This is a genomic window from Bacillus cereus group sp. N6, assembly GCF_016483705.1.
Classification (GTDB): Bacteria; Bacillota; Bacilli; order Bacillales; family Bacillaceae_G; genus Bacillus_A; species Bacillus_A wiedmannii.
Window position 1 is genome coordinate 1 of sequence record NZ_JAEHBI010000004.1, and the last position, 230,686, is coordinate 230,686.

The window sequence follows — 230,686 nt, forward strand, 5'->3', positions numbered from 1 at the left end:
TAGCTTTATCGGCTCTTGCTGGTGGTGGCATAGTTCCACGGTTTTGTGTCATAACACCAATGCGCTTAGTTTTATTCTGTTTATTCTTCATAACAAATTCCTTCTTTCTTAATAACAATAGTGAATAGAAAAAGACAGCCTGCGAACGGCTGCCTTAATCCTTAGGGAGGAAAATAATGATTTGGTAAAGTAGATAGGTTTTAAACAAGTTCGAATTTCACCGGGAGGTGTGAAAGCGTAAAAACTTGCGAGGTAACTTACTCTCTTAATAAAACCTTTTCACTGTGCATATGCAACTTTGTATTACATCAAAATTTCCGGATGATACATTTGAATATGTTTAGCATCATCAAACGTATACGACGACATAAATTCTAACGTATTTTCATAATCAGTATGTTCCTTCACGTACAAACCTAGTGCAATGAAATTAACGGTTAGTGTTTGGTTGTAACCGATACATAAATCAATTCTCATGATAAAACCTCCAGTAAAAATATATGTAATTAACCCAAATAGGGGACTAAAGTTACTTTCGCACTCTTTCAACATAATACCAATTTAGTTGAAAGACCTCGCCTGAAAATAAAACCAGGGGAAAGACCCCCTGATTCTAATGAACAATATGAATTCTACCGTCTTCAAAAATTTCGATACTTTGGTAACTACCTAAGTACTCAATTGAAGTTACAAGCATGCCATTCTTTAGCAAAAGCTCTCGACCTTTAGTAAATTCTTTTTCATCTAAGATCAAGTAATAAAAATAACATTCTTGGTCATCGATAGGTTCAGAGTTTACTAATTGAAAAGTATTACCGTATTTATTTATAAACCAAGAACGAGCTTCGTCATGACTAGAGAATGAAGGGATTTTGGCTTCATCTTCACGAGAAATATGTCCAGGAGCGTACATGGGATCGCCAACTTTCTTTGTTTAAATTTATTCTTTATCCCAGTATTCAGGGTCTTTAGGTCTGTTCTTAGCCTTATAGTAAATACTATCTTCATCATCACCGTCAGTATTAACACCCTTAGCATTTCGAAAACCTACTGCTAATTTATAAAAATTCTTATTGTCTCGATCATATCTATATAAGAATCTACAATCTGGATTTAGTTTTCTTGGCGGTTTTTTCATAGAAAAGAAGACTGAACGACTCCAGCCTATTAAATCATGAAAAAGCTGTGTTTTTGGACGATAAGGATCAGCCATAGAATCCTCCATGACTTTCGGTAAGGTAACAAAAATAAATTCGTTTATTTCCTCATGAGTCATATTCTCGGCCATCTCAGCAAGGTCAACTGGAACGAAATCACGATGTACATAAACTTCTGCTATTGGATGATTGTGCTTATTTTTCATTTTTGAATTTCCACCCTTTTTCTTTTTTATCTTTCATAAGTAAATCGTAAAGCTGTTGTGGGCCTTCGTATTTAATGAATTCAGACTGTGGGGCTTTAGCACGTTCTCCATATTTTTCTTCGAGTTCTTTATGTTCTTCATCGCTAATCTCTTCTTGAATATCTTCTTTAATAGGAAGGATTATCTCTACGGTTTGTGCAGTAGGAATCTTGCGGCTGGCATCACGAAACACAGCTACAACTTCAGCCATTTCTTTTATTTCTGCCTTGTTCAACCCTTTAACGACATCCATCAGTTCATCTTTGTCAGCATTTAGAATAGCCTCAAATATATAATCTAATTTGCTTTTAGTCTTCATTATAGGTCACCTCACCACAAGTATTTTAATGTTAATTATTACTATTGTATATTATTGTCTTTTTATTCACAATAGCAACAAAAACAGTGTAAACCATAATATAATTATGTTAACTCTTTCTACTAAAAACGCTTATTGTTGAAAGACGTCGAACCATCAAAACCTCCCTTATGCAGCAACAAATAGCTTCTCTTCTATAATTGCATTTGCTTTTTCTGCTGTAATCTTCTGAATTTTACCATTATCGATTAGGTAGAAATACTTATTCCCCACAATGTATGACTTGTATAAATCGAAATACATAGGATTAAACTTATCCTCTAAAGGAATATAATGAGTTCCACTACTTCTTAATAACCAAAGAGCCTTCTTGTCCCCTGTCAGATACGCATGGAGATCGTGTAGGTAAAAGTCATTTGAGTAATGGTTTACATGACTTGTTACTACCTCCTCCATTGCTAACAATTCAGGATAATCTTCTGGATTAATGCCTGCTGGAAATGCCCAGTGTTTTACTTCGTACTTCTCATTTAAAGCTTTAGTAGTATCATAAAGCTCAGATAATGCAGGATTCTTTAACCCACTACGTCTACGAGCCCATTTGTTTTTTACACGCGCATAAAATCTAATATCTTCCATTAATAATCTCTCCCTTTATATAAAATAAAAAGCCCCTATCTACTAGGGACTTTTCGTAATTCGCTATTATTCATATACTAAGAATTGTTCTCTTTCTTCTTCTGTTAAATCGTTTGGTTGAATGTTTCGTTCGTTACAATATTGAAATAATGCTTTTACTTTTACTCTTGGTTCTTTTTTACTACTTGGTTTTACATATACTCCATCGGGAAAGCCTTTTTCAAACTCATCCATTTCTTTAAGCACAGCATCACGCACCTTTTTAATATTATGCCCAGATATTGGATTCGTAGTAACAACTTTATAGCGCGAAATATCGCGAGCTACTTTAGCCATTGTATTTCACCTCCCGGAAAATATCTATCAGCTAATCTTCGACCTGCAAATTCATTAAAAACTACCCTATGACCAAATGAGATTCCTCCAAGATCTTCGTAAAACGATACTGTTTCTGTCTTGGAAATTAAGTACATGAATCCTTCACATTCATTCTCAAGGCTATACTGACATGCAAATGCGACTAAATTAGCACCTACACCTGTATATATTCTATCCTTATTAATACCATTCCTTTTTTGTCCTCTAATAAATGTCTTATTATCAGCAGATGACTCTGTAGACTTAAGGTGAACTGAAACCTCAGCTTTGTTTATCCCAATAGCTACTACTCCTTGGGCAACACCAGGGTACTCCAATGTTTCTAAAACAAATACTTTATACCCATCATTAAATTCTTCTTTGAAATCAAAAAGCCAACGTGGAGGCACATATTCCCCAGCCTCAACAATATCTACTTCACGATAATAACACTCAACCGATTCCTCTGTTTTTAAGTTGTATATCATATCATCAATTCTCTTTCTATTATTGTCTTTATATTATAACATACATTAGTTATTTTTTGGGCGATTTACCAGTTGTACGTGGGTAAATCATCAATTATTTCGACATCTCTATCAAGCATAATCCAAGAACAACCTTTGCCCATTGCATAACCAATTATGAACACTAATGACTCGGGTAGTACTTTGTCCGCAAACATTTCTGGAAACAGTGGAATAAACGCCCCATACTCATCTTTTTCATAAACAATGAGTTCCATCTTGTTCTCTTTTGTTTCCTCAACTTGTCTATCCAACCATTTAGCTGTTTCGTAAGTAATGTGTGCAGTAGATACTTCTAACATTTTTTGAATCATAATTATGATACCTCCATCGTCAAATACAAAAAAGATCCCGAATTAACGGGACCTTTCTTTATAGGGTATTTTGACTCATTTTTTATTTTAACAATATACACAAAAACTGTATACTTTGCTCTTATTCCTCGTCTTCGAAATCACGTAGGCTATCAAGCAACTCTGTAAATGTAGAGCAAACAGGATATATTGCTTCCTCTATATCTTCTTCTTCATGATCCCAAAATACGATTGTTGGTGAATCAGGATTGTTTCGATAATCAAAACATAAGAAATTTCCAAATGAATCACTTGCAAATGGATATACTCGATCCACTAACCATTCTTTTATATTCTCGTATCTTTGGACAATTGAATATTTATCATCCATATGTAGAGTTAATAGATCATTAAATGTACTTTCATCTTGTCCTGCTATATCAAAAACTTTAGGCCGAGGATATCCTCCGTCATTTTCTTTAACACACTCAATAAAATCATTAGGCAGTTTAATGTTAAAATACTCTTCTACTTTTTTTATCTCATTATCCGTAATTTCTTTTTTACTTACACCAATCCATGTAATGTTGCTCACGGGTTAACCTCCTTATTTCTCACCTTTTTTGCCCCAAATATTATATCCACCAGTATGGCCAGTTTTCTCATGCAGGAACGCGTCTACGAGCTGCATTCTACCTGTATCCTGATGGTGATGCCATGTATACGTCTTAGGTTTTTCACCATTCTTAAATAGTTCAATTTCCTCTGCTGTAAATTTAGCAGCCAATTTTGGATCTTTTACTATTTGTTCGTATAACAGCTTATTACATATTCTATCATGTGTAGGTCTTGTTTTTTTAAAGTCAGCTTCTTTTAGTTTAACTTCAGCAAAAGCATCGAAAATAGGAAAGCCATCTAGATCATACGGCACACCTGAAACTGGATGCCTATCTCCCGCCAACTCCCCTTTTCTTAATTTGATTGTCTTTGGACCATTTTTACCTTCATAAGTATAGGTGACAGCTTTCTGTAAATACTGCTGAGTACTTCCGACTCCCGCATATGAAAGATGCTTCCCACCTTTAAACTCATAGTTATTTAATATATGCAATGCATTTCTGTATGCCGGGGAATTAATTACAAGTGATTTTCCTTTAGTAAAACCTGTAACAGCAGCTACCTTCCCAACTTGTCCTGCTTTACTAAGACCCTTATCACCCAGAAGTCCGAGTCCTAACGTTGTTATACCATAAGCTACATAATGCTCTCTACTTTCCAAATCTCCATTCCAAAACTTATTCATAAATGTATCTGAGAAAGCGTTCCATGCAGCAGGAATAGTTTCCTCATAGTTTACAATCGCATCTCGCATATTCAGCCAGGTTTCTTTATCAGCTAAGGATATTAGTCCTTCCCATGCATCTATTGCACCATCTACAAAACCAGTAGAAATACCAGTCCACGCAGCACTTAAATCCTTTTTATTAAAAAATGACTCTTCTGATTTTGGAGGGAGCTTTCCACACATGGCTCCTTCTTGAATATCAGAATCAACTAGATTCCCGCCATACAGCTCATCGGCTTCTCGGAATTTAACAGCTGCACGTTCTAATTCGGCTGCAATCTTTTCTAATTCTTGTAAAACATTAAACATCATTGGTTTCGTGTCATTAAACATATGATAAAACCGATTACTCGTTGCTCCGCTCCATTGAGAAGCGATGTATTCTGTTTGGTTATATAAATCTTTATGTATGTACTCTAGTGTTGATTTCGCATCTCTTACGGTTCTTGCCGCTTGCTCTAATTGCTCTGGCGTTACCTTAATCTGCGTACTCATTCCATCCCTTCTTTTCTTGTATATTAAGAAAATTATAACATATTGTACATTTATGTTACTTGGGTTTTGAGCATCAACATGTAAAAACTTTTGCTATAAAAAACAAAAAGGACCGCTCATTAAAGAGCAAGTCCTTGTTTGTTGATATCCATTAACATTTTATTGATCTTGTCGTAATCAGCTTTTGCAGGAAGCTCTGACTTCTCATAAGCTGCAGCTAATTCATTGTCATACATTTCAACCATTTCTAATGCTTCTTCGAAAGTGTATTTTCCATTACGACAATCTAATAGAAGTTCACGATTAGGACGATATGTACTGTAATCACCTGTCTCCAAGATTTCTGTTGCACTTGTTAGTAATCGGATACTGTGCATAAAGAACTTTGTATCGTAGCCATGAGCATCGATTAAGTCACGTCTGCCTGTTCCGTTTGAGTTCTTGTTCTTTAGCTTTTGGATTTGTGAATTTGCATATCCACCGAATCGGTACTTGATGTTTTTTGATAAGAACAAGTGACGGTTATCGATTAAGATTTGTCCTAGTGGGGTAACCTTGATGTAATCCTCCGGACGAACAAATAGGATCTCGATGTTGTTAGGTACGCTTTGCATAGCATCTCTAACAAACTTGTTTACATGGATGATGTTCACATCCACATCGTCTTTCGTGTTTCTGAAGTTTTTACCACCTGATGTATTGTACTCATTAAATGAATCCAAGCCTAAGTAATACTCAACTGGTGGGATACATACACCCTTATAGTCCTTATCTGATGTATCTGTATTTGTTCCATAGGCATAACTACCTGTAGGAGATAAGATGATTGTTCTATCTTCTAACCACGTTAAATTGGATTGCTCTAATTTTAAATCTGTCATTTTGAAGCCCCCTTCATTCTTTTAAGTAAATCTATTCTACCAGTAAGGATATTTAATCCATGATGGCTCAGATGTGGAATTACATCATGAAGAGTCATTAGCATGATCTCCTCATATTTTGGGTGATTCACAATTGTATCATCCATGTATGCTTTCTGTAACTCTTTTATAGCTTCCTCTTTTCTCTTTAATGAAAGAGAACCACAGCACTGTCTGAACCCTGGGTTTCTATCACTTCCGCAAACGCACATATTAAGCTACCTCCTTCAAGGATTGTTGCTCCTTAATTTGTTCTGCAATGGCTGAAGCAACGGCTGCAACATGAATACATTCCATATATAAATCATCTGCATCTGTATCTTTCACACTAGCTAACCCTAATTCGCTTTGAGCAGCCTGACATACCTCTCCAAATTCTTCACCTAAGATAGATAGCCATGTACCGATAGGGTGTCGCTGGATGCCCCATTTTTCATTTTGACGTAGACGTTCTTGATAGACTTCTTCATTTACGCTATCCATTAATTTCTCAATCCTGTTCATTGACTTCACCTTCCTCATGAAGAACATCCAATAACTTACGGATTTTCTCCTCTAGCTCTTCACCTTCTTCGTCAAACCACATATACCTTTTCCATTCTAATTCATCTATAACTTCTTTCTTTGTTTGGAAAACAAACTCACCAATTACTATTGGCTCAGCATTTTTAAATACTGCAGTTACATCAAAACTAGAACCAATGTACCAATTTAATAGGCTTACAACATCGTCGTTATATTCCTTTGTTCGAAAGATACTTACTGAATCATAACTTTTAAGAACAACTATGTAAGAATCCATTCCCCTTCTCCCCTCCTATTATTCTTTTGGGCAATTTCCGCATTTACAGTTTCTTTTAGCACTCAGGTAATTATGCCATCGTTGTTCCGCCATTCCTGGTGGTGGTTGACCGAATAGGTATTTCTTCGCTTCGACTACTAAACATTGCTTTTCAATTGGTCTTTTTTCCATATCCATACTCCTTCTTCATTTCATCTATCGTAAGCACTTCATAAGAAACGTCAATAGGCAAAATAAAAAGAGCCCCAAAAACAGGGCTCTCGTCCTACCAGAATATAGCTACTGCAGCAGCATCTACAAATCCCCAAAATAAGAAGAACATGATACCGATGATTCCAATAAACATTCGAATCCAGTTTCTATTTTCTAAATGGTAAACTGTAAAAGCTAAACTACCTACGAACCCAAAAGCTGAAACAACTAATAGGCACATAGCACTAATTAACATCATTGTGCACCTTGGTACAGGTCGATAATTTCTCCTAGCTGGCCAGGATTAAAACCAGTTGTACGCATAACTTCTTTGTCACCGTTTTTAAGAATGACAACAGGAACAGACATTAGAACATCATGCTCTACCGCTTTCCCAGGGTCTGCTTCTACATCTACAGAAGTAAAAGCTACGTCTTCGTCACGTAAGAAATTTTCAACCATATTGCAAGGGTTACATCCCTTTTTACCAAACTTAATAATTTCCATTTCAAATACCGTCCTTTATCTTGGTGTATTGTTTAAGCTGCGTATGATGGAAGGCCTGCAAACACAAAATCTTCGTCTCGTACTTCTTCAACGTTAATGGCTTTTACATATCCATTTCCTTTAACAGAGAAGAAATCATGTTGTTTCGTTTTTGTTTGTAGTCCATTTTGAACGATTGGATTTACATACTCATCATCAAAGTATTGGTCATATCCTAAATTCATCATTGCTTTATTTGCGTTATAACGCAGGAATTTGTTTACTTCTTCGATCATGTCTTGTCCAAGTGGAGCATACACATCATTCGTGTAATCTAATTCATTCGCGTATAACACTTCTAATAATTGAATTGCTTCTTTATCTACCTCTTGCTGTTCAGCTTCAGTAAGTTGGTTTTCATAAATCTCTTGAGCGAAGATACCACCTGTTACCCCGTGAATTGCCTCATCCCTTAAAATTAATGCAATGATTTCACCGGAAGCAGTTAACTGTCCTTGTCCCGCTAAGAATAACGGATAGAAGAACCCACTATAGAATAAAAAGCTTTCTAAGAATACTGATGCTACTATAGCCATATATAATTCTTTTGGCTTCACATCAGGTTTTAATAACTTACGATAATGACCTGTTATGATATCAGCTTTCTTTTGAAGGAATGGATTCTCTTCAACCCAATCAAACACCGCATCTACTTCTTCATTTTCACAAAGAGTCATGAAAATATGAGAATACGATTTCGCATGGATATCCTCCATCATTGCCATGAAGTTGATAATTGCTTTCTTTTGAGGGTCTTCCATATGTAATGAGACAAGTGGCATACCCTCTCCACCTTGCTTTGTATCTAATAGCGTTAAACCGCCAAGAACTTTCTTATATACTTCCTTCTGTTCTTTCGGAAGCATGTCCCAAACGTTCTTATCTTTTGATACAGGTATCTCATTCTCTAGCCAAAATTGTTGGCGCATTTGATTGTAAATGGACTCGATATACTCTGTATTGTATTTGGTCCAGTTCACAGCTTTATGTTTCTTTAAATCTACTGATCTAGTACTAATCACCACTACTACTCCTCTCTCTTATACTGCACAAGCAATACATTCTTCTATAGTTGAATTTGATGTACGTGTATAGTAAAGGCTCTTAAGCCCTTTCTTTTCTGCATAGATGTAATAACGAGCAAGATCTCTTGTCGAAGTACCATTTGTAACGTGCAGAATACATGAAATACCTTGGTCTACGTGAGGTTGGATTTCAGCAATTAAATCAATAACTTTCATTTGATCCATCTCATACGCAGACTTATAAGAGAAGAATGTTTGTTTTGATAAGTAAGGCATTGGATAGTAAGTAGTCGCTTTATCAGTTGAACGAGTTTCTACTTTATCAACGATTGGCATTACGCTTGGTGTAGCGTTCTGTACATATCCTGAGCTTTGATTCGGAGCAATTGCAAGTCTGTAAGAGTGGTATAAACCATCACGTTGAACTTGCTTCATTAGGCGTTCCCAATCCGCAGTTGTTGGAATCTGAATACCTTCAAACAATTTCTTAACCTTTTCAGATTGAGGTAAGAATTCAGTTGTTAAATACTTCTCAAAGTAAGTACCTTTTGCATACTCTGATTTCTCGAATCCTTCAAAAGATATTCCTCTTTCTTTAGCAATCTCTGAAGATTTTTCGATAGAGTGATAGTTCAGCATTGCAAAGAATACACGAGCAAAGTCTTTTGCATCTTCTGATTCGTATGGAATGAAGTTCTTAGCAAGGAATCCATGAAGGTTCATTGTTCCAAGACCTACTGAGTGTAATGTAGCATTTGCTTTCTTAACACCAGGAGCGTTTTCGATATTAGACTTATCTGTAACATCTGTTAACATTTCCATACCAGTATGCACAGCTTCTTTTACATCTTTGTTCTCCATTACATTTACAATGTTTAGTGAACCTAATACACAAGAAATATCATTCTTGATCCAGTCCGCGATATTGTAATCGTTAATTACACTTGTCTCCATATACTGAAAAATCTCAGTACAAAGATTAGACATTTTAACGTCGCCTAAATCTTTTAATGGATGTTGTTCATTCGCGTTTGTTTTATTCATAAAATAAGGATAGCCAGATTCTAATTGAATCGTTGCGATCTTAACTAACATATCACGAGCTGTAAGGTCTAACTTACGTTTACGAACCATAGGGTTTGCTACTAACTCTTCGTATTTCTCATCTAAATCCATATCATCTAGGTGGACTCCATAAGCTTTATAAACAGTAGCAGGTGCAAATACATACATCTCTTTGTTTTGTTCAGCTAATTGGAAGAACTTTCTCGGTGTAACTAATCCAATAGATAAAGATTGAATACGTGTCTTCTCATCGGCATTTACTTTTTTTGAATCAAGGAATTCAATTAAGTCCCAATGGAAGATGTTTAAGTAAGCAGCACCAGCACCTGGTCGTTGTCCAAGTTGGTTAATGTAAGAGAATGAATCCTCCATTAACTTCATTACCGGTAATACACCACTAGCAGCGTTCTCAATACCTTTAATAGCTTCAGTACGACCACGTAATTTACTTAAGTTAATCGCAATTCCTCCACCAATTTTAGATAACTGTTTTGCTACTGATAAGTTGTAGTTAATACTGTTTAATGAGTCATCCATTTCTAATAGGAAGCAACTAACTAATTCCCCAGCACGAGCTTTACCAGAATTTAAATATGTAGGTGTAGCAGGTTGGTAATTTTGCTTCATGATTTGGTTCACATAACGTAGAGCTTTCTTTGCATTACCTGACGCTAAGTATAAAGCTACAATTGCAGCGCGATCTTCATAATCTTCTAAGTAGATTTTCTTATCGTCTGAACGTAATGAATAGTCCTTATAGAACTTTGTAGCAGCCATATAGGATTGGAATTCAAACTTATGAGCATAAGCAGCTTCATAAATACGTTCTACTTCTTCCTCCGTATATTCTCCAAACACATTGTAGTAATAATTGTGTTCGATAAGGTACTTGATTTTGTCTAATATAGAAGCAAACTTTAATTGCTTTGTTTTTACTTCGGCAAGGAATACCGCTAAGGCTTCTTTGTCTTTTGCAAGTTGATAGAATCCATCCTTTAAGATCCCAACTTCATTGTTTAATGCAACGTGAGACATAGTTCTTCTATCCTTTCTTTAGTTATTTGTATATCTTTTCTTGTCCCGCTTAACTCAAATTGATGAATGAGCGGTACGTGATATTGCTCCGAAATAACTCTTCCTGCAGCTGCGAAGTGTTCACCCCAGTTACGGTTACCACTACTAGCAACTCCTTGTAAGAATGAATTATTGGCTTGTAGAAATGACTGTGTAGTTTCTGGAACTTGACCAAATCCTGATGTGTAAGTAATCAATATGAAAGGCTGTTCCATAACTAAGTCGGGTGTAATTTGTACAGCTGGCATACCGAGTTTCTTAATGAACCTCTTTACGTTTCCAGTCTTGCTGTCAAATACAATCATGTGCATCACACCTTTTTTGAAACTTTTTAAAATACAACCATTTGATTTCTAAAAGTCAATTCGAGATATGGCCTATTTTTTAGATTTTCATATGGGCATAGCCCTACATATAGATTTCTAAAAATCGAACATTCATTCTTGATTCAGGAAAAAATGAGATATAAAATAGAAGTGAGGTGAAAATAATGAGACTTGAACGCCAAAAGGATAGTGAGAAGCTAGAAAAACTACGTCCTTCGTTTCCTTACTATATTTCTGAATACATACAAGTGAGCTTAGATCAACTCACGCCTACAACAGTTCTCTCATATACAATAGATATCCAAGACTTTTTAGAATGGTTTTGGCATACTTTCGTACCGGAAAAACCGGGAATAAAAGAAATCTCCCTAGAAGACCTAGAGAGATTAATTGAGATTGATATATCTCATTACCGTTCGCACTTAAAGTATCGTGAGGATTCTCATAACAAAGGTAATAGATATTACAAAACAAAAAATAAGGACACCACAATCAGCAGAAAGATTAGTGCCCTTAGGAGTTTATTTGATTATTTAACTAAGAATACAAACCGTGAGACAGGAAGACCCTATCTTAGTAAGAATGTACTTGAGAACACAAAAGTATTCTCCACTAAAGTTTCAGTTAGAGCTAAGGCTCAAAAACTAAAGAATAGTATTATAAGACTTGAAGAATTGAATGAGTTCCAAGACTTTATCCTAGAGGGATATGGTAAAGAACAATTAAGTAACATGGAAAAAGCCTACTGGAAAATTAATCGACATAGAGATGCTGCAATCATCTCCCTTCTATTAACCAGTGGTATCCGTGTTGGTGAGTTATCTAGTCTAAGACTGAAAGATGTTATCTTTGATTCCCGCAAGTTAGTCGTAGAAAGAAAACGTAGTAAGGAAGATGTTGTTTTCTTTTCTAAGCAGACGTTAGAATATATAGTACAATACCTTGAAGTTAGAGAAAGTCATTATAAAGCAGACGATAAACCGACTTCTCCTTTATTTGTTACGAAATATGCAGGTAAGATAAATCCTATCAGTAAGAATACTGTTCAAAAAATGATAATGAAATATGCTAAAATCTATGGAAAGCCCGAACTAACAGCACACATATTGCGTCATAGTTTCGGGACGAATGTATTTAAAAAGACCAAGAACATTCGAGGAGTACAAGAAGCTCTTGGTCATTCATCAATTAATACGACTCAGATCTACACTCACATGTTCGAAGACGACGAACGTGAATTAATAGATGAAGTATTTGAGTAAAACAAAAAGGCCGGGGAATTCAACCTCAGCCTTTTTAATTTAAACCTAACACTCTTATTTGTTCAAAACACAAGCTATATAAACCTGGGCGCAATACTTCCCCTTCAATTTTAAAGGTTCTATAATCAAATCCCCAGTCAATTGTTCCGTGACATTCTACTGTATATACCTGACCAACCTTGAAATGCTTATAGTTTCCAATACACATAGAGCGTACTAAATAAGGTTTCTCCATCACAACCCCTAACTAACTGGACCATAATGATCTTTAAGTGCTTTATCAAGCAATCCCTTACAACGTTCCAGTTCTTTTTTCATTTGCTGTTTATATCTGTCGTATTCTTTCTTACCGTCATCAGTCAATTGATAAAGAATGATTTCTTGAAAGTCTACTCCCTCTTCCCCTTTTATCTTCTTCTCCCGTTTTACATATCCATCCCGTGTTAATTCATGTAATGTTTTATATAGTTCTGTATGAGTTGGATTATAGCCTAAAAACTTAAACTCTTCTCTCAAGTCATTAAGATACTGTGAACCATATCCTTTATTACGATCAATTATTTTATAGATATATAACTTTAAGTATGAACGCTGTTTTAATAAGAACCCTCTATTTTGATATTCCTCCACCTGTAACACCCCTTCTAAATGAAAAAACCATATTCTTATCTTTCAGTAGTTAAATTAATTATACAATTCATAGCAGATTTTGTAAGCTTATTTGCTACTGACTATGTATTTTAAATAACTATTGAACATTTGGAACATGGTTGGTGGTGAACATCTTATTCATTACCTTCTACTTTCCCTCATTTTGTGACTGCAGATTTCACATCTATAATCACTAACATGACAAGGACATTTAGGTTTTTTACTTTCCATTACTTCCACAATTACGATTGGTGCAATGGCAAGAAAAATAATAATAACAAGGGTCGTCATACTATCACCTCGCTTATTAAACAGCGATTAATTTTTGCTCTCTTAATCGTTTCAAGCGTTTCTCTACGCCGTTTTTAGTTCTGTGCATGATTTCACCTATTTCTTTTTGTGGCTTCCCCTCTACGTAAAACAGGTGCCACAATTGAGCATCTTGCTCTGGTGTCCAAGGTCTGGGTCTTTTCAACCATTTCTGGTAATCTTCTTTTCTACGTTCCTCTAACCATTCCGGTTCAGGTGTTAAAGCGTATTTAGGTAACTGATACCAATTGATTAGATCTTTGTTTCCTTCCGCCCACTTCCAAAAGTTATCTATATCGATGTAAGTAAGAAGGCGTTTTGTTCCGTGCTTTTTCTTTATGCGGAAATCTCTTTGTGTAGTAGGTAGTCCATTATTTTCAGTGAATTTTTTTACTACCTTGCTGCATACACCCAAGCATTGTGCAAGCTCATGTACCGTTATGAACCCACTTGCTAACTTTGTATTTGAAATACCTAATTTCTCTGCTTTAGATTCAACAGCCAAAGGAGTTTTGCCTAGCTTTTTGGCAATCCTATCAAAGGAATATACTCCAATACTGTTTTCTAAGAACTCAATATCTTTTTCCGTCCATCCGCTTGTATACTGATTAGCCATAAAGTAGACTCACCTTTCTCGTAGATTATTTCTCATGATGTATAGTAATTCTGAGATAACATAAGCTATTCAGAAAAAAATTCAAGAAGTAAATTTTAACAATAAAAAAGAGAGCCGAAGCCCTCCCTTTTTCTTAACTAGTTTTCATTAATTCATGAATACTTACTAGTCCATTACCGAACATGTCATCGGCACCTTTTTGTCCAAGATCTACCGAATGCTCACGAATTAATTGCATGATTTGATCAGGAGTTAACTTTTTACCAATGTCACGATAGCGAGCTAGAATAAGAGCAATTACACCTGCAACCATTGGAGTAGCCATAGACGTACCAGATAGTCTCGCATAGCGACCTACAGGGTATGTACTATAAATGTCTACACCTGGAGCAACTATATCTGTTTCACTACCGAAGTTAGAGAAGTTAGCTCTATCAATATTTTGATTGATGGCTCCAACCGCAATTACTTCATCGTATGATGCTGGCCATCCAACATGAGTATTCTCATTACCAGTAGCAGCAACAATGATAATACCTGCTTCATGGGCACGTTTAATTGCATTGTGCAGAACAGGACCAGGATCAACTGAAGAACCTAGACTCATAGAAATGACATCTACTTGTTCAGAGATAGCCCAATCAATTCCTTTTACGATCGCTTCAATCGAACCAGAACCATCATCCCCTAATACTTTAGCGATGTATAATTCAGCTCTAGGAGCAACCCCAACAATACCAATTGAGTTATCACAACCTGCAATGATACCTGCACAGTGCGTGCCGTGTCCCTGTCTATCCATTATGTCAGTAAAGTTAGACGTAGTAAAGTTCATTCCTTTTTTGTAGTTAGCAGCAAGATCCGGATGAGTAGCATCAATTCCTGTATCTAATACAGCAACCTTAATGCCCTCTCCTTTTGTTACTGACCACATTTCAGGAGCCTGAACAACATTAACACCCCAGTCAACTGTTTGAATAGGTGGCACTGATTGAATCTCAATTACATTAGATTGGATTTTAAATTCCATTGGAAGACCTCCTATAATCATAATCAGTACTAAAAGTAACCATTTGATTTAGAAGGCTCAATGAATAAGTGTATCGTCTCCCAACCACTTCACTACAAAATAAAAAGACGAGAACTAAGTCTCGTCTTGCATTGTTTATTTGAAGATAGCAAAAATGATTTCGAAGAACCCTTCAAAGATAGCCCCTAGAAATTCAAAAAATACGGACCATCTTTTTGTTCTACGTCTAGACATTACACGAATAATCCTACAACCGTTGCAGTTAAGATAGAAGCCATAGTAGCTACGATTAACATCTTAAGTCCAAACTTAGCAACAGTACCTGCTTTTTCTCCATTGATAGCTTGCATAGAGCCACCGATAATACCAATTGAAGAGAAGTTAGCGAATGATACTAAGAAAGTAGAAACAATCGCTACAGTCTTTTCAGATAGGTCAGCAATCATAGGTTTGAATTGAAGCATTGCTACGAATTCATTTGTTGCTAACTTAGTTCCCATGATAGAACCTGCAGTTACAATTTCACTTGCTGGAACACCCATAACATATGCGATAGGTGCAAATACATAACCAAGGATTGTAGTAAGATCTACTCCGAAGATACCAGCGAATGCAGCGTTGATTAATGCGATTAAGGCAATGTATGCAACTAACATAGCAGCAACGATTAAAGCAACCTTACCACCATCAAGAGCACCTACTGAGATAGCTTCAAAGATTGATTTTGTTTGAGATACATCTTTGATATTAATCTCTTCATCTTCTTCTTTCTTAATCGGTGCAACAATTGTAGCAATGATTAGAGAAGATAAAGCATTTAAGATCATAGCAACTAATACATATTTTGCTGGAATCATAGTCATGTATGCGCCCATGATAGCAGCTGATACAGAAGCCATTGCTGATGTACAAACGATGAATAATTTGTTGTCATTCATTTTATCTAGGTGTGTTTTAACTGCTAATAATGATTCTGATTGACCGAAGAAGATCGAATTCACAGAGTTAAATGTGACAACTTTTGATAATCCAGTAACCTTAGCAAGCGCTCCACCAATACATTTAATTGCTAAAGGAAGCACTTTGATATGAGTTAAGATTGATAATAAAGTTGAAGTAAAGATAATGATCATAAGAACGTTGATGAAGAATACTGTTACGCCCTCTGGAACTAGTCCACCTACGACGAAGTTAACACCTTCAACTCCATATGATAATACTTTATTCACGCCATTAGAAACAGCTTCTACTACTTTTAAACCTGCAGTAGTTTTGAACATAACTAGCGTTACAATTACTTGCAATACAAGTAAAACTAGAATTGCTCTGTAATTGATGTTCTTCTTGTCGTTTGACATTAGGAAGGCAACACCAAATGTAAGAATAATACCTAAAAGACCTATTAAAATACCTGTCATTGTAAAACTCCTTCTTGTTTGTTTTTTATTCGAAACAAAACATAAGCAGTTGACCTATTAAAAGTCAACTGCTTGAATGGACGTTTCATCTAGCCTTCATATAGCTATACCGTTTCACTTTTTTCAACGGCATTAATTGTTCACAATTAAGGTATTCATGAGGGAAAATATCTCCACCTTGATTTGGGAATAGGTCAATCCCTGCTTCTTTTAAGATCTCATCTACTAGTTCTGTACAAACAAATTTGTTTTTTCTATCAAACTTGTCTATCAGTTTACTATTCGGAAATTTTGATTTCAGATATAGAGAAATTAAACGAAGCCAATCATAGCGAAAACCTTTTCTCTGATATGTAACTGCTGCAGAAATAATAGCATCTCGTTGTTCTTTCGTTAATTCATCCTTATTTCTTAGCACTACACAATCTAAATCACTAGTAGAATACTTCTCTCTTACGATAGTGGATTTTGTGTTCCAGTCTATCTCTATGATATACCCTCCACCCACATATAAAGCTACATGAGTCCATTTAGAACCTGATACCTTTTGAATCACCTTTGAGATAAAGGACTTTCCACTTACAACAATAATATCTCCAACAATCATATTGCTAACCACCTTTCCAGTTTAAATAAAAAAGAGGGGCCTCTAATTAGAGACCCCCAAGAAGAGAGAGAAGTAAGAAGGAGAAAATAACATAACAAACACATAAGAGGATACATATTGTATGATGAACGCTACATTATATATATAAGCTGTTGCTATATATCTCTCAACCTTCTAAGCTACTATCTCTCGACTGGATAACGATGGTTTTATTTCAATCTATTGTCTATCTCTACTAAAGTTTCAGTAATGTTATCGTAAATGCGAACCGAAGCCATATGGTCATACGGGGTATCACTTTTAGTGATAATCATTACAGGAGCCTTACCAGGATAAACACTTTCCACAAGTGAATTAAACGGAAACACTTGTAGTGATGTTCCAAGTACAATCACTAAATCAGTCTTTTGCATTTGTTCATTTGCTTCATGCCATGCGAGCGGAGGAAGTGTTTCGCCAAACAATACAACTTCCGGACGAACAATTCCTGTACATTCCCACTCTAAACCACAATTATCCTTACCTTCTTCTGTATACATCGAGTTGTCGTATTCCTTTGAACAAGTATCACAAATAAGATTCCGAAGATGGCCATGCATTTCAATTACATTTTTACTACCTGCATCTTTATGGTAGCTGTCAATGTTTTGAGTAATAACAGCCTTAACCTTCCCCTGCTCTTCCCACTTCGCTAATATTTCATGAGCTTTGTTAGGTTTGCAATTAGAAATGTCATTGATACGATCTGCAAAGAATTTTACAAACTCAGGTTTACCAACAGCTGAGAAATGAGATATTTCTTCTGGTTTCTTTCCGTCCCACAACCCACCATTAGACCTATAATCAGGAAGGCCGCTATCCGTTGAGATACCAGCCCCTGTTAATACGACAATATGATTTGATTTCTTAATAAGTTCTGCTGCTTTATCTAACATGATAACGACCTACCTTTTATTAATTAGCTACTTTAAGTAACTGTTCTTTCCAAGAGTTTGTAGTAACACCTGCTGAAGAAACACCAATAGCTTCTTCAATTTTCATTAAGCTGATTTCTGAACCAAATTCAAAACCAGCTGCTTTTGGATGACCGCCACCACCAGGAGCGATTGCTTCAGCTATATCTCCAAGATGGATATTGTCATGAATTGTACGCAAGCTAGCCTTACCTATATTCAAATCAAGAATAGCAATAAATGAAAGATGCGGATTTTCTTGGCTTAAAACATTCCCTAGCGTTGAATGGTATTGGTCACCGAACACTACGCCTACTTCCATGTTTTCACCATTTACGTTCCATGTACGAACACTCATTGTCTTAGAACGAGATTCGATATATTTTGCTTCTCTTTTGTTTTCAACATCAACAAAGAGTTTTTCAGTTTCGTTAAATGTATATTTAACTGCCTCTGGATCATTCATGTGTTCAACAATTTTTGCAAATTGCATATGCATGAATTTACTTGGACCAAATGTATAAAGAAGTGAGTTTAGCTCTTTTGCTTCTACATTGCCATTAGTATTCCAATCCCATGTGTCATAAGCACGAACTTGTTCAATAAAGCTTGCGAAATATGGAGATTCCGCAACATCAGTACTGAATAGTTCATTCTCTTTTAAATAGATATAAAGTAATTCAGTCCCACAAGTTAGTCGTCCATTAAGTTCACTCTCGATAAAAGCCCACTCAGGATACTTTTTGCTAATCCAGTTAGCTTTCTCATGATGATCAAGAAGAACAATAGTAAGACCGCGTTTAAATAAATCGTTTAAGCGGTCTACTAATTCTTCAGATTTAGGAGTGATATCTGTAATCAAGATTGCATGCCCATCTAGAGCTTTTGCTTCCTCAAAGAAAGCAACTAGGTCTTCTAGTTTTTTCTCGAAGTTAGAATACCCGCAATGGATAAACTCGGCTGTGTTTAGCTTAGAGACCTTTGATACGACTTGTGGAGCGTATCCATCCATATCATTATGTGACAAATGATGAACTATTTTATCTGTTAATGATGGTAAGTTAGCAAACATCTTCATACCTCCCGTGTAATTACGCTTCTGCGCGTTTATTCTTTTTGATAGCATGTACAACAAATGTCATACCGAAAGTAATGATTAATACTCCGAAGAACATCCAATGTGGAATTTCAATTGCTTCCATTGTGTACGTATTGCTAGTGAATGACATTACGAAGTTAACCATGTAATGAACTGTTCCTAATAGCATGTTCACACCAATGATTGCGATAAGAACAAATGCTGTGTGTTCCATTTCTGGTACACGGTTAATTAACTTGATAAATACTCCTGCAACAGAACGCATCATAACGATCCCAAGAATACCACCTAAAGCTAATACCCAAAACTTGTCGCTTAATGCTAATGAAGCTGTAATGCTGTCGATTGAGAATGCTAAATCCATGAATTCAATTGAAACAACGATTGCCCAAAACTGACTTAAACGAATACCGAACTTACCTAAGATTGTATGGAAGATTGTGTTTTCATATTTATCTACGTTAGCTTCTTCTTCGCCTTGTGCTTTAAAGTGGCTAATAGCTAAATGTAATAAGTAAGCTGCACCTAATACTTTAATAATCCAGAACTTAAGAATAATTGTCCCTAGTAAAATAAAGATAGCACGGAATGTAATCGCTCCAACCATGCCATAGTACAATGCCTTCTTCTGTTTTACAGGGTCTTTGATCTTACTTGCCATCATCGACAATACAAGTGCGTTATCTGCACTTAATAGACCTTCCATCAAAATCAAGATTAAAACGATATATAAATTTTCCAATTTTTTTTCCTCTTCCCATGTTGTTTTTTATGTAATAGATTAACGACGATTCATAATTGCACGTTTGATATCGTCACCTGCGTAATCCCAAATAAAACATCCTGCAACTGCACCTAATAAGAAAATGAATAAACTCATTTTTTGTTTCCTCCTAAGAATAGAATTGTGATAATGAATCCAAAAATGCCAAATAAAATATGCTGCCCAAAGGACAACATCATTGCACCGACCTTAGTATAAGGGTGGAATAATAACTCCACCCATACTAGGACTTTGCAAACAAAGAACATGACAACTTCTACTACTAATAGCAGAATCATAAATTTAAAGTTATCTGCGACCTTCTTTGCTTTCTCTCTCATTCAATTAACCTACTTGTAATCCGTACTCAACGATGAAGGCTTCGACACCTTTGTTGTATCCTTTACCTTCAGCACCGAATCTCCAGTCGCCCTCTTTTAGGTAAAGTTTGAACAGAAGAATTGCTGTTTCAGTTGAGTAGTTTTCTTCTAAATCGTACTCGTACATTGGCTCATTTGTTTCGTCATTAACAAGAACTACTTTCGCGTTACGAACGTCACCGAAGCGCACACCGTCATTTGTACTAGCAATAAAGTGCATCTCAGTGATATGAGCTGGAAGACGAGTGAAGTCAACAGAGATAACTTCATCTGCTCCATCTTTGCTTCCTGACATTTCATCACCACTATGAACGATTGCTCCACTTGGATGAATAGCTAAGTTGTTTCCATTGTCGTCATAACCGAATGCCACGATGAAGTCACGATCTTCACGACACTTACCATTAGATTGAAGAGCTACTGCAAATATATCTAAATCGTGTTTACCGCCTGTATCGAATCGGTTTTCATCCCAAGAGATCTCAGCACGAAGTTTCTTCAGTCCTGGTTGTTCCTTACGTAAATTGATTCGTTGTCCGCCTACTACTTTTTGTAAATTAACTGCCATGATTAATTTCCTCCTGTTGTATGTTAGTTTTTTGTTTGAGTTTGTTTTTGATTAACCAATAATTGCTCTTTCAATTACATCAATAGAACCAGATTGAACACCTTGTCCTAAAGCTTTGAACTTCCAATCACCGCTATGTTTGTAAAGCTTACCAAGAACTACTCCACGCATTCCCTTGAATTCATCTAATTCGTAGCGTACTAACTCATCGTTGGTTTCAGAATTCAAAAGACGTACATATGAACCTCTTAATCGTCGGTCATTAAAATCGTTAGCTCCTGAGAAGATGTTCGCAATAACATAAATCTCTTTAACAGCCGGATTAAGTTTTTGAAGATCTACATAGATTTCTTCATTATCCACTTCACCGAACTGATTGTTACCGCTGCGGTCATCACCTGCATGATAAACACCTTGAGCGCTACGCATTGCATAGTAAACACGGTTTACCTTACGACCCTTTTCATCTAGTAAAATAACTGCAGAGTCAACATCGATTGCTCCACCTGACATAAATGATTCACTAGAACTAGAACGACGACCACCACCGAAGATTGCAGATAAAAGACTTACTTTTTCCTTTTTCTCTTCCTTCTTCTCAATTAGTGCTCCCCATCGTAAACCTAATGTCACTTTACGTAGACTTGAATTTTCTTTTGCTAATACAACTGTTTGACCAGCTTTAATAAGATTGATAGCCATATATAAATCCTCCCCGATTTGTTTATAAGTTACATAGAATAAGTGCTCCTAATACTAGGAGTGGTAAGGCAACAGCAAATGCAATAACCTCTAATTCTATTTCGAACTTGAGGTCTTGCTTTAGTTCTTTTAAAATTTTTTTCATTATCCCTATTTCCCTATTTCTTCAGACGTTTCTTTTTGAATTCAATAATCGTAGTAGGGACGATGAAAATTGCTAGAGCCATAAAAACAATATCTATCCATAATGCTGTATCAGATCCCACAATAGCGCGATGAGCAGAATCGATAAAGATAAAGAACCACCCTACAATAACAAACACATCAACACCCATTTGAAACTTCGTAGATTTTATAAATTTCATGCAGACCTTCCTTTCTTTAATTCTCTGTATCTCTTTCGATAATCATCCAGTTCTTTTCGAGTAGAACTTAACTGTCTTCTCAATGAAGATACGATAGCAGGACTTGCACTTTGGAAAAGCTTGTCCGACTCTCTTGATAATGATCGAATCAATGAATCTTTTAATACTTTCTCTTCCACTAATAGCTTTTGCTTTTTGGCTTTCTTAACGCACATTCCGTTAACATAAACACCTACATGAGATGGGATTTCATCTTTAACCTTCTCAAATAATTCTTTAGGCATTACAAAGTAATTGAAATGTCCGCAAAACGTTTTCTTCGCTTTGCTTCTAAAGTCAGCAAGTGAAACTTTAATTTCATAGCATCGCCAAACGCCCTTAGTGTCATAAGTCATATAATCGACTCGTTCATTGCCATTAAATCCGATAGTGACTTCAAAACAACCAAAGACACCCATCTTTTTTGTAGCAAAGTATATCTGTCTTTCTAATTGAGTTGTTAATGCTGTTTTAGCTATTCAAATCAACTCCTAATGTATTCACACGAACAATAAACAATCTGCTATTTCAAGTAGGATAATTCATGTCTAAGCAGCTTTGCAGTTGTTTAAATTGTTAGCATAGATTTTGCTGTGATTCATTTCTCTTGCTCTTTCCTCTTGAATCTTCCTAAGTCTTTCCTTGTCCTCTTCTAATGCAGCTTCAGCTCTTTCTGTCATTTCGTCGCTTAATGCTCTGTATTTAAGAAAGCCCGCTTGCATATGTAAATCAAGGTGTTTAAACATTTCACCAAATTCTGTTTCCCAAGATACGCGTTTACTTACAGTATCTTCGAGTGTAATTTTACCGCCCTGTTTATATACGAAGACTTCACACATAGGAGACTTATTGTCATTTGCGAAAGCTTTACCAAGAAACACTACGTCACTATGGTAAGATAGTACTGTTTTAATTTCAGAATAAGAAAATTCTCTTACCTTACTCTTTCGTTTTCTTGTTGTACGTTGTGTATTTAAATTCATTAAATCTATTTTCAAACTATCACGCTGAGATTTTACGCTTAATAAACTTTGATTTAGTTTAGCAATCTCTGCATCTTTTTCTTTTAATTGATTTTTGTATTTGTCAGCCACTTGTTTTAATGCGTCTATTTCGCCTTTTGGATCATATTCCATTTGCTCAAGACTTTCCCAACAAAAATTACTCTCATCAATTTCAATCGACATGATAGATGAATACTTCTTGCTTGAGTTGTATACTGGCTTCCATTTGTTAATGAAGTACAGTTCTAATACACTCATATCTGACTCACTATCTAATTCAATACACTCTACTACGGATACTTGTTCATAACATTCCTCCGGCAAATGACCGTTCTTTCCGAAATGTTGTCGCATCCTATTCTTTATGTTGTTGGTTTTGCCGACGTATATGATTTGGTTCTCAACGTCAAGAAACCTATAAACGTAAAAATCCATCAGTGAAACCTCTTTCTATATTGCTAATAAATAAAGACCGAACCCCAGTCAGGAATTCAGTCTTTAAAATAGAACCATTTGTTTTCAATTTGTCAATAGGTCAAAAATTATGCTGCTTGAAGTCGCGCACGAATTTCACTTAATGATTCATCACGCATAAGCTTTCCATCAACAAATACATCTTGTAATAAATCTACATCTTTAAGCGCATTTGCTTGTTCTTTATTTAAACCATCAATGCCAATGATACCAAAGTCATCATCTTCTGTTACTACTACACGACCACGTTGAGATTTCTTAGTTCCATCATCTGTTTTTGGATCCTTGAACAATAAGCGCTCTTGTCCATTTACTACAGCATATGTAGCTTTCATAGCAAAACCTAAAGAATCGCGAGTCTGATATTGGAAAGTATAAGATCCCACGCCGAATACAACGTTTGTTGAAGCGAAGCCTTTTTCTTCTAACTTCTCAACAATAGCTTTTGCACGCTCAAGAGTAATAGAGTCACCATAGATTGCACCAATATGAGTATCTAACAGTTTGTAACCCTTCTCAGTAATTGTTCCACCAAAGATATCCCATAAAGCTTCAATTAAGCCTTTGCGTTCAAGTTCTGTTTCACCTTCTGGGTTACCAGTAAGAATAAGAACAGGATCTCCACTATCAGGACGAATAACCATACGGCCATCACGTTCCATGATTTCCTTCTTAAGACGAGGAAGGATTTCTCCTACTACAGCCCAGAAATCATACGTGTCAGAAACTACACTGAAGATTCCTTTAGGGTATACCTCAGTTAGAAGACGCTTGTACATTGCGAATTCATCACGGCTATCTGCATTTGTGTTTGCTGACATGACCGAATGTTCAGTCGCAGGTATTGATGTTCCTACTAATTCTTTTTCAATGTTCGCATTGTAGTAATGCTCAAGGTAAGCAATAGCTGGAACTGTATCTGTTCCTACGAATGATAATAAGTGTCCTGCTCCACTCGCCATAGCAGACTCTAGGCTGCTCATTCCACGCATAGAGAAGTCGTGAGCTTGAAACGGTACATCATTTGCATGACCTACTGTTTTCATAGCCATATCAATTAATAACTTGCGGTACTGATAAGAAACAGTCGCACTTGTCATTGGTAACCAGATTTCATTCGACATAATTGTTTCAAGATAGTTAGTAATCCAGAAAGTAGATACAAGGTCTGGTCGTGTGTTCTCAACAGATAAAACTGGTACCTTGATTGGTGCTAAAGTTCCTTCTGGTAATGCTTTTACTTGTAACGGCATATACCCTAACTTATGAAGTTCAATGATGTGTGCTGCATTTGGCTCTTCAATAAATAAAGTGTGTTTCATGTAACGAACATATTCTTCTACTACATCTTCAAGTGGTCGGCTAAAGAAATTCTCATTGAAGTAATCGATTAGATATTTCTTAACAAAAGATTGAATACCGAATACTACTACTTTATCTGCATATGGCATGTAGCGATTGCTACGTGGAGTAAACGTAGAGTAAATTACTTCCGTACCTTCTGGATATTGATCGATATGAGACGTTTTATAATAGTCACAAAGTAACATTGGTGGGCAAACCGGTTTCGCTTTAAATGTCATTAAATGTTTATCGTAAGTCATAATAAATTCCTCCTGGTGTAAGTTAATTAAGCAGCTTCTACTGCTCCCTCTTGTTGTTCTTCTTCATCTGAATCTAACCACTTACAAGCTTCTTCCACACTTTCAAATTCTTTTATGCAGTTGTTTTTGATGTCATCAGAAGCTTCTTTTTCTCCTTCATCATCTTCTTCCCCACTCCACATTGGGTAGATAATTTCTACCTTCTCGTGAGTAGATTCATTAATGATTGAATCGGAAGTGTAAACCTTTGTAATTAATTCTGATTCAGGAATCTTTCCTTTGAAGATACTGTCTTCACAATGAGTAACAGCAAGGAAGATGTCTCCTGCCCCTAGTTCTTTTAATGATGCAGCGCTCATCATAAATGTGCCGCCAAATGAACTTAAGTCATCAAGGATAATTACTTTTCGACCTGGTTCGATATCACCGATAACTTGTAAGCTCTCAATCTTACCTGTCTCAACATTACGTTTCTTGAAACCTACTAATTCATTAGGAAGTCCTAGTTTGCTATAACGTTTTTGAGCGCCTGCATCTGGGAAGAATACATAATCCTTTTCTGCATCAAACTCAATTTTTTCTGAAACAAGTTCGAATAAATGAGCACCATCTTCAAGTGCAATACAGTTATTTAATAAAGCAACAGCGACGTCTGAATGAGATTCGTGGACGTAGATTTGACTAAATTTAAGTGAATTAATAAAGTCGCATACATATTTCAAGGTGAAAACATCGCTGCCCATACGTCGATCCATACGGCTATATGGCATATAGGTAATATCTAAAATCGTACCTTTGCTTGAAGACTCATCTAAGAATCGTTTAAGCATCATTAATTTAAAGAAATCATCATCTGATTCATATTTGAACATGATGTAATTTTCAGTAAAAAAAGATAAGGCCTTTGTGATTTGTTCCCCATCTATTTTCGTTTCTCCATTTGGAAACTTATTAAATTCAATTACTTTACCATTGAGTTTAATCATAGCTATCTCCTTTTGTATAAAGCCCAGCTAAATAGCCGGGCCTCCCATTTTGTATTTATGCAAAGTGCTTCTTAATTACTTCTTGTGCAAATGAACCATCGACCTTACCTTTGTTGTCCTTCATAAGGATGCCAGTTACTTTACCAATGTGGTCACCTTTTTGAACACCTTTAGATGTTAGGAAAGAAACGATTTCTTCTTCCGTCATCATCTTTGGTAAGTAAGTTTCGATAATAGCAATCTTTGCTTTTTCTGATTCAACAATATCCTCACGGTTTGCTTTCACCGCTTCAGTAAGAGCTTGTTTTGTTTGTTTAAGCTCACGTTGAACTACTGCTACTTCTTCTACTTCAGTAAGTGGAGCACGCTTTTCTTTCTCTGCAGCAGCTAAACCTGCGCGAATTAAAGTGATGATGTTTTTCTTCATCACATATTTGTTTCTCATTGCATCTTTTAATTCAGCCATTAAACGCTCATTTAAAGTTGTCATTGTATTTCCTCCTAGTTTATTAATAACCTTGAGTTACATAATCCAAGTTAACCTCGGCTGTAAAGTCATCAAGTGTTTTGATACGCACTTCTGGTCCATTGAACCCATAGGAATCCTCCCAATAATGTGCATATGTATCTCCTCGATGCACTAACACCACTCGGCCCTTAGCGAACGTTCCATTTTTCTTTCTAGGGATTTTGTCAAACAAATCTTTCCAATCCCAAGGCATGTATCTTAAGATGGCACGGAAACGATCTTCATCTTCTTGTCGTTCCTCTGCAGTCCATCTCTGATCACCCCAAGCATCTTTGTTAACATGGTTAATACCATATTCCTCATCATCAGGGTCTACATTGAATAATGGAGTCAACCTTTGAGTTAGGCGGTCAATATCACCAGACAAGGTGAACTCGCGCCCTTTTTCATCCTGTTCTCTATATAAAATGTTTTCCATAGTTACTCACTACTCCCTATCTCGTTCTTCTCTCCAAAAGCTAACGGAAGAAGAAACATAATAATTGCAGCAATAATACGAATAAATACATCGTAGGTATCTATCTCTTCTAATTTGTAGGAATAGGCAGTAGCTATAACTCCGCCTATCGCCCATCCATAAAAGAAATACCTCAATGTCCATAAAGGTTTCTTACAACACTCAAGAGTTTCTTTTATTTCTCTTTTAAACGCCTTAATAAAATTCTTCATGTCATGATTCTTCCTCTCTATCCATTCACCATCTGTGCATAACGTTGAGCCCCTGCTTCAGGAACTTCCCTTGCATAAGCCATTTCAGGTATGAATTCGAAGAACAGTCTCCCTTTGAAACTACTAAACTTATTTTTACCAATCTGAACTTCATAGATTGGTTGTTTGTTAGGATTATCAGGTCTCATCCAATGGACCGTTGATTGTTGACCGCGAAGGGAAACCTCGTTGTAGCAAAGCATTACAGCTTTTGCTTCATATAGAATCTTAACTGAATCACGTAAGTCATCAGGCGTTGGTCTTCTGTTGCCATTTAGCTTTCTAAACTCTGCTGTACATACAATAGGGCAGTCATATTTAGTAGCGATTTTAGTTAGTAAATCGGCAATATGGTCATACTTTTCTCCACCGGATTTACTACGAAGTTTTTCATCACCAATCGTAATATCATGGAAGTTATCTATGAATACAACTAATTGATAAGATGGATCTACTTTCTGTAGTTCGACATGATACGCTTCCATTGTTTCCTGGATGTATTCAATATCAGAACCATTGTTTACGTCTTGCATGTTGATGTAATCTGCAGACTGTTTTAAGGCAAGTACACCTTGAGCACGTTTCGTCATGTAGGTAGCATTGTCTTGATACTTTTTAGGGAATCGAACAACGTTAATTGGAATACGTTGATCAATCGCAACTAAACGAGGTAATAACTCATTGTTGTTATCATCTAAAGAGAAATATAAGACGAATGCTTTTCTTGGTCTTTCTTTCGTGACTACTTGGTTTGATTGTGAAATCTGCCATGCTAATTGAAGCATGAATGATGATTTACCGATGTTGGATTGACCACCTATTAAATGAACTCCAGTATTCAATCCTTCAAAGGCTTTGTTTAAACTATCAAATCCCCAGTCTAATCCACCCATCTCACCACGATTCCACGAGTATTCTTCTACTGCGTCAATCGTATTAAGCATCTTAGTTCGGAAGAACGGGACTACATCGCCCGCTACTTCCCGAACAAGATCTGGTGTGATTTCGTTTGGATTCATTTCAAAACCTGGTGGGTTTGCTACTACATTAAAAGGAACAACATTTTCTTTTGGCTTGTCCGCTTCAGCTAGGTCTTCTGCTGTTGGCCAAAATAGTTCTTGTCCAGTATTAGAGAACGGACTTGAAACAGTTTCTTGGGTTTCTGTTATTGGTTGTGCAAACATTGATTACAACTCCTTAGTCATGATGTTTAATTACTCTTGTAGAATTTACAGTCTTCTCTGCACGTAGCAGGACAAGACGCATAGGTTTTAATCGTGTTACAACCATAAACATAGTGACCTTTGAAATTGGATCTAAAGAGTGTTTGCAGTTCTCTTTCTGGCAGACTACCATTGTTCCATTCGACTAACATATCCCACGCTTCTTGTTCTGAGTATCCTCTCTGTCTCCAAAAAGCAACTATCATACTAGCGATATGATTTCTAGCACCTTTAACGGGTCCGTTATCAATCATCTCTGCATAACACGGTGGATCAAAATCAATCGTTTGTGCTTCACCTGTTTTGCTAAATGTTTTCTTAAATCGTTGAACAAACTTGTGCTCAACTTCTTTAAAGTAACGAGCTGCTTCCGGAATTACTCTTGGTTTGTCATACTTAATCCAAGAGCCATAGTTTGGATCTTTACTTAATTGCTGAATGTCTGCTTCTGAACGAGCCAACAAATTCTTTAATTCCATTGGTACCTTATAAGAACCAGTAGAAGGATGTTGGCTTCCTTTTAATCTGAACAAGCGACGACGTTCATACACTTTCATATCAAGTGTTTGGTTTGGTGCAAATGGCATTAATTCTTCTGCCATAATTCGATACATGCGGTCTAAATGAGGATGCCAGTCAACACCGAAACAATGATATGGAACGGTAACATGAATCCCCTTTTTGCCGCTAAAGAAAACCTTAATCATATTTGCAGGTATTCTATAATTCGGACTAATCGTAAGATGCTGAATGATACGAAGTGCATCTTCTTGAGCCTTCTTAATATCATCTTCATCATCGAAATCTAAATAAAAATCTCCACGAAGATCTGCTGTATAAGGGTCGCTTGTGCTATACTGAAAAGCTGTTGCATATAAACCCCATCCAGGATTCTTCTGTATATAATCAAAACAATGCTGATGATAGTTCATCCAGTTCACTTCACGATACTCGTTACGGATAAACATATTGCCTTCCTTTGTTGGCTTATTACGACCAAATTCCACATAGAATGGTTTTGGTTGTACCATTGATTCAGGCATAGTCGGTGTCTCAACCTCTGCTGCTGCAGGGTGGTTAGCTAATTGCCCTTGGTAGAACACGGTCTAAACCCTCCTCAAAACAAGTATTTTTTCTAGCTTCATGCACTAATAACGCTTCTGCTTCAAAGTGTTGAATATCAAGCGGTGATTTAGGCATTGGCTTTCCGTTATCTAAAGAACATGTAAATGCTTCATCTATTAAATAGAAGATAAAATCTACATCCCAAAAACGGAGCATATGATCAAAGGCACCTATATCCCTCGACAATGTAGCTTCTGGAGTTGGTGAATTCGTTTTAGAATAAAAATAATCAACAAGATCTTTTTTCGTAATCTTATCGACTATCTCTAAATAAAACGGTTCATCATCATATGAAGCTTCAATTGTTCCATCATCCGAAATCTTTAACATCGGAGGCGGTGGTGTTAATTGAAGTCTTGGGTGGAAATAAAATTGCCCAGGTACTAATAAGTTGTCAGGGTCCCTATACGGTTTCCTTACATATTGGATATTGTGAGCATCTAAGATACTACTTGGTTTATAGAAAAGACCTTTCTGAGAATTGTCCTTTTCCTTATCAAACAGTTCGTGGAATTGTTTAGCTGTAACAGATCCCCCTGCTAAGATTTCTCCAATATCATTAATAACTTCTTTTTTATAATTAGAGTCACAGTTAATTTTTCCATGAGCATCTTTTTCAAAATCTTTAATCTCATCCATAAACCTTGAGGCAAGGACAATCATTTGATTATTCAAGTTGGTCTCCCCTTTCGTTTCTCTCACAGGAGCGTTTGTAACATAACCCCTTTTAGAAGAAAGTCAAGATAATAAAAAAACAAGCGGACAATTACCCGCTTGCTGTTTCGTAAATATAGAATTATTCAGACTCAACTTCTTCTTGAATCTTTTCTTCTACTACTATCTCCTCTACCTTTTCTTCTACCGGTTCTTTAACAACTGGTACTAAGGCAGCGTTCGTTAAGATAGCTTTATACATTTCTAATTCTTCTTCATCAATATTACGAAGTAAGTAATCAAAAACATATCCTTCTAGCTTTTTACCTTCCAACTTATCAGCAGCCTTAACAAAGCTAACATAGTTGCTTAAACGTTTTTGACTATCGTTCTTAGCAGTTGATGCAGATAAAGTTAACTTAGGAAGATACAATGTTTTATTCTTTAAAAGAACTAACAGTTTATCCGCAATCTCGTTGTCTTGGTTTGCTCCAAGAACAGTAGCTTTTGCTTTTTTTGTAGTCGCACTAGTTAAGTTTTTGAATAGCTCAATCGCTTCATCAATCTTCTTCATGTAATCCATTTTTAGCACCACCTTTCCGCAATAACTCATTACAACCTTTCCATAATTAAAAAATCAATCCTAATCATGAACAACAGTTAGGAATTGCCCAAACAAGAGTTTGACAATACCTACCACTAAAGGTTGTTGTATATCTGTAAGAGAGGTGACAAAAAAGTGACGAACCGAAGAAGAAAATACGAATTCGCGGAAAAGTGGGTAGAATGCCTTAACTGTTCCCAAGAATACGTGATTGAGTATGTAATTGACGAGCGAGATACAAAAGGTTGCCCGGTCTGCGGATCTCATGCTTATGAAGATCCCGCAAATGAATATAGCGATTGGGGCGATTAAACAATGATCGACTACATTGAAAACGACAACTCAGATAAGCCACCAGTTAATGTATATATCGGAGAAGAAGAATGGGCTAACTATTCTTTTCAAAACAAAGTTCGATTACTGTATCGACTAAGAAACTCCGACAATGTACTAGCTAAAGAATTGGTAAAATCTATTTCATTACTAGTAGAAGAAGAACAAAAGATGAGAGAGATTGATTACGAAGCAACACTAAAACAATGTGAGGATGTGAGTGAATGGCCGGAATAAAAAACATGTACCAGCTTTACGGTGCAACCCCATTCGACACGATTAAAGGCGATACAATTATGGACCGCCACATGCAATCACAACTTCGTCAATATACTCCATACTGTAAGTTCTGCGGACGAGAAATTATTAACTCTAAACAGGACGAACATGGACACAACGTAGACCCTGAGTGGGAAATACATTATCAAATGCATTACCGCTGCTATAGGGAAAACGTGAGATAAAGAAGGAGTTAGATAACATGACAAAAATCGAATTAAGTATGGATGATATTTATACGTTTATGCAGTGTCCATTGAAGTACAAGCTGACTAAGATTCATGAGATACCTTCTGAAGACGACTATAAAAGTGCAGTACTTTACTCAAAGGGCATTCATCAAACCATTTCCTACTTTTATTATGAAGTGATGCAAGGTAGACTCCCTACTCTCCGACAAATGAGAGATAAGTGGGCTAACTATTATTACTCCATTTTTGAAGAGGACAAACGTACAAAGGATAACTTCCTACTTGCACGAACAGGAACAGATCAACAACGAACGCAACAGATTTTAAACCGGGGCATGGAAGCTATCTACGCTTTCTATGCAGAGAACAAAGATAATCCCGGCACACCTATTGCCGTCAATTACCCTTTCCGTATTGCTGTTCAAGACGACCTAATCCTTACAGGCGAATTTGAACTGATTCGAGAGTACACCGATTCAAACAATAAGCGCATGATTGAGATTGTTGATTTCAAAACCAGCAATAACAAGACAGACGCTTCCTCTGGATTTTTCCTCAGACATGACCTACGAGCAACCGCTATGTTTTATGCCTTCCAGGAACTATTCCAATCTACACCAGACCGTTTTGTATTTGATTACATCGGTACAGATAAACAGTTGTCTTTATACAGAGATGAGAATGAAATTAAGCGCCTTAAAAGCGTACTAAAAGGAGTTCGTAACGGAATAAAGCAGGAGGATTTTTATCCGCGACAAAGCTTCATGTGCAAATCTTGCCCAATGATGAACTACTGCGACAGATTACAATTTTAACTCCAGATAAGGAGGTAGTCGCTGTATGACACCAGATGAAATCGGTATCGTTGAAAAAATATTTACTAGCATCACTGAAGGTGATAAACCATTCATGGTTCTTTTTGCAATCATCATGTTGTTTGTTATCTTTATGTCCGTTAAGGTTATGGGATATGTTCGTAGTGTTAGTGATAGTCACAAAGAACAAATCACTGCTATGAACGACAACATGAAAGAGCAACGTGAAGACCACTATAAAATGATTGCTGAAGATCGTCTTCGTTCTGATAATCGCGAAAGAGAACTGTTCGTGAACTTAGAGAAGAATACTCAGCAACTTGAGGGCATTGCAACAACACTTAAAGAAGTGCAATTCAATTTCACTAGTCTAGAAAACAAAGTTACACAAAACTTTGATTATCTTGAGAAAGAAATTGAAAGTGTAAAAATTAAGGTTAGTAAAAAAGAAGACCACGAGTAATCTCGTGGTTTTTTCTTATGTCTAAATTACCCTATATGTACTTTAATAATTGAAGACACTTCTTCTTTCCATCTAACCCATTCTTTATTATTCTCTGCGAATTTATCACCCAATGGTTTATACCCTTTTTCAAATGCGTATTTCAGCAACTTTAAATCTTCAATCGAGAACGTATTAGGATCTTCAAACCATAATATATTGCATCCTCTTAAGTTCAATTTCTAACACCTCAATTTAGACTTCCTTTTTGAAAAAGAAATCTTCTATTAATCGATAAGCAATAACAGTAGCAACAACAATCAAAATAGTTTTCACGAGCTAAACCTCCCTATATTTCAAATGTTTTAATACCAAAGGATTTATGTTCGTCTATATTCCCTTCTGGTACTACATTCTTTTTAGGGTAGTTAGAGTAATGATCTGGGTATCCAATTGCGTTCATATGGAATTGAACTCCAGCCTTTTCAAACTCACCTTGAATATGGTCATGCCCACAAATCCAATGATCTGCATTAATAAAAGGAACATCCGTCATATAACAAGTATTCGGTTCATACGGTGTAAACGGGTTATGTACTGGTGGAACATGAGAAACAAATACATTAACATGTGTCTCTTCTAACGTGTCGTACCAATCCATAGACTCCTTATGTAACTTTCTTGGTACATCGCTTCCTGCATACCCATTGATTGATATATATCTAGGGTCATTGGATACATTACGAAGAAACTCCCAATCAGCTTGTGTTTTAGGAAGATACCATAATACATCTCCGGCAAATACTTTCCCTTTAAATGTATCTACATTTTTAACAAGAGGTACTACATTAGGAATCTCAGAAGCTTTCTCTATTAAGTCATTAATTCGACCTATAGAATCTTTATACTTCTTCTTTTGACTTCCTGAGATAAGGTACATGTCATGGTTTCCAACTGTAAAATATACTCTTTCGTAATGCTTTGCTGCTTCATCTAAGATCCATAAGGATTGTTGATTCCACTCACTAAAGTCACCAGGTAATATCAGAACTTCTCCATTACCATTTTCTATTAGCTTTCTTGTTAATTCTCTTGTTCTGCTTTCCCACTTCATTTGGTTATTCGTCCAAAGCATCCAGTGGTTGGCGTGTAAATCTGAAGCGTAATCAATTTTCATATGTGTCACTCCTATTGTCGCCTTAATAAGTTTGGAGTAGTTTTTCTGCTCTCTTTATTAGGTCATCTGTATCTTTCATAGTTTTTTCAAATCTTTCAGCTGAAGGTAAATGTCTCTCTAGTAAAAGAAAAGCAACAGCAACAAAATCATGTGGTAAATAACCTTCTTTGAATTTAAGCTTTTCTATTTTTTTAACCTCTTGCAAATACCCTTCTCTTTGATATTCGTCCATATTACACCTCCAAATTCAAAAAAGGAGGAGGCGTTAGCCTCCCCAAATTTTTATTTCACTGGTTTTAAATATGGCTTGATTGGTAGAGTAGCAAAATCATAGCGAGCTACTTCATTCATATCTTCAAAGTATGCATGTAAGCTGTCAGTAATCATAAGATTGATGATTTCTCCCTTTGGATTAAATAACAGTACAGGTTTTCCTAGAATATAAGCTGCGCCTAATTCCCAAGCAGTACCAGTGTCGTCATAGTTTTCACCAATGATGCCGAATACCATGTCTGCCCATTTGATATGTTCTAAATCGTTTTTAAATACGAATGTACGCCATTCAAAAGAACCGAATTCTACTTCAGGTAATTGGTTCTCTCTCGGTGAAAATACAGTGTGTCCTAATGCACGCAATACCTGTTCTGCCTTTTCTACGTGTTTTAATTCTTCTTCATTAAAGAAAGGTGATGCTAAATAAATGTTTGCCATAATATTTCCTCCTGATGTATAGGGGCTAACGCCCCACCCTAGTTTGTCTTATTTCTTAGGAAGATTACCATGTTAACCAACCATAAGTGTGATACTCATGTTTTGTTGGGTGACACGCATCTTCTGATTTGATGTTACGGTATTTAGCACGAATGTGACGCTTCCATTCTTTTGCGGCGCTCCAATCTTCATTGTATCCACCGTACTTCATTGTGAAGTATTTACGTGCTTTAAATAAACGTTCTTTCTTTGGATCGAACAAGCGAGTATTCTTAGTTGTACAATAGCGATTGATTTCTTTTTCTGCTTGTTCTTGCTCCCATAATTCGATTTCTTTTTGATTGAACATAATATCCCTGAGAACCAACAGTAGTATTTACGCTCGTCATATCGGCGCAGGCTGTCAGTTTCCCAAGTGCATTAGCTCCGATGGTTCCATATATCCAAAATACATAGAGCTACCTCCTAAATAAACTTATGAATTTCTTCCCTTGTTAACCTCACTTCACAACTATTAATCTCCAATATCGAAATCAAAATCAAAGTCGGGGCCGCTTCCACCTGCTCCAAAACGAAGTATGAAGTATAGCGTAGTTAGGACAAGTGCTAATAACCATCCCCAGTGATAGTCAACAAACATCATCACAAGGGAAACTACCCATAAAATAAAACAAATAAACGAAAACATTGTTCTTACTCCTTATTCATTAGCTTTAATAATTCCGCAACTGATAAGTCACGAACCATCACATTAGACAAAGGCATTTCTCTTTTGCTTGAAATACGAGAATACCTATCTCCTATTTCAAAATCAGAATCTTTTTCAGATAATGATGTTTCTAATGTTGATTCATCCTCTGTTAATACAACTGCAGAGGTTGACCTACCAGCCGTCTGGTAAAACACTCGAAATGCTTTCATTCTGACATGCCTCTCCTTCTTCTATACAATCAGCGAACATTACTGTATTAAATTTCTTAAGCGGATGTTCTACAAATTCAACTTTTGAATTACTTCTACCTACGTATATCTCTTTGACAGTTAAGACTTGTCCTTCCTCAAAGAAAGTTGCTGCATATTCTCGTTCACTGTCGTATCCATTTTTATTAAGAAAGTAAACTTTTCTTCCTGCTGGAAGTGGCCCATCGTAACGATCTCCGAAGCTATACTCATCTATTCCACCTGCAAGGCTCATTGGATCTACCCACATATTTCTTCCTCCTTTATTCCCACCAGAATCGTTTGGTAAGTCGTTCCCAACCATGTTTTTGGGAATCCTTAATGTAGTCTTCCTCAAATAATTTAACAACTTCCATCTGAGCAGACCTGTAAGTTGTACACCATTCTTCTTTAAAGACTTCAGCAACCGCTGTTTTGTTATGTTCTAAAATAGCTGCCTCAATCTCTTCTTCTGTTCCGGTGTATCCGTAATGCATTTCTAACCATTGTTCAAAAGTTAAACCCTTTGGTAATGTAGTAACACTCATTTCTACCACTCCTCTTATTAAAATGGTAACCCTTCAATTCTCTTAAGGTCTTTTAAAACAATATAAACAGTTAGATACTTCCCATCACCTTGGCCGTAATGATGATGTACCATGTATACTGCGCCCTGGTAAGTTACATCATTAGGGTCCTGTAAAAAAATCTTTGCACCTATTTGAGGTACAACCAATTGTTGAGATCTTGAAACCATGAATCTCACATTGGTGTCTTTATTTACAAAAATTAATTCGTTCATTATTTATCTCTCCTTATGATTTATTTTTACCTGTTCGGTAATCTAATAACTCTTTGCAGATATCTTTTAAGATGGCTTTATTGATAATAACTGCACCGGCACCATTCCAATCTAAACATTGTCGTGGTAATTTCTTAAGTTCTTCATCTGTTAATTTCATTTATCTCACCTTTTCAATAATTTCATTCAGCATAAAAGTCTTACATGTAAAGAAAGAAGAAGCGCCACAAACATAGGCACTTCTCCCTCTCTTGTCAAATGGAATTTCCTGCAACAATGATAGGTTTTAATTCTTTAAGTCGTAAACGGTTTGTACCACTTGCTGTGATATATACCTCTGTCTCTACACGAATTGCGTTCTTATTAGAATCGACATAGATTCGTACTGGTTTCTCTTCAAAGTATCCTTTAGAAAATGCAGTAGAGTACGGCTTATAGTCTTTCTTTAAAACCTTCTTTTCATGCAATAGCTGAAGTAATGACTGAACAGGATTCGTTCTCATTTCTTCGGCTAATCCATCCCCATAGACAGCTACTAGGTCTTCTAAGAAACCTTTTAGTGTTGTTCGATTCTGTCTATAGATGCAGCGAACATAACGATTAGAGTCATGGCCAGCTTCCACTAACACAACATCTTTCTCTAGTCGCACCTTTAACAAGTTCTCTACTTTTTTAATTAGTAACTCCCGTTCTTGTCCTTTTAGTTCAATCTCTTCGGAGTTCTTAGTAAGACGTTCTGCTTTTTCTTCTTTCTCTTCTTTATGTTTTTGCATTACATTTGACTGCTTTTTTAGTAGTCGCTTCTGTTCTTTAAGGAAATTCGCTGCCATTAAAATATTTGTTCTTACATCATTTGTTGATTCCATTAATAGATTTTTCATTAAATCCGCTCCTTTTATTAAATAGAAAAAGCAGAGGATCTCTCCCCTGCTGGTTAGTTATTAAAGATTAAAATGAGAGTCTAAAGAGTCACAAAGATAATCGAATCCTCGCTTCGTGATAAAGACTTGTCCTTTTAATAGCTTTAAGATATTTCGATTTACAAGTTGGCGGTGCGGCATATTACGATTACGTCCTTCAGACCCAATCATACGATTGTCACGCATGTATTGGAACAGCTGGTTACGACCTAAGCTGTAACGTGGAAACATAATACGTGCAAAATCATCAATAGTCATCAGAGCATCTTCAGATAAGAACTCTTTATATTTCTTGGCATATGGTTGAAGTGCTTTAATTTGATTATCAACCACGCGGATTTCTTCTTCTAGTAGTTCAGTTTGCTCGCCTAATGTCTCAATTTGAGAATTAAGTTGAGCAAGTTCTGCTTCTTGTTGAATAAGTACTTCGTCTAATTTACTTAATAAGACAACTGTTTGTTGTTGAAGTGTTAGATTCTGTCTCAGAGTTACGCCAGAAACACGTAACTCTTTCATATGCGCCTTAACAACTTTCTTGCACTCTTTTGCTACAGGTTTACGAGACTGTAATAATACTTCATACATACCTTGTTCTGTAAGCATCCAAGATTCTTGAGCGCCGCTTTGCGTCGGAACAATTTTCCGAACCTTTTCATCTTCATCTACATTTCTTAACATCTTATTAATTGATGAAACATCATACTCAATCCATTGAGCTACATCTTTAGCTAAGAACAATGGCTCCTCAAATGTTCCATAGATAGAAAAGGAACGTCCTTCAAAAACCATCTCAGAGATAGGCACTAAAACCTCAACACTTACTACTTCGTTTGTCATGTATTTTCCTCCAAATAAAAAAGCGCCGCAAATAAATGCGACACTCTTATTATGTATTGTTTATTTAGAGTGGAGTACATATCAAGGAGAATGGATCTAAGACTCCTTACAATAAAACTCAGTAATAGAATGTTGGGACTTTTAAAGAGAATTACTTGATTATCAAGACTTCTCTCCTTAATACGTACCCCTACTCTCCAAAAAATTTTCTGATGGCGCGAATCTCGCTTCCAACAGTATGTCATTAATAACAAATCCCACATTGAATTTGTCTTCTTCTAAATCTAAATAGATGGGTTTAGCTTCTAACTCTTTTTTAATATATAGTTCATCCATATCTTCAACATTATCCTCTAAGAGTAAGTGCTTCCTATCTTTTTTAGGTTCTAAAATAGCTATACCTATAGACGGAAAATATAAAAGGATATCGATGGACCCCACTTTAACGTTCTCTTCGAACACCAAATGATAAAAAGAATTCTTAATAATTTCTATTGCCTCTTGCTTATTCATTTTTAACTCCCTTCACAAGCAATCCTACCTACCTTTATACCATATTTACGAAAAAGCTAAAAGACACCTTTTTCTTACAGTTATTAAGTTGAGCTAACCCATCTTTAAATATTCGAGATAATTCTTTACAACTACGGTTCTAATGGTTCAAATACTTAAAGACAAGTTAGTTCAAGGAGGAATTAATGTGCTTAAATTTATTAACAATCAAGGTAAAAAAGTCATGGAGATGACAGATAACGGCGATGTAACTATCTTAAATGAAGAACTTAAAAAGTCTTTCTCTGAAAACTCTCTACAAGAAACTAAGAAAGAGGAGAAAGAAAATGAATAAACCAACTGAACAAAAAGAAGTGTTAGGTATTTTCATTACTAAAAATGAAGTGGCTAACTTAAATATGGAACACATTCATGTAAGTGACTTTGCTATTCAAACAATCTTAAAAACGATTCGCCTTACTCCTGAAGTTCAGGCAGAAGTTATTGATAAGATGGTTGAACGTACTCCAGGTTACTTCCAACTAACTCCGGAAGAACAAGTAAATAAAATCAAAACAACTCTAACTATCGAAACAGTTGTTGAGTACCTTCGTCTACATGAGTATATCCGTGAAGGTATTGACATGATTGAAGTTGGTATCGACCAAGAAGGTTCTATTATTGTTTCTGCTTTCTACGTAGAGCAAAATGAAACTCTTGATAAGGTCTTCCGAAAAGAATTAACTCCAGAAGAAATTGACCAGTTAGAAAAAGAAGTAAACATCTTAGATGGTCAGGTAAACATCTATGAAGAAGCTAAGAAGCGCCTAGATCAAATGAAAAAGGACAATGTTGTTCCTTTTCAAAATCGTGAAGCTCGACGTTTAGCTAAACAACAATCAAAAGCGAGGTTATCACACAAATGAGTGAACAAATAAAAGAAGAAAAAAATATAAAAACATATGCCACTTTTAGCGGTAACGATGTAATCGCAGTATTAAATGGTCATGTAATTGGTGAAACATATGAAATTAAATATACAGAGAGATTCGGTCTTGTATCAGACGGTTTAGATCCTGTAATTGGTTCTATTAAAACAATGATATTCGATAAGTCACCTATTGAACCATATATGTTAACAAGATCAGGTTCAAAATCAGCTTCTAATGAATTCATTCTTTTTATCATGAATGAATATGGACAAAAATTAAGTATCCGATTTGAGGATTTTCGCTTCACTAAAAGAGAAGGCTGTTTTGATGTAGATGAACTTGTTCTAGGTGAAGAATTCCACTTTACTTGCAACAAGCTTGTGTTTGATAATCAAACTCCATTCGGCCCATTAGATGAAGAACACGACTTTAAGTTCGGTTACACAAAAAAGGCGGGTGAGTCTGCATGAGTGAAGAACAAGTAAAAGACAATCCAGTATACGTAGTTGAAGAAGAAGAGGAAGAAACTATTACAGTTGACCTCGAAAATCAAACTATCTATCAAAAAGAAGAAGGACTAATTGTGAGTCAGGACGGTATCATCGACCCGAACATGTACAAGATGTCAAAAACATTTGGTGACTTTGATGGAGACATGAGAGCTATTGAGATAACTCCCCCAAAACCAACCTTCCAAAATGAACTTCAAGATTTACTACTAAATACAGTAACTTCAAAAGCAGTTGCTTCCCTACTGTCAAAACATTCAGCTCTCGATACAGAGCTTGATATTTTAATGGAAAACAAACGAATGGGACAACTTGGTTCTATTCTAGATAAAGAAATTGACGACATGATGACTAAGCGCCGTATGGAATTACGTTCTTGCTTCATAGGAGAACAAGTTCGCTATGAAAAGGTTCCAGACTGGGCAAAGAGCTATGTAAGAGAATACATCAAAAACATGATTCATGGTTTATCAATTTTAGTAGAAGACGGGGAATAATTTTCTAGGTTATTCCCCTAGATTCTGTTACAATATAGGAGAGGATACATATGTACTACTTAGGATTAGACCCCTCAACTAAATGCACAGGATACTGTGTAATGGACGAAAAGCATGATATTATCGAAGCTGGCAAAATCGATATCCCTTCTAAAGGTGATGAAGGAGATAAAATCATTTATCAAATCGAACGTATTGAAGCCCTTTTCGAAAAATATGATATTACTAAAATCCTTTGTGAAGACCAATTTAGCAAATTAAACATCGATACATTAAAGAAATTAACACGAGTATCGGGCACAATTCTTTATCTTGCAAAGAAACACAAGCTAGAGATTGAACTTATCTACCCTACTAGCTGGCGTAAAATCTTCCACGGTTCAGGTAAAGCCAAGAAAGAAGATACCTTCCATAAGGTTGTTGCTATCTATGAATTTGATAATCTAGAATTCAAGAAGGACAACGATTTAACAGATGCTATCGGCATTGCCTGGGCATGTGTAGACTTACATAAAGAAGGTGTAGCTGCTTGAAAATCTACCGTGGCAATATAGGTGTAGACTTGTCTCTTGAAGAGTTTTCTCAAATCATAGAAGATGAAGATAAAATTGATGACCTACTCAACATCATTTACGAATTGGAGATGGATGAAGTCATGAATTACAATAAAGAAGACATCTTAGCTTTTGAAGCAAACCTTTTTCAAGAGGTTGCAGAATACCAACGTAAACAAAATGCAAATGACGACACTGTAAAAATGGAACGTATCCTAGCCCACTTAGAAAAGTATGGACGATAAAACTCAACAATATGAACACATTGAGTCTTTAGTGTTCGAATATCAAGCAGGTTCCGAGAAGGCTGGGTTAGAAATAATCCAGTCTTTTGGTTATGATCCGGAAACAAAAGAACTATCTAAGTACCTCAATAAGTACTTTGCCCTCTTACGCTTTGGCGTGATTAAATTTAATGACAGAGATACACGGCAATTCCTCAGACAGTTTACCTCAGACGAAACCCTGCATAAGGCTCTTATCCCCAACTATCAATATGCTCATACGAAAAAAGCTACACGGAAGCTTGTACAAATGATTAATTATCGAATGAGACATATTACAGATGAAGACTTAATAAATGATCTTTGCTTGCTCTTATTAACTCAGGCTAGGAAGTATAAGAAACAAGGAAAGAAAAAGAACTTTTGTGGATACCTATTCAATAGTTATCGATACAAAGTTTATGCTCATTACAAATATCTCTTCAAGGACTTACTCTATTCACATCGTATAGACATGCTAGAAGATTATAGGGATGAAAACAGTGAGATTATTATAGAAGAAACTCTCCGTTCTGACCTTTACTTTCAAAATGAAAAAGAGCAAATAGGACTCAATTGGATACTAGGAAAAACAGCTGACTTTCCCTTTAACCAATTAAATAATTTTGAAAGAACTCTAATATCCCTTTACGATTATAAAGGAATGACCTATGAAGAAGTTGGTGCCCAAATGGGATATCACCGCGATACTATTTGGAATAAGCGTAAACAAATTAAGAAGAAACTAGAAGAACTAATGAAGAATCCTCCCTGCGATTAACAAGGAGGATCTTTTTATTGTAATACAGGAACTTTATTAAGTTGAGCTTCCAACTCTGCAATTCGAAGATTTAAAGCATTCACTTCTTCGTAATGCTCTAGTATCTCCATAAGATGCGGTTTAATAGCTGTCTTAGCAGATAGGAAATATGCAGAGTGTCTTGGATAACGTTTCATAGCTTCCTTAAAGAATGGGAAGAAGAACTTCTCAGTCTCGATTGCTTGTCTGATTTTCTTTTCAGGAATAGCATCACGCAACGTGCTAAAGTTGTGTTTTCTATCAGCTGTCTTTAGAAGAGATGCATCAGGATCTCTTAGTATTGGTTCAAGATACAATACCTTAAGAAGCTCACCTTCTTTATAGTTAACAGACTTTTCTTTTGTAACAAGATCAACCAGCTTAGCCACTCTTGGATTGAATTTGTCTTCAATCATTCTCAACGTGATTCCATCGACATCTTCTACTATATCGTGAAGCAGACCTGCAGATAAGAGATTTTCATCTCTATAGCCATGATTAAATAAATCCTGAGCTACATCTACACAATGGTTGTAATAGTCTGTTCCGTCATGACGCGCAAATCCTTTTGTAGCGCACATCTCTTCCTTGACCATATCTAATGCACGAAGAGTCATAACCTGCCCCGCATCTGCCATACGTTGTTCAAATAACCTTACTCTGCTTTCACTCATATATATTCCTCCCTATTTTTACGCTGCAATAGAAACTACATTAAATCCCAAGTCCTTTGCTTTTTGTTCATCGAATTTTTCATCTAAATGCATACAGAAGACTTTGTGCCTTACATCTTGTTTGATTAGCTCATCTAGTTTTCTTAGTGACAGATGAACATTCTTCTCGTAGTCTGCTATGCATGTGTCTTGATAAAAGTAATCAATCTGGTCATACTCTAACATAAATAAAACACCTAACGGGATATCATTGGTATCTCCGCTATAGTAAATTGTATGATTATGACCATCGATACAGATTTTGATAATGTATCCGAAGCAAGATAATTCCTCTACATGATTAGCCCAAACAGTATTAATGTTTAATGTGAAATCATCATAATGAAGTCCTACATTTCCACCGAATTGTACTAGCTCATATGTTTCTCTTTCTACACCAACCGTTTTTAAGTGATTAATGATACCTAAATCATATGGAGCACAAACTGTTACACTTGGTTTCATTAGCTGCCCCATTGAGTAATACCCATAGAAAATTAAATCCCCTAATGACCCTACATGGTCAGGATGTAAATGAGTGAGTAATACAGTAACTTGTTTCACTTCATCTAACAATTTGGATTCAATCAAGCGGCCGAATGTTGAACTACCGCAATCAATTAAAAACAAATGATCATCCTTTTTAATATAAGCGGAGTTGTTTCCTTCTTTGGTATTAAATGCACTACCTCTTCCAATAAAATTAAGCATTTTTTCTCCTTTTTATAAAAAGCCCCCGTGTTAGGAGGCTTCGTTTTCATCTTTGAAATATAGTTCCAACCATTCTTCTTCAGAGATTGGTACATGACATAAGTTACGGAAATCACAATAGCGACACATAATGTCTAGTGCATTCCCTTCTTTCTCAGGCAGCTCTCGACGATCTACATAATCAAGAATTTCTTTAATGTCTGCTTTAACTTGTTCAACCAATTCCTCATTGTAAGAAACATGGAAAGACTTAGATTCTTGAGTATCTTTGTTTTCGTAATACACCATACCTCTTCTAATACCAGTTAAATAGAAATACAATTGCAACTGCATTTCATGTTTCTTATCTGGCTTAGATTTTGGCAACTTAGCATAGTTCTTATTCTTAATTGACTTGAATTCGACAATAAGGATATGATTAGCTGGACCACGATAGACTTCTTTGTCTACCATCTTTGTCTTTTCTACGCCTTTCTGATCTTTGTATTTCTCCGGAACCTTGGCTGTTAAGACGATATCCTCAGCATCCTCTTCGTCATCTGGCTTTAGATAGTTCCAGATGATAGCATCTGAACGCCCACTAATGCGTAATTCCTCATCTTTTAATGAAAGTTCGGGAGCAATTAGAATTCCCATCTTTTCAAAGATATCTTCCATGCGATTATGAAAGCTCGTTCCATTCTCCATAATTAAAAGGTTTTGTCCTGGTATTGGTTTAGTTGGATAACCCAACATCTGATAAACCACAGCACGTTTACACCTTCCAATTGAAGACGGATAAAACTTACCTAGTCGTCCTTGATCGATACGCTTTTGTTGGTTAGCAGCGTTCTCAGTAGTGAGAAACTGATGAACCATATCTATGATGTCTAATTCCCCATATCGCGCTTTAATTTGTTTTATTTTTGACTCTTCAACTTCTAGTTGAGCTGTTGACACTTTATCACCTCTTTTGAAAGGAGTTTTACAATGGAAAAAAAGTATGAATTTATGGACACTGACAATCTTTACGGACAACGTAAAGACGATGAAAAGAACTGGGAGGAGTTTGGAGAACTCGCCCAAGAGACCTTTAAGAACTGGATCAAATACAATGATGGAACTTCCGGTGTAAAAGCTAAGACATGGCAAGATTCTGGTCGCGGTTGTGTAAGATGCGGTGGTTCACTAATGGTCTTTGAAGAAGCTGAAAATGGAAATGTCCTTTTAGAATGTAAAAGCTGTGGTTATCATCAATGGAATGCTGACATTGCACCATACAGTCAAAAAGAACTGAAACAGATGGATAAAGAAGCTAAACAAGCTGGAGCCACTGGTGCCCGTCATCTTCCTGATGAACTATACAGAACTATACCGGACTCTCTTATTCTGCAGTATGTAGAAATGAGACAGAAAAGAGCGCAGGGGTATTAAGCCCCTGCTTTTTCTTTGTTTGTATAGCCAATTTTCTCTAACGCTTCGCCAACTAATGCAAGTACAGACTCTTTATCTTCTTCGTTGTTTGCAAAATCCAAATTATCTACATTGATTACGATTTTTGGAGAATGATCATAGTCTTGATACCATACGTCATACTTGTCATTTAGTCGTTCCCAATAAGCCATTTCTACTTCGCTTTCAATTCCACGGCCCCGATTATCAATTCGCTGCTTTGCAACTTCAGCACTACATTGTAGGTAGATTAATAGTTCAGGTGGTTGAGAATGCTCTAGGATTTGGTCTAGTAACTTCTTATATGTACGATACTCTTCCCATGTCATACCTTCTCCACCATCTTCAAGATCTTCAGCTAACATACTTGCAAAGATGTTATCACCGAAAATTGAACGGTCTAAAATACCATGACCTTCTTCATGAACTTTCTTAATCATTTCCCATCGTTCGTTTGCAAAGAAGATTTGTGTTGTAAATGCCCAACGAGTTTTCTTCGCATAGAATCGATTCAGTAATCGTTCTGCATCAGGGTTTCCTAGTTCTTCAAAAATAGGAATGTTAAATCTTTCACTTATTAAATGCGCTAGAGTTGTTTTGCCAGCTCCAACGACTCCATCTACTAGTAGAATGGTCATCGCCCCATCTCTCTTCTTATATTTTTTCTTTTTCTATAAATAGAAAATATATAGTACGGCCAAAGTACAAAGCCTAGAAGAAATGTTTGGAGCTGATACCAGTCCTCATTAGCCTTAAACACTTTGTATTCAGCCAATAACTCACCTTTTTCCACATATAATTCTTGCAGCTGTGCATAATACTCAGCCCCTTGTGGAGTAAACTCATACATGGAAACCATTTCTCTTAAAAATGCTTCCTTGTCGCCTACTTGTCTAATAGTGGTATAAATATTACTTAAATGCAGAATCCCATATATGACTCCAACAAGTAAATACGCAGATACAATTGATATAATCCACATGCTTATCTATATCCCCTTTCTTGGCAATATTCGATAAGTAAAGATTCATCACCCATAGTAAACATCTCAACACTATCTTCTGTAGACGTATGGGTTTCAACTTTGTAAACAAATACAACTTGAAAAGGATTCTCTTCATTCATCCATGCTCCAACTGATACACCAATAAAAGTTCCTGGGATATCATAAGCACCAACGAACTCATCTACCATAGTGTTATTGATTTCATGTCCAAATAGATCCGCTAACAACTCAGAAGCCATTGGAATACCATGATTTAATTTTTCGTTCCAACTATCAAGAACATTGAGCAATGCTCCATAATTCTTATTCATGTAGTTGAACATTTTCTTTCGTAAATAAAACTCGGAAATCAATAAACCACCTCCATTACTCGGTCAGACTGTTCTTTCTCGTAATGCATAATCTCTTCATCAGAGATGCATTCGATTTCAACTTTAGTAGTTCGGTAACCGTACCCTGGCACATCTTTTATAACGGCGTACACTTCATACACCCCGTTACCCAATCCTGGGATAAACGAAACCATTTCATGTAACCTTTCTTGAGAGCCAAATAAAAACATACGTCCCATTTCTACTTTTACAGCACCTAAACATATTCGCCCAGGTGTTAAGTCTTCTTCTTTAATATCGAAAGAGTAATTCAATGTGGTTACTCCCCTTTCATTCTCAGAATGTATCCATTTGATTTTTACTTTGCAACATAAAAATAAAAAAGACTCAGGATTATTTTCCTAAGTCTTTACTTTCATTTTCTATTCTCACAGCTTTTGGGAAGCTTAACGTGAAAGATGTTTCGTTATCTACTGTAGTTTCAGCAGTTATCCTCCCTTTGTATATACCCATTACTTCTTTTGCAATTGTTAATCCCAAGCCCGAACCTTGTTTTGTATGCTCTAAATTCTTACCACGATAATACCTGTCAAATAAGAAAGGAATCTCTCTTGGATCAAGAACAACTCCTTTATTTATAACAGAAATAGAAACCGTATCATCATTAGTTTCGGAAATAACGTTTACCTTAACAAGATTCGAATCAATAGAGTACTTCACTGCATTGTCGAGTATAGGATTCATCATTAGAAAGAAATGATTTCGATCTACAAATACCTCTGCATCATTAGAATCATAGCCAATATCAAAAATGAAATCTGGATATGATGCATCTTTAAACCTTAACAAGTAATTGATTAGGTCTTTTACATTGTAGTAATTAGCGTTATCAATACTTGATATTTGTTTTAAGCGAGCGAGTTCTAAGATTGTTGACATAATTGATGTAACCCTAGAAATGTTGTCTTCTATAGCAAGTAACTTCTCATCAACTAATTCTTTGTTCTCTTTTCCATAAAACTTAATCATATCAACAGACTGCTTTATTGCAGTTAGGTATGTTTTTACTTCATGAGATACATCTTGCATCGAATTAAGGTTGTTCTGTACAAGTTCATTCATCCTATCTAAAACAGCATTAAAGCGGTTAATGATTCTAGATATTTCTTCTCCATACAAAGGATCTACAATTTTTGTTTGATAATTATTATCTAACACATTGTTAAAACTCGTATCAATCGCCTTCTGTAGTGGTCGAAATATAATTTTCAAACCTGCCAATACTGATATGACCGAAAAGAAAAGGAACCAAAGAAACATGTACAGAGCACTTTCTAAGCTTGTCATCAATTGCATTTTCAAATTAGTTGTTATATCTCTTTTTATTGATATGGTATCGATATGATCCTCATGATTAAAAGAATAAGAAACTGTGCCATATGCTTTATTTTTCTCATCAATATAAAAACTATAATTAGCCTTATCCGCAGCAAGGTCCCGCTTATTCATATGTGCCCTAATAGAATCAAAAAACGTTGGTACGAATAAAGTCAAGATCTGGGACCCAAATACATCAAATGAATCATCTTGGTCAGAAGGACTTGTATAACTATAGTCTCCTATCCCCTTTTGACCAATTTTGATTTTTAATGCCTCTCCTGGATAACTCATATATTTAAAAAACTGAGTATCAATTTGCTGTCTTCCGCCACCGTTTTCTATTGATTCAAGTTTTTCTTTTAGCTTTTCTGCTCTAGCAAACATTGCTTCGTATTCTCTTTGGGTTGTAAGCTTAAGTTCGTTGTACATAGAAAATAAATTAACTGGTATTGCCGATAAAAGAATTAGTGCGACGGTTAATAAAACTACTTGAACACGTAACTTATCACGCTTTACAAAATTTCCGAGGAATTTCCTAATCTTGTTTTTCATTAGGCATCCCCCTCTTCTCCTGATACAACAGGTATACATAATGTAAAGACAGTTTCTCCACCTACACTGCTTCTCACACTAATTTCACCATTGTATATATCCATCACTTTCTTTGATATGGTTAAACCTAGTCCAGACCCTTTTATTGAGTTATCAAGATTCTTTCCTCTGTAATACCTATTGAATAAAAATGGAATTTCTTCTTCTTTAATTTGACCTCCCCAATTGATAACATCCACGTACAAACAATTGGGACATCCGACATCCTTAATATGAACCATTACTTCATTGCTATTCACAGAATACCTAACTGCATTTTCAATAATTGGATTCAAAGCCAATAAGAAATGTTGTTTGTTAATGGTTATGACAGGTTCTTCTACATCACACCTACTAACAAATTCGAATTCCGGAAAGACCTTTTTCGTATATTCTAGATATTCGTCAATTATTTCTTTTGCATTTGCAGCTTCTGCAGAACAAAATTGAGCACCTCGATCTAACTTTGCTAAATCAAGGATTGTAGACATAACTTTTGTGATTTGTTCAACATTGTCGTCTATTGCTTTTAGTTTCTTATCTACCATTGGTTTGTCATCTGTTCCGAAATATCTTAGTACATCAACAGATTGCTTAATTGATGTTAACTTATTATTTACCTCATGCGATACATCTTGAACTGACTCTATATTAACTTCGATAATCTTTTGCATTCGTTCTAGAATGTCATTTACTTTATGCTTAACACCACTAATTTCTTTCCCGTATATCCCTGTTACTTTTATTTTAGTTTTGTAATCCGTTTCTTCTAAATCAGAAAACATCTTATCAAGAACTCTTCCTAATATACGAAATACGAGTCCAAGACCAAAATAAGAAAATATACTTGAGAAAAATGCAATGTATAATAAACTTAAGAAAAATAATTTTTGATATTTTTCTATAGGCTTTACAACAATTGGTGTTACACTTCTTTTTACCAGTACTGTGTCAATATGATTTATATGTTTAAAAGAATATTCATAAGTCATATAATGAAGGCCGCTTGTATCATCTTTATGAACAGTTATATTACCTACTTTTTCTATTTCTTTTTTATATCTTGCAGATAAAAATTCTATCAAGAAAGATGCTATTTTAGCATTTGTATCATTTACCAAGTTCTCTGCTTCATCCTCTTTACCAAAGAAGACATGCTTCCTACGATCATCTGTAGAAGAAATTGTTATTTCTTCACCTTTAGCTACAATACCTTCGAAAAATTCTGGGGACACTTTACTGACCCCTCCAGCTTCCCATACTTCACTTTCAATTTGAACAGCCCTATACTTCATTCGGTGGTAAAACTCTTCCCCATCTTCCAAAATATCAAAAAGGAGAAATGTTATTAAAATAGGAATAGTAACCAAAGTTACGGCAATAACTGCCATTGCCGTAAACTTCCTACGCAACCTATTTTCTTTTGCTCTTCTAAGAATTAAAGATTTCAAGGACATAACCTTTACCTCGAACTGTCTTAATTATATCGATGCCAATTGAGTTTCTCAGTCGTCGAATATTTACTTCTAAGGTATTTGTCTCTTGTAATTCTGAAGGATCATATCCCCAAATATTTTTATACAATTCTTCCTTAGAAATAATCTTACCTTTGTGAGCAACAAAATAATGCAGTAATTCAAATAACTGATTTGTTAAATGAACTTGTTTGCCATCGACAGTTACTTTGTGCGTTAACAAATTGATTTCGATATTTCCGCACTGTGTAACACCTCCATTTGAAGGTTCCTCGGTACTTGTTCTTCGTAAGACTGTTCGAATTCTAGCTAACAGAACTGTTAAATCATATGGTTTGGTAATGTAATCTTCCGCCCCCATGTCTAACCCTTGCATAATATCTAAAGGTTCATTTCTTGACGTTAAAAGAAGGTATGGAACTTTTTTGTTTTGATTTACTAACCTTGCAACCTCAAGCCCGTTTGAAATACGAGAATTCAATCCAGCTGTAGTTGTCTTTAACATAACATCCAATATCATTAAGTCATATTTATTAGCTATTGCTGCATTAACAGCTTCAACACCAGTAGTAAACCAATCTACTTGGTAATTTTCGCTTTTTAAAATCATTTCAAGTGTGCTACCGATTTCATGTTCATCTTCAAGTAATAATATTTTGTACAATTTATTACCTCCTACAGGATTTTTGCGTGCAAAGTATTGTAGCGCAACATGAAAAATCCTGCAAGAAGAATAAACTAAATGGTAGTTGAGTCTAATTTCCCATAAGTTTTCTTTTTATATGTAATGCAATCAATATCTGTAAAGGATACTTCGTTATCATATCTTCCAACCTTGTATGTGCTATCCCAAAGTCTAACGTTGTTTTCAACTTTTATAGTTGCCCCATCTTTTTTAGTAACATTTACAGTAACCGCATTAGATAAATCTTCTTTTAGAATACGGAATAGTTCTATGTTTCGCTTCATATCTTCGCTTTTGTCGTACTCGTCAAATTTCTGTTCAACAAACTCAAGAACCTCTGCGTATTTGTCTATATTTATATTCTGCAAACCATCTTTTATAATATCTTCTCCACGGATATATTTAATAATGTATTTCAATTCACCATTGTTTTTAAAAGTTTTAGTTAGTTCTGTATTCCTACTAATGAAATCAATAGGTTTCTTCCCATTCACATACCAATCAAAAACTGAACTTTCATACTCATACTCCTTGTCAGGTTGAATACCCAACATTCTTTTCATAGCAACCGCTTCTTTTAACGCTTTCTGAAGATGCTCCTCCATCTCCTTGACTAATTCTTCTGCAGTATATATCTTCATATCTTCAACCAACGGCCTAAGTTCTTTTGAACGATAATCAGAAGAAAATATAATTACATCTTTATCTATCAGGTAAACACCATCAACTTCTAAATAGTTATTAAATCTGCCAAAGCTATTAGCTGTGTAAATATCCTTATTGTATCTGATGATAACAAACGGAATTGCTTTTGCATCTTTTACAGCTAACTTTAAAATTGCCACTTCATCAAACCTATCAGATGAGTATGTTGATGCAACCTGACATTCCCATACAGACTCTTTATCTTTTGTAACGAAGTCTCTGAAATTTTGTTCAGTAAATATAGGATACAATGATTTCTCTTTTAATGCCTTACTCACTTTTTTCCACCTCATCCATAATTTTTATAATGCAAAAAAAGAGAGGGTGTTAACCCTCTCCTTTACTTAGCGATAAATCGCTGAACTTTAATTATGTTTTTCATTTCAATACGTGGCGTTACGCCTTGAATATAATCTGGATTAAATCCGACCCAATCTTGATCTGCGTTTTTTAACCAATCAAAATCAAAGATATTAGACCATGTAGCTATCATTTGTTCTTCAGAATAACCTTCTTCTTCTAATCGGTTATCCTCTTCTTCTGTTTGAGTTAAGATCCATTTATTTAAAACATAATGCCAAGAATCGAAACATGACCAAAGAATATGTTCCTCTGGTATATCCAGTGTAAGAATAACACCCTTTTGACCAGTAGGTAATAAAGCAGGTCTATTTCTGTCAGGCATCTTATTCCATAACCACACAGGATAAGTAGAACCATCATACTCAGGAATTCTTTCCTTCATCTGCTCCATCATCCATGCATATGCAGATTTGAATTCTGGCCATACATGTTCTTCACTTCCAGAATAAAAACCATCTTTTCTCATTTGTTGATAAATGTGCAGCGGTTGCACTGTATATACTATCAAATAAACACTTCCAATCATGAAAAATTATCTTCCTATTATAATATAGGAAAAAAACAAAAGCCCATCTTTTTGGATGAGCCATTTTTATGCAGCTTTTGAAACAGGTTTCTTTTTAATAGAAGCAATCAATCCGTTCATCATACTTCGTTCAGATTGATTTCGTTCAATAACTGCTACACCAAGCTTACGTTTTTCTTCTAATGTATCTTGGATTTTTTCATCGATTGTGCCTAGTGTAACTAAGCTAATAATATCAACTACGTTATGTGTAGAACCGATACGGTGTACACGCCCCGCTCTTTGTTCAAAGGTAGCTGGATTCCAAGGAGAATCATAGTTGACAAGTGTGTTAGCGAATTGGATATTTAAACCGTAGTTCCCCGCATCTGTTAACACAAAGAATTTGTATTCAGGATTTGTCCTAAATGTTTCTAACTGCTCTTGTCGTTGAGCAGAAGACATTGATCCATTTAATAACGCTACCTTACCTAAGTTACTCAGCTCTTGTTCTATAAGGGTTTGCATTTTAGCAAATTGAGTAAAGATGACAATTTTATTTATACCTGCTTCCATACGTTCTTTACATATATCCACAAGCTCAGCTAGTTTTGGAGACTTAACGTTTTCCGGAATATATTCCAGATAGTGCTTAGACATACCACTCTGCCCCATCAGTAATAAAGCAGGATGGTCTGATGAAGCAACCATCATGTATAAGTATCCTAGTACTTGATCTTCCTTCTTGCGTTTCTCTTCAACCCAATTGCCTTCTTGATCATATTGACCATTCACTTGTTGAGAAGACAACTCTTCTAATAGAGTTAGGAAATCTTCTTGAATCTTGTTGTATAGATTAGCTTGAGTGTTATTCATTTCAACATCTCGACGATGGAAAATCATTGGTGGTAAATCTTTTGCAACGTCTTTCTTTAATCGACGCAACATGTAAGGAGAAATAATACGACGAAGTTCACCCAATCGCTTGTTTCCAATCGGAACAAAACGACGACCAAACTTAGAAGCATAAACAATGTATTTCTTTCTGAATTCGGTAACCTTACCTAGTAACCCTGGCTGCACCCATTCAACTAAAGCATATAGTTCTTCTACATTATTTTGAAGTGGCGTACCAGTACTTGCAAATCGGTATGTAGAAGGTAATGAGTTAACAGCTTTATAGGTAATTGAACCTCTGTTTTTTAATCGATGGGCTTCATCAGCAATAATTACATCATAATGAAATTCCTTCATCATATCGCTCATGCTACGAACTAATTCATAATTGACGATACCGAATAAGTAGTCACCATTAATGAATTTAAGAAAGGCTTTGTTCTTTTCTTTTGTATTTTTCCCATCAATAACAATGTTGGTATGTCCAAGGAATTTTTCAATTTCTGAAGACCACTGATATTTTAATGAAGATGGACAAATAACAAGAACCTTTTTCACTTTTCCTTGCTTCCATAACATGTGAGCAGCACCCATTGTTTGCACTGTTTTCCCTAATCCCATGTCATCTCCGATAATACCGCTTTTAACATGAGTTAAGAAGGAAATGCCCTGTTGCTGAAACTCATATGGTTGTAATTTAAAATCTGAGAAATCATCTAACATAGGGAACTCAGGAAGTAAAACTTCTTGAATCCCCTTAATACTTTCAATAGTTGTGTGCCAAGCGGTGATATCCTCGTAGCGTTCAACAAAGGCGTCTACATGACGTTTTGGAACCATCCACTTATATTCCTGCTCAATATAATATGCACCCGGTAGTGACCTCATGAAGTCCGTATATTCGCGGAACATTTGAGTAGATAGTTTCGTTTCAATACGAATGTCTAATTGGTCACCCTGTAAACGGAGTGAAAACAATAGCGGGACCCTCCTATTCGATTGTTAGTTAAGAAACTCTATCTTTATATCTCTTCTTCCGAAGTCATACATTCTGTCAGTATCTGTCATGTAAATGTCCACTATGTTACCTTTGATAGCTCCACCACGGTCTTCTACTGTATAGATACCGTTGATAGATGGATAAGATTCACATGTGATTCTTACTTTCGTACCAAATGGAACTGAACGGTCCATAGCGATCATACCCGGTTGTACTTTCTTACCTGAAGCAGTTAAACCTGTTACTCCTGGTTCATTTATCATATAAGCAGTACCAACACCCATAATTGTTTTAGTAACACCAGCATTTTCACTAGTATCCTTAACAGGAGCAGGAGCTGGGTTTGGGGTTGGAGCAGCACTAGGAGCTGGATTAGAAACAGGTTTTACATTGTCTGATTTTGGCTTGTCAGACTTTACTGGCCTGGCAGACTCCTTCGCTTCGCGTACTTGCTTAGCTAATTCTGCATTCTCTGCTTGAAGTTTTTGATTATCTTCTAGAGACTTCTGCTTTTCTTGCTCAATAGCTTCCTTGCTATGTTTTAGTTCTTCCAGTTCAACTGAAAGCTGTTCTGTAGCAGATTGAATTTGCTTCTTCTGCTCTTCTAGCGTTTTGTTGTTTTCTTTAGCGGTTTTCAATTCTTGGACAGTTTGTTTGTGATTTTTTTCTAAGGCTGTTACTTCTTTGTTTAGTTCTTGAATCTCGTGAAATTGAAATCCTACGCCGCTAGCCACTACGATCGCTGCTGTTGCTTTCAAACAGTTTTGTATTACTTTGCCCTTTGTGATTTTTTGTTTCATGTTGAATCAAATCCTCTCATCGTTGTATTTCTGCTGTAACATGAGTGAGAAGATTACTAGTTTATTGGTATGGAGAAATAAAAAAAGAGCCCTCTAAAAAAGATTGGACTCTTTATATATTGGCTTTCTTATTCTTTTACTTCAGGAAATTCTTTTTTTTCGAACCATTGGTGACGACAAGCACGCTTTAAGCATGTGTACTTAATTCTTGTCTTCCACTCATCTTTATAAGCACGAGGGTTAGAGCACTCAGGGCATGTATTCTCGACGTAACGATCTTTGTATGTATTACCCTTGGTCTTGTGTCCTCTTGATTGTGCATTGTATGATACGATTTGTTTGTTCTCCATATAAACTACCTCACCTCTACGCAATGTTTACAACAGTTGTTTCTACCTTAAAAACCATTTAAATTACAATATAAAATGTCCAAGTAGAAACATAAGCACTTACACATTGATTTGGCAAGTGCTTATTGTTATCTATTTTTATTTTTTCTTGTTGTAATGTTCTAAAAGGTCGTAGAGAAGTGACAAGCGCTTTTCTTCGAAGATTTGCGTGAGTTTGAAGTCGTTCTTTACTGCTTCTACATGGTCGATGTCTCCAGCAACTAAGTGCTCGATATCTTCCATAATTGTAACTAATTCTTTATGAGCAGTCCCAAACTTCTCTTCAAAGTCTTTTGCAAAAAGAATAGGGAATGAAGCGTAGATACGATTAAATTCATTTATCATATGACGATGAATATATAACATATACTCCTTCATTTTTCGAATCTCTTGTAAACCGATAGATACGGCTCTTGATTCTTGTTCTCTATTAATAGGAGGTAAAGGCACTCTTCCTACAAATTGTTCCCACTGTTCATCCCCAATAGAAGGAGGAATATAATTCTCTGCTGCTTTCTCCGCTTCTTCATGAGAAAGTGTATTGTTCTCTTCTTCCCCGAATAGAACATCTTCTAATTTATTTTCCGGTTGATGGACTACAGCATCTGGCTCTTTCTTGTTGCTATCTAGTAGACCACCAAAAGTTTCTTGAAATACATCTTCTTTTTTCTCTGATTTTTCGTTGTTTGACATTGTATTTACTCCCTTGTTATATATATAAGTTTGTTGCAATTTGAACATGTATAACGGATCTCGTTTTTTTCAGGGAGCTCATTAAAACCTACTACTTTTTCAGCCGAATCTTTTTCATAGTTTGCAAGAACGCAAATCTCTTTTCTTAGATATGCACTACCGCATTCGCACCTTGTAAAATCTTCATGAAATCTCATCTTAAAAACCCTCTCTTGGATATCATTGCTGACTAAAGTTAATTCTGACATATTCAGCAATAATATACCAATTAAAATAGAATGAACGTTCGATGACATTTTTTTTATTTACATACAAGTCTGATTATTTTATCTGTATATAAACAAAAAAAGAAAGCCGCAATCATAAAGATGCAAGCTTTCTTAATTCATTACTCCCACCACCAAGAGATGCCACTTGTAATAGCTTCTGCTTGTTGAGTTTGAGTAGTAGTGTCAGATTTCACAACTGATTTATCAGAATCAGCTGCAAATGTAAGGATCGTTGCTAAAGCTATAGCTGTTGAAAGACACACGACTATTTTCTTAAACATTGGTTTTCACCTCCGTAATCGGTTTTGTATATTGTATTCTTGGCTTATCTTTCCTTATCGCAAATACTAGAAGGATTACGAACAATAGAGAAGAGCTAATAGCTAGGAATGTGAGATTTAAATCACTACTTCTTACTTGCGACATAAAGAATGACGCTGGCAAATAAATTGCTCCAAAGAGGGAAATTCCTATCACTAAATGCTTTTCTTTCTTGAATCGTATTTTCTCAAAATCAAAATTAAAATTCCAATCTTGAGAATAAAGAACAAATGCCAACGTACCATAGACGAAACCAGAGGTAATATCCATTGCGTAATTTCTCCAAATATGCGCTTTTAGTTCAGATGGACTAAAGAATCCAAATGAACAATATATGATAGCAATTTGAATAAGTAATGGGACAATTACTCCCCCTGCTACTGTCACTATAAGCGACCAAATCACAGGAACTTTTTCTACAGCTGCTAGATATAGGAAAGATATGACCATCCCTATGATCGGTACTAAATAACCGAGTCCATCATGCTGCTTATTAAAGTATATAGAGTAATTAACCATACTAGTTAAAAAGGAAATAACCGAAATTATAGTAATGTGTCGGTGGAATCTTAAACGGAATAAGGAACACATAATAGCATAGTTACCAATTCCTAACATAGTTTGGGACAAAACAAACCATCCCAGGTTTGCAGAATTCAAATCCTTCACTCCTAAAGTATTTAAATATAAGTTCTATTACTATATATATTTTGCCATACTCCGCATTAAGATTCCAATTAACTTTAGATAAACGTTCCATGACAACTTTGTCATCTTTCTGAGTATTCTACGCAATCTGTGCTTTTAATTTTTCGTTTTCTTCTCTTAGTCTTCTCATTTCTTGATACATCTCAATCTCTTGATCAAATGACTTTACTAAATAAATAGAGTCGTCATTCTTGTATCTGAATGGAATCACCCAATAAGGACGATTCTCTTGAAAAGCTTCGAGTTCTTGTTTTAAAAGCCAGTCTTTCGGAATACTTATTGTTTTTTCTCCTCGTGCGTTGATAGTACCTCGTTCTTTACATTCCATTAAGTAGTCTTGGGTTTTAATGTCTCCTTTTGCATACCACAAAGCTCCGCTGTTCGCTTGACGTCTTGCGTCTACGATTGGTTTATTCTTCATTGTTGGTGTGGCACCCACTGACGATAATATAATAGAAGGAACTGGTTTTTCTATCGGCTTAGGAGGTTCTTCCTTTACCGGTTCATCAACTTGTATACGAGGCTTTTGAATCTTTGTTTTTTTAGTACCCTGCTTAAACAAATCAGTTTGTTTATTTGTTTTATTAAAAGCAGCGTTCCACTTTTTCGTTACATCTTTTTCAAAAGCCATGCCCTCTTTCTTCTCACTCTTATAAGTTCGGAAAGCAGCATTACGCTCAGCTTGTTTATTCGCTTCTCTCGCTTCTAGTTTTCGTGCTCTCTCCTCTTTACTATTCTTGTAAAGACGTACTCCATCACACAAATGACAGAGAGCTGAGTTTTCACACTTGTTATGCGTTTCTTCATTACACTTATGCAACAAGACTCAACTCCTCATCGCAACTAGATGTTTGCTTGAAATTAGAAGCATCTTCATTTAAGCCTGTGATAGTAACTACTCTGTGTTTATAACAAACAGCTTGATATCTAGATGTGACTAGAATGTAATGATCTTTAACTTTAGATTTCTTTTTGTATTTCACATCACGAGCAAGATCTCGATTAATTTGCATAACAACACGTTTTTTAGAAGCTGTTCTTTTCCCTACACGTTGTTTATACCTCCTGACAGCGTGTTCCGTAATCGTCATCGTAAGTTTCTCCTTTCCTTAGTTTTATGATGCTCTGCCTAAAGAAGAGAAAGATTCTTGTGAAACCATTAAATCCTTATCTAATTTAAGTAAACCATTGATTGTTATTAGACGATTTTGCTTGTTAATAAGAACATCTAAAATTCCTTTAATAAACATGTATCGTTCTGTTGATTCGCGCTGCATATCATACAAAGTTAATCCTTCTTGCGTGGTAACTTTTCTTACTTCCATAACAGCGTTACGCTTTCTTTCGTCTTCATTCTTTCCAGTCAAACCAACACGTTCAATTTCTTTTACCATTAAATCGATTCTCTCTTTAGATGATTCTAAATCCGAGAATTGAATGCGAAGGGTTGAGTAGATATTATCTATTCTTGAAAGGATGCTAATAGCCATCGCTGGGTTTACATCCGTTGGGATATGAATAGATTGTGTGTTTTGATTTAACTCTCTACGATAAGCTGCCCATTGCTCTGCTGTCATGTCAACAATCGGATTCATGCACTATTCCCCCTTACTTTCTGTTAATAGAGATAATGTGCGCTCCAAGATTTGTTGATGCAATTCTTCGACGGATAATGTACCATCTAAGATCATTGCATTCCCATCTTCCTCTTCTAACTTCATATAACGAAGATACAGATCGCGAGCTCTTGTTAATAATTCTTTATCACTTTCATACTTATCGTTTTCACCGTGCTTACCTTTACGCTTCATTGATTCTTCCGGTTCGATATCTAAAAAGATTTGGAAGTTAGGCTCCGGCATACGGTCCAGTAAACTTGCTGTAAAATCAATATCTACACCATTTGCTGTACTGTAAACAAGTTGACTCACTAAGTATCGATCTAAGATAAGAACATCTAATTTCTCTGCTAATTCTTCGAACCAATTAAGCTGAGCATACTTATCCGCTGCCATAATACATTCAATCGCAAGTTGCCCGGGGTTGTATTTTCCATCAAGAAACTGACGAATTAACCCACCAGTTGGTGTATCATAACGATGAAATTCAGATTGTTCTACATTGTAGCCACGTTCGTATAAAGCTTCGTGTAGTTTATCTGCTTGAGATTTCTTACCCGACTTATCTAAACCTTCAAGTGCTATAATAATCATGCTGCCTTCACTCCTCCCGTGCTACCAAAACCGCCAGTACGAAGGTCTGAAGCATAATCATCATCAGCTGTAAGATAAGGAAGGAAAATACCTTGAGCGATACGATCCCCATGATTCACAACAAACGGTTCTGTTCCTTCATTGCGAAGTAGAATTCGAATATGATTACCATAGAAATCTGAATCAATAACGCCAGTTGCATTTTGTAAGGTTAAATCCTTCCCATATGCTAAGCCGCTTCTTACAAACAAAGCTAACCACTCATCCTCTTTCATATAAGCAGTTAAACCTGTATTAATAATCGCTTTTGAGTTCGGTGGAATAACATAATCACCGACTGCAGCAATGTCATAGCCTGCTGCGTTAAGTGTCTTACGAGTTGGTTTTAAAACCGAAAAGTTTTCGAAGTGCTCTTTAAAATCGTCTAACACTTCAAAACCTCTAACTTTTTTGTTTTTAAATAGCTTTAAAATATTCATGTTGGATGTTACCTCCTGGAGAATAACGACTTAAGCCGTTTGTATCATGACCGTTTTATAATCGTCTGGAATCTCTCCCAAGAACGGACTAGGTTTTTGCCTAATCGGTTTCTGGGAACCGTACTCATATTTAAAGGCTGAATGAGTGAGGTACAGTCGTTTTCCAGCTCTGGTCATAGCTACATACATTAAGCGTCGCTCTTCTTCCAAGTCTGAGAGTTTTTGCTTAGAACGATAATGTGGGAACACATCATCTTCCAATCCAATCACGAATGTTTCAGGCCATTCTAAACCTTTAGCAGAGTGAACAGATGTTAAAGTAACGAAGTCGTCCTCATCTTCATCTGAGTCGCCATCTAAAGTAATTTCGGAAACAAATTGAGCTAAGGAATTAATTTCTTTTTCCTGTGCATCCCAATGACGAGCATAGTCACGTAAATGAGTTACGTTTTCGATTCTAGCTTCATCTTCTTCTTTTTCCTTATCAAACTGCCCCATAAAATCAGTCTTCTTAATAAGTGTTTGCATAAATTTAGTAGCAGAGAATTCACCGACTAATGCTAATTGACTAAGCTCTTGCATTAACGTCGCAAACTCTTTAATCTTTGCAACTGTCGATTTATTAATCTTTGATTGTGCTGCTACTTCATCAATGTTTTGTAAAGCAACAAAGAATGGGATTCTTCTCTCATGAGCAAATGCATAGATTTTCTCAATCGTTGTTTTGCCAATCTTACGACTAGGTACATTGATGACTCTTTCAAGTGCATAATCATCTGTTAAGTTATGACTTGCACGAATATACGAAACAAGATCCTTGATTTCTTTTCTGTCATAGAAAGAAGTCGTTCCTACAATCTTGTATGGAATGTTCTCATCACGTAAAGCGAGTTCTAAATGCTTCGATTGGAAGTTCATTCGATAAAGAACAGCAAAGTCTTTCCAATCACATTGAGTCGCTTTTCTCATATTCACAATCATCCGAGCAACAAAATCTGCTTCCCTCGATGCATCATTGAATCGGAACACATGAATGTCATCCCCTACTCCACTTACAGAGAATGCTTCTCTTTCTAATCTCATCTTGTTGTTACCAACTAATGAGTTTGAAGCATTAACTATTTTTTGAGTAGAACGATAATTTTCTTGTAATAATATCAGCTGAGTTTCCGGATGGATCTTCTGATAGTTTAAGATGTTTTCAATTTTCGCTGCACGGAATGAATAAATAGATTGATCCGCATCACCAACTAAGAAAATGTTTCCGTGTTTTTGAGATAACATTTCAATCAAATCAAATTGAATTTTGTTGGTGTCCTGAAATTCATCTATAAGTATGTAGCGAAATGTGTTTTGATATCTTCCTAATAACTCTGGATTATTTTGAAATAAATGAACCGTTTTAAGCAGTAAGTCATCAAAATCAAAATAATTATGAATCGCTTTTAAGTCTTCATATCGTTGATAAATATGAGAAACAGCAAGCTTCTCTTTATCTCCAGTATTTTCGGCTTGTGCTTGGCCAGGACTTATTCCGGCATTCTTCCATGTGGAAACTTGAGACATCAGATTGTAAACAATTGTCTTGTCCGCTTCTAGTCCTAATTGAACAGCTGCAGTCTTCATAATTGCCTTTTGGTCTGTATCATCCATTAGTGTAAACATATCTATTCCTAGATGATGAATGTTAGTAGATAGGATACGGTTACAAATACTATGGAATGTACCAATCCAGCTTTTAGAAGCCCGACTATCCATACCAGCTACTCGTTCCTTCATTTCTTTAGCAGATTTATTCGTAAATGTAATGGCAAGAATACGCCAAGGATCTACACCCTGCTCCAGTAAATAAGCAATACGAGTAGTTAAAACTTTTGTTTTTCCAGAACCAGCTCCAGCCAACACAAGGACTCGTCCCTCTGTTGTTAAAACTGCTCTTTGTTGGCTACTATTTAATGTACCCATCAAAGGATTCTCGACTGTAGCTAACAAATTACCTCCCCCTTTCGATTAACTAAAGGTGTTGAATTATTTCGTTCCCTAAACTTCTTATGGAAACGTAAGCAGTTAAATCGGATTCGTCAATAAGTCAGCAAAAAAAATAAGACGAGTATTTAAACTCGTCTTACAAGGTGGCACTATTGCTTGGAATCTTTCGTCTTAGGCGCTACTTTATTATCTTTCACCAATGTCATTACTGACGCGACAAAAGTAAGAACAGCAGCAATCTCCGTTTCACCTACAACAGGTAACGGTTGTTGACCTTTGGCTACCAAGTATTGGTTCAACCAAGCTAACGCAAAGACAATAATACGAATTAATGCCCCTTTGTTATCCATAATAAATTCTTTGGACATATGCAACACCTCGAAAAAGAAAATATGGTACTTAGCTACCATAACGATTTACGGAAGTAAGAACCATATCATACTTTTTCTATTCCTAACTTAGACCACATGGAACAAGTATTATTGAGCCTGTGGCATGTTGAATAAGGCATTTGCTTGTGTCTGCTGTGCTACTTGAGCTTGTTGCATCATACGATTATCGTGAATCGCTTTAACAGCTGCTCCAATTTCATTGATTTTTACATTTGCAATTTCTTGTGTAAGATTAGCAGTAATCTTGAATTGCTCATAAATTTCTTTCATTTTAGCTACTACAGCATCTTGTGAAGCTCCTGTACCTAATGATAATGTTGCCATTTGCGTTGCTAAATCACGTATCGCAATCTTCTGTTGATCTGTAGCTGCATAAGGGTTTTGTTGCTGTGGTGGATTCTGATATTGCTGTTGTTGTTGCTGATAATTCTGGTGTTGATAGTTTTGAGGAGCCTGATTAGGCCCCTTATCATCAGAATCAACTGGTAAGTCTTCACCAGCGTATACATATAGTCCAAGTCCATGACCTGCAATAGCTTTCACCTTTGCACGTTGGATACTGTTATTGATGTCAAATGTTGTAGGTTTAGCGATTGGTTTATTACGGAAGTCTAATACTGGGAAAGGTTCAGAGACAGAAACACCATTTACGATAACTTCTACTTCTACAAAGTATCCAAGAGCGGTTCTTATATATGGTACTAAAAGACCACCTGTTTCAGGCTCAGGGAAACGTTTTACGTTAATCTTTGCATCAGGATGTTTTCGTTTAAGTTGTTCAACTGCATGAGCCCAACTCATATAAGAGAATCCATTTTTCTTTTCTAAGTATTTTGTTACATCCATACCTGCCATTTCCGCAAAATAGTTCTTTTCTAATTTAACGGGTTCTTCTACAACGTCTTGCTCCACTGGTGGAGCTTCTGTAGTTACTGCTGTCATTTGTTTTCCTCCTTGATTACTCTGGAACATATAAGTCCCTCCTCACATTCATTGTTGAGGGTATTCACTTTTTAAGAAAGGAAGCCCCTTTTTCAAGGAGCCTTTGCTCTAGTTGGGTAAGTCTTAACAATCATTCATGATGTTCGAAAACTGCTCCGGAGTTGTATGCTTAGAAATAGAACGAATAAGACAAGCCACATTAGGCTGCTTTTTTGAAGAAGTTTCTACTTGTTTAAGTACTTCCACATGTCCTTTTCCTTTACACATACTACAAAAGCCACTCTTCACAATACCGGTGCCATCACACCATGAACATGAACGATCCATTAACATATTTAACCCTTCCTTTCAAAAGTATATATACTGAACGGATGATCATTGTCCTCACTTTCTGCATGTCTTGCGTCTAGTTTAGCCGACCATTCCGAACTGTCTAACATAGGAAAGTATGAATCTGCTTCAGGGAACGAATGATGAATACGAGTAAAATAAACACGCGAAGCCATCGGTAGGAACAATTCATAAGTTTGTTGACCACCAATAACAACGATCTCTTTATCTTTCGATTGTTCAATCATGAATTGAATGTACTCTAGACTTTCAAAAACAAGATTCTCATCTACTAAATGCAGATGGTCCATTGTTAAAGCCATTGGGCTTCTAGTAAGTACAATATTGAATCGATCCTTTAATGGTTTATGACCAAGTGAAGCAAAGGTTTTGTAGCCCATAATAATTGGTTTGCCTTTTGTCTTTTTTATGAAATGCTTCATATCGTCCTTCAATCGGCAAAGTAGTTTATTCTCAAATCCAATTGCATTGTTTTCATCTGCAGCTACAATAAGGCTAATCATACTGCAACCTCAATTTTCATTTGTGGGTGTTTCTCATAGTTTTCTAAGCGGAAATCATCTGCTGTAAAACTATAAAAATCTGTTTTTTCGGGATTGATCCATAAAGTAGGAGCGGCATAAGGCTCTCTTTTAACAAGCTCTTCTGCCAATTCAAGGTGTTTGTTGTATATATGGCAATCTCCAATAACATGTAACAATTCTCCTGCTTCTTGCCCAATATGACGAGCAACCATATGTAGGAGTATTGCGTATTCACACACATTAAAAGCATTTGCTGTAACGAAGTCCTGAGATCTTTGTTTTAAAATCAGATTTGTTTTCTTTCCATCTGACCAAAATTGCAAGTGATGAGCACATGGAGGTAAATTCATTCTTCCTGTATCATCTACGTTCCACATTTCAATTATTGCTCTACGAGTAAATGGATCTCGTTTCAATTCTCCCAAGACATAATCCATTTGGTTGTCGTAACCGAATATAGGTTTAGATACCTGATATCCGTATGCCTCACCAATTGACCCCTTTTTCTCTAATCGAACAAAAGGAAATGTTTTTGAGAATCTAAGTCTTGTTTTTTTGAATGCCCATTGGTTCCAAATCTTTGCTCTCATATCATTTACGTTGTTAGAACGTTTACGATAAATCCAATCTACTTCATCAAAGATAGTTTTTAATGGTAGTGGACGAGTTGTTGGTGCTGGGAATTCTTTTGATAAGTCATAGCGATTAACAACACCGAAAATTCGTTTTGTTGCAATTGGTGATCCATCTTCCCATACCGCACGATTATCTGGAGTCCATTCTTGAGCTAATATACGTTTTAAAGTATCCTTCTGATAATCATCTATTAAAGCCAATTTCCATCCTCCCTTTTCTTTTCTTGCTATAACGTAAGGATTTAGAAATAGGAAAGTCAACCCGCGAATTAGAGTAATTTCACTCGCTGAACATTCTCTTTTTCTACGTAGGAATCCAATAGAGACAGTAAATAATCTTGAGAAGCTTTATTGATTTTTACTTCGTCATAGAATTTAACTTCTCCACCAACAAAGCTTTTTGATTGAGGAGCACGTAGGTAAAGTTCGCCTGAATTTTCTTTAGAGTTAAACACCACAATACGTGTTTCTCCAATCCCTGCATCAACTAACATTGTTGTAACAATACCGATTCCTTGTTGTTTAGCAGATGGTTTGAATAGCTTCACTTTACGAATACCTAGTTCTGCATTTAAATACCCTGACTTGTTTTCTATGGTGAAACGTACTTCTGAATCTTTTGTGATAGTAGCAGTTGTTGACAATGTAATTCCCTCCAAATAAAAAAGGCCCTCCACTAGGGAGAGCCATGTTTTGTTTTATTTATAAATTAGCTAGCAAATTTGTAATTAACACCAGTTTCAGCTGTATGTGTAATGATGACAGACTCCACTTTGATTCCTTTTAATGGCTCGTCATCTTCATCTTGGAATTTTGCTGTTACAAATTCTCCATCAACAATCATTTTATGTGTTTCTTCCACAATATTTGCTGGATTGAAACTCATAGAGAAGTAATCCCCACCTTGCATATAACCACTAAGTTGAATCGTTTCACTGAACAGATTGATGTTCTTGCTTCTTAATTCGATAGTCTTACCGTTATCAAGAATCACTTTTACATCATAACGTTGTGAATCTGTTGTTAAGATATTTAAATCACCAATAGCAGAACGGAACGTATAACCCTCATTTAATTCAAAAGCAATCGCACGTAAGCTGTCGTAATTTAACTTCACACGATTTGCAAATGCTACAACGTGCTTGATTTCACCATGATACTGTTCTTCTAATTTATCTTTTAGATAGATTTCGATTTCAGTAGCAGTTGGGTAATCAAATCGAATATGGTAATGGAATCGACCAGGACGGCTTAACATGAATTCATTTACCTTATTAAGATCATTTACTGTAATTGCATAGATACGTTTCTTCTGAGAAGTACCATCAAATAATCCAAGTAAATTCTCTTGTTTTTCTGCTTCTTCATTACGAGGATTAAACATCTTCTCAAATTCATCCAAGATAATTAATGCTTCTTGGTCAATTTGTTCGATGAAATCAGCAATTCCTGGGAATGCCTTTGTAACCATAATAACTGGGATATTCTTTTTAACAACTGCTTCTGCAATAAGCTGAACAAACATGGATTTACCCATACCTTTGTTACCACTCAAGATGATACCTAAGCTACGTTCAAATTTATCATATGATTTTAATACTTTGCTAATCTTTTCTGGGTGGCTACCATAAATCTTTGCTTCCATTGATTCGAAGTTGTCAATTTTCTCTAAAGAGAAACCTGCTCTTGGATGAAACTCCACTTTGTATGTAGCAGCTGGTAATTTGTCATAAGTTTTTAAATCATCACCGTAAATTTTAAAAGTACTTCCAAAGTTAACTATTTTCATTGTATGTTACTCCTTTTTCTCTCGTTGTTTTTTGTTTTTTGTCGTTGTTGAAAAAAGAGTCTCAGGCAACCGAAATTACCCGAGACTTATTTGAAGATGTTGAGATTATCAGTCCCAACGATCAAGCTTGTAAACTGCTGTTCCTGTTTTTGTTGTTACACGAACCATTGCGTTCCAAGTTGCACCATATTGTAATCGAACACCACAAGCAGAAGCTTCTTCGTATTCTTCAATCTTTGCACCCTTAGAATAAGCTTCAAGAGTTGAGCGAATTTCACGTAACTCTGATTTAAGGATTTCTGGGAACAATGCATTACCAGCGCTATTGAATCGATTATCTTTTGCTCCATCTAAAATAAGGAATACTGCTTTTCCTTGATGAGCATTTTCGTCATACCACATAGACGGCTGGAATGTAATTGCCGTTACTTTTTGGTAGCCTGTAGATACATTCCACTTGCTAGCATTTGAACCACCACTGTAAACGTACCAAGAGAAAGGATTACGTTGCTCTTCTTTATCCCATTGTAAAATAGGCGGTGCATCTTCATGTGAAGCTGTAAGAATAGCTGAGAAGTTATCAACACTCTTAACTTGGTATTCAATTTCTTCTGCTAATGGAAGAACTGTTTCCATGAACTTTCTCCATGTCATAGTGACAGGTGGTACATTCATTTTAGGTAATTCTTTCTTATCTTTTGATTGAAGATGTGAGAAGACGCCTCCACTATTTTTCGTAGTTTCTGTTTTGCCTTTAGGAGTCCATTCTGTTTTTAGTTCTTCTACTCGTGCAAATCGACGACTTAAAGATTTTTGAATTCCTAATTTCTCAACAATCTTTTCCGCTTGAGCAATGTTACCTGCTGATGGTGCAGCTTGCGGACGTTGATATTGTAATGGATGCATCTTTTCAGCAAATCGACGACTAACTGTATCGAATGACATACCAGAAGCGATATCATCAAGAAGCGTTCCAATCATTGAACTTCTAACATGACAGAAACCTGTCGGTGCTGTAGCAACAGCTAACCAAACAATGTTTTCTTTATGACGAGAGTTTTTAACACTATCGCGTTTTGCATGTACTTCTCTAAACCATTCTGCAGTACCTAAGCACTTCTCTGAACGATATAGAGATTCTGTTTTTAACAGTCCTACTGCTTGATCCACTACATCAACTGAATACTCCATTAATGCTCTGATAAGCATTTTAAAGTCTTCTAATTTTTCAGCCGTAACTTGATATGCAGTACGAATTACAGAACGATTTACTAATGTTTGAGGTAATGCGACAGATAAATGAGTCCATTCGCCAGTACGAGGAATACCTAATACTCGTGCATCTGGAATAAATACGCCATTTACTCTTGCATTTAATACAGCTTTTTTCATTGCAGAAACTGCTGGTGCGAAGAAACTTGGTGTAATATCTTCGTTCCACATTGCAGAATTCATAGTTCCATCTTCATCGATAGTAACAAGACCACCGAAACGATTAATGAAAATACGGCAAGCGTTACAAGTGTAATGCTGACGAGCTTCTGCAGGTAGATTATTTAAATAGATTTCATACAATTCACCAACATTTGTAGTGAACAGTTTCTTACCTGATTCAATCGCCATATCAAAGAAGTTCTTTACGCTTTGTTCAAATTGAGGATACTGATCGTTATTGCTATCCTCTTTGTTATAACCATACCCATTTAAGCTCATTTCTTTATTCATCTTTAACACTCTCCTGTTTTTGTTAGTTTTTTGTTTTATATATAATAGTGAGTAATTCTATATCACCCAACTGAATTTCCTTCAATAACTTTATGTACTTCACTTGTAACATCATGTCTTGAGTCACATAGGAAGGAACCATTTTGATAAGTGGTGACTACACAAACCAGTCTCCCATCTACCATGAAATGATTTACTTCTGTAGTAATATTGCTCATAACTTTTCCTCCCATATTAAAAAAGGTAAGGGCGTTAGCCCTCACCTATTAAGCTGCTTGTTGATCAATTAATTCTTTTACATCCATTAATACGCCAAATAATCCATCTGCAGATGTTGATTTACATGGCACGAAAAATTCATTGCAAACTTTAGCAACGTACTTACTTGCATCATGACTATTTTCTTGTGTACTAATAATTACATAGTCAGACTTAAGAATTTGAGAACGGATTCTTTGCTTATGTTCATCCCCTGTAAGATGAGTAAGTTGAATTTCTTCTACTCCATTTAATGAGTCTTTGAAGTCATTCATGCGTCCTTCTAACCCTACTAACAGGATTTTTTTATTCAGAAAAGGTGTTTTATCAAGTCGATCTATCATGGAGAAGCCCGATTCTGATTCAGTTGCATTGTTTTGACGATATGTTAATCGTTTTGACTCAACAGAAGTTGTTTGTTCGATTTCATCTGTGTCATATTTGTATGTTGCACGGAAACTATTTGTAATGTTATTTGTGTAGAAACGACCATCAATAATGTCATCTTTACTAATTTTGAAACGTTGTGCATCTTTTTCATTGATATATAAACATGCAGGTGATTCATTTACAAAAATTGCTCCATTGTTTGTGCTTGTAACTACTAATCGTCCACTAATTTCTTCAACGATACCCATTTTAATTTCTGCTAAGCTAGGGTTCGGAACATTTTTCCGATCCACGATACGGAATTCATAAATTGGTGAACCATCTTGGAATTGACCTTTAATACCTGTTACTTCAATTTTATTTTCATTTTCCATAGAAAGCTTACGAACTAGTTCTTCTGGAATTGGATATTTTAATTCTTCAATTACACCGCCAAATGCTTTCTTAAGGAAAGTAAATACGTGTCCAACTGGATATGTGTCTACCACTTCTACTGGTTCAACAACAATTGCTTCTGGTGCTAATACTTCTGTTGGTTCTAAAACAACATCTACTCCGACACCGCCGCCCTCGTAACTCATTTTGCTTAATTCTACAAGCTGTTCAATAATTCTATGATGAGGTTTAGCCCATTCTTCATACCTGTTAAAGTTAGATAGTGTAACCTGTTGTAATTCATAAACCATTTTTGCTTTTAATTCTTCAAACATTTTATCTATATACATTTTAATTATTCCTCCAATTTGTCTAGCAACTTATGATGCTATTATACTTTCAATTAAAATCGATTTGTCTTGAATGACATAGATGTCATCTAAGATTCATTTAGGTCATTTTTCATGTAATTCTTTTGTATTTTCAGACAAAAAGAAGAACCGCCCACTTTCTAGTGAACGGCCTTACCTTTTTGACTATAGAGCAACGGGCTCTGTTTGTTCATACATATTGTATGTTGTTACTTTGCTGGACATAGCTTCGCAATATTCATTGAATGCTTTCTTACCCTCTTTATCGCTACTAAATTTATCAGTAGAGAATGAAACTCCACGATTAATTTTTACACCGCGACGGATAATGAAATCATCTCGCATATCAGCATCTTGAACGATACCAGATCCTGCGAAGTGTCCACCAAAGCTTGAACGTAACATATTCATATTTGATACCTCTCAAGATATTACAGAATGTAGCCTAATCGAGTAGGAAAATATCATGTAGGGACTAATTCTGTTTTATTTTTATGCTGCAGCTTGTAATTCAGGTTTTGGTGCTTCTTCCGTATCACCATAACCATCTTCATCTACACGTTCACCATCTGGAAGCTCAACTTCTACTCCACGGATTTTCGCTTCAAGTTCAGCAGCTAAATCTTTGTTTTCATGTAAGAAAGCAACAAGTCTTGCTTGTCCATTGAACTTAAGTTCTACACCATTATGTTGTCGAATTTCTCCAGTTTCTTCATCAATAATACGGTACCATCCACCATTTTTATGAATGATTTCCGCAAGAATAGCTACCTGAGCTACTTCGTCAATACGGTCTACACCATGTCCATAGATAAGTGGGAACGAAGCTTCCTTGAATGGAACTGCAATTTTATTTTTTACAACTTTAATTTTTACAATGTGACCAATAATCTCATTGCCGTTCTTAATGTATTCGCCCATCGTAACTCGAATACGTTGAGAAGCATAGAATGGTAATGCACGACCACCAGAAGTTGTTGTAGGTGTACCAGCTGGGCTGAATTTACCAATAGCTTCACGGATTTGGTTAATGAATCCTACTGTACAATTGTGCTCATAAGCAATACCTGTTAACTTCTGCATTGTTGTACTCATGAAACGAGCTAGTAGACCCATAGTTTGTTGTTCAGCAGAAGATTCTACAATTTTAGTTGGAACCATTGCAGATACAGAGTCAATTGCAATCAAACGAACTTCACCTGAACGAATAAGACTGTCAGCAATATCTACAGCATTTTCTGCAGTTTTTGGGTTTACATAGATTAATTTATCTAAGTCTACTCCGTATTGTTGAGCCAGTTCTTTATTCATAGCATGCTCCATATCAATGAAAGCAACATAGCCTTCATTTTTACGTTGAACTTCAGCTATGTGAAGAAACATCAGTGTTGTTTTTCCAGCCATTGAGTTACCAAAGTACTCAATAATACGACCATTTGCTACGCCGCCACCTAAAGCTAAATCCATTGTTAATGAACCGCTTGAGAACAGTTTAATAGTTGGACCTGTATTAACCGAATAACCGATTGTATCTTCCCCAAGTTGTTTGTTGATTGTAGACATTAATTTTTCAATGCTCATTTATTGTCCTCCGTCGTGTTGTATTTTGTGAGAATCTCCTGTGCACGCACTAGGACTTCCACATCTTCATACAACCCGAACTGCTTTGCAGAGTCCCTTTCACTCCTAGCACGCTTTTCTACCTTATTAATAAGGCTTCCAAGATCAAGAGATTCTTCTTGTTTCATAGCTTGTTTAGTAAAGTATTCAAACTCCTCAGTTAAACAAATAGAGATTTGTTCTACTGCTTCTTCATGCGGTAACGTTTGTAAATAAGAGTTATAAAGGCCCATCAGGAATTGATGAAGCCCTTGTTTTAACTCTGATCGTAATCGTCGTTGAGTACTCATATAATCACCTCAAGAAACGAATACCCTACCCTAGAATGGTAGAGCATCGTCACTAATGTTCACGCCACCAGCGAACATCTCAGGGTTGTATTGCCCTTGTTGTCCTTGTGGTTGGTATGGAGGTTGTCCCTGGAATTGTTGCTGCCCTTGTTGAGCGTAAGGGTTTTGACCTTGGAACTGTTGTTGCTGCCCTTGTGGTTGGTATGGGTTTTGCCCCTGGAATTGTTGTTGCTGTTGGAACTGCTGTTGACCTTGTTGTTGGAATTGCTGCTGGCCACCGTTACCTTGTCCACCATCATTATTAGAAGAAAGGAATTTAACATTGTCTGCACGAAGTTCCCAATATGTTGTTTTATCCTTTTTAGAAGACTTCATCTTACCTTCTACTAATACCAAAGAACCTTTCTTAGTGTACTGTTGTACGTTTTCACCTAATTTACCCCAAGCAGATACGTTGAAGAAATCAGTAGTTTTCTTATCCCCGAATCCGTCATCTACTGCAATAGCAAAACGACAAACTTTGTTTTCACCATATGTTTCGCTCTCAGGATCACGAGTTAAACGACCTACTGCTAATTGTTTTTGATACATAATAAATTACCTCCGGATTTTTAATTTGATATATATGTTTCATTCGCTACATAGTCATGAAGCGGTTTTAACAACGAAAATACAGCGTCTTTGTTAGACATCTTCTTCTCTTTAAAATCTTGGACAAACTCTACTTCGATTAAAGAGACTCCTTCATTACGTGCAGTCGCTGCGCTTAACTCATTTTCGAGTTTTTCTTGAGCGAACTTAATTTGTTCTACTGAAGGATAAGGCATTGCTGAAGAACATCTGCTATAGATGTAGTTCCTGCACCCAACAGCACAAACATAGTCTCGATCGTAATGATTTTCTTCATATTTAATACCTAACTTTTCAAGCGTAGGAATTAATGATTTTGGTACATTCGCTCCAGTCGTTCTTTCACGCCGGTTATGAATGTATAAAGCTTTGAATTCAATAATGTACTTATCACGACCATAACGATGATTCGAATAGTCATAACGTGGTTCATGATAAGTAAACAAGATGCTTCCAACGCTCAATTTCTTATGCATTGCCATCGCTATATCACCCCTATTGTTTCTGAGTAGATTTAGATTCTCTTCTTATTTTGTTGTAGCAGCGGCGACAAACACTTGAGTATGACTCATTGCCACCTACCTGCACGACTTCTCCCTCAAAGACAGGAATGTTGTTTACTAGGCGCACATTTCGATTTGCTTTATTCTCACAATGAATGCATTGGTTCTTGATTTCACGAATACTATCTGCTGATTCAACTAATCGTTTACTTCCTTCGAATAGCTGACCTTGGAAATCCGTCATTAATCCATAAGCAATAACGTTAATCCCAAAATCATCTGCTAAATGTGAAAGTGTATCGATCATATCTGTGTCCATGAATTGGACTTCATCTACAAATAACCAGTCAGGTTTTTTCAGCATTGCTATTTGAAGCAACTCCGTGAAATGAGTAATTGGTGTGCAATCCATCTCAATACTTAGGGCGCGTGATTTAACCTTTCTATCCCTTGTATCCTGAGAACTCTTGACGATCTCGAAGTTCTTTCCTTGTTGTTCGAAATTAAATGCGGTCATAATCAACTGTGCTGACTTTGAGCTGTTCATGCTTCCATAATAAAAAACTACCTTGGCCATTTAGACCCTCTCCCTCTTACTAAAATCAATGTTGTTTTGTTGATCCAATCTTATTTAGGCGTTGCTCTTCAGCAATCAGAATGTGTGTCCAATTCTTTTCATACGTTTTTAAGAAGTCAAAATACGCTTTCTGTTCATCGGAGGTTGGAGTAAGTTCAAAGATATGAACTAAACCATTAATCACATCAAGAGACTCTTCTTTATTGTCATCATTGAAGACAAATAAAAAGTGCGTTTCTCCCTGCTCTATCTTCATCTGCAATGCTGTTAATAGCAGATTAGCGACAGTTGTTTCACTAGCATTCGGGAAGAGACGCCTACATGTTTCGATTGAAATATGATTATCGTTAGTAAAGTCATCGTCTTTGAAAATAGAAGTATCTTTTAAGTCTGTTACCGCTAAAATAAAATGATTTCGATGAAATGCAGTTAAGTTGCTTTCATGAATTGTTGATAAATTAATCAATTGAATAACTCCTCTCAGAACGTAAGCACTTAAAAATTAAAAATCAAGACAAAAAGAGCCTTCTCCAGTAGTTTTTTCTACAAGAAAAGGCTCCTAATATAAAACAAAAAAACCGCTACATTTAGCGGTTCTCCGTATCCCTTTTTAAGTGTAGAGATAAACACATTTCGTAACAAATTTAAATATGATTTGAGGGAGAGAATTATTATTATATGGCAGAGAGGACGAGATTCGAACTCGCGCACGTTTTACCGCCTACTCCCTTAGCAGGGGAGCCCCTTGAGCCACTTGGGTACCTCTCTGTATTTGGGAAGGTGGTAGGGGGATGCCCCTACAATACTACTGTGACCAATTCACAGTCACCCTCATGGTATAAGGAAGGTGGTGGGGAATTGACCCCACGGTCTCTGCTCTTTACCAGTCAGTCTCCAATTTCCAGTTCACCTTCATATTTAATTGGCAGAAGCAGTAGGACTCGAACCCACAACGGAGGTTTTGGAGACCTCTGTTTTACCTTTAAACTATACTCCTATATGGTGGGCCGAGATGGATTCGAACCATCGAACTCTGAGAGGGCGGATTTACAGTCCGCTGCGTTTAACCACTTCGCTATCGACCCAAAAAGGTTGAGGGCGTTAGCCCTCGTTGGTGTCATACATGTGTGTGTGAAAAATAATGTGAGTAGAGCATCGGAATACTTCTACTCTGTTCGCTAAGGAACGTAAAAACAATGTGTGTCCTGTTAACTGTACGCCTCCGAAGGGACACTTCTTTTAAGGGGAGACGCACAGCAGATGCCGACAGAGGGACTCGAACCCCCAACCTACTGATTACAAGTCAGTTGCGCTACCAATTGTGCTATGCCGGCATATGGCTCAAAATGGCCTGAGATATAAATGGCGAGGGTGACGGGACTCGAACCCGCGACCTCTTGCGTGACAGGCAAGCGAACACTCCAACTGTTCTACACCCCCATTTTCTTAAAGGTTTATTTGGTTTTTTAAGCGAACACCTTTCTAAGATAAAACTTTCTTAATGGAATATTTGGATGAGGGCATTACCCTTGCCTTCCATGCAGAAAGAAACTCATTAAGTTCTAACGCCCCTACCAGGATTCGAACCTGGACTCTAAACTTAGAAGGTTCATGTGCTATCCTGTTACACCATAGGGGCAAAGTGAAATACCTAAACATAAACAAAAGTCCGGATAGCAGGATTTGAACCTACGACCCCCTGGTCCCAAACCAGGTGCTCTACCAAACTGAGCCACATCCGGATGATGGTGGAACTGACAGGACTTGAACCTGCGACATCCTGCGTGCAAGGCAGGCGCTCTCCCAGCTGAGCTACAATCCCAAGACGGGTTTTACTAGGATTCGAACCTAGGAATTCTGTGGCCATTCAGTGCACCAACCTCTTCTTGCTTTAAAACCCATAATATAATTGGCTGGGAATGATAGATTCGAACTACCGCATCAGAGAGTCAAAGTCCCTTGCCTTACCGCTTGGCTAATTCCCAATATAATGAATGGCTCTTGATTGACTCGAACAATCGACTTCTACCTTATGAGGGTAGCGCTCTAACCAACTGAGCTAAAGAGCCATGAAACCGAAGACGGGATTTAAACCCGCACGCCACGGAGACCAATTAAGGTTTAGTCCTTGAGTCTGACATTTGAACTTACTTCGGTATGGTATGGTGCTAGAAAGAAAAATCAGAAGAACAACTTCCTCTGAACCAAGAGACGGCTTGGACCCTCCCAAGTCTAGCATGATATAAGATGACGTATGCCGGATTCGAACCGGCGATATCGGATAGAAAGTCCGATGACTTAGGCCTCTTGTCGAATACGCCATGAAAGATATAATCACAATCCGACACCCATTAACGAAAGAAAATACCGAATGGGGATTCAGTAACACAAAATATAAAATAAAGGAGTGATTGAATGAGACATGGATGCCGGATTCTAATTACGGTTGCTACGCTCTGGAATCGAACCAGATTTTCAAGGGTTATGAGCCCAAGTGAGATTGCCAACCTCCCGCCAGCTATGATACAAGGATTAGGTGGGGTGACATTCCCACATCTCCAACTAGGGTGATGGCTGCCTGTTCCATCTTCAGAAATCCTTGTGTATATAAGCACCTTACGGGAATCGAACCCGTACCGTCTGATTGGAAGTCAGAAATCATAGCCATTAGACCAAAAGTGCATGTTAAGCAAGAGACAGGATTCGAACCTGCGAAAAATTGGGTTGCAACCAATCGTGTTAAGCCACTTCGCTACCCCTGCATAATAATATGGCGTGTATGGTCGGAATCGAACCGCCCTTCTGGACTATGACCTCCTGCTCTGATACAGTGGCTTACCATAGTCAATCTCCTCACCAATCTAACCGTAATGACTTATCGTTCATCTATGTTTCAGAATACATAGGACCCCAATAAACCTTCGAGAAAGATTCGTTTCTACCTGAGCTACACATAATATGGCGGAGGGTGAGGGACTCGAACCCCCATCGGTTTTACCCTACGTCAGTTTTCAAGACTGATCTCTTACCAATTAGAGTAACCCTCCACATTAGATACGGACGGAGAGACTCGAACTCTCACGCCGAAGCACTAGATCCTAAGTCTAGCGTGTCTGCCAATTCCACCACGTCCGCATAATTTGGCTCTGACGGTAGGATTCGAACCTACGACCTTTCGGTTAACAGCCGAGCGCACTACCACTGTGCTACGCCAGAATAATAATATTTAACAACATAAGTACTTATACTGTGATTTTGTTTTCATAACATAAGCACTTCTTTTTTATTTGTCAACATTTACTTTAATTAATTGCTACCTACACAGCCTAGCAGTGATTGAAGGTGTGCATAAAGACCATTTTACTGTCATCTAGGGTTTTTATAATCGTTTATCTTTGTGTTTTAAACTTTATAAAATAAGAACTTTGAACCCTAATCCTTACACTTTGAACCTTGAACTTTGAGCTTTTCTTACCTGTTTTTGATTATTTCTTAATCAAATTTTAATTCGTCCTATACGAATATTCTCTTTGTAAGTACGCCCATGTATTGGTCATAAATGTTGGAGCTGGGAATTTAACGTCCCCCGGCAAGACGTATACACGTTTTAACGTTCCGTGTAAGTAGCAATATTAGTTATAGATTAAGCAGAAATCTCAATGAAAGTAGTGGCATTCGCCTCTGACTTAACTGAGTCTACTTCAATCAAGAATGTGTTAATTTCTGTTTCAAGCTTCTCAATCTCTTTACGGATTTCGATTGGATCAACCACTTTTGGATTGTAACGTTTTAAGAAGTTTTCAGTGATTTCTTCAACTTCTGCAGCATGATTCTTACGATCTTTAGAACCAAGGTCTGCTTCTAAACGCTTATCTAAGCGATTCTCCATTTGTTGCTTTTCAATCTCCATTTTTTGATTGACTACAGCTAATTGACGTTTTAATTCATTAAGAAGTGATTGCTTGTATTCGATGAATTCTTGTTGATCAATCGCTTCTGCAATTGTCATTTCAACACCAGCAATATTCACTTTCGTCGTTGCGTTCGCCAAGATTAGCTTTGATTTGATTTCGTTGCGGCGCTTAATTAAGTCCGTTACAGACTGATAACCAGCTGCAGCAAGCTCCTCAAATTCTTTTGTTGATTGATACCCTTTTGGTTTTTCTTCACCAATTTGGTATGTTACGTATTGTTTGTCATTAATAGAAGAAAGAATACGTTTATTTAACATTTTTAACTCTGCTAATGCACGATGTAATGATAATTTCATATATATTGCCTCCCTTTATTCTCATAGGTAAATTAAGGGCTCCTACCACTCCCTTAATACTAGTGAATCATCACTAGGGTCTTCCTCCTCACAGCGAAAACCATCCTAATATCTATTGAAAAAACGTTGAATGCAATTGCTAGATTACTAATTCAACCCTATGAGTAAAGAAAGTCAATACCTTTTTTAAAAATTTTTAAAAGTTTTTTTGCAAATAAAAAAGCAGACACAAAAATGTGCCTACCTTTTCGGGAATTAGTATCTTGTTAGATTCGCATAAGTTAGAGAAACCCAACCATCATGCACTCTCGCCCATCCGCCACTAATCTCGTAGATGTTCCATGTGTCTCCACTAGAGATAGTACGAATAATATCTCCGTCTGTAGAAGGTTTAGTACGGACGTTTAAGTTTGCAGTAGTTGTGATTTTTCCGATTGGATTACGTTTTCCTGCTAAGTCTTCAGGTGTTCCATTAGAAGAACTTCCTGCAGGTGTAAACTTAACATAAGCAGGACCTGCTGATACCCATTGGTTTCCTCCGACATTGTACATGCCATTAGATAGTCCCCAAGTTTGGTATGTTTCACCTTTCTTCACAGTCTTAACAACTCGTGAGTCAAAGCTAGCAGATTCACGTACGTTTAGTTCTGCAACAAGAATCTCAACAACACCAATACCATCTGTTGAAGGTGGTGTAGTTACTGGCGGCGTTACAGTAGAACCGTTAAGTTCAGCTTGTACTGCTGCTAAGAAACTATTCCAACGTCCTTCATCTAGGATACGGTGCGGACAATTCTTAACTGCTCTAGAACTACCGTTTTTAACACCAATTTCTGTCCAACTCTTATGAGTACGAACACGATCAATTCCCCATCCGCGCTCTCTTAGTAATTGAGCAACGAATTTAATAGCTAATGCTTCAGCTTTCGTATATCTTGAACCACCAGATAATGAGTAACAGATTTCAACACCGATAGATTTTCGGTTACCGTTACCACCACCATCACCACAATGCCAAGCATTACGATCAACCGGAATACCTTGAATAACTTCGATATCATCTACTGCGAAGTGGAATGAAACCTCGTTATTGTTTCCGATCATGTAATTTACCTCGTTCTTAGCAGGCGCATCATTATAAGTGTTATGCACTGTAATGTACTCTGCTTTCATAGAATAAGGACACTTGATTGGGTATTTGCTTGTAGCCACAAGATTTTGTTTAACTGAAATGGCCATAGTCGTACACCTCCGTATAGATTGGAATGCACGACTAAATTAACCACTTCCTAAATTTGGCTCAAGGTTAAACTTAAGCTACTTTATTGAACTCTCCTAAACGAAGAGAGATAACATATCCATGTTGCTCTTGTGTTGCTCCTTCAATGCCTAATAGAGTTGCTGAGTGTTGGTTGCCGTCCAACAATAGAGCTTCAGTCATAGGTACTTGCCCTTGTGCTACAACCGCTCCGTTTTTACCTACCATTGTTACTAGTTTATTTGTTACAGGGCCGTTTCCTAATTGCAACTCACTCTTTAGGTCAATTCGTTTGCCGACGGATTGTGCCCAAGATTGCGGTGAGTAGCCCGTCGCAAATCGAATAATTGTTTCAGTCTGAGTTAAATTGCCTGCACCGTCTTGTAAATTACCCATTACTTGAACGGTTTGTTTTTGCTCAGTTTGTGTATGGATACCTGTTTCTTTTAGTGTTTGATTAATAACACCTGTAACTAATCCATTTGCCGCTTCTGTCAACTCTTGACGAGAAGTTGGTAATACTTGCGTTTGATTACGAATTTCTTGAACAGCTCCACCCATATCTTTCGCTTGAGATTGAACTAGTTCTTGATATCCTTGTGTATAGTTAGTGCCTGCAGTAGGATTGATTAATTGTTTCGCTTCTACAGGATTGTATTCTTTATTCATTAACGCTTCCGCAGATACCGTTTCTTTTGGAGCGTTTACTACTGGTGCATTTTCAACTACTGGAGTTGTTTGAGTTTCTACAGGAGTAGCTTCTGTCTTAACAGCTGCAGCTGCATGTGCATTAGCTAACTCTTGTTGTCTTTCAGCATATACTTCTTCATTGATTGGTAAGAAACTTGTTACTTCACGAGCTTCCCCTTCTTTTTCATATGGGAATAATGTTACTTCTTCTAATCGATCAAAGACTAAGAATAGTGATTTACGTTGAGTTCCTTGGTCCACTAATAAGTTAACGTCTGTAATACGAGCTAACCATTTAGAATTACGCATTGTTTCTTTTGTTAATGTGTTAGATGCTGTTGCCATTTCAAATACATCGTACATTAATGAAACACGTTTCAGTTGTTCTTCTGGACGAGTGAATAATCCTAAGTGAACAACTTGTCCAATCATTGCTTTAGCAGCTTCTAAACTAAACATAGATTCTGCCATTGGATGTAATGGTAATGCAATTTCATTAGTTAAAGGGAAATCAGATGGGACTTCTCCTTTAGCTACTACTTCTACTGATGTTTGTTCAGGTTGTGTTTCTACTGCAGGTGTTTGAGTAACTGGCGCCGGCTGCACAGTTGGTTCAATAACACTAGCATCTAATTTAAATTGAGCATATGTTTTTCCATCTTGCTCTTTCATTGTGTAATCAAGGATAGTAGCCATGTAGTTGTTTGGTTTAAGAGCTGTTTTCTCATCAACACCAACTACAACTGTACCGTTAGCATTCTGCGTAAATAATCGAGCGATTCCATCTGCAGAACTAATTCCATATTTTTGAGCCATTACAGCTTCTTTTTGATTTGCGAATGTACCAACAAAGCTTGGGTGAAGCATGAAACTAGATACGATAAATGGTTTCTCTTCCACTTCTTCTTGTGTTGTTGGTTCTACTACTTGAACAGGTTTCTCTTCAGCTACAACCTCTTTAGATTCAGCTTCTTTAACGTGTTCTGGAACTTCACCTTTTTCTAAAAGATTTGTAACGTTCTTTACAACCCAATGATCCTTCTCTAATAATTGAAGGTTTTTGTATGTAACATTTGTGTAACGAGCACGAGAACGCTTAGTTACTTCTCCAAATGAAACTACATCACAAGTAATGAATCCATCGTTCTTAAGATGTTTCTGTACATGCTCTGGGAATTGCTCTAACTTAATTGTCTTAGCAATAGCAACTACTTCATCATCTAAGCAAAGCATTAACATAAATGAACGCTTCTCACGGAAGATAACACCACCACGTTCAATGATTTGATTCATGTGTTCTTCTTCTTTAGCTGTAGAAATAAGACCAAACTCTTCTACATACTCAGTTTCATCTACTGGTGCTTCTACTGTTTCTACTGTTTCTTCCGTTACCGGTTCTACTTTTACTGTTGGTTCTTCAATTGGTGTGTCGATTGGTAATTCTACTTGCTCAGCTTCTTCTAATTCTGCTTTAGCTTCGCCTTCCATATCTTCAACAGTTTGAACCTCTTCAGTATTCATGTCAGCTGCTTCGTATTTTACAGCCGCTTCATCTTCTTTAGTTTTAAGAAGTTCTTCTGCTAATTTAGATTCTTCCTCTTTAGCTTCTTGTTCCATTTGTTGATTGTATAGAGCAGCTGCGTCGTTTTGGTCTAGTTCTGCTCCTAATACTGTTTCTTCTGTTACAGGAAGAACAACATCCTCTGTAACTGTTTCAACTGGCGCTACTGTTTTTTCTACATCTGGTACTACTACAGTGTTAGATGATAATGCACTTAGGTATTGTTCAATAACTGTTAACATGCGTTGCTTAACAGCATTGTCCTCTTCGATGTTTACTCGTTTTAATAAGTGATCAAATTCTTGTACGTTCATTAATATTCTCTCCTTTTCATATGAATCGATTTGTTTTTGAATTGAATTTACTGGTTTCATAATCTACTTACTCCTCTCACGATCTGATTGACTTAGATGAACGTAAGCAGTTGTTTCTAAAAATGCAATAACAGGGCAATAGTTTTTTCGGCAATAAATTAGGCAAAAGAAAAAGCCCTTCGGCAAAAGGACTCTTTCGTTTAACTAATTCAAAAAGGGAAAGGGCGTTAGCCCTCCCTCTTAAGAATGGTTTCTTACTTTTCTTTTACAGGTAATACATACATCAGAATAATAATCTACTTTGTGCTTTTTTCTAAGCTTACAAATAACTGACGTTACCTTTTTACACATTTTTGGCACCTCCTTCCGTTACTGGTCTAACTGGTAATAATGTAGCTCTTGATGAATGAGTAAGAGCGTTAAAATTTGTATAGTGATGATATAATCTTCTTTCTGCAAAGATCTGATTTAGGTATCCCATCGTAATCAATGCAGCCATTTCATTTGATTGCATTCTTTGTGGTTGAGAAACAATATTCTGTCCACAACTTTGTGAAGGTAAGAGACTTTCATTGTCTTCTAATATGTCTGGATAAACTCCGGCAACCGGTGCCAGCATCGTACTGTTGTGATGTAATCCAACTACACAATGACCTGCGTATCCTGAACGAATTTTTTCTTCATCTGTTCCTTCAAGTAATACACCATCAACTCCACAATCTATGTAGATAATGTTAGGGTCTTTCAAAAAGTATTCGTGCATAATTTTTCTCGAAGCATGATTATCAACTGCGCCAATTAATACACGGAATAAAACACGAGAAGAATCAAGAACGTATGTCTCCTGATTAGAGCGGAAACAATTTGTTAATTCCTCAACTGACTCTACATATTCTTCACGATGATAGATAGGGAACTGATAAGACATTCCATATCTCTCTGCTAACACTTTTGCCTTGTTCTTATCTAAGTCTCTAGGTAAGAATGGTTGTCTTTGTAAGTTTTTTTCTTCGACTCTATCTAAATCAACTAACGTATAATCAAATGTTGTGTGACTTGAATTTTTAGTTAAAGAGGATATTAACTTAGCTAATCGCTGCGTTATATATCCCCCATTCCCTCCACAACCAACTTGTACAATATCAAAATGCATTGTTCTACTTGGATAAAATTCTAGCGCTCTCATTTAATCACCCATTCTTTGCGCCTTTTACGATAGGCACAATCAGTTTTTTGTCTGCATCAACATCCATGTGGCAACGTTCTTTAGAAAGTTCAGGGTAATCTAATTCCAACCATTCACGAACTTGTTCTAAAGTCATATCGTTTTCTGGTGGATTATATTGCTGTGCAGCATAGGCGATATTCCAAGTTGTATCTACTTTTATATTCTTTTTATCTACTGGCTTAGTAGCCTTCTTATCTTTCCCTTTTGCCTTACCTGCTGCTGGTTTCTTTTCTTCCTTATTAACTTGAACTACAGGTGGCTTCTCTTCTTCTTTCACTTGAACAACTACAGGTGGTTCAGTCTGTGCTACATTATCAAAAGGATTGTTACTACTAGGGTTATCAAATAAATTTGTACCTGCTGTTGTTTGAAATAGCCCATCAAATTTTTTTGATTCTGTTGGATCTAAGAAGTCATTCTGTGATAAATCAATCTTGAATAAGTCGTTTTTCTCTGTCATATAAATACCCTCTTCCTATTGAATTAATATTGGCGATCTATTTTACCGGGAAATACACATTAACGAATCTTTGAACTAAGTCCACTGATGTATAATCCTCTTCGATTAATTTGTCATAATTAAAATGAGGTTGTCCCTGCGTTTCACTAAAGATTTGTCGCAAAGGCCAACCCCATTTATTTTTATTCTCTAAATTGTAGTAGTGATCTGTGAATGCTGCAGAAAGCCAGTTATGAATAAACGATGACATCTGAGCTAAATCCTGCATCTCTGTTAAAAAGAAGAAACACATTTCTCCGTCCTTTTGTACATGTGAAAAAGGAAAACGATATAACTTAGTTGTGTCACGAAATACTTTATCTCGGAACGCATAACATCTCTTATTCTCAAGAATATATTTATCTCCATTTGGTCTAAATACAAAAACAAACAATAAGTTTGGAAATGGAATTTGCTTATACTTTGTTGAATGATATGTTAAGTTATGTTTGAATTCTTTCTTCTCCATGAATAAAACAATTTTCCCATCTGGTAGAGCCATGTATTTAACAGTGCCAGGTGGTAATGCAGGTGTTTCAAAAACAGGTATATCTAACTTCTTTGTATTTGTTTTTGTTTCATAGCAGTTCTTCTGTACAAATTCAAATAGTGTATTGTGATCTATATGGAATGAGCGTTGTGCTCCGTTCTTCTCGTATTCGACAAGTGGTAATTTTTCGTCTCCAATTGTAATTTTAATCATTTTGTAATTCTCTCCCTTCAACTAATGAGTTAATAGCATCGTTGACATCCCTAAGTTCTATTAGAAATTCAATCGTATCATTTATATCAAGACCTCCATTGTCTTGCATGCCTATCATGAAAGTACCAGGTTGGTTTGCGAAAGTAGAATGAACAGGGTCATCGCTACATGCAATTTTAGAATCTGGTAAGTAAACAAACTCAACTAAATTTCCGCAACTTGTATTTGTAAGTACTTCAATACTCCTTGTGAATTCAATAAAAGTTGGTTGATTCGCATAAGGTAATAATGAAGGAACACGTATAGCCCCAGCTATATAGTAATTCCATCCGTCTGCAAGCTCTTCAGACACTTCATGAGGTACATCAATCCAATCAAAATCAAAATCGAATAGGTAAGGTAATGCCTCTTGCAATTCGTGTATGTATAAATCGCATTCCTCTGAAGTGCATTGTTTTAAGAACTCAATCAATCCATCATCTGTAATGTCATACGATTTAATTAGAGTTTGAACGAACAGGTTTCGTTTAGCTTCTAATACGGGAAACTTTAACATGCGTCCACCTGCTTTCTCCTTTGTATTTCATCTACTAATTCTTTATAGAATTCATAATATTCTTCAGCAAATTTTGAATAAGCGCCCATAAATCTAGGTCCGAATTCTTCAGTGGTATGGAATTCAAAATCGCACCAAAGTATATACGTATACTCCATATGTTTTTCAAATTGTGTATACCTAGATGAGTATCCTCCGAAAAACTGACTTGCAAAATACGTTTCGTAAAATTCTTTAAAACTCATACATACGTCACCTAAATTATGAAACATATCATCTATTCGAACCTTTAGTTCAGTTTCCTCAGCTTCTGTAAATAAATGAAGATTATCTAACAATAAACCGAAATGAAAAATACCAGCTACCTCAATCGGACAATGATCTTGAACATTTCCTTGAATGTTTCCAATACAACGGCCGAAAGCTTCATTAGGATAATCTAAACACGTTGAACTCGTTAGATTCTCTAATACTTCGGGTATATAATTACAAAAAGACATCTGTTCACCCAAACTAATATAAGTGGGCTCTACAATGTCTCTTGGGTATTCAACAAATTTATTTATATGTGTTTGAGTTTTAACATAGGAATAATAACGAAGTGTATCTCTGTAATATCCTGCTTCAAGATTATTAATCATATAAAATCACAATCCTCAGCTAAATGCTCTTTTAATTTCGAAGCTTGTTCTTCCACTCCTAAACTTCTACCAAATTCATAATAGTAATCACGACCATTGCTAGTTGTTGGTTCTTCAATGAGTTCTTCAAGATCATGAGAAATGTGTTCACAAGCCATCTCTAATACTTCATGAGATGTTTTGTCTATCATTTCTTGTGGAAGTTCACCTTCTGTAAATAGAATCTTATATATAGAAGAAATTTCATCGTATTGCTGTAGCCATTCTGTAGGAGTAGCTTTATCCTGATTACTTTCAAACGTTTCGATAAGAGCATTTACATTAATCTTATCTGACGGAATTCTAGTTACAATAACATTGCTTAACTGATTTATACCATGTAAAGTCGGTTTCATAATATCACTCCTTTTATTCGTAAAACAAAAAAGAAGAAGGTTATCCCCTCTTCTCTTTGCCTACATTATTATATGAATTGAATTCCAACCGGCTTCTTCTTTATTGAGCATCTTTGAAGAAGTGTAATACTTCATCTAAGAAAAAGATAGGCGTTCTGCCATTGTTTACAAACTGCAGAGGCTTTGGAAAATTCGGCTCTCTTCGATGCAGATTCCAAATTTCATGTCTTTCTTTTTCTGTAATACTTACAATATCGGGAATACTTACTAGTCTAGGGAATTCTGTTTTATCCATTATAGTTTGTAGTACACTCCTTTAACTTCTTGTTTCTTACATGCATTCTTTGTATCAAAAATAACACGAGAATGAGAAGCAACCAGTTGGAAATCGAAAGCTGAATGATCTGTTAAGATAAACACAAGATCGAAATCTTGTAATTTCTCGTATTCAAGATTGTTAATCTCATACGTTTTTGACTTCGTTTCAATTTTAGGAACATTCGGATCGAATAATGTTACGTCTGCTCCATATTGCTCAAGAACAGGTAGTAGTTTATATATAGAAGATTCTCGCATATCATCGACATTCTTCTTATATGTTACTCCAAGAATAGCAATCTTAGCATCTTTGATTGATTTACCAGATTGATTCAAGATCTTAATCATCTTGTTAACTGTGTGTTCCTTCATCTTACTATCTAGTTCACCAGCTATGTCTATGAGCTTAGTTGTATAATCGAATTGCTTCGCTTTATATGAAAGATAGTATGGATCAACTGGTATACAGTGACCACCTACACCTGCTGAAGGATAAAATGGCATAAAACCAAATGGTTTTGTACTTGATGCATCGATAACTTCCCAAGCATCAATGCTCATCTTATCAGAAATCAAAGCAAGTTCATTAGCTAAAGCAATATTCACGTAGCGGAATGTATTCTCATAAACTTTAGCCATCTCTGCTACTTTAGTTGAAGAAACAACTGTTGTATTATGACCTAGAAATTGTTTTGCAATATCAGTGCAAGAATCAGTATGTCCGCCAACGATTCGCGGTGTATTATCAACATTAAATACGCCATTTGAAGGGTCAATTCTTTCTGGAGAATACGCTACGAAAACATCTTTACCTACCTCAAACCCCTTCTCGATTAAAGGCTGAACAATGTATTCTTCCGTAGTACCAGGATATGTTGTACTTTCTAACATAACTAGTGTACCTGGTTTAATATTATCCAAAATAAAATTCATAGAAGACTCCACATACTTTAAGTCTGGTTGTTTGAATTCATTAATCGGAGTAGGAACACAAATAGTAATAACATCTGCATGAGAAAATGCAATTTCACTATTTGTAGTTGCAATGATAGAACCATTTAAAACGTAAGGTGCTAACTCATCAGTTGGTACATCTCCAATGTAACTAATACCTCTGTTGATTTGGTCTACTTTGTTTTGGTCTACATCAAAACCAATTACTTTAAAGCCTGATTTTGCTTTTGACAAAACGTTTGGTAAACCTACATAACCAAGTCCTACTACAGTTGCAATCGCCTGTTTAGTGGATACTCTTTCTAATAATTTAGTATATTCTGAATTTAAAATAGTTACTGACGTATCCAATGCTGGAATAGACATACTATTGTTCCTCCTTTATTTATCTAGTTCCCCAGCCACTCTTCTTAAGTGTTAATAATGCGTAAATTCGTACAGGGAAAAGAATTAACATATGAATTAATGATAAAAATGGTGTAATCAAAAAGACTAATGGATTTCTAAATATGTAATAGGCACCGCTCATCATAGCAGCGAGAATTAAATATGTCGCCGAATACAGTAGCATTAACCAAATCGGTAAAGTTGTCCCATTAAATATTTCGTATATTTTAGTTACTGCGAATATGATCCACATAAAGCCTTCTCCAAGTGTCCAAAACAGCATAGCTGGTCTTTTCCAAGCGAACTTCAATGTATAAATCGTGTAAACATAGAATGACTTGTTCCATCTCACTTGTTGTTTAAAGAAGTTTTTTGCTCTTTCTGGAACATCTGTTATACAAAGCGCTGTACTTTGATACTTCGTTTTGTATCCATCTTGTAATGCGAACATTGTTAAGCAGCGATCATCCCCTGCTTCATTTTCAACGCCTAGTAATTTAGCACTCGTAAAGAAATCTAAGTTTTTCATAATAATATTCTTACGATGAACACTTAAAGCACCTGAGCAAACAAGAACTGTGCCCGTAACAGATTGTGCTGCACGTCCAATACGGAATGCACTAGTGTATAACACATCCTGTAGTCTAGTCATGATAGTGTTCTTGCTATTCCTTGGTAAGATGTGACCTACTACAGAAGAAACTTTAGGATCACGTAAAGGTTTTAACAATTCTCTTAATGCATCAGAATAAATATATCCATCTGAATCTACAATAAAGATAATGTCGCCTGTTGATTTTTTGAATCCCCAAGTTTGTGCTGCACGTTTACCTTGGTTCTTTTCAAATTTGTGTGCAATTATTTTAGGTAAGTGTCTAGTATATGATGCTTCTGCACCATTCTCTAATGTTGCTGCTACTTCAGAATAAGAATTAAACTCTTCACTAATTCTAAGTACTTCTTGATATCCTGAATCATCTTCACTTCCATCATCAATAAAAATAATTTCGTGTATTGGATAATCTTGATTTATTAGACAATCAATACTCTTTTTTACTGATTCAACACCTTCATTAAAATTAGGTATAATTACAGAAACTTTATAACCTTCTAGAGGTTCTTCTCTTACTGGTCTGTAGAAGAAAGATATAACAACTCGGAATAATATATACAACAAAGATACTGACGATAATACGCTAACGTAATAGCTAACTCCTTTAAAAAGTGTTTGATCTACTACCATAGTCATTCCAAAAACAGCTATTGCGAAAATAGAAATAACTATGATCCTTCCCATAAAACTTTCTCTGAGTTTTGCTTGTTTTGCACCCAATAAGACTTCATTTTCTTTCCTGAACTGTTGATTCTCTGCGTGGTGTTTTTCTAGCCCTAGAGACATTTGTTCCTCCTTTTTTGACACGCTTGTGTCATTTTTGTTGAAGAGATGATATAATTTCATAGATACAAAACACTTGTACAGACAAGACACGCATTATCCACGTATACGTCACGTACCAGTCACGTACATTTCTAGTTTATGATACGTCCGTGTCACGTACAAGTCAAGTACAAAAATGTAAGATTATGTAGAATTTCACCGGGAGGTTCCCATATGAACGATAGTGGAAGCACAAGAAAAGACGTTAGAGTTCCCAATGAATTAATAGCAGAAGTCGAAGAATATCAAAAGAAAAACAATATTAGATATTGGACTGTCGCTATGCTGTTATTAGTTCGAAAAGGGTTAGATGCGGAGAAAAAAGGAGAGTGAATAATCGCTCTCTTTTTTCTATTTAATCCATCTAATGTCTTTCTACATAAATCAGTTTTCTAGCAAAGTGCAATAACTCAATCTCAATGTTTTGAGGTCGAACACCCTGCTCTAATAATTGATTTATGTGTGTCTCCATTTGTGCTTTCAATGATGCCATAACATCTTCTGCGCTCATGATTATTCCTCCTAATTAGAGTCCACATAATACTTAAGTATTTGAAATGAAGTCATTCATTTTGTACTTACAAAAAAAGATTCAACTTATTGAAAACCGTTTTTCTAAGTACAAATAAATCAACAATAGTTAGGGGCGTTAGCCCCTACCACTGTTTTGAGAAGAACTCACAAATTCTTCTCTACTCTACTCACTCTTTATTGCTTAATTAAATGTTTGTTAAATTACTTAGCCTCTACTAGAGGTGTTCCACCTTGTACAGTTACCCAGCCATGCTTAATACGTGCCTCGGCTTCTAATTTCTTAAGTAGTGGATCAGTTACAGAATTAGAAACGATTTGGTTTGCTTCTGCTTCAGCTTTCGCTTCAACCAATTTCTTCTGAGCTTCACCTTCAGCGATTACTCGCTTTTTATCAGCTTCAATCTTTTCGTTTTCAAGCTCGATTTTCTTTCTCTCTGTTTCTTGAGAAGCTTTAATACGAGCATCAATTGCAGATTGAGTGTTTGCATCTGGCTTAGGGGCACTTAAAGTTACATCAGAAACCATAAATCCAAGATCTTTCACATCTTCTTCAAATATCTTTTGAATATCACCCTGCGCTTTTGTAGAATCCGCACCGTAGATACCTAATAAATCATATTTAGAAACAGCTGCACGACCTGCTGCTAACATACGTTTTTCTAAATGACCATTTTCAATATTTTTGACTGGGACGTTACCCCATTCCTTAAAGATAGTAACTGCTTTTGTTGGATCAACTTTATAAGAATAAGACAAGTCAACGTTGATATTTTTTCCGTCTCGTGTAGAAAGGACCATATCCTTATAAGTAACTGTTTGTTTACGTGTTGGATATTCAATTACTTTATTGAAAAGACCAATAGGATGCCAACCTTCTGACAATGTTTCATTTTGAACTCCACCTGAAGGACTATAGACTAAACCGACATTACCAGTGGGGATCTTTTCAATAAACATTGGTACAATGATTCCTGCTGCTAAAATAATAGTTCCTACAATAGCCCCACCAATAACAAATGGTTTCTTTTTGTAGAACTTTGCTTCCTGTTTATACTCTCTCTCGTCAAACATCATCTCTAAATTCCTCCGCTGCCTTATGTTTTATTTGCTTTGTTCTTTTAATGGCTACATTACCAATCTTGCTAAAGAAAACGCTTAGTAATAACCACACGGAAAGCAATAGCAGGATGAGAACGATAATAGAACCTATAAATACCATAGAATACCTAACTCCCTTTCTCTTACCCAACAACAAGTTTCCTGGCTATGTTGAATTACAAAGTAAGCACTTATTTATATAAATTCAAGGTCAATTTCTGGAAATTAATAAATATTTTTTCTAAAAGTTAACACAAACAAAAAGCGACCCATTAAAGGATCGCTTGATAATTTACTTACTTGTAGATTTATATATATATGTTAAAGAAATTTCCCTTGAAGTGTTTTAAAGTAGATTCCCCTAGATTTTAGTGAAATCTAATCTATACCCACCCAACCTCCAAAACGTTACTAAAATAATGATTCAAAATCCCCCTGCTACCCCTAAATAGAGAGGGGATAACTTGTCCATTATTTTTAGATAGCTTTTCTTAACTCATGCTTGTATGAACCCTCATACTTGTCCCCTGAAAGATCTACAATAGTTAATGTATGAATGTGAGGACAGTCTTCTTTTAACAGTTCATAAATTTCTTCAATACACGAATAAAAAGGCTGATCCTTTCTTGAACGATAACTGTTCAAATGGACTTCGCCTTTTCCGTCACCTATATTTATAAATTCAAAGAAGATACGCTTAATATTTTTTTCAGGATCTTTGTACTTGAAACGATAATCTCCGTCTACAACATATGTTTCGATTCCCTCTTTATCTAATCGACGAATATTCTCTTCCATACTAAGACCCATCCAACTAGCTATCATTCTTCCGTATATGTAAAAATCAGCTTCACAATTTATAGATATTTTTACCGCTTCTAATAAATCATCCGTCGGTAAATCAGTAGGTTTTGAAGCATATTCCCGCCATATTCTATACATGTAAAAACCCCCACTTAATTATTGTTCTATATTTAATATATCTATTTCTTTTTACGTGGTAATCCATATTTCGTACTTTGGCTTAGGCAACCTTTTGCAATTTTCTTTGCTTCAGCTGAAGATATTTTAACTTTTACGCCCATCGTTACCGCCTCCTTAATTCCTCAGTATGCCCATTTGCAGAAAAATTATACATGCTGTACTACTTCCCCATCCCCCAACATATGATTTTTATATCTAGTACAAAAAGAATGTGTCCCAAACTTAAAATACGATTTTAGGAGTGAAATAGGATGAGTAAAGTAAAAGAGAGGAAGATAAGAAGTGACAAACGCAAGGACGTGAAGCCAACTGTTGAACTCAGTTTGTATGATTGCGTTTCTCGAATCTCGTACATTACTAATACACCAATGAAAGATGTCGGTGAAATATTCTGTACGCATGGTTTGTATTCTAAAAAAGTTATTGATTACTTGTCCAAAAAGTTCAGAAGAGGCTACAAATTTAAGGATACTATATATATGGGTAATAGAGAATTAATGTCTGAACGAGTTAGAAAACATTCAAAATCAACAACAAGAATTACAATGCGTTTTAGACAAGAAACATACGATCATCTAGCTGATTTAGCATATGCATTAGATACAACTGTTTCAACAGCTACAGCTATTTTGCTCGATGCTGCTGTTAGGAATACGGATATCGTAAACGAATACGTAACTAGGTTTGTTGAAGAAACCTTAGATGACAACAGAAAAGATCAGCTTAAGAAAGTTCTTACTTACATAAGAAAAGAAAATCCTTATGAAACGAACGAAATTACATTAGCCCAGCTAATTAGCTACATCCTAGATGGTTTTAAAGGACATTCAAAACACATCAAGCAAACAATCGAAAGTTGGTTAGACAATGTAACTGAGAGGGACTAAGCTCCCTCTTTTTCTTCGTTTCTTCCCCAATAAGCATCGGGGCCCTGTAGCAATCTTTCCACTAATTGTTTAAACTCGCCCCGATTAATAAAGCCTCTGAAGGTAATAGATTCGAAATCTTCGATGCTACCGTCCTCATGTTTATAGCATGTCCACCATTCGTCTCCTCCATTCACTTGATTTACAAATAATAAGCGATCATATGCAAAAGCTGAACGGATAGACCAGTTCCCTTGTTTCATCTTCTGCTCTAATTCTAGAAGACTTAGACAAGTATAAAGACCGTAATCATAGTCGAGTTCCATCATTGGGTCGTCTTCAAAATCACAACCACCAATCTTCAACCAAGTATTCTTCTGACACTTCGCCTTTACTTCTTCTACTGTAAACATAGCTTCGCTCATATTATTTACCTCCAATTATTCTTCTAAGAGACATATCTATTTTAAATTGTAAGCGTCTTTGTTCTTCTTCTTTTTTATACTGTGTCATAATCTCATGAGCTTTCTTCCATGAATACACATACGCGGGATCTCCACCATATGCACGACTAATCACACCTGTACTGTCTTTATAGAGGTGAGACTTATTAAACCAGGGTAAAAATTCTTGAATGGTTGTCCCTCTTCTACAAACTCGTAATCGCTTAGGTGAAATAGCCCAATATGTTTTATAAATATAAGGACGAAAATATCTTTTTAATAAGTGAAAAACATAACGAGGTTTTGTTAAGTTTTCAAAAATAATAATTGTCTTCTGAACTTTATCTTTTTCTTTGCCAAGTGTTTTTAAATCTACTCGGAATTTTTCTTCTTTGGTTAACAACAATCGCCGCCATCCTAAGTTTTGTAATTCGTTCATTTTATGATTCTCTCCCTTCTACAAATAAAATAAGAGCAGGCATAGCCTACTCATTAACTAAGTACATAATCATTGTTCACTACAAGAAAGGTGCGGTATGGAGGTAGATCGTCGTAGTTAACCGCACCCTTCTCATGAGACAAACATTAACAGTTTGAAGGACGCCAACCCTTCTTGTAGTGAACAATGTGGAGAAAGCAGGCTTATTTAGCCTACTCTCCGATTAAATGCATACGTAATTGAGTAATAACTTCACCCAACCAGTTTGTTCCTTGCCATGTGCTTTTATCTTGAGCACGAGGATCTGTATCTAATAATCCAATTCCCCAAATCTTATCGTATGGGCTTGCTTCAACAAGTTCAGTCCCTTTTGTTGATTTCAATACTTCAAGAAGCTCAGTGTTTTGTGTGAACTTCAAGTAGTTACCACGGTAAACAATCTCTTTGCAGTTATCATTCCATAACTCTGCATCAAATGGTGTTACTTTGCGCCCTAATGCTTTATGTTCTCTTGGGTTAAAACCAGCATCCATAATTAACTGTGCAGTTTTAATATCACCCATCAACATAGCTTTGTGATACATCATATATTGTTCGGCACATGTAAAGACTTGTCCGTTTTCCATAAATAAAGATTGATGCCATTGAGAAAATGGTCCATTCCAAAAGAACGTAAATTTTTCAGTCATTATAACTCTCTCCCTTTAATTAAGTAAGAGCAGGCTTTCACCTGCCCGATTACTATTTATCTTCTTTTTTCTTTGTAAAGATGTAATAGCCATTGATGCTATTATTCGTGTTTTCATCAGTATTCACAGAAACACTAATGACTTCTAAACTAGGATTATCTGTTAGAAGTTTTTCATATCTCGGAGGAAGATCAGCCTTCCCATTCTCATGAGGAATGTAATAAAGCTTATCTTTTACTAGCATCTTATAATCAATGCTAATAACTTGGTCATCCTGCTTCTGCATATACGGATCATTATTACACCCAGCTAAAATACCTGTTGCTAATCCTACAGTTAATACGGTTGCGATTAATTTCTTCATGCTGCAGCACCTCTATTTAAGTAAACAAATTGTTCTACATATTCACGGTCTTTAGAAATCATAGGAGTCTCATGATCTACTGACCATTTACTTCTTAAAGCACCATTCTTTTCGTAGAATTCTTTAATAATGCACACACCACGTTTTTGCCATACAGGTAAGTCATTCCAGTTGATGTTTTTCTCAGTCATTAACTTATCCTGCATATCCTTACCATTAAGGCCTTGCAGCTCTTTATGTGGGAAGTTAGCTTGAGCAACCATTGAGATGCTATTCTTTGAAGCATCTTGCATTCTCCAAATGAAGTAGTTTGCTACCTCATCCTGTGGTAATACCTGTGCGCGACCATCAAATGTAGCAAGTGGCTTGTCCGGATATTTCTCTCTCATAACTTCATTGAACTTTGCAGTTGCCATAGAAGCTGAAACAGAAGCTATTTTTTGAAGGTTATTCTCAAACCAAGATTGAGTTGAAAGCTTGTCGTAGTTCGTAATAAGAATACTAATCTCATCCGACTGATGATAAACCAGTTTTGCACCCATAATATTTTGAGCTAAGTACTTGCATGTTTCCCAAAATGCTTCTGCTAAATCTTGGTCAAAAGGCTTAGCACAACCTTTTGTATATGTATGAAAGTGTGCTCCATCAATCCTTACAATTACGGGCATTCTTTCAGGTAGCTTAATACGATATGCATTCTCGTATTTCTTCATGCGATCCCCAAATTTGTCCATTGATTACCCTCTCCATTCAATTCTTTTAAAACGATTAACTTTTTCATAAGCTTCCTTCATGAAGTCATAATATTCTTCACCATCTGCTTCTTCGAATTCTTGCATGTCCCACGCTAATAAAGCTTGAGATATAATTAATTGCATATATTTAATTGTTATAGATGGGTTGTCATTATTTTTGCAGACCTCAATTGCATTTTGTGTTTCATTCAAAATTACATTTAGTAACATTTCAAGGTCGCCTTTATTAATACAATCAACTACCTGTGTTTGTTCTGATTCCATTATGAGACTCCTCCTTGTATCGTTGCATTCGAATACCATTTTCTATACCGCTTAAACAAACAAAGATGTCAAAGATTTCACCGCTATAAACATGCTCTTCCATGACATGATCAGCATCTAAATCCCTCTCCCATTTAAGAGCCCAATATGGTTCGTCGTTCTCTAGCTCTTCATTGAGAACTAGAGATTGACCGGAACCAGACACATACTTGTTTATTTCACGGATTTTAAATTCTACTAAATCCTTGTTACTTCTTGCTCTAGTCATTGATACTACCCCGCAAACTCATAAGTATGAATAGAGACATTAAACTGTTTAGTAGCTTCTTCTAAGATGCCTGTTACCACATTCCAGTCTCCACCTGCTCTTGCACAACCCATAAACTTAGGTACACCAATCTTTAGCTGAGACAAGGAACGTTCTCTTAGCAAGCGGTCAGTCAAATAGCTGAACAAAGCTTTTTTCAAAGCTTCATAGTTTGTATATAGTTGTCGATCTGCTCCATAGTAAAGTTGCCCATACAAGTTAACTATTTCTATATCTTTTCCGTTATTGTGAACATTTGCATGAGTATATGTTCCTAACTTTTCTGCAGGAGAAAATGGAGAAGCACAATCTACTTCATACACAATCGGGAATTCTGCTCGAATTTGTTTAGCAATACCGCTTCCCATCGTAGACTGACAATTTGCTTGATGCATGATTACGTCACAATCTGAACGCAAGATATCACCTTTATGTTGAATGATTAATTCTTTCGGATTAATTTGTACCATTTTCTTCTCCTTCTTTATGGCATAGTCTACACAATTGCCTGTACCACCTGTTGTACCATCCCATACAGCGATTAGCTCATCGCATCGATTAACCATATATTCATTACGCTTTTGCATCAGGTAAGGCTTATATAGTTGTTTAGAAACGTATGTAACAACATCAGCTTGCTCCACAATACTCTTCCATTGATCTTGAGATGGTTTTGGCCATTGACTAGAATGTGCAGTACATGGAATAGCTGATTCTAAGGTAATGTTATATCCTTGTCTTTTTAATTTAAGGACGACTAACGCATAAATTGTGTCTCCTCCTAATGCCATACCGCTTATTGCATGTACCTGTTTCCCTTGATTTAAATGGGAAAGAAGATGCTCTCGTAGTTTAGTAGCGATAGCAAGATTACCTGGTGAAAAATAATCGTACCCATATAATTTATTTGGACGATGTGCAGTTACTGCGATTGTAATTTTTTCTGTCATAGCTAAATCTCTCCTTTAATTAAATTCAAAAAAGGAGGGGGCGTTAGCACCCCTGGGAATCAATTTTGTTTGATTGCTATGTTAATAGCTTTTTTGAAGTTGAATCTGTATTTGCTATTCATAAAACCTATTAAGTAGTCATGATAGTCCGGTTCGATGTTCTTAAGATATGCTAATTCTCCGTTAAGTTCTAAAGCATATCCCCTATCTCGTTGTCCTCGATAGAATTGGAATAACATCGTTTTAATTCTTCGCTTACGCTTATGACCAACTGTAAGGTTATGATCTTTGTTATACATAATGCCAAGATTCCAATTCTTTCCCGATCTTGAACCATATCTCGTTTTTGTATCCTTGATAGTGAATGGAGTTCCTTCTTGTTCTAGTACTCCTTTAACCAGTTCAACTATTTCTTCATGCCTAAATGGTTGTTTACTACTAACAAGCAAGTCATCAGCATATCTAGTGTAAATAAAAGATTCCTCGCTTCTTTCTGCCAATGCGTTGTTAATTTGAGTATCTATACTAATCATCAACCAGTTAGTAAGTATCGGAGAAAGCGGAGTCCCTTGTGGTAATTCATTTTCATGACAGGCTAAACCACATAAACTACTAATAAAACTCGTATAATCTGTTTCGGTCATTAAGCTGAATGGATACAACTTTTTTAATTGGATAGCAATAACTTGTTCAGAACAATTGTTAAAGAATTTCTCTAAATCCATTTTGAGAAACCAATTTGATTTATTCCGTTGGTGACATTGGATTGCTTTTAAACAGTCACGGTTTGGGATGTATGCATAAGCTGAATCATGTGGTACTATACCAATGCTTTCTAAATCAAATTTAATTTCTCTCATAAAAGATTTAAGTTTTTCTTCCGGTGCTTTAATTGTTCTAAACCCACCAGTCATTTTAGGTAGATTAAAAATCGAATACTTAATAGCTGACTGATTATTAGTTAACCAGTCTTTTATTTTCTTTGTTAGTCCGAGTATTTGTTTATTTATTGCTTCGAACTCACGATACTGCTCAATTGTTATTTCTTCGGATTTTAATTTAGTAGTACTAAAACGCTGATACTTTGAATCGTTTTGATTCTTTGTGTTGTGTGTATAGTACATGTTAATATCCTTTCCTTTTTATCTTCTTGTTTAATAGTTCTTCGAAAGTGTGTTCGAATATTTGACGAAGAAAGGTGCCGTTTACTAGATCTAACTCCAGCTGCAGTGGTCCCGACGCGGCGCAGCCTCATCCGGGGGAGCTTCAGGTGCCCCAGAGATGGGTGCAGCCCGTGCTGTTCCTGGCCATCTGGGTCCAGATTGCACTTTCTCTCTCTAAAAGTGTGTTTCTCTTGCTCATTTGCTAAGAGATTTTAATTTGTCAGATTAAAATTTACAACTATTAAACTTAATCCCAAAACGCTTTAGCTAATACAATCTTTTAAAAGTGTTTTGTCAATTAGTATTTTATGGACAACAAAAAAAGTAGGGGCGTTAGCCCCTACTAAATTAACCTTCGTTAACCATTTCATATAACTGTTCTTCAGTGATAACAGTTACGCCTAAACTTTGTGCTTTTGCTAATTTACTTCCTGCAGCTTCACCTGCAACAAGATAATTCGTATTCTTAGAAATTGAACCCGATGCTTTACCACCATGTTCTTTAATAAACGCTTCAATTTCTTTACGAGGACGCGATACCTTGCCTGTAATAACAAATGTATTACCTTCTAATTGATTACCGGAAGACACTGCAGCTACATGTGTAAGTGTTAAACCAAGGGCCTTTAACTCCTCAATCATTTGAAGATTACCTTCGTTATGGAAGTAATCATAAATACTTTGAGCAACAGATGAACCTATATCTTCAATTCTCATCAAGTCTTCTACAGATGCATTCGCAATGTCATCAATATTGTTGTAATAACGTAGAAGTCGTTCTGCAGTACCTTTTCCTGAATGTCTCATACCTAATGCATAGATAAATGCTTCAAGTGTTCTTGATTTGGATTCTTCAATAGCAGCCAATAGTCGGTCTGCTTTTCTTTCTCCAAATCTATCTAATTTCAATAACTCGTTTCTGTCTAATCGGTATAGATCAACGAAACTATTGCGAATTAAACCTGCTTCAAATAATTGTTCTGCAGTTTTCTCACTGAAAGAGTCGATATTCATCGCTTCACGAGAAGCAAAGTGAGTGAATTTACCAACTGATTGAGCACTACAGCTATCAATATTCATACAACGTAGATGAGCACCATCTTGAACTAATACAGTTTCACATTCTGGACAGTGAGTAGGTGGTACAATTTCAGTACCTTCACTACCTTCAACGATTCCCATGATTTCAGGAATAACATCATTACTACGACGAACAAATACTTCTGCTCCAACCTTAACGCCTTTACGTAAGATATCATCATAGTTATTTAAAGTAGCCTTTGTTACAGTAGTTCCACCAATATCAACAGGCTCAAGATGAGCAAGTGGTGTAAGTTTACCAGTACGACCTACTTCCCATGTAACAGAGTTTAAAGTAGTTGTTTCTTCAACCGCTTCAAACTTGTATGCAATAGCCCATTTAGGGAATTTTGACGTATAACCTAGTTCCTCACGAATATGTAACTCGTTAACCTTAATAACCATTCCATCGATATCCCAGTTTAGCGTAGGGCGAACTTCTTTCATTTCTTCTAGCTTCTCAATAATTACATCAATAGAGTCTGTTACATAGAAGTACGGATTGATCTTAAATCCTTGTTCTTGAAGGAATGTCATCATTTCTGCTTGAGTTTCAAACGTGATTCCTTCGCTATAAGCAATGTCATACCAAAATGCATCTAATGGTCTTGAAGCTGCAATTCGTGGATCTAAGTTTCTTAAAGCACCAGCAGCTCCATTCCTTGGATTCTTTAATGGAGTTTCGCCTTCTGGTAAGGAAGCATTGTAAGCTTCGAATCCTGAAATAGGCATAAATACTTCTCCGCGTGGTTCAATTACTCCCTGGAATCGAATATTCAATGGAATAGAACGGATTGTTTTAATTTGTTCAGAAACAATTTCTCCTATTTTACCAGTACCTCTTGTTCTACCTTCACCAAAAGAACCGCCGCTATAACGTAGAACGTTAGCTAATCCATCCATCTTTTGTTCTATTGTGAATGTAGCGTTTGGAAACTCACGCTTAACATCTTCAACAAACTTTCGAACCCCATCATAAGTTTGAGATTTCTCTAATGAGTAAAGTGGCATTGTGTGTTCTTTCTTCTCAAACTTATCAAGAACTTCTCCACCCACTCTATTAGAAGGAGAATGTGCTACTGTCCATTCTGGATGTAGTTCTTCTATCTTTACTAATTCATCATAAAGCCTGTCGTACTCTGCATCAGATGCAATTGGTTTATCCATTGTGTAATAGTGGTGGTTAAGCATTGTAAGCTCGCCTACTAAGTGAAGATATCTTGCTCTTAAATCAAACATGTAAAAACCCTCCTAGTATATAAGTACTTTATGTTAACATCATATTTCTCTTTTGTGTGAATTACTTTTTCGGGCAATAAGGTTTACCCTCTGGTGTTAAGATAGGTGTAACAGAAGCAGCGTACCCTTGGTTTGTATTCATAAATTGGCAGCCTGTCGCTGTATCTTCAAAAATAGTGATATCACTTGCTATTTTATCTTCTCCTATTACTTTCAACCTGCCTAATGAAGCACCTGCTGAACTCTCACATGCTCCTAAAAGCATAACTCCAAGTAATACAATACCAATTGATTTTTTCATAGATATTCTCCTTATAAAAATAAAAGCGGTTTTTACGCCGCTTTATTCTTTAGATATTTACAGAAAGTGCTTTTACTACGTCACTAACAAATGCCGGATCAAAACCTGGTTTTACTTCAATAGAAGCTTCACCAATTTTAATTCGTAAGAAATCATCTTTATCTGTGTTGATATTATCTTGTTTGTTTGTTGACTTCTTAACAGGTTCTCCCGCTGCATTTAATAACGGTAAAACTAACTGAGTAGTTTTCACTTCTTGTGTAGTTGCTACAGCTTTACCACCAATTAGTTCAGCCACTGTTTCTTCCACTGTTTTATCTATAGTTCTAGCACCGTGTACCTCTCTTAAAAGTGCGATGTCTTGAATAAAGTAGATACGGTGTTTGTACTTATTTCTACCAAAATTGTGCCCATACTTTTCTAAAAGAACAGAGTATCGACATAAAGTTTTATTCGAAATGTTAAGCAACTGAGTAACATCTTTCGCGAAATACTGCTTATCTGTTACTTCTTTCTTTTTAGCTTGTGCTGCTCGGTAACGTTTAGCACCAGTATCTTCAATCCCAAGTTTGTTCATCCAATAAACAAGATTAGATTCGTGGAAGTCTTTACCGTTACAAAAATGATACTTACTTTCCCCGCTTGCTAAATATTCCGCAATTCTTTTCTTCCATAACCTTGTTTTGTTTCTAACTACTTTCGCCATTATATATCTCCTCGTGTATTAGTAAGCAGAAGCGGATTTTACTCCGCTCCTAATTGAACATTTTCAATAGCTTTAAGATAATTGAATGCATTTTGCTTCTTATCATTCTCAAAGCTTTTTTGAAGTACCTGTAAGTGACCCCATTGAAGACGGAAATCATCTATATCAGTTCCTTCTAGTTTTGACCATTCCTTGAATACTTCCCAGTCACTCATTTTATTAGCTCCTAATTACTTTGAATTTCTAATAAGTTTAACAACGATATCAAGTAATACCGCTAAAAAGAAAACAACGCTCAAGGAAAGAGCCAGTTGAGTTATTTGAGTTGGTTTCTCTGTATAACATATTGCTTCTATAACGAGTACTAGAGCCCAAACTAGAAGCAATTTCTTTTCTTTTTGGAGCATATTTACGCCACTCCTAATTGAACATTATCTTTCTCAATTTGCTTCCAAATATCTTTGTTAATTTTCTTCGGAATCGTAATCGAATTAATAATGAAATCTTTTTGGTTTCGTTGCCAGTTCATCTGACCTTTTATACCAACCTTCATTATCATTCCTGCAACTAACCCCTCTTTTACCTGTTCATAATGGGACGGGAACAATGTTAAGCTACGTTCACCCTCTAATGTATCAACTCGTAAGAATGCCATGTTGTCGCCCTTCTTCGTGCGTATAACGCGTGCTTCTGTAAGAGCTACCATTGTAGTATGAGTGGCATCATCTAATCCTTCCCAATCTGTAGGTTCAGCTAATCGATCAAGAACATGACCACTAATATACAATCCAAGTACTTCGCGTTCTTTTTCAAACTTGATACGGTCTGTATACTTTGTAATCTGTTCAATTAGTTCTGTATCTGGTGCTTCACCACGAATATCATACATATGGGCTAAATATTCAAAGCGGTTATTACATAACCCTTCAGCTAAGGTGTCAAAAGCACCTGAGTAACATAATGATGCTATTGCTTTCTTATTGAAGTTCTTCTTAGGAATACGATTAATTACATCTTTTGCTGATGTAAATGGACCACCAACTGCAACAGAACCTACTACAATATCAAGATCAGGAGTAGCTTCAATTTCATCTGCTTCTTCTTGTGAGATTATAGTTTCTAATCCATCTGCATCACGAACAGCAGGAGCCATTCTTGGTTTTCGTTCTTCAAGAATCGCTTCTAGCGTTGCTTCTCCAAGGCCTTTAATAGCACCTAGTCCAAATCGAATTGCATTCTCACCATCAATCGTAAATCCAATTTCTGAACGATTAATATCTGGAGGTAATACTTCAATTCCCATATCTCGAATTACTTTTACTAATTTAACAACCTTATTTTCCTCTGTGTAGAATACTTGAAGTAATGCAGTCATGTACTCTAGAGGGTAATTAGCTTTAAGGTAAGCAGTTTGATAAGCGATATATGCGTAACATGCAGCATGAGAACGGTTAAATGCATAACCCGCGAACGGACGTATATCATCACAAATCTTTGTAGCTACCTGAGCTGGTACGTTATTCAGTGTTAATCGATTATGGAGTTCTTCTAATGCTGGCTCTAAGATTTCTATCTTTTTTTTGCCGACCGCCTTCCTAAGGACATCTGCCTCTCCTTTTGAATATCCTGCCATCTCAGTAGAAACCTGCATTACTTGTTCTTGGTAAATCATAATAGAGAACGTATTCCGCGTGATTTCATCAAAAGCAGGATGCACTTCAGGTACTTCTTCATGACCATTCGCCAATGCAGTATATTTAGGAATATAATCCATCGGACCCGGGCGATATAATGATACGCCTGCAATTAATGTTTCAAAATCTACCTTATTTAGACCCATAAACATTTTCTTCATTCCATCAGATTCAATCTGGAATATTCCATCCGTTTCTCCTCTTTGAATCATATCGAATGTTTTTTGGTCTTCTGGTATCAGATTATCTACATCAATTAAATAACCATATCGATCTTCAACCATTCTTCGGCAAAGTTCAACTACTGATAAGTTTTTAAGTCCTAAGAAGTCAAACTTAATATATCCCTTAGCTTCTAAAGTAGGGCCATCATATCCCGCAACACTTTCTCCGCCTTTTCCTCTTACAAGTGCTACTTCATTTGTAATTGGTTCAGCAGTAATAAGCATTCCGCAAGCATGAATTCCTTGAGTACGTGGCATACTTTCTACTTCTAAAGCTAATTCAAATAATCTTGGATACTTTTTAGCATAAGCCTTCACTTCTTTAATCTCTTCTAAAGCTTCAGAGATAGGCATTACTTTACCTTGATGAGAAGGAATATATTTGTTTACTTCATTGATTTCATTGTGGTCAATACCAAGTGCTCGACCAATATCTTTTAATGCTGACTTAGTAGACAAAGTACCAAACGTTGCAATCTGTGCTACTTTATCTGCACCATATTTCTTAGTTACGTATTCAATTACTTCATGTCGTCTTAAGTAATCGAAATCGGTATCTATATCTGGGAAACCAGGGCGTTCCGGATTAATGAAACGTTCAAATAATAGATTGTAACGAATCGGATCTAAGTTAGTAATACCTGTGACGTATGCTACAAGTGAACCTGCAGCTGAACCCCGACCAGGACCTACTAAAATATCATTACGTTTTGCAAAGTTAATATAATCCCAAACTATTAACATATAAGCACTGATGTTTTTGTTTTTAATTACTTCTAGCTCATAATCAAGTCTTCGTTTATATTTTCTATACATTTTGTAGAAGTTTTTCCCTACAAAGTTACCCTCTGCAATTTTCTCCATTAAGCCCTTATTTGAAATATGAGCTAAATAACTATCGAAATCGAAGTCATCTGGTACTTCAAACTCTGGATACTTAATGCTTGATTCATCTAAATCAACATGACAAGAATGAGCTATGTTATAAGCATTGATCAATGCTTCTTCAGGCATTCCCATCGCTAACATTTCTTCAGCAGAATAGAATACACAATGCTCATAAACGTCGATATCTGATTCATCTTCACCTTTACCTTTATTGATAGAGGTAATTGCTTTATGAACCGGACGATCTTCAGGACGTAACATATGTGCATCTGAAGTTGCTACTAAAGGAACGTCTAATTCTTTTGACCACTCTATCAAAACATTATTTACAAGAATTTGTTCCTGCATTGTGCTAGGCTGAATTTCAAGATAGAATTCATCAAAACATTTTTTGTAGAACTTAATGTGGTTCTTTGCAACACGGAATTTACCTCTACGAATTAATTGTGGAATTGTTCCACCAAGACAAGATGAAGTTGCAATAATTCCTTTACCATACTTCTTAATGTCACCATAATCGAATCGAGGTTTTCCGTAGAATCCTTCTACAGAACCAATCGTTGTTAATTTAATTAGGTTTTGATAACCTTCATTGTTTTTAGCAATCATAAGCAAGTGAGCTATTCTAGGAGACCATTCAAATAAACGCTTTTGTTTGTCATCTTGCTTTCCTGATAAATACCAACGAGTAGATTTTTTCAGTGCGTCAAACGCTACTGGATCCTTTTCATATAACTTCGCCAAGAACTCAATATGTTCAGGCTTCGTAGTTTTACCTTTAGTGAAAGAATCTCTTTGCTTCTTTTCAAAAGCTATATATTCTTCACTTTCTAATTTAGCCAGTTCTTCTTTTGTACGATACGCAACATCAGTGTAGTTGATTCTATCAAAATCTGCTTTTTTCCACTGTTTTCTAGGGGCGATGTATCCTTCCATTCCAAGAACCGGATGAATACCTGCTGCCTTGCATTTTTTGTAGAACTGAATATGTGCGAAACACGTACCATGATCACTTACACCAATTGAATCCATACCGAATTCTTGAGCTAATTTTATCATTGGATCAATACGACAGAATCCATCTAACAAACTACCTTCTGGTGTATGTAAATGTAAATGTGCGAAAGGTATCATTCTGTTATTCGTGAGTGTCATCGTCATTCTTCTTCGTCCTCGTCTTCATCTTCATCATCTTCTTCGTATTCATCAATACCATTAATATTTGCTACTATGCTATTGATATATGACACAACATTTGTTTCACTTTTGAACTTATAGAGACCACCTGGGTTTTCATTCATCTTGGTACAAATCCCATAATAGTTATACTCATTTTCTCGTGTCATATTTTCAAAGAGATAAATCGCGACTAATGCGCTTAATTCAACAAGACCGTCGTATTCGTAAACATACTCATCAGATGAATCAAGATACGCTGATGAAAACATATATGCTTGCTCTACTATGAAGAAGTCATGAAACTGTAAAGGCAGTGTAGAATTCCCATTGTGACGATACTTAAACATTTCTTCACGCTTAACTCTACCTTCAGCGGTTAATTCTTTCTTTTTCCTTAGATAAACAGTTAACACTTCGCACAATAAAGGAAAGTTATTAATCATTCTGTGATTGCTTATGTCATAACAAGATGAAGCTTCCCTTTTAAACAACTTAGGTACAACTATTTCCTTGCCAACATCTAAAACCTTCATAGAAGAGATGAGAACATCTTTACCTGCGTCTATTTGTGTTAATTGCTTAGTTGCTAATTGATTAATCCCATACAAAAGGGCTTGGATAAGAAACTTATCATCCATATACTTCTCTCCTTCCAGAAAAACTAGGGTAGAATTAACTACCCTATATTTTTCATTAGCATGGTATTAAACTAATCCAGCTACTACTTTACCTTCTACTACATTGAATGAAAGTTCGAAACCTTCTTCTTCAACTAAGTAAGAAGCAAGTGAAGTTAAGATGTAAGCCGTGTATTCATGAGCATATTCTACAGGCTCTGTAAAACCTAATTCATTCGCTTTTGCATAGAAAGCACTTGCGAATAAAACTTCATATACTTCAATTACTTGAGGATCTAAGCTGATTACTTCGCCAGCAGCATCGTCATTAATGATATCCTCAACGATTGTATTAAGAATGCCTTTGATTTTATCTTCAGTTGTTTTAGCAACTTGTTGCTCTTCTACTTGTCCTTTAATATGAGCAGAAAGGTCAAACGCTGGCTTAGATTCAGCTTGAGCTTTAATACCTTCTACAAGTTTTTTGTAATTAAGTTGCTCTTTAATAGAAGCAGTAACATCAACTTGTGGTTCTGCTTTAATGTAAGGAATAATTACTGGGTCAATCTCTGCTTTTGGAGCTTGTTGACGAATGAAGTTAGCAAGTTCTTGAGTAGAGAATTGAGAAACTGATTTTACAGCAGGTGTAGGTTCTGGTTTCGCTTCTTCATGAACAACTTCTTCTACTGAAGAGAATAATGTTTCAAGTAATGCCTCAACAATAAGACGAGGGCCTACTTCGTTAAGTGCTGCAACAATTTCTTCGCCTTGTGGGTGAACTTCCATTAATGCTTTGAAGTCTAATACTTCTTGTGGAGTTGCATGGATTAAAGACTTTGCTACTGATTCGATATATTCTTTAGTTAATGTTAATGTTTTCATAATTAAATTCCTCCTGAGTTATCTCTTAGTGTGTTTGAGTATTTGTTACGGGTTTTACATAGCGTTCGATACCTACAATGTCAAACACATGAAGCTCTACTCTAGTTGAGAAATGCTTAATAACGTTTAGGACGTCTTCTTGTGTTTTTAAAGTACTAGGATCTAAGATGTACTTGCTTCCTCCAATAAGGAAATCAGATACATCAGGAACAACTACATCTGGTACTACATCCGGAAGAATACCTTCTACCGGTTCTAATTCTTCAGTTGTCAACCTGTTCATCTCCCTCATGATTTGGTTTACTGTTTCTTGGTTTTTGTAGTCTTTTAGATTACCGACTGTATTTCTATTTTTGATGACTGTCTTTTATGAAGTAGTCGATAACCTAAATGGATGACAAAAACTTTATAGATGACATCTACCCAGATACTTATACTTTTGGTTAGCTGCCGAGTTGTAGTAGATCATAATATACCTACCCTACTGCCAAAGATAAGACTTCAACATGTAGGATAGGATAAATGTAATGACACTTTTACTTTTGTATAAGTACCTGAGAGATTATGAGTCACCGCCGTTTTTACATAAGGTTTCCCTTCATACGAACACAATGTTAATCCTGCCCAACATTGTATTGTCCGTAAGCTACGTTCTCGTAAGAACCAGGACTCCACCCGACCTTTCTCTGCAAGAGGTTGTCGTCACCCCTCTAAGACTCCTCTCCCGGACGTAAACAGCGGAAATTCCTTGACTAATGGAGAGTACGCTGATTTTATGCAGTGGCTCAGCTCACCTTACCTCTTATTTCAAGTCGATTGAAGGGCGTTCGACTGTTATTCTCTTTTCACTTGTACAAACAAAACCATTTAAAAATGAAAAGTCAATAGGTCAGGAGAAAATAGTATTCTTAAATTTTTTGGTAAATAAAAAAGACGCTATTCAGCGCCTTCTTCTGGTAGTATCTTAATCTCTCTAACTAGTACACGAAAAGGTTCATATCCGTGGGATACAATAATATCTGTGTCTGCTTTTGATTTGAATTTGCATTCTCTTTTTAAAGCAAATAGTTTTCCACTTGCAATTACAACGTCACCTTTCTTGGCTCCAAGTTTCCTCCATAAAACACCAGGTACTAGAATGAGTAATTCACCAAGACCATCTTCAATTGTTACATAGGAAAGATCGCCTTCTGTTTGGTCATTGTATTTATACATGTCAAAAACAAGTTTAATTTTCCCACCACAAACCACTTCTTGCCCGTCTTCTCCATCTTTCTGAAGAATGTAGGAGAATCCACTAATATGTGGTTGTATCTGTTTCATTAACTTAGCTGCTTCTTCATTTGTTAATTGCATGTATATTCGCCCCTTTCATATTTATCTAAGAGTTGGTTAACAAGCCCGTCTGTGATCTTATTATGCTCTCTTGGTATGTGCTTTAACTCTACATTAGGGATAGTATCTAGTTTACTAATTAAATCTAAAACATATTCTTTAAATACTCTTTGTTGTGGTAGCTTTTGTTGAATGTGTTGCACCATTGATGCACAATCAGTAAGAAATATTATTCTTTTAGCTGAAGCCCTATACTTCTCTACAAATAGTAATGCTTGAAGTAATCCATGATACTCAGCAAATGTAGAATTAATATCAATCTTTTCACCAGAAGGTAACTGAATGGAATCACCAATAAAAGAAGATTCATGTGTTAACATCTTCTGATCACCATAAATAGCAAATGCACTTGCAGCGATAGACTCTTGACTAACATCATGATTATTTCTTACACCACCATCAGTAAAAACAATAATAGTTTCATAATTCTTTCTGAATGCTTTTCTTGTTTTTAACTCTTCTAACAGAGCGCCTACATCATAGCCATTTTCTTTAAGTTCTTTCAATAGCGTATCTTGCTTTTTAGAAATTTCTTTTGCTTTGTCTTGCTCCCCGCGTTCCATGTGTTCTTCAAAAGAAAAAAACAGATGGCTAAAATCCTGAGCCATCTGCTGATTTGAATTAAGCAATAAATTCATCGATTACACTCTTCTTATTTAGGAACGTGCGAGTAGTACCTTGCTGTGTATCAAAAGTAACTGCAAAGTATTTTAAGCCGGGAAGCTCTTTGTTCTCTGTATTAGCTGTTAATAAGATATTGGCAAACTTAAATAGTTCAGTAGCAGCATTGATGTTTGTCATGATATTTTGTGGATGTGATACAGCTGCTTCATCACAACTTAATTCAGTTGGAAGCTTATCTCCACCTTCAAGAATCTCTGGAAACATTTCTGTAACTGTTGGTGTGCGGAACCAGTTGTTGTCTCCATATCCACCTTGGTTATAGATTTTCCCAGGAACGAAACCACAAACAACCTGACCGTTTAAGAATTCATTACCACTACTTAAAGAATAAATACCACGCATTTTCTTTTTCAAGCTTTGAACTGCTTCATGAATGAAGACACGAGTTTTGTTGTTATCCACGCAATCAACAAGAACTGGAATCTGAGTGTTAATGTCATTACAGCTAGCAATTACGATATCTTCTAACATCTTAGTAGAAGTAATGTATTGGTCTAGGAATTGAATATTTGTCTGGAAAGCAACTCCGTATCTAGTAGCTAATACTTCTGCTTTATTACTATCAAGATCTTTCTCAACAAAGTTTTGACGATTAAGATTAGAAAGTGATACTTCGTCAGCATCCACAACAATTAATTTGTGTTCTGGTAATCGCTCAATGCGACGTAGTTTATTGGTAATAGAAATTTGTCGTGCTAAGTTTGGAATAAAGTAACCACCTGTACCACCAGCGCCAACAACAACAAAAACTTTTGCCATTTGATAGCTAGTATTTAACGTAAAAGTTGGTTCTAAATTTAATTGGAATGCCATTATTTTTCTCCCTTCCTGTATAGCATAAAGTGTCGGGGCGTTAGCCCCGCACACATTTATTAAATTGCATTTTGTTTCATGCCATGAATGGTAGATTCAATTACTTGTGAATAACCATGTCGTTCATATTCCGAGCACAAATCGTAAATATTGTCTCGAATATCTAATTTATTTTTTTCATCAGCTAAGTTCATGAACTGAATCACTTCAGCACCTTCAAAACCTGAACCTGTAATTGTATGACCTGACATTAATCCCGAAGAAAGATCTTCTTCAAAAGCTGGGTTAAATGCATTCGGATCGTGTTCAAAATCCCATCCGATTTGGTCAAGTCCTCCATCGAAACGGGAGACATATCTATTGCTGCGGGGAAAAGTTCCTCGTCCGCCTATTGTAGGTAACGCTGGTACAATTCTTTTTGCAGTATGTTGACCCATCCATTCAGCAGGGTAGTCAAGTTTCTTGAATGGTCCTTTAAACATATGATGTTCTTGATTGATAGAAGTTACTGGTTCTAAAGTTTCATCTTCAAAAGTAATAACTTCTGTCGTAGTCGTCGTTGCCATTGGCCATTCAAATAATACATCCGGATTAATTTCAATTTTTGCATCACCACTTACATAACGGAACGCAAATTTTGGTTGTTGATTTGTGATGTAGCCCCATACTCCATAAAACTGTGTAGCATTTTCATTCGCATTATCAGTGCTACTAAAATAAGCGTTCATCGTATGGTGACTGTGTGTTTCGCAAAGAATGCAAAGATTAGTTCTTAACCAATCTACTACTGGATCTTTATGAAACTCAGAAAGACCACCTTGGTTTTCTTGACGTGGCACATAAACAACAAGTTGTCCTTCAGACATTAATCCCTTAACCGGTGAGTTATCAGAATACACATCAGGTAAACGTTTATTGTCTTTGTTCCAGAAGAACAATAATGATGCTTCTGTTTTATCTTTTTCATAAACATCTAAATAGAAGCTTAGTGCCATTTGTAAAAATTTAAATGGAATCTTTGGAACAAGAAGTTCTGGACCTTCTTCCATTGTCTTTAAACCTGGAATTGGTTTCTTGTATTCTTGAACCTTTACCTTAAAAATAGCAATTGGTGTTTTTTCAACACGGAATAATCCGTTTGCTGCAGTAACGTAATTAATCTTTTTCAAAGTGTCTGTGTTGTAATGGTCATTGTAAGCAAGATACCCTGTTACTTGACTCGCTAGTAGATTTGTAAGATTAAGTGTCATTATCTTTTCTCCCGTTCTTTTCTTTTTCTATCAAAGATAGTTTTATACACTAGTATAAATCAGAAAACAACAGATTCCCCTACTAACAATGGTAATACACTATAATCTAGGGGAATCTATTAATTTCTAATAAATTAACGTACATTCCATTAAAAACTAACGGAATATCCCCGGTAAATATGTTTTGATTGCAGTGTCTACGTCCATTGTCCCAGCTGGTTTTAACGAGTCAAACGGATAAGAGTATGCCTCCCCTGCTTCTTTAGCAGCTTTTAGCTTATTGGCTTCGTTTATCATGTGATAAATAGCCGATTCTGTATTTTCAGTGTTCCCATTAGGATGTGTCCATTCAAATGGTTTTACACGATTACCTGATAAATCATAGTTAAACGGCTGTGAAAAGAATCGAGCCGGAATACTTTGAATTGATTTAGGAACAGGTACCTCAGGTAGAGTTCTACCCCAACAAATACCATGACTCGTACCAATATTACAAAATGGTGCATGTAATACCTTGTCTTTTAATGACAGAAGTTCATGCTTTAGAACGTAAGTTATCGAGTGAGTTAATTTCTTTTTACCGTTCGGATCTGTCATTACCTCGAAAACCCACAACATAGGTGGAATTGGTAGAGTAACTTCAGTAGGTAACCCACTACTACGCCCAATATCAAATTTAACAACACGCTCTGTTGGTGGTGTCGTTAGCACATATCCTTCATAGTGATTTTTACGATAATACTTAACAACTCCCCATTGAGAAGGAAGCAACGGCGTTTCCATTGCTTGTTCTTTCATGAAGATTTGCTGAATTGTTTCGATGTTTGTATTTTTAATTGCTTTGATACCATCTTTGTTAACCGTCTCTACAGTTACTTTTTCTGGCTCTAAGACAATCGTAGTTTTTGGTGTAACCATATTTTCTCCTCCAAGTTATCCTGTGTAATGTTGCATTGTAAGAATAGCTCTTTGCCTTGACATCTCTCTGTGTCTGAAAGAATAAATCGTGTAGAGTCCAGCGTTCAATTGAAGGGCTTTAAAGATCTTATCAATATCAGTATTGATATAAATTTCACTTATTCCCTCTTCATTCATTCGAATGCCCGCATGATTGCCTGTGTTATCTTTAAGAATAAGATAACCATTTGGATGTCTACCCGTTTTCTTTAGAAGTTCTCTATTGAATGACAGATTGCTTTTCTCAAATTGATACTCAGCAGCATGAATAAACACTGGTCCTGTCTCCTTGTCTTCTTCATTCTCGAAATATGTAGAAGAAGCCATGAAATCGTCGATGATTTTCTTGTAATCCAATGTTTGATCTTCCTTGATAGTGTCAATAATAGACTTAAGAGTTTCATTTTCTTCTAATTGAATATCTTCCACTGGGTTATCTAAAGAATCCACTAGATTCTTACAGATTCCCATATCTTCCACTAATTCCTCAGGGATAAGTGCGAGGAAGTCTTCATAAGAAGCCTTAACAAAGATGTTGTTGTTGATAATGAATGGGTTTGCCCCTTCTAAACTACGCGGTGATTCATCGTCATAACCCGTGTATTGACCAACACCTAGATACTTTAACTCTTCCGTATCAGTTGGAAGTGTTTCAGAAATCATAATTGGCTTAGCTACATAACTAGAATCATCGCTTATATCATGCGACGAATAGATATGTACGGACGAACCAATATACATTAAGTCATCTAGTGTAGGTGTTTTAACAAATACCTGACGGTTATGTTTTTTACATAGTTCACGTAATTCATCATCCTCAATCAACGCAACCGGGATAACAATTTTGGAAAGAATCTCTTTAAGATGAATAATTCCAAAACGAATATGTTCTTCACGAAGAGATGCTTGAAGTCGCTCATCAAAAGCTTTAACTGCTTTGTTTAATGTTTCATAATCCTCACGAAGATCATCGATATATTTCTTTTCTGAATTCACCCTACTTATTAAATTACTAAAATACTGAAATTCAGTCGTAACTCCAACAGGCTTACCATTTCTGTCTTTTGGTAAGAATAGCGGCCCTATAGCTGGAATCTCATTCGTTCTAAAAACAAGACTTTTATCTTCCCCTGCTGTACATACATCACTAATTCGTGGATTGTAGTAATTAGCACGGAATCTCCTCCAGAAATCATAATTGTATGACTGAAGAAACGAGTCTCTAAAACGAGCCATGTTTTTATATTTATTGTAGGTCTCTATCATTTCTGATGTATTTTCATCCATTTTTAAAGTGAAGACATCACCATGAACTACATCACCATTAACTTGCTCATGAGCAATGTTGTAGTAATCCGAAAGACCTTGCATTATTTTATTTGTTACCTCAAAGAAAAACTGCTTCGATTGCTCCAAATCATTAGCAGGAAGTTGTTCCAGTTTTCCCTGAAGTTCTTCAATAATCTCATTAAACTCATTACCTCTCAGGTGTGATTTTAAAGTGAATAATATATTGAATATTCCTCGGCGAAATTGGACATCATTATTAATAATCATCCAAACTCTCCTTTCCCATTAAATATAATCAACATCGAAGGAGAAGACATTTGGCGTTTTATCAAGTTCGGATAAGTATCCACGATAATTCTTGTTATGTGCCTGTATGGTCTGATCCATGCTATTGATGGAGTTTGATGTTGTGTTATTTAAGATTGCTCCGAACTCTTCGAATGTTGATGGTGCCATTAAATTACTAACTACTGATGTGACTTCAGATGGCCAGAAGTTAGACTCTTGAACTACTTCAAAACTTTGCATAACCCTCATTGGTAAAGGCAGTAGGGGAGATACTTTATCTTCTGAAGTGGTTTCAGTTTCAACAACAGATTCAGCTTGAACAGTTAAAACAACTGGTTCTTCCATTCTGCAAACCTCTCAATCTATTAAATTCAAACAAAATATGAGGGAAACCAGTGTATTAAACTAGTTTCCCCTAGAAAATGATTTATTTCATTTGTTTTTAGTGGATAGAAGGAAAAAATGTTAGTTTCCCCTTAAATCTACTAAGCTACTTTAGCTAAACCAATAGCAAACTTACGGACAAACGGAACAACATTGCCTTTAGTTCCAGCTTTTGCAGTGAAAGTAACAACGTTTCCTTCGCGAGTAATAGTCGGATTCTTTAACTCTGGGAAGTTTTCAATCATAGCTGCTTCCAGTGCTTTCATATCAGTATCTGCTGGCACATCTAGCTTAGTGTCCGCATAGACAACCTCTAACATATCAGAACCTTTAGTTCCGGCCTTTGCAGTGAAAGTAATTGTGTTCCCTTCACGAGTTACCGTAGGGTTCTTTAATTCAGGGAAGTTCTCGATCATTGCAGCTTCTAAAGCCATCATGTCAGTATCCGCTGGAACTTCTAACTTCGTATCTGCATAGATAACATCAAGCATGTCGGAGCCTTTAGTTCCGGCTTTTGCAGTAAATGTTACTGTGTTCCCCTCACGAGTAATAGTTGGGTTTTTTAGTTCTGGAAAGTTCTCGATCATCGCTGCTTCTAATGCTTTCATGTCTGTGTTGGCTGGAACCTCCAATTTAGTATCTGCGTAAACTACATCTAACATTTCCATAGTATCTGCTCCTTTTGTACCTGCTTTAGCTGTAAAAGTAATCGTATTGCCTTCTCGCGTGATTGTCGGATTCTTCAATTCAGGAAAATTCTCAATCATAGCTGCTTCTAACGCCTTCATATCAGTGTTAGCTGGTACCTCTAATTTTGTATCTGCATAAATTACGTCTAACATGTTTGTCATTTAATTACTCCTTCATCGAAACCATTAGTTTTGGTTTTTTCAATAGTTTTTTTTGATTTTGATATTTTTTTGGGATTTTAGTAATGAACTAGACTCTAACTTTTTATCCCGAAATCCACTAGAATCTACTAAAACAGGTCAAAAAAAAGAGACCGCTGATGCGGTGAGCTTATTCCCACCCAATCAAAACAGGTCCTTTGAAATCTACCACTCCACTTAATAACTCTAAGTGTGGTGTTGTACATTGCGGACAAACACTAAAAATACCTTCATAGTCCGTATGCGATTGTGGCATACCCGCTACATTGGTGAACTCATCGATTAAAGCAAGTTCGTAATCGCACATAATACAACTAGAAATAGCTTTTGACCCTTCACCTTTTAGATGTTTTTTATAGTCCATTGGTATTAACATCAGTTCGTAACTCATTCAACTTATCCTCCCAATGATAAAGACCTGCTACAGAATCCTTATTTGTTACTGGCTTTAGTTCTGCATAGATAGTTATCAATTCTTCCCCTTCTAGACATACGAGAAAGTTTTTCTTTTCAACGTAGTAACCTCTAACGGAGATATATTCTTCTTTAAGTTTGGATGCAAATCCATTTTTATGACAATACAATGCAAAATAATGCTGTAAACGATTTTTAAACTTTGGTGCATTCGCCAAGAACACTTTATATTGTTCATAGTTGATGAATGATCCTTTACGTATCTTTATTGCATGTAATGTCGGATAACTAACAAGGTTGTTGATTATATCCTCAACCATACTAGTCTTAGAAATGGTTTGAAAGATTTCAGTTGAGTCGAGTTTATTAGTAAGTTGTTGCACAGGATCAACTCCCCTTTATGTTCAACTAGCTTCTTCATACTCGACTTGTGCTTCTGGTTTAGCGTACATCTTTAGTTGCTCTTGTTTTCTTACGTGTCGAGGAAGGAACATCTTCGCGCCGTTTAGACCATACGCAATCCTGTTCCAATCTGTCAAGATGGTTGTTTTGAGCAACTTTGGATTTTGAAGAATGACATTGTATGCTTCACGTAATGTTAAATCATCAAGCTCAATCCCTTGTTCTGTAAGGAAATCAATAGTGCTTCCACGTTGAGTTAATAAATCATCTAACCCATCGTCTGTTAACGCTAACAAAGCTTTGAACTCAGTAAAAGTAAAACGATCGCGTACAATGTGTTTAATTGTTGCTATCAAATCATACTTTGCTAATTTTTCTGCAACCTTTTCTCCTTCTGCGCTGTTTATTGTGTAAATAGTGATATTAAGGTTTTCCAAAAATACTTCCTCCTGATGTTTGCTTAATGTAGGTAACATAAGCACTTGATTTGAAAAATGCTAGTAATTTTATCAAAAGCACCACCACCTTTCATAAATATTTGCAAACATCAGGAAATGCAAAAAAAGTAGGGGCGTTAGCCCCCACCTGATTACGAAGAATCGTATCTCATTAAAAATTCCCACCTTTCAGATAAATGACATTATCGACATATTTCATTCATGTGGCATATGAAAATATATCCTAATTTGTCGAATAAATAATACATCAACAATGTTAATATGCTTTTTTTGGCTAAAATGACATTTTTGTCATCAAAAAACCGAGGAAAATAATCTCAAAAAAGGTTATTGCAATCGCTTTTTATCCCTTGTATGATGAAATTAAGGAAAATCAACAGTATTAAATCAAATTTGTCAATACCCATTCGACAAATTTTACATAGATTAACCTTAAAAACACAAAAAAAATAGGCCACGATGTTCGCGCATCGCAGCCTAGGACAAAAAACTAAAAAAACCAAGAACACATACAATTTCGTTTCGAGTCAAAATTGTAATGTAAAAAATAAAATTTCGATTTGTACTTATTGTATCATGAAAAACTATCATCTTCAATAGTACAAAATACGGTTCTTAACCTTTTTTAGTCTTTTGTCCTTAGTAAACTATCAAACTACTAATGGATCAGGAGGCTTTTTTCATGTCTAAAAAAAGAATCAACATAAAAGACGTAACAAACGAAGAGTTTTACAAATTACCTAAGGTACTTATCTGGAAGAAACAATACCGCGAGAACTTAAGTAGCGGTGCTAAATTACTATACATGTTAGTAAGAGATCGATTCAATCTATCTATATACACAACGCAAATGTCAGTAGCTAATGGAAGTGAAGCTCCTGCTTTTGTAGATGACAAAGGAGACATCTACTGTATTTTAGATAATCAAGAAATTGAATTCTCATTAAACATATCAAACAAAACTGTTACTAAGTTCATGGACGAGCTTATAGCTGAAGAACTAGTATCGACAGAAGCAGTAGATGGTGGCGCTAATAGAATCTACTTGAATGAACCAGATTCTAGTGGAGCGTCGTTAGCACATTTCCTAGGTGAAAAAGAATACTATAAACACGTTAAAATGCGTAAGAAAAAGAAGAAAGAACCATTAAAAACTCTAGAAGAGTGTATAGCTGCTGCTATGGATAAGTATGGTGTGAAAAAAGAGGGTAGTAAAAATTCCACCCCTGGGGACGGAGAAATTCCGGTACCTGGGGTAGGAGAAAATACACCCCCTAGTGAAGGAGAAATTCCACCCCCAGGGGATGCAGATATTCCAGCCCTAGGGGAGGAAAATGTACACACTAATGATCTTTATTCTAGTTATCCTTACCCTAGTGAGATTTATCCCAACGAGAAGGAACCCAACTTAAATAAGTCTTCTAAAGAAAATAGTGGAGATCCATTAGAAGACGAACAAGAAAACACTATCGTTTCTCGACGAACTAATTATGCCTTATTAGATTCTATTCTTGAACAAGTAGGAATATGTCCAGATTTAAAAGCACTTAACGTTGTAAAGAAGACACTTGCAGAAGCTGAAATTGTATCATTCCACAAGGTAGATGTATTAAATGCCATAGGTAGACATGCTATGAACATTAAAAAGTATGAATCTCAAGGCGAAGTAATTGAATACGAACCTGCATTTTTCGCTAATAATCTAGTAGACCGTATTAGAGAAAATGCTGCTAAACGTCAAAAGAAAGTGATTAGCTAGCTGTATAAGGCTAGCTTAAAACAAAACAGAAACTAGATTCCCCTAGAATAAATTAGAATGTAATAAAAAATCATAAAATGTCGTGGAATTCTACTATATTTTGTTGGTAATGTGTGCTAAAATGAATCTCGAACACATATAATAATAGTTTTTCGAGAGGAGTTTCGATTTATGACACAAAATTTAATTCTTGGAGTAGATGCAGGTCTAAACGCAGTTAAAATCGTTGGACCTAAAGGAGAAGGATCATTCCCTTCAATTACTATCCTTGAGCCACCAAAAATGATGAAATTCGGAAATGCATTAGGAATTCAAAACAGATTCGAGTTAACGATTAATGATGAAAGATATATTTTAGGAGACCATGCTAAGTTTATTGAAACATTCAATCCACTAGGCGTTGATAGCCATAGTAGCACTGGTTCTAAAAATGATGAAACTGCATTTATTCGCGCATTAGGTGGAATTTGCTTATACTTAGACAAATATGAGAAATTCGATGATGAAGATATTAATGTTTATCTAGCTTATGGAACACCACTAGTAAGCGCTTCTGAATCTGAAGAACTTGAAGAGATTGAAAAGAGATTTAAAAATAATGGTAACCCAATTGAAGTTGTATTCAATGACGTTCCTTTAAATATTCGTATTAAAGATATTATTGTATTACCAGAAGGTGCGGCTGCATTCTTCTCAAATGAATTCACATCTCAAAATGTTTATGTTGTTGATGCTGGTTCACAAACTATCAATCTTGCAGCATTCGTTAACGGTATTCTTGTACCGACAGCAGCAGATACTATCCATAATGGAGTAGAATTCTACAAAAATATGTATGGTAATAGAACAGCTGAAATGATTGCGAAGAAAGTTAAAGGTTCAATCGAAGCTTTAAAATGGCCAAAAGGTTCAACACTTCATGTTTGTGGTGGGTATTCAGAACAGTTAGCAGATGCATTCAATGAACTAAAAGACAACAACTACCAAATGGAAATCATGAAACCTGAGCTTGCATTATCAAGAAAGAGTAAGAGTCTAAAACCAATATACGCAAATGCGGCAGGACTATACTTTATTGCTAAAGAAGCCTTCGCTCCTGCGGTAAAAGGGTGATTTAATTGGCTAGAAACGAAGGTACTAATAAGCCTAAAAAGAAAAAACCGGCTAACCAACAACACAAAACGGTTTATTTCAATACTCTTAATGTGAATGATGCTAAGCTATATGATTATGCTCAGAGTGTTGGTGTTCGAAATTTTAGTGGATGGATTAAAAGTCTAATGTATCAAGAGATGGTTAGACGTAATGGTTTGCCACCTAATCCATATGAATATATTTCTGCGACAGTTGAACCCGAAGTACAACAAGTACAAACTATTCCTGTTCCAGTTAAACCTGCGAAAGTAGAAAAAGTTCAGAGTAGTTCTGAAGAAGTGAAGGTCTACGTAGGTGGAGAACCGGTAGAAGTACAAGAAGTAAAAAGAAACGTTGAAGAACCTGAAGAAGTAGAAGTAGAAGAGATCATTGAAGAAAAAAATGATGAGGTTCTAGAAGATACTGAAGAACAAGAGGAACAAGAAGAAGCTCCTCAAAATAGTGCTCGTTCAGCAGCAGCATCTGCTATGCTAGGCATGTACAAAAGACAATAAATAAAAGAAGTCTGGGAGAAATCCCAGGCTCTTTTTTTGTTACAAAATACTAGATTTCACTAGAAAACAGTGTATTCTAGGTTAATAAAGTGTAGCTTTCTAAAAGTAAAAAGGGGAGGGGTGTAAAAATTAACACCCCCTATATTAACGCTCAAATTTAAGAGCTACATCCATAACAGAACGATCTTCGGGTGTCATTTTCTCTAGTGCTTGTCTTGCTAGTGCGGGGTTTGCACTGTATAACTCATAAACCAACTTTTGTATTTTGTTTAAGTTGTTGAGTGTGTTCAGCTTCATCTTACATTGGACAACCATAACATACTTAGACTCTTTATTTGTGACAACTTTATTGCCTATTGTGAATTCAGTATTCAAGCCATTTTCGAAAGAAGCTAACTGTTCGAATCCTAATAATCCATTTTCAGCCAATGCATACATATCAACTTTGAAATTCCGTCCTGTGCCAACTACTTCTTTTTCAATAAATCTAGAAATATTTTTAGTCATCGCTGTAATTTCTAATCCGTCTTTTAAAGAATCCATGTAAATTGCCACTTCGTTTGTTCCAGCCTGCATGTTGTTAAAATTTTTCATATTTATTTCCTCCTGTTGGGTGTATCTCATCATGGTGGGTATATATCTGTATGTTATGAGTACGAAATTATAATATATTTAACTAATAATTAGTGGAAAAACGTCCAATATCATATAATCCACTAAAAAGAATGCAAAAGTCCTAACTTTCCCTAGTTTAACTTGGATGACCTATATAATGGTCCCGACTGGCTTGTTACCAGTTCTCTATATGTGTTACTTTATATTCCCTATTTAATTGTTAACGTACTAGTTTAATTGTTTTATATAACGATAAATCTATTATTAGTATTATTTATAGTATTAGCCGATAAGTGCGAACAGTTCGTTGCTTAAAGAAGTTAGCTTATTGTATTCACCAATTACAGCATCTTCAATTATTCTTCTTGCTTCCGCATTGACAGGATTAGCTAAATCTTTGAATCTACCATCGCCCATTTTCTTAGAAGGCATAGCAACCATTAGTTTTCCGCTTCTGTTTTCTACAATCCTAATATCATTAAGAGCCAACATACCATTTACTACAATATTACAAATCGCTTTCATACCATTACCATCTTTAATTTTCATCTTTACATCAGTAACAACTAATCCATATTCCATTATTAACATCTCCTTTTAAATTCTCTCTCTGTATCTTAAAAGTCCAAGTTTGTGTATTGCATCCACATTTTGTCCCGTTTTTATATTTATGCCCTAATTTGTATGTATAAGTAATAACAAAAAAAGACCACCTTTCCCTTAGGTGATCTTCTCCTTTATTGCATCAACTCCGTCATTGATTATAATTGCTTTTTTATTGAATCAGATAACACTTGCACTTTGATATCTTGTGCTAATTCTGATGCTTTTGTAGCATTAGCATCCGGAGTTTGTGTAGTAGCTTGTTCTACTAATTGCTCTGTTTTTTCTGCTGAAGTTGCTTCAACACCAGCATTTACGCCACTACGTAGTTCTTCAATAATTTGACCTAATGGTCGAGGCGTTGCTTCAGTTGGTTTAGGAATATCAACTATACCTTCAGACGCAGCAGGTACAACCACAGCAATGTTATTTTTATCAGCAATTTGTTTTGCAATTTGTTCAGTAAGATTTACTGGTGTTTCTGTTGCAACTGTTTTTATTCCATCAATTTGATTCTTTATATCTTCAGCTAAAGATGGAGCAGGGGAGCTGATTACCACTACCGGTGCTTCTTCATCACTGTTTTCTTGATTAGCTCGTTGAATTTGAGAAGCAATGCTTGCGGATAAGACTGTAGCTTCTGCTGCTTGTTCAGAAGTAAGTTCATCACGAACATCACGCTCTTCATATTCTTCTTGTTCTTCTTCATCATGATCTTCGAATTCATCATCATGTTCTTCATCACATATTTCTTCAATACGTCCATTAATTAATGCGAAGATTTCATTGAACTGTTCTTCAATATGAATAACGAGATCAGATTTGATATCACCGATCTTTTCCTTTAATTCTTCTAATTGTTCTTTCTCATTTAGTTCTACCATTAATAATCCCTCCGGAAGTGTAATTTTAGCTTTTCAAACATAACGGTTTGAGTACAAAAGTCAATACAAGTTAACTAATAAGTACTCTATGAAAAAAATAATAGTGTTTTACAAGAAACTTAGATTCGACATATGACCGAACAAATGTCTTCTCCCCAAAACAATAAGTCTAGGACACATTCCTAAGATAATTTAAGAAGTGTCGTAACATGGTGACAGGTTTAGTTTTCTGCAAACGCAATTGCTATTTAAATAAAACAATAACAATAGAAATTGAGTTCATAGAAAACAAAAAGGGTAGGGGCGATAGCCCCTACATGAGTTAATTATTGTTGATTTTGATTGCCTTTGTTTCCTTGGTTTCCATGATTCCCGTTGTTACCATGATTTCCGTGATTCCCTTTGTTAGAACCTTCTTCAACATTAGGGATAGTAGTATCTACTTTAGAAACATCAGCAGGTTTTTGTTTGTCTAAATGCTTAGCTGTTTCTACTGCTGCAGGTACAATTTTGTCATACTCAGCATTTGCTTTATCTAGTTCAGATTGTAATTTAGCTTTTTCACCTTTTAATACTTCTTTATCTTCATTTGCAGTCTTAAGAAGGGAAGTAGTAGTATCTAATTCAGCAATTTTGTTATTTAATGCGTCGATCTTTTCAGCAAGTGCTTGTTTAGTTGTTTGAAGTTCACCTTTTGTATTAGCAAGTTCAGCTTCATTAGAGTTTAATTCAGCATTAACTGCTTCTAGATCCTTAGTTAGTTTTGCAACTTGTCCTTCAATTGTAGCTTTTTGTTCTTCTAAGTTTTTAATGTCTGCATTTCTTTCAGCGATTACATCATTTGCATGATTGATTTTGTCTGATGCAGCAAACTTAAGACCTTCAATTTTATCAAGTAAGTAATTTTCGTTACTTTCATACGTATCAACTTTTTCAACAAGTGATGATAGGGCAGGTAGTACATATTTAGATACACCAGTTCCTTTGTAATAGCCAAGTGAACTTGCAGCTGCTCCGATTGCTCCTACAGATAATGCTCCAACCATTGTGAATGCTACGATTTTCTTTTTCATAATAAATTCCTCCAATAATATAAGTTTAGTTTTTGTAATGCAAAAAACCACGAACCTATTTGGCCGTGGTTTAATATATTCATTAGAATATTAGTTTTCAATAGATAAAGATTAGCAATAAGCTCCAGATCGTACTTTCTTTTTCTTAGAAGGTAGTCCATCCGTTTTTCTAGGCTTATTTTTATTTGTTGGTTCACCTACACGCTTTTTCTTTTTCATATGTATCCCCCTAGTTTTCTTTACTAAGAGTATATGAGAATGTGTCCCAGGATATGCTTCTAATGTAAAGCAACTAACCGTATATTGCTAGAATGCTTACGAATGAATTCATCTAGCTCACCAAGACTTTTGAAAACCTCATTGTATTCAAAGCCATTGTCGATATTCTCAAGTTTGATATGAAGAAAGTCATTCGTTACTTTGTAAACCAACTTTCCAAGGATACCAGTGTCAACTACAACTAAGTCTCCAAGTGCAACATGTTCACTATGGGTCACCACAGCTCACCTCGATTCTATGTATTGTTTGATTAATAGATTTGTTAGCCAATATAAACACCCCCAAACATTTGATAATTCTTTGATAAATTAAACAACCCTAACCAAAATGGAAGGGGAGGAGGTATGAGAATCTAATAGTATTCGTTAGATTCCCCTAGAATATAATCTTTCTAGGTTAATATGTTACTTTGTAGTTCATTCCCCTAGAATGTAAGTTTTTATTGTTCGATCTTTTCAATGGACATTCCAGGAATAGATATGTTCCCGCCCATTGTAGATTTGTAAGTTAATATACCAGTAGATGTTCCCATAACTGTAATTACATCATTCTCTAAAACTCTTGATTGAACAATTGAAGTATCGAACTCACCAAATAAGATAGTGTCATAGTTACTTCCAACAGCTAATCTAATTTGAGTTTTGCCTGTACCTTCCATAACTTGAACTACTTTACCTTTAAGTTTAACTTTCTCTCCTTTGAATTGGTCAGGAGTTCTTGCTAATTGGTCGTAAGTAATTCCAGTATCATAACCTTTCTTAGCTTTTTCCTCAGCTACTCTTTTAGCTTCAGCATCTGCTCGTGCTTTTTCCTCAGCTTTAGCTTTTTCTTCAGCTTCTTTTTGAGCCTTAGCTTCAGCTTCTTTTCGTTTTCCTTCTTCAATCTTAGCTTGACGTTCTTGTTCAGCTAATGCGAAGTAGGGCTTTGCTTCATCAACTTTAGCTTGTAGTTCTTTATTTTCTTTAGAAAGCTTATCCGATTGAGCTAATAGTTCTTTATTTTTATCTAATACTGAATTGTATTCTGTAGTGGATGTACCACCAGTTGTGCTACCAATGTATAATGCTATAATTGCGACTAATATATATTTCCAATATCTTTTACTAAGATCAGTTACTTTTTTCATGTTTAAATCCCTCCAATTTTGAAATCAATATAAAAACCATGTATCGTCTCCCCGCATGGGTAGGTGTAGTCAACCGTATATATGGCTGAGAAAGAGTTACGACACATGGTTAATAACCTATTAAAATGGTAAATTGTCCTCATCTATAGGGGTAGGAGCCCCTACATTATAAAACTCAACTGGTTCTGGTTTAGCTAATTTTAAGAAAGAAGGAATGTCTTCTTCATTAAAATAGTCTGGAAGCGAAGTTCGGTGTAATTGATAACCAGCTTTAAGTTTTCTAATAAACTTCTTATTAAGATAACGATACTTGTCTTGATCACTAGTAAGCGTAAATAGATTGCGTAGTTCTAATTCAAACTTTCGCTTATCACGTAATTCTTGTTCTTTGGACTTAGTTTCTTCGTATTCTACATACGTCATGATTAATTCGTAAGGAGAGTACACACATTTCTTTAACACTTCAAGATATTCTAAGCCATGTTCATCTAAGAAAGCAGGGAAGTTATTACCCATATTCAGATGCTTGTAAAACTTGCCGAAGAAACCATGTGGAAATGCGGTTGCAAACATCACATCATAAAGAGAATTGTTAGTAATGAATGTGTAAATAGGTCGGAATAAGTCAGAGTAAGGGAAACTCATTTTGAATTCTCCGAAGTATGATACATTATCATTAACAAACAGATTGTGACGATACATCTTCTCATTAGCTAAAACGCTGTGTAGTTCATGAGATACAAATTCTTTTCGAGATACATTTCCATCTGCAGCTTCTGTATATGCCTCAAGATAAACAAGAACCATGTTGTACAGATAGCTTCTAAGAGCGAAGTCATATTTAAATTTCTCAACAGTAGTTACATATTCTATTAGTTCTTCAGGAGTATTTCCTTTTTGTTTGAATACCCATGTTAATATATTGAAGGAAGTATACTGGATTGAAAAACCATAACGTTTCTTGAAATAGAATAGACGAACCAATGTGCTCTTAGGTGTGATTGGACACACTACAGACAATCGTTTTTTCTTAATGTCCTCAATAGCAAACTTCGCCGCATAAACCTCTGTACCTCCAAAATTAAAGAAGTGTCTAATTGAGATATCAAAATCCATAATCCGTTCAATATCACGACATAGTATTAATTCGATTCTAGTCATCTTATCGATACCTACTTCAAAGATATACGGAACGGAAATGAATTCATATGTATAGTTTCTTTCAAACTTCTTAATGTTGAAAGTAGGGCAAGAGAATGGGCTACCACTAGCTATTTTTAATTCTTCCCGTATTTCTTCAATAAATGCTTCAACATCTAATCCTCTGAAAGCTGATACAGGAACTTCCATGAACACATCAATATCTTTAGACTTATATTTATTCTCAGTCACGAGATAAGATTCTTCATTATTTAATTCTGGTATATTCTTCATATATGAATCTGAAAGAAAACCACCAGCAATCGAATGTTTCATTTCATGTGCCATTTCAATACGTTCGTTACGTACTAGAAATTGATTCAAACGTTTTTTAAAATAAGCCACAAATTCATTTGTTTTAGCTAAGGTAGATTTTTCTGTCCAGTTAATTTCAACCTGTTCTAAATCATATTTCTCAACTAATGGATCAACAATTGTTTCAACGGTGTTTTCAATTGTGTTTGGTGTTATTAATCCAAATGGTAATGCTTCAATTACTGTGCTCATATTTATCTCTCCTTAGTAAATAGAATAAAAATCAAAAAAGGGGAGGGCGTTAGCCCTCCTTGAGTTATAAATCATAATTACATTCATATCCAACCGTGTACCGATCAACTAATACCATCACTAAACGGGTCTTTTGTTTAATACTTAGTGTTTTGGTTCTAGCTACTGTAATCAATATATCTCGTGCTAAGCACTCATGTTTATCTGATTCATCAACTGGATTATCCTTAAAAGATTGGATAACATCATCAATAACCTTTTGGTCTGGAACATTTACAGTATATTTAGTAACTGCTTCTTGTATGGAGAACATTTCTCGCATAGCTGCTTCATAGCAATCATCTGCTAAATCACCCATAGGTTATTAACCTCCTAAGTTAACCATCGCACGATCTACTACATCAGTGCGGATTAATTTCTCTTCTATAAGTAGTTTCATATTGTTTTCAATAAGTGCTCTCACATAAATTCCCCTTTATAAATTCAAGATAGCCGTTCGTCCATTCCTACCCATGTCTAGTTTTTCATCACATGGAGTACATAAGCTGTAAGTCATGTTCCAAGGCATAAGCGATAAATCCTTACCACAACATTCACAAGATAGACCTTGCTCAAATTTAGCCCACCGCTTTTCTTTCTTAATAGCTTCCTTGTTACCAATAGGCACTAAACTATTTCTCGGAGTGGAACCTAACATCGAAAAGATGTCGTTCTGATCCCAGGGAATAGGTTTACTTAAGCGACTAGATAATATAGAAAGTGTCTTTTCATGTAAGAACCAAGGCTTTCTTTGAGCAGGTTTATTAAAATCTTGATTAGCTGTTAAATCTATATTTGCTTTCAATGCTTTTTAGAGAAGAACGTAGATATCTTCTTGAAGAAACCGGGTTTTTGTTTATTGCCCATCATAAAGCGGTTTTCATGTTCTTCTAGCAGGGAAAGCTGTTCTTTTAATTCTTTAATATCTATAGGGGTTTTAATTGTCATAGAAATATTTTTCCCCTTAGAAGCTTGTACTTTATTAACCATCTTATCCAGCGTAAGGTCACAATACTCATCTTCCCAATCGCCAATAAAATAGAAGCGGTCAATAACCGTTCTACTTTTCTCATCTTGGAATGTTCCGAAGAGGATAGGGTCCTTGTCGCGTCGTTCCTTCGTTACTTGTTTTTCAACCTTACCTGTATAATCCGTGAACACAACATAGAACTGGTCGAACTTATCTTTAACAGTTTCTAAAACAGCAACAACATCATCAGGTATTTCTCGTTCATAACTTTCAAGATCCTGAATCTTAACCGTATCTTTAGAAATGTTCTCAATAAATTCTTCAATGTCATCACGGTAAACAAATGTATTGATACCAGCCTGCACAATGCTACGTTCTTTTTCAATTGTTTCTAAATGAAAGATTAATTTCTTAATAGCTTTAGTTTGGCCAGTGATTTTGTATTTGTTCAAAAGAGTAAGACAGTTATCATAGATGTTTACGAGTTCTTGATCATCTATTGTATTCTTTTTACCTTTTATAATTTCAAAGTATTCGCTTGGCGTTAGTTCTTGATTCATACCATTTTCCCCATATATTTAGTCATTTGTTCACGAGCATTCTTCATAATGACAGTGCGCTGTGCACGTTTATCCTTATGAATCATTAAGCCTAACTTTTCACCTTTGTATGTCTTCTTTAATTCTTCAATATCAAGAAGACAGGCGATACCATTTGAATTTTCTACATACATATCCATGATACGCTTATGCTTGATAGCGATAATTAAATCAACAGTTAGTTTCTTAGCTGATTCATAACTACCGGTAATGAACAGTAACTTTCTAATCAGTTCATCAAAGTTAAGCGTACCTTCAGTGTTAAATACACGTAACATGTAAGATACAACTTTTAGAACAGCAGGTAGTAGCTCCGGGTTGCGGATTCGACCAACTGTATCAGCAATACATACGGTAATGTAATCTTGAGCCCAACCGACACTCGGAAGAAGACCTGGCTTTCTTATATAATCACTACCACTGTATTCAAATTTACCTTCCATAAAATCAACAGCTTTACCATTCTTCATTGCAGTGAATGCGTCGTGGAAAACCATGTGGTTAGCTACATTGAATAAGATAGCCTTCTTGTAAGATTTTAAATTAAAGCGGTCAAGAAATTGTTCTGCAATTGGAACACCTTCTGCTTCATGTGCAATATAAGTAGGAGTACCTTTAACAGGGTGAATACCTTTTGTTACATATTTACCGACATCATGAAGTAAGGCAGAGAACATAACTACTAGTTCACTATTAACAGGTAATTCATCTGCAAGATAACGAGCAGAATCAATCACTTGCATAGTATGTTCAAATACATTTCCTTCTGGATGGTACATTAAGTTCTGTTCAAGTTCTGACAAGCAATCAATTTCAGGGAAATGAACATCTAATACATTTGCAGATTTTAATGCATGGAAGAAGCGGGAAGGGGTACGAGCCATGAATGCTTTCTTCGTTTCTTCTAATACACGTTCAATAGGTAGTGATAACAACTCTGTTTTAAGTTGATTCATCATCGTCGATGTTTTGTATTCAATAAAGAAACCATATTCTGCAGCAAATCTTGCAGCACGATACACACGAAGCGGATCTTCACAAAAAGCTTTAGTAGTTGCACGAATCGTTTCAGTTCGTAAGTCAAGTTCACCATAGAACGGATCAATTAATTTATTTGTTTCTAAATCAATAGCCATTGAATTAATAGTAATATCGCGACGGGCTAAATCGTCCTCGATAGTGATATCTGGTGATGCATAGATAACAAAACCATTGTGACCTTCAGATACTTTACGTTCTTTCCTAGCTAATGCTACTTCACAAAGTTCTCCATCAATATCCATACGATAAACAGGGAAGTCTTTACCTTGTAACATAGCAGTAGGGAAGAGACTCTCGAATCCTTCTTGTGATATACCAGTGACACAATAGTCTTTATCTTTTGGTGCGATGTCTAATAGTAAGTCACGAACAGCTCCACCTACTAAATAAACCTTTGCATTGCATGTTTTTAATGTTTCTACGATTTTAGTTAATTCCACAAAGTTCACCTTCTAGCATTTTCTTGTTGTTACTAATCCAAACCAATGTTTCGTCTCTGAACTCTGTATCGTTCGGTCCCCAGTGTTCAGCTAATAATAAGATAGAAGCAGGGAGGAGGCGGATAACTCGCTTCATTAAATCCTGCTCCGGTGTGCGTCCAGTTACACTAATAAGACAATCGTGAATAGTGTTGTTTATACCTGACATGTTATCTCTCCTTATGATACTTTTCTATTTGGTCTTGCTTTGAATTTATCACATACATCTTTATCATCAGTTGTTGTATCTTTTAACTTACAATATCCAACAGTATACCAACCTTGTTTTGTATGAGTGAAGTGAGAACAGCCATAGCATTCTTTTACTACATCTTCTTCAAGTAATCCTTGAAGCTGTTCAATTAAATACTGAGTTTCTTCTTTAGTTAATGAGCATCCGTTTAAAATAGACTTACGTTGGCCATTCGCATCGTAGCCGTCATTTCGAATATCTAAACTAATTTTGTCATTGCGTTTACGTAGAAAGATATTGTGCCTTTTAGCAGTAAACTTATCAGGAGTACCAGGGCTGTAAGTAACATTTGTATCTTTCCTAAGAATAACAACATCATCTTTAACTTCGCACATAATAACACTTCCTTTTAATGCTTTAAGTATTCCCCATGTGTATCATAACCACATCTTGTACAATACCCAGCTTGTTCTATGTCATAACTCCAATAACCAGTAGCAACTGTGTAAGTATCCCAATCATGACCTCTATGTTTACATATAAGACGTTTAATAAACTTAATCATATTTGGGCAATCTTCAGTGCCTTTTGTAATCCACCATTTTGACACCATAGAGTTAAGTTTTCTTCTAGTACTTCACTGACTTTATCGCAAAGAAGAAGGATCTCTTCCGGATCATAAGCATCTTGTTTAACATCGTTACGAATAGACTTAACTAATTCCTCAATCTCCCCAAATGACATAGGGCGTCGTTCTACAACTTCTACAGAATCAATCTTAGATATCCGTAATTTATTTAATCGGGACTTAAACTCCTGACCATTTAAAGCAGTGAACTTAAGTACCTTTTCAGAGTAGCCAAACACCATATCCTCATCTACACAATTCTTAATTTGTTCGAATGGAACTTTAAAGACCATTCTTTTGCTGTTGTATGTCCATAAGCTAATAGTAAGGATAACTTGTTTGGTTTTATTTAATTCCGTTAACAGTTGCTTGTAGTTTCTAAACTTCATTCTTATCTCTCCTTATTAAATGCAAAATGAATAGCTTCATCTTTATCGTCAAAGACAGTTAGTTTTTCATATGATTGAGTGTAGCCACAGTTACCTTCTGAAACAAAACGCTTCGCTTCAGCTTCAGTTTTAACTGCAACTCCGAATGGTGTATCCGTCGAGCGCATAGTTCCATCACCATCAGATAGCAATACATATACTTCTTTTTCTTTATCTACACTTAGTAGGTCAGATATTAAGATAGGTTCAGACTTCCAAGTAACAAACTTGTACTCTCCTAATTCAACAGCTCTACATCTACGTTGTTCTTCTATTGATATAGGAGTCTTAGTTTCAATCCACATATCATATCCACCTCTAGTTTTACCATGAGGGATATAGTTCGTTTCTTTGTCTCGATGTGGTTTATTAACAAATACATTTACTGATCCGATTTCATTACGAACTAAATATGTAAAACCTTTTAGGAATAGATAACGTAGTTCAATTTCTTCTGCATATGTTAGTACCATGACTGTTCCTCCTATGATATGAATTGGACATAGTTTAATTGTTTGTTAACAACTTTATAGTCAACATATTTAATAGATTCTGATCCGTCATAATCGTTTATCATCCACGGTCTAGAAGTATCAACTTCTTTAACTTTAAGATAAGACCAAGAATCTTTACCTTGTAAAATACCATTGTCGTCAGAGTTCTCTTCAACAAACTTTACGTATGCTGAATTAACGCGGCCGGCAATATTCCACAAAGGTATACCTACTTTATCTATAAGCCTTTGAAAATCTCTCTTAGGCTTAAACGAACCAAAGCTAGGTTGAATGATTACCTTAACGATAGTCACTACACAACAACTCCTTTACACATTTCCCTTAAGTAACTCTAATATGTCATCTACATCTTTCTTCTCAACATAAGTAGCTTTTGCTCTATCACATATAAAGCGAATCTGTTGTAACGTCTCAACACATTTAGCTAATTGTTTAATACCTGCAGTTTCATTACTTTGTAACTTATCAAGAACGGTATGATAGTCACCATGTTTCTCTATATAGTAATTACAAGGACCAACAGTTAAAGCACCAACAGGATCTTTCTTCTTCCATTGTTCACTAGCTACTTGCATAACATAACCGAACTGGTGTTGATTCTTAGATATAAACGCTTGAACATCATCCATATTATTTCCTCCTAAACATCATGACTTTTCTTCCGCATGAATCAGTGAATGTATGATGTAAGACACGACCTTCTAACTCTTTAACATCTACATGTTCACCTGTATAAACATTAATAAAGACTTGTACCATAGCAGCAACTTTCTCATGCTGTGCAGAACCTATATAAACTTCCAACATAGTAATCTCTCCTTATACTCTGACTTTACCTTCAATTGCTACCTTCATTGTTATATGTGACATTAAACGTCTCTCGTTTTCAGTGAGTCTAGCATCAGTTAATTTCTTATAGATAACTTTTAGTTCAGTAGGGGTAAAACTTATAGTACGATTTAGATTCATATTCTTATACACTCCTAAACTTTTTTGTGAAATCGACCGAAAAATACCGAAATGATATATATTATATAGTGGGCGGGAAAATTCCCCGGAAACAAATTCACTGCTTCTTCTCTCTCTATATAACCCACTATATAGACTCATATATACATACCTATATAGACATAACACTATGACATAACGACTATATAGAACTACACATCTACTACTATATAGACCTATGATGACAACTCTATATAGGACAGTAGACCAATAGCTATAAAGACTGTTAACACTGCCATAGACAGCATTACTATATAGACATACCAATACCATTCTCTCGATTGATAACCTCCAAACCCTTGATATGACTGCGTTTGTACTTCTCTATATATGACAAACACTTAGACTATTACCCTATGATTATGTGCATCTACTATATAGACATTCTCTTTATCTACTGCTATATAGACAGAGACACACACCACTATATAGACGTCTACTATATAGGGAGAATCACATACTTTATGTTTACGTACAGGTAGGAGAGGGGATAGACCACCACTAAAACCTATGACATTCAGAAGGCTTAGAAGGGGCGGAGACCCGCTTCACCCCCATCGAGAGGAGGTGTTTCAGCCTAATTTGAAAAAGCCCCTGTCAGGCAACAGCGACAGGTTTTTTGTCTACTATATAGGTAACGAATGCATGAGCAGCATTAGCTGACAGTTGCCATTCTTCGACCATCTTTTGTGCGCGACGATATGCGACTTCTTTCGGATTCTTGACCCAGTTGATGACACGTCGTTCTTTGCGGGTAACGGTGCCGTCGGTATCTATATAGATGACTTCATACTTAGTGAAGGCCCAAGTGCGTTCGTAAATGTTGACGATAAATGTTGGCATAATAGTAATCTCTCCTTAGTGAATAAAATTAGATACATGCAGGGATCAGTTTGTCTGCATAGAAAACGGGTGTCGGTAGTTCTTCCTTCGACATCCAAGCTAGTGAGTTTCCTGTTTCGATTAATTCTTCCGGTACGAATAGTTCCAGATACGGGCTGTTTAAGTTAACGACTGCATCCATTTCGATGTCACCTTCGATTACGAAAGCTAAGTATTTCTTTGTATAGTGATTCAGTCCGACTACAACTACGTCGTTCATGTTTGATGTCATTGCATAAGCTGCTGAGTGAGCAGGGGTAAACCCTGGATTAAGTGGTGGATTCTTCATGTGTATTTCCTCCTATATAGTAAGTATCAGAGTCTGGGGCTAACGCCCCAACGCTACTTATATAGCTCATGACTATATAGAGCGGGATCCATGTAACCAAGGCGATCGAGTTTTTCATAGGATGCCGCAGCTTCAGCATGTGAAGAGTAGCGATGAGATATATGTTTGAATGTCATCCAAGTATCAGAGTGATAGAACTGCAGTCCTATATAGTAGGAACTGTCATCTACTTTGATAACGGATAGTCTCGTTGAAAAGTGTTTCACGTAATCCTCTTTCCGCGTTTGTTATTGTTCCGGTTTAAATAGACGACTAAACCTAACCATCTCGTTAGGCAATGTCTAGACTTGTAATACAGTCGTGGATGTGATATAGGACATGGGCGTCGGTAGTTCTACATTTGACTAAGGGGAGATAGTCAAAATCAAAATGGACGTCGGTAGTCCTATATTTAAAAAAGGGGAGGGGAGTGATCCCCTCTTAAGATTGTTGTTGAGCAGACATAAGCTGGTTCATCATCTGCATCATTTGTTCCATGTTCTTCTCAAGCGTTTCTATACGAGAGTTGTCCTCTAAAGGAATCTCTGCAGTAGTTGGTTGAGGTGGAACTAAAAAGGACGACGCCTGTTGAGGAGTCATCCCTTGTTGTGGTTGCATAGGATTCTGTACCATTGGTTGCATACCAGGCATAGGAGCCATAGGCATGAACATGTTCGGTGCAGGTTCCGGAACAAACATATCTTTAATCTTAGAAACAATAGAACCACTGTTTCCTTGATAATGACGTTTCACTAAGTTCGCCATTTGACGTTGTTGTTCAGCTTGTAGGATACCATTTACATGTGCCATTTGAGCTTGTTGCATTAACTGGTTATAGTCGATGCCTTTCTCTGCACATAGTAGTTGAGTCATCATATTGTTAGCCGCACCTTGTACGTCTGATTGAAATTGTCCATATAAGTTATTCATGATTAAATCTCCCCGTTCTAGTTATTGTTAATACACAAAAAGGGATGAGGCGTTAGCCCCACCCGATATAAAGGAGGCGTTAGCCTACCCAAACAAAATCCTCAGAATCATTGCTGATTTGAGAAACCTTACCTTCATTGATATAGTCATTCAGGTTATCTACTTCAATTAGAATGTGTTCAATCTCATCCACTGTACGGAAAGACAACGCACCTTGATTGGCATTGTTCTTTAATACTTGGATAGCATATTCTGCTTTCTCACGATAAGAAGTCCCGACTGGGGCAAAAGCATATATAGATTGACCATTGAAAATAATATCAGTCGGCTGTACAGGTTTACCTACGTGGTTGTACAACTTAACTGTAACGTTATCAACTGCAAGCTCACCGATGTTAAACGTCTTAATCTTTAAGTCATCAGCATATAGGATACCTTCTACTTGATTAACTCGCTCAAACTTAGAATCAACTTTCTTCTTTTCTTTCTTAACAGTAGTACCAGAATCAGTATTAAAAACTGTGATACAAATACGAATAAATAAAGCAAACGTTAATAACATCCCAATAAATAAAAGCCAACCGTTACCTTCCATGACGATCTCTCCTTAAATTGCAATAGTGTATGTGCCATAAGGATTGGTAGGTTGATCAGAATCTATAACAGAAACAATACTGATTATGATGTCACCTCCAACTCCTCTTAATGAACCAATGACAGAGATGCATAACTCTTTGTCAATTACGATAAATCTTTCATCGTTGTGTAAATCTAGTATTTCATCAAACGCATTCTGAATCATCATTATGACAGCAGCTTCGAATACGACGCGGTGCTTACTACGTTTGATAGAATGGTAGGAATACTCAATCACTGTAGGTATTCCATCAATGGTAATGCAAATATCTTTGTTGCTATCAATTTTACTTTCGAACTTTGTATAACCTTCGAATAAGGTACTCATTACTTTTGACCTCATCTTCCTATTTAATTGTCATAAAAAAAGAAGCAGGGGATTAAACCTGCTTCGTTAACGATTCAACATACTTTAATACTTGTGCTTTCAACTCATAGCTGAGCTGAACATTCTCGTAGTACTGTGGATTACCTTGTACTTCAACTTGTGTTTGTCCAGGTGTGATTAGGTATATAGTTCCTGGATTATTCTTTGATTCAGCAATTGTTACGCGAATCGTTCCACAAACTAAATATAAGATACAGTTGCAAACCATACCGTATGACTTCTGTAATGCATTGGCAGGATACACCTTAATATCCTTTAAACCGTACTCCTTGTTGTGTGTTCTTACTGGTACGTTTACTGTGCGGTACCAAACTGATGATTGAATTTCTAACATGTTAATATCTCTCCTTAGAATATATTTAGATACAAAAAAGGAAGAGGACGTTAGCCTCTTCGACGTTTACGTTGTTCCATTAAGTTGTCCGCTACAGTTAACCGAATGCAAAGAAGTCTATCCTCTTTTGACATTGCTAACCATTCTCTAGTGTTAATCTTCATTATGATAACTTCCTTTCATCTACAGGCAAGAACCCTATAATAGTAGAGTTCTGCCTCCCGAATTTTGCTATATATTCAAATGTGTGTTCCCGATTATTAATGGTGCATGTTCCCACTAGGGTGTATTCATTAGGAAAATCAAATTCCTCTACGTCTTGGAACACGACTTTTTCACTGCCACCATCTACACGTAATACATGTAAGGGCATATTCTTTATATTTTTTTCTTTCTTTATTCGAAGACCATTCCATACATTGGACATCATTAAGCCTTCAAAACCTTTTTGCATTAAGCAACACCTCTGACCGCTTTATCTACCTCTGCATAGTCAGCTTCCATAAGACCAGCAATCATACGTGATGCTAGAAGACTTGCAGATTTAAGTACCTTCGTTACGCCATTACAGAAATAAGTGATTTCGATAATACCTTCCTCAATCTTTCTGGCTACTACAGCAACTAAACCTTTTGTTTCTTCTTTTGCAAGGTAAATAGAATTTTCGTTCGTTGTGATTTCTAACATGATGGATTCTCACCTTTCGGATTTTAGTTTTTTGTATAAATAAAAAAGAGAAAAGGGGATACCTTCTCTCTTAGATTGGTAAATCATCTTCTTTAATTTGTGGTTCAACTTTATCTCCTGTTTCAACTGGTTGCTCTTCTTGAGCAGGCTGTACAGGTTGTTGTTGTTCCATATTTTGAGGTGCAGGTGGCGTATAAGCAGGAGCTTGTTGACCAAACTGCGGGAACTGCATTGGTTGCTGTTGCATAGGCATTTGCTGTTGCGGTTGCATACCAAACTGTTGTTGCATTGGCATACCATACATACCTTGATTCATAGGCTGTTGCATTGGCATACCAAATTGTTGTTGAGGTTGTTGCATTCCGAATTGTTGCTGTGGCATTTGTTGTTGCATAGGAACTTGTCCAGTCAACATTGCTTCAGCAAAACGAAGAATTTGAGCTTTAACTTGTGGAGTTAAGTTAATGTGCTCCCAATAGTTCTTTTGTCCTGATTGTGCGTCTACTCCATTTTCAGTTGAGATAGTCTGTACGAATGGTGCTTGTGTACGAGGACTCATACGAACTTGGAATGAAATACTACCAATAACAGAACGCAATAAACCATTGAACATAATGCCATGTGGCACTTGGTTAGCAGATGCAGGTTTCAATGAGATATTCTCAATACCTAACTGCATATTGCTTGGTGCATTTGTTACACCATACAGATAACTACTATTTTGACGATACCAGAATGGGTCAGACTGCTTCTGTTGCTGTTGACCAAATTGTGGTTGTTGTCCAAACTGTTGTCCGTATTGTGGTTGTGTAAATTGTTGAGTTGTCATAATAAAATCTCTCCATTTCATAATTAAAATTTTTAAATCAAAAAAGGTAGGGGAGTTAGCCCCTTGAGTAGTACACTTAAACTTTTACGTACTCTATATTTAATTAGAGGAATTATTACCTCAAGAAAGGTAAAGGAGTTATCCTTCTGGGTACAGAACCAAACGTCCAGTTCTATATCCAAACCATTCTTTACATCACTATCGGATAGGGCGTTAGCCCCTATCCATTACGAGGGCACGTCCAGTTAAAGATTCCCGCTCTACATTTTATAGGCGGAAGTATAGGCGTTAGCCTGAACGTTAGTGAGGGTGCGTTAGCACCTATACGGTTGACCAATGCGTTAGCAGTGGGCAACAGCCCCGGCCGAAGGCCCGGGTAAATCCCGTCCTTATATCTACGTTCTTTATATAAACGCACATATAAAAACAGGAGCAGGGAAGAACCCCACTCCTATAAATCATCTTACAATTACTAAGTTTTCTACTGCTCGTGTAACTACAGTGTATAACCATCTGTTAGCATTCTTATATCCATCTGCTCCACGGTTAAATACTCCACTTTCATTTATTACATATACAGTCTTCCATTGTGAGCCTTGAGATGCATGTCCAGTAATAACATATCCAAACTGAACTTCTACACCTAATGGGATTTCACGTTGCCCTTGAACTTTAAGCTCTTTGTTCTTTTTACGAATCTCAGAAGCTGTCTTTCTCTCAAACAATATATCCTCGTTTACTTCAATGTAGCGATGTCCATCAAATGCTTCAGGAACAAACTTAAACTTAATATTTCCATTGCCTAGTTTCTTAACTTCAGATACTGTACCGCGCATACCGTTAGTGACTTGAATCTCACCATTGGTACCACCATCAATATTCTCTTTGATTACAACAGTTTCGCCATCCATAAGAACTGGTTGATTAAAGCCAAGATGTGAACGAATAGCTTGGTTTAAGCTTTGACGAGTTTTATTCATACCTGCAATAACAACACCGCCATTAGCAACTACCTTTGCATATTGAGCAATAGATACTCTACTGCGATTAACAACAAATACTTTTCCACCAATGTTCTGATCTTTGTTAGGGAAGATGTATGGTGCTCCATTTTCTGTAGCCTGACGAATAGCCATTGATAAAGCAACAATTGGATTATCTGCAGCTTGGCGTAATACTTCAGTAAGGATTGCATCTGGATTAACAAAGAAGTACTCTTCATCTTTTACAGGAGGCAACTGACCTGGATCTCCAACGATTAATACTTTGCATCCAGCTTTCTTAGCCATAGGAAGAATTTCCTCAGCCATACGTCTACCTGTCATAGAGAACTCATCACCAATGATTAGTCTTACACCATATAAGTTTTCTGCAGAAGGAACAAAGCGAGTACGTCCATCTTTCATTAACTCAGGCACATAGAATAGTCGATGTAGTGTAGAGCAAGAGTAACCAGGTGTCTTTTCTTTTAATACAAGTGAAGCAGTACCAGTTGGTGCACACATACGAACTTGGTCCGCTCTAATTCCAAGCTCCTCTAAGATAAAGTCAACAACAGTAGATTTACCTACACCAGCGAACCCTGCTAACTCAAACTTTCCATAACCATGAGTAGTAGAGTACCATCTCTTAATCTTGCTAACTACTGATTGTTGACTAGGTGTTAATACAATATCTCTTTTCTTCTTGCGTTTATTTGGTTGAACCGGTTCAGTAGTTTGATCTACATTGAATACAGGCTTAGGGCTATCTATAATATCTTCTGCTACAGTTACAGTATCTACAGGTTTAGGAACTTGCTTAATACTCTCACCGTTAATCTGTGCTTGTAGGTGCATTCTTAAATCTTCTCTTGTCATAATTTTAGTCATATCGAAATCTCTCCTTATAATTGGCTTTTTAGTTTTAAGTCTTTAATTTTTATCTGTCTATATAAAAGAAAAAGAGCAGGGGATAATCCCCGCTCTGTTAAATCGGTAGAACGATGTCACCTAAGTCTAGAGTTGCTTCTTCTGGTTGTGTAGGTGGTTCTGGATATTGAACTTCTGGAATAAGAATTGATTCATCAAACATAGATGGTGCTACAATAGGTTGAACTGGTTGAGCTTGTTTTACTTCTTCAACTACTTCTAAGATCTCTGCATATAATCCAGTGAAAGTAGAGTTTGCTACATTCTTCTTTAAGTGAGTCATTACGCGAACAGTGTGACCCATATACTTTTCTAATTCAGCACGAATTGTTTTGTTCTCTCTATTGTCAGCAAGAGAACCAATGAATTGACCATCTTTATAAACAAGGTAAGATGTTGTCATTGTTTGTTCGTTTACCTCAATTTTCACTTCCATAATACCTGCATCAACAGCTGCTTCTTTCATATTCATAACTCCACACTCTTGTGCAATGTGAGAAGCCTTTAAAGCACATGAAGATGCGAATGGACATCCTTCACATGGTTTATCGATACGAACATATAAATCGTACTGTTTGTTACCAAGTACATATTCTTGTGGTGCAGGATCTTCTACGATATCTTCCACTATTGGTTGTGGAGGAATGAATGGTGCTGGCACTTCATTTGTATGTTGTACAGCCTCCGCCGCTTGCTTCATTAAAGCTGGCATCATAGCATCTATTTGTTGTTGCACTAATGTATTAACATCTACAGACTGTTCTTGTTGAACAGGTGCAGTATTTGATTGTTGCATCCAAGTTAAGCCTTGTTGTAAAGCTTGTGTTTGTTGATTAAGAGCCTGTGCTTGTTGATTTAATGTGTTCATATACATTGCGAAGATTTCATTGTTATTCATATTTATTTCTCTCCCTTTATTTGATAAAATAAAAGGGTAGAGCTCCAACTCTACCCAAGTAATACAACGTTTTGAAATATTAGAAGCGAACGATAGCAGTCGTTCCTTCTTCGCCAAATGCGATTTCTGTAACAGGGATTTCATAGATACCAGCCATGCTGAAGTTTGCAGGAGCAAATCCCATGTATGCTGCATCTTCACGAGTTACTGTCATAGCGTCAGCAACTTGTGCATCCTTGTTTAAGAAGTACATTACAAGGCGAACAGAATCTTTTTGTTGTTCTGGTTTAATCGCAACTCGCACGTTACGGTTAACAGCAACAGTTTTGTTTGCTACTTTTGCAACTGGGTTCATAACACGAACTTTAACCTCGTTAGAAGGAGCAGCTCCAACTGCTACTTTCTCAACTAGGCTAGATTGTAAAAGAGTAAACGTAATATCTTGTGGTACGAAATAAGTCTCAGAAACTTTTCCAGAGATCAGAGAGTTCATTTCTTCCGCAAACACTTCGAATGGTAAAGCAATGAATCCGTTAGATGCTACGAAACGATATTCGCGGCCATCTTTACGGTAAGCAGCTTTACCATTTGTTTTTGCTTCGTTAACTAATAGGTATAGAGCACCAACTAATTGACGAACATCTAAACCTAATTCTTTTGCAGTTGCATACATTTCTTTACGAAGTTCTGCTTTGTATAGATCACGAGCCATTTTGTATTGAGATAATGTAGCATCGTAGTTAGCACGGATCTTAGCAGTCTTCTTCGCTTTAGTTAGAGATTGCATGTTTTTCTTGCGGAATACACCAGCTTCTTTAAGCTCAGCTTCAGCTTGCATCATGAAGTCTTTCTCAGCAGCCGCGCGAACGTTCTCTTTTTGAGTGTAAGCATTGTATAAGTTAGCAACATAGTACTTCACTGCATCAATTGACTGTGGAGCAACTTCCATGTGTGTAGCAATACGAGTACGGATTTCATTCTTAGCAGTATTGCTGTGACCTGTTTGGAACTTCTCACATAATGCTACGATAGCTTCTTCTGCATAGTTGAATACAAACTCATAAGCGCTATCATTGTTAACAACACCAAACTCATCTTTCTGAGAAGCTAACCATTGTGGCTTCTTAACTTCGAAACCAATGATTACAGCTTGGCCAGACATTTTATCTTGGTGTACAACTGGGCTGAAGATGTGAGCGTAAATACCTTTTTCTTCAGCAAGTAATGCGAACTTAGCCTCATTTGTTAATTCTAATTCAGCTTCCTCAAAGAAACGACCTTCGAAGTTAGCGAATAATTTGTTGATAAGAGGCATAGATAGGTAAGCACCACCGTGTTTAGGACGGTCAATTTCCCAACGACCAGCAGTACATAAAGCAAGTAAGTCAGCTTCAACTTCCGCACGTTGAGCAGCATTTAATACTGAACGAGAAAGAAGGTCAGTTAAGATCATTGCACGGTTAGCAATTACACCGATTAAGCTTGCTTCAATTGTATCAACAGTGATTTGTTGAGATAGTTCAGCAACTACTTCTAAGAAATCATGACGGCGAGAACCTGTCATTTCAGCAGGATTAAAGAATACTTTATTTCCTACTACATCAAATCCATTCATATCTTTTAACTCAGGTTTTGTTTCTTTTGCTTTAGCAGCTGCAGTTACATAAGTAGGGCAACCTGTACCGAATTCAACAGCAACACCATTCTCGTATTTAACATAAGCATCAACGAATGGAAGTACTGCTTGATTACCGTATAACTCAACTTCTTTACGAATACGAGCATTAACCATTAACTCATCAAAGATAATGATTGAAGTATCACCATCATGGTCAGCACCAGCTTGTTGTGCAACAACCCAAGAGAAAGCATCGAAGAACGTAATACCTTGCCATAAACCTTGCTCAACGAACTCAGCATACTCTGGAGATTGAACAGCAGTTACAACTGGAATCTCATGAGTAACAGTAACAGGGAAACGAACAGATAATGCTTTACCAGTTTCTAAGAAGAACTTGTCATCTTTCTTAGATGGAGCAACTACTTCATAAGCACCTAATACAGCATCTTCTTTAGTTGCAGTGTAACGACCATCTTTTGCAGCATTGTAGATAGCGAATACATCTGTGAACATGTAACGAGTACGAGCTTGAGTAGTGAATAGTTTAGAATCTAATAATTTGTTAAGCTTCTTAACTCCTAAACCAACAATCTCATCTTTAATGTATTGCTCATCAAGAATGTCACCAAACTCTTGAGCAAGACGTACATAGTCAACCGCCGCGAATTCTGTTTCTGCTTCTTCTTCAGCAGCATTAAGCATTGTTAAGATATCAGAAGTCATTTTCTCTTCGATAGAATTCTTCACGAAATCAACGCTGTTTGTAACACCTTGTTTTAATTCTTCAACAGTTAATCCCATTTGTTGTGTAGCTTGAGATGCAACCCAGATACCGTCGTTGCCATCTTTACGTTGTCCAACTACGAATAATTGGAATCCGTTTTCTTGGATATCAGCTAAGATATCTTCTGATTTCACCATACCGTCAGTTAAGATGATATCAGCATTGAATAATTCACAGATTGGGTTGAACTCGAATGAAGCACCTTTAACTGCGTTAGAGATACGTAATTGGAATGCATCAAAGCTATTGATTACTCCTGCAGAACGTAAACCTTCAGTAACGCGTTTGTTGTGCCATCCTTGTCCGTCTGTAAGGTTACGGAATAGAAGATCTTTAACAGCATCTTTGTTATCCCAGTTATTGAATTTCTCAACACCTACGAATGCATTATCTTTATTTAATACATTTAACATGAAGTCTTGATCCATTGCGATTTGAGCAGTGAAATCATCAACTAAAGCGATTGTGATTTTCTCACCATCGTTATTTGTTACTACGATGTAAGCTGGTTTAATTTCACCAATTACATTACGAGTTCCAGCAGGGAAGAACTCAACTGTGTGTTTGTGGCTGAATGTGCTTAATAAACCTTTATCAGCTTTAAGACCGTTAGAACCTGCTAACATGAAACGTTTGTAAGACTTAGCAACATCCATAACATTGTATCCAGTTTCTTCTTTGTTGATTTTGTGCTTTTTACCATAAGCGCGCTCATCTTGACCAGTTCCTAAGAAGTAAGTAATTACATCTTCTAGTGTTTTGAAACCAACAGCACCATTAGAACGAGCTTGAGACATTGATTTAGCATATGTTTTGTAAGAGAATGTTTCTTCTTCAGATACAACAGAACCGATTTCTAATTGACCATCTTCACGGTGTAATACAGATACTTCAGAGAATACCGCTTTTAATACAGCGCCGTTTACTTCTTCACCAAATGGTAGAGAAGCAGATCCGTCAAATGTACACATTTCATCAAGAACAACTGCTTTTTGTGGTTCTTCAATACGTAGAGTCATACCATCTTTGCTGTACTCTTTAACAACATTGATTGTTTGAGTCTTTTTACCTTTAGCCATTGCGAAACGGTAAGCCGCTAAGCTACCAGACATCTTTTGGAATAGAGAGTTATTGCTAGTAAGGTTGCTTACACGAGTATCCTTAGCAATGTAGAAGCGAACACCATCACGTAGAACTACTTTCTTGTTGTCGTCTTTTCCTACTTGAACCATTACATTCTCCATTAATTCTTCTAAATCGAAGTCTACTAATTTACCTAGTACTTCACCACTAGATACTACATAGATATCACCCATGTTTAGTGCTGCCATTAATACAGTCTCACGAGTCTTCTTACCGTGTACTTTAGCCTTAGCAGTAAGACGGCCTTTTAAGTTTAACTTCTCTAATGCTTTGAACTCTGCTGATTCCATGAACTTAGGGAATAGACCAGGCATAACTACCATTAAGTAGTCGATTACTTGCTTACCAGTAGCAGAAGAGAACTGAATAGATTCTTCAGTACCATCTTCTTTAGTTACTACGAATTTGTTACGACGAGCATCTACAGTTAGTGCAGTTGCATCAGTACCAATGAATTGTGAGAATAATGGAGCCTTTACACCCATGCCGAATAATGCTTTAGCGATTTGTCCTGAAGCGTTTTGTACTACCTGTAAGTTACCTGCTGTGAATACTACTGTTTTGTTTGTCATTTTAATCTCTCCTTTAGTTGTGTTGTTTACAGTTGTGTTAGTGTTGTTAGTCATAGTTGTGTTCTCTCCCTTAGTTGTGTTAGTTACCTCTGTGTTAGTAGTTGTTGTCATAGCAATCTCTCCCTTAGTGTTTTCGTTAAGATCTGTTTCTTCTACATATAAATCGATATTGATGTCTGCAGCAGAAGTCTCATCTACTGCAGGTGATACACTAGTTGATACAGTTACATTCTCACTGTGTCTTTCCATACATAAGTCATAAGCAAATGCATACTCATCAAAGTACTCAGTTTCCCAATCAACATTCTTGTTAGCATATTCCTTAGCTGCTTGTAGGCAAATAGTGCAAGGTCCGTTCTCTAAGCTTTTAGTAGTTGCGATAGTGTTAGTCATGATAATTCCTTTCATATGCTCTCATTTAATTGGTCAGGAGCTAGACCTAAATTGTTGAGTCGGCAGTAGGGGGTGGGCATCGAAAGTCCACCAAGTACAACTCATATATACCACCTTGCGCCTCAAAAATTTTAAAAAAATCCAGCCTATATAGGGCAACAAGTCAGGAAGAAAGAAGGCGGTTGTCCGTAGGGCACAGCCCAACAGCGGACGACTACCTTCTTTTTATTTGTGCCTACAGTCAGGAATGAGCGAGCCGGTGATGAAGCCAATAGTATTTGATTGAGAAAATGTGACAAATTGGTTAGGTTATGGCTGAAGTCAGGAAAGGAGGGCGAGGACATGGAAGGACTTATGTATGAACGATTTGAACAAGACCTACTTGATCATTGGGTGAAGAGTCAGGAGTCAGCAAGGGTGGGACTAAAGACCACTGTTGTATGTCTTCAAATGAACAATGGGTTTGAAGTAGTTGGACAATCAGCATGTGTGAATCCAGATGAGTACGACTATGAACTAGGTGTCTATTACGCTACTAAAGACGCGCTTAAAAGAATCGCTGACATTGTAGCTTACCTTGAACATGAAGGTACATTTTAGGCATTAAGTCAGAAGAGAAGAGCGTGGGAAGTAATCAGTGCTCTTAAATGTTTTAATCTTTTCAAAATGAACCGCACTTAAAAACCTCGATATAACATCCACTCAAATAAAACACATACAGGAGGAATCACAATGGATTTTGGACAAGCATTGATCTCATTAAAAGAAGGAAAGAAAGTAGCACGTAATGGTTGGAATGGTAAAGGAATGTGGATTGTACTAATGCCTTCATTATTCCTAGAAGCAGGAGTAGTAAATGGACGTACATCTAAACATTTAGGACAAGGTGTAGATTTAGATTCACAACCTTATATCGCAATGTTCACTGCTGAAAAGAAATGGCAACCAGGTTGGTTAGCAAGTCAAGCAGACCTACTAGCAGAAGACTGGGAAGAAGTAGCTTAACAATAAAGAGAACCAGTCAGGAGAAAAGGAGGGCGGTAAAATGTCTGTAGAAAAACGTATGGAAGAGTTACGTCAAATGGAAGTAGAGACACCTGAACAGTTAAAGGTAAGAGCAACAAATGAATTAGTATTACCTTCTACATGGAAAGTGTCTAATGAGACAAGAGGAATGATCAATCAGTCTATGGAGATATACAACACAAAACATGGACTATATGCTTCTGTTCCTATGCTGTGCCAAGGTGAGAGTTGTCCTTATGCAAGTGTTTGTCCGTTACTTGATGGAGGAATGGATCCAAGTGGTTCTCGTTGTCCTCTTGAGATTGGACTTATTATGAAACGTGTAGATGAATACCAAAAGGAATTCCATGTTGCTGATAATGACGTAGTTGATATGAGTTTGATTAAAGACTTAGTAGATTACGATGTTCAGTTATTCAGAGCAGAGAACCGAATTGCTATGCAAGGTGATTTTATTGAAGACGTAGTTGTTAGTGTAACGGATAACGGTCAGGAGATAACAGCCCCTCAAATATCTAAGGCAGCTGAGTATAAAGAGAAGATTATGACGAAGAAACATAAGGTTCTTCAATTGATGCACTCTACTCGTTCTGATAAAGCAGGAGATAGATTGACTCTTACATTGGACCCAAGTTCTTATGCATCTCAGTTAATGTCTCAAATCGCATCCACTATGGAGCCTGGACAGATATTTGATGCAGAGTTCGACGAGGTTGGGGAATAGTTTTCAGCCTTGGCAAAAAAGCTTTTAGAATTGTATTAATCGTGCTGGGGGCGATTTTTCCCCAGTGCGAGGAATCAATTGTCGAAGACGTTTGATAACGCTCTGGATAGCGGCGCTTAGTCGAATCATTTTTATCATACACGGAAAGTAGGTGGTATCTATGACTGCTAAAGAGCATGTAATTGACACTTTTGCTACCTCTAAGTTTCTACAAAAGAATAGGTCAAAGATTGCAATGGGTGCTGTCGGTTTTGGAATAGCTAAATCTATTGTCGATGGAGAAGAAGATGATTTAATTACTTCTGCAGGTAAAGGAATCAAGACAGGAGCGGTAGTTGGTGGTCTAGCTTATGGTGCTGAACACTTAATGAAAACTCAAACTGTGCAAGACCTAGTAAAAGGTGAGATTTCTGATGTAGGAAAAGAAGCTATTAAGAAAGTGAGCAAAGGAAGTAAGATGCTACTTTCAGGTAATAAGCTGGGTACTGCTATGAAAATGGGTATGTACGCTGTCGGTGCTGCTACTGTTTTAGATGCAGGACAACGCATGGGTGAAAACCGTGAAGCAGAAAAGATTAAGAGAGAGCAAGAATATCGTCTTAAACAAAAAATGAAGAAACAGAAGGATAAGAACAAGAAGTATTCATATGGAAACATAAATCAAGGAGAAGTCGTATTTGACCTATTTGAAGCAAGAACAGGTCATCATAAGATGGGCAACGCTAAATTTAATTAAGGCGGTGTAGTTTATGGCAAGATGGCAAAAAAGCGCAGACAAAGTAATGAAAGCAGTAAGTAGGAAGATCAATAATAGTCCTGAACTGCTAGAGCGTATGACATCACCAGTTAAAGGTGTTACTAGAACAGTAGAAGGTCCTATTGCACGAACTCCTAATTTTGTTCCTTCTAGCTCAACAAACTTGATGGACGACATGATATCTAAGGCTACTGCGCCGAGAGATAAGATTCGTGCAACAAGGGCACAAGCAAGAGCAGGACAAGGTTCTAAGAATAAAGGAAGTCTTAGAGATGCAAGTCCGGAACAAATTCGAGCTAGGAAAGAAGCGGCAAGAAAAAGTAAGTCAGCAAGAGAGACAAGAAAAAGAGTAGCAAGTTCACAAGAAGCTCTTAAAGGTGCTACTCCAAATGATAAGTTTCTTGGCCGTATAGGTGCTACTGCAAAAACCTTATTCGGTTCAGGTATGGAGAATCTCAGAGCAGAAGGTAATTTAAGAAAAGCAGGTATAGGCGCTTTCCAATCATCAGTTGCTTCAGCAGCTGTAAGTGGTGGTATTGGCTATTTACAAGGAGATGATCCTTGGGAAGCAGCTAAAACTGGCGCAATACGAGGTGCTTTTGCAGGTGCAGGATACCAAGGTTTAAAGGCTGCTACACACGCCAATAAAGGCTCTATAAAGGGAAATCTTAAGCACATAGGTTCTACTACTAAACAAGTTTACCAAGCCCATACGCCAGCAGGACACGCCTCTCTTAAGCAGAATGGTATGTCCAATCAATTAAGACGCGTATTGGAAGCAAAACAAATGGACCAAACAACAAGCAGAATATATGGTTTCTAATAAATAGGAGGGTGAGTAATGGCTATTTTAAATTCAGTCAAAAACCTTGCTAAGATAGGCGTTCAGAATACTAAGATTGGCACAAAGATGGCTGCTCATAGTGTTAAGAACAGCCCGAAAACAATTGCCAATGGAGTTAAGAACGCCCCGAAGAATATTGTTAAGAGTACCTTTGTTGATACAAAGGATAAAGAAAAGAAGTTAAGCAATTTCTACACTGGTAAAAAATTAAATCCAAAACATGTTATGGCTGTTGGTGGAGGTTATCTTGCTATTAATCAAGCTAAGTTAGGCTTTGAACATAAGACAGTAGAACCTCTTAGACTAGCAACTATGAATAACTATCAGGAGATTGGTGCGCCGGACATCATGATGTATGACGGTGTAGGACAAGAACGTGCTCCTAAGAATCTAAACGCTGATGGTAGCATTGTGTTTGGTCTTCATAATAACAGAAGGGGGTAGTTTAGATGGCATTAAAAGCCGTTTCTAGTGTATTAAAAGCAGTAGGATCTAGAGGTGGTAAGAAACTTGCTACAGCTGGTGGTCTTACGTTTGGAGCCGATACTGCAATGAATTTATATGGTGGAGATGACTTAGGTACATCTGTATTAAAAGCTGGTGTTACGGGTGCTTTAGCTGCTTCAAACCCTCTATTATTCGGGGGAATAACTGTTGCAAGCATGGCCCAAGAGGGCTATTGGGGCCTACAGCAATTCAATCACCAAAAGAAACAATGGTGGAACGCACAATATGCAACAAATAACGTAGTTGGTGGAAATTATGTGGATACACAAAGAGCCCAAACTATGAGACAAGCAGCTGTACAAGCCATTCAAGGAAGTAAGATGAACGCAAGGAGTGCACTTGGCGGAGAAGCTAAGATATTAAACCCTTACGCATCTAGAAGATATTAAAAGGAGAATAGAAGTATGAGCAAATTTACTAAGTATGACCAGGAAATGCTCGAAATTATTCGTGACCCTGTTAAGTGGACAGAGCATCACTTAGGGGAAAAACCACGTTGGTATCAAGAGCAGATCCTTCGACATCCGCATCATCGTAAAGTTTTACGTTGTGGTCGTCGTATCGGTAAATGTATAGAAGAAAATCAACGAATCATCAACCCAAATACGGGAGAATATCAATCGGTAGGAGAGCTTTACAATGCTCAAGTTAATGGTAGCGCTACACCACTATTAACATTAAATGAATCCTACCAGCTAGAAAATAGCGAAGCATTCTTTATTGAAGATAATGGTGTAAAAGATACATTCGCTGTTGTAACAAAGCATGGAGCACGAGTTGTTCTTACAGGAAACCATCCAGTATTAACAGTAGACGGATGGAAAGAAGTAGATGCTCTTCGCATCGGTGAAAGTATTGCTACACCTAAATTCTTACCTGTATACGGAACAAAACAAGTCGATAAAAACAAGCTCCGTATCCTTGCGTACATGCTCGCTGCGGGCCGTTTTAACAAGGATAGTATTAGCTTCCAGGCACGTTATGAAGGCGTCAGAGAGACGTTACAGGAGTCTTGTGAGGCACTTGGTATTAGAACATATCGTGAGCGTCATAAGAAGGCGACGATCTACTTAATGAACTTTAGTAACTTCGAGTTTTATAGAGAAATAGAAGCGAAAAAGATTCCTTCATTTATCTACGAGTTAGATAGAGAACACTTAGCATTCTTCTTAGGAAGTCTGTATTCTGCAGGTGGTTGGTTCTTTGCTGGCCGTATCTGTGAAATTGGATATGCTACGAAACATCGTCAATTCGCATTAGACTTAAAACACTTACTTCTACGTTTTGGTATCCAAGCGAATTTACTTCAAAAGGAAATGAACGATTCTGTTTATTACCACCTTATGATTTATCACCGTTCCTCAATCTTATTATTCCTCGAACATTTAGCTACACCAGAGCGTAACTATGAAGAAATTCAACAACGCGCACTTGAAATGAACTCTTCTGAACCAACACTCCCTAAAGAAGTATGGAAATACATTGAAGAAGAACGAATTGCTAAAGGAATCAAGAAAGCTGAAGTAGTTGGAAAGGGTAACCGCCGCTACCGTACAGAGAAAGGTATCTCTTTAAGTAATGCTCGTGTATATGCAGAGAACTTACAATCTGCAATGTTGCATGACTTAATTAACTCTCATGTATTATGGGAGGAAGTAGTAGAGATCATTCCACTTGGTAAGAGACAAACTTATGATGTTTTCGTTCCGGAGACTCATAACTTAGTAGTCGAAGATATCCTTGTGCATAACACATGGACAATGTGTGCTCATATGTTGTGGGTAGCATTTACATGTAACGGTGGAACAAGAATGACAAAAGGCGCTGCCTGTGTTGTTGCGACCCCGTATGACAACCAAGCACGATTAATCTTTGACCAATTAAAAACCTTCATCGATAATAACCCCGTATTACAAGAATCAATTTCTTCTATTACTAAAAACCCATATGTAATTCAATTCAAAAACAAATCCGTTATTCGTCTATTTACAGCTGGTACTCGTTCTGGTTCAGAGGGTGGATCTCTTCGTGGACAACGTGCTGATTGGTTGTACATGGATGAGGTTGACTACATGGGCGATAAAGATTTCGAATCTATTTTCGCCATCGTCAACGAAGCACCTGACCGTATTGGATGTATGATTGCATCAACTCCAACAGGTCGAAGAGGGATGTTCTATAAAACATGTACTCAAATGAAATTGAATCAAGATGTGGAAATGGATGAGAACAACCGCTTTAATATGAAAACATATAATCGTAAAGCATCTGAAGGTTGGGCGGAATTCTACTTCCCGACAATGGTTAACCCTGAGTGGGGACCTAAGATGGAACGTGAGTTACGCAAACTATTCTCAGAAGCTGCTTATGAGCATGAGGTACTTGCAGAGTTTGGTACAGAGATGGTTGGGGTGTTCAACAAGGATTACGTTGACGAAGCTTCAAGCATTGGTTACAACTACACTACATCACCAACTCATGATGGCCCTATTGCAATAGGTATTGACTGGGATAAAGCAGGAGCAGCTACTCAAATTGTTGTTACTCAATACAATCCTTTTGAGGTTCGTCGTCCAAGACCAGAACTTGGAGAAACAGAGCCGTCATTTGGACGATTCCAAGTTATTAACCGTATTGAAATCCCTAAAGGGGAATTTACATACGATATTGCAGTTAAGAAGATTATTGAGTTAGATGGTGTTTATAATCCATTTGGTATCTATGCTGATGCCGGAGCTGGGGAATACCAAATCGAATTACTACGTAAAACACTAGGCGATAAAGTTAAACGTGTTCACTTAGGTAGTTCTCAAATGGTAAGAGACCCACACAGTAGAGAATTTGAGAAGAAACCATTAAAAGCATTTATCGTTGACCAAACGAAATTAATGCTAGAACGTGGACAGCTTCGAATTCCTCACCGTGAAAAAGATGAAACATTAGCAAGACAAATGACAAACTACCAAGTAACTCGTTACAGTCCGAAAACAGGCGAACCTACTTTCACAGATGTAGATGAGCATGCTTTAGATGGATTAATGTTCGGTTTACTAGGATTCATTAATGAAAAACCGGAATTAGCTGCAACTGTTATTAATAAACCGAATGCTAAGACAATAGCGAAGGTGAAGAAAACATTTACTGATCCGTTTAAACAACAGGAACGTGCAACTAGTTCTAGTGATTCAGAGTTAAGACAGAAATCCAAAACAACAAAAGTAAGACAAAGAGCTACCCAAGGTTTTGGCTGGGGTAGACGTGGTACTAACATGAATATGCCTTCCCGCGGAGGGTGGTAATAAAGGGCGACAGGTATCCGCAATGGGCCTGTCGTCTTTTTTAATAAAAGGAGGATAACAACATGGATGAAGTTTTAGGAAAGAAAGTTGAAATAGATACCGAATTAGAACGTTCCGTTATAGAGTACAGACCACGAGTAAAGTACGAACCGAATAAACCGTTCACTGTACATTTGCAAACAGAAGAAGTTATAGGAGAAGATCCGGAAGAACGTGAAGAAGATGGTTCTTTTGTTCCCGAAGAAAAACCTGCTAAACAATACGATAAGTTTGTCGATACATTAGAGCAGATTAAAGAACTTATTGATTCTGTTGAGAAAAAGATAAAAGACATGCAGATTCCTATTTCGCAAGAGGACTTAGAAAAAATCTATCAATCACAACCATCATTCGACCCAAGCATAGCTAACAATGGTTTTATTGATTTTGATACATATAAGAAGACATTTGAAGATCCAGAAGCTCCTGCAAACTCACTTATTCAAGACATTGTTCATTCATATGCAGAAGATGTAGAAGGTAATTTAGATCTTGAATTTTATGAAGACCTAAAGGAATTACAATCGACGGTAGAAGAAGGGTACTTCCTATTTAAAGAAACTGTTTTAAAGAATTACCTTGATGGTGACATTCCTGCTCTGCCGGAAAAGAATAAGGACTTCACTGAACAAATCGAAGAAGCGGTTAAGAAGCAAAAAGAATGGTTTAGACAGGTAACGAAACTGTACAAAAACAATGAAGGTACATACTATGAATCTCTTAGAACAGAATATGGTTCTCCTGAATTCTTCAAAGCAAGTGATGAGTATATAAAAGCAAAACGTCCTTATGATATCGCAATCCGTGAGGAGAAAACCGTTAAGGAAATGATTTCTCTTGTAGATGGTCTTCTTATAGGTTCGGAAGATTGTTCCGACTCTATTAAATCCGGATTAGTTTTAGGTAGCGAGATTGACCGTGAAGAGGTTATGAATTTATTAGAAAATCAAGCTTCTACTAAAGAACAACTTACCGATTTACTCAAATTAACGCAGTTATCCTTGAAGCTACAACTTAACCAACAAATTGAAGATAAAAAACAATATCGAGATGTGTTAAAAAATATCAACAATCTTTCTCGTAAAAAGCGCTCACATGACGAATTACTTATGGCGTTCGAACTTCGAAATAAGATGTATCTAAACATGTATGACTCATTGCAACATTTAGAGTCTCCAAGTAAGGCACCTGGGGTGGAATCATTCCTGAATCAGATGGCTGGAGGATTAAGCCTTGTACAAGGACAGTATGATTCATTCCTGCAAGATGTGTATGCAATGTATATGTCCGAATACGAAGTAAGAAGAGAGAAAATCGATAAAACGTTAAACAAGGAAAATGCAAGAGCCGGTTATTCTTTGGTATTAGAGTATCTATAAGAGAGGTGTACTAAATTGAATATGATAGAACGAATTCGTAAAGGGGTTCGATTAAGAACTATTAATGAAGCACCTTCCGCAACTAAACGTGACCCGAAGAAAATTGCAGTTAAACGTTTAGGACAAGCCATCAAAACTGCGGGTGGGGGAGGAGACTTCGAGAATTCACCAGTTGATTTAGCGGAAATTGGCCGTGCATATTATACGGACAGTTATATTCGCAGAGCTGTAGACAAACATGCAGCCCTAATGTTTAAGAATGGCTGGGAGATTTCGGGTAAAAACGATCAAGCAGTTGAGTATGTATGGACCCGATTAAAACTAATGTCAGAAGCGACAGGTCAAAGTATAGATTCATTCTTACAAGAGATTTCTGACAACCTAATTCTTTATGGTAATGCCTACGTAGTAAAAGCTCGTGCAAAGACGGGTGGATTACCAACTGGTGTTACAGCTATAGGATATACAGGTAAACAACCTATTGCAGGTTACTTCCCATTAGCTGCTCCAAATATCACAGTAAGTCGTGATGAGAATGGTAAGATTCTAGCTTATGAAGAAACTGCAGGTAGTGGTGGTGGAGAAGGTGTTCAGTACAAACCAGAAGACATGATTCACTTCACTTATCGAAAACCAAGTGGTCGTGCATACGGTGTACCATTCATCTTCAATGCTTTAGATGATGTTAAGTTACTTCGCCAAATTGAAGAGAACGTAGCAAGATTAATTTACCGCAATCTATTCCCTCTATATTTATACAAAGTCGGTATTGATAAACCGGGCTTTGAAGCCACAGATGAAGAAATCGAAACACTTCGAGAAGAAATCCGTAACATCCCTGTAGATGGAGCTTTAGTTGTTCCAGAGCGTCACAATATTGAGGTAGTTGGTTCGCAAGGACAAGCTATTGATGCAAATGGATACTTAAAGTATTTCCGTCAACGTGTATTCTCCGGATTAGGAGTAAGTGACACAATCATGGGTATTTCGGATACCGCTAATAAATCCACATCTGATAATCAATCTTCAGATTTAAATGACTCCGTTAAAGACTTCCAAAAAACATTCGCTGATATTGCTAAGTTTGCAATCATTAATGAACTTCTTTTTGAAGGTGGATTTGATCCTATTTTAAATCCAGATGATGAAGTTGACTTCATATTTAATGAGATTGAATTCGATGCAAAAATCAAACGCGAAAATCATGTTGTTCAGTTGTTTATGCAAAACACAATTACGTTTGAAGAAATGCGTCAGTTACTTGGTAAGGACGTAGTAGTAGATGAAGCTCGTCTTTATGGAAACATGTTTAGCGCAGCAACTAATACTGCTTCAGATAGTGAAGGTGCTGCTAATCAGGGTAACAACAAAGACCAACCAGAGAACCAACATGGTAAGCAGACAAGCCCAGGTAAGCCTAAGACATCTGAGACAAGGAATAAGAGTGTTTCAGTTTCAGAAAACACAAAATTGACCGAGGCTACTCAACTGGTTAACTTGTCTGAGTCATTACAAGTTGGTTCATTCACTGAAAAGATGGAGAAATACTGGTCTGATGCAATGGAAGATGTCCAAGGTAGAGTTTCTAATCAGCAGGACACTGAAACCATAACTGCATTCACTACTGGTCTTGTTACTCAACTATTCCATGAAAAGGCTCGTCCATTTGTAGAGCGCTCATTCCTATATGGATTCCAAGAAGGATTAAACCAAATGGGGAATCAGTTCACGAAATTACAACCGGGCGATGTAGAGATCGCGGTAGAGAAACACAGCCAATCATACAAGAAGTTAACACAGGACATTACAAGTTCTGTATCAGCTTGTTATGAGAAAGACACTCCAGTCGCTCATGTCAGCCATGCGTTCACGGCTAACCGTTACCGAATAGGGTTTATCGCGAAACGAATTGCTTATGAAGCTTACAACTATGGGGTTGCACTAGCAGCGGAGAGAGCCAAGAAAGATAGGGTTTATGTTAAGCATAAACCTAATTGTTGTAAGACATGCTTATCCGCTTCTTCTGAAATCCCCTTAACTGATGGTTGGAGAACACAAATACCACCTCATCATACCAACTGCGAATGCACAATCGTAATTACCAACAAGGAGGTCATCTAAGATGAACATTTTAAAATGGAAGGGCCTTGATATAGACCCTAAGGAAATTCATGAATCTGTAACTACGAAAGCTCAAATCTCTCAAATTGATACAGCATTCAATGAATCTACTAGCGAAAGTGGAATTACTGTTCTTTATCCAAAGATTGAAGCAATCCACGAAGGACGAACTCGTAACTTCAACCGCTATACTGCAGAAAAACTAAAAGGAAACCACGAATTAAAAAGTGGTGTTTATAGTTGGACGCAGCCTTTCCCCAAACCCGTTATCCACAATCACGACGTTAATACAGAAGCTACTGGTCGTGTTTACTCCGCTTCATTCACTGAATACACTTCAGCTGGTCGCCCCGGTATCATCGTAACTCCTAAAATTACTCAAGAAAAAGCAATCAAAGATATCCTAGAAGGTCGTTTACTAACTGTATCTATCGGTGCAACTACAAATGCTGCAGTATGTACAGTTTGTGGAACAGACATCATCAACGAAGGTTGGTGTGGTCATATGCGTGGAGAACAGTATGACGGCAATGTATGTGAATGGGTTGCTGGTGATTTATTCTTCGACGAATTAAGTTGGGTAAACGTACCTGCTGATTCTGATGCAATGATTACAACGAATGGATTAACTAACAACACAATGTCTACTGGTGAAGGTGTTACTGATACAGGTGGAGGAATCATCGTAACAGGCACAGTTGAGGGCGTTAAGATCGATACTTCGACTTCAACGTTGACTCCTGATTCTGGAGTGGTTAAAAGTGTAAGTGAATCAAATGAAAAGGAGGAAAACATAGTGACGCAAGAGGACAAAAATGTTGTAACAGAGCCAGTGGTAGAAGAAGCTGCTCCGGTTACAGAAGAGAAAGATGAAGCTACTCAAGAAGCAACTACAGAAGAAACTGTTGTAGAAGAGACAGTAGAAGAAGCAACTCAAGAAGTTACAGAAGAAGAAACTCCAGCTACGACTGTTGAAGAAACGCCAGTAGTTGAAGAGCCAGTTGTAACAGAACAAGAAGAAACTCAATCTGCTGAACTTACTCAAGTTCAAGAAGAGTTAGCTGAAGCTAAAAATACGATTGAAGAACTGACAAGTGCAAATGAGAAACTTGCAAAAGATCTTCATGAATCTACTGTTGGTTTCCTAGTTGATCTACGCGTGGCAGTAGGTAAAGAATCTAGCCGCGAAGAAGCAACTGCAAAATATGCTGCTCGTTCTATCGAGTCCTTACGTGATTCTATCTCTGACATTCTAGCAGAAAAACCATCTATTCAGACGAGTCGTACTGTTGAACGTGTAGAGAAACCAGTTGGAAAAGTTGTTACTGAAAGTAAAACGTTGGCAACTGAATCACTAAAGGTTACAAGTAATGAAGAAGCAATTATTCGTCTATTAACTGGACGCAGATAAAACCCCCAAATAACAAGGAGGCACATTCAAAATGGCACAATTCCCAAATGTGAATGGTTCTTACAAATTCAAAGGTAAGACACATACTAACTTAGTAATCTCTGAAGGTATGGCTCCGGCGGAAGATTTAATTATCTCTCGTACTAACGGTGCAGAAACTTTCATCTATGAGTACGGCCCAGAGGGTAACCAAACGGTAGTACTTGCAAAAGGTAAAATCGTTGAACTAGTTGGCGCTGAGTATGATCCTGAAACAGGTCATCAAAAAACAGCTGTTAAACAAGCAACAGATGCAGCTGAAAAAATTGCTGGTGTAAATTTACACAATGTTTATTCTCGTCGTCGTGATGGTATGGTTTCTACTTTAACAAAACCAACTGTTATCACTCGTAACTATGTTGAGGTTCCTTTATTCGAAACTGATGGTACTGCTGATTTAGCTGCTGCTCAAGTACTTGCAAAAGCAATGAAATTCGGTGCTGCTGTTTCTGAAAAGAAACAAGACACTACAAAATTAATGCCTGGTGACCGCGTTGTTTCTGACAAAGACGGTAACTTCCGTAAATACGTTAAAGGCACAGATGCTCCTGAAGCTATCGTTGGACAAGTTTGGGCGAAAGAAACTGAACTTCCACCAGCTGGATTCCTTCAATACTACTCAGAATTAGTTAACCCTGAAATGGAAGCATTCTTAAAACAAATGTCTCACGCTCCATCTCCAGGTGCTCCAGGTACAGGCGTAGGCGCATTCCCTTATGGATCTTCTTACACTGAAAAAGGTTGGAAGCCTGAATTCGAAAAAATGTTAGGCGCTAAAGGTTTAACTGGAATTCCATTCTTAACTGACGGATTCTTCCGCGCTCAAGAAACTCGTAACTTTGCTGTTGCTACTGGTACTGCTGGTTCAATGACAATGAACGACAACGTTGAAGCTGTTCGTGGTGCAGAAGGTACTACATTCGATGCGAAAGACAACAAAGTAGTAGTTGGTGCAGGAGTTAAAAACGCTGCTGTATTCATCAAATTAAAACAAAAAATCGATACTACTAAACTAGCTGACGTAGCTGCTCAAATCGATGGTAAAGCAGTTAATGCTAACGACATGCATGTTGATGTTACTCACAACACTGTTGTTATCTACCTACCAATCAATGAAACTGATGCAGCTGTAGAACACACTGGTTTAACTTTAACAGTACCAATGGTAGTTGATCCAATCGCTGGAATTCCTACTGCTTGGGACCACAAAGGTTCTGTTGGTGCAGTACGTATTTTACTTCAAAAATAATCAACCTCGAAATACCCCTCACTTATTCTTCTAAACATGTAATCTCCTAAGCAAATAACCTAATAGTTTAAACTTTACGGTCCTGAGATCAACAGCTTAAAAGATAAGTAGACACAATTCCCATTTAAGGTGGGGGCTGGAAAGTCTATAATCCCCCACTTTAAATCTTACCTACAAACACTCAGGAGGATACATATATCATGGAAAACACTCAAAATATTGAACTTCATGAGAAGTACACAAAAATGATGGCATATGCAGGAAAAGTACCTGCTAAGCAACGCGTACAAGTAAGTGAAGCATTAACATCGGCTGATGCAAACATTTTAATCCCGAAAGTAATCTCTACAGTAGTATTAGAAGCTGCTGAACCTTTAACATTAGTTTCTAACCTATTCCAAAAGGTTACATTAAATGAAGGACGTTCAATGGAGTTCATCCACTTCGGAGCAATTCGTGCATTCGAAATTGGAGAAGGACAAGAATATCCAAACCAAGCACTAGACATCGCACAAGGCGGAATTGGTTCTGTAGATGTTAAAGTTAAGAAATACGGTTTAAAAATCGCTATTACTGACGAAATGATCTCAGACTCACAATGGGATGTAATCGGATTACACCTTCGCGCTGCTGGTCGTGCAATGGCTGCTAAAAAAGAAGAAAATTGCTTCAACGAATTTAAGAAAACTGGTCACGTAGTATATGATGCTGATTTATTCCCAGCTGGTACTGACGGACACCCTACAGGTCGTGGATTCGATGGCGAACTTAACGGTACATTAGCTGCTGAAGATATCATCGACATGGCTGTATCAATCATGAGCGCAGGCTACACTCCTACAACAATCATCATGCACCCTCTTTGCTGGTCTCTATTTGCTAAGAACGCTGCTCTAGAAGGCACAAGCGTTGCTGCATTTGGACAAGGCACTTCAAACTTTGACCCTCGTACATTCAACACTTCAAACGCATTAGGCTTAGAAGTAATCTTCTCTCCATTTGTTCCTTTCGATCAAGCAGGCAAGAAATTCGACTTCTTCCTAGTAGACAAAAACAACGTTGGTGTAATGTTAGTTAAAGACGAAATCTCTACAGAGCAATTCGATGATCCAACTCGTGACATCCAATCTCTAAAATTACGTGAGCGTTATGGCGTAGGCGTACTAAACGGCGGAAAAGCAATCGCTGTTGCTAAAAACATTCGCTTCGCTAAGACTTACCCAGCTCCAACTCGTAGCTTTGCTGATATGCCTTTACCAAAGGATATGCAAGGTGCAGAAGCTAAGAAGCACGACGTTATCTAATTAAATAACAATTATGTTCCTACGGAGCTCCTACAGTTGATGTAGGGGCTTCTTTTATAGGATAAGCCAAACAAAACACAGAACTGAAAGGATGAATTATTCATGACAGAATTAAAAGTATTTGTATCTCCGCATTTTTCAGAAGAGGAATTTGAAGACACAGTTAGTGGTCTTACATTTAAAAAAGGTCGCTCAATCAATGTTCACTCAATTGATATTGCAGAAAACAAACTATCTGGTATCCAATCTGCTTTACGTAAAAACATCTTACTTCCTTATGATAAACAAACTCTTGAATTCGTTAATGGTAAAAACATTGCTAAGGACGAAGAAGTGGTTAAACCAGAAGTAGTTGAACCGGCAGAGAAAGAAGAAGTTGTTGTTGAAGCAGCTGAAGTTAAGCCAGCTAAGAAGACTCGTAAAAGTACTAAAAAAGAAACTGAATAAGCGAGGTGAGGTAGATGCCTTCTAATGCATATCTAGTATTGGGTGTTAATCCGGTATCAAATGAATCAAATGTAGAGCTATCTACTACAATATCAATCACGTTCGCTAAACATATCAATCTTGATACGTTAAACAATAATACGATTCGCCTAAGAAAAGTAAATGGCGATTTCGTAGAGTACACTGGGCGATATAACAACGTGAACAAAGTGTACGAAATTACTCCTAACGCTCCACTTGAACCTAATACACAGTATCAAACAATGGTAATTGGTGGGGCGAGTGGTGTTGTTTCAATCGATAACAATTACCTTCCTAGTACAAAGACATATGAGTTTGTAACTGTTCAGAAAAAGGGAATTACCGCTTTAGAGAACTTAGTATTAGCACAAGATTACTACTTTGTTTCTGCTAAGTGGGACTTACCTAATGGATTAGTGGATGGGGAAGAGATTTACTTTAATGTTCGACTATCTACATCTAACAATCCCGAAGCCTATGATTTGTGGCCAAAGAACCCACTAGAGGGTAAAACAACAAGCCTTAGCTTCACTATTCCTTATCGTTTAGAAGCAGAGAAGAATTATTATGTACATGTTCAAGGTGTTACAGGTGATAAGGAAACAGCTTGGTTAACAAGTCAGATTTACATCGAGAAAAAAGGAGAACAACCCGTAACTCCACCAGTTGTAGAACCACCAACTACAGGTGAAGGTGGAGGAAGCGGTGGGGGAGGAGCAATAGTTGGTCAGTTATCTATTGTCGATCATTTCCCTCAAACAGGAGAGTTACAAAAACCTTCGGAAGTAGTTGTTGTGTTTACAGATACTATTGCTAGTAGCTTATTCGGTGAAGACCAACCCGAAACAAACCCTTTATTCTACGTTGTAGAAGCTCCATACAAACAACAGCTTTCTTTAATTGATATGAGAGGTGCATATAGCCCTAATAAGGCTATAAAAGGTCGTATAAGCCTAGATGAAGAGAATGCTAACGTATTAGTCTTTACACCTGCAGAAGGCCCTACAGTCTTTAGACAGGGCAAGGAATATACAGTAGTAGTTTCTAAGAATCTAAAGGGCGAAAACACTTTGCCTACTGGAATGACTTATACATTTAGTTTTGTAGGTACACCAGAACATTTACATGGTGACATCACTCAAATCAGAGAAGTATTGAAACAATTTGGGCTAAATCCATCAACTCGATTCCTTCAGTCATTAATGAGAAAGTACAGTCAATTTGCATGTGATATATGGTTTGAGTCACCAGCATTTGATGAGGAACTTCATAAAGATGGAGATGCCCCTTACTACATCAATGAATATGTAAACACACAAGTAACCATCGACTCGTTACTAAGCGGTGGAAGTGCCGTTTCTTCAAGTGGTGATGAGAGCATTAAATTGGGTGACCTATCTGTAACAAAGAAAGCAGGAAGCTCAAGCTCAAACAATGTGTCTTCTATGATTAGGAAACTGCAAGGAGCATTAAAGCCTTGGGAAGATCTTATTCATGGTCATCACAATAGAGGATATGCAAAACCAGGTAATGCAGTAAAAGGTGAATCAGTATCACCATATCCTGATTTCGTAACAAGAACTACACTGAAAGACTTCGATAAGTAGGTGAATAGATAATGAGAGTAAGTTTCGACCTATCTAATGAATTCAAAAAGATCTTGGAAGAGTACGGTCATGATGTACTAGTTCTTAGACAAGATAAGAAGCTTTTATGTTCTTGTTATAACGAAGTAACCCAAGAGGCGGATCGGGATTGTCCGATTTGTCTCGGGCTGGGTTATTCTTTCATTGCTGAAAGACATACAACAAGAGCTGACAACATTTCTTTAGAACCACAGTTAGCAGGCCTTTTAAAAGAGGTTCCTATCGGTGATGTACTAACAGGAGGTAGAAAGTATTACTTTCAGCCAAACATGACAGCAAATGAAAAAGATTTGATTGTTGAAGTTGATTGGGATAATTTCGGACGACCTTCTTATAAAGATGAAGGTATATTTAAAATCACAAACGTAGACCACAGTAAAGATCTTGGAGAAGCACAGACTATCTACAAGGCTTACTACGCTGTTGTACAACCTGTAAGAAGCAAGATACGCGGTATCCGCATCTCAGAAATAAACGGCGTTAAACAATACAATATTTTATTGGAGGGGTAAGAATGTATAAATACAATCAACTTATCTTCCCTTCTCACATGGAAAAGAATACTCGCTTTCTAGTGTTAGCGGGTTTTTCTTTTAATGGGCCAGTAGGGACACCTTTTATCATCCGAGAGAACACAGACCCGTCTTATATTCTTGGTGATTGTCGTCTAACGGAAAACGTAAGAATGGCAAGAAAATACGGGATTACGCCACTAATCCTACGATTAAATGGAACACATGGGGAATGTGTAGTTAATCATGATGAATTAAACACTCCGGCACTTCGATTTAAAACATTAGAAGCAACGGATGAATCAAACAATATCAGTATTCACTTATTCCCAACTCATATGGTGGTTAAAGGTGTAAATAATAGTTACTCTTATTTGTTTGCTGATTATAAAGGCTTAGATGAATTAGCTTTTGCAATCAAACAGGATCTTTATTTTAAAGCAGGGGAAGTCGATGTAGAAGTCGTTAATCAGGTTCCTGTAGCAGGATTATGTTTAGCAGAAAGACACGTTCGATTTACAGGCGCGGACGATGGATTCCATTATGTAAGTAATCACGATGATTCAGACTCAGACGATAAGCTCCAAATGCAATTACAGCTATTAAGGGATAGTTTAATCGATGAAGATGGAAGCGAATTGTACTTTACAGGCGAACTAAGTAGCTTTCAAATAGATACACTTCTATTTACAGACATTCCTTACGAAAAAGCATCTACTGAACTAACCTATATATTTGGAGAATTTGCTAAGACGAAAACAAGTGAACAATCTATTTTCTGTTCAGCTGTTTTATGCTCTGATTTGTTCTCAGAGAGTCGTTATGGGGTGACAGGTGAAGATACATATGAACCTCAGATACAAACACTTCTAGAAAAGGCTTCTATTAATAAGGAAGAAAGTCGTCATCTGGAACATGTAGAAGTTGTAGTTGGTGTACAGGATTCGGAAAATCCTAAGTACTTATCTATGCCAGCCGCAGCAACTTACGCTTGTATGCGATACAAACTACCTAATTTCCACAATTCAGCCACTAATAAGCAACTACTTTATATAAATACGTTACAAAGTAGGGAACTCAAAAAGGTTGAAGTTGCTAAATTAACAAGTAGTGGTTATATATGTATCGTACCATCAATTAAAAAAGGATTTGTTCCTTTTTCCTCAAAAAATCTTTACCCTCAAAACACACTCTATTCAAAACCTCATTACCTTCGAAGTATAAGTTACGATGTTAACCGAATCGCTGGATTCTTCAATCAATACATTGGAGAGCCATTCAGCTTCGTATTACTTCAATCCATCATCACACAAGTTGATGCCTTCATCGATAATCTTTCAGAAGATCATCCAATCTACAGAAATATAAAAATGGAAGTCTTAGATTATGACCAAGTAAATCTTACTCTAGCAATCTCGTTTGAGTTGTATGGAGAAATTGAATCGGTTAAAACTTCCTTTACTTATGTTCCATCAAGTGAGGTGAATGTTTCATGGTAGTAGAAATCAATAAGCCGACTCAAGCAAATGGTTCTATGGACTATGAAGACATGACAAAGACAATCAAGTATTTATTAGATGCTGCATGGGGCCCTAAATGGGGAAGTTTTATCCCCGACGGACCAAATGTAACAGATGACAAGCATGTAGAATATCCAATCATCGTTCATTATCTTAGCGTAATGCAACCGGGGTTAATCGGTAAAAACACCAGAGAAATCAAACCTCGTCAACGTTACCTTGCTTTTAATGAAGATTCTAATGGAACTCTACCACCTGCAACTAAGATTTATGGTCAGGTATTTGATGCAGAGATTGTTTTTGAGATTTGGGAAGAAACCAATGCGCGAGTGGACAAGCTCACAAAAGAGTTTCGTCAAACACTTGCAACATACACGGGATTCCTTAAAGAGAAGGGGCTTAAAGAACTTCAATTCGTAAGGATGGAAACAGACTTATCAAAAGCAAATATACGTGATGCGAGTAAGACTCGTAGACTTGTTTACTTTGCTAAGTTTGAAGAATTAACAGAAGTCCCTGTAGATATCTTCCGTGTGATAGATGTCGTAGAGAAGAGACTCCAAGAAACAACAAACACTCAACTGGGTGAATAGCGCTCGTCGCTTTTCAAATACAACAAAATAAAGAGGGGGCAAACCTATGCTTTACGAAAATCTTCCTGGTATTAATGTCACGCTTAAAGATGGTGGCTTAATTATCCCAGAACGAGGCGGATCAGAGTCGATCCTAATCATCGCTCCATCTCTTGCGAAAGATGCTCCTGAAGAACCAGTATTAATCCGTAGTTCATCTGAACTTGTGCAAGCTGGATTCGGTGATTTCTATGTAGCAGGAGAGGTTAACCCGATTGCTGCAGAGTGGAAAGCTGCTACTGATGGCGGAGCTAGAATGGTATACCTAGTAGCTCTTAAAGAAATCAGTACAGAGCGTGCTACTGAACTTGAGAAACTTGCAATCGATGCTTATGTAGCTCAAGGAAACACTTCACAAGAAGCTGAAGCTAAGTTCAAAAACGTTTTAGTTGGTACTACAGAAGCAGTTCGTATCCGTCGTAAGTTTATCTATTTCTATGACTTACTAATGAGCGACTTACTTGATTTCACTGTAGATCACGTAGTTCTAAAAGGAGTTACGCTTGAGGATGAAGCAACTAACCTAGTTGGTGAATTCTTCCCTGAAGTTCCAAACTCTGAAGACTTCCCTTACATCAGCGGAATGGTTACTTCTTCTTATGTAATGGAATCTAATTCTATTGTTTATCCAGTAGAAATTACAACTGGAACTAACGATAAGCTAGTAGTAAAAGTTGATGGCAAAGATGTAACGTTTACGCTTCCTGCAAAAACTTACAACGGCAGCACACTAACTATTAGTGACTTAGTAAAAGACTTAAAAGCTGTTATCGATGCAGATCCAACTGGTATCAAAGCTAACGTAAGAGAAGACAGTGGTAAAATCGTTCTTTACTTCGATGCTCCTGCTTCTGTACAAGCTGGTACAACAGCTACTGGTCTTCAATTAAGTAATCAAGTAGCAAAATGGCAAAAAACTAGCTTTGGTGTAATCCACCGCGGTTCATTCGCTCAAACAGTTGCTGATTATTGTTCTATGAAGACTTTAATGAAGTCAGCTGCTATCGGATACATCGGGGTTAAATCTCCAGTAGATACGAAAGTTTCTACAATCCGCAAATATGTGGACGAGCTAGCTAAGCTTGACACAGAAATCTCTCCTTACCTGCAAGTAGTAGGGTCTGAAGTTGGAGTAATCATGCCAACAACAAACTCAATGCACTATGTAAATGGTGCGACTCACTACGCTGCATTACTTTCAACTCTTCGAAAAGAAAGTGCTCCTACAAACAAACCAATCAAAGGTGTTAAAGCTATCCGCTTTGACTACTCTCTTCGCCAACTTTCTAAACTTACTAGCAAGAAAATCGTTACATTCCGCTTGAAAGATTCAACTCAACTAGTTGTTACAGATGGAATCACAACTGCTCCATCTATCTTTATGGCTGGAAAAGTACGTGAAAGTGACTTCGCTCGTTTATCTACTCTTCGTATCACTCAACTAGCAATCCAAGTTGTTCGTGAAGCAGTAGAACCATTCATTGGTGAAGCGAACGAAATGCCACAGTACAACGCAATGAACACTGCTATCAAGTCAGCATTAGAAAAAATCCGCGAAGCAGGCGCAATCCAAGGATATAAATTCTCAATCGGTAACCTTGGAGTTTACTTAGATGAAGCAACAGTTACTTTAGAAATCATCCCGGCATTTGAATTACGTCGTGTTGAAGTTCAAGTTAACTTAGCTCCTCCTGAGTACATGCTACAAAGCCTTGGTCAATAAGAACCATTGATGAGAAGAGGGGAATCAACGCCCCTCTCTTACATAAAAGAATAACAGGAGGTTACTAACCTATGAGTACAACAGCTTCTCGCTATAGCAAAACATTTACTACTTACGGTGGATCAGACATCGTATGTACATTTAATGGACAGGTAGTTGGTCAATTACAAGCTATTACTTACTCAGTTACTCGTGAAAAAGGTCCTGTGTATGTAATGGGTGACCCAAACCCAAAATCTTTCTCTCGTGGTAAACGTGGTATCGCAGGAAGTTTAGTATTTACTATCTTCGACCGTGATGCACTGTTCAACCTTAAACAACAAGCTACTGTTCACCGTCATGGTTTAAACCAAACGGATGCCCTATCAAGTAGCACTACTCAAGTTTTAGATGTAGAACAAAACGCTGCAGCTTTAACTCAACGTAATGACCTTGTACAAGGATGGCAGACAAAACGTAAAGCCAACTTCATCGACGAAATCCCTCCATTTGATATCACTATCAACTTCCTTAACGAATATGGACAAGCTAGTAAAATGGAAATCTACGGTGTAGAGATTCTGAATGAAGGAATGGGCTTAAGTGTTGATGACAACACTACAGAAAAAGCTTGTACTTTCATCGCTCGTAACATCGTTGAGATGCGTCCACAAGATGATTGGGAAGTAGAATAATAACAACTAAAGAGGTGCTTCGGCATCTCTTTTTTGTATTTGGTAGCAAAATTATTTTCGAGTGGTTATGTTCCGTTTATAGAAAATAGAAAGGCAGGTGTCTTCATGACAAGTAAATACCAGAAGACGTATACGAGTTTTGCAGGTACGGATATTGTTGCTGTTGTAACTCCCGAAGGTGGTAAATCTGTAGTGTTGGGTCAATTACAGACGATCTCTTATTCTGTATTTAGACCAACAGCTCCAGTATATGCCTTAGGACAGATTGCAGCTAAAGGTGTTGTACGTGGAGCAAGAACGGTAGCAGGAAGTCTAATCTTTACTGTATTTGACCGTCACGTTTTATATGAAATTATGAGAGACCATAATAGCAATTCGGGCAATTGTCCTATTAATAAGAGTGATGAGCTTCCACCATTCGATATAACAATCAACTTTATGAATGAGTATGGCCAGTCTTCAAGATTAGTAATCTATGGAGTGTATCTTATTTCAGAAGGACAAACAATGTCAGTAGAAGACATGATTACAGAAAACACAATGGAGTTCATTGCTTTAGATATCGACACAATGAAACCAGATGTTTTTGATGAAGGGTGGTAAGAAGTATGAGTGATGGAGCTTACACACCAACAGGTCAATCTAAAAAGGGTTATGCGAATTATTACTCAGGAACAGATATTAGAATCTATTTCGGAGACAACTGGATAGATGAAATTGTAGAGATTGAATGGACAATGCAAGAGCAATTAGCACCAATCTACGGATTTGCTTCATATACGTGGGATAAGGTAGCTAGAGGGAATCGTTTTGTTCAAGGTTCTTTTTCTATTAACTTCAAAGAAGCTGGTTATTTACAAACCGTACTTAATAGTTTAAGTTCTGAAATGACAGACGAACAAGAGTGGTTTAACCTAGCAGAATTTAACGGCGATGGTGGACAGAGTGCCCATAAAAACACCAAGGTTGAAGATCTAATAGATAACTTTCAGGCCTTAGCAGATGACTATGAAAATGCACTGTGGGGAACAAACTCTAACTCTTCTAAGCTAATAGATAGTCGTAAAACCGATACATTCTTTTATAGCACAAATGAAAATGCAAAGAACAAAGCTTTAAAGGAGCATGGTTTCAACATCTTATTAACTTATGGGAATAATCCTTGTGCTGTTAGAGGAGCAGGGAGCTATAAGACCGCTCAAACAATCGTCGGGGTACAACTAACAGGTGTTTCACAAAGAGTTGATCCATCTGGAAACCCTATTTCTGAAGTATATACTTTCATTGCAAAAGATATCTCAGGAAATGTACAAAAAGCGTACTAGGTTAATTACAAGGTTTACATAACAAGATTATAGTAACCTTTAAATCTTTTATATTTATGAGAGAAAGAGGAGGAAACACAATGGCAAAACGTGTTGAAAAAGAAGAAGTTTTTACAGAAGATACGCAAGAAGAAACTCCGGTTGTTAAAGTAGGAGACAAATTTGATGAAGATGATGTTTCAAAAGCGGAGCAAGAAATCTTCCCAGGTGGTCCAACTTATAACGAACTAGAAAAATGGAAGTCTATGTATGCAGGAGAAGTATACTTGACTGAATTCGATGATGAAAACATTTTTGTATGGCGACCAATTAAGCGTAAAGAGTATAAAGATGTTGCTAAAATTCCAAATGCAGATAACTTCTATAAAGAAGAACGTATCTGTGAGAAAGCAGTTCTTTTCCCTGCTAACTATGGTTTCATGCAAATGACAAATGGTAAAGCTGGTATTCCGACACTATTACACGAATTAGTATTAGAGAAGTCAGGATTCGCAGCTAAAACAGGCGCAATGCGCTTAAGCTAACAGCTAAGGAGGCGTAATATCGCCTCCTATTTTTATTGTAGGGAGGAAATAACATGTTAATCGATCCTAATTTATTGAATGACAAGGTAGAAGAACTACCTATTGAATTTGAAACATATGAAGAAGAAGTATACTTCAAAGAACAATTGCGTGTTTGGCATGAGGAACACGGACATATCTACATGCAAGAAATAAGCGATGTACTATTTTTCTTCCGTGCATTAAGCAAAGAAGAACTAAAGATTGCACAGGAAGTATACAACGATGACTATGAGCGAACGGAATATATCTGTAAAACTTGTGTTATTGAACCGATTATTGAAGATTATTCGCTAGATATTTTTGCAGGTGTACCAGAAGTTCTTTGTCGTTCTATTTTAGAAGAATCAGGATATACAAAGGCACAAAAAGTTAAGATCATGATAGCTAGATGGGAAAAACATATGGAGGATTCAGAAAATCAACTTCCATTAGTCATAAAAGAAGCATTTCAAGATATCCCATTAAGCGAAATAGAATCATGGCCAATGGCTAAAACAGCAGAGTATTATGTTAAAGCTAAATGGTTACTAGAAAATCTACGTGGATTACAATTAGTGAATGAAGCAGATATGCAACAACAGCAACAGTAAGGTGGTGAGTAAGTATGGCTGATAAACGCTATACGGGTGAAGAGAAAGAGAAGAGTCATCTGCTAAGTAATATAGCAAAAACAGGTTCCCTTATCGGTGGAGGAGTAATGGCTTACCGTAACCGAGCAATGATAGGTAAAGCTATGTCTGAGTTATCTAGTAATGCAGCGGTCACTGGAAGTAGGGTATTAAGTAAGGATGGACATGCATACAGTGCTTTATCCGATGCTAAGGTATTTATGAAAGGAATATCAGACGCTCTTGGTGACAACCCATCTGTTATTAGGACATTACGCGGTGGGTTCGATAGTAATATACAAGAGAAAATGCATAAAAACTTCGAAGCTTCTGTCCGTAACAGTATCAAGAAGAGACAGATGCTTACGAATCGCCCAGGTCAAAACAATACAGAATTCGTTAGTCGTTACTATAAAGAATTCCACAAAAGAAACATGGGTGGTCTGAATAAGTTTGAATATGCTGCTACTCAATCATTCCGTCAAAATAAAATCCTTGAAAACCTACGAAAACAATCCTCTATTAAAAACAATGGTGGGGACAAGATTCTTAACGCTCTTACCCATTACCACAATCAAAATAAAGGTATTTTCAATAGTCCTGCTGATCACGTTGATGACTTCATAAAGCAACTTGAAGATGGAAAGTATGCTCATAAGGTTAAATTCCAAGATGAATCACAACGAAATGCATTTCAGAAACAAATGCTTCAGACTCTTGAGCAGTATAAGGATACTAAAAAAGTATTTGAAGGAAATAAAGGCTCAATCCTATCTCAAGCGAAAGCGATGGAAACCGCTTCTGCTTATGGTTTCATTCAGGATGCACTCAAGCAAACTGATGTATTAAGTACTCAATTTAAGAAAAAAGGTTTTAATCATACTACGTTAAAAGATGCTGAGAAGTTTGACGTAGCTACTAAACGTAAATATGGATTAATTGTTGATGATATTGATGAAAAAGGAAATGAAAAGTCTATTGATGTTACTAAGGAATTAAGAAAATTCTTAGACAACAACAAGCATAATGACGATTTAAATGCACTGCTAGGTAAAAAGGGAATATCTTTTAACTTTGAAGATATGATTCTTGATAAGAATTTATACACTCATGCAAAAACAGGTGAGATGATAGATAATCGACATCTAAAGTCTGGTGCTGTTAGTGCAATAGATTCCTTCCAAGAAAGTGTTAAAGTTCCGTTCCTTAATATTAACCCAGTTGACTTAACACCTTGGCAGGCATTCCGTTCTGGTCAAGCAAAAGAGGGACTTCAAGTATTAGGTGCTGGACAGGTTCACGGTTTTGTAAGGAACTTAGGTGAACAAGCTTTTGATGGGGTAGCTAAAACAACTCAAGAAGGAGCTATTCGCAATCCTCTAAAGAATAGTGACCATTTCTATACTGGTGGAAACGTTTTTCGTTATACAGAAACAGGTGGACTGGATTTAGTTGATGAAGGTCTATACTTAGCTCCATCACAATTCGGTGCATTCTCACGTATGCATAAAAACATGACTAACTACAGTGAGAAAGACGTTGTAGATGAACGTGGATGGGTTAAGAAACTGTTCGATGTTGGATATCAGGAAAATGAAAGCCGAGCAGAAACATACAGAAAAGCATGGGATAAACTTGCAGATCCAATGTATGGGCCAAATGCATTAAGAGGTTTAGTGTACGATTTACATACCTCTAAAGAAAACCAATCAGATATGATTCGTGATGTTTACAATGTAATGCGCGTTGGTATGGATAAGAGCGCAACAAGCCTTACTCGTGAAGCTACAGAAGTTCTTTCTCCTCACGTAAATAAGTTATTTGACCATATCAAAGTAAATGGAGAAGCTTTCGACTTTGCTAGATTAGCTGATGATGACTACGTAAAAGATGCAGCCCTTGTATTTAACAAAGAGCTTAAAAACCAATCGTCTAATATTGGAATGTACAAGTCTCATACTCGTTCTGTATACAATGAAGATTTATCAGGTAGAGATGCTTTAAAACATTATGAGGATCCATCTGTTAAAGAATTAGGTAGATGGACGCAGAAATACATTAATGACCCTGAAGGATTTAACTCCTCAAGGGAAGCTGCAGTGGATAAAAACCTACCATCTTTAATGGAATTTATGGTTCCTACATTTGGTGATGATGCAGCACTTATTCCTGCAACGGAAAAACTTCGACGCTCATTCCATCAATATGCTTTAAGAGCATTAGATAATGAAGCAGGAGACTTTGCTCCGGATGTCGTTAAGAATGGAGCAAGAAAAAGAAGTTCTCTTGCCTATTTAATCGATGCAAGAAATAAAGGTGTTCTATCTGAATCTGATGTAAAGAATGCGAAAGACTTAGAAACATTAACTGACATTCTAGGTTATGACAATATCCATAACATTGATGCAAGACCTCGTGAAGCGAAGACATTCCTTGAGGATGTAATGAACATTCACAAAGGTGATGTTGGTTATGATGATAATAAGCTAGTATTTGAAAGCGGTGGAGTTAGTCTAAATGGCTTTGGGCAAGATCTTCAAGAAGGTATTCTTCGCGCTCAACCTATTACAGGTAGGGCTCCAGAAGCAGGAAAGCCTTCTCCTAATGGTGCAGACTTCATCATTATGCGTAAAAGTGGGTTAGGTAAAGCTGGTAAGGAAATCGTATCAGAGTTAAACATAAACAACCTAAAAAACTATGGTCCAATTGATGATGGTTGGGATCTTGCGATTAATACAGAAATGTATGCAAGAAACGCTTCTTCAACATTAGTTCAACAAGGTTTAGCAGTTTCAAAAGAGATGTTAGCAGGAAGACACATCAATGGAGATTCTTTAGAAAATGTAACAACTTCAACTGCTATTATGTATGGATTAGCAGAACGTCTAGATAATCAGCTTGGTAACTTCGGATTAAGTTTATCTCAGAAGAATCTAGGTTCTTTCCAAAGTATTATTGGTAACCAATACCTACGTCGTATTGTTCTTCCATACGCAGCATACCAACAAGCTGTATACTTTGATGGATTAACAGGGGATACGGTTAGTGATACAGCTGCAGATGCATACGTAAATACTCATACAACTCTTCAAAGTATTAAAGAAGGACTTGGTATTAATAAGGCATTACGTCCTTGGGCAAATGTATTTAAAAATGCAGGTGCTGACCAAGTAGGAGAATGGTTGGGAGTTAAGCAATTAGACTTCTTAACATTCGGTATGTTTAGTGATTTCCGTAGCGGTGAAGACACTAGAGAGTACTATGAATCTGGTGAAGATGCAATTCGTAAAAATAGATACTGGGGAGTTGGTTCTCCTTCTCCTTGGGCTGGTGGAGGAATCGACCACTTTGAAGCCAACTGGTATCGTAAATTAAAGTCTGATTATAAATTCACAGACACTATGTATGGTAGTGAAAGTGAATATTGGGCGAATAACTGGATGCCTACATTAACTCATCCATTTGCTCCTATTAAGCACTTCTTAACAGACCCTTATCATTATGAAAATAAACATGAATTAGACAGACCGTATGCAATCACTGGTGGTTTTAGTGAACTACAAAACATTCCTATCGTCGGTAATCTTGTTGATGGTACAGTTGGTCGAATCCTAAAACCTCGTAAAGAACACAAGGGGTTAGAAAAAGCGCATGAAGAATACATTTCTTCTATCAACCAGTATATCCAAGATAAGTACAGTCCAGTTAAGGATGGTTCTTATGTAGGTATTTCTGGGACAGGTGCAGTCACTCAATACAATATGTATGCGGATCAAGGAACAGGCGATTACTTTGGTGGTTCAGCAGCTAACTATGGCGCTGATGCTGGTATTGTTAACTACGGTAATGGAATTACACCTGCTTATAAAACAAACGTTGCTGGTGGCGGCGTAGGAGGCCCTGTAGGTGATATAGGCGGCTCAGGTGGAACAGCAGTTGGTGGAAGTATTATTGGTAGAGGTATGAGTGGTGCTACAAGAGCCCAAAACATTTTAGCTGAACAAAACTATGCACTTGCTCAAATGGGTGATGGTGTAGAAGCTGGAACAGTTAATAGCTTAATGAAACTTAGAAATATGGGAATCCCTCAAGATCTTGATAGTATTGGTCAACTTGATAACTTAACAGGTTTACTGAAAGACGGATTCTATAGTGCATCTGAGTTAGGTGGTATCTACGGTTTCTTAACGAAAACAGGAATTGGATATGAAGAGTCATGGCGTGGAACAACACTTGCTCCATCAACATTAATGACTTCTCCAAGTCGTGCTTTTTGGGATATGAACCTTGGTGGTGCCGGTGGTGCGCTATCGGAGATTGGTCGTCGTTATGTTCCTCGTGACCCTAACAAAGATTACTATTCTCCAATTCGAAATACAATGCCTGAATGGTTGCCGGGTATAGGCTCATCGACGGATTTCTTACACGGTGATCCATATACGAAAATACAGAAGGGTGAAATAAGGCTTCCTGGTAAAGCATATGAAACTCTTTACAAGCTTCATCCGGACGGAACAGGTTCTGGTGAATTTGCAGACTACGGTGTATTTGACCGCTTCCGTATCTTAGCAGATGTTGATCCTGATAGTGAACAGTATAAGGTAGCTAAACATCAAGTCTCATTATTACGTCAATCTGGTGGTCTTACAGAAGATATGGATAAAGAGTTTGATGAGATTACTAAGCAAGTCCATGACAAACAGGACACTTATCACTGGTACGATAAGAAGTTTTCAAATGCTGATATCCAAGAGAAGAATGTAACAATCTCTAAAGTTATCGATGCAAATACGTTCATGGTTCGAGAGTTCGATGCTCCAATTAAATTAGCTGGTATCAAATTAACACAAAAAGATAACCAAGATGTAATTGATTGGATGGGACAGTATTTAAAAGTTGGTGCAAAAGTTAAGATTGGTATTGCTGACGATCCTGTTGCGCGAATGAATAATGATACTTATGGCTCAATGGATGCTGTTGTATACACGAACCAAAATGAAGAAGGTCGTTTCTGGTTTGAGACGAACAAAGGCCAGTCATTAAATGCTCTTATCGCAAACCGAACTTGGAAGAATCCAGTTCAGATTAAAGATGATGGCAGCCCAACTTCTACAAGAGCTCTCTATTCAAATGACATGGTAACTGTCGGTAAGTATACTGAGATGTTAACGCATGATATTCTCCCTAAAATACCTTTCGTCGGAATCCTAGCTGATAAGTTCTTACAGGTACGTACACCGATTGAAAGTTATAAGAGAGATCAAGTATACGGTTCAGACTGGAGACCTTGGACACAGCCATATGAAGGCTGGATTAAACCAATGGTAAATACAGTTGCTTCTCAAAACCCACTTATTGCGGGTGCAGAAATGGCAGCTATTGGTCACCTTTGGGGCAAGACAACAAAAGCTAAAGGATTAGGACGTGTCGCTGGATTTGCTATCGGTGCCGGACTTTCTACTCTTCGTGTACTAGATGAAGGAGCAGGAAGAGTTCTTCCGGGCTTAGACAATGTTTGGATTCCTCAAGAACGTGAAGATGAACGAGAAATTAATCAGTATTTTGACCGTTTAAAATACGTTAAGTATCGTGGTCTTTACGAGAAAGCTAGCCAACTTGCTAAAAGTGAAGAGGGCGTAGATGTAGAAGAATTCTTTGATGCTGCAGCAGAAAAAGGACGAAAAAACAAAGGCTTAAAACGTTACCTAACAGACAAGAAGAAAACATTGTCGTGGGCTAAAAAAATGGGTTATGGTGACACCGAAGCCGTTAAATCACAAATTCATGAACTCTCTGGCGAAATAGAAGATATTTCATCTGCAAAAGAAGCCTATCAAGCAGGGAAGTACACATCTTTAGCTATTAAGTATCGACAAGAGTATGAAGGTACTCTGTATAGCATGGGTGAAACTGGAGCCTCTGATAGAACATCGTTAATGAGAGCCTTAACACCAAAAGAGCGAGAATACATTCCTCGATTCCTTGAGACGACTAGCAGTAAAGAGCGTCAAGAGATTCTAAAATATGTTCCTGAGGACATTAAAAGAATTTTACAAGGTAGTTGGGGGCTTAAGGTAGATAAACAAGAAGATATTGAAGATTACTTCGATAGTCATTATCTACCGAGTGAAAATTGGTCCGGATGGAACGCAGGTACTAATCTTGATGATATAAAAATCAAGGTTATGAAAAAGCAAGGTGTAAATCCAACTACTTCTGGTTATTGGAGCAAAGACCAAGCTAGAGCGGAAAAATCAGGAGAAAAAGCAATACCAATACACTCTTTAAGTAGTTTGATCGATACAGGTCGCTTGCGTGAGGTGTTATCAGGAATGGGATTGTCAGATGTAGATGTCCAATTAACAACTTCTTATGGAGAGGGACCAGGTGGAATTAATACTTCCATCGACATCATGAAAGATATGCAAAATGAAATTTTAGATAATCTTAATGCAGGGATACATTCCTCATTATTCTAAAATACATTAAGCGGCGTTCAGTCTTTTTAGACGGGCGCCGTTATTTATTAGGAGGGTATTATGGAAGGAATCGAAAGAGTACCTATAAAAAACAGAGCACTAACACCTGCTTATGAATCTGCTGATGGTTCAAGCAAGATTAAAATGGAGAACGCAGCAGAACGTACAGCTGCTGAATATAGACAAAGCGCAATAGCTCAAACATATAACGAATTAACAAAAGACAATCGTATTAGTTCATTAGGTATTTGGGAGTCGGCTCGTACTCCAAATAGTTTTAATGTTAATGCCCAACAAGCATTAAATCCTTTTATGAATTTAAAAGGTAACGACAACGTATTGTTCTTTGATATAGAAGCAATCGGTACACCTGAACACATGAGAAGCAATAAAGGTCTAGATCTATTTGCTATGACTGAGTTATCTTTTGGTGGAACTAAGTTCAACGGGAAAGACTTTGTTAAGAATAAAGGCTCTATCGTATCGATGGCAGTTGCTCCAGGAAAAGATGAATATGCTCGCTTAAAGCAACAAATCAATAGATTAAAACAAAATCCGATGATGGCAGTTTCACAGGATATGCACCGTACATTATTAGACTTAGCCAAGTATTCTGATGCAAATAAATTCAAGAGTGCTACAAGTAACGGTAAAGCTTACATGTCATTATTGGGACATTCTCGTGTTCCTTCTGCAGGTACAGCTTTTACAAGAAATACAATAGAGGAAATCGAGAGAGGTCTTAACAACTTGTACCATAAAGGAACAAAGGTTGAAGATGCACTATCTATTTTCCAGAATCATATCAAATCTACGAATTCAAAGTTAGGTGGATACAACATTCACCACTATGACTTACCAGCTATTATTGGTGCTGCAGGAAATAAAAGTACAAAAGAGTTCTTTAGAAGTGTAGCAAAGGATTCATTAGATTTTTATCACGGATATTCTGCTACTGCTAAAGATCCTTATTCATTAACAGGTTCAAGTTTACGACAAGAACATATCCACCAATCTTTATTAAGTAAGAAAAAGATTAAAGCAAATCAATCTTCATATTTATATCACTTAGCAAAAGACGATATTCAAGCGAATATTGAAATTGCAGGATTCACCCACAATAAAATCAAATCATTCATTCAAGAAGCAAAGAAATCTCCAGCTTACGCCCTTAATCCTTCTACATTAAAAACAGAAATCCTAAAAGCAGGACAAGACGTATTCTCTTATCAAAGTGGTTATTTTGACAAAGAGAAACACAAGTACAATCTTGTAGGGACAGTTGATGGAGATGGAAAGATGAGTCCTCGATGGGCGAACTTAAATACATCTCTTCCTTCAAATGAGAATTTTACAATTAAAGAATTCTTACAAGATGTAGCACTACCAGGAACAAAGAAGAAAGGATTCGGTGCAAGACTTGATTCTAAAGATATAAAGGGTAAAAGCATCTTATTAATGTCTGAAACTCAAGAAGGACTAGCACAACAAATTCATGGTTCTTTCATGCCAATGGATGATGCAATTTCTAAAAGCCTGCGTGACTTAAAAGTAAAACATGACGCTTCCTTCCGTGAATATGAAAGAATGTTCGACAATAACGGATGGAAGAAGATGAATGAATACTACAACTATCTAGATAAAGCAGGTAGTGTAGGAGAAGGTTTTGACTGGAAATCACACGTTGTTAAAAATGGAGGAACAGAAGAACTAGCTATGAAGTTCCCTCATATGGTCGCACGACTAGAAGGGGAAAGAGATGTATGGGGAACAGCTATGAGTACTCTAAAAGCTTCAGGATTAAGCGACGAACAGAAGTCAATTGCTCTGCGACACATTAAAAACAAGTTAGATGAACAAGGTGATAACAAAGCCCATGTAACTGCTAAAGGAAATAGATTTTTCGATTTTGCTTTTGGAGAAGAAGATAAAACAATTTTCAATGCAAAAGATACGAACTCAATCAAAGGTTCTTTCCGTTCTTACATTAACGGAAGAAGAAGAGGAGATCGCATTGGAAATCCTGAGAAGTCATACAAGATGGCTCGTATTGATGAATTACAGGATATTATCATTAACAACTTCAAACTTTCACCAGAAGGTAAAGCTTCTAACGATGTGAAATATCTTATCGGTCAGATGAAGCAGGAAGTTATGTCGGGTAATAAAATCGAAACAGCTCTTACTGAAATGTCTAATCTTGTTCGTGACAAGGTAGAAAATATGGGGACAGACAATTTCGTTCGTGAAGTAACTAATCAAATGACGGATAACCGAACAACTGCAATCAAAGGGTTAATGAAGAACCTACCAGATGTTATGCATGAAAGCATTGAGAATGCTCGTTCATACAAAAATGCTAAGGACATATTAAATGGTAATAGCCCACTAAAAGGATTCTTAAGAGAGCAGGATAGCCGCATTAAGAGATTATTTGAGAAGAACTTCGGCACACATGGAATGAACGATGCAGACACAATTAGTAAAGCAAGTGGTATGGCTGCTAAGTATGAGGATCTTGTTGGTAAGATTTTATCGTCTTATAGCAATGACTTTAATACTCAAATTCGATTCATGGACGGCGGAAATCCATTGCTTATCTTAGCTGATAAAAAGAGCGGTATGGATTTAAGTGAAGTAAAGACATATGAAGAACTAGTTCGTAACCCTAGATTAGCGACTATTGAACTTCCATCCTTCGATAAAGACATGAAGGTGAAATATGGTGGAAACCGAAAAGCTTCTGTTATTCGCTCTGGTATTGGTACAAAAGGAGCTTATCATAGTACATCAGTTACAGATGCTCTTAATATGATTCTTGATTATTCTAAGAAAGCAAAAGAACTAGCTGAAATTGCTGAGGGTACTGGAAATAAGAATGCATTTGTTCAAATCAGACAAGGACTTCGTTATCGTGTTGGAAGACAAGTAGATCCTGTTCCTACTGATGCAAGTCGAAAGTTACATTTCGACGACAAAGAAATGTTTGATATTAAATCAGCTATTAGTGGTGAAGTTCGTTCAAGTAAATGGGATATCACAGGGTATGCAGAAGCTTGGTATAAAGCAAATCAAAAAAGATTAGGGTTGAACACTTCTGCTGATGTTATTGCCCAAAATGCAAAAGAAAAAGGAATCACATTCTTTGAAGCAATGGGACAAAGAGCAAAAGGTTACGCTACTGCAGGGGGACTTCTTGATTTCGCAAATGGTACTTCTGGATTAAAAGGAAGTATGTTTGGTATCAATAACCGTTCTGCTTCAAAAGGTTTTGTTGGTACTGCAAATACAGATGCTCGTACTTATATGGCACTAGGTAATTACTATGCTGATTCAGTAGAGAATCCACATAAGACAATCAACTACCGAAAAGTAGACCAAGAAGTTGCTTCAAGAGTATTACGCGGATCTGGTAAAGACCAATCCTTCCGTACAAAAAATAGCTTTATTTCATCTGCTGCATTTAAAGCACTGGATGATGCAAATGAAGTCCGCGGTATTACAATGCAAACAGGTTATATGACGGATGAAGAAATTGCATTAAAGCTAAAAGATGCTAACAAAATCAGTGAATACAAAAGCATGATTGATAAAGCGCAAGCTAAAAATCAAATCTCTCCTGTTGAAGCAAGACAAATGAAGAAGTCTTTAGATATGGGTATGCTTTCTACAAGTGAAGGTTTAGCATTCATGGATCATAGACTAATGAAAGCTTTTGATGGAATGGATGAAGTTCGTATTAACATGAACGCTGAGAAAGTAATGTTCAACAACTCCATTGAAACAGCCATTGAAAAAGAAGCAGAGAAACAAGGGCTTGGTAATGGTTTGTGGAAAGAGAAAGGAATCACTTTTGATAAACCACTAGAAGTTGATATTAATTCAATGTTTAATGAGAAAAATCATCTTACTCTTGGAAAATATGAAATTAACAACATCAAAAACGAGATTGTTGATGAAAAACGTTTTAAGAAAGGTGATAAGGTATCTATCCTTGGATTCAACGCAGATGACATTGATAAGAGATCACTTGTATTAGGTAGACAACGTAAAACAGGTCATGGTTTTAAAGCCGTAACTGAAGGTGGTTTCCGTGCTACGATGACTCCTATGCTTGGAGAAATTATGAGTGATTTATATGGCGTAGACGGAGTAGAACAAGTAATTTCTCATCTAGGAGAAAAGAAAGGTGCTACTGACCTACCTGCATTAATTCGTGGTTACGATACTCAGATTCGTCAACAATTCGGCGGTACAGTTGAAAAGAAAATCACCGGTTATGGTTCAGAAGATAAAGCATTGTCTTCATTCTACAAAGACGTTGAGCAAATGCTTGGTATTAAAACGACTAACCAAAATGGTCAATACGTTGTAGATTCCAACTTTGGTTTAGACGGAAAACAGTTGGATCAAAAAGGCCGTGAAAAACTTTCAGCTAAGTGGATGAGTGAATTAGGACTAAATCGTGAAGTATTCGCCGATATTACAATGGCCCATGATGTTTGGAATCGTCAGGGTGGAATTGACCGCGGTAAGATAACTGTTAAAGAGATAGACATGTTAGATCGTTCTTACACTCGAACAGGTATATATAAACCAGGAGAATCTTCTGCACATGCTAACTTCATGCGTGATATGGTTTATGGTTCTCAAACTTCACCAGAAATTAAAGCACAACAAAAAGTGTTTAATGAAATGGTTAAAGTTGCTGGTAACTATGATAACGGTTGGACTCCTAAAGCAGGAGATGTAGTTATTGATTACACTTCTGATGGTATGGGGTTAATGACTGATGTAAATGCACAGATGAAAGATGGAGTACTTCATGTAAGTAAGGATTCGTTTGAAGCAATTCCCCAAAAGTCTGGTCATAGTCAAACATTCACTGTTGGTGATTACAATAAAACTATCATTAATGCCGGAGCAACGGAGTTTAATTTAGAGTCTGGTGGCAAAGGTAAGAAGATTCAAGAACACTTACTTAGCACAAAAGGAACAGCGTACTTAAAACTTCCGGAGTTCGCAGCGAACCAACACATTCCTCTTCTGGATATCAATTCAATGAAGCTACCTAGTGATGTTAACTATGTTGAGAAAACAGAGTTCCTTGATACACTAAAAGGTCACTACGCTTCTATTGCGAGAAAAACAGAAGAGTATAACGGCTTATTTACAACAGATAAGTTTTCTGTAGAGGATGTAGCTAAACGACGTGGAGTTCTGGAAACAGAAATAAACAGAGAGATAGCTAACTTGACTACAACTCTTGGTGATTCAACTTCAAAAGAAGGTATGGCTAAGATCATGGCAAGAAGACTTCCGATGTCTTCTCAATACCAATTTGGAGGCGTTAACCCAGCTCTTGCTTATCAGAAAGAGGGCGAAAAGTGGGTAAACAACGGTATCGCTAAAGAAGGCGAAGTCTACATGAACGAGAAAGATGTTCGTAATTTAATTGGAGACAAAGCTGAAAACATTGCGAAATCTTGGGGTGCAGATACGACGAAAATCAAACCAGAGGACATGACAGAGTATGTTATGAGAAACTGGAACAAAAACGATGTGTTCTCAACTACTATTCGTTATCCATCGATTGACGTTGGTACGACTCAAGCTCTTAAGTTGAAAATCAGTGATGCTGTTGGTGAAGGGCAAGTAGTCGGATTACGTGGTATGGCTGAACGTATTTCAGGTGACTTCGATGGAGATAACTTAGCGGTATTCTTAACTCATTATGGAATAGATGATGAGAAACAAAGAAGTGCAGTATTGAATGACATCACTAAGCTACATAATTCTGATAAAGCGAAGAACCAATTAGCTGCTGATGTAATCATGAACAGTATGGAAAAAGACTTCCGTACAAGCGTCTCAAGTGCTACTGGTTTAGATGCAACTCATAAAGATGTAGTTGCTGCTTCTGAAGCGTTCTTCTCAGGTAATAGTACTAAAAATCTTACTCTCGGCAACTTACATGGTGCTGAAGCACATGAAAAAATTCGTAAATCACTTCAAAGTACAGGTGTGTACGATGACTGGGGAACAGTTAAGAATGGTGAATTCGGACTAGGTAAAGCTGAACACGAGAAATCAATCTTAGCTCGTGCAACTTCTTCTACAATTGGTAGCGTAGATAATACACGTATGAGAATGTCTGCAGCGTTTATGACGATGGCGGAAACAAAATACAAGCTATTTAATGAAGCAGAAGGGGTAATGAAATACTCTAGGGACGATTACGTGCGAGAAACTGCAATGGTGGATGAGTTCCTTCGTGAATACTCTCAGAAGTCTATCTCGGCTAAGAAAGTAGAAGGTTCAAACCAAACTGCAGAAGAAGTAATGGGCGACCTTTACAGCATGATTGATAAAATTAATAATCCTAGTAACGGATTGGATTATGATTTAGCTGCAGCTGACCTAGTTGATCGTGGTCTATTTAAGAACAAGCCATTCTTAGAAATAGGAAAAGGTGAAGTCTACAAAGGATCAAATCAAGAGTTCGTTAAGAAATCTCTTCAAATCTTAGGTGGGGCAGAAGAGGTTTACAGTGAAATGGGTGTTCAAGGATACCGACAATCAAGTTTACTTGTAGCTGCTTCTCAAGGTATTGGATTCCATAACTTCTCCAACATGGTTAAAACAGGTGAACACATCCCTGGTATGGATGCTGTAACTGAAATCTCGAACATTGCAAAAGAGTACGGCAATGCGAGAATGGCTAAACATCAGGAATTCTTCGAGAAATCTGTTCAACGAATTCATGAACGTAGATACGCAAACATTGAAGATCGTTTGGATGATGCAGTTAGTTCTGTTGAAATCATGGGAGAAAGAAAAGCTGTTGAGCCAAAAATCATGTCAAATGAAGCAATGCCGCTTCATCGTACAATGAGAGATGAAATGAATGAGTCGCTTTCAGATATTGCAACTGCTGGTAAGAAAGCATTTAGTGGAAGTGCAGCAAGTTTTGCAGGAGTTGGACTACTTGGATTCGGTGCATTATGGGCAACAAATGCTCTTATGAAAGGCGCACCTACACCAGAAGGCCTGCAAGAAATGGCACCAGTTGCTCCAGAAACTTTAGGAGCTCCTACAGCGCGTGTAACACCTAACCAGAACGGTGAATATATCAATATCTCTGTTAAGGCTTCGGCTGCTAAGAGAATGAATCATAATGACCTAGCAGCTATGCTAAACAATGAAATCATGGCTATGTCGAATGTCAAAATGAGCACGAATGTGAACGTAAATGATAATTCGAGAAACATAGATAACAAGTGGTTAGAGGGCGCAGTTGCAAATGCAATGAATAAGGGTTATGCATATTAATAGACAAATGAGAGTTAACGTTTTGTTAGCTCTTTTTGTTTTACTACAACAAAAGAGGTGACCGGAATGAAAGAGAAAATATTAATTACCTCTCTAACTAGAGTTAGAAAAGATGCGCCTTGGCGTGTTGGTATATACATAAATCCGAACTACACATTCATTAATGTAGGGAACAAAGGAAACGTGGCTACTAGCCCAAGATTCAATATGTTCCTTGCAGAAGTGGAAAAGAAAGTATCTCGTTATCCTGTAGACATTAGTTTTTATTCGATAGCGGATAATAGAGAGATGGAAGTCACTAAGATGCGTAACCAAATTATCTATTTAGATTGTGGCTACAATTCTCACAGACTCTTATCAAGTGCTAAATTCTACTACGAAAAAGAAGTACTTGGTAACCCATTAGAAATAGCGCAACAAAAACCAGAAGAAGAAAACAGTGAATTCTTTAGTGTGATGGAAGAGCACAAAGAACAAGTTGAGACTTCGGATTACATTGCAATCGGAAGAGTAGAGAAAGTTACAGATGGTGATACAATTGATGTTAAATTGGTAAAGCTATCCGACTTCTTATCTTCTAAGTTAAATAAAGAACAAACAATTACAATTAGATATAACGGTGTAGACACACCAGAAACACTTCAGCCTGGAGAAGAATCATACAAAGACCCTAAAAATACTAAGTTTGGGAAAACGTATGGTGTTACAATGCAGGACATGTATGAGGTAGGAGAAGAAGCGCATACGTTCAACAAAGAAACTTTAGGTTGGAAAGACAACCAAAAGCCACTTGTGATTGTGCATTTTGATCGTAATAAACATGGAGAGGCACCTAAGCAAGACAATGGTTATGGTCGTTACATAGCAGATGTTTATGCAACGAATGAAAAAAGTGCTGATATTGTTTTCGATAAGATCATTAACAAAAATGATAATAAATTTGTACACGTAAACAAATCTCTTTTAGTAACAAAATCTAAGAAGTTTCCTCAAGTTCCTCTTGGTCTTTTCCCATTTGAGCATGCAAATACTTTAACGGTTCTTAATCCTTTAAACTGGATTGTTGAATTAGGATTAAAAGCATATGACACAGGTGTTGGTTCTCCTTCAACAGGTGCAAATGATGAAGAGAGTACTCCGGATATTGGTAGTGACGAACCCTACGATGAAGATATCAATCCTGAAACGACAAACATAAAAGGAACAACAACTCCTGCACACAACGCTTTAGACTTTTTTAGCCCTTATGACGATAGGGTGTCGATTTTTGCAGAAGGTATAAATTCAGTCGAAGATTTAAAAAGACATTCCAAAGTTAGGATTGGGGATGTAATTCTTACAATTCCACCTACTGCTATTGATGTAAACAAAACTTCGAACATCTCCAAAATAAAAACACTTCGTACAAAATCCTCTGTATTAGTTAACCGCGGTCAAACACTTACTACGTTAAGCATGGATCTTTATTTCCACGATTTAGAATCAATTAACGGTAAGAAATACCCTTGGAAGAAAGAATACGGAAAAGGAGAAGAAGCTAAGTATTTTTATGTGGATGGACTTAGACCACTACTTGCACAATTCGCTAAAGCACCGTTTCTTCCTATTGATAACTACTACATTAATGATGTGTTAGGTATTCGTGATGTAGCTTTAATGAATATCGAAGTAACAACAGTCCCTAATTTTCCAGAGTCCTTAACTGCCAAATTAACGCTTATTGAATTTAATTCAGAAGCATACTTGATGGATAAAAGTACACTCGGCGATTCTGTAAACTATCCAATGCTAAGATGGTATTACAACCAATCCCTAGCACCTCGCGGAGATAAGTACCGTTACTTCAAAGGATTAGAAGGTCAGCTTAAAAGTGATATCAAATTTACTCTTGCTGATGAGTCATTCCTTACAGCTCGAAGAGACGCTATCAATTACATGAAGAATGCAGATTCTCCAGAATTAAGAAAAATCGAATTAGAGACAAAGGATGAGGGGTACAAAAATAAAAAAGAAGATGCTTCTGTTGTTAAAGAAATCTTAGATCAATACGACCGTTATAAGGATTCTAAACCTAATGAAAAAACAATTATTGATGATCTTCGAATGGGGTTTGGTGATACTAACTATTGGTACATGGTTAACGAACTCAAAAAGAAATACAAAATGAAAACGGAAGAAGCAGAAAATATTTTACGTGAAGGAGCAGAAATATTTTCTACGATTTATGATGGCAAATACAAAGGTTCGTTTGTTTCTCTTGTTAATCATGAAATCTTTATTCCATACCATTCTCGCATGTACTTTAAGATTCGATTTGAATGGTCAGGTTTATCTGCGGGGCTTAATTATTATGATGAAGATCCTCCGGTAGATTATTCAAAAGAGCCATACAAGGGGAAAGAAACACAAGGTCTTATCATCTTGAAGAAGCTTAAAGATGCAGAAAGCCAAAAAATTCTTGAAAACAAATTCAAGAAGTATTATGAAAAAGATAAATTCCGTATCCCTGCTAGTGACGATGCAATAAAAACACTTAGAGAAATTGCAGGCGGCGCAAAGAAAATGGAAGATGAATTAGCTAAATACAAAGACGAATTTGATGAGTATATGAGAGTTATTGAAGCGAGTGAGCGAATGATTCCAATGAGAGAATACCCGATTTCTGGTAAGGTTATCCCAATCTCTATTAATGCTCGTTTCTCAAATGAGTTTAGCATATCTCATGTTCAGTCTAGTGAAGCTGCAACTCTACAATACATGGGTGGTGGAGATCCATACATTGATTTACTCTTGGAAGTAGATGAAGATGGTGCGAGGGATTTCAACAACCTTATTGCTACTTCTGATCAATACGCTAAGAAATTTAATCAAGGTATTACAAATGGATATATCGGTATTGAAAATGATCTTTCTCAATTGTTTGGTATTCGATATGTAATGTTTGAAAGTATTTCTGTTAATACAGTTCCTAACTTCCCAGGAAGATACCAAATCATGTTACAAGGTATTGGGTTCGATAAAACACAGCGTCAACGTGAAGAATTAACTGCATTACCTGGTAACAGTAAACAAATGGATCTTGAGAAGCTAAAGATTAACAAGACAGCATTTATGAATGACCGTATGATTGAAGCTAGACTTCACAAGCTAGAAGTTTATCCTGACATGGAACTTCCTACTTACGCTCAAATTAATGCAGTATTACCAGAGATTGATGCAGGTGTAAAAGAATATCCGAACATAACAAATGGAACATATCTTGACCCAGACTTCTATTTCTCTACAGGTAATACGTTAAGACAGTTAATTGAAGAGTCATACCTTGGAAACCATCAACTGAACATGTTTGATGCTACAGGTGTAGCTGCTTTCACAAGTAACAAAGCAGAAAAACTGTTTGATACAACTGAGGCAGATTGGGACAAACTTAAAAAGTTAGAAAAAACTGAAGGTGTAGGTCCTCTTGGCTGGAATTTTAGTTGGGGTAAACAGGAAGAAGCTAAGAAATCGGACGCTCCAAATACATCAGCAGGACCTGTTATGGCTGACCAAGGCGGTGCTGCAGCAGTAAAGAATGCAGACGTTCAAAAGTTTTTAACAGATAAAAAAGATGATAAATTTGCTTATGAAACTTTCCCGACTATGGAAGAATGGAAAACACTCTTCCCTGATGGAGGAAATGATTACGGTACATTATCTCAAAAACCTGGTGGGGATGAAGCACTTATCTATCAAGAGCTTAATAGTCTAGTTGATAAGTACTTTAAGAAATATTATTCAGCTCCTGATTTCATTGAAGAATGTCGCGGGGATTTAAAAGAGGCGGACAAAACTAAAAAGGTAGTATCTTATCAACCTGCAGAAGATATTTATTATGCAAGTTTCAAAGTAAGAAGAAGTAAAATGAGAGGCCCAGATACTACTGCGATTGGTGATTTAATCAAGAAAGAAGTCATTAAAGAGCCTAAGCAACCAAATGGTATGGATCATATGGACTTCGCTAAAACAGAATCAAAAATCACAAAAGAACGATTCATGACACTTCTGAAAGCATTCCTTGATAAGACAAGTCAGTGGCAGCATTTCAAAGGGACAAAACCTAATGTTAGTAAAGCAGGACGTGTAGGATTAGCGCAAGTAGATGTTTCTTCAGCTGATATGAAGGTTGATGAAGTAAAACGCTTAATGTACAACTGGAGATACAATTTACAGACAGCAGTTAAACAACTTGCGGAACACTACGAGAAGCTGGATAAGTTAGATAAGGATCGTGAAAACTATGAATCTTATTGTCGCCCTTGGGATGGAATGTTCGCCCTATATGAAAAACCGGATGCTAAAATTAAATTTTCTAAGGATATCGAAGACAATAGTTTTGCAAGCGGCGTTATGAGCCGTTTCAACCATTATGCGACTAAGCCATTTAATACGTTTAGCGGTTACAATAAGGATGTCTATAAAGGATATGCCGGATTAACTCTAGATGAGGGCATTACGATGGGTGATGGAAACAAAGATGACTATGTTGATCAACTCTTAGAGCTTGAATACTACGACTTATCAGTATTAAAAGCGAATGATTTAAAAGTTGATTCTGATAAGAAAAATATCAAGAAGGTCATGAAAAAGCATCTAGAAACCCTGGACAAACAATCACTGTACTCGATTTATGAGAAGCATTTAAAAATGCTATATGAATTAAATAAGACAGATGGATGGGTTGAAAAAAGTATAGACTTTCTTGGGAAATATAATCCAGGGAACCTTGGTACGTTTGGTGCACTTGGAAAAGCAACCGATAAATTAACTGACAAATTCGCAGGTGACAAGAAAGATAAGAATGGATACGAGTATTCACAAAAAATCTATGAAAAAGGCGCTAAGCTTTACGAAACAATTCATGATGTTGATAAGACAGCTGAATCCTCAACAGCATCTACAGACCTTCGTTTGTATAATGATGTTGATCCACGCGTATTGTATGAAGAAATGTTCTACGACTTAAGATACCATGACCAACGTGGAAGAATGCTTCGTGCATTCCCAGGGTTCCAGATGTTTATTATCCATGAAGGTGATTACTTTGGTAAGTACAAGTTTTGGGACAATATGTACGGATTCAACGCTATTCAAAGTATAGACGTTCACCGTTCTCGTAAAATTGCTGCAGATACCGCAGTAATCTCTATGACTAACGTTTACTCAAACTTAACAACTCGTCGTACCGATGTTGACTACGTAGACCGTCAGTTAAAATGGTGGGATAACTATATCTGGAATGAAATCCCTCAGGACTTAATTGATAAGAAGGAAAACGAAATTCACAAGAACCTTTTCCTAGAAACAGGAGCACGTATTCATTTAAGAATGGGTTATGGTGCAACAGCTAGTGCGTTGCCAATTGTGTTTAATGGTACGATTTCAGAACTTGAGATTGGTGATGTAATTGAAATCGTTGCTCAAGGTGACGGAGTTGAATTAGGAAACGTAGTATCTGGTGACCCTGATGATAACAACGATGGAATCTTCAGTGTAACTGAACCACGAGACCTGATTTGTAGTCTTATGAGTTCGAAAGGAAGTTGGTTTAAAGACTTCATGAACGGTGTAGTAGATGAACGATTATTCAAAGATAATCCTTTAGGAATCATGCATTTTGGTCAACCATTTGATTCAAAAGGCACATCTGATTCAAAACCTTTGGGTAACTTGATATGGTTCAATGATGAGTATGGTGAAGTTGCTCAGAACATTTACTCTTCGAACGGAACTCCTACTTTTTCAGAGTGGCTTCATCCTAACGGAGAGCGAAATAATATTTTCGAAGATTTTAGCTGGAAACGTCTATGGGAAAATAAGTTTAAAATACTTAACCCAGGAGATGCAGACAATGTAGTCGTTAAGTTCTATAACAATACGGTTTGGGATATTATACAAACGATTACGTATTCGACTCCGGATTACATATCTGCTGTTCATCCGTTCGAATTACGCTCGACATTATTCTTTGGTAAACCATACTGGCGTTGTGCTTTCGAGTACGATTCTCGATATGAGTTTGACCCTACACAGAAAACATGGTCAAGATATCTTACAGGACAACCAAGACGTCCATACATGCAAAACAAATTCTACATGTCGGCTTATGATATTATAGAAAACAATATTAAAGCTAGTGAGGATAATGTTTTCACAAACGTTATCGTAAACTATGACGGAAAACAAACACCGGTATTATATGCTGATGCGGATATTCGTTTCGACAAACAGAAAACAAGAGTAGTGGAAGCTGACATTGTAGCAAAGTTTGCTGACTTCTACACTTCAGAAGTAATGGCTACATACTTCGGACAGTCTACTCTTAGAGATAGCATGAAAGATATGTACAAAGGAAATCTGTTGGTATTAGGAGATCCTACTGCTAAACCTCATGACATGATGTACATTAATGATGAGATTAACGACCTTCAAGGTAATGCGTTAATTAAATCAGTAACACATCACTTCAGTATGGATACAGGATTCATCACTTCTATTGAACCAGACTTACTAGTTGTAAACGATGACCAAGTAATTCTTGAAATGAGTAAGTGGTACATGAGTTTTGGACAGTCATTGGCTGCTACAGCTGCAATACGTGCAGCAGCTAATAAAGCTGGAAGAAACTTAACTAAATGGATTACGAACTCAAAAGGAATCCCTGCTAGTGTAGGTAAATGGGTTTCTACTAAAGGATTAAGGCATACAATAAGTATGGCAAATAGTGGTGGAGATATGGATAAAATCCTAAAAACTCTTGATGAGATTGTCTCAAAAGGAGATGGAGATGTTAAGGCTCTACAACAAAGGTTAGTAACCGAGTTCGAAGACGCAGCTAAAAACATGACCAAAGCTACTGGAAAATCAGGTTTCCTTAAGAACACAAGTAAAAAGGCTATTCTGCAATCAGGAACTGCCTTTGCAAAAGCTCTATCAAGCTCTGATGATATAGCGAAGATTGGTAAAGGAGCATTAAACATGGTTAGAGGAGCAGCTTCCTTCACACCAGTTGGATTCATTGTTAATGCAGGAATATGGATTGGTACAGAAATGCTGTTTGAACACTATCGCCGATTCAAAGAAAACCTTCAATGCGTTGTGGCGATTCCGTTAACGTATAGAGGGAAGGAATTAACGGCAGGTATTAATAACCATGCAGGTATGATTTATGGTGATGCACCAGGTCGATACGATAAAATGTTCAGTGCAACGTTATTCCATGACGATGGGGATGCAGAGTTCTTTGGTAATGCATTCATAGAAATAGCTAACTTCTTTACCGGTTCCGGAGGAGAAGATGGTGTGTATGCAAAAACTGAAAAAGCCCGTCAACTAAATGAATTGTCTAAGAAGCAACAATAGTAATTGAAGAAGAGGTGAATAGCCTCTTCTTTTTTTTGTGTTAACTATAGCGAAAATCAAAATAAATGGTTAGCTTATCAAAATAAGGAGGTATAACTTTATGGCACAAAAAGACAAACAAACCTATAACACGGAAATGTATATAAAGAAAATAAAAGCAGCAAAAGAAGTGTATGAAGAACGTAAGAAATTCCTGCAGAGTTTCTCACTTAAAAAGACAAAAGAGAAACCGAAAGAAGGCGGTGGAGAAGTTGCGGCATCAGGTGGTGGCGGTTCAGTAAACTTCAATGGAGAATTGCCTACGGTTGCTCAGTACACTGGACCAGATGTTTACACTGACAAACTTCTAAACGGAGGAGTATACCAAAATGGACTTAAAGGTAAGATAGCTGGTACTGATCAATGGAATCAGCATATTAAGGAACAAGCAGCAAAAGCTGGTGTAAATCCTCTATTGGTTAAAGTAATTATGGCAACGGAATCCGGTGGAGTACACGATTCGACCCCAAACTCTTCTAACTGTGTTGGGTTAATGCAAACGGAACAGGATATTACTGGCACTCTAAAGTTAGACTTTAAAAGAGCATGCAGTGATCCAGTCTATAATATCTATGTAGGATGCATGATTCTTAAAGACAAACATAATTATGCTGGAGACGTTATCTCTAGGGGTAAAAATCCATATGCAGATTTTAAGAGTAAAGGATATGAGTTAAAACAAAACGGTCATGGGGTTGCTTGGTTATATAACGGTTTCAGTGTGCCTTTTGACGGAAAAAACAAGGTTTATCGTGGTGGATATGTTTATGCGAACCAAGTAGTTGCAATGTATAAAGGTTTTGGAAGAGACGCATACACAGATACAATGTTAACTCTGGATGTTTTATCTGGTGGCGGTAGTGGTGGTGGAAGTTCATCATCCGCTGGTGGTAAAGGAACAGGCGGAAAATGGGAATACGGAAAAATATTTGCAAGTGGTGATGAAGTAGTTAAGTTTTTGAACACTGTAGACACTAGTATGATTAATGGTATCTATGTCCACCACACCTATGATCCAGACCATACAAAGGCTAAAGGTCAAACACTAACCAAACTAAACGATGACATGAAAAAATTCCATACAATAACCCGAGGCTGGGATAATATCGCACAACACTTCACTATTGGTGTGGATGGACAAGTAATTCTTGGACGTGATATTGCATCTGTTCCATGTAGTGCAACAGGATATAACGGTACAGCTTCTAATCATCCCGCGATGTATGAAATGATAGGCAACTTTGATATAGGTAAAGATAAATTGCAAGGTAAACAGTTGGAGTCCGCTGTTGCTATCGCTAAGTACTTTGCTATGAAAGCAAATGGTGTAAAGTTTCACCGTGAAGGATTAATTAATGGCCAAGAACCAAAAAGTTGTCCTGGTAGTGGAGTAGATAAAACTTGGTTCATGAATCTAGTTACAGGAAAGGCAAAAATAAGTGAGTTCTCTGCTCAATCAGTACCTGTATCAGATTCAGATATTGAAGCGAATTATGCAGCAGGTTGTGACCTTTCTCAAGATCCGATAATAGAAGATGTCATGGATACACCATTCAGGCTACCACCAACAGAAGATGAATTAGAACACGCTAGAAATTTTGCATCTAAGATAAGTATTCCTACTGCACAATTAAAAGACAGCAGAATTATTGCTCCAAAGTACCCAAGGTCAAACTATGTGGAAGACTTTAAACTGTCATCCAGTTATGACATGAAGAAAAATTACTCCCCATTACCTCCAAATGAGTTTATTCATCTAAATGGCCCTCAAGAAAATTTCTATACAAGTGAAGCAAGACAAGCTTTCCGTCTTCTTAAAGATCGACTTGGATATAAAACCTTAAGAATAGCTAGAGGGTTTGATCCTTCTGATGGAGAGTCTTCTCATTCTATTGGTATTTCTATGGACATATATGCTGATTCAACAGAAGAAGCAATTTATATAGCTGATACTGCATGGTTGACAGGATTCCGGGCTATTGCGGTGGGTCCTAAGTTTGTTCATGTTGATATTGGTCCTGAATCAGCTTGGGGATATGACAATCTACCAATTTATCAAGGACCAGGTACATTAAGGGCGGGTGAGTTTAGTTATGGCTACAAACAAAGAAACCTATAATCTCGAATCATATAAGAAGAAAATTAAAGCAGGTAAGGAAGAGTATCAAAAAAGAAAAGAGTACCTTGCTAAATTTGAGCTTCCTAAAACTAATGATGAAGAGGAAGAAGAAGTAGAAACTTCCGATGATAGTAAAAAGCCTGAAGACCAAGGGAACGCAGTAAAAGAACCTGAGGGAGGAGTTGGTAACTTCACAGGTTCGGGCGAACTAGGCGTTCCTGCAGAACCAAAATCATATAGATTCACTTCTGTTATGGGACCTCGTGATGGAGCAAACCATAACGGAGTGGATTTAGCTCCTAATACTCGTGGTGATACAAATTGCAAGATATTGTCTGCGGGTGATGGAGTTGTTCTACAAGCCAGAAGCGGAGTAGGAGGATTTGGTACTTGGATCGTTATTAAGCATAGAGATGATTTGTATACAATTTATGGACATATGCATCCTAGTACATTGCGAGTAAAAACAGGAGATACAGTTAAAAAAGGTCAGCATATTGCGATGATGGGGCAACAAGGTCAGTCTTTCGGTGTCCATTTACACTTTGAGGTTTGTACAGACTTTGTTAATAACAGAAGAGGAACTACAAAGAACCCTGAAGATTACGTTGATATTCGAGGTAGCGCCTCAGCTATTCAATTAAATTCTATTTCACCTAAGGCTAGCTTCTCAGCAAAAGCAGATGAGAAAGAAGAAGGCAATGAAAAACCAATGCATGCCCTTTATGAAAATGATGGAGCAGAATTATCGGAAGAAGAAAAGCTAATTGATCAGACATACAGAAGTTCTTTCCCATACCTACCAGTTCAATTCATAGGGGATTCTCTTAAAAAGAGTGACATGACAAGAGAGTATTTTCTTCTTAATCGTGTTGGTTGGGCTCGAACTACCAAGTATGAAAAGATGGTTCCCTTAAATAAGGAAAGGTTTATTCATAGTGAAAAATACGATGGTCATGAAGGTAATCTTTATTCACCAGATGCAAAAAGGTTGTTTGAAAGCTTGCTTTTGAAAACACAAAAACCTTATTTTGAGGTTATTAGTGGTTTCCGCTTTAGTAACCCTGGTCAACTTTCACCTCATGAAGCAGGTTGTGCGATTGATATTCTTGTTAGAAGCATAGATGAAGTAAGAGAAATTGCAGACTGTGCATGGCAATTAGGTGTGAGGTCTATTGCGATTGGTGGAGACTTCGAAAACAACAAAGGGTTCATCCATATAGATATTGCTCCAAAAGGGAAAGACATAAAATATGACGGAGTTCCTATCTATGGTGGACCAGGAAAGTGGGTGACAGCATGACAATTAAAGAGTATTTAGAACAACATAAGGGTACAACATGCATTGAGTATGGCACTTTATTTATTGGTATGAGTGATGATCTTGATGGTGAACTATTTTTTTATCATAAAGAGGATGGGCGAATCAAAGGGCCGTATGTGTTTGGTTTAGCCTATGAGCATATGCAAGAATTAATCACTAAGCCTATGATAGACGATTTCTTAACTCAAGAAAGAATTAAAGAGAAGGTGATTCGATGAATTTCAACAGTCCAATTCATCAATCTATTTACAGTAAAGTAGTTGTACCGTCTTTAAATAGATTACAAGGAACAATCGAAGGTTATGTGATTCAAGTGGATTATACGAAACTAACATGTGAAGTAGTCTACTCTGATGAAAACAGTCATGCGTTACGAACAATGAAAAACGTATCTTTACCTAAAGATGGGGATGGCGTATTTACACAAGCTGTTAAAAATGGTGACAGGGTTTCTATCTCTTTTAAAAACAAATCAAAAGAGTCACCTTATATATCTACAGTGTACAAAGCAAATCATAGTGATGAAAATTACCTAAGCCCATACGGTGGAAGAACAATTCGCCAATCCCGTATTTTCTAGAAAGGAGGATTCCGATGAATGAAGCATATGTAAACAAGACATATGGAGATGGAGACAAGGACATTCATTATCCTTATTGGCGACAAGTACTACAAAATGAACTTGTTAACTTTAAGGCTAAGAGTTTAGAAAAAGAATTGGAGAACTGGCAATTTATCGGCGAAGACGAAATCGCACTTAAACATCCAGTTACAGGTTCAACCTTTAAACTCTGCGATGATGGTTCAATTGAAATGTTTGTGAATGAAGACACAGGTATTCGATTGGATGCTAAAGATAATGGAATCATTTTTTATGGTGACAGTATTCATTTTGCTACAAAGGAAATGAGGATGCATACAAAACCATACGGATTCATTTGGAATAATCACAACCTAAATCCTTATCTGTACTATGGTGATAAGGTAGGAGAAAAGAGAAACATTCCAAAAGCTTCAATGGTTTCTATGTTGCAAGATGGGCCAAGCAATATTAATGTTCCCTTGTTCCAAGAGCAAAAGAGGAAGCACTATTACGATGAAAAAGTTACATCTATGATTGAGGATCTAGGAATAGAAACCGCAAGAATAAAGAGAGGAGGCTAGTCATGGACTATCGATTAATTGGCCTTGAAACATATGGTCATCGATGTGAAATTTGTGGGCACTCTCTAGTAGAAGTTCATCATATCGACTATCAAGAACAGCAAGCATTGGAGATTCAAATTCGCAAGGCTATCAAAGCGGGACAAGATACAACAGAATTATTAGAAACTGCAAAAGAACAAGGATACGAGGAGTGGGATGGAAAACAACTATCGAAAAACAATCAATCCACTAATCTATCAGTACTATGCGGTAACTGTCACTATCTTATCCATCGACTTGATGTAGGCAAGAAGTTACTAAAAGTATTAGAAAGAAGGAGATAAGAATGAAAGTCGATTTTCGTTTTACACCGGAAGGAGATTTAGAACTTGGTTCTCCTAGTTACAACGACTTTGATGAATTGCTCTATGTTGATTCAGTAGGGAATATCTCAACAGATAGCTCAGAAGGGTTATTAATAAGAGATATCCCACTGCAAGTATCTTACTTGAGCGAGAAACAAGTCATACTCAATCGATTAAGAACAGACAATCCAGATTGGTTTATCCATAAGGATATAGGAGCAGACTTATCTGAATTAATTGGTCTTCCAAATACAAGAGAAACAGGTGAATTAGGAAAGTCCCTAATTGAGAAAAGTTTAACTAATGACAAGTTTATACTTCCTAGTGACTTAAGTGTTAGGCCGGTTCCTGTAAGTTCTAGTGAAATACTCTTCTATATAACTGTTAGAAGAAAAGCAGCGGATCTAGTTGTACCAGTTCTATTTGATTTAGAACATGGTTTGTTATCAGAATATGAGGTGAACAGTTAATGAGAAAATCAAAAGATGAAATGCTCGAAGCGGTTTTAACTCGACTTCGAACAGAAGGTGGAATTACTGAAACAAGTCCAGGTTCCATCGCTCGAATGTTTTCAGAAGTAATGATAGAAGAATTTAGTCCCTTCTACGATGAATTAGAGTTAATTATTCAGATGGGCTTTATTTCAACATCAACAGGTGGATACCTAGACCTTATTGGTGAACTGTTAAATTGTACTCGTGATGGAGATGAATCTGACGATAACTATCGCGCAAGAATCTCTAATCAAGTATCTGTTGAACAGAATGCAAATCTAATTGCTATCCGTTTAAAAACACTTAGAATAGATGGCGTTGCAGATGCTCAATTCAAAAGATTTACAAGGGGAACAGGCTCATTTACTTGTTACGTTACTCCTCAGGTTTATCCAATTGAAAATGACCTATTAACCCGTGTAGAAAGCGTTATAGAAGAAGTAGCTGCTTATGGTATGAATGTAGAAGTAAAAACAAGTGAGTATAACCCCGTGGATATCTCCCTCAACTTAATTTTCCACTCAAAAACAACTACCCTTGAAAGACAACACATCCGTAACAAAGTCGTTCAAAATGTTGGAGCGTACATGAAACAATTAAACATGGGTTCTCCAATTATTATCAATGAAATTATTCAGCGAGTAATGGAAACAAGTGATCAAATTTTAGATATGGAATTTAAAAAACTTGTTGTTAATGAAAAGGAATACTTCATTAAGAATGTTGAGCCTTCATTAGAAGAACGATACTTCTTAAGAAAAATTAACGTAGCATAGAAAGCAGGTGGCACCATTGTTAAACAAGCATACAACAAGTATGATGTCCATGCTTCCGCAATGGATGAAGATGGCCAAAGACCCGAAATCGGTAGGGGCCTTATTTTTAGATGCATTTGGTGTTGAGCTATCAGACATTGAACGTTACATAGAGCAGGCTTGGAACAATATGTACATCGGTACAGCAAACTTACAAACAGCCGATTACTGCTATAAGATTCCGCTTGCTACTCGTGACGTTGTAGATGTTGAAACGCCAGATCTTCATGTTCGTTTAGTTATTGATGGTGTAAGAAGAGACTGTATGCCAGTTGATACTTTACGAGTATTTTTTGAGAGTGATGATAACTCCTACATGATTGATACCATCGAAGGTTATGTGTATATCAAAGTAATGGATTATTACATGAAAGATAATATTTTTAAACCATTTGATGCAATTGAAGTAGGGGATACTCTCCACTATGAATATATGCTTCATCATATCTGGAACGTATTTGACGAGTTTGGTATGTTGCTAGGCATTTCTAGATTACCAGGCGAAAGAAACGAAGAATTTAAGAATCGTATCTTAGATGTTTTTAAGAATCCTGGTGGAGCAACAAAACAAGGGCTTATCAATGGTATTAGTAGAGAACTAGGCATTGATAAGTCACAAGTCAAATTAGGTTCATTGTCTGATGATCAATATGTTCAAACAAAACTTATAAACGCAGATGGTACTCCTTCTGAAACATATATCCAATACGTAAATCAGATCAATAGTAATCTAGGTTTTTCTTGGGATCATATGAACTGGGGAGAAGCTTATTGGCGCAGTATTGAAGAAAACAATATGGGGTTTCATTATCTACCTCATATCTGGGACGGTTTCTCTGCTTCATGGAAAGATAACGAAGTGCAATCGGGTATTGGTAGCGGTGATGACTTATTAGTAACTGCTCCAAAAGAAGAGTCTCCTGTTCGAGAATTCAAAGCCTATGTTGGATTACATGGTACAGAGGAACAAATTGAAGAGAATCACCCAGAAATCCAATTCAAATATAAGATAGTGGCTAAAGGAAAAATACCAAATGATGAGTATGATTTAGAGGATTACAAATATACAGTAATGGCTTCCGAAATTATTCCGCTTCATTACGTATTAGTGGCTTTGCGTGAATTCCTATATCAAACGCATATCACTTGGGACAATCGTTATGGCTATACTTTTAGTGATAATACATCTCCTGGTATGGAAGTTGTTACAGGAGAAGATGTTCTTCACAATAATGAAGAGTCGCAAATTAAAATCCATGTAGAAATGAAAACTGCTGATAGAACAGTGACACCTGTTTTAGAAGAGCTTATAGTGGACTGGATCGATCAGAGTGACGCGCCGCAGTCTTATAAATTAACAACTGATGAGGACTTTACTCTAAACAATACAATGACCCAAACAACGTTAGCCGATGTAGAAGTTGGTAACGGTTCTGTAACTCTTGGTAGAGGTTCATTCTCTGCCGTAATAGATACAGAAGGATCATTCTTAAGAGGATCACAAGGTATATCCGTAAGAGTTAACCGAGAAGGTTCTTTATCTCTTAACCTACCAAAATAAACAAGGAGTGGATAAATAATGGCTGAAACTGGATCAGTACAAAATGCAGTTGGGAATAATATTTATCCCGATTTAGTTCTTACTCGTTTCCCTGAATTATTCGATGAACGTAGTGGTTCTAAGTCAAACCCCAACTTGCTACGATGGACAAACCTTAAAGATTACAACATGGCTGAGCATGTAAACTCCTTACAAGATGCTGTAATGGCAGTACAACGTATGCTAGGAGAATTAGCTCAAATGCCAGCTGCACCAAAGGATGCAAACGGGAAACCTATTACGGATCCAAACGTGCTATTAAACCTTAAACGAACTTCTACCGTTAAGTCTCGTATAGACGCACTTGAGACTCATGATTGGTATGCTGAATTCGATAAGCGATACGGAGGACCTACATGGGCTTTCGATAAGGATAAGACTACAAATGCTACAATTCAGCAACACCGTCACTTAGGTAGTGCTTCTGGGATCCCTGGTATGCCAGAGAAGATTATGCTTACACAAGAAGTACAGGGTAAGCTTCCAAAGGCAAATGTTGATTTAACAAAGACAGCTACAGGAATCACTGGTTCAGATATCTATGTGGAATCAACTTCAAACACAAAAGTAGCTGATGCAATTAACGACAAGATTTCTGAAACAACAGGTGGAACGATTGCACAAAATGCAGAGCTGAAAGTACTAGGGAAGACAAACACTCGATGGACAAGAGAGTTCGATTCAAATGATGCGTCTTCAACTGGTAACACTGCAGTAGCTGACTCAAAGACACTATTAAACAAAGCGATTGAAAGTGGTGCTACTGCTGCTTCAGACTTGTTAAATGCTCCATTAGATGGTATGCACTATGGTCGTTATGTTGCGATTGTAAGATTATCAGCAAGTAGTCTTCCTTCTAATGCGGTTGTCGAGATTTCTGCAGTTAACTCAAAGACAAACCAAGTTATTAACAAAGCTACTTTAAATGGAACAGACTTCGATACAAGTGGACAATATAAAACATTCTACTTGATCTTCAATCATGATGGTTCTACAAAACTACGTGTTCGAAAACTAGCTACAACTTCTTCTGTAAAAGTTCGTTTCGATTATGCGATTGTTGAACCAGTTCACCCAGCGGTATTTGATCGCTAAGAAAGGATGTTATACAAATGGCAAAACGACCAGAAGGATTATCTCCTAATTTTAACTCCATCGTTACTCCAGATATTCCTTCCTCGCTCATTTTTTCATGGACATTCATTAAAGAAAACTCTAGTGACTATCAGAAAGATGCAGAAGTAAAGGTATATAAAACGGGCTCTAACACAGCCCTTATTACCTTTCATTCAGGAACAGATACTCAAGTAGATATAACTGCTCATCAGGGTGTTCTTGACCTAGAGCAAACTTATGAATGGGAAGTAAAAGTAACAGCTGCTAACGACTCCACTGCTTTTAGTGGAAGAAAAAGATTTAAATTTGGACCTGTATTTTTACAGGATGGACTTTTATGGCGAGATGGGCCAGAAGCATATGAATACATCGGGACTCGTCAATACTTTGAGGAGATTAGAGAAAATGCTGCCTCAGTATTAGAGGATTACGTAATAGATTCTATAGAAGAAAACGATGCATTAGAAAAAGCTTTGGCTTTATTCACTCGTGAAACGGTTCCTAGTCGCACCGATTTTGAAAACCTCGAAAGTATCCTGTGGTTAATTGCAAAAAAAGAAGATACATATCGAGATGAAATTCAAAGACTTATTGAAGATGGTCTAGGGGCTCAAGACATTCATAAGATATATACAATCTTTGACCGTCTTATTAGAATCCCACCAAAAGAACCAAGTAATGTGTACTTAACATTTGGAGGTCTTGAACCGCTTTATGTAAAAAGTGGAAGAGCATACAACAATGGTAAAGAGGACTTATCTGTTGATGTTAATTGGCAACCCTCAGATCTTAAACCAGGTACATGTACGATTAACTTTTTAAATGAACTATCAGAAGATGTTTCTTATTACGAGGTTGAGCTAGAGGTTGGTTTCACTGATAAGGCTTGTACTCATACATTATTTTATCGAGTAGAAGATGTAGAAGCATTTGGAAGAAAAATTAATATCCCAATGGATCACATCAATTTTGTGCATCTTTCTTCCTCAAAAGAAACGCGTTATGTTTTACGAGTTTCTGCAGTAGATAAAAGAAAAAAACAATCAGTACCCTACTACAAACCTTACAAAGTGGACAATGTCCCCCTTGGTGTAGCAAGTTACAACCTACGTGTTCAACAATACGATTTATCAAATCAGTGGATAACCCAGTATTACTACGACATTTACAATGGTCCAAATACAGCTTATGTTCATAATGTAACAGGTAATGTAGATGGTGTTTACCATTATGCTGTTCGTGTATTTGATATAAATGGACATGTAAGCGATTGGTTTTGGATCTTGGATTATATAAAAATTGATCCACTAAAACCTCCCGCAGCTCCAAAACCTCGTATGGCGTGGTCTTCACAACATGAGCTGAATTTCATTTGGGATGCTGTTCCTACCGCTGAGTATTATGAATATTTACCTACGTGGTGGTCAAACCCATCTATACAAAGAACGAATAGTTTAGACTCACCTCATGAATGGTTAAATCCTGATACAACATATGTCGAGAAAGTAAGAGCTGTAAACCGAGCAGGCGCATCACCTTGGGCTACTGTTAGTGGTAAAACCCAACCACGACCAATTATTGAGAAGGTTCAAAATAATGTAGGAAGTAGAACTTGGCGTACAGATTATGTTATCTACAAACAAAACGGACAAGTTAGAAAAAATCCGGCAGAGTGGCGCTACGAATATGATGACAGAGAAGTGTTTCACGGAGAATGGATAGAGCTTCGAAATAAAATTCAGGATGGCATTGCAGTTAAAAAAGGAACAAGATGGGGTAATAATAAATGCTTGTTCTTCCTTGATCACAATGACTGGAGACAAAAATTACAGGGGAAAGAAATCTTAGATGTTAAGTTTTACATTCGTAGAAGAAATACCGAACACGGATACCCAGAAGATGGTCGTTTCCTTCATGTGTGGGCACACAACTATGCAGGTAAATGGGATTTACCCTCAGCAGATCAAAAAATTGAATTGAATAATCACCAAAAAATTGAAAGAATAGACTTCAATCGAGGCGAATCTCATTGGATTTCTCTTAATAAATCGTTTGGTGAAGGATTGCGTGACGGGTGGATTAAAGGAATTGCATTCTATCACCCTGAAGCAGAGCGTGGCCCGTACTCTTACATGCGTTTTGACGCTTATACATTCCAATTTTACGTTAAATATCGATAGGGAGAGAGTAATCTCCCCCTTATTTTTTTAAGGTGGTGACACAGATTGGCACAGTACCAAAGAAACTTTTATTCTAGTTCATTATATGGACGACTAAAAGCATTTTATGGAGATTATCTAACAGAAGAATTTGATGCTCAAGAACCTTTTAGCTATCATATTGATGCGAAAATCCAAGCACAATTGCCTTCTACTTTTTATGCAGCAACAAGCAGAGAATTTACAAGAACCGATGCAACCAAATGGACAGTATCGGGTACTGATATTAAAACAAGAACTGCTAATACACCAGTGGAATTCTTAGCTACAGGTGACAATTTGGAAGTTCATGTACGACTTCAAAACGTGGGTACTCAGAACATCGAAGCGAAGTTATTTAAAGAAGAATTAGTATCAGAAACCTACCAATGGGTAGAGAAACAAACAAAGTCAATCAATACATTATCTTTAACAAACCCAAATAAAGTAGAAAAAATCGCTTTTGATTCTTACGGTTTTGGTGATTATAAAGTAGTTATCCAGGCGCTTGATACAACAGCAGATGCAATCATTGTTGGAGGTAAATTAAGAACAAGTGATTTCAATATTGAAATTCGTACCTCTGCCAATAAAACTACATGGTCGCAATGGGAGCCGATTACTTTAACGAAAGCATTTGTTCAGGGACAGGATTATTTATGTACAGGACAGAGCGTAACATTGTATCAAAACGTTCGTTATGTTCAAGGGAAAATAATTTTACTATCTTCGGATAATGCTACTTCTCCAATTATTGATAAGGTTGAATTACGTTCAGAAGACAGTGGGCTATATGATCAGAATGGTGATTACACTGTTAAAATCGATATGACACAAGTGGCAACAAGTGTTGGTAAGACATTCAAGTATGCAAGTAAGATACGTTTTATTCAGAAGCAACCAACTGGTACTGAAATGAATATTCGTTCTTCTTCTAGTCGAGACAATATATTCTGGGGCCCGATAACAGCACCATATCGTCAAAATACAAATCGTCTTCGATTAAAACGCGGAGCAACAAATCATAGTGTAACACTAGGACCAATTAATGAAGGAACTAAATTTGATTTCAGTAAAACAACTGCATTGTTAAATTGGAGCACACAGGCATTCTCTCCTAAAGATGCAAGTAACACTAAGATATCTTATGTTTTCTCTAAAACAAGAACGAATCAAAAAGACCCTCGAAATCTTCTTCAAGTAATTGATAACCCGATGAATGTAAAAGATCGAGCGATGAAGTTCTCTCCTCAACCATATTTCCTAACTGTAGAAATGACACGTTCTTCAGTAAGAGGAACGCCGGTAGTTGACCTTATAGATATTTACCAAAACATCTTATACAAAGAAGTAGTCAATGTAATCAATAAAGATGTTTCTGCGGTAGATGGTTTAAGTACAGGTAGAAAATCACTTCAAAAGATTAGTGATTATGCATTCAAGTATCCTAGTACCTCAAATCAAATTCCATTCAACCAGCAACAAATTACTTCTGCTCAACAAAAGTATGAGCTTACAGATCAAACAAGAAGACCGTCTGATGTTATGGTTTACCTTAAATCAGAAGAGAACAAGGGATCTAGAACAGGTAAGTCTACATCTGCATCTGATGAAGTAATTGCAAAAGCTATTCAAAGGAAGTTGGAGTTTGGACAAAAAACAGGAGTCCTTATGCATTACCAATATGGTGCAGGGAAGGTTCAGTATTTAAGGCCTTACGAAAGAGAACTAGATTCTACATTCACACCATTCTTACTACCTAATCTCAAGTACCGTTATTACATTCAAAATGGATGGCCAAACGAAGTACACAAAGTTGTTAATGGACAAACATTGAATGATGTAGCTGAAATGTATAACACAACGGTAACTGCAATTAAAGCTATCAATAAGGATATTCTTCTGAATGAGGATGGAACATTAGTGAAGGACCAACTTATTACGATGCCAAACACATCTAAGAACAGTGATGTTTCTCTATTGTTTAAAAACGGTACCGTTTATACGCAAAAATCTAGTCATAACTCAGTCTATGACAAAGATCATGGCGTAAACGTTACAGACTTCTCAAGTGAACCAATAAGTATTAAGGTTCCAAACACTCCTCCAAAAGGGTATGTGGATTGGGCATCAGAAGAAAAAATCTATAATGGTGTCATTAATGCGAATGATATCCGCGGTGAATTTGTTCGTACACAATTCAACCTTTCAACTCTTGCAGATTTTAATCGTGAATATACAGTAGTAAATGGTGATACATGGGAAAGTATTGCTACTAAGTACGATGTTCATGTACAAGACCTGAAAATAGCGAATGAATCAATTGAAGAATTGAAAGCAGGGGACATAATCATCATCCCTCCAAATATCATTCTTCCTGCACTAGCTCCTGAAGCTGAGTTCGAAAATGCTATGCCTTATGAGATTTCTATTATTGAGGATTCTGTTCATAAGAAAAATGGAGTCAGAATTGATGAATCCTTTATTCCTATTGACTGGAATGGGAAACACCTTCCTCTTGAAGTTACATATAGAACTTCTGAACTTCTTACAGCTGAAATGGTCAGAGGTGCAGATGCAAATGGAATGGATCCACTTCCTTTGAGTGATGTTGTTGAGATTGTTTCCTGTAAGAAAGGCAGTGTAACATATCACATTTGGAACGATACTTTAAAAACAGGTGACTTCAAATTAAAGAGCAACTACATTGATTGGTCTCCATCTCAAGCAGGAGTACTAGAGCCTGCAGCAGGAGAAGAATACGTTGTTGTCTATAAGCGTCGTGAAGTAGATAGTGTGAAAGTTCATTTAGATACAGCTTACTTTGAAAAAATGGGAACAGATATTGTATGGCGTTCACCTGAAGTAAAAGTATTTGATGGAGTTTGTACACCAACAGAAGACTTCAAACTAGAACTTCCTATTCCTCAATCTTTCGAAGGATATGATGGTATCTACAAGAATATCGGATATATTATTGAGGATAATGACTTGTGGGTAGAAACAAGTGTTCAAGATATCAACGGTAAAAAGTTCTTAGTAGGGGCTCTGAATGGAAAAGATCCAAGTAAGAATTGGCATCCTGAAATTCAGAAAGGTTACTACTACCTAAAAGAACAGGAACATTACCTATATTCTGAGCCATTAAAAACGGTATTAACTGAAAAAGAATTACCGACAGCTGATGGTATTGAATATGTAAATGGACCAACTGGAATCGGGGCAATGTTATTACCTACTAGTAGCAACATGGTTAAAGATTCAGTGTTTGAAAACGACAGTTGGAAAAAGGCTAAAGTCTTTAATGCAACATCATTCTAGTTTAGTTAAGGAGGGGAGAGATTCCTCTCCTTTTCTTATGGACATTAATAAGAAATAAAGGTTAGATTGTCAAAAGAAATCAATAAAAAGGTGGTGCAGAAATGTTCACTAATCCTGGAACAATTATTAAACATGCTACAATACCAAACGCTATTGCATTCCAAAGCGCGGGATATGTTTCTATTTCTAATGAACTTTATGAAGATAGTAAAGTAGTATTCTCGTTTTCTAAGCCGACGGAAAAAGTGGTATTAATCCCTAAATATTTAAGTGATGGAAACTTCTTATTTGCTTCTTTAGATAAAGAAAACCAGTTACATATAGGTGGAATTGTAAAGGATTCTGAGAAGATTTATGGAGTTATAGATGTAAAGGATAATATCTTAGATTCTAATACTCTAACAATCTCTTCAGATGGGTCTCACTTTACAGTTACTTTTAACAATAAAACAGTTTTCAAATTCGAATCTGCTTTATTCGTTAATGGACAGGTTCGTGTGTATGGGGAAGCAGGAGAAATCTTTTATTCTTGTGAAATACAAGAACCTCAATCTACTGCGTGGACAAGTAATGTAGATAGTGGGGGAGTCGAGGTAAAAACAATTAAAATAGAAGACCATGAATATGTTAAACTCTTAGGATCTGCATCTAAGAAAGCCACATTCTCTCAATCTATCTCTCTACTTGCGAAAGACCATACACTTTCATTTAATGCTCAAGGAAACGGTGAGTGTCTAATTAAGTCGGGAAGTACAACTCTACAACAGATTGCTATTTCAAAAGGAGACTTATCTTACATCTCTCAAACTTTCAATGTAGCAACCCCACAAACAATTACTCTGTTATTCCAAACAAATGAAATTCTTATCGTGGGAAAACACCAATTAGAAGACCGTGTAGATCCTACGCCGTACATACCGAATTCTAGTGTTACTAGTTCAGTAGTTCGTAAGGGGTCATCATTAAAGTTTCCAGTAAAGAACTTATTTGATAAAAAAGCGGGCAGCATCTATTTAAAACTAACTACAAAAAACCGTATTGATAAAGACCAGACTCTTTTCCGTTCAGACACAAATGAGCTATCTCTTGCAGTACGTGGAACTAATTTATCTTATACCGTTGGTGCGAGTTCAATTACCATCCCAAAAACACTTGAAGGAAGTACATCATATGAATTCCTTTGCAGTTGGAATGATGAAGGTATTGAATTAACTATTAATGGTGAAAATGCGAAAGCTTTAAATACAGGACTCCTACTTACAACTCCTCAAGAATTGATTTTTGCAAGTGAAGCAACACCTGTTCAGGAAGAAGTTATTTTAGAGGAGTGGGCATTGTTCAATAACAAATTGCCAGCTACTTCTAACATTAAAACACAACTACCTTTTGCGGTTATGCAATCTTTATTTGATGGAGGAATAAGTGGCCAGAATGTTACTTGGTCTGAAATCCCTGTAGCTCCAATTGACCATTCACCAATTCTAGTGCAAAAAGAGAATGGAGATACGTTACAAAAAGTATCATTCTTTAATCATGAAACAGGAGCATATCAAACGTGGAATCAAGAACCATTCCAGTATGATGGTAAGAGTGATTACGTTGAGGTTGCGTACAATAACCTTGATGAACAATTCAGGGATATTGCTATCCGTACAGAGGATGGAGAAAAAATAGGTGAGCCTTACAGAATTGAGGGCAAGAGATTCTACTTCTCTTTCCACACAAACAGAAAGGCAGTACTGAAAAACAAAACCCTTTATGCAACATATCAAGTAAATGATACTTACACAATTGATTACAATATCAAAGCTGTTGATGGTTACCGAATTGATTTCGCTAAACATGATGGCGGGAAAAGAATTGTGTATCAAGAAGGAAACCGTTATGGTGAACCGAAGAAGCTAGCAACCATGATCGATATGAATCCAATTCAAAATCAGAATCATGAAGGGTTCTTATATATTACGAACACAATAAATAAGACAGATAGCTTTAGAATCACAGCTACGCCAGACCGATTACATGCAGATGGCGCGAGCTTCTCAACGCTTATTATCGAGCCACTTGATTATCAAGGAAACTTCTTATCTCACTCCAACTTGGAGATTATTGCTTCTAAAGGATTTGTTTCTAGACATGTATCAAGAGATGCAGTTGAAGCACAAAAACGTTCAGGACAATATCTATATCAATATCACGCTCCATATATTCAAGCAAAACGTACAGGTGAGATTGTAGAAGACTATATTTGGATCACAGATAAAGATAACAATATTGGTGTTTGCTATAAGATGTTACTAAGCCCAGTATTAAAACCAGACAAAGTTCAGTTAGCTAAAAGTGAGAAGAACTTATTAACTGCAAAAACAAAAATTATTAACTACCTCCTTATGTATGAGGGTGTAGAGAAATATGAAGATGAGGTACTTTTCTCTATCTTAGATTTCAACCAAGACGGTCGCGTTACAATGGACGAGATTTTAGTTTTAGAAACAAATCAAAAAGATAATGAATTGACTGTTATCTTAAACAAGTTGAAAGAATGGGAGGATACAAACCATGCAGCTGCAACCTCATAAAGACCTTGTTCGTAGTGGTCAAAGAAACCGCGGGTATGCTATTCGTATTGGTAATAAAGTTCCTAAGAATAGTGCAAACCTTGCATATGTACAATCGAAATCTGTATCACCCGAGGAGAACATCTTATTAGAAGATGTTTCTTCTCAAATTAAAGAAAACGGATTGTCTAATTTCATAGAGAAGGATTACATGGTTTATCCAAACAGTAAATTCTTATTAGAAACAGAATCCGGACAAGCTATTTTTCCTACTGATGCAGTCTATGTAACAGATGAATTTACTATTCGTAAGAACCGTCAAGATACTCCAAAACCAGTATTTTATCAGATGGAGTTAAAGGGTCGTTTCGATGCAAGAACTGCTCAAGTTATTCCTTATCTAGGTGGCTTTTCTTCTGAGACTGAACAGGATGCTATACCTTTAGAAGAAGTAGTATTAGATAAACGAAATGATTTAGTCTATGTAGGCAACAGCATTCGTATAGAAGCCAACGGAGGACCATTGGACGAGGATGATGTGTACAAGGTTCAATTAATTCGTGAGGATAATTTCATATACCGTATTGTTGTATTTACAAATTTCCGTAACAACAAAGATGTTACATACAAGGCAGTATACCCTAACTACAGAAGTGATATTAAGCAAACCGAATTAAAAGAAGAAGTGCTTAATGCATATCCATTTTTCGAACAAGTAACAATGGATGAGTTTGAAGATATCATTACTGAAATGGAATCCGATCCAGACAAATACAAACATTTGAAAGTGTATGCAATTGAAGAGAAGGGGAATGACTTTTCTTTCTATGCAACATCTGATGTTATGATTGCAAATTATCAAACACGTACTCCTCAATTATTTAAGCATCGTGTCGAAGCGAGACTAAAAACCAAATTGAGTGAAACAAACCCAGGTAAGATGAATATTGGATTTAGCTTTGTTCAATCGGTAATCAATGTTGAAAACTTATCTTCTATTGGTAAGACAATCAATGAACACCTATCACTTCCAAAATATATAGAATTACAAAACCCACATCCAACAGAAGTAGATCTCTTGAAAAAAGATGTTCGATATTGGGCAGTTAACCTCGATATGCCAGATCATCATTATGAGGATTATGATTTACTCGTTATAACTGGTTACGGTAAAGCGGACTTATCTATGTTTAAAGACAAGTTTGAGCATTACTTAAAAAATGGCGGTACGATTTGGATAGATAATGCTGGTAGTGGAATTAATATTCTTGATTTCAAAACGAGCAAAGGTAATACATTTATTTCTGATATCGGGTTTTCGTCAAGCAGCAATGAATTTGGAGTTAAGGAAATTAAAAAAGACTCTCCATATATTAGTCGTTTACTACCAATTCAAAACGTTGGTGCTTTAGGCTATGCAGATATTTCTCCGGCTATCTTATTTGGACAAGATGAAGAAAGTACGCAGTGGGATACAATTGTAAAACACTTAAATGGCGGTCCTTCTATTATTAAGAAAACAATGTTTGATAAAGGTACTGTTCTTGTTTCTAACTGTGGAATATTTAGAGCCTTTTACCACAATCAAAAAGAGAGTGTAAACCTTGTCTTGAACTCAATCCTTTATCATTCAGAAGAACAGTGGGTATTTACTCCTTGGAGAAATGACTTCGTATATCACCGAGACAATTTATTTGCTCAGGAATACAAAGTAAACAATACGGATGTTTATATTAATGACAGAAGTGATTACAATGCAAACCAAATTGTCGCTAAAAAAATCCTTTATAAGAACTGTAAAGAGTATGTGAAAATCTACTGTAAACCTTGGTTCTATAATGCGACAGGAGTGTATGAACATGCTGTAGATGGTGATAAATCAATTCCAGTTAACAATAGTGGATTTGAAAGTGGCCAAGTGGATGCAGGCGGACAGCCTATTACTTCTTGGACAGCTGATACAGTAAATGCAATCCCTTCATGGAATACGAAGAAATTAGCTGGTCAAACTGTTACATTCACACATGATTCCACAAAAAGCTTATTTGGGGTTCGTCAGGTGTCTTTAGATTCATCAAACGGAACAACAGGCGCTCATGCCTTTTGGGAGAGTGAAGATATCTATTTATCTATTGATGATTACAAGGTGACTGTATGGGCAACCATTGATCAAGTACGAGGGATTACAACAGATGGTGTTAAAATCGGTATCTATAACTTACAGGGCGAAAAAATTTCTTCTTCTATTTCTATTACAGGGAAGAAAGATTGGGTTAAGCTAGAAACGAATTTCCACATCGATAAACCCCAAAACATTAAGATTCGTTTAGGCTTTGTAGATGGAAATGGTTTCGGTAAAGCAAGCTTTGACGATGTTACATTAGATACAATCGGAGCAGTTAGAGGTGTTGCGCAAAATGAAGGAGAGAAACCTCTCTATGTCTTCAGTATTAAACCAAACGCTACAACGATTGATATTGAAGCAGAAGGCTTTGAAAATGCAGACATCACTAGAGCTACACCAGAAATTCCATTCACATACACGATCATGCCATTTATTCATCAATGGATTTCCTTTGGAGTAGACCCAGGAACAGGACTAGAGTTTGGTCGTTATGAACGAATGTATGGACCACCAGTTGCTTATTCTAAGTCAATTCGTAAAACAGAAGGATTAAAGAATCTAGGCTACTTACATACGCTGCTTCCTCCAGTACCAAGCGGGAAAGAGTGGTATGACAAGAACAAAATCTTCTACAAGATTGCACTTGGTTCAGAAAGTTTAGAGGAAAACAATTTAGTTAACCTAAAACTATTTGACCGTAAAACAGGCATGGAATGGTTCTACAGTGGAGATCTTGTTATTGGCCATAAAGATATTTTCTGGGCAACAGACAAACCAAGTTTTGTTCTTCATGCTGAAACTGGATTCGAAACAATAAGAGCTTCTAAGCGAAACTTTGGATTGAAGTTAATTGATGACCGTCGTGTTTATAGTGAACTTCCTCAAACAAAGGATGCGAAAGAGAACTGGTATTTAAGAATTCATAACGGGCAATTCGTTAAGGATGACCTTGGATATAAAGAGTGGTCAGAGCTACATGCTAGTAATAATCCTGCTGTAATGAATCAGTACAAAGAACGAGTTATGAAAAAAGAGAAGTATCAGGTCAACGAATACGCTTCTCAGATCTTCAATCCTTCTATTGGAATTATGACAGTAGAAAATGAGATGGAATACATTACTCCTTCTACAGTAAAAGTACCTCATAACAATCTGTTTGTAAGCCAAGGCTTTGTAGAAAAAGAACAGCTTTTAGTTGAGGGCTTAGCGAATTCTGCAGGAACATTGTTCCGAGCTAAACAAAAAGACTGGATTCGTAACGATAAGGTTCACATTTTTATAGATGCTGCAAACAACGGAAACATCGTGGAGATTTTCGAAGAGTATCCATTTGAAATTAATCATGACGAGGGTACTGTTTTCTTCCCAGGTAGAAACATAACTGGTAAAGTGTACGCTACTTATGAGCATCGCAACTTCCGTCTGTATAAGCGAATCTATAAGAATACAAAAATGTCTAATGATTTATTAGAAAATAAACGTATTGATTCAGTTACGAAAGAAGTAATCATGTATGGTTCAAAAGAAAACTGGTTGATACAACCGGTACCAGTTCTAAAAACAACTAAAGGCAAGGCGACTTCAGCCAATACAATTCCTGCTACAAACTATCGAATCGATTATGAAAAAGGGAAAGTAGTCTTTAAATTTGAACCAGTTGGGCCTGTATATGCAGACTATGGTTATTTCGAAAACCAAGAGTTAACAGCAAATGATTATGATATCCAAAACGGAATCTTCTTCTTAAAAGAAAACATTTCGTTTAAAGATGATTTATTTGCTAAGTATTCTTATTTCGATAATTTCTACGAATACAAGGGCTTCTACAATGAAACACTTCGAACATTCCTTCATTTAGACCTCAACCCATCAGTGGGACATTATTCAACTCTTCCGATGACAACTTATGTAAATGGTGTTCAAAAGGTAGAGTACAAGAAAGTTCCATCTTCAAAGCTTCTTAATAAGCTTATCCATATCTACATTGTTCCTGATTCTCAAAATGGAAACTCAATTCGTCACTGCTTCAGTAGGGAAGAGTGGAGAAACATTCAGCAATCAAACCCGATGTATTTATTGCTTGCTAAGGTTCAAGTAAGAGAGCATACGAGCGTTAAAGATGTAGTTGTTATGGATGCACGTACTCGCGGTGGTGGTATCTCTGAATCGTTATCAACTAAGACAATCGATGAAAGAGTACAGGGAAGACAACGTTATTGGGATATTGGTAATTGGGATGGAAAAGCATTTTACCGAAATGGTGTCCTAATTATTGCACTTCCTAAATCGATTCTAACTGAATACGGCGGTAACTTATCAGAAGAATACGCAAAAGAAGTTATTGATAAGCACGTTGCTTACGGAACGTACTGCATTATTGAATGGGAGTGATTAGTATGAACTATCCATTAGGAGCATTTCAGTACTATGACAAGGAGACAGATACAACCCACCTACAGTGGAGTTATGTTGACGATCCGAACCTTACTCATTTTGAAGTTGAAATCTATGATCAAAACTTACGTAAATGGGTGAAGTGTGATGGACGAAATGGAATTATAGAAAAGCAACCGAAAATGGGAAGTAACTATTAACCAATGGGGCGGATAATTCCGTCCCGTTTTTTATAGCAAAAGTATTTTGTAATGGTTATAAAAGAAACATATTAAAGACAAAGTAGGTGAATGTATGGAAAAGGAATTGATTTTCCCTGTGCCTTATTCTGAGTTTGTCCGTAAAAAGGATGCACAATATGACGGGGATCCTAATGGAGATTACGTCATGTCTGAAGATGTTAATGAACTTCAGGAATCTATTGAACAGATAGAGCGCGTCATTAACTTTAAAGAGCTAGGAAGCACGGTCTCAGATGCACTTAATAAGAAAGTAGATAAGGCAGCCATATCTGATTTTGGTAGCCCGTTATTCGTTGGTTATAGAGGTGCATCTATTAATACGTATGATTCCATCGAAAAACGAATCAATGCTTTCAGTTACATTCCTCATGTCATGATTAATAAAGAAGAATCTACTAACTTTAATTTCTTCATAGATGAAGTTAAGAAGAGTGGAACACTGCTATACGGTATTATCAATTACCCTAATGTTGTTTTAAATAACATTGAAGCTGATATAACATGGTTCGAATCTAAAGGTTTTCATGGAGTTCTGCTATCTAATTTCGGATTTGAAAATGGATGGAACAGATCGCAGCAAAACCAAATTCTTCAATACATTCATGCAAAAGGAATGTCAGCTGTTATTACAGGTGAAATAGAAACCACATTATTTAACAAACCCCATAAAAACAACCCTCAGCAACAAGACCTTAAAACATCGAAAGATGACATTTATTTAGCACAAGACGTATTCGTTTTAAATGGTGCTAAAAACAATCCTATCGTAATTCCTTCCGTTGTTTTCAATTTAAACAAGGCTCAAAAAGAAAGAGGCATTCAAATATTCGTTGAAGATACAGCAGATGCAAGTAATGACAACAATAGGCTTTACCTATACGGAAAAATGTTATCTACACTGTATAACTTAGATGGATACAGTCTCGTTCCTCAAAGTCGATACGCTTTAAATGAGAAAGTGGAAAGATATCTTCATGGTTTCGAATTAGGAAAATGGAAAGCACAAAATCCAGTCTACGTAGAAGAAGCAACTGCTACATCACGTTCTTTCTCTAAAGGAAGTCTTGTCTTCGATAAGGTAAAAAACGAATGCTACATAAAAGGAGTAGGATTAAATCCTTCAATCTACACATGGCAAGATAAACAAGTCCCTGGTAGCGCAATTGATTTCGCAAGTGCTATTTATGGTTCTGAAGGTGTTGAAACTCTTGTTAATGCAATTAACGATAATGACCACCTAATCCATTATTCGAAAATCTCTGGATTAACTGGAAGCGGTGCAACTCCGGATTCAATTAAGGATACTGTTATCAGGGCAATCAATAACTCGCCTGCTGCTGTATCTAAGAATGGTCCCGGTGGTTATGATGCACTAGCAGGAAACGACTTCTTACACGGTGGTGTTATTGATTACATTGATGCAGGAGCTATTAAATCAGGGGTACTTAATATCGAAGCAATCAAGACCAATATCATTGAAGCAATTAACGCTTATATTGGTACAGCTAAAATCAATACAGCTGTTATTGGTGAACTATCTGCAGAACACATCGCAGCCAATGTTATTGATGCAATCAATATCTATGCTTCAAACATTTCTGTTGGTTCAGCCTTAATTGATAATGCTGTAATCGGTGAATTATCAGCAGAGCATATTAAAGGAGCAGTTGTTGAAGCTGTTAATTTATATGCAGGAGAAGCTGTAATTGATTCAGCAAAGATTGGCCAACTTGATGCAGACCATATCAAGGCAGCTGTAATTGAAGCAATCAATGCCTCAATTGAAACCGCGGTAATTGACTCTGCAAAGATTGGTACCTTAACTGCAAGTCATATTAAAGGTATGGTTGTTGAAGCTATTAACCTTTATGCAGGACAAGCTAAAATCGATGCTGCTCAAATTGGTTCCTTAAAAGCTGAAAACATTTCAGCAGGATTAATCGAAGCTTTAGAGATCTCAGCAGGAAGTGCTGACTTCGATAGATTACAAGCTTCTATAATTGAAGCGATTAATGCAAGTATCGAACATGCTTTTATTGATGGAGCTATTATTGGTGAAGGTACGGTTGATTCCGCACAAATTGCCGACGGTAGTATCACAGATGCAAAGATTGTTAGCTTAGTAGCTAATAAGATTGTTGCAGGTACGATTGATACTGGACAAGTTACCCTACAAGGAACTAATGGCCATTTAAGAATTACAGGCAATAGATTGCAGGTTTTTGATAATCAAAAAACACCTGTTGAACGTGTATCTATTGGTGATGTTAATGCTGATGGATCCCTGTATGGATTACGTGTTCGTGGTGCTGATGGAGTAACTGTTCTGTACGATGAGAAGGGTGTTTATTCAGAAGGTATTACAGACGGGGCCATTACGAATCCGAAAATCCAAGAAGGAGCAATTGATGGCAAAAAGCATATTGCAGCCAATACAGTTACTGCTGATAAGTTGGTAGCGGAATCTATTACTGCAAGAGAGTTAGCAGCAAAATCTGTTAACGCAAACCATCTCCAAGTAGGTTCTATTGTTGCAGGTAGTGGGGTAATTGACAAAGGAGCTATTGGTGAAGCGGAAATCGCACAAGCTAGTATTACAGATGCTCACATAAAAACGTTAAGTGCTAACAAAGTGACTGCTGGTTCTATTCAGATGACGAGTAGAAACTTAGTATCGAATGCAACATTTAGAAAAGGAACAATAGATTGGACTCTCGATTCAAACTTTAGTACTTCTGAAGTAAGTGAAATTGTTCGTTTAAATACCACAAATAGTCTTCACTTATTTACCACTGGAAAACCTCTGCAAAATTCAAGTGCATATTCTAAGTTTGTTCCCGCAAGTGTAGGAGAAAACTACTCTGCTTCTGTATATGTTCTTACAAAAAATCTCTCCGCTTATGATGGTGGACATCCTAGAGTGGAAGTCGAATACCACAATGACTCAGCTCGTATCAAATCAAAAATCACCACATCTATATTAACAGGAAATGATATATGGCAACGTATTAGTGTTACAGAAACTGCCCCTGCAGGAACGACAAGAGTTCGTTTGCGAATCTACCATCCTAAAAACGGAGATTCTTATTTCTGTAGACCAATGCTCCAAAAAGGAAACATCGTAACTGAGTGGACTGGTGACGGTTCATTCATGACTGAAGATGGTTTCTATACAGGAGAATTACATGCGGACCAAATAACTACTGGAAAGATTAAAGCTGGTATGGTTCAGATCGGACCAGATACACAGTTTGAACCAGGTTATAGCCCCGGTGAACTTCTTCAAGAAATAGAAAAACGAACTCCTTATCGTGTAGAAATAATAAGTACAAATGGAATGTTCTTTAAACAAGGTATTGTTTCAACGACATTAAAGGCTCAAGTGTACAAAGGTTCTACTGACGTAACAAGCCAATTACAAAACAATCAGTTTCTATGGAGAAGGGTAGACAAAGACGGTAATGAGGATCTTGCTTGGAATCAAACACATGCAGGATTAAAAGAAGTACCAATTACCAGACAGGATTTAAAACAAAGAGCAACATTTCTTTGCCAGATTATTAATAACTAGGTGTTGAAATTCAATGATGTAATAGATTACTTTGGTTGGGTATAACAAGGTAGTCTATTACTTTTTTATATAAAAAAATCAGAAAGAAGGGAACAATATGGAAGTATTAGCAACTGGGCACATATCACTTGTTGATATTAACGATGCAATTGTATCAGATGTACCGCCCGCGGACCCTTCATTAGGAGCACTTTGGATTGACACAACTAAAGATCCTAATACATTAAATAGTTGGGACGGAACTCATTGGGTTGAGCAATCGTTATCTATTTCCGCTCTAGACCCATCATTTTATCAAGACGTAGAAAAACTAAAAGAGTTTGCTGATAAAGCAGGAAGTGACGGCATCATTTCTTCAAGCGAAAAGGCAAACATCAAACTTATTTTATTAGAAATCACAGGTGATGTTCTTTCTGGACAAACTCTTCCTACTCTTGCAACGATTGATACTGCAAAAGGTGGACAAGTTTATTTAGCAAGAGCAGAAGCAAGAGCTTCAGGTATGCCAATAACTCATGCGGATTACACAGCTTTTGAAACAGCCTACAGTGATTTGAAAACATATTTAGAGTCACTAACTCCGAGACCTTGGTTAACAGGAGATACAACAATTGATCCTGTTACGTGGACAGCTAAATGGGATGCTTACTATGAAAAGCTTTCAAGATTAGCGGTAGCAACATCTACATATCTAGCAAACAGTATTAGACCAGGAGAAGACTATAACGGTGTTACTATCAATACTGATAAAGGTATCGTTGTTTTAAGAGGCGATGGTCTTTTCAGAACAATCCTGAATGCCACTGAAGGTATTTCTATTGAGAAAAACAATGCAGGCACATGGAACAAGATGTTCTATACGAACCTAGACGGTAAAATCTACGCAAATGGATTAGTTGTTAGTTCTGATTCTACAATTGCAGGAACACCAGCAGGAACGGTTACAGATAATGCTGCGAAAGGTAAGGCGGGTATTGATGAATTAACAAGTGACTTAAAGGTTACTCCGTCAGAAAAAACAACACTAAGTCGAGAATGGGAAGCCATTAAAGCAGAATACACACAAGTGTTAGCGCAAGCAACCGCTCTTGGTGTTACAACTTCTACTTATACGACATCTTATACAAACCTAGATGGTGTTACTCCGAAAATAGCAGCCGAAGTATTAGCTACTATGACAACCACTTACACATTCGCTTCAGCATCTGCGAGAGATGCATTTAGAACAAAGATAAACTCTTATTTTGCTGAGTCTGAAAAGATTAAGAAGGCAATCAATGACGCAATCAATAAGTCAGCAAGTGATGCAAATAGCAAGATTACTAATCTTCAAATTGGTGGTCGAAATTTAGTTACTGAATATAGTGACATAAGAACGTTGCCTCCAAGAAATAATGGAGATGCAGCCGATAATTACAACTATGAAAGATTTTCTGTTGATATGGAATTAAATAAAGAGTATACAGTATCAGCTAAAGTTGAATTCACTACTCAAGCACCGAATACAGATACTCATATTTCCATATACCCTTACCCTGAAGGTAGTGACACGTTTGTTCCAATTATTGATGGTAAAGTTGTCTTTACGTTCACTAAGAAATCTGCAAATACAAATAGTGTATTGATGTATGCAGGTAGGGCAGGGAGTACAAAAAGTAAGGGAGTTATCTTTAGGGAGATCCAAATCGAGCAGGGAAATAAAGCTACAGCTTATCGACTAGCTCCAGAAGCTGTAAATAAATTGATTTCCGATGTAGATAAGAAAGCTGAAGATAGTAAGGCTGCTATTGCTGAAATGACAAGCGATATGAAAATTACACCACTTGAGAAAAACCAATTGGGTCGAGATTGGGAAGCAATCAAAGCTGAATACACACAAGTTTTAGCCTTAGCTCAATCTACCTCTGGTGTTTCTACGACTGCATATACAACAGCTTATTCAAACCTAGATGGAGTATCTCCGAAAATCGCTTCTGAAATTCTAGTAAGTATGAGCACAACATATTCATTTGCTTCAGCTGCTGCTAGAGATTTATTCAAAAATAAGATGAACTCGTACTTTAGTGAATCTGAAAAAATCAAGAAAGCGATTAGTGACGCGATTAATAAATCCGCAAATACAGCTAATGATAAAATCGATAATCTAAAAATCGGTGGACAAAACATTGTTAGAAAAAAACAACTAGTTCCTTTTAACGCAGCATCTTCATCATTTGATGATGCTACAAATACATGGACTATTACGGCTAATGATGGTGCTGGTGGATCATGGGGAGCAGGTCTGAGAATCACTGATAAATTTTCTGTTATTCCCATCGGAAGCTGGTATACAGCTAGCTTTGACGTGTATTCACCTGTTGATATCACATGGAATAATGACACCAACAACTTCCCTGTTGATATAACATCTGGAACGAATGACAACGATGAAGTTGCATTAAGGAAGAATTCAGGTAGAAACATAAAAGCAAACACATGGACACGATGCTGGTTCTCTTATAAAAACAAAGACAGCTCAACTACAGAGTTATACGACCAATCTAATATTGGAGTAGTTAATAATACCGGTGCTCCTCTTACATTTAAGATTAGAAACGTAAAAGGGGAATTAGGTAATACAGCGACGGACTTTAATTTAGCTCAAGCGGATATTGAAAAACTAATTGCAGATATTCAAGTCGGTGGAAATAACATTATTCCAAACTCTTTATTTAAAACAAAAGGTTCATGGAGAGATTGGGGTGCTGCTGTCGGGACAAGAACTGTAGGTGTTCCTGTTGACTTAGCAGGTTTTCCAACTGGATTCCAATTTGATTCAACAGCTACTGGAGACTATGGTTATGCGCTTGATAATATTGCAGTGACTATTGGTGAGACATACACTGCTTCTGCTTGGTTTAAATTAACTAAAGACGGGATGGCAAGGGTGCAAGAAGGAAACTCAGATGTTAAGTGGTCATATACAAACGGAACAAATACACTTAATACATGGTTCAGAGTAGTTCATACCTTTGTTGCGAAAGCTAATTCTATTAGTATTTATTTTGGTCAAGATAGTAAGTATGCTGCTACAGCTGGTTTTGTAACTGGAGTTCAATTAGAACGAGGAAACAAAGCAACGGATTGGAGCTTAGCAACTCAAGATATAAACGATTTAATTACTGGAATAAGAGTTGGCGGTAGCCAAATGCTGACTGGAACCGACTTCAAAGATGCTTCAGGTTGGAATCGTTGGGGAAGTATTGGGTCTATTGGTCATTATGCACAACCTCTATTACCAACAGGAAAAGCATTGTTTATGGAAACACGAAACGGAACTACGCAATTACCTGTTCCAATAGGTTCTAAAATTGGTATGGCAAGTGACGGAAGAAAGTTCGCAGTTAAAAGTGGACGGGAATATACACTTTCTATGAATGTAGCAACAAGCGAATTAGGTGATGTACTGGATTACATGTACTTAATGTATACAGTAGCAGGTGGCAATCGTCGCTTAGGTGATATCAAGACAACTGACTTCCCTAAATTCGCACCAATCGCTGAAGGAAGTTTAACGAATTATTATAGTGTTAGACTAACGTTCACAGCCGATCGAGACGACGATAACGCGTACATCTTAATTGCTGGTGGCACAAAACGAGAATTAACAGGTACTAATGGTTACGCATGGATTCGTGTTAACTCATTAAAAATCGAAGAAGGAAACGTAGCAACATCTTGGAGCTTGGCTCAGGCTGATATTGACAAGGTAATTGCAGATGCAGATAAGAAAGCAGACGATGCTAAGAATGTACTTGCTGAAATGACAAGTGATATGAAAATCACACCTTTAGAAAAACAAACTTTAAGCCGAGATTGGGAAGCTATTAAAGCTGAATACGCTCAAGTACTTCCACAAGGTCAAGTAATCCCAAGTGTTTCTACAGCAGCATACACAACTGCTTACACTAACTTAGATAGTGTATCCCCGAAAATCGCCTCAGAAGTTTTAGCTAACATGAATACCACATACGCATTCGCTTCAGCTGCTGCTAGGGATCTGTTTAAAACACAGCTTAATAAGTATTTCGATGAAGCAGAGAAAGTAAAAAGAGCCATTGCAGAAGCTACAAATGATTTAAATAGGGAGTTAGCTCAAGCCATTTCAACCGGAAGAATGATGTATACCGATCCGATATTCAAAAACGGTATGAATAATGTTGTAGTCTACAACAATAATGGCGCTGGCGGAGCAGTTACAGTGACTAGAATCGCTGCACCAGTTGATGCACCAACAACCTCTTCTTCTGTATTAGAAATTAAAACAACAGGAGCAGCAGCTCCAAGTCATGGTGGGTTCCAACTTCCTATCACTGCAAGAGCCGGAGCTAAATTCTTATTACGAATCATCGCTAAGATACCAGTAGGCTACACTCTGAATACAGCAACGAATTCAATGGGTACTGGATATACGGACAGAATCTTAACTTCGAATAAAGGAACAGGAAAGTTCGAAGAGTATATTCGTCTTGTTACTTGTGGTACTACAGGAACTTTTTCAAGTGGAGGACACTTCTATTTATCTGGTGGGGCCACAGCTACACCTGAAGCTCCGGTAGTTTGGCAAGTCGCGTATGCAACTGTATTTGATGTAGGGGATGCAGACTACACTGTTACAGACAACAAAGGGAAATGGGACGATGCTGCGAATAATGCAAACAATGCATTAAAGCAAGGTTATGTAGTAAACAACCCAACATTCGCTGACTGGACAGGAGCATTTCCTGCTGGACTTGGTTCATGGAGTAGTTCAACAGTTTCAAAAGAAACAACTCTAACAAGAACAGGAAGTGCAATGAGGTTTAGTGTTGGAAGTGATACCGCACAAATAGGTGCAACTATACTTCCAAGCTTCTTCATAAATAATCTACCAAACAGGCAATATTATGTTGTCGAATTAGATTTCATGTTGGTAAGTGGTGCAATAACTGGAGCTTGTGTACTGTTGGATTGGAGCGGGATGAACCCATACCGAACTTCGATTCATCTTTCAGATATAGAGCCGAATCCGACTTTAGGTAAATGGTATACAGTTCGGGCAGTAATGAAAAGACCGCATGATAATTTAACTGGATACAATACTATGCAAGGTTTCCTTCTTGCTAACTATTCAGGTTCAACAACAAACAAAATTAAGAACATTGTATTTGACCGACTTGTTTTCAGAGAGCCTACACAGCAAGAGATAGATGCTTATGAAATTACTACTATCGAAAATGGTAAAACAGTAATTGATGGTGGAAAACTTAAAACCAATTCTGTAAAAGCGGAATCAGTCGATGCAAGACGTTTAAGAGTAACAAACAATAGTGGTACTGTTACATTAGAAATTACCAACACAGGGGAAGTAACTGTTAATGGTACAGTTTATATTAATAGTAGCTCAATGTTTGCTGCAGGGTATGACCCATCAAAAAATGATGGTGGTCGAAACATTCTATTAAACTCTCGTTTCTCTACTGCAGATGCGACAAGTTGGAATAACTGGGGATCTCCTTCTGTTAGACAAATCGAGGATATTACTGACTTGCCTGGTTTTGATAAAGCAGTTAAGTTTACAACAACAGCAAATAACCAAGGGTTAAACCAAACCGTATCGGTTGTCGCTGGTAATACTTATACCGTTTCTTGTTATGCTAAATCAGCATCTGGACAACCTGTTCTTCAGATATATGACGGTTCAGGTTACCCTTCTGTAACAATGAAAACAGAACATGTTGGTAAAAACCAATGGGTTAAATTGTTCTTTACGTTCCCTGCTAAAACTAGCACAGCACGAATAGAGATTGGTAAAACTGGTGGAGGTACATTAGGTACTTATTGGTTCACTGGTATCAAATTAGAAGAGGGAGATAAGACAACAGGTTGGACTCCTGCGAATGAAGATGCTGAGGGGTTAATCGGAAAAGTAGTAACTCCAAATGGAGACATTAAAGCACTTGATATTGCTTCTTCTATGTCTGTTACACCAGGGGCTATTGATATGGTAAGTAAGAACATCAACTTGAAAGGTAAAGTTACATTCTCTGATTTTGCTTCTGGATGGGCGCTTGACTCAGCTGGAAATAAAATTAGCAACTCTAACCAACCAGGTTATGATCCGGCGAATCCACTTTATCTAGATATGGATGGAAACTACAGACCATTATCAGATGAAAAGAATTTCATGTCTAATCTATTTACTAAAGACGATACAACTGGAGTTACAGTTATCGATGGTAACTATATTAAGACAGGAACAATTCAAGCAAAATACGCCAACTTTAGAGATGTCCAAGTATACAATGATTCAGGTCAACAGACCTTCCGCATTGATACAAATGGTAACCTATCTACATCTGGTACCTCTCAATCTATTGGATATGAAAGACAGAAAAAAGGTTGGAAGATTGATGCTGATGGTTCTGCTGAGTTCAATGCTGCTACATTCCGTGGAGATATTGAGTTAGGTTATTATAACGCACCAACAGATTCTTTCGTCGTTACTGGTGGATTACTAAGTAGTATTGGTGGAACTGGTAAGGATTTAAGGTTCTGGGCAGGCCCAACTAAATCCACTGCACCATTTAAAGTTTTCTCAGATGGTACTTTAGAAGCAACAAAAGGATATTTCACAGGAACATTCTCTGGTGAAGTAGTTGTAGGAAATATCTCAATCAGAGATACTCCAACAAAAGGAGATGCAAAAATCATCCTTACTGATGATTCTAAGATTCAGAAGGTTGTTCTTGGTGAATCAGCAGTAGAATTAAATACAAAAACGACTTTCGGTAACTTTTTAACGGTAGACATCACTAATCAAAAACTTGATTTCGGAGCGAATGATTTCGGAATTGATTACAAAAACAATACGATCAGAATGAAAAGCTTCTCCTTAAAGGGAACGACAGCTTTAGAATTCACATCGGATGGTTCATCTGGTGATGATTTTGTATTCAAAAACGTAACTGGTGATACATCGGTGCGAGTAGATGGTAGCTTTATTGCTAGAGATGATATCGAAATTACGAATGTTTTACGTATGAAAAAATCTACTGATACCGGTAACAAAGGTATCGATTACGTATTCATTTAATAAAGAGATTAAGAGAGGAGTAAAAACACATGGAGTTATTTGCAGCATTGGCGTCGGGTTCTAACCCGACCATGCTTTATACAGTTTATGCAGATGAAACAAGTCGTTCTGCAAACTCAGTTACATATAGCGTTACAGTTTGGGCTAGGTTAGATAACCAAACTTACGATTATTTTGGTGCACTTGTTTATCCTAAGATTACTATAGGTGGAACAACAGCGAGTTTTGCTTCATTAGGTACATTCCCAAAAGGATCAGGAGCTAAATCAAGTAATATTACCGTAACTGTATCCGGGATATCACCAACAACATCAAGCTTGTCATATACGTTTTCTGCAACATCACAACTTGGTGGAACATCAAGCAGTACGACAGGTTATGTTGGAGGTAAATCAGGAACGGTACCTGTTTCTATTTATGCTACAACTCCTTCATTAAGTGGCCCAATTTGGATTAAAGACGGATCAACATCAGTTACATCTTACTATAGAGAAAACTTAGGGACGGGAGCTTTTACCCTAAACTGGTCAGGTGCAAATGGAGCTAATGGAACACTTACTTACGAAATACAGAGACAGATAAATGGAGGCTCTTGGACAGTAGTATCAGCCAATAATAACGGAACGTTTTCAGATGCTCCCGGTGCAAGTGCCAATTCTGTTCGTTATTCAATACAAGCAAAGAATACAGTAGGTACAGATGTAATGCGCTCTGATTGGATCTACTCGCCAACTGTATACAAAAATGAATTAAAACCCCCGTCATTATCATCTAGTGCTAGTGTTACTTACAATACAAGAACTTTTGTTGTCACACTTGGAGCTGCTTCTGATAATCTAGGCTCCTCAATAACTTATACCATTAGTGGGATATCAAGTAAGTACACTACACTTAATGGGCCTAGTGGTGTTTCACCAGGGAACATTACTATTAACGCAAACAATGGAACAACTGGTCTTTATATGACACTAGATAATTTGAAAGCTGCAGCATTAAATGGAGCTGCACATTCAGATACAAACCCATACAAAGGAACAATTGACTTACAGGTAACTGCTACAAATGGTAAAGGTTCATCTAAAACCGAAACAGTAGCTATTCCACTGGACTTAGGAATAGACGCCCCTGTAAATGGAACCCCTAGTGTTTCTATAGCGGCTGCTTCTTACTACACAATAAATGCAGTTAACTACATTTTCCCTGAATACAAGCCCGTTTCACTATCAATTGCAGGAGCAATTAAAGATATGCTCGGACGAAATTGTAGTTATGACATAGTTATGATAGACGGGAACAGTCAATGGATTATAAAAAATACGGGCATTGTTACTGCTGCAACTACAGCAACTGTTAACCATGTAGAATCTGGATTGTTAACCGCTAAGAAAAACGTTTCCTTCTATGTAAGGGCACAAGCTTTAGGAAATGAAGGAAAGTCTTCTGCAGAAACCCCAAAAGTAGATCTTCACTATTATAAAAAACCAAGTGTTACTTCAAGTGAATTATCGCGTATAGTTGGTAAAGCAACCTTCAAAGTTAATATCACTCCTAGTACTTCTCTAGCTGGTTCTACAAACACCTCAACAATGCCATCAGGTTACACAAAAGGAACATCAACTATAACTTCAGGAGCAGAGTCTTACACTGTAACAAGTAGCACAACTCTTGCTGATTCGTATACTGCAACAATTTCTGTTGTAGTTCGTGACTCAATAGGTTACATATTAAATTCTAGTGGTGGAAATGACGTTACCCTGAAAGTTACTATTCCTACGTTTACACCTGCATTATCTATCCGTGAAAGAGGAATAGGTATTAATGGTTTTGCTGGAACAACTGAAAAGCTTTATGTTGGTGGTAATGTAAAACTAACTGGTGATTTAATTGTCGGTGGAATAATCGATATGGGTAATACAAATATCGAAAACGTAAACCATATTACAATCACTGATCCCGGTGGTGGAGAAGGACTTGAATGGAAAGATGCTACAAACAACTGGAAGATTGTAGTTGCTCCAGACAACCTTGGAAACGCTACAGGTGATTTACAATTTGCACGAAATGGTGCAAGAAGAGCTACAGTAAGAGCGAATGGCGAGGTTGCATCGGTAGGTGGATTTACTACAAGTAATCCCGGTAATACTTCAGCAACAGTTCAACTAAACTTCCTTAATAATATCGCAAGAATTCGTACTAGTGGATCAGGTGCTGGTGCAGACAATGGACTTGAAATACAAGGAACAGGTGATGTTGTTAGATGGAAAGTAGATGGTGCCGGTAACGTATCAAACAACGGAGACCTGAGAATGTACAATGGTAAGCAGATTCAATTTATGAATAGCTCAGGTATGGCAATGGACGGATACGGGAACATAAAACCTAGGGATCCTGCAAGTCATTCTGCAGGTGCCAGTTGGTGGGTTTCAGATGTAAATGGTACTCAAGTAATTCGGGTTAACACTGGTAGTGCTGGTGGTTATGGAGAAATGATAGGTAGACCATTTACACAAGTCACAGCATTCACGAATGGTTGGTCGGATTACGGTGGTTTTGGTCCAGTTTCATATACAAAAGATGCAGCAGGATTTGTTGTGTTACAGGGATTACTAAGAGGTAATAGTAGTACTACTGGGTCCGCATTCCAATTACCTGCTGGTTTTAGACCAAACACAACACTTATCTTTAGCGCCGTTAATGGTGTTAACGGTCATTCTCGTATTGATGTAAATGCAGATGGAACCGTTGTAATGCAAGGTGGTGCCCCTGATTTCTGTTCTCTAAATGGAATTAGATTCCTAGCTAGACAATAAAGGAGGGTTGTTATGGAAAGCTTTGAAAATATTGAATTCGTAGGTGAGGTAGAGGTTGTAGAAGAACCTATTAATTTCCCACCTATTCCTATAGACACGGGATTACCATGTTGGGAAGTAGACGAAGAAGGTTATGTGATTGAACATTACTTAATGTCAGAGGACAAAATAGAAGCAGCTCTTTCCAAAGGGCGAAGGATTATTAAGTTTTGCTGGAAAGAAAGTTTTTATAAGCCGCGATTTGATGAAGCTTTAAATGAGTGGGTCGAAGGCGCTGATATGGAAGTGGTTTTAAAAGACATTAAAACAGTTAAATTTAATGAACTAAATGATGCATGTAATAAGGATATATCAGGTTACTTCGATGCTCCTGTTGGTTCAGAAACATATACATTTTCGTTCGATACAGAAGCACAATCTAATTTTATTGGCAGTCTAGCATTATTTAATGAAGGTCTTATGACAGAAGTTGAGTGGACTGCATGGAAAGGTGATACACCTCATAGAGTTACTTTAAGCAAGGAGCAGTTTCTCAATGTAGCACTTTTAGCATATCGAGAAAAGGATGCAAAGATAGCTAAACTAAGAAATGTACTACAACCAAGAATCGAAGCTTGTACAACTATTGCAGAAGTACAAGCTATTTCTTGGGACGAAAAACCGACACAACTAGCTTGATATTTTAGTAAGTAGTCCTTATGATGTGTTCAATAAATAACATGTTCCAAATGTTCAATAGGAGGAAAAACAAAATGAATCAACAAGGGAATACAACAAACTTAGATGTGAATCTATTAATCAAAGAGTATGAAGATACAATTATTAAGTTAATTAGTGAAAACGTTAAATACAAAACACTTCTAAAGCAAAAAGCTATTGAGGAACAACAACGCCAGGAAGAAATGATGCGACATGCAGCACCACCTGCACCACCTGCAGTTCCAGTAGAAGAAGTAGTAGAAGCTGCAGCGTAACAATAACGGATTATATATTGACTGGTTATATACGAATGGTTACGTTCATGAGGGAGCAAAAGCTCCCTCTTATTTTATTTTGGAGGTGTTTTTCTGTATGACACAGGTACGAATTCGTTCCATTACAAAAGACGAAAAATCTCCCTGGGTTTATATTCAAGAAGAGACCAGACAGGAAACTCCAAAAGCAAATGTATTCCAAGTAAAAGCCGAACCTGTTACAAGACAAAACACCAAAACAAATCAATATGGTCGTTTTCGTTACAGTGAAATGCAATATGGAAGAATTGAAGCAATCTTAGCTTCTGCTTTAGAGATAAGTAAATCTCCTATGAGAATAAGAAACCAAAACGGAGAATGGATCTATATTCAACAAACAACCATCGATGGCGCTTGTCCTGCTATTCGGATACGAAACCGAAATAGTGAGCAAGTAGGACCTTGGGTTTATATCCAACATAAGGAGGTGTAGGTATGGAGTATTTACATAATTATTTATCGGTTCTGCCTAATTATGACCGTAAAGAAGTAGAGCAGCTATTACAAGAAAATATGGATTTGTTTGATGTAAAGGTCATAACAAAAGAAGAGTTCGAAGCGCTAATTCAACAGCTTGCAAATAGACAAGAAAAGGTTACAACTCTTACACCAACTGGTGAAAAAATGGATGCTGAACATTTTAATCAAATGCATTCGAATGTGGGTTTAGATTTAAAGCGACTTTACAACTCTCATCTTATTATCGAGAAAGTAATAGCGAACTACGACAGAATCCTTCGAGGAACATTAGATGATGTAAAAAGAGAAGTAGACTCTCTTTCTACTCGTGTAGAGGAATTAAACCTCAAAGCAAAAGGGGAAGATGGGTTAGTCGTAAAGACTTACGGTTTTGAAGAGAAAGAAAAGAGCTTGTATATGGAAACAGATCGTGACCAATATGCTCATTTATTCTTAGACCGCGACGGTAAATCTTTACCTAGTGCATCATTAAATCGTAGCTTCCATCAACATTATTTATCTCTACCTATTAGAGAAGTAGAGAACGCTCTACAAAATCCAAACGGGGCAACGACTGCAAAGATTGAAGTTGTATACCAAGCACCAAATAGTATTTCAGATAGAAACCATCCATTGGAACATGCAATAGATGATTCACTTGAAACGTATTGGGCACAAGCAGTTAAAACGAATGCACCTGCTTATACAGAAATAACAAAACTATAGGAAGGAGGAAAGCAGATGCCTACTCCCATTTATATTGAACAGCATTATTCATTATCCGTATCTGAATTTGAAGGACTATGGGAAATGACATTTATGCATCCGTACAATCGACAAGAGCATTTTAGTATTTATCTAGTTGCTCCTAATAGTGATTATGAACATGCTGAACTTGATGATCGACCGATTGTAGAAGCTGGACCGAGATTAAAAGAAGTATTAAAACGATTACTGTACAAAATCGAATATTATCCTTATTCTTGGGACTTTGCCGGAAAGAAAATCGTTTCGTATGGATATGATTTCGAAACAGATTTCACAGGTACGAGTTTAACCTATATCGATTTAACAGAGATTGCACTTAAAGAAGTAAATGAATACTATAACTTCTTTTCTGAATTAGAAACGGATGTAGTAGACGAAACAGAAAAGGTCAGTGGAAAAGGTGTTATGGCCAAACTAAAAATCACATTAGATAAGCCTAAAACAGTAAACCATTTATCCGTTGATTTCTTCACAGAGTATCCAATCGAATTACTGTCATTGATGTATCAAGTTGACCAGAATGAAGAATCTACTACTTACGAAATTCCTCTTTCAAAAGCAGTTCAAACAAATGGTTCTATTTATCTTCATTTCTCTCCTGTATTTGCAAAGACATTCTATTTAATCATTAAGCAAGAGTCTTATACATTACTAGACCAATCAAAGACGGAAGAAGAAGTAATGCAAGCAGAGTTATGGAATCAAGCTTCAATGAGAAGCCAATCTATTTATGAATCTGCAGTTGGAGAATACGTAGAGCAATTATTCTCATCTAAGTCAGGTATTCAGCTTCATCAAGAAATCTTAGATAGCTACAAGAACATTAACGTAAGTCAGCAAGCTATTTCAGCAGATCCTATGAATCCATATCGTAGTGATTTTGAACAAGCAAAAAAATCTTTAGATAGCCAACAATCATAGAAAGGAGGATTTTGATGGTTAACAGTTTTGAAAGTGCAAGCAAACCAAAAACAACTTTAGTACAAAGTCAAAGTGTTGCAAGTAGTACGACACCTGGACCACTTCCTCCAATCGTAGAAGGGGTTGGCTCAAGTAACCGTACAAATAGTTCAACAGAATATGTTTATCAGTATGGAGTAAAGAACCTGCAGTTAAACCATTCCTTGTATGAACAAGCAGGAATCTTCGTTACAAAACCAATTGAAGTAGAAGGAAATATTGTAGAGGTTTCATTGTCTACCTTTGAAGACCATCCATTGTTCAATGAATTAGATGGAATGGCAACGGATCGAGTTACTTCTATTGAATACTACATCTCACTAGAAGAGAATCCTTCACTTAATGATTGGGTTTCAATTCTTCCGGAAGGTACAAAGAACGTAAAATGTGAAAAGCTTTTCTTCCGTGGTTCAAGTGCAGAGCTTCGATTCCATGCAGATATTAGTGATGAAGACAATACGAAAGTATACCGTAACAATATCTTAATGAATAGAAGTGATTGGTACTTTACAGAAAGAGGAGCTGCTATTCAGTTAGCTGTACCTCATGATAGTAGTTCAATCTACACAATTGACTATGTACCAAATGCAAGCCTATTTGACCCTTGGACAGTTAAGGTAGGAGATCGATTCTCTAAGAGAGTTCGTAAAGTTGAGTCTTTCCCAAATGGAACGGATTCTAACAATACGATTAAACTTTCTAAGTATCCATTTGTTGATTACAAACAAGTGAACAATGGAGAAGGCTATGATCCAAATACAAGTGATTACAGACCTATTGATGTATTCCTAACAAACGGTTCAATTGTGGTAGGAGGCGGAAAGACTCAGCAAGAATTCTTCCCAATCTCTTACTCAAGCAAAAACCAATTCACAACAAAGAATCGTACTGATTATAAAACAAGTAAAGATGTATCTTTAAATAAATACAGTATTGTTCCGGATTCTACTTACAACACATTCGAGTATAAGCAAGAGAAGAACAAACTTATCTTTACAGAAAGCTTTAATCGTTCGGATCTTTATTATAACGAAGCAACAAATCATGGTAATGCTACAGTCGTTGTTCACTATGATTACCTAGTGACAAACTTCCGACTAAAAGTTATCTTACGTAAAAACGTAGGTGATGAACTAGTAGTAACACCAATGGTTGATAGCTATCAATTAAAATTCAAAGTCATGAAATAGGGAGGTGCAAGAATGAATGCTCCTGTTATTGAATCTAAAATATTAGAGAAACAAAGAGAGTATCTTTTAGAGCAAGCAAAGCTACGATTAAGTAGTGCTGCTACGCAAGAAGAGGTATCTCAATTAGCAGATAAAATCTTTTACAGGTATCAATCTTGCATAGGTAAGCCTTTATTCCAAGCACGAAAAGTTGTGTATGGAGAATTACCTTTCCTTGAAGATTATTACGATAACAACAAGGACATGGAAAAAGACTTAGGTATTTTATTCTCAGAACTAAATACCATTGCTACTTACCTAGTAGACTACTTCAACTATTCTCAAAGTGAGAAAGACAGAATCTTATCTATCGTTCGTGGTATTAATGGGGTTGTATCAGACCTTCAAATGTTAACCGAAGAAACAACACCTAATACGATTTATTTAAAAGAGTCGTTTACGAATTACGATAACGTTGATACGGTTTTAACTCCAGTAGAGAACCGAAGTATGATTCATACGCAAGAAGGAGTGTTAACTCTTCGTCGTGCAAATGCTTTAAATAGAAGCATCGGAAGTAAAGTCCGAACCATACAAGGTAATGGTATTGCAGGGACTTATTATTTAGCTCGTAAAGTTCAATCAGATTCAGAATTTGAAAACTATGAACATGTTTCTTCTCAAATAAAAAACGATGACCCGAAAGCATTAGTTGATGGAAACGTAGATACAGTATTCGAATTCGAAATGGTTAACATTCCAGAAAGCTATAAAAAGCAGGCTTTCTATTATGATGTTGAATGGGCAAAGGGGAAAGAGCATGACGATCTGTTACGTGTAAAGATTGTTGTTCAATTACCTAAGAGTGAAGTAATTAACTGGATTAATTTAAATCCTTATCATGCTGCAGGTAGCCCAGGAACAGTTAATGTATATTCTATCCGAACATCTAATGATGGTATTGAGTATCAAGGTCTTTTCCAAAATGACCAATTTGTACTGAATCAAGAAATCAATAAAACACCTCAAAGTTATCGAGCAGAGGATTTATTTGATGGCAGTGAAAACTTTGCTAAAACAAAATTCTCTGGCCAAGGTGTTTGGAGCTTCCCATCAAGAGAAGCAAAATACATTGAAATCGTATTAGAACAACCAAATTCATACAAAGAATTACTAGGTCAAGAAGCTTTCTATAGAAGAAAAAAAGATTCTACTTCATGGACACGTATTCGAAAACAAGAAGTACCAAGTAATATCATTGATGAAAAATACGGTATTCACACTGTTAACAGCGACTATGAAATTAAAAAGGTTTTAGAAGCTGTTGAAGGATGGCGTTATGCTATCGGAATTCGAGACATTGATATTATGAGCTTTGAATTCGCTGAAGCAAGTGAGTACATCAGCAAACCGTTTTTACTTGAAGATGGTATTAAGAAAGTACTCCTATATGCAAATGAAAAAGTTCCTGCTATGTACAAAGAGAAAGTAAGTGAGTCCAATGACTGGATTCAGTACTTTGTTTCTTTCGATGACATAGACTGGCACAAAGTTTCTCCGCAACATCAGCAACCGGTAAACGATAAGTTCCCACCAAAGATTCTTTCTATTAACGATAATGAATCTGATATTGAAAATGCGTTTGCTCTTCACAAACAAAACCTTCAATTAAAAGAACTTCCAAAACAAGTAAGGCTAAAAATCGTTATGAAGCGACCAGAGAAAACAACAGAAGATGAGATACCTCTTCTTCATACAACACCACTTGTTGAAGACTTCGCTTTAAAAATTCTTACAGAACAGAAAGGGGTGTAGGAGATGTCTATTAA

General features: G+C 36.7%; 243 protein-coding genes and 16 tRNA genes (1 of these 259 cut by a window edge). 70 read left to right on the forward strand and 189 right to left on the reverse strand.

Annotated elements, in window-relative coordinates:
• Positions 1 to 303 precede the first annotated feature (303 nt).
• The 20 genes from JDS99_RS04630 to nrdI all read right to left on the reverse strand — a co-directional run bounded on the left by JDS99_RS04630 (position 304) and on the right by nrdI (position 11,306).
• A complete protein-coding gene (locus JDS99_RS04630; RefSeq protein ID WP_180228123.1) occupies positions 304 to 477 on the reverse strand; it encodes a hypothetical protein in 174 nt (57 codons plus the stop codon).
• Positions 478 to 613: 136 nt separating this feature from the next.
• Complete coding sequence (locus JDS99_RS04635) at positions 614 to 913, reverse strand: hypothetical protein (RefSeq protein ID WP_199694618.1); 300 nt, start codon at positions 911 to 913, stop codon at positions 614 to 616.
• A 27-nt stretch (positions 914 to 940) separates the two neighbouring features.
• Entirely contained in the window at positions 941 to 1,363 is a 423-nt protein-coding gene (locus JDS99_RS04640) for a hypothetical protein (RefSeq protein WP_199694619.1), read from the reverse strand.
• On the reverse strand, positions 1,353 to 1,721 hold the full coding sequence (locus JDS99_RS04645) for a hypothetical protein (protein ID WP_199694620.1): 369 nt from the start codon (positions 1,719 to 1,721) through the stop codon (positions 1,353 to 1,355). The genes JDS99_RS04640 and JDS99_RS04645 overlap by 11 nt, the downstream gene beginning before the upstream one ends.
• 168 nt (positions 1,722 to 1,889) lie before the next feature.
• Entirely contained in the window at positions 1,890 to 2,360 is a 471-nt protein-coding gene (locus JDS99_RS04650) for a hypothetical protein (protein ID WP_199694621.1), read from the reverse strand.
• Between the two features lie 66 nt (positions 2,361 to 2,426).
• Positions 2,427 to 2,696, reverse strand: a complete 270-nt coding sequence (locus JDS99_RS04655) for a hypothetical protein (protein WP_199694776.1) — start codon at positions 2,694 to 2,696, stop codon at positions 2,427 to 2,429.
• On the reverse strand, positions 2,684 to 3,205 hold the full coding sequence (locus JDS99_RS04660) for a hypothetical protein (protein WP_199694622.1): 522 nt from the start codon (positions 3,203 to 3,205) through the stop codon (positions 2,684 to 2,686). The genes JDS99_RS04655 and JDS99_RS04660 overlap by 13 nt, the downstream gene beginning before the upstream one ends.
• Before the next feature lie 65 nt (positions 3,206 to 3,270).
• Entirely contained in the window at positions 3,271 to 3,558 is a 288-nt protein-coding gene (locus JDS99_RS04665; RefSeq protein ID WP_242475625.1) for a DUF5983 family protein, read from the reverse strand.
• Between the two features lie 121 nt (positions 3,559 to 3,679).
• Entirely contained in the window at positions 3,680 to 4,132 is a 453-nt protein-coding gene (locus JDS99_RS04670; RefSeq protein WP_199694623.1) for an SMI1/KNR4 family protein, read from the reverse strand.
• Between the two features lie 12 nt (positions 4,133 to 4,144).
• Positions 4,145 to 5,377, reverse strand: a complete 1,233-nt coding sequence (locus tag JDS99_RS04675) for a WXG100 family type VII secretion target (protein WP_199694624.1) — start codon at positions 5,375 to 5,377, stop codon at positions 4,145 to 4,147.
• A gap of 119 nt (positions 5,378 to 5,496) precedes the next feature.
• Complete coding sequence (locus tag JDS99_RS04680; protein WP_199694625.1) at positions 5,497 to 6,258, reverse strand: nucleotidyltransferase domain-containing protein; 762 nt, start codon at positions 6,256 to 6,258, stop codon at positions 5,497 to 5,499.
• A complete protein-coding gene (locus tag JDS99_RS04685; RefSeq protein ID WP_199694626.1) occupies positions 6,255 to 6,509 on the reverse strand; it encodes a hypothetical protein in 255 nt (84 codons plus the stop codon). Before JDS99_RS04685 ends, JDS99_RS04680 begins: the two co-directional genes overlap by 4 nt.
• A gap of 1 nt (position 6,510) precedes the next feature.
• Positions 6,511 to 6,801 (reverse strand): MazG-like family protein, encoded by a 291-nt coding sequence (locus JDS99_RS04690; RefSeq protein ID WP_139888750.1) that lies wholly within the window; start codon positions 6,799 to 6,801, stop codon positions 6,511 to 6,513.
• A complete protein-coding gene (locus JDS99_RS04695) occupies positions 6,788 to 7,099 on the reverse strand; it encodes a hypothetical protein (RefSeq protein WP_139888751.1) in 312 nt (103 codons plus the stop codon). Before JDS99_RS04695 ends, JDS99_RS04690 begins: the two co-directional genes overlap by 14 nt.
• Before the next feature lie 18 nt (positions 7,100 to 7,117).
• Positions 7,118 to 7,270 carry a hypothetical protein gene (locus JDS99_RS04700; RefSeq protein WP_199694627.1) on the reverse strand — a complete coding sequence of 51 codons (153 nt, stop codon included), beginning with the start codon at positions 7,268 to 7,270 and terminating at the stop codon, positions 7,118 to 7,120.
• A 94-nt stretch (positions 7,271 to 7,364) separates the two neighbouring features.
• Positions 7,365 to 7,547, reverse strand: coding sequence for a hypothetical protein (locus JDS99_RS04705; protein ID WP_085782855.1), 183 nt, complete (start codon positions 7,545 to 7,547; stop codon positions 7,365 to 7,367).
• Complete coding sequence (locus JDS99_RS04710) at positions 7,547 to 7,798, reverse strand: glutaredoxin family protein (protein WP_085782662.1); 252 nt, start codon at positions 7,796 to 7,798, stop codon at positions 7,547 to 7,549. Before JDS99_RS04710 ends, JDS99_RS04705 begins: the two co-directional genes overlap by 1 nt.
• 32 nt (positions 7,799 to 7,830) lie before the next feature.
• Positions 7,831 to 8,859, reverse strand: a complete 1,029-nt coding sequence (gene nrdF / locus JDS99_RS04715) for a class 1b ribonucleoside-diphosphate reductase subunit beta (protein WP_199694628.1) — start codon at positions 8,857 to 8,859, stop codon at positions 7,831 to 7,833.
• A gap of 18 nt (positions 8,860 to 8,877) precedes the next feature.
• Positions 8,878 to 10,962 carry a class 1b ribonucleoside-diphosphate reductase subunit alpha gene (gene nrdE / locus JDS99_RS04720; RefSeq protein WP_199694629.1) on the reverse strand — a complete coding sequence of 695 codons (2,085 nt, stop codon included), beginning with the start codon at positions 10,960 to 10,962 and terminating at the stop codon, positions 8,878 to 8,880.
• The gene (nrdI, locus tag JDS99_RS04725; protein WP_198174698.1) at positions 10,944 to 11,306 is read right to left on the reverse strand and encodes a class Ib ribonucleoside-diphosphate reductase assembly flavoprotein NrdI; all 363 of its coding nucleotides are present in this window, start codon (positions 11,304 to 11,306) and stop codon (positions 10,944 to 10,946) included. The genes nrdE and nrdI overlap by 19 nt, the downstream gene beginning before the upstream one ends.
• Positions 11,307 to 11,491: 185 nt before the next feature.
• Between nrdI and xerS the strand changes: the two genes are divergently transcribed.
• Positions 11,492 to 12,589, forward strand: coding sequence for a tyrosine recombinase XerS (gene xerS, locus JDS99_RS04730; protein ID WP_139888755.1), 1,098 nt, complete (start codon positions 11,492 to 11,494; stop codon positions 12,587 to 12,589).
• A gap of 34 nt (positions 12,590 to 12,623) precedes the next feature.
• Here the strand turns inward: xerS and JDS99_RS04735 are convergent, their stop codons facing one another.
• The 24 genes from JDS99_RS04735 to JDS99_RS04850 all read right to left on the reverse strand — a co-directional run bounded on the left by JDS99_RS04735 (position 12,624) and on the right by JDS99_RS04850 (position 30,979).
• Positions 12,624 to 12,824: a hypothetical protein gene (locus JDS99_RS04735; protein ID WP_139888757.1), complete on the reverse strand. Its 201-nt coding sequence runs from the start codon at positions 12,822 to 12,824 to the stop codon at positions 12,624 to 12,626.
• A gap of 8 nt (positions 12,825 to 12,832) precedes the next feature.
• Positions 12,833 to 13,219: a helix-turn-helix transcriptional regulator gene (locus tag JDS99_RS04740; protein WP_085782667.1), complete on the reverse strand. Its 387-nt coding sequence runs from the start codon at positions 13,217 to 13,219 to the stop codon at positions 12,833 to 12,835.
• Between the two features lie 328 nt (positions 13,220 to 13,547).
• Positions 13,548 to 14,165: an RNA polymerase sigma factor gene (locus JDS99_RS04745; RefSeq protein ID WP_199694630.1), complete on the reverse strand. Its 618-nt coding sequence runs from the start codon at positions 14,163 to 14,165 to the stop codon at positions 13,548 to 13,550.
• A 133-nt stretch (positions 14,166 to 14,298) separates the two neighbouring features.
• Positions 14,299 to 15,195, reverse strand: coding sequence for a S8 family peptidase (locus tag JDS99_RS04750; RefSeq protein ID WP_199694631.1), 897 nt, complete (start codon positions 15,193 to 15,195; stop codon positions 14,299 to 14,301).
• 233 nt (positions 15,196 to 15,428) lie between these two features.
• The gene (locus JDS99_RS04755) at positions 15,429 to 16,613 is read right to left on the reverse strand and encodes a NupC/NupG family nucleoside CNT transporter (RefSeq protein WP_199694632.1); all 1,185 of its coding nucleotides are present in this window, start codon (positions 16,611 to 16,613) and stop codon (positions 15,429 to 15,431) included.
• A gap of 85 nt (positions 16,614 to 16,698) precedes the next feature.
• A complete protein-coding gene (locus JDS99_RS04760; RefSeq protein ID WP_199694633.1) occupies positions 16,699 to 17,220 on the reverse strand; it encodes a C40 family peptidase in 522 nt (173 codons plus the stop codon).
• Positions 17,221 to 17,429: 209 nt separating this feature from the next.
• A complete protein-coding gene (locus JDS99_RS04765) occupies positions 17,430 to 18,155 on the reverse strand; it encodes an NAD-dependent deacylase (RefSeq protein ID WP_199694634.1) in 726 nt (241 codons plus the stop codon).
• A gap of 19 nt (positions 18,156 to 18,174) precedes the next feature.
• Positions 18,175 to 19,245 (reverse strand): DHH family phosphoesterase, encoded by a 1,071-nt coding sequence (locus JDS99_RS04770; protein ID WP_199694635.1) that lies wholly within the window; start codon positions 19,243 to 19,245, stop codon positions 18,175 to 18,177.
• A gap of 19 nt (positions 19,246 to 19,264) precedes the next feature.
• Entirely contained in the window at positions 19,265 to 20,014 is a 750-nt protein-coding gene (locus tag JDS99_RS04775) for a TerC family protein (RefSeq protein ID WP_139888763.1), read from the reverse strand.
• A gap of 134 nt (positions 20,015 to 20,148) precedes the next feature.
• Complete coding sequence (locus tag JDS99_RS04780) at positions 20,149 to 20,376, reverse strand: hypothetical protein (protein WP_199694636.1); 228 nt, start codon at positions 20,374 to 20,376, stop codon at positions 20,149 to 20,151.
• 4 nt (positions 20,377 to 20,380) lie between these two features.
• Entirely contained in the window at positions 20,381 to 20,983 is a 603-nt protein-coding gene (locus JDS99_RS04785) for a TerD family protein (RefSeq protein ID WP_199694637.1), read from the reverse strand.
• A gap of 51 nt (positions 20,984 to 21,034) precedes the next feature.
• Positions 21,035 to 21,685: a TerD family protein gene (locus JDS99_RS04790; RefSeq protein ID WP_139888765.1), complete on the reverse strand. Its 651-nt coding sequence runs from the start codon at positions 21,683 to 21,685 to the stop codon at positions 21,035 to 21,037.
• A 158-nt stretch (positions 21,686 to 21,843) separates the two neighbouring features.
• Positions 21,844 to 22,050, reverse strand: a complete 207-nt coding sequence (locus tag JDS99_RS04795) for a hypothetical protein (RefSeq protein ID WP_085782677.1) — start codon at positions 22,048 to 22,050, stop codon at positions 21,844 to 21,846.
• Positions 22,047 to 22,445 carry a hypothetical protein gene (locus JDS99_RS04800; protein ID WP_242475627.1) on the reverse strand — a complete coding sequence of 133 codons (399 nt, stop codon included), beginning with the start codon at positions 22,443 to 22,445 and terminating at the stop codon, positions 22,047 to 22,049. The genes JDS99_RS04795 and JDS99_RS04800 overlap by 4 nt, the downstream gene beginning before the upstream one ends.
• Positions 22,446 to 22,637: 192 nt before the next feature.
• Positions 22,638 to 23,528 (reverse strand): nucleotide excision repair endonuclease, encoded by an 891-nt coding sequence (locus JDS99_RS04805; RefSeq protein ID WP_199694638.1) that lies wholly within the window; start codon positions 23,526 to 23,528, stop codon positions 22,638 to 22,640.
• 107 nt (positions 23,529 to 23,635) lie between these two features.
• A complete protein-coding gene (locus JDS99_RS04810) occupies positions 23,636 to 25,171 on the reverse strand; it encodes a nicotinate phosphoribosyltransferase (RefSeq protein ID WP_199694639.1) in 1,536 nt (511 codons plus the stop codon).
• A 26-nt stretch (positions 25,172 to 25,197) separates the two neighbouring features.
• Complete coding sequence (locus JDS99_RS04815) at positions 25,198 to 26,157, reverse strand: ribose-phosphate pyrophosphokinase (protein WP_199694640.1); 960 nt, start codon at positions 26,155 to 26,157, stop codon at positions 25,198 to 25,200.
• Between the two features lie 55 nt (positions 26,158 to 26,212).
• Positions 26,213 to 26,647: a GatB/YqeY domain-containing protein gene (locus tag JDS99_RS04820; RefSeq protein WP_199694641.1), complete on the reverse strand. Its 435-nt coding sequence runs from the start codon at positions 26,645 to 26,647 to the stop codon at positions 26,213 to 26,215.
• A gap of 19 nt (positions 26,648 to 26,666) precedes the next feature.
• A complete protein-coding gene (locus JDS99_RS04825; RefSeq protein WP_085782683.1) occupies positions 26,667 to 27,104 on the reverse strand; it encodes a hypothetical protein in 438 nt (145 codons plus the stop codon).
• Between the two features lie 2 nt (positions 27,105 to 27,106).
• Entirely contained in the window at positions 27,107 to 27,355 is a 249-nt protein-coding gene (locus JDS99_RS04830; RefSeq protein ID WP_199694642.1) for a hypothetical protein, read from the reverse strand.
• A 17-nt stretch (positions 27,356 to 27,372) separates the two neighbouring features.
• Positions 27,373 to 28,578: a DnaB-like helicase C-terminal domain-containing protein gene (locus JDS99_RS04835; RefSeq protein ID WP_139888773.1), complete on the reverse strand. Its 1,206-nt coding sequence runs from the start codon at positions 28,576 to 28,578 to the stop codon at positions 27,373 to 27,375.
• A 26-nt stretch (positions 28,579 to 28,604) separates the two neighbouring features.
• Positions 28,605 to 29,720, reverse strand: coding sequence for a primase C-terminal domain-containing protein (locus tag JDS99_RS04840; protein WP_345943212.1), 1,116 nt, complete (start codon positions 29,718 to 29,720; stop codon positions 28,605 to 28,607).
• On the reverse strand, positions 29,695 to 30,417 hold the full coding sequence (locus JDS99_RS04845) for a hypothetical protein (RefSeq protein ID WP_242475629.1): 723 nt from the start codon (positions 30,415 to 30,417) through the stop codon (positions 29,695 to 29,697). The genes JDS99_RS04840 and JDS99_RS04845 overlap by 26 nt, the downstream gene beginning before the upstream one ends.
• A gap of 121 nt (positions 30,418 to 30,538) precedes the next feature.
• Complete coding sequence (locus JDS99_RS04850; protein ID WP_199694643.1) at positions 30,539 to 30,979, reverse strand: hypothetical protein; 441 nt, start codon at positions 30,977 to 30,979, stop codon at positions 30,539 to 30,541.
• A 336-nt stretch (positions 30,980 to 31,315) separates the two neighbouring features.
• Here JDS99_RS04850 and JDS99_RS04855 point away from each other — a divergent pair, with 336 nt between their 5' ends.
• The 3 genes from JDS99_RS04855 to JDS99_RS04865 all read left to right on the forward strand — a co-directional run bounded on the left by JDS99_RS04855 (position 31,316) and on the right by JDS99_RS04865 (position 33,081).
• Positions 31,316 to 31,570 (forward strand): hypothetical protein, encoded by a 255-nt coding sequence (locus JDS99_RS04855; RefSeq protein ID WP_000568325.1) that lies wholly within the window; start codon positions 31,316 to 31,318, stop codon positions 31,568 to 31,570.
• Between the two features lie 244 nt (positions 31,571 to 31,814).
• Positions 31,815 to 32,618, forward strand: a complete 804-nt coding sequence (locus JDS99_RS04860) for a PD-(D/E)XK nuclease family protein (RefSeq protein ID WP_000161131.1) — start codon at positions 31,815 to 31,817, stop codon at positions 32,616 to 32,618.
• Between the two features lie 25 nt (positions 32,619 to 32,643).
• A complete protein-coding gene (locus tag JDS99_RS04865; RefSeq protein ID WP_139888775.1) occupies positions 32,644 to 33,081 on the forward strand; it encodes a hypothetical protein in 438 nt (145 codons plus the stop codon).
• Between the two features lie 26 nt (positions 33,082 to 33,107).
• On the opposite strand, the gene JDS99_RS04870 is transcribed toward JDS99_RS04865, so the two are convergent.
• The 14 genes from JDS99_RS04870 to JDS99_RS04935 all read right to left on the reverse strand — a co-directional run bounded on the left by JDS99_RS04870 (position 33,108) and on the right by JDS99_RS04935 (position 38,959).
• Positions 33,108 to 33,299 (reverse strand): hypothetical protein, encoded by a 192-nt coding sequence (locus tag JDS99_RS04870; RefSeq protein ID WP_199694644.1) that lies wholly within the window; start codon positions 33,297 to 33,299, stop codon positions 33,108 to 33,110.
• A gap of 110 nt (positions 33,300 to 33,409) precedes the next feature.
• Positions 33,410 to 34,237, reverse strand: a complete 828-nt coding sequence (locus JDS99_RS04875) for a metallophosphoesterase (protein ID WP_199694645.1) — start codon at positions 34,235 to 34,237, stop codon at positions 33,410 to 33,412.
• 22 nt (positions 34,238 to 34,259) lie between these two features.
• Complete coding sequence (locus JDS99_RS04880; RefSeq protein ID WP_139888778.1) at positions 34,260 to 34,469, reverse strand: hypothetical protein; 210 nt, start codon at positions 34,467 to 34,469, stop codon at positions 34,260 to 34,262.
• Positions 34,470 to 34,519: 50 nt separating this feature from the next.
• Positions 34,520 to 34,948, reverse strand: a complete 429-nt coding sequence (locus JDS99_RS04885) for a nucleoside 2-deoxyribosyltransferase (RefSeq protein WP_001284343.1) — start codon at positions 34,946 to 34,948, stop codon at positions 34,520 to 34,522.
• Positions 34,949 to 35,012: 64 nt separating this feature from the next.
• Positions 35,013 to 35,297, reverse strand: a complete 285-nt coding sequence (locus tag JDS99_RS04890) for a hypothetical protein (protein ID WP_199694646.1) — start codon at positions 35,295 to 35,297, stop codon at positions 35,013 to 35,015.
• Positions 35,298 to 35,462: 165 nt separating this feature from the next.
• A complete protein-coding gene (locus JDS99_RS04895; protein WP_180358548.1) occupies positions 35,463 to 35,636 on the reverse strand; it encodes a hypothetical protein in 174 nt (57 codons plus the stop codon).
• A gap of 5 nt (positions 35,637 to 35,641) precedes the next feature.
• Complete coding sequence (locus JDS99_RS04900) at positions 35,642 to 35,869, reverse strand: hypothetical protein (protein ID WP_139888782.1); 228 nt, start codon at positions 35,867 to 35,869, stop codon at positions 35,642 to 35,644.
• Positions 35,832 to 36,158, reverse strand: a complete 327-nt coding sequence (locus tag JDS99_RS04905; protein ID WP_199694647.1) for a hypothetical protein — start codon at positions 36,156 to 36,158, stop codon at positions 35,832 to 35,834. The genes JDS99_RS04900 and JDS99_RS04905 overlap by 38 nt, the downstream gene beginning before the upstream one ends.
• A 13-nt stretch (positions 36,159 to 36,171) precedes the next feature.
• The gene (locus tag JDS99_RS04910) at positions 36,172 to 36,435 is read right to left on the reverse strand and encodes a hypothetical protein (protein WP_206773139.1); all 264 of its coding nucleotides are present in this window, start codon (positions 36,433 to 36,435) and stop codon (positions 36,172 to 36,174) included.
• 17 nt (positions 36,436 to 36,452) lie between these two features.
• Positions 36,453 to 36,689, reverse strand: a complete 237-nt coding sequence (locus JDS99_RS04915) for a hypothetical protein (protein ID WP_139888784.1) — start codon at positions 36,687 to 36,689, stop codon at positions 36,453 to 36,455.
• 13 nt (positions 36,690 to 36,702) lie between these two features.
• Positions 36,703 to 36,849, reverse strand: a complete 147-nt coding sequence (locus tag JDS99_RS04920; RefSeq protein ID WP_180358549.1) for a hypothetical protein — start codon at positions 36,847 to 36,849, stop codon at positions 36,703 to 36,705.
• A 94-nt stretch (positions 36,850 to 36,943) separates the two neighbouring features.
• Positions 36,944 to 37,570: a phage antirepressor KilAC domain-containing protein gene (locus JDS99_RS04925; protein ID WP_242475631.1), complete on the reverse strand. Its 627-nt coding sequence runs from the start codon at positions 37,568 to 37,570 to the stop codon at positions 36,944 to 36,946.
• Between the two features lie 60 nt (positions 37,571 to 37,630).
• On the reverse strand, positions 37,631 to 38,446 hold the full coding sequence (locus JDS99_RS04930) for a BRO family protein (RefSeq protein WP_199694649.1): 816 nt from the start codon (positions 38,444 to 38,446) through the stop codon (positions 37,631 to 37,633).
• Between the two features lie 177 nt (positions 38,447 to 38,623).
• A complete protein-coding gene (locus tag JDS99_RS04935) occupies positions 38,624 to 38,959 on the reverse strand; it encodes a hypothetical protein (protein ID WP_139888785.1) in 336 nt (111 codons plus the stop codon).
• Between the two features lie 187 nt (positions 38,960 to 39,146).
• On the opposite strand from JDS99_RS04935, the gene JDS99_RS04940 reads away from it, so the two are divergent.
• From JDS99_RS04940 to JDS99_RS04970, 7 genes are read left to right on the forward strand one after another with little or no spacing between them, the layout of a single operon-like run.
• Entirely contained in the window at positions 39,147 to 39,293 is a 147-nt protein-coding gene (locus tag JDS99_RS04940; RefSeq protein WP_000911126.1) for a hypothetical protein, read from the forward strand.
• Positions 39,286 to 39,864, forward strand: coding sequence for a hypothetical protein (locus tag JDS99_RS04945; RefSeq protein WP_199694650.1), 579 nt, complete (start codon positions 39,286 to 39,288; stop codon positions 39,862 to 39,864). The genes JDS99_RS04940 and JDS99_RS04945 overlap by 8 nt, the downstream gene beginning before the upstream one ends.
• Positions 39,861 to 40,340, forward strand: a complete 480-nt coding sequence (locus JDS99_RS04950) for a hypothetical protein (RefSeq protein WP_199694651.1) — start codon at positions 39,861 to 39,863, stop codon at positions 40,338 to 40,340. The genes JDS99_RS04945 and JDS99_RS04950 overlap by 4 nt, the downstream gene beginning before the upstream one ends.
• Positions 40,337 to 40,876 carry a hypothetical protein gene (locus tag JDS99_RS04955; protein WP_199694652.1) on the forward strand — a complete coding sequence of 180 codons (540 nt, stop codon included), beginning with the start codon at positions 40,337 to 40,339 and terminating at the stop codon, positions 40,874 to 40,876. Before JDS99_RS04950 ends, JDS99_RS04955 begins: the two co-directional genes overlap by 4 nt.
• Before the next feature lie 50 nt (positions 40,877 to 40,926).
• The gene (locus JDS99_RS04960) at positions 40,927 to 41,409 is read left to right on the forward strand and encodes a crossover junction endodeoxyribonuclease RuvC (RefSeq protein ID WP_085782702.1); all 483 of its coding nucleotides are present in this window, start codon (positions 40,927 to 40,929) and stop codon (positions 41,407 to 41,409) included.
• The gene (locus JDS99_RS04965; RefSeq protein WP_000708631.1) at positions 41,406 to 41,675 is read left to right on the forward strand and encodes a hypothetical protein; all 270 of its coding nucleotides are present in this window, start codon (positions 41,406 to 41,408) and stop codon (positions 41,673 to 41,675) included. The genes JDS99_RS04960 and JDS99_RS04965 overlap by 4 nt, the downstream gene beginning before the upstream one ends.
• On the forward strand, positions 41,665 to 42,474 hold the full coding sequence (locus tag JDS99_RS04970; protein WP_199694653.1) for a helix-turn-helix domain-containing protein: 810 nt from the start codon (positions 41,665 to 41,667) through the stop codon (positions 42,472 to 42,474). Before JDS99_RS04965 ends, JDS99_RS04970 begins: the two co-directional genes overlap by 11 nt.
• 14 nt (positions 42,475 to 42,488) lie before the next feature.
• On the opposite strand, the gene JDS99_RS04975 is transcribed toward JDS99_RS04970, so the two are convergent.
• The 3 genes from JDS99_RS04975 to JDS99_RS04985 are packed head-to-tail and all read right to left on the reverse strand — an operon-like array spanning position 42,489 to position 44,855.
• Positions 42,489 to 43,166 (reverse strand): HD domain-containing protein, encoded by a 678-nt coding sequence (locus JDS99_RS04975; RefSeq protein WP_199694654.1) that lies wholly within the window; start codon positions 43,164 to 43,166, stop codon positions 42,489 to 42,491.
• An 18-nt stretch (positions 43,167 to 43,184) separates the two neighbouring features.
• On the reverse strand, positions 43,185 to 43,916 hold the full coding sequence (locus tag JDS99_RS04980) for an MBL fold metallo-hydrolase (RefSeq protein WP_199694655.1): 732 nt from the start codon (positions 43,914 to 43,916) through the stop codon (positions 43,185 to 43,187).
• A 30-nt stretch (positions 43,917 to 43,946) separates the two neighbouring features.
• Positions 43,947 to 44,855 carry a CRISPR-associated protein Cas4 gene (locus tag JDS99_RS04985; protein ID WP_139888794.1) on the reverse strand — a complete coding sequence of 303 codons (909 nt, stop codon included), beginning with the start codon at positions 44,853 to 44,855 and terminating at the stop codon, positions 43,947 to 43,949.
• A gap of 30 nt (positions 44,856 to 44,885) precedes the next feature.
• Between JDS99_RS04985 and JDS99_RS31870 the strand changes: the two genes are divergently transcribed.
• Positions 44,886 to 45,329: a hypothetical protein gene (locus tag JDS99_RS31870; protein ID WP_199694656.1), complete on the forward strand. Its 444-nt coding sequence runs from the start codon at positions 44,886 to 44,888 to the stop codon at positions 45,327 to 45,329.
• Here JDS99_RS31870 and JDS99_RS04995 read toward each other — a convergent pair.
• The 66 genes from JDS99_RS04995 to JDS99_RS05320 form a co-directional block, all read right to left on the reverse strand.
• A complete protein-coding gene (locus JDS99_RS04995; RefSeq protein WP_199694657.1) occupies positions 45,326 to 45,985 on the reverse strand; it encodes a deoxynucleoside kinase in 660 nt (219 codons plus the stop codon). The two genes, JDS99_RS31870 and JDS99_RS04995, sit on opposite strands and share 4 nt — an antisense overlap.
• Entirely contained in the window at positions 45,982 to 46,329 is a 348-nt protein-coding gene (locus tag JDS99_RS05000) for a hypothetical protein (RefSeq protein WP_199694658.1), read from the reverse strand. The genes JDS99_RS04995 and JDS99_RS05000 overlap by 4 nt, the downstream gene beginning before the upstream one ends.
• 2 nt (positions 46,330 to 46,331) lie before the next feature.
• On the reverse strand, positions 46,332 to 46,706 hold the full coding sequence (locus JDS99_RS05005) for a hypothetical protein (protein WP_242475641.1): 375 nt from the start codon (positions 46,704 to 46,706) through the stop codon (positions 46,332 to 46,334).
• Complete coding sequence (locus JDS99_RS05010; RefSeq protein ID WP_139888798.1) at positions 46,703 to 46,999, reverse strand: hypothetical protein; 297 nt, start codon at positions 46,997 to 46,999, stop codon at positions 46,703 to 46,705. Before JDS99_RS05010 ends, JDS99_RS05005 begins: the two co-directional genes overlap by 4 nt.
• Before the next feature lie 79 nt (positions 47,000 to 47,078).
• A complete protein-coding gene (locus tag JDS99_RS05015) occupies positions 47,079 to 48,617 on the reverse strand; it encodes a sensor histidine kinase (RefSeq protein ID WP_199694659.1) in 1,539 nt (512 codons plus the stop codon).
• Positions 48,617 to 50,047, reverse strand: a complete 1,431-nt coding sequence (locus JDS99_RS05020; protein ID WP_242475643.1) for a sensor histidine kinase — start codon at positions 50,045 to 50,047, stop codon at positions 48,617 to 48,619. The genes JDS99_RS05015 and JDS99_RS05020 overlap by 1 nt, the downstream gene beginning before the upstream one ends.
• Positions 50,048 to 50,087: 40 nt before the next feature.
• Positions 50,088 to 50,795, reverse strand: a complete 708-nt coding sequence (locus tag JDS99_RS05025; protein WP_199694661.1) for a response regulator transcription factor — start codon at positions 50,793 to 50,795, stop codon at positions 50,088 to 50,090.
• A 74-nt stretch (positions 50,796 to 50,869) separates the two neighbouring features.
• Entirely contained in the window at positions 50,870 to 51,799 is a 930-nt protein-coding gene (locus tag JDS99_RS05030; RefSeq protein ID WP_199694662.1) for a hypothetical protein, read from the reverse strand.
• 62 nt (positions 51,800 to 51,861) lie between these two features.
• Positions 51,862 to 52,410, reverse strand: coding sequence for a DUF3841 domain-containing protein (locus JDS99_RS05035; RefSeq protein ID WP_242475645.1), 549 nt, complete (start codon positions 52,408 to 52,410; stop codon positions 51,862 to 51,864).
• A gap of 66 nt (positions 52,411 to 52,476) precedes the next feature.
• Positions 52,477 to 54,264 carry a DEAD/DEAH box helicase gene (locus JDS99_RS05040; RefSeq protein WP_199694663.1) on the reverse strand — a complete coding sequence of 596 codons (1,788 nt, stop codon included), beginning with the start codon at positions 54,262 to 54,264 and terminating at the stop codon, positions 52,477 to 52,479.
• Positions 54,265 to 54,288: 24 nt separating this feature from the next.
• Positions 54,289 to 55,086: a 3D domain-containing protein gene (locus tag JDS99_RS05045; protein ID WP_199694664.1), complete on the reverse strand. Its 798-nt coding sequence runs from the start codon at positions 55,084 to 55,086 to the stop codon at positions 54,289 to 54,291.
• A 128-nt stretch (positions 55,087 to 55,214) separates the two neighbouring features.
• Positions 55,215 to 55,436 (reverse strand): zinc ribbon domain-containing protein, encoded by a 222-nt coding sequence (locus JDS99_RS05050; RefSeq protein WP_098787279.1) that lies wholly within the window; start codon positions 55,434 to 55,436, stop codon positions 55,215 to 55,217.
• 138 nt (positions 55,437 to 55,574) lie between these two features.
• Positions 55,575 to 56,168, reverse strand: a complete 594-nt coding sequence (locus JDS99_RS05055) for a hypothetical protein (RefSeq protein WP_199694665.1) — start codon at positions 56,166 to 56,168, stop codon at positions 55,575 to 55,577.
• A 388-nt stretch (positions 56,169 to 56,556) separates the two neighbouring features.
• Positions 56,557 to 56,718: a hypothetical protein gene (locus JDS99_RS05060; protein WP_199694666.1), complete on the reverse strand. Its 162-nt coding sequence runs from the start codon at positions 56,716 to 56,718 to the stop codon at positions 56,557 to 56,559.
• The gene (locus JDS99_RS05065; RefSeq protein ID WP_345943214.1) at positions 56,711 to 57,427 is read right to left on the reverse strand and encodes a hypothetical protein; all 717 of its coding nucleotides are present in this window, start codon (positions 57,425 to 57,427) and stop codon (positions 56,711 to 56,713) included. Before JDS99_RS05065 ends, JDS99_RS05060 begins: the two co-directional genes overlap by 8 nt.
• A 118-nt stretch (positions 57,428 to 57,545) precedes the next feature.
• A complete protein-coding gene (locus JDS99_RS05070; RefSeq protein ID WP_199694668.1) occupies positions 57,546 to 58,286 on the reverse strand; it encodes a hypothetical protein in 741 nt (246 codons plus the stop codon).
• Entirely contained in the window at positions 58,279 to 58,557 is a 279-nt protein-coding gene (locus tag JDS99_RS05075) for a hypothetical protein (protein WP_000156298.1), read from the reverse strand. The genes JDS99_RS05070 and JDS99_RS05075 overlap by 8 nt, the downstream gene beginning before the upstream one ends.
• A 24-nt stretch (positions 58,558 to 58,581) precedes the next feature.
• Positions 58,582 to 59,061, reverse strand: a complete 480-nt coding sequence (locus tag JDS99_RS05080; RefSeq protein WP_199694669.1) for a hypothetical protein — start codon at positions 59,059 to 59,061, stop codon at positions 58,582 to 58,584.
• Positions 59,062 to 59,064: 3 nt separating this feature from the next.
• A complete protein-coding gene (gene tmk / locus JDS99_RS05085; protein WP_098265107.1) occupies positions 59,065 to 59,679 on the reverse strand; it encodes a dTMP kinase in 615 nt (204 codons plus the stop codon).
• Positions 59,676 to 60,158: a dUTP diphosphatase gene (dut, locus tag JDS99_RS05090; RefSeq protein WP_139888810.1), complete on the reverse strand. Its 483-nt coding sequence runs from the start codon at positions 60,156 to 60,158 to the stop codon at positions 59,676 to 59,678. Before dut ends, tmk begins: the two co-directional genes overlap by 4 nt.
• Before the next feature lie 30 nt (positions 60,159 to 60,188).
• Positions 60,189 to 62,150 (reverse strand): ATP-dependent helicase, encoded by a 1,962-nt coding sequence (locus JDS99_RS05095; protein ID WP_139888811.1) that lies wholly within the window; start codon positions 62,148 to 62,150, stop codon positions 60,189 to 60,191.
• Positions 62,151 to 62,296: 146 nt separating this feature from the next.
• Positions 62,297 to 62,515 carry a phage holin gene (locus JDS99_RS05100; protein WP_179885063.1) on the reverse strand — a complete coding sequence of 73 codons (219 nt, stop codon included), beginning with the start codon at positions 62,513 to 62,515 and terminating at the stop codon, positions 62,297 to 62,299.
• Between the two features lie 111 nt (positions 62,516 to 62,626).
• On the reverse strand, positions 62,627 to 63,481 hold the full coding sequence (locus JDS99_RS05105) for a Sak single strand annealing protein (RefSeq protein ID WP_242475647.1): 855 nt from the start codon (positions 63,479 to 63,481) through the stop codon (positions 62,627 to 62,629).
• Between the two features lie 123 nt (positions 63,482 to 63,604).
• Positions 63,605 to 63,814: a hypothetical protein gene (locus JDS99_RS05110; RefSeq protein ID WP_139888813.1), complete on the reverse strand. Its 210-nt coding sequence runs from the start codon at positions 63,812 to 63,814 to the stop codon at positions 63,605 to 63,607.
• 2 nt (positions 63,815 to 63,816) lie between these two features.
• On the reverse strand, positions 63,817 to 64,335 hold the full coding sequence (locus JDS99_RS05115; RefSeq protein WP_139888814.1) for a dihydrofolate reductase: 519 nt from the start codon (positions 64,333 to 64,335) through the stop codon (positions 63,817 to 63,819).
• Positions 64,332 to 65,192, reverse strand: coding sequence for a thymidylate synthase (gene thyA, locus JDS99_RS05120; RefSeq protein ID WP_199694671.1), 861 nt, complete (start codon positions 65,190 to 65,192; stop codon positions 64,332 to 64,334). Before thyA ends, JDS99_RS05115 begins: the two co-directional genes overlap by 4 nt.
• A 68-nt stretch (positions 65,193 to 65,260) precedes the next feature.
• The gene (locus JDS99_RS05125; protein WP_139888816.1) at positions 65,261 to 65,650 is read right to left on the reverse strand and encodes a hypothetical protein; all 390 of its coding nucleotides are present in this window, start codon (positions 65,648 to 65,650) and stop codon (positions 65,261 to 65,263) included.
• Between the two features lie 50 nt (positions 65,651 to 65,700).
• The gene (locus tag JDS99_RS05130; RefSeq protein WP_199694672.1) at positions 65,701 to 66,780 is read right to left on the reverse strand and encodes an ATP-binding protein; all 1,080 of its coding nucleotides are present in this window, start codon (positions 66,778 to 66,780) and stop codon (positions 65,701 to 65,703) included.
• A 108-nt stretch (positions 66,781 to 66,888) separates the two neighbouring features.
• Positions 66,889 to 68,505 carry a hypothetical protein gene (locus JDS99_RS05135; protein ID WP_199694673.1) on the reverse strand — a complete coding sequence of 539 codons (1,617 nt, stop codon included), beginning with the start codon at positions 68,503 to 68,505 and terminating at the stop codon, positions 66,889 to 66,891.
• A 62-nt stretch (positions 68,506 to 68,567) separates the two neighbouring features.
• On the reverse strand, positions 68,568 to 68,723 hold the full coding sequence (locus tag JDS99_RS05140; RefSeq protein WP_180358552.1) for a hypothetical protein: 156 nt from the start codon (positions 68,721 to 68,723) through the stop codon (positions 68,568 to 68,570).
• Positions 68,724 to 68,771: 48 nt separating this feature from the next.
• Entirely contained in the window at positions 68,772 to 69,878 is a 1,107-nt protein-coding gene (locus JDS99_RS05145; protein ID WP_139888819.1) for a DUF2325 domain-containing protein, read from the reverse strand.
• A gap of 186 nt (positions 69,879 to 70,064) precedes the next feature.
• Complete coding sequence (locus JDS99_RS05150; RefSeq protein ID WP_242475649.1) at positions 70,065 to 70,310, reverse strand: hypothetical protein; 246 nt, start codon at positions 70,308 to 70,310, stop codon at positions 70,065 to 70,067.
• A gap of 81 nt (positions 70,311 to 70,391) precedes the next feature.
• On the reverse strand, positions 70,392 to 71,480 hold the full coding sequence (locus tag JDS99_RS05155) for a recombinase RecA (RefSeq protein ID WP_199694674.1): 1,089 nt from the start codon (positions 71,478 to 71,480) through the stop codon (positions 70,392 to 70,394).
• The gene (locus JDS99_RS05160) at positions 71,477 to 71,809 is read right to left on the reverse strand and encodes a hypothetical protein (protein ID WP_139888821.1); all 333 of its coding nucleotides are present in this window, start codon (positions 71,807 to 71,809) and stop codon (positions 71,477 to 71,479) included. The genes JDS99_RS05155 and JDS99_RS05160 overlap by 4 nt, the downstream gene beginning before the upstream one ends.
• Positions 71,810 to 71,839: 30 nt before the next feature.
• Positions 71,840 to 72,400: a single-stranded DNA-binding protein gene (locus JDS99_RS05165; protein ID WP_199694675.1), complete on the reverse strand. Its 561-nt coding sequence runs from the start codon at positions 72,398 to 72,400 to the stop codon at positions 71,840 to 71,842.
• Between the two features lie 20 nt (positions 72,401 to 72,420).
• Positions 72,421 to 72,921 carry a hypothetical protein gene (locus JDS99_RS05170; protein WP_139888823.1) on the reverse strand — a complete coding sequence of 167 codons (501 nt, stop codon included), beginning with the start codon at positions 72,919 to 72,921 and terminating at the stop codon, positions 72,421 to 72,423.
• Between the two features lie 13 nt (positions 72,922 to 72,934).
• The gene (locus JDS99_RS05175; protein WP_199694676.1) at positions 72,935 to 73,519 is read right to left on the reverse strand and encodes a thymidine kinase; all 585 of its coding nucleotides are present in this window, start codon (positions 73,517 to 73,519) and stop codon (positions 72,935 to 72,937) included.
• 25 nt (positions 73,520 to 73,544) lie between these two features.
• Positions 73,545 to 73,985: a hypothetical protein gene (locus JDS99_RS05180; protein ID WP_139888824.1), complete on the reverse strand. Its 441-nt coding sequence runs from the start codon at positions 73,983 to 73,985 to the stop codon at positions 73,545 to 73,547.
• A 213-nt stretch (positions 73,986 to 74,198) separates the two neighbouring features.
• Positions 74,199 to 74,287, reverse strand: a tRNA-Ser gene (locus JDS99_RS05185).
• Between the two features lie 155 nt (positions 74,288 to 74,442).
• Positions 74,443 to 74,516 (reverse strand) — tRNA-Trp (locus JDS99_RS05190).
• Between the two features lie 3 nt (positions 74,517 to 74,519).
• Positions 74,520 to 74,604, reverse strand: a tRNA-Tyr gene (locus tag JDS99_RS05195).
• Positions 74,605 to 74,780: 176 nt separating this feature from the next.
• Positions 74,781 to 74,853: transfer RNA gene (locus JDS99_RS05200), tRNA-Thr, on the reverse strand.
• A 29-nt stretch (positions 74,854 to 74,882) separates the two neighbouring features.
• Positions 74,883 to 74,959 (reverse strand) — tRNA-Asp (locus tag JDS99_RS05205).
• 126 nt (positions 74,960 to 75,085) lie between these two features.
• Positions 75,086 to 75,158: transfer RNA gene (locus JDS99_RS05210), tRNA-Arg, on the reverse strand.
• Between the two features lie 29 nt (positions 75,159 to 75,187).
• Positions 75,188 to 75,261 (reverse strand) — tRNA-Pro (locus JDS99_RS05215).
• A 4-nt stretch (positions 75,262 to 75,265) separates the two neighbouring features.
• A tRNA-Ala gene (locus JDS99_RS05220) sits at positions 75,266 to 75,341 on the reverse strand.
• A gap of 88 nt (positions 75,342 to 75,429) precedes the next feature.
• A tRNA-Gln gene (locus tag JDS99_RS05225) sits at positions 75,430 to 75,504 on the reverse strand.
• Positions 75,505 to 75,514: 10 nt separating this feature from the next.
• Positions 75,515 to 75,588, reverse strand: a tRNA-Met gene (locus JDS99_RS05230).
• A gap of 179 nt (positions 75,589 to 75,767) precedes the next feature.
• A tRNA-Glu gene (locus tag JDS99_RS05235) sits at positions 75,768 to 75,840 on the reverse strand.
• A gap of 289 nt (positions 75,841 to 76,129) precedes the next feature.
• Positions 76,130 to 76,201 (reverse strand) — tRNA-Gly (locus JDS99_RS05240).
• A 6-nt stretch (positions 76,202 to 76,207) separates the two neighbouring features.
• Positions 76,208 to 76,281, reverse strand: a tRNA-Cys gene (locus JDS99_RS05245).
• A gap of 197 nt (positions 76,282 to 76,478) precedes the next feature.
• A tRNA-Ser gene (locus JDS99_RS05250) sits at positions 76,479 to 76,566 on the reverse strand.
• An 8-nt stretch (positions 76,567 to 76,574) separates the two neighbouring features.
• A tRNA-Leu gene (locus JDS99_RS05255) sits at positions 76,575 to 76,654 on the reverse strand.
• 6 nt (positions 76,655 to 76,660) lie between these two features.
• Positions 76,661 to 76,735 (reverse strand) — tRNA-Asn (locus JDS99_RS05260).
• Positions 76,736 to 77,162: 427 nt separating this feature from the next.
• Positions 77,163 to 77,789 carry a hypothetical protein gene (locus JDS99_RS05265; RefSeq protein ID WP_199694677.1) on the reverse strand — a complete coding sequence of 209 codons (627 nt, stop codon included), beginning with the start codon at positions 77,787 to 77,789 and terminating at the stop codon, positions 77,163 to 77,165.
• 255 nt (positions 77,790 to 78,044) lie between these two features.
• The gene (locus tag JDS99_RS05270) at positions 78,045 to 79,028 is read right to left on the reverse strand and encodes an N-acetylmuramoyl-L-alanine amidase (RefSeq protein WP_199694678.1); all 984 of its coding nucleotides are present in this window, start codon (positions 79,026 to 79,028) and stop codon (positions 78,045 to 78,047) included.
• A 73-nt stretch (positions 79,029 to 79,101) separates the two neighbouring features.
• Complete coding sequence (locus JDS99_RS05275) at positions 79,102 to 81,672, reverse strand: hypothetical protein (RefSeq protein ID WP_199694679.1); 2,571 nt, start codon at positions 81,670 to 81,672, stop codon at positions 79,102 to 79,104.
• A 283-nt stretch (positions 81,673 to 81,955) separates the two neighbouring features.
• The gene (locus JDS99_RS05280; RefSeq protein ID WP_199694680.1) at positions 81,956 to 82,798 is read right to left on the reverse strand and encodes a ThiF family adenylyltransferase; all 843 of its coding nucleotides are present in this window, start codon (positions 82,796 to 82,798) and stop codon (positions 81,956 to 81,958) included.
• A gap of 4 nt (positions 82,799 to 82,802) precedes the next feature.
• The gene (locus tag JDS99_RS05285; RefSeq protein ID WP_199694681.1) at positions 82,803 to 83,300 is read right to left on the reverse strand and encodes a hypothetical protein; all 498 of its coding nucleotides are present in this window, start codon (positions 83,298 to 83,300) and stop codon (positions 82,803 to 82,805) included.
• Between the two features lie 37 nt (positions 83,301 to 83,337).
• Entirely contained in the window at positions 83,338 to 84,042 is a 705-nt protein-coding gene (locus tag JDS99_RS05290; protein ID WP_098265086.1) for a hypothetical protein, read from the reverse strand.
• Positions 84,035 to 84,598 carry a hypothetical protein gene (locus tag JDS99_RS05295; protein ID WP_139888832.1) on the reverse strand — a complete coding sequence of 188 codons (564 nt, stop codon included), beginning with the start codon at positions 84,596 to 84,598 and terminating at the stop codon, positions 84,035 to 84,037. Before JDS99_RS05295 ends, JDS99_RS05290 begins: the two co-directional genes overlap by 8 nt.
• Entirely contained in the window at positions 84,592 to 85,239 is a 648-nt protein-coding gene (locus JDS99_RS05300; RefSeq protein ID WP_199694682.1) for a hypothetical protein, read from the reverse strand. Before JDS99_RS05300 ends, JDS99_RS05295 begins: the two co-directional genes overlap by 7 nt.
• Positions 85,236 to 85,634 (reverse strand): hypothetical protein, encoded by a 399-nt coding sequence (locus tag JDS99_RS05305; RefSeq protein ID WP_098265083.1) that lies wholly within the window; start codon positions 85,632 to 85,634, stop codon positions 85,236 to 85,238. Before JDS99_RS05305 ends, JDS99_RS05300 begins: the two co-directional genes overlap by 4 nt.
• Before the next feature lie 100 nt (positions 85,635 to 85,734).
• Positions 85,735 to 85,929 carry a hypothetical protein gene (locus JDS99_RS05310; protein ID WP_098265082.1) on the reverse strand — a complete coding sequence of 65 codons (195 nt, stop codon included), beginning with the start codon at positions 85,927 to 85,929 and terminating at the stop codon, positions 85,735 to 85,737.
• The gene (locus JDS99_RS05315) at positions 85,929 to 87,272 is read right to left on the reverse strand and encodes a nucleotide sugar dehydrogenase (protein WP_199694683.1); all 1,344 of its coding nucleotides are present in this window, start codon (positions 87,270 to 87,272) and stop codon (positions 85,929 to 85,931) included. The genes JDS99_RS05310 and JDS99_RS05315 overlap by 1 nt, the downstream gene beginning before the upstream one ends.
• Before the next feature lie 19 nt (positions 87,273 to 87,291).
• On the reverse strand, positions 87,292 to 88,692 hold the full coding sequence (locus JDS99_RS05320) for a glycosyltransferase family 2 protein (RefSeq protein WP_199694684.1): 1,401 nt from the start codon (positions 88,690 to 88,692) through the stop codon (positions 87,292 to 87,294).
• Positions 88,693 to 88,905: 213 nt separating this feature from the next.
• On the opposite strand from JDS99_RS05320, the gene JDS99_RS05325 reads away from it, so the two are divergent.
• The gene (locus JDS99_RS05325) at positions 88,906 to 89,064 is read left to right on the forward strand and encodes a hypothetical protein (RefSeq protein WP_180358555.1); all 159 of its coding nucleotides are present in this window, start codon (positions 88,906 to 88,908) and stop codon (positions 89,062 to 89,064) included.
• A gap of 31 nt (positions 89,065 to 89,095) precedes the next feature.
• Here JDS99_RS05325 and JDS99_RS05330 read toward each other — a convergent pair whose 3' ends face one another.
• The 3 genes from JDS99_RS05330 to JDS99_RS05340 all read right to left on the reverse strand — a co-directional run bounded on the left by JDS99_RS05330 (position 89,096) and on the right by JDS99_RS05340 (position 91,305).
• A complete protein-coding gene (locus JDS99_RS05330; protein WP_179885048.1) occupies positions 89,096 to 89,242 on the reverse strand; it encodes a hypothetical protein in 147 nt (48 codons plus the stop codon).
• A gap of 224 nt (positions 89,243 to 89,466) precedes the next feature.
• Positions 89,467 to 90,339, reverse strand: coding sequence for a prohibitin family protein (locus tag JDS99_RS05335; RefSeq protein ID WP_199694685.1), 873 nt, complete (start codon positions 90,337 to 90,339; stop codon positions 89,467 to 89,469).
• Positions 90,340 to 90,840: 501 nt separating this feature from the next.
• The gene (locus JDS99_RS05340; RefSeq protein WP_199694686.1) at positions 90,841 to 91,305 is read right to left on the reverse strand and encodes a hypothetical protein; all 465 of its coding nucleotides are present in this window, start codon (positions 91,303 to 91,305) and stop codon (positions 90,841 to 90,843) included.
• A 521-nt stretch (positions 91,306 to 91,826) separates the two neighbouring features.
• Here JDS99_RS05340 and JDS99_RS31875 point away from each other — a divergent pair.
• A complete protein-coding gene (locus tag JDS99_RS31875) occupies positions 91,827 to 92,234 on the forward strand; it encodes a hypothetical protein (protein ID WP_228247812.1) in 408 nt (135 codons plus the stop codon).
• Here JDS99_RS31875 and JDS99_RS05350 read toward each other — a convergent pair.
• From JDS99_RS05350 to JDS99_RS05490, 29 genes are all read right to left on the reverse strand, one after another.
• Positions 92,231 to 92,638, reverse strand: a complete 408-nt coding sequence (locus JDS99_RS05350) for a hypothetical protein (RefSeq protein ID WP_098787254.1) — start codon at positions 92,636 to 92,638, stop codon at positions 92,231 to 92,233. The two genes, JDS99_RS31875 and JDS99_RS05350, sit on opposite strands and share 4 nt — an antisense overlap.
• A gap of 1 nt (position 92,639) precedes the next feature.
• Positions 92,640 to 93,095: a hypothetical protein gene (locus JDS99_RS05355; RefSeq protein WP_199694687.1), complete on the reverse strand. Its 456-nt coding sequence runs from the start codon at positions 93,093 to 93,095 to the stop codon at positions 92,640 to 92,642.
• Between the two features lie 212 nt (positions 93,096 to 93,307).
• Positions 93,308 to 93,784 (reverse strand): NADAR family protein, encoded by a 477-nt coding sequence (locus tag JDS99_RS05360; protein ID WP_199694688.1) that lies wholly within the window; start codon positions 93,782 to 93,784, stop codon positions 93,308 to 93,310.
• A gap of 52 nt (positions 93,785 to 93,836) precedes the next feature.
• Positions 93,837 to 94,148 (reverse strand): hypothetical protein, encoded by a 312-nt coding sequence (locus JDS99_RS05365; RefSeq protein ID WP_199694689.1) that lies wholly within the window; start codon positions 94,146 to 94,148, stop codon positions 93,837 to 93,839.
• Complete coding sequence (locus JDS99_RS05370; RefSeq protein WP_199694690.1) at positions 94,145 to 94,882, reverse strand: tRNA(His) guanylyltransferase Thg1 family protein; 738 nt, start codon at positions 94,880 to 94,882, stop codon at positions 94,145 to 94,147. Before JDS99_RS05370 ends, JDS99_RS05365 begins: the two co-directional genes overlap by 4 nt.
• A gap of 3 nt (positions 94,883 to 94,885) precedes the next feature.
• Positions 94,886 to 95,167, reverse strand: a complete 282-nt coding sequence (locus JDS99_RS05375; RefSeq protein ID WP_199694691.1) for a hypothetical protein — start codon at positions 95,165 to 95,167, stop codon at positions 94,886 to 94,888.
• Positions 95,139 to 95,435, reverse strand: a complete 297-nt coding sequence (locus JDS99_RS05380; RefSeq protein WP_199694692.1) for a hypothetical protein — start codon at positions 95,433 to 95,435, stop codon at positions 95,139 to 95,141. The genes JDS99_RS05375 and JDS99_RS05380 overlap by 29 nt, the downstream gene beginning before the upstream one ends.
• Before the next feature lie 5 nt (positions 95,436 to 95,440).
• Positions 95,441 to 96,424 (reverse strand): SLOG family protein, encoded by a 984-nt coding sequence (locus JDS99_RS05385; RefSeq protein WP_199694693.1) that lies wholly within the window; start codon positions 96,422 to 96,424, stop codon positions 95,441 to 95,443.
• 59 nt (positions 96,425 to 96,483) lie between these two features.
• Positions 96,484 to 97,548, reverse strand: a complete 1,065-nt coding sequence (locus tag JDS99_RS05390; RefSeq protein WP_242475651.1) for a reverse transcriptase domain-containing protein — start codon at positions 97,546 to 97,548, stop codon at positions 96,484 to 96,486.
• 387 nt (positions 97,549 to 97,935) lie between these two features.
• Positions 97,936 to 99,906, reverse strand: coding sequence for an NAD-dependent DNA ligase LigA (gene ligA, locus JDS99_RS05395; RefSeq protein ID WP_199694694.1), 1,971 nt, complete (start codon positions 99,904 to 99,906; stop codon positions 97,936 to 97,938).
• A 61-nt stretch (positions 99,907 to 99,967) separates the two neighbouring features.
• Positions 99,968 to 100,207, reverse strand: coding sequence for a DUF6440 family protein (locus JDS99_RS05400; protein WP_139888847.1), 240 nt, complete (start codon positions 100,205 to 100,207; stop codon positions 99,968 to 99,970).
• 49 nt (positions 100,208 to 100,256) lie between these two features.
• Positions 100,257 to 100,913 carry an IS66 family insertion sequence element accessory protein TnpA gene (gene tnpA, locus JDS99_RS31880; RefSeq protein ID WP_242475659.1) on the reverse strand — a complete coding sequence of 219 codons (657 nt, stop codon included), beginning with the start codon at positions 100,911 to 100,913 and terminating at the stop codon, positions 100,257 to 100,259.
• Positions 100,914 to 100,951: 38 nt separating this feature from the next.
• Complete coding sequence (locus tag JDS99_RS05410) at positions 100,952 to 101,128, reverse strand: hypothetical protein (protein ID WP_199694695.1); 177 nt, start codon at positions 101,126 to 101,128, stop codon at positions 100,952 to 100,954.
• 15 nt (positions 101,129 to 101,143) lie between these two features.
• Positions 101,144 to 101,320, reverse strand: a complete 177-nt coding sequence (locus tag JDS99_RS05415) for a hypothetical protein (protein ID WP_199694696.1) — start codon at positions 101,318 to 101,320, stop codon at positions 101,144 to 101,146.
• Between the two features lie 2 nt (positions 101,321 to 101,322).
• A complete protein-coding gene (locus JDS99_RS05420; RefSeq protein WP_242475662.1) occupies positions 101,323 to 104,880 on the reverse strand; it encodes a DNA polymerase III subunit alpha in 3,558 nt (1,185 codons plus the stop codon).
• Positions 104,877 to 105,536 (reverse strand): hypothetical protein, encoded by a 660-nt coding sequence (locus JDS99_RS05425; protein WP_199694697.1) that lies wholly within the window; start codon positions 105,534 to 105,536, stop codon positions 104,877 to 104,879. Before JDS99_RS05425 ends, JDS99_RS05420 begins: the two co-directional genes overlap by 4 nt.
• A gap of 66 nt (positions 105,537 to 105,602) precedes the next feature.
• Complete coding sequence (locus tag JDS99_RS05430) at positions 105,603 to 106,397, reverse strand: hypothetical protein (protein ID WP_199694698.1); 795 nt, start codon at positions 106,395 to 106,397, stop codon at positions 105,603 to 105,605.
• 25 nt (positions 106,398 to 106,422) lie between these two features.
• Positions 106,423 to 106,680, reverse strand: a complete 258-nt coding sequence (locus JDS99_RS05435; RefSeq protein ID WP_232357389.1) for a hypothetical protein — start codon at positions 106,678 to 106,680, stop codon at positions 106,423 to 106,425.
• A gap of 653 nt (positions 106,681 to 107,333) precedes the next feature.
• The gene (locus JDS99_RS05440) at positions 107,334 to 107,753 is read right to left on the reverse strand and encodes a DNA-binding protein (protein ID WP_199694699.1); all 420 of its coding nucleotides are present in this window, start codon (positions 107,751 to 107,753) and stop codon (positions 107,334 to 107,336) included.
• Positions 107,744 to 108,430 carry a reverse transcriptase-like protein gene (locus JDS99_RS05445; protein ID WP_242475663.1) on the reverse strand — a complete coding sequence of 229 codons (687 nt, stop codon included), beginning with the start codon at positions 108,428 to 108,430 and terminating at the stop codon, positions 107,744 to 107,746. The genes JDS99_RS05440 and JDS99_RS05445 overlap by 10 nt, the downstream gene beginning before the upstream one ends.
• Complete coding sequence (locus JDS99_RS05450) at positions 108,414 to 109,289, reverse strand: ThiF family adenylyltransferase (protein WP_199694700.1); 876 nt, start codon at positions 109,287 to 109,289, stop codon at positions 108,414 to 108,416. Before JDS99_RS05450 ends, JDS99_RS05445 begins: the two co-directional genes overlap by 17 nt.
• 59 nt (positions 109,290 to 109,348) lie before the next feature.
• Entirely contained in the window at positions 109,349 to 110,539 is a 1,191-nt protein-coding gene (locus JDS99_RS05455; RefSeq protein ID WP_199694701.1) for a Mov34/MPN/PAD-1 family protein, read from the reverse strand.
• Between the two features lie 156 nt (positions 110,540 to 110,695).
• On the reverse strand, positions 110,696 to 111,457 hold the full coding sequence (locus tag JDS99_RS05460) for a hypothetical protein (protein ID WP_199694702.1): 762 nt from the start codon (positions 111,455 to 111,457) through the stop codon (positions 110,696 to 110,698).
• Between the two features lie 15 nt (positions 111,458 to 111,472).
• Positions 111,473 to 113,053, reverse strand: a complete 1,581-nt coding sequence (locus JDS99_RS05465; RefSeq protein WP_199694703.1) for a hypothetical protein — start codon at positions 113,051 to 113,053, stop codon at positions 111,473 to 111,475.
• Positions 113,054 to 113,071: 18 nt separating this feature from the next.
• Positions 113,072 to 113,419, reverse strand: coding sequence for a hypothetical protein (locus JDS99_RS05470; protein ID WP_085782785.1), 348 nt, complete (start codon positions 113,417 to 113,419; stop codon positions 113,072 to 113,074).
• 140 nt (positions 113,420 to 113,559) lie between these two features.
• Entirely contained in the window at positions 113,560 to 114,309 is a 750-nt protein-coding gene (locus JDS99_RS05475; protein ID WP_199694704.1) for a hypothetical protein, read from the reverse strand.
• A gap of 169 nt (positions 114,310 to 114,478) precedes the next feature.
• Positions 114,479 to 114,739 carry a hypothetical protein gene (locus tag JDS99_RS05480; RefSeq protein WP_199694705.1) on the reverse strand — a complete coding sequence of 87 codons (261 nt, stop codon included), beginning with the start codon at positions 114,737 to 114,739 and terminating at the stop codon, positions 114,479 to 114,481.
• The gene (locus JDS99_RS05485) at positions 114,702 to 115,145 is read right to left on the reverse strand and encodes a hypothetical protein (RefSeq protein WP_139888858.1); all 444 of its coding nucleotides are present in this window, start codon (positions 115,143 to 115,145) and stop codon (positions 114,702 to 114,704) included. Before JDS99_RS05485 ends, JDS99_RS05480 begins: the two co-directional genes overlap by 38 nt.
• Before the next feature lie 21 nt (positions 115,146 to 115,166).
• On the reverse strand, positions 115,167 to 115,601 hold the full coding sequence (locus JDS99_RS05490; protein ID WP_085782789.1) for an ArsC/Spx/MgsR family protein: 435 nt from the start codon (positions 115,599 to 115,601) through the stop codon (positions 115,167 to 115,169).
• Positions 115,602 to 116,304: 703 nt separating this feature from the next.
• Here JDS99_RS05490 and JDS99_RS05495 point away from each other — a divergent pair.
• The 3 genes from JDS99_RS05495 to JDS99_RS05505 all read left to right on the forward strand — a co-directional run bounded on the left by JDS99_RS05495 (position 116,305) and on the right by JDS99_RS05505 (position 119,030).
• Positions 116,305 to 117,381 (forward strand): replication initiator protein A, encoded by a 1,077-nt coding sequence (locus JDS99_RS05495; protein WP_242475665.1) that lies wholly within the window; start codon positions 116,305 to 116,307, stop codon positions 117,379 to 117,381.
• A 171-nt stretch (positions 117,382 to 117,552) separates the two neighbouring features.
• Complete coding sequence (locus JDS99_RS05500; RefSeq protein ID WP_085782790.1) at positions 117,553 to 118,494, forward strand: ParM/StbA family protein; 942 nt, start codon at positions 117,553 to 117,555, stop codon at positions 118,492 to 118,494.
• Between the two features lie 5 nt (positions 118,495 to 118,499).
• On the forward strand, positions 118,500 to 119,030 hold the full coding sequence (locus tag JDS99_RS05505; protein ID WP_199694706.1) for a hypothetical protein: 531 nt from the start codon (positions 118,500 to 118,502) through the stop codon (positions 119,028 to 119,030).
• A gap of 144 nt (positions 119,031 to 119,174) precedes the next feature.
• Here JDS99_RS05505 and JDS99_RS05510 read toward each other — a convergent pair whose 3' ends face one another.
• The 30 genes from JDS99_RS05510 to JDS99_RS05655 form a co-directional block, all read right to left on the reverse strand.
• The gene (locus tag JDS99_RS05510) at positions 119,175 to 119,624 is read right to left on the reverse strand and encodes a hypothetical protein (RefSeq protein WP_199694707.1); all 450 of its coding nucleotides are present in this window, start codon (positions 119,622 to 119,624) and stop codon (positions 119,175 to 119,177) included.
• Positions 119,625 to 119,927: 303 nt separating this feature from the next.
• Positions 119,928 to 120,227, reverse strand: a complete 300-nt coding sequence (locus tag JDS99_RS05515; RefSeq protein WP_199694708.1) for a SpoVG family protein — start codon at positions 120,225 to 120,227, stop codon at positions 119,928 to 119,930.
• A gap of 179 nt (positions 120,228 to 120,406) precedes the next feature.
• Complete coding sequence (locus JDS99_RS05520; protein WP_199694709.1) at positions 120,407 to 121,132, reverse strand: hypothetical protein; 726 nt, start codon at positions 121,130 to 121,132, stop codon at positions 120,407 to 120,409.
• Positions 121,133 to 121,458: 326 nt separating this feature from the next.
• Positions 121,459 to 122,205, reverse strand: a complete 747-nt coding sequence (locus JDS99_RS05525) for a coiled-coil domain-containing protein (RefSeq protein ID WP_199694710.1) — start codon at positions 122,203 to 122,205, stop codon at positions 121,459 to 121,461.
• A 278-nt stretch (positions 122,206 to 122,483) separates the two neighbouring features.
• A complete protein-coding gene (locus JDS99_RS05530) occupies positions 122,484 to 122,702 on the reverse strand; it encodes a hypothetical protein (protein WP_199694711.1) in 219 nt (72 codons plus the stop codon).
• 221 nt (positions 122,703 to 122,923) lie between these two features.
• On the reverse strand, positions 122,924 to 123,610 hold the full coding sequence (locus JDS99_RS05535; protein ID WP_199694712.1) for a toxin regulator: 687 nt from the start codon (positions 123,608 to 123,610) through the stop codon (positions 122,924 to 122,926).
• A gap of 120 nt (positions 123,611 to 123,730) precedes the next feature.
• On the reverse strand, positions 123,731 to 125,317 hold the full coding sequence (locus JDS99_RS05540; RefSeq protein ID WP_199694713.1) for a hypothetical protein: 1,587 nt from the start codon (positions 125,315 to 125,317) through the stop codon (positions 123,731 to 123,733).
• 64 nt (positions 125,318 to 125,381) lie between these two features.
• Positions 125,382 to 125,675, reverse strand: a complete 294-nt coding sequence (locus JDS99_RS05545; RefSeq protein ID WP_085782797.1) for a hypothetical protein — start codon at positions 125,673 to 125,675, stop codon at positions 125,382 to 125,384.
• Positions 125,676 to 126,157: 482 nt separating this feature from the next.
• Positions 126,158 to 126,886, reverse strand: a complete 729-nt coding sequence (locus tag JDS99_RS05550) for a hypothetical protein (RefSeq protein ID WP_199694714.1) — start codon at positions 126,884 to 126,886, stop codon at positions 126,158 to 126,160.
• Positions 126,883 to 128,406, reverse strand: coding sequence for a tRNA nucleotidyltransferase/poly(A) polymerase-related protein (locus JDS99_RS32540; protein WP_199694715.1), 1,524 nt, complete (start codon positions 128,404 to 128,406; stop codon positions 126,883 to 126,885). Before JDS99_RS32540 ends, JDS99_RS05550 begins: the two co-directional genes overlap by 4 nt.
• Positions 128,393 to 128,614, reverse strand: a complete 222-nt coding sequence (locus JDS99_RS05560; protein WP_199694716.1) for a hypothetical protein — start codon at positions 128,612 to 128,614, stop codon at positions 128,393 to 128,395. The genes JDS99_RS32540 and JDS99_RS05560 overlap by 14 nt, the downstream gene beginning before the upstream one ends.
• An 11-nt stretch (positions 128,615 to 128,625) precedes the next feature.
• Positions 128,626 to 129,033 (reverse strand): hypothetical protein, encoded by a 408-nt coding sequence (locus JDS99_RS05565; RefSeq protein WP_199694717.1) that lies wholly within the window; start codon positions 129,031 to 129,033, stop codon positions 128,626 to 128,628.
• Between the two features lie 14 nt (positions 129,034 to 129,047).
• Positions 129,048 to 129,203 (reverse strand): hypothetical protein, encoded by a 156-nt coding sequence (locus JDS99_RS05570; protein ID WP_199694718.1) that lies wholly within the window; start codon positions 129,201 to 129,203, stop codon positions 129,048 to 129,050.
• Positions 129,200 to 129,655 (reverse strand): hypothetical protein, encoded by a 456-nt coding sequence (locus JDS99_RS05575; protein ID WP_085782804.1) that lies wholly within the window; start codon positions 129,653 to 129,655, stop codon positions 129,200 to 129,202. Before JDS99_RS05575 ends, JDS99_RS05570 begins: the two co-directional genes overlap by 4 nt.
• Before the next feature lie 2 nt (positions 129,656 to 129,657).
• A complete protein-coding gene (locus JDS99_RS05580; RefSeq protein WP_199694719.1) occupies positions 129,658 to 130,167 on the reverse strand; it encodes a hypothetical protein in 510 nt (169 codons plus the stop codon).
• 11 nt (positions 130,168 to 130,178) lie between these two features.
• Positions 130,179 to 130,409, reverse strand: coding sequence for a hypothetical protein (locus JDS99_RS05585; protein ID WP_199694720.1), 231 nt, complete (start codon positions 130,407 to 130,409; stop codon positions 130,179 to 130,181).
• A 108-nt stretch (positions 130,410 to 130,517) separates the two neighbouring features.
• The gene (locus JDS99_RS05590) at positions 130,518 to 130,838 is read right to left on the reverse strand and encodes a hypothetical protein (protein ID WP_199694721.1); all 321 of its coding nucleotides are present in this window, start codon (positions 130,836 to 130,838) and stop codon (positions 130,518 to 130,520) included.
• 1 nt (position 130,839) lies between these two features.
• Entirely contained in the window at positions 130,840 to 131,016 is a 177-nt protein-coding gene (locus JDS99_RS05595; protein WP_199694722.1) for a hypothetical protein, read from the reverse strand.
• A 798-nt stretch (positions 131,017 to 131,814) separates the two neighbouring features.
• Positions 131,815 to 132,060: a hypothetical protein gene (locus tag JDS99_RS05600; protein ID WP_050266886.1), complete on the reverse strand. Its 246-nt coding sequence runs from the start codon at positions 132,058 to 132,060 to the stop codon at positions 131,815 to 131,817.
• 28 nt (positions 132,061 to 132,088) lie between these two features.
• Positions 132,089 to 132,388: a hypothetical protein gene (locus JDS99_RS05605; protein WP_242475667.1), complete on the reverse strand. Its 300-nt coding sequence runs from the start codon at positions 132,386 to 132,388 to the stop codon at positions 132,089 to 132,091.
• A gap of 480 nt (positions 132,389 to 132,868) precedes the next feature.
• Positions 132,869 to 133,357 (reverse strand): hypothetical protein, encoded by a 489-nt coding sequence (locus JDS99_RS05610; RefSeq protein WP_139888877.1) that lies wholly within the window; start codon positions 133,355 to 133,357, stop codon positions 132,869 to 132,871.
• 79 nt (positions 133,358 to 133,436) lie between these two features.
• Positions 133,437 to 133,952, reverse strand: a complete 516-nt coding sequence (locus JDS99_RS05615) for a hypothetical protein (RefSeq protein ID WP_139888878.1) — start codon at positions 133,950 to 133,952, stop codon at positions 133,437 to 133,439.
• A 12-nt stretch (positions 133,953 to 133,964) separates the two neighbouring features.
• A complete protein-coding gene (locus JDS99_RS05620) occupies positions 133,965 to 134,231 on the reverse strand; it encodes a hypothetical protein (protein WP_242475669.1) in 267 nt (88 codons plus the stop codon).
• A 142-nt stretch (positions 134,232 to 134,373) separates the two neighbouring features.
• The gene (locus JDS99_RS05625) at positions 134,374 to 134,715 is read right to left on the reverse strand and encodes a hypothetical protein (RefSeq protein WP_098265238.1); all 342 of its coding nucleotides are present in this window, start codon (positions 134,713 to 134,715) and stop codon (positions 134,374 to 134,376) included.
• A 163-nt stretch (positions 134,716 to 134,878) separates the two neighbouring features.
• The gene (locus tag JDS99_RS05630; RefSeq protein WP_098265237.1) at positions 134,879 to 135,169 is read right to left on the reverse strand and encodes a hypothetical protein; all 291 of its coding nucleotides are present in this window, start codon (positions 135,167 to 135,169) and stop codon (positions 134,879 to 134,881) included.
• Entirely contained in the window at positions 135,169 to 135,402 is a 234-nt protein-coding gene (locus JDS99_RS05635; protein ID WP_098265236.1) for a hypothetical protein, read from the reverse strand. The genes JDS99_RS05630 and JDS99_RS05635 overlap by 1 nt, the downstream gene beginning before the upstream one ends.
• Positions 135,403 to 135,472: 70 nt before the next feature.
• Entirely contained in the window at positions 135,473 to 136,231 is a 759-nt protein-coding gene (locus JDS99_RS05640; protein WP_242475671.1) for a hypothetical protein, read from the reverse strand.
• 458 nt (positions 136,232 to 136,689) lie between these two features.
• On the reverse strand, positions 136,690 to 138,102 hold the full coding sequence (locus tag JDS99_RS05645) for an ATP-dependent DNA helicase (RefSeq protein WP_242475673.1): 1,413 nt from the start codon (positions 138,100 to 138,102) through the stop codon (positions 136,690 to 136,692).
• Positions 138,103 to 138,199: 97 nt separating this feature from the next.
• Positions 138,200 to 139,039: a hypothetical protein gene (locus JDS99_RS05650; protein WP_199694725.1), complete on the reverse strand. Its 840-nt coding sequence runs from the start codon at positions 139,037 to 139,039 to the stop codon at positions 138,200 to 138,202.
• Between the two features lie 79 nt (positions 139,040 to 139,118).
• Positions 139,119 to 143,567, reverse strand: coding sequence for a hypothetical protein (locus tag JDS99_RS05655; RefSeq protein ID WP_242475675.1), 4,449 nt, complete (start codon positions 143,565 to 143,567; stop codon positions 139,119 to 139,121).
• Between the two features lie 327 nt (positions 143,568 to 143,894).
• Between JDS99_RS05655 and JDS99_RS05660 the strand changes: the two genes are divergently transcribed.
• The 53 genes from JDS99_RS05660 to JDS99_RS05925 all read left to right on the forward strand — a co-directional run.
• A complete protein-coding gene (locus JDS99_RS05660; protein WP_085782821.1) occupies positions 143,895 to 144,152 on the forward strand; it encodes a Gp49 family protein in 258 nt (85 codons plus the stop codon).
• Positions 144,153 to 144,284: 132 nt separating this feature from the next.
• Positions 144,285 to 144,557: a DUF2829 domain-containing protein gene (locus tag JDS99_RS05665; protein ID WP_085782822.1), complete on the forward strand. Its 273-nt coding sequence runs from the start codon at positions 144,285 to 144,287 to the stop codon at positions 144,555 to 144,557.
• Positions 144,558 to 144,597: 40 nt separating this feature from the next.
• A complete protein-coding gene (locus JDS99_RS05670; protein ID WP_000110097.1) occupies positions 144,598 to 145,302 on the forward strand; it encodes a hypothetical protein in 705 nt (234 codons plus the stop codon).
• A 160-nt stretch (positions 145,303 to 145,462) separates the two neighbouring features.
• Positions 145,463 to 146,038 carry a hypothetical protein gene (locus JDS99_RS05675; RefSeq protein ID WP_206773143.1) on the forward strand — a complete coding sequence of 192 codons (576 nt, stop codon included), beginning with the start codon at positions 145,463 to 145,465 and terminating at the stop codon, positions 146,036 to 146,038.
• Between the two features lie 13 nt (positions 146,039 to 146,051).
• Positions 146,052 to 146,882: a hypothetical protein gene (locus tag JDS99_RS05680; RefSeq protein WP_139888886.1), complete on the forward strand. Its 831-nt coding sequence runs from the start codon at positions 146,052 to 146,054 to the stop codon at positions 146,880 to 146,882.
• Positions 146,883 to 146,900: 18 nt separating this feature from the next.
• Positions 146,901 to 147,347 (forward strand): hypothetical protein, encoded by a 447-nt coding sequence (locus JDS99_RS05685; RefSeq protein WP_199694727.1) that lies wholly within the window; start codon positions 146,901 to 146,903, stop codon positions 147,345 to 147,347.
• Between the two features lie 5 nt (positions 147,348 to 147,352).
• Positions 147,353 to 147,799 (forward strand): hypothetical protein, encoded by a 447-nt coding sequence (locus tag JDS99_RS05690; protein WP_139888888.1) that lies wholly within the window; start codon positions 147,353 to 147,355, stop codon positions 147,797 to 147,799.
• Positions 147,800 to 147,814: 15 nt separating this feature from the next.
• Positions 147,815 to 150,709: an LAGLIDADG family homing endonuclease gene (locus tag JDS99_RS05695; RefSeq protein WP_139888889.1), complete on the forward strand. Its 2,895-nt coding sequence runs from the start codon at positions 147,815 to 147,817 to the stop codon at positions 150,707 to 150,709.
• A 62-nt stretch (positions 150,710 to 150,771) separates the two neighbouring features.
• Positions 150,772 to 152,127, forward strand: coding sequence for a hypothetical protein (locus tag JDS99_RS05700; RefSeq protein WP_139888890.1), 1,356 nt, complete (start codon positions 150,772 to 150,774; stop codon positions 152,125 to 152,127).
• 21 nt (positions 152,128 to 152,148) lie between these two features.
• The gene (locus JDS99_RS05705; protein ID WP_199694775.1) at positions 152,149 to 154,248 is read left to right on the forward strand and encodes a phage portal protein; all 2,100 of its coding nucleotides are present in this window, start codon (positions 152,149 to 152,151) and stop codon (positions 154,246 to 154,248) included.
• A gap of 1 nt (position 154,249) precedes the next feature.
• A complete protein-coding gene (locus tag JDS99_RS05710) occupies positions 154,250 to 155,659 on the forward strand; it encodes a hypothetical protein (protein ID WP_199694728.1) in 1,410 nt (469 codons plus the stop codon).
• Positions 155,660 to 155,690: 31 nt separating this feature from the next.
• Complete coding sequence (locus JDS99_RS05715) at positions 155,691 to 156,947, forward strand: hypothetical protein (RefSeq protein WP_199694729.1); 1,257 nt, start codon at positions 155,691 to 155,693, stop codon at positions 156,945 to 156,947.
• A 200-nt stretch (positions 156,948 to 157,147) separates the two neighbouring features.
• A complete protein-coding gene (locus JDS99_RS05720; RefSeq protein ID WP_199694730.1) occupies positions 157,148 to 158,251 on the forward strand; it encodes a phage major capsid protein in 1,104 nt (367 codons plus the stop codon).
• Positions 158,252 to 158,353: 102 nt separating this feature from the next.
• Positions 158,354 to 158,698 carry a hypothetical protein gene (locus tag JDS99_RS05725; protein ID WP_199694731.1) on the forward strand — a complete coding sequence of 115 codons (345 nt, stop codon included), beginning with the start codon at positions 158,354 to 158,356 and terminating at the stop codon, positions 158,696 to 158,698.
• A gap of 14 nt (positions 158,699 to 158,712) precedes the next feature.
• Positions 158,713 to 160,326: an Ig-like domain-containing domain gene (locus tag JDS99_RS05730; RefSeq protein WP_199694732.1), complete on the forward strand. Its 1,614-nt coding sequence runs from the start codon at positions 158,713 to 158,715 to the stop codon at positions 160,324 to 160,326.
• 11 nt (positions 160,327 to 160,337) lie between these two features.
• Positions 160,338 to 160,877 (forward strand): hypothetical protein, encoded by a 540-nt coding sequence (locus JDS99_RS05735; RefSeq protein WP_199694733.1) that lies wholly within the window; start codon positions 160,338 to 160,340, stop codon positions 160,875 to 160,877.
• Between the two features lie 2 nt (positions 160,878 to 160,879).
• Complete coding sequence (locus JDS99_RS05740) at positions 160,880 to 162,376, forward strand: hypothetical protein (RefSeq protein ID WP_199694734.1); 1,497 nt, start codon at positions 160,880 to 160,882, stop codon at positions 162,374 to 162,376.
• A complete protein-coding gene (locus tag JDS99_RS05745; protein WP_098265218.1) occupies positions 162,370 to 162,990 on the forward strand; it encodes a hypothetical protein in 621 nt (206 codons plus the stop codon). Before JDS99_RS05740 ends, JDS99_RS05745 begins: the two co-directional genes overlap by 7 nt.
• Positions 162,991 to 163,036: 46 nt before the next feature.
• Entirely contained in the window at positions 163,037 to 164,752 is a 1,716-nt protein-coding gene (locus tag JDS99_RS05750) for a phage tail sheath protein (protein ID WP_199694735.1), read from the forward strand.
• Positions 164,753 to 164,823: 71 nt separating this feature from the next.
• On the forward strand, positions 164,824 to 165,426 hold the full coding sequence (locus tag JDS99_RS05755) for a hypothetical protein (protein ID WP_139888899.1): 603 nt from the start codon (positions 164,824 to 164,826) through the stop codon (positions 165,424 to 165,426).
• 105 nt (positions 165,427 to 165,531) lie between these two features.
• Positions 165,532 to 166,029: a virion structural protein gene (locus tag JDS99_RS05760; protein WP_199694736.1), complete on the forward strand. Its 498-nt coding sequence runs from the start codon at positions 165,532 to 165,534 to the stop codon at positions 166,027 to 166,029.
• A 5-nt stretch (positions 166,030 to 166,034) separates the two neighbouring features.
• Entirely contained in the window at positions 166,035 to 166,751 is a 717-nt protein-coding gene (locus tag JDS99_RS05765; RefSeq protein WP_085782838.1) for a hypothetical protein, read from the forward strand.
• Positions 166,752 to 166,831: 80 nt separating this feature from the next.
• Positions 166,832 to 167,275, forward strand: a complete 444-nt coding sequence (locus tag JDS99_RS05770; RefSeq protein WP_085782839.1) for a tail chaperonin — start codon at positions 166,832 to 166,834, stop codon at positions 167,273 to 167,275.
• A gap of 53 nt (positions 167,276 to 167,328) precedes the next feature.
• Positions 167,329 to 167,907 carry a tail chaperonin gene (locus JDS99_RS05775; protein WP_139888900.1) on the forward strand — a complete coding sequence of 193 codons (579 nt, stop codon included), beginning with the start codon at positions 167,329 to 167,331 and terminating at the stop codon, positions 167,905 to 167,907.
• 14 nt (positions 167,908 to 167,921) lie between these two features.
• The gene (locus tag JDS99_RS05780) at positions 167,922 to 174,404 is read left to right on the forward strand and encodes a hypothetical protein (protein WP_199694737.1); all 6,483 of its coding nucleotides are present in this window, start codon (positions 167,922 to 167,924) and stop codon (positions 174,402 to 174,404) included.
• A 60-nt stretch (positions 174,405 to 174,464) separates the two neighbouring features.
• A complete protein-coding gene (locus JDS99_RS05785) occupies positions 174,465 to 181,736 on the forward strand; it encodes a hypothetical protein (protein WP_199694738.1) in 7,272 nt (2,423 codons plus the stop codon).
• Positions 181,737 to 181,802: 66 nt separating this feature from the next.
• A complete protein-coding gene (locus JDS99_RS05790) occupies positions 181,803 to 189,137 on the forward strand; it encodes a thermonuclease family protein (RefSeq protein WP_199694739.1) in 7,335 nt (2,444 codons plus the stop codon).
• A 100-nt stretch (positions 189,138 to 189,237) separates the two neighbouring features.
• Positions 189,238 to 191,295, forward strand: coding sequence for a transglycosylase SLT domain-containing protein (locus JDS99_RS05795; protein WP_199694740.1), 2,058 nt, complete (start codon positions 189,238 to 189,240; stop codon positions 191,293 to 191,295).
• Positions 191,270 to 192,598, forward strand: coding sequence for a M23 family metallopeptidase (locus tag JDS99_RS05800; RefSeq protein ID WP_199694741.1), 1,329 nt, complete (start codon positions 191,270 to 191,272; stop codon positions 192,596 to 192,598). Before JDS99_RS05795 ends, JDS99_RS05800 begins: the two co-directional genes overlap by 26 nt.
• Positions 192,583 to 192,837: a hypothetical protein gene (locus JDS99_RS05805; protein WP_345943215.1), complete on the forward strand. Its 255-nt coding sequence runs from the start codon at positions 192,583 to 192,585 to the stop codon at positions 192,835 to 192,837. The genes JDS99_RS05800 and JDS99_RS05805 overlap by 16 nt, the downstream gene beginning before the upstream one ends.
• A complete protein-coding gene (locus tag JDS99_RS05810; protein ID WP_001010564.1) occupies positions 192,834 to 193,199 on the forward strand; it encodes a hypothetical protein in 366 nt (121 codons plus the stop codon). The genes JDS99_RS05805 and JDS99_RS05810 overlap by 4 nt, the downstream gene beginning before the upstream one ends.
• A 14-nt stretch (positions 193,200 to 193,213) precedes the next feature.
• A complete protein-coding gene (locus tag JDS99_RS05815) occupies positions 193,214 to 193,783 on the forward strand; it encodes a hypothetical protein (RefSeq protein ID WP_199694742.1) in 570 nt (189 codons plus the stop codon).
• Between the two features lie 2 nt (positions 193,784 to 193,785).
• Complete coding sequence (locus tag JDS99_RS05820) at positions 193,786 to 194,109, forward strand: hypothetical protein (RefSeq protein ID WP_199694743.1); 324 nt, start codon at positions 193,786 to 193,788, stop codon at positions 194,107 to 194,109.
• 2 nt (positions 194,110 to 194,111) lie between these two features.
• Positions 194,112 to 194,600, forward strand: a complete 489-nt coding sequence (locus tag JDS99_RS05825) for a hypothetical protein (protein WP_199694744.1) — start codon at positions 194,112 to 194,114, stop codon at positions 194,598 to 194,600.
• A complete protein-coding gene (locus tag JDS99_RS05830; RefSeq protein WP_139888721.1) occupies positions 194,600 to 195,400 on the forward strand; it encodes a baseplate J/gp47 family protein in 801 nt (266 codons plus the stop codon). The genes JDS99_RS05825 and JDS99_RS05830 overlap by 1 nt, the downstream gene beginning before the upstream one ends.
• Before the next feature lie 16 nt (positions 195,401 to 195,416).
• Positions 195,417 to 197,000 (forward strand): hypothetical protein, encoded by a 1,584-nt coding sequence (locus JDS99_RS05835; protein WP_139888722.1) that lies wholly within the window; start codon positions 195,417 to 195,419, stop codon positions 196,998 to 197,000.
• 18 nt (positions 197,001 to 197,018) lie between these two features.
• Positions 197,019 to 198,134 (forward strand): hypothetical protein, encoded by a 1,116-nt coding sequence (locus JDS99_RS05840; RefSeq protein WP_199694745.1) that lies wholly within the window; start codon positions 197,019 to 197,021, stop codon positions 198,132 to 198,134.
• Positions 198,135 to 198,151: 17 nt separating this feature from the next.
• Positions 198,152 to 200,335: a hypothetical protein gene (locus JDS99_RS05845; RefSeq protein WP_199694746.1), complete on the forward strand. Its 2,184-nt coding sequence runs from the start codon at positions 198,152 to 198,154 to the stop codon at positions 200,333 to 200,335.
• 45 nt (positions 200,336 to 200,380) lie between these two features.
• Positions 200,381 to 203,674 carry a LysM peptidoglycan-binding domain-containing protein gene (locus JDS99_RS05850; protein WP_199694747.1) on the forward strand — a complete coding sequence of 1,098 codons (3,294 nt, stop codon included), beginning with the start codon at positions 200,381 to 200,383 and terminating at the stop codon, positions 203,672 to 203,674.
• 101 nt (positions 203,675 to 203,775) lie between these two features.
• Complete coding sequence (locus JDS99_RS05855; RefSeq protein WP_199694748.1) at positions 203,776 to 206,253, forward strand: hypothetical protein; 2,478 nt, start codon at positions 203,776 to 203,778, stop codon at positions 206,251 to 206,253.
• Positions 206,234 to 210,748, forward strand: coding sequence for a hypothetical protein (locus JDS99_RS05860; protein WP_199694749.1), 4,515 nt, complete (start codon positions 206,234 to 206,236; stop codon positions 210,746 to 210,748). Before JDS99_RS05855 ends, JDS99_RS05860 begins: the two co-directional genes overlap by 20 nt.
• Before the next feature lie 5 nt (positions 210,749 to 210,753).
• The gene (locus JDS99_RS05865) at positions 210,754 to 210,951 is read left to right on the forward strand and encodes a hypothetical protein (protein WP_085782632.1); all 198 of its coding nucleotides are present in this window, start codon (positions 210,754 to 210,756) and stop codon (positions 210,949 to 210,951) included.
• Positions 210,952 to 211,045: 94 nt separating this feature from the next.
• On the forward strand, positions 211,046 to 214,564 hold the full coding sequence (locus JDS99_RS05870) for an autotransporter outer membrane beta-barrel domain-containing protein (RefSeq protein ID WP_199694750.1): 3,519 nt from the start codon (positions 211,046 to 211,048) through the stop codon (positions 214,562 to 214,564).
• A gap of 97 nt (positions 214,565 to 214,661) precedes the next feature.
• On the forward strand, positions 214,662 to 221,678 hold the full coding sequence (locus tag JDS99_RS31890; RefSeq protein WP_242475677.1) for a phage head spike fiber domain-containing protein: 7,017 nt from the start codon (positions 214,662 to 214,664) through the stop codon (positions 221,676 to 221,678).
• Between the two features lie 29 nt (positions 221,679 to 221,707).
• Positions 221,708 to 224,488: a hypothetical protein gene (locus JDS99_RS05885; RefSeq protein ID WP_199694751.1), complete on the forward strand. Its 2,781-nt coding sequence runs from the start codon at positions 221,708 to 221,710 to the stop codon at positions 224,486 to 224,488.
• A 12-nt stretch (positions 224,489 to 224,500) separates the two neighbouring features.
• Positions 224,501 to 225,166: a DUF4376 domain-containing protein gene (locus tag JDS99_RS05890; RefSeq protein WP_199694752.1), complete on the forward strand. Its 666-nt coding sequence runs from the start codon at positions 224,501 to 224,503 to the stop codon at positions 225,164 to 225,166.
• 74 nt (positions 225,167 to 225,240) lie between these two features.
• Positions 225,241 to 225,462, forward strand: a complete 222-nt coding sequence (locus JDS99_RS05895; RefSeq protein ID WP_139888732.1) for a hypothetical protein — start codon at positions 225,241 to 225,243, stop codon at positions 225,460 to 225,462.
• A gap of 97 nt (positions 225,463 to 225,559) precedes the next feature.
• The gene (locus JDS99_RS05900; RefSeq protein ID WP_098265193.1) at positions 225,560 to 225,934 is read left to right on the forward strand and encodes a hypothetical protein; all 375 of its coding nucleotides are present in this window, start codon (positions 225,560 to 225,562) and stop codon (positions 225,932 to 225,934) included.
• 2 nt (positions 225,935 to 225,936) lie between these two features.
• Complete coding sequence (locus JDS99_RS05905) at positions 225,937 to 226,686, forward strand: hypothetical protein (protein WP_139888733.1); 750 nt, start codon at positions 225,937 to 225,939, stop codon at positions 226,684 to 226,686.
• A 15-nt stretch (positions 226,687 to 226,701) separates the two neighbouring features.
• Positions 226,702 to 227,649 (forward strand): hypothetical protein, encoded by a 948-nt coding sequence (locus tag JDS99_RS05910; RefSeq protein ID WP_199694753.1) that lies wholly within the window; start codon positions 226,702 to 226,704, stop codon positions 227,647 to 227,649.
• Positions 227,650 to 227,663: 14 nt separating this feature from the next.
• Positions 227,664 to 228,878, forward strand: a complete 1,215-nt coding sequence (locus JDS99_RS05915) for a hypothetical protein (protein ID WP_199694754.1) — start codon at positions 227,664 to 227,666, stop codon at positions 228,876 to 228,878.
• A 12-nt stretch (positions 228,879 to 228,890) separates the two neighbouring features.
• Complete coding sequence (locus tag JDS99_RS05920; protein WP_199694755.1) at positions 228,891 to 230,672, forward strand: hypothetical protein; 1,782 nt, start codon at positions 228,891 to 228,893, stop codon at positions 230,670 to 230,672.
• Positions 230,673 to 230,675: 3 nt separating this feature from the next.
• Positions 230,676 to 230,686: the beginning of a hypothetical protein gene (locus JDS99_RS05925; RefSeq protein WP_199694756.1), read on the forward strand. The gene runs 2,044 nt beyond the window's last position; the window shows 11 of its 2,055 coding nt (coding positions 1-11); its start codon is at positions 230,676 to 230,678; its stop codon lies beyond the right edge, outside the window.

What these genes read in the sequence shown, in the direction of transcription:
- JDS99_RS04975 (WP_199694654.1), bottom strand. Translation starts at nt 43,166, where the DNA reads ATGAGTGAAAGCAGAGTAAGGTTATTTGAACAACGTATGGCAGATGCG.
- JDS99_RS04935 (WP_139888785.1), bottom strand. Translation starts at nt 38,959, where the DNA reads ATGAATAAGCAAGAGGCAATAGAAATTATTAAGAATTCTTTTTATCAT.
- JDS99_RS05415 (WP_199694696.1), bottom strand. Translation starts at nt 101,320, where the DNA reads ATGCTCCAAAAAGAAAAGAAATTGCTTCTAGTTTGGGCTCTAGTACTC.
- JDS99_RS05175 (WP_199694676.1), bottom strand. Translation starts at nt 73,519, where the DNA reads ATGGCCAAGGTAGTTTTTTATTATGGAAGCATGAACAGCTCAAAGTCA.
- JDS99_RS04850 (WP_199694643.1), bottom strand. Translation starts at nt 30,979, where the DNA reads ATGGATTACATGAAGAAGATTGATGAAGCGATTGAGCTATTCAAAAAC.
- JDS99_RS04800 (WP_242475627.1), bottom strand. Translation starts at nt 22,445, where the DNA reads ATGACTTATGACACTAAGGGCGTTTGGCGATGCTATGAAATTAAAGTT.
- JDS99_RS04660 (WP_199694622.1), bottom strand. Translation starts at nt 3,205, where the DNA reads ATGATATACAACTTAAAAACAGAGGAATCGGTTGAGTGTTATTATCGT.
- JDS99_RS05600 (WP_050266886.1), bottom strand. Translation starts at nt 132,060, where the DNA reads ATGCCAACATTTATCGTCAACATTTACGAACGCACTTGGGCCTTCACT.
- JDS99_RS05075 (WP_000156298.1), bottom strand. Translation starts at nt 58,557, where the DNA reads ATGACGATTACGGAACACGCTGTCAGGAGGTATAAACAACGTGTAGGG.
- JDS99_RS31890 (WP_242475677.1), top strand. Translation starts at nt 214,662, where the DNA reads ATGGAAGTATTAGCAACTGGGCACATATCACTTGTTGATATTAACGAT.
- JDS99_RS05320 (WP_199694684.1), bottom strand. Translation starts at nt 88,692, where the DNA reads ATGTCTCTAGGGCTAGAAAAACACCACGCAGAGAATCAACAGTTCAGG.
- JDS99_RS05280 (WP_199694680.1), bottom strand. Translation starts at nt 82,798, where the DNA reads ATGAGAGCGCTAGAATTTTATCCAAGTAGAACAATGCATTTTGATATT.
- JDS99_RS05800 (WP_199694741.1), top strand. Translation starts at nt 191,270, where the DNA reads ATGGCTACAAACAAAGAAACCTATAATCTCGAATCATATAAGAAGAAA.
- JDS99_RS05525 (WP_199694710.1), bottom strand. Translation starts at nt 122,205, where the DNA reads ATGAAAAAGAAAATCGTAGCATTCACAATGGTTGGAGCATTATCTGTA.
- JDS99_RS05570 (WP_199694718.1), bottom strand. Translation starts at nt 129,203, where the DNA reads ATGATTAAGTTTATTAAACGTCTTATATGTAAACATAGAGGTCATGAT.
- JDS99_RS04695 (WP_139888751.1), bottom strand. Translation starts at nt 7,099, where the DNA reads ATGGATTCTTACATAGTTGTTCTTAAAAGTTATGATTCAGTAAGTATC.
- JDS99_RS05820 (WP_199694743.1), top strand. Translation starts at nt 193,786, where the DNA reads ATGGACTATCGATTAATTGGCCTTGAAACATATGGTCATCGATGTGAA.
- JDS99_RS05000 (WP_199694658.1), bottom strand. Translation starts at nt 46,329, where the DNA reads ATGTGGATTATATCAATTGTATCTGCGTATTTACTTGTTGGAGTCATA.
- JDS99_RS05455 (WP_199694701.1), bottom strand. Translation starts at nt 110,539, where the DNA reads ATGACACTTAATCTTACAAATCTACTAGCGAGTCAAGTAACAGGGTAT.
- JDS99_RS05870 (WP_199694750.1), top strand. Translation starts at nt 211,046, where the DNA reads ATGGAAAAGGAATTGATTTTCCCTGTGCCTTATTCTGAGTTTGTCCGT.
- JDS99_RS05380 (WP_199694692.1), bottom strand. Translation starts at nt 95,435, where the DNA reads ATGACTAGAGCAAGAAGTAACAAGGATTTAGTAGAATTTAAAATCCGT.
- JDS99_RS05015 (WP_199694659.1), bottom strand. Translation starts at nt 48,617, where the DNA reads ATGAAAAACAAGATTAGGAAATTCCTCGGAAATTTTGTAAAGCGTGAT.
- JDS99_RS05550 (WP_199694714.1), bottom strand. Translation starts at nt 126,886, where the DNA reads ATGAATCAAGAACTAACGCCAAGCGAATACTTTGAAATTATAAAAGGT.
- JDS99_RS05375 (WP_199694691.1), bottom strand. Translation starts at nt 95,167, where the DNA reads ATGGAATCAGAACAAACACAGGTAGTTGATTGTATTAATAAAGGCGAC.
- JDS99_RS05845 (WP_199694746.1), top strand. Translation starts at nt 198,152, where the DNA reads ATGGCAAAACGACCAGAAGGATTATCTCCTAATTTTAACTCCATCGTT.
- JDS99_RS04970 (WP_199694653.1), top strand. Translation starts at nt 41,665, where the DNA reads ATGGACGATAAAACTCAACAATATGAACACATTGAGTCTTTAGTGTTC.
- JDS99_RS04665 (WP_242475625.1), bottom strand. Translation starts at nt 3,558, where the DNA reads ATGATTCAAAAAATGTTAGAAGTATCTACTGCACACATTACTTACGAA.
- JDS99_RS05885 (WP_199694751.1), top strand. Translation starts at nt 221,708, where the DNA reads ATGGAGTTATTTGCAGCATTGGCGTCGGGTTCTAACCCGACCATGCTT.
- JDS99_RS04735 (WP_139888757.1), bottom strand. Translation starts at nt 12,824, where the DNA reads ATGGAGAAACCTTATTTAGTACGCTCTATGTGTATTGGAAACTATAAG.
- JDS99_RS04885 (WP_001284343.1), bottom strand. Translation starts at nt 34,948, where the DNA reads ATGGCAAACATTTATTTAGCATCACCTTTCTTTAATGAAGAAGAATTA.
- JDS99_RS04945 (WP_199694650.1), top strand. Translation starts at nt 39,286, where the DNA reads ATGAATAAACCAACTGAACAAAAAGAAGTGTTAGGTATTTTCATTACT.
- JDS99_RS05275 (WP_199694679.1), bottom strand. Translation starts at nt 81,672, where the DNA reads ATGAAACCAGTAAATTCAATTCAAAAACAAATCGATTCATATGAAAAG.
- JDS99_RS05740 (WP_199694734.1), top strand. Translation starts at nt 160,880, where the DNA reads ATGTATAAATACAATCAACTTATCTTCCCTTCTCACATGGAAAAGAAT.
- JDS99_RS04955 (WP_199694652.1), top strand. Translation starts at nt 40,337, where the DNA reads ATGAGTGAAGAACAAGTAAAAGACAATCCAGTATACGTAGTTGAAGAA.
- JDS99_RS04995 (WP_199694657.1), bottom strand. Translation starts at nt 45,985, where the DNA reads ATGACCATTCTACTAGTAGATGGAGTCGTTGGAGCTGGCAAAACAACT.
- JDS99_RS05170 (WP_139888823.1), bottom strand. Translation starts at nt 72,921, where the DNA reads ATGGCAATGCATAAGAAATTGAGCGTTGGAAGCATCTTGTTTACTTAT.
- JDS99_RS04710 (WP_085782662.1), bottom strand. Translation starts at nt 7,798, where the DNA reads ATGGAAATTATTAAGTTTGGTAAAAAGGGATGTAACCCTTGCAATATG.
- JDS99_RS05295 (WP_139888832.1), bottom strand. Translation starts at nt 84,598, where the DNA reads ATGTTAAAGTTTCCCGTATTAGAAGCTAAACGAAACCTGTTCGTTCAA.
- JDS99_RS05470 (WP_085782785.1), bottom strand. Translation starts at nt 113,419, where the DNA reads ATGGAAGAACCAGTTGTTTTAACTGTTCAAGCTGAATCTGTTGTTGAA.
- nrdE (WP_199694629.1), bottom strand. Translation starts at nt 10,962, where the DNA reads ATGTCTCACGTTGCATTAAACAATGAAGTTGGGATCTTAAAGGATGGA.
- JDS99_RS05435 (WP_232357389.1), bottom strand. Translation starts at nt 106,680, where the DNA reads ATGAACAGGTTGACAACTGAAGAATTAGAACCGGTAGAAGGTATTCTT.
- JDS99_RS04860 (WP_000161131.1), top strand. Translation starts at nt 31,815, where the DNA reads ATGACAAAAATCGAATTAAGTATGGATGATATTTATACGTTTATGCAG.
- JDS99_RS05895 (WP_139888732.1), top strand. Translation starts at nt 225,241, where the DNA reads ATGAATCAACAAGGGAATACAACAAACTTAGATGTGAATCTATTAATC.
- JDS99_RS05565 (WP_199694717.1), bottom strand. Translation starts at nt 129,033, where the DNA reads ATGTGCGAAGTTAAAGATGATGTTGTTATTCTTAGGAAAGATACAAAT.
- JDS99_RS04760 (WP_199694633.1), bottom strand. Translation starts at nt 17,220, where the DNA reads ATGATTGTTGGAGATATTATTGTTGTAAGTGGAAAGTCCTTTATCTCA.
- JDS99_RS05465 (WP_199694703.1), bottom strand. Translation starts at nt 113,053, where the DNA reads ATGATTATTAATAATGATGTCCAATTTCGCCGAGGAATATTCAATATA.
- JDS99_RS04925 (WP_242475631.1), bottom strand. Translation starts at nt 37,570, where the DNA reads ATGAAAAATCTATTAATGGAATCAACAAATGATGTAAGAACAAATATT.
- JDS99_RS31870 (WP_199694656.1), top strand. Translation starts at nt 44,886, where the DNA reads ATGGAAAAAAAGTATGAATTTATGGACACTGACAATCTTTACGGACAA.
- JDS99_RS05285 (WP_199694681.1), bottom strand. Translation starts at nt 83,300, where the DNA reads ATGACAGAGAAAAACGACTTATTCAAGATTGATTTATCACAGAATGAC.
- JDS99_RS04675 (WP_199694624.1), bottom strand. Translation starts at nt 5,377, where the DNA reads ATGAGTACGCAGATTAAGGTAACGCCAGAGCAATTAGAGCAAGCGGCA.
- JDS99_RS05685 (WP_199694727.1), top strand. Translation starts at nt 146,901, where the DNA reads ATGGCTATTTTAAATTCAGTCAAAAACCTTGCTAAGATAGGCGTTCAG.
- JDS99_RS05690 (WP_139888888.1), top strand. Translation starts at nt 147,353, where the DNA reads ATGGCATTAAAAGCCGTTTCTAGTGTATTAAAAGCAGTAGGATCTAGA.
- JDS99_RS05795 (WP_199694740.1), top strand. Translation starts at nt 189,238, where the DNA reads ATGGCACAAAAAGACAAACAAACCTATAACACGGAAATGTATATAAAG.
- JDS99_RS05545 (WP_085782797.1), bottom strand. Translation starts at nt 125,675, where the DNA reads ATGGGTGATTTAGCAGATGATTGCTATGAAGCAGCTATGCGAGAAATG.
- xerS (WP_139888755.1), top strand. Translation starts at nt 11,492, where the DNA reads ATGAGACTTGAACGCCAAAAGGATAGTGAGAAGCTAGAAAAACTACGT.
- tnpA (WP_242475659.1), bottom strand. Translation starts at nt 100,913, where the DNA reads ATGGCGAAAGTAGTTAGAAACAAAACAAGGTTATGGAAGAAAAGAATT.
- JDS99_RS04980 (WP_199694655.1), bottom strand. Translation starts at nt 43,916, where the DNA reads ATGCTTAATTTTATTGGAAGAGGTAGTGCATTTAATACCAAAGAAGGA.
- JDS99_RS05610 (WP_139888877.1), bottom strand. Translation starts at nt 133,357, where the DNA reads ATGAATAACTTATATGGACAATTTCAATCAGACGTACAAGGTGCGGCT.
- JDS99_RS04650 (WP_199694621.1), bottom strand. Translation starts at nt 2,360, where the DNA reads ATGGAAGATATTAGATTTTATGCGCGTGTAAAAAACAAATGGGCTCGT.
- JDS99_RS04890 (WP_199694646.1), bottom strand. Translation starts at nt 35,297, where the DNA reads ATGTTCAATCAAAAAGAAATCGAATTATGGGAGCAAGAACAAGCAGAA.
- JDS99_RS04700 (WP_199694627.1), bottom strand. Translation starts at nt 7,270, where the DNA reads ATGGAAAAAAGACCAATTGAAAAGCAATGTTTAGTAGTCGAAGCGAAG.
- JDS99_RS05745 (WP_098265218.1), top strand. Translation starts at nt 162,370, where the DNA reads ATGGTAGTAGAAATCAATAAGCCGACTCAAGCAAATGGTTCTATGGAC.
- JDS99_RS05150 (WP_242475649.1), bottom strand. Translation starts at nt 70,310, where the DNA reads ATGAATATGTTACGTTCAAGCTTTGGTGGACACTTCGCAGGATCTGGT.
- dut (WP_139888810.1), bottom strand. Translation starts at nt 60,158, where the DNA reads ATGAATATTTTAAAGCTATTTAAAAACAAAAAAGTTAGAGGTTTTGAA.
- JDS99_RS04755 (WP_199694632.1), bottom strand. Translation starts at nt 16,613, where the DNA reads ATGACAGGTATTTTAATAGGTCTTTTAGGTATTATTCTTACATTTGGT.
- JDS99_RS05725 (WP_199694731.1), top strand. Translation starts at nt 158,354, where the DNA reads ATGACAGAATTAAAAGTATTTGTATCTCCGCATTTTTCAGAAGAGGAA.
- JDS99_RS05440 (WP_199694699.1), bottom strand. Translation starts at nt 107,753, where the DNA reads ATGCAATTAACAAATGAAGAAGCAGCTAAGTTAATGAAACAGATACAA.
- nrdI (WP_198174698.1), bottom strand. Translation starts at nt 11,306, where the DNA reads ATGATTGTATTTGACAGCAAGACTGGAAACGTAAAGAGGTTCATTAAG.
- JDS99_RS05335 (WP_199694685.1), bottom strand. Translation starts at nt 90,339, where the DNA reads ATGATGTTTGACGAGAGAGAGTATAAACAGGAAGCAAAGTTCTACAAA.
- JDS99_RS05920 (WP_199694755.1), top strand. Translation starts at nt 228,891, where the DNA reads ATGAATGCTCCTGTTATTGAATCTAAAATATTAGAGAAACAAAGAGAG.
- JDS99_RS05770 (WP_085782839.1), top strand. Translation starts at nt 166,832, where the DNA reads ATGGCAAAACGTGTTGAAAAAGAAGAAGTTTTTACAGAAGATACGCAA.
- JDS99_RS05300 (WP_199694682.1), bottom strand. Translation starts at nt 85,239, where the DNA reads ATGATTAATAATCTTGAAGCAGGATATTACAGAGATACACTTCGTTAT.
- JDS99_RS04905 (WP_199694647.1), bottom strand. Translation starts at nt 36,158, where the DNA reads ATGTGGGTAGATCCAATGAGCCTTGCAGGTGGAATAGATGAGTATAGC.
- JDS99_RS05655 (WP_242475675.1), bottom strand. Translation starts at nt 143,567, where the DNA reads ATGAAAGGAATTATCATGACTAACACTATCGCAACTACTAAAAGCTTA.
- JDS99_RS04865 (WP_139888775.1), top strand. Translation starts at nt 32,644, where the DNA reads ATGACACCAGATGAAATCGGTATCGTTGAAAAAATATTTACTAGCATC.
- JDS99_RS05825 (WP_199694744.1), top strand. Translation starts at nt 194,112, where the DNA reads ATGAAAGTCGATTTTCGTTTTACACCGGAAGGAGATTTAGAACTTGGT.
- JDS99_RS05385 (WP_199694693.1), bottom strand. Translation starts at nt 96,424, where the DNA reads ATGACAGAAAAAATTACAATCGCAGTAACTGCACATCGTCCAAATAAA.
- JDS99_RS05710 (WP_199694728.1), top strand. Translation starts at nt 154,250, where the DNA reads ATGAACATTTTAAAATGGAAGGGCCTTGATATAGACCCTAAGGAAATT.
- JDS99_RS05590 (WP_199694721.1), bottom strand. Translation starts at nt 130,838, where the DNA reads ATGGATGATGTTCAAGCGTTTATATCTAAGAATCAACACCAGTTCGGT.
- JDS99_RS04690 (WP_139888750.1), bottom strand. Translation starts at nt 6,801, where the DNA reads ATGAACAGGATTGAGAAATTAATGGATAGCGTAAATGAAGAAGTCTAT.
- JDS99_RS05160 (WP_139888821.1), bottom strand. Translation starts at nt 71,809, where the DNA reads ATGAGTACTCAACGACGATTACGATCAGAGTTAAAACAAGGGCTTCAT.
- JDS99_RS05755 (WP_139888899.1), top strand. Translation starts at nt 164,824, where the DNA reads ATGAGTACAACAGCTTCTCGCTATAGCAAAACATTTACTACTTACGGT.
- JDS99_RS05515 (WP_199694708.1), bottom strand. Translation starts at nt 120,227, where the DNA reads ATGGAATATGGATTAGTTGTTACTGATGTAAAGATGAAAATTAAAGAT.
- JDS99_RS05135 (WP_199694673.1), bottom strand. Translation starts at nt 68,505, where the DNA reads ATGAATAAAGAAATGAGCTTAAATGGGTATGGTTATAACAAAGAGGAT.
- JDS99_RS05400 (WP_139888847.1), bottom strand. Translation starts at nt 100,207, where the DNA reads ATGAAAAAATCAATTGGTATTGTATTACTTGGAGTTATGCTTTTAGGA.
- JDS99_RS04640 (WP_199694619.1), bottom strand. Translation starts at nt 1,363, where the DNA reads ATGAAAAATAAGCACAATCATCCAATAGCAGAAGTTTATGTACATCGT.
- JDS99_RS05480 (WP_199694705.1), bottom strand. Translation starts at nt 114,739, where the DNA reads ATGAGTTACGAACTGATGTTAATACCAATGGACTATAAAAAACATCTA.
- JDS99_RS05425 (WP_199694697.1), bottom strand. Translation starts at nt 105,536, where the DNA reads ATGGATGATAAGTTTCTTATCCAAGCCCTTTTGTATGGGATTAATCAA.
- JDS99_RS05045 (WP_199694664.1), bottom strand. Translation starts at nt 55,086, where the DNA reads ATGAAACAAAAAATCACAAAGGGCAAAGTAATACAAAACTGTTTGAAA.
- JDS99_RS04950 (WP_199694651.1), top strand. Translation starts at nt 39,861, where the DNA reads ATGAGTGAACAAATAAAAGAAGAAAAAAATATAAAAACATATGCCACT.
- JDS99_RS04875 (WP_199694645.1), bottom strand. Translation starts at nt 34,237, where the DNA reads ATGAAAATTGATTACGCTTCAGATTTACACGCCAACCACTGGATGCTT.
- JDS99_RS05735 (WP_199694733.1), top strand. Translation starts at nt 160,338, where the DNA reads ATGAGAGTAAGTTTCGACCTATCTAATGAATTCAAAAAGATCTTGGAA.
- JDS99_RS05905 (WP_139888733.1), top strand. Translation starts at nt 225,937, where the DNA reads ATGGAGTATTTACATAATTATTTATCGGTTCTGCCTAATTATGACCGT.
- JDS99_RS04810 (WP_199694639.1), bottom strand. Translation starts at nt 25,171, where the DNA reads ATGACTTACGATAAACATTTAATGACATTTAAAGCGAAACCGGTTTGC.
- JDS99_RS05450 (WP_199694700.1), bottom strand. Translation starts at nt 109,289, where the DNA reads ATGGCATTCCAATTAAATTTAGAACCAACTTTTACGTTAAATACTAGC.
- JDS99_RS04635 (WP_199694618.1), bottom strand. Translation starts at nt 913, where the DNA reads ATGTACGCTCCTGGACATATTTCTCGTGAAGATGAAGCCAAAATCCCT.
- JDS99_RS05575 (WP_085782804.1), bottom strand. Translation starts at nt 129,655, where the DNA reads ATGAAGTTTAGAAACTACAAGCAACTGTTAACGGAATTAAATAAAACC.
- JDS99_RS05535 (WP_199694712.1), bottom strand. Translation starts at nt 123,610, where the DNA reads ATGAAAAAAGTAACTGATCTTAGTAAAAGATATTGGAAATATATATTA.
- JDS99_RS04900 (WP_139888782.1), bottom strand. Translation starts at nt 35,869, where the DNA reads ATGAAAGCATTTCGAGTGTTTTACCAGACGGCTGGTAGGTCAACCTCT.
- JDS99_RS04930 (WP_199694649.1), bottom strand. Translation starts at nt 38,446, where the DNA reads ATGACAAACGAAGTAGTAAGTGTTGAGGTTTTAGTGCCTATCTCTGAG.
- JDS99_RS05355 (WP_199694687.1), bottom strand. Translation starts at nt 93,095, where the DNA reads ATGAACGAATTACAAAACTTAGGATGGCGGCGATTGTTGTTAACCAAA.
- JDS99_RS05720 (WP_199694730.1), top strand. Translation starts at nt 157,148, where the DNA reads ATGGAAAACACTCAAAATATTGAACTTCATGAGAAGTACACAAAAATG.
- JDS99_RS05605 (WP_242475667.1), bottom strand. Translation starts at nt 132,388, where the DNA reads ATGAAGAATCCACCACTTAATCCAGGGTTTACCCCTGCTCACTCAGCA.
- JDS99_RS04680 (WP_199694625.1), bottom strand. Translation starts at nt 6,258, where the DNA reads ATGACAGATTTAAAATTAGAGCAATCCAATTTAACGTGGTTAGAAGAT.
- JDS99_RS05815 (WP_199694742.1), top strand. Translation starts at nt 193,214, where the DNA reads ATGAATGAAGCATATGTAAACAAGACATATGGAGATGGAGACAAGGAC.
- JDS99_RS05855 (WP_199694748.1), top strand. Translation starts at nt 203,776, where the DNA reads ATGTTCACTAATCCTGGAACAATTATTAAACATGCTACAATACCAAAC.
- JDS99_RS04910 (WP_206773139.1), bottom strand. Translation starts at nt 36,435, where the DNA reads ATGAGTGTTACTACATTACCAAAGGGTTTAACTTTTGAACAATGGTTA.
- JDS99_RS05360 (WP_199694688.1), bottom strand. Translation starts at nt 93,784, where the DNA reads ATGACTGAAAAATTTACGTTCTTTTGGAATGGACCATTTTCTCAATGG.
- JDS99_RS05640 (WP_242475671.1), bottom strand. Translation starts at nt 136,231, where the DNA reads ATGACAACTCAACAATTTACACAACCACAATACGGACAACAGTTTGGA.
- JDS99_RS05110 (WP_139888813.1), bottom strand. Translation starts at nt 63,814, where the DNA reads ATGTTAATGGATCGTTCATGTTCATGGTGTGATGGCACCGGTATTGTG.
- JDS99_RS05050 (WP_098787279.1), bottom strand. Translation starts at nt 55,436, where the DNA reads ATGGAGAACAAACAAATCGTATCATACAATGCACAATCAAGAGGACAC.
- JDS99_RS04835 (WP_139888773.1), bottom strand. Translation starts at nt 28,578, where the DNA reads ATGTTTGCACAACCAATAACAGAAACCCAAGAAACTGTTTCAAGTCCG.
- JDS99_RS05635 (WP_098265236.1), bottom strand. Translation starts at nt 135,402, where the DNA reads ATGTTAGAAATCACAACGAACGAAAATTCTATTTACCTTGCAAAAGAA.
- JDS99_RS05645 (WP_242475673.1), bottom strand. Translation starts at nt 138,102, where the DNA reads ATGACTAAAATTATGACAAGAGAAGATTTAAGAATGCACCTACAAGCA.
- ligA (WP_199694694.1), bottom strand. Translation starts at nt 99,906, where the DNA reads ATGTTTGATTTAAGAGCAAGATATCTTCACTTAGTAGGCGAGCTTACA.
- JDS99_RS05305 (WP_098265083.1), bottom strand. Translation starts at nt 85,634, where the DNA reads ATGAAACCGACTTTACATGGTATAAATCAGTTAAGCAATGTTATTGTA.
- JDS99_RS05105 (WP_242475647.1), bottom strand. Translation starts at nt 63,481, where the DNA reads ATGACAGCAGTAACTACAGAAGCTCCACCAGTGGAGCAAGACGTTGTA.
- JDS99_RS05020 (WP_242475643.1), bottom strand. Translation starts at nt 50,047, where the DNA reads ATGGCAGTTATTGCCGTAACTTTGGTTACTATTCCTATTTTAATAACA.
- JDS99_RS04790 (WP_139888765.1), bottom strand. Translation starts at nt 21,685, where the DNA reads ATGGCTATCAATCTTATTAAAGCTGGTCAAACAGTTGTATTAGCAAAA.
- JDS99_RS05560 (WP_199694716.1), bottom strand. Translation starts at nt 128,614, where the DNA reads ATGTCAGGTATAAACAACACTATTCACGATTGTCTTATTAGTGTAACT.
- JDS99_RS05630 (WP_098265237.1), bottom strand. Translation starts at nt 135,169, where the DNA reads ATGCAAAAAGGTTTTGAAGGCTTAATGATGTCCAATGTATGGAATGGT.
- JDS99_RS05670 (WP_000110097.1), top strand. Translation starts at nt 144,598, where the DNA reads ATGTCTGTAGAAAAACGTATGGAAGAGTTACGTCAAATGGAAGTAGAG.
- JDS99_RS04880 (WP_139888778.1), bottom strand. Translation starts at nt 34,469, where the DNA reads ATGGACGAATATCAAAGAGAAGGGTATTTGCAAGAGGTTAAAAAAATA.
- JDS99_RS05460 (WP_199694702.1), bottom strand. Translation starts at nt 111,457, where the DNA reads ATGGTTACACCAAAAACTACGATTGTCTTAGAGCCAGAAAAAGTAACT.
- JDS99_RS05595 (WP_199694722.1), bottom strand. Translation starts at nt 131,016, where the DNA reads ATGTTGGAAGTTTATATAGGTTCTGCACAGCATGAGAAAGTTGCTGCT.
- JDS99_RS04655 (WP_199694776.1), bottom strand. Translation starts at nt 2,696, where the DNA reads ATGGCTAAAGTAGCTCGCGATATTTCGCGCTATAAAGTTGTTACTACG.
- JDS99_RS05130 (WP_199694672.1), bottom strand. Translation starts at nt 66,780, where the DNA reads ATGAAAATAGTTAACTTTGGAAGTACTTTTAAAATTTACGGTGATGAT.
- JDS99_RS05290 (WP_098265086.1), bottom strand. Translation starts at nt 84,042, where the DNA reads ATGATTAAAATTACAATTGGAGACGAAAAATTACCACTTGTCGAATAC.
- JDS99_RS05775 (WP_139888900.1), top strand. Translation starts at nt 167,329, where the DNA reads ATGTTAATCGATCCTAATTTATTGAATGACAAGGTAGAAGAACTACCT.
- JDS99_RS05430 (WP_199694698.1), bottom strand. Translation starts at nt 106,397, where the DNA reads ATGAAAACATTAACATTAACTAAAGAATATATCGAATCAGTAGCAAAG.
- JDS99_RS05615 (WP_139888878.1), bottom strand. Translation starts at nt 133,952, where the DNA reads ATGGAAGGTAACGGTTGGCTTTTATTTATTGGGATGTTATTAACGTTT.
- JDS99_RS05060 (WP_199694666.1), bottom strand. Translation starts at nt 56,718, where the DNA reads ATGTTTAAGAAAATAGTCGTGTGTCTTTCAACAGCTATAGCTTTAGCA.
- JDS99_RS05860 (WP_199694749.1), top strand. Translation starts at nt 206,234, where the DNA reads ATGCAGCTGCAACCTCATAAAGACCTTGTTCGTAGTGGTCAAAGAAAC.
- JDS99_RS05330 (WP_179885048.1), bottom strand. Translation starts at nt 89,242, where the DNA reads ATGAGCGCAGAAGATGTTATGGCATCATTGAAAGCACAAATGGAGACA.
- JDS99_RS05915 (WP_199694754.1), top strand. Translation starts at nt 227,664, where the DNA reads ATGGTTAACAGTTTTGAAAGTGCAAGCAAACCAAAAACAACTTTAGTA.
- JDS99_RS05715 (WP_199694729.1), top strand. Translation starts at nt 155,691, where the DNA reads ATGGCACAATTCCCAAATGTGAATGGTTCTTACAAATTCAAAGGTAAG.
- JDS99_RS05730 (WP_199694732.1), top strand. Translation starts at nt 158,713, where the DNA reads ATGCCTTCTAATGCATATCTAGTATTGGGTGTTAATCCGGTATCAAAT.
- JDS99_RS05340 (WP_199694686.1), bottom strand. Translation starts at nt 91,305, where the DNA reads ATGTATAGAATATGGCGGGAATATGCTTCAAAACCTACTGATTTACCG.
- JDS99_RS05365 (WP_199694689.1), bottom strand. Translation starts at nt 94,148, where the DNA reads ATGAAGAAATTAATCGCAACCGTATTAACTGTAGGATTAGCAACAGGT.
- JDS99_RS04805 (WP_199694638.1), bottom strand. Translation starts at nt 23,528, where the DNA reads ATGGATTTTTACGTTTATAGGTTTCTTGACGTTGAGAACCAAATCATA.
- JDS99_RS05265 (WP_199694677.1), bottom strand. Translation starts at nt 77,789, where the DNA reads ATGAAATTATCATTACATCGTGCATTAGCAGAGTTAAAAATGTTAAAT.
- JDS99_RS05540 (WP_199694713.1), bottom strand. Translation starts at nt 125,317, where the DNA reads ATGAGCACAGTAATTGAAGCATTACCATTTGGATTAATAACACCAAAC.
- JDS99_RS04785 (WP_199694637.1), bottom strand. Translation starts at nt 20,983, where the DNA reads ATGGCAGTTAATTTACAAAAAGTAGTAGGCGGACAACGAATCAATTTA.
- JDS99_RS05625 (WP_098265238.1), bottom strand. Translation starts at nt 134,715, where the DNA reads ATGTTAGAAATTCAATCATCAGTTTGGTACCGCACAGTAAACGTACCA.
- JDS99_RS05420 (WP_242475662.1), bottom strand. Translation starts at nt 104,880, where the DNA reads ATGACGATGACACTCACGAATAACAGAATGATACCTTTCGCACATTTA.
- JDS99_RS05390 (WP_242475651.1), bottom strand. Translation starts at nt 97,548, where the DNA reads ATGTACTATACACACAACACAAAGAATCAAAACGATTCAAAGTATCAG.
- tmk (WP_098265107.1), bottom strand. Translation starts at nt 59,679, where the DNA reads ATGATTATTATAGCACTTGAAGGTTTAGATAAGTCGGGTAAGAAATCT.
- JDS99_RS05100 (WP_179885063.1), bottom strand. Translation starts at nt 62,515, where the DNA reads ATGTCCAAAGAATTTATTATGGATAACAAAGGGGCATTAATTCGTATT.
- JDS99_RS05350 (WP_098787254.1), bottom strand. Translation starts at nt 92,638, where the DNA reads ATGAGCGAAGCTATGTTTACAGTAGAAGAAGTAAAGGCGAAGTGTCAG.
- JDS99_RS05765 (WP_085782838.1), top strand. Translation starts at nt 166,035, where the DNA reads ATGAGTGATGGAGCTTACACACCAACAGGTCAATCTAAAAAGGGTTAT.
- JDS99_RS05410 (WP_199694695.1), bottom strand. Translation starts at nt 101,128, where the DNA reads ATGAGTGACTGGGAAGTATTCAAGGAATGGTCAAAACTAGAAGGAACT.
- JDS99_RS05080 (WP_199694669.1), bottom strand. Translation starts at nt 59,061, where the DNA reads ATGAATCCGATTGTTGACATGACAGCAGAGCAATGGGCAGCTTATCGT.
- JDS99_RS05865 (WP_085782632.1), top strand. Translation starts at nt 210,754, where the DNA reads ATGAACTATCCATTAGGAGCATTTCAGTACTATGACAAGGAGACAGAT.
- JDS99_RS05900 (WP_098265193.1), top strand. Translation starts at nt 225,560, where the DNA reads ATGACACAGGTACGAATTCGTTCCATTACAAAAGACGAAAAATCTCCC.
- JDS99_RS05145 (WP_139888819.1), bottom strand. Translation starts at nt 69,878, where the DNA reads ATGTATATAGATAAAATGTTTGAAGAATTAAAAGCAAAAATGGTTTAT.
- JDS99_RS05475 (WP_199694704.1), bottom strand. Translation starts at nt 114,309, where the DNA reads ATGACAAACATGTTAGACGTAATTTATGCAGATACAAAATTAGAGGTA.
- JDS99_RS05785 (WP_199694738.1), top strand. Translation starts at nt 174,465, where the DNA reads ATGGAAGGAATCGAAAGAGTACCTATAAAAAACAGAGCACTAACACCT.
- JDS99_RS05035 (WP_242475645.1), bottom strand. Translation starts at nt 52,410, where the DNA reads ATGATTGGAAGTGTTTATTTGATAGTATATACAGTGCAACCGCTGCAC.
- JDS99_RS05830 (WP_139888721.1), top strand. Translation starts at nt 194,600, where the DNA reads ATGAGAAAATCAAAAGATGAAATGCTCGAAGCGGTTTTAACTCGACTT.
- JDS99_RS05890 (WP_199694752.1), top strand. Translation starts at nt 224,501, where the DNA reads ATGGAAAGCTTTGAAAATATTGAATTCGTAGGTGAGGTAGAGGTTGTA.
- JDS99_RS05495 (WP_242475665.1), top strand. Translation starts at nt 116,305, where the DNA reads ATGTCTAAAAAAAGAATCAACATAAAAGACGTAACAAACGAAGAGTTT.
- JDS99_RS05650 (WP_199694725.1), bottom strand. Translation starts at nt 139,039, where the DNA reads ATGAATAACAATGAAATCTTCGCAATGTATATGAACACATTAAATCAA.
- JDS99_RS04825 (WP_085782683.1), bottom strand. Translation starts at nt 27,104, where the DNA reads ATGGAAAACATTTTATATAGAGAACAGGATGAAAAAGGGCGCGAGTTC.
- JDS99_RS05500 (WP_085782790.1), top strand. Translation starts at nt 117,553, where the DNA reads ATGACACAAAATTTAATTCTTGGAGTAGATGCAGGTCTAAACGCAGTT.
- JDS99_RS05310 (WP_098265082.1), bottom strand. Translation starts at nt 85,929, where the DNA reads ATGGATAAAACAGAATTCCCTAGACTAGTAAGTATTCCCGATATTGTA.
- JDS99_RS05510 (WP_199694707.1), bottom strand. Translation starts at nt 119,624, where the DNA reads ATGAAAAATTTTAACAACATGCAGGCTGGAACAAACGAAGTGGCAATT.
- JDS99_RS04770 (WP_199694635.1), bottom strand. Translation starts at nt 19,245, where the DNA reads ATGTTTGCTAACTTACCATCATTAACAGATAAAATAGTTCATCATTTG.
- JDS99_RS04630 (WP_180228123.1), bottom strand. Translation starts at nt 477, where the DNA reads ATGAGAATTGATTTATGTATCGGTTACAACCAAACACTAACCGTTAAT.
- JDS99_RS04830 (WP_199694642.1), bottom strand. Translation starts at nt 27,355, where the DNA reads ATGAAGAATTTTATTAAGGCGTTTAAAAGAGAAATAAAAGAAACTCTT.
- JDS99_RS05660 (WP_085782821.1), top strand. Translation starts at nt 143,895, where the DNA reads ATGGAAGGACTTATGTATGAACGATTTGAACAAGACCTACTTGATCAT.
- JDS99_RS05910 (WP_199694753.1), top strand. Translation starts at nt 226,702, where the DNA reads ATGCCTACTCCCATTTATATTGAACAGCATTATTCATTATCCGTATCT.
- JDS99_RS04685 (WP_199694626.1), bottom strand. Translation starts at nt 6,509, where the DNA reads ATGTGCGTTTGCGGAAGTGATAGAAACCCAGGGTTCAGACAGTGCTGT.
- JDS99_RS04795 (WP_085782677.1), bottom strand. Translation starts at nt 22,050, where the DNA reads ATGAAATTTATAAAATCTACGAAGTTTCAAATGGGTGTTGATGTGTTT.
- JDS99_RS05705 (WP_199694775.1), top strand. Translation starts at nt 152,149, where the DNA reads ATGATAGAACGAATTCGTAAAGGGGTTCGATTAAGAACTATTAATGAA.
- JDS99_RS05165 (WP_199694675.1), bottom strand. Translation starts at nt 72,400, where the DNA reads ATGTATCAAAAACAATTAGCAGTAGGTCGTTTAACTCGTGATCCTGAG.
- JDS99_RS05760 (WP_199694736.1), top strand. Translation starts at nt 165,532, where the DNA reads ATGACAAGTAAATACCAGAAGACGTATACGAGTTTTGCAGGTACGGAT.
- JDS99_RS05665 (WP_085782822.1), top strand. Translation starts at nt 144,285, where the DNA reads ATGGATTTTGGACAAGCATTGATCTCATTAAAAGAAGGAAAGAAAGTA.
- JDS99_RS05695 (WP_139888889.1), top strand. Translation starts at nt 147,815, where the DNA reads ATGAGCAAATTTACTAAGTATGACCAGGAAATGCTCGAAATTATTCGT.
- JDS99_RS05700 (WP_139888890.1), top strand. Translation starts at nt 150,772, where the DNA reads ATGGATGAAGTTTTAGGAAAGAAAGTTGAAATAGATACCGAATTAGAA.
- JDS99_RS05675 (WP_206773143.1), top strand. Translation starts at nt 145,463, where the DNA reads ATGACTGCTAAAGAGCATGTAATTGACACTTTTGCTACCTCTAAGTTT.
- JDS99_RS04765 (WP_199694634.1), bottom strand. Translation starts at nt 18,155, where the DNA reads ATGTTAGATAAAGCAGCAGAACTTATTAAGAAATCAAATCATATTGTC.
- JDS99_RS04895 (WP_180358548.1), bottom strand. Translation starts at nt 35,636, where the DNA reads ATGTTTTCGTTTATTTGTTTTATTTTATGGGTAGTTTCCCTTGTGATG.
- JDS99_RS05790 (WP_199694739.1), top strand. Translation starts at nt 181,803, where the DNA reads ATGAAAGAGAAAATATTAATTACCTCTCTAACTAGAGTTAGAAAAGAT.
- JDS99_RS05810 (WP_001010564.1), top strand. Translation starts at nt 192,834, where the DNA reads ATGAATTTCAACAGTCCAATTCATCAATCTATTTACAGTAAAGTAGTT.
- JDS99_RS05580 (WP_199694719.1), bottom strand. Translation starts at nt 130,167, where the DNA reads ATGGTACTAACATATGCAGAAGAAATTGAACTACGTTATCTATTCCTA.
- JDS99_RS04815 (WP_199694640.1), bottom strand. Translation starts at nt 26,157, where the DNA reads ATGATTAAACTCAATGGTAAAGTAATTGAATTTAATAAGTTTCCAAAT.
- JDS99_RS05840 (WP_199694745.1), top strand. Translation starts at nt 197,019, where the DNA reads ATGGCTGAAACTGGATCAGTACAAAATGCAGTTGGGAATAATATTTAT.
- JDS99_RS31875 (WP_228247812.1), top strand. Translation starts at nt 91,827, where the DNA reads ATGGGTAATAGAGAATTAATGTCTGAACGAGTTAGAAAACATTCAAAA.
- JDS99_RS05115 (WP_139888814.1), bottom strand. Translation starts at nt 64,335, where the DNA reads ATGATTAGCCTTATTGTAGCTGCAGATGAAAACAATGCAATTGGATTT.
- JDS99_RS05270 (WP_199694678.1), bottom strand. Translation starts at nt 79,028, where the DNA reads ATGGCCATTTCAGTTAAACAAAATCTTGTGGCTACAAGCAAATACCCA.
- JDS99_RS05155 (WP_199694674.1), bottom strand. Translation starts at nt 71,480, where the DNA reads ATGAGCATTGAAAAATTAATGTCTACAATCAACAAACAACTTGGGGAA.
- JDS99_RS05370 (WP_199694690.1), bottom strand. Translation starts at nt 94,882, where the DNA reads ATGGACAAATTTGGGGATCGCATGAAGAAATACGAGAATGCATATCGT.
- JDS99_RS05055 (WP_199694665.1), bottom strand. Translation starts at nt 56,168, where the DNA reads ATGTCAAACAACGAAAAATCAGAGAAAAAAGAAGATGTATTTCAAGAA.
- JDS99_RS05315 (WP_199694683.1), bottom strand. Translation starts at nt 87,272, where the DNA reads ATGTCTATTCCAGCATTGGATACGTCAGTAACTATTTTAAATTCAGAA.
- JDS99_RS05325 (WP_180358555.1), top strand. Translation starts at nt 88,906, where the DNA reads ATGAACGATAGTGGAAGCACAAGAAAAGACGTTAGAGTTCCCAATGAA.
- JDS99_RS04745 (WP_199694630.1), bottom strand. Translation starts at nt 14,165, where the DNA reads ATGGCTAATCAGTATACAAGCGGATGGACGGAAAAAGATATTGAGTTC.
- JDS99_RS05520 (WP_199694709.1), bottom strand. Translation starts at nt 121,132, where the DNA reads ATGGTAGAACTAAATGAGAAAGAACAATTAGAAGAATTAAAGGAAAAG.
- JDS99_RS04960 (WP_085782702.1), top strand. Translation starts at nt 40,927, where the DNA reads ATGTACTACTTAGGATTAGACCCCTCAACTAAATGCACAGGATACTGT.
- JDS99_RS04820 (WP_199694641.1), bottom strand. Translation starts at nt 26,647, where the DNA reads ATGACAACTTTAAATGAGCGTTTAATGGCTGAATTAAAAGATGCAATG.
- JDS99_RS04915 (WP_139888784.1), bottom strand. Translation starts at nt 36,689, where the DNA reads ATGAACGAATTAATTTTTGTAAATAAAGACACCAATGTGAGATTCATG.
- JDS99_RS05680 (WP_139888886.1), top strand. Translation starts at nt 146,052, where the DNA reads ATGGCAAGATGGCAAAAAAGCGCAGACAAAGTAATGAAAGCAGTAAGT.
- JDS99_RS04705 (WP_085782855.1), bottom strand. Translation starts at nt 7,547, where the DNA reads ATGTTAATTAGTGCTATGTGCCTATTAGTTGTTTCAGCTTTTGGGTTC.
- JDS99_RS04855 (WP_000568325.1), top strand. Translation starts at nt 31,316, where the DNA reads ATGATCGACTACATTGAAAACGACAACTCAGATAAGCCACCAGTTAAT.
- JDS99_RS05750 (WP_199694735.1), top strand. Translation starts at nt 163,037, where the DNA reads ATGCTTTACGAAAATCTTCCTGGTATTAATGTCACGCTTAAAGATGGT.
- JDS99_RS04645 (WP_199694620.1), bottom strand. Translation starts at nt 1,721, where the DNA reads ATGAAGACTAAAAGCAAATTAGATTATATATTTGAGGCTATTCTAAAT.
- JDS99_RS04780 (WP_199694636.1), bottom strand. Translation starts at nt 20,376, where the DNA reads ATGAGAGAGAAAGCAAAGAAGGTCGCAGATAACTTTAAATTTATGATT.
- JDS99_RS04750 (WP_199694631.1), bottom strand. Translation starts at nt 15,195, where the DNA reads ATGGAATTTAAAATCCAATCTAATGTAATTGAGATTCAATCAGTGCCA.
- JDS99_RS05445 (WP_242475663.1), bottom strand. Translation starts at nt 108,430, where the DNA reads ATGAATTTATTGCTTAATTCAAATCAGCAGATGGCTCAGGATTTTAGC.
- JDS99_RS05780 (WP_199694737.1), top strand. Translation starts at nt 167,922, where the DNA reads ATGGCTGATAAACGCTATACGGGTGAAGAGAAAGAGAAGAGTCATCTG.
- JDS99_RS04920 (WP_180358549.1), bottom strand. Translation starts at nt 36,849, where the DNA reads ATGAAATTAACAGATGAAGAACTTAAGAAATTACCACGACAATGTTTA.
- JDS99_RS05140 (WP_180358552.1), bottom strand. Translation starts at nt 68,723, where the DNA reads ATGAGCAATATTACTACAGAAGTAAATCATTTCATGGTAGATGGGAGA.